Origin of the sequence: Sphingopyxis sp. C-1 (genome assembly GCF_001047015.1) — a bacterium.
In the GTDB taxonomy this organism is placed as follows: Bacteria; Pseudomonadota; Alphaproteobacteria; order Sphingomonadales; family Sphingomonadaceae; genus Sphingopyxis.
This window is the reverse complement of sequence record NZ_BBRO01000001.1, coordinates 1,841,595-2,064,147: the sequence shown is the minus strand read 5'-3', so window position 1 is coordinate 2,064,147 and position 222,553 is coordinate 1,841,595. Positions and strand designations below refer to the sequence as shown.

Sequence of the window (222,553 nt, the reverse complement as noted above, 5' to 3'; positions counted from 1 at the left end):
ATGCATGTTCGACCTCCAGCTTATGGCGGTGCGGGCTGGCCTTGAAAAATGCCGCGGCGAGCGTCTTGAGGCTGATTCCGTGCTTGCGCTCGAAAGGGCCTTCGCCGATCCGGTGCTGCTCGGAATGACAATCCCGACACAAACTCACGCACCAGCGATCTGACGGCTTCATGCCCATGCCGCCGTCCGTTCCTTCGCGGACGTGGGCGCATTCAATCCCCGCCGTTTCGCCACAAGCCGAACAGGCGTGTCCTCTTACCCAAGCCCGATGGCCGGGAGAGCGCTTACCTTTGTCGGCCTTGCCCGACTTGCGGGAGAGGCGGGGCGGCAGCGACATCAGAACGGAATTTCGTCTGACAGGTCATGGTCTGTGCCCATGCCGTTTTGGTTGCGGTGTCTGTTGTCAGATTCACCGGCGCCCTTGCTGTCGAGCAAGACCAGTTCGTTGACGTAGATCTCGGTCGTATATTTGTCGTTGCCGTCGCGGTCCTGCCATTTGCGGGTCGCCATCTTTCCGGCGATGAAGAGCTTGCTGCCCTTGCGGGTGTATTGCTCGACAACGCCGACGAGGCCGCCGCGGAGAACCGCGCTCACCCATTCGGTGCGTTCCTTTTTTTCGCCGGTCTGTTTGTCCTTCCATCGCTCGGAGACGCCGAGGCGGATATTCGCAACCTTGTCGCCGTTCTGGAACGATTTGACCTCAGGGTCGGCGGCGAGATTGCCGATAAATTCACAGCGGTTCAGCATTATACGGGCTCCAGTTGAGTTTCGAGAAGTTCGATGCGCCGGCTAAGCGGCGTGAAGCCGTCGGGCTGACCGGCCCAACCGTTCCACCAATCGGGATGGTCGCGCTCAGCTTGCGCTAGGAGGTCGGCGTGCGCGTTTTTCAGCACATACCATTCGTTCATGTCGGCCACCTTGCCCATCTCGGTTGCGAAGGCGCGGATTGCGGCCTCCAAGCCGGTGATGCTGGTGTATTTGCCGTCGAGCTTGCGGCCCGTTTGTCGCTGGGGCTCTTGGTTCGCATGCGGCTCCGCGCGGCCGTAGCTGGCAGCCGCTGCATTGCCGTCGTCATCTTCGGTCGGGACACCGAACGCCGACACCAGAGCATAGCGGCGGGCATAGGTCAGCGCCGAGCCGAACCCTTGGGCGTCGCGCTTGTTGGCCGGGACGAACAGGCTACCAAGGTCGAGCGCCTCGCCCGACGAGTGATGCAACGTCGTGCGGACGGTGACGCCATCGGCTGACGGCTCGCACGGCTGCATAAAGAACAGGTCGTGCTTGATCAGTGCGGGCTTGATCGCGGCAATGACAGACGAAATGTCGGCATATTTGCTCGCCCGCCCGCCCTGCTTGAACGCGGCATTTTCATTGGTCTTCGTGGCAGCTTCGATTTCACCGAATGCGGCTGCCATCGCGCTCGCGAGTGTCGTCGCCGCCTTTGCGGGTGCGTTCATGGGTTAATCTCCTTGGGTTGGGCGGCGGCCACGATGCGCTCAATCTGTCGATGAGCTTTCTCAAGAGCCTTTGTGATTTTCTCGGACCGTTCGTCCTCGATCACCCGGCGCAGTCGGCGGAACTCGCCTGCAACGCCGTTGATGCTGTCGCGGAGGCGCTCAGCAGCAGCCTTGTCGGTGAAGGCTGCGACAACAGACAGAATATGGCACTGGCGCGGGTAGCCGCCTTCGAATTTGATAATCGAAGGGCTGACCTTGATTGCCTGTTTCATCTCGACCGAGACGGCGTCGGACCGGTCGCCCTTGAAGATGATCCAGTCGCCCGCGTTAGCGATGCCACTCTGCGAAGACCCGGAGGGGCTGAGGTCCGAAGGACTGGCAGCGATGGTGCTCAATTTATCCATTCCAGCGCGCTCCTGATTTGATGCGCGAAACATGAGATTTGTTGATGCCGAAGCGTTTCCCGATTTCAGCGCAGCTTCCAGGCGCCTCGCGAATGGCTGCGACGTCCTGATCGGACAGCTTCGCCCTCGGGTGCCTAGAGCCAGCCTGATGGGTACCGTGAAGGCGCTTGTGTTCATTGTTCTCGCGATGCGTGGCCCATGCTAGGTTCGCGGCGGCGTTGTTGCCCTTGTCGCCATCTAGATGAGCGGCCTCATGGCTACCCGTGGATGGGCCGTGGAAAGTCAGGCAGACGAGGCGGCTAACCGAGTAGCGCTTCGACAAACCCGCATAGGACAGAAGCACGGTGCGGTAGCCATACCGGTCAACGTAACCTTTAAGCTCGCGGCCATCGCGGCGAATGCGACCGTCATCCGATACCTCGTAAGAGCGATAAGGGGAAAGCGGCAGACGCTTCCATGCCGTAGGCATCGCCATCATGAGCCAGCCCAGACAACAACAGCCAAGAAAGCAAAGGCCACAGTCGCCGGGTAGATCCACGACGGTATTGTAGCCCCGTGAAGAGGTAGCTCCCTCTGGATATGCTCAGCAGGAGGGAGTAAGCGGAGGTGGTGGGAGTATGCTTTACGCATTGGACGGCTCCTTTGCGGGAGCGCGGTTCATCAGCGCGATGGTTTCGCGGTCGAACTCGTCAGCAGGCGGAGGGGTGACTTTGCGGAAGCGGGCAGCAAGTGATTTCCGAAGGCGATGTCGCTCAAGGTGCTCAAATTCCGCTAGTTGAAGAACCAATCCGTTTTTCCCTACAGCTAGCTTGCTGACCGTGTAGACCCGACCAGGAACGGTGACGAAGCCGCCAACGACACACAGCGCCAGATCACCGACTTGCCAATCAGCCATCGTAATTCTCCAAAGTGCAGGTGCATTTGATTTCGTGGTCGCCACACGTCTGGCACGGCCAAGACAGGACAGTCGGCTCCGGCTCGTTAAGTCCGCAGAGGACGTCAGCGAAGATTGCCCATCCAAGGCTCTGGCGATCTGCAAGAGGCATGTCGGCGGCTGGCAGTGGGTGCGAGCGGATCATTTGAACGCTCCTCCGAAGTAGCAGGTGAAGAAAAATGCCAGCGCCGACAGAGAGGTGTGCAGCATGACAGTGCCGCTGCGACCGTCTTCAACTGCGTCCAGCGCAAGCCAGAGATGCACGACGAAAAACGGCATGAACGCAGCGCCGTTCACTTCCCCGCCCCCCGTCGAGCGATCATGGCATCCGCATAATCGTACGCGCAGACCGCCGCATCGTCGGGCGTGAGTTCCCCGTTGTGAGGCCACGCCAGAACCTGACCAGCGAACCAGTCGCGAAGGGTCATGCCCTCTGCGGGCTTGAGGTTCCAATTCGTGTTTCCGGTGTTCGGAAATGCGGGCGGGTTTGCGGCCTCAGTCATGACGCACTCCCGACAGAATATCAGCCAACACACTCTCTGCTTCGACACGAAGGTCGTCAGAGATGCGGTCGACACGATCCAGAACGAAGATAGCAAGGCGGACGCGCTGCTCGTCGTTGAGGCCAGCGGTCTTTGCCTTCGCTTCGTTGAGGCGGGTTTCAGCACGCTTAGCCTTGGCAGCGTAGAACGGGGCAAGGGCTGCCGCGCGGTCCTGCTCGATCTGGCGAGCGGTCGCTGCGAAGTCTGCTTGGGTGGGTACGGCGGTCATGTCAGTAGGCCTCCGCTTCGGCGCGGGTGATGAAGAAGTGGACGCCGCCAGAGCATTCCTCTTCCCAATCGGCCGACCAGTTAGGCGCCTCGACGCGCTCACCTGTGCGATAGACAAAATCACGGTCATGCTGCGAGCGGGCCTCATCGGCGCCGAATATTTCCAGAACCTCAGCGAACTGGGCGCGGCATTTGCGGCCATAGGCGTGCGAGCGCGGGGCGTCCTCGGGAATGCGCAGCTTCACGATTACGCTGTCGCGGCACTTCTTCCAGCCGATCAGCGCACCTTCGGGCAAGATGCGGGTCCGAGCGATAGCGAGGTCCGCATCTTTGGCACGCGACAGGTAGGCACCCGACAGGTAGGCACCCGACAGGTCGGCACCCGACAGGTAGGCACCCGACAGGTCGGCACCCGACAGGTCGGCACCCGACAGGTTGGCACCCGACAGGTTGGCACCCGACAGGTCGGCACCCGACAGGTTGGCACCCGACAGGTAGGCACCCGACAGGTCGGCACCCGACAGGTAGGCACGCGACAGGTTGGCACCCGACAGGTAGGCACCCGACAGGTTGGCACGCGATTTGATCGCCCACTTGATCGCCATGCCCAGCTTGACGCTCCAGCTCATGTCGGGGGTGACGGAGATTTCCGCCGTGACCTGCACCGCATTCGAGAAGCGGTTTCGGATTTCAAACTTCTCTAGGGTGCTTGTCTCTGCGGTCATCTTCGGCTCCAGCGTTTGTTTGCTGGAACCGGTATACCGATACGGTATTATGCTGTCAAACGGAAAATACCGTTATGGTATTTATTGCGGTCGCGGCCCCGGCTTTACCTGATACCCGTTGTCGCGGAAGGTAGCGTAAGTGCCATCTTTACAGGGGAAGGCCTCGCTCATGGCTACCACGAATATTGAAGGCATATATTGGTGGCGGTGCTTCGGATTTCGGCGCAAAAAATCTAACACGACGTCTAAGTATTGGCCATTTGTGACACCGTCTGGGGTGCAATAGGCGAGCTTACGCTGGGCCATAAAATCGGCCGCGGTTGCGTTGAGGTTCGGCGTTATCATGGTCGACAGGCCCATGACGTAGCCCACACAAACTCCGCCAAAAAAGTCGCCGCTCTTCTTTTCGCAGGTCACGAAAAAAGCGTTGCCGGTGCTGATCAGGTCAGCGCTCGCGCTCGTGGGCATCAGAGCAAGAAGTAGCGTTGCTACTCCGGTCGCACCGATGAGACGACGACGGCGGCGATGCGCGTTTCCACGATGTCGCCATCCTGACCCTTTAGCCGGAACGGCGCGTGGGCTGGATTGTTCGACCTCGGAACCAGCCATAATTCCCCCTCTCGCTCAACCAGCTCTTTTACCGTTGCTTCGCTCATCCCCATGTCATTCGTGCGTATCACAACAACGCGCTTTCCGGGAGCCGCTTCCGCTCTTCCGAAAAGGGAAACGCATTCGACGATGGTGCCAGGCGGGTATATTTCGTCCATGCTGTCACCGACGACACGCAAGCCGAAGCGATGTTCAATGTTGGCGGTGACGTCGGCGCGCCCATAGAACGTTTCCCATTCGTCGGCTGGGTTCTCTACTGCCGCGCGCCACACGCCCGCTGCGACTTCTCCCTTGACGAACAGGCGGGGGCCGACTGGTGAAGCTATATCGCCTTCAAGCAGTTCGGCAGCAGTTACACCAAGGACGCCGGCCAAGGCTTGGAGTTGGCCAAGGTCAGGCTCGCGCTTGCCCTTTTCCCACCGCTGAACGGTCGGCTGCTCAACGCCCATGCGCTCGGCGAGCTGCGATTGCGTCAAGCCGCGACGCTTCCGAATCTCGGAGAGTTTGTCCAAATACCCCATCGGCATAATATCGCCGCTGGCGAAAAATAGCGGAATATCCAGATTGGTATTGCGTTGACATACCGTTTCGGTATATTGCTCGTTCATGAGCACCTATTCAGACACCTTGAGAGCATTTCTGGCGGAGGGTGTTACCCACGCTGATTTGGCGGACAGTATCGGCAAGACGCAAGTAGCGGTCACCCGATATGCCGGTGGCGGGCGCTTCCCCGATGCTGACACGGCGCGAGCGATCGAAGCCGCAACCAACGGCAAGGTGCCGTTCGCCCTCTGGCGCAGCGAGTTCGAACAACGCTCTGGGCTGGCTGCCTAGCCCATGCCTCGGGGGGATCAAACACACCACACCAACGCCACTTCCCTCGGCGTTGACCGGGCTGGCTCCCCTCTGGTCGGGGGATGCCAGCCCACCAATTTCCCGCGTGTTTCTTCCTCTCGCGCGCTGGAGCCCCGAGAGCTTACTCCGTCCACTGGAGGCTCTCGGGGCGAACTTCACGACGCGTTCGGCAGTCATCGCCTGATTGCGCCCGAGGCCCAACACGATGTCGCGCACGATCTCGCCAATAAGCCGAGCGCGCGCATCCTCATCGGCCGAGCAATCCTCATCATTGACATTGGTGACTGGGAGAGGTTGAGCCACCTGCCGTGGCGAGCAGGGTTCCAATCCCGCAGAACGGTGATCACACGACAGGTTGGCTCTTCTGGCGGCCAGCGCCGAAACATTTACATCTATCAAGACATTCTGGGGGTCACTCCCGCTGACGGATGGGTTGACCACATTAATGGCGACCCCCTCGACAATCGACGCTGCAACCTTCGCGTCTGCACGCCCGCACAAAACTGCATGAACCGCAGCCCCGTTGCGGGGAAGGCTGTGCCCTACAAAGGAGTGACGCGCAAAAGGCGTCGTTTTGCCGCCAAGGTCGGCGGCAAACTGGTTGGCGTCTACGGCACGGCTGAAGACGCAGCCCTCGCCTACGACGCAGCTGCGCTCGACGCCTACGGGCAATTCGCGTGGCTGAACACTGATCATTTCCCTGAAATAGCTCAGACCAAGGAGGAAAATCTTGCCGCGCGATATTGATATTTCCGCTCGCCAGAAACGGGCGCAGCAAGACATGTTCCGTGAGGCCGAGCGCCGGGGCATCACCGTCAAGGCAATCCACTACGATACCGGCATCAGCCAAGACACGATCCGTTCGTGGGTGCGCGGCGAGGCGGTCATGTCGATCGCTGGCCTATTCTCGCTGGTCGGCGTCATCCCTGACGATCTGCTCTCGATGCTGCTCCCTGAGCGCCGTGCAATCGTCCGGCTTCCCGATGGCATTGACCACGACGATTTCGAGGATCGTTGCCGCGACTTCTTGGGCACCAAGGGTCAGGCGCACCATCCTGACAGCCCCGCTGGTCGCGAACTTTCCGACTGCGAAAAGGACGTGCTCGACCGCAAGGTCGTTGCGCTGCGTGCAGCATGATGGGCCTCACCCCCAAGCAGCGCGAGTGCCTCGATCTCATTGGGGAGCGCATGGCAGCCGATGGCGTCTGCCCATCCTATCAGGAGATGGCCGATGCGCTCGGGCTAAAGGCTAAGTCCGGCGTTCACCGCCTCATCGATGCTCTGGAATATCGCGGGTACGTTCGCCGGGTTCCCAACTTCGCGCGCGCAATCGAAATCCTTGAGACGCCCCGCCCCATTCTCGCGCCGGTGAAGGCACGCCCTCTGCTGCGTGAGGATACTGACGTCTTGATTGCCGAAATCGAGGCTCGCGGCTTCCATGTCGAAAGGGCCGCGGCATGACCGTCACGATTCCTATCTGGCTCGCCCTGATCGCCCCTCCTGTGTTCGGGATCATCGGATTCCTCGCCTGTGCCTGTCTCACGGCGGGCAAGGTGTCTGACGATCAAGGGGATTACGAAAGCGCCGCGCACTGGCAGGCCCTGTGGAGGCACGCGCTCGATACGTCGATTGACAATGCCGCTGCCCACAGCCGAGCAGCCAGCCTCGCTTCCGCCAAGGAAGCCCGTATTGACCGCGCACTGGAGCAAGTGACCCCCGGCGCTAACGCCACGGTCCAGCGGATCGCGCGCATCCTCAAAGGTGAAGCATGATCGCCCGCCTCATCTTCCGCCTCCGGATGCTCCGCTTCCCCAAGGCCCCTACCCACCCCCGCAACCCAGACGGAACATACCAATCCCGTCGAGACTGGCGCCTCCAGCGTATGCGGGAGGGAATGCGGTGACGATCGAGATGCCTTTCCCGCCGGCCACTCTGTCAGGCCATGCCAATGGCCACTGGCGCACCAAGGCGAACGAGACAAAGAAGTTTCGTCAGCTCGCGCGGGTCTTGACCAAGGCGGCGGGGGTCAAGACCCCTGTTGCAGGGGATATCCCTATCGCCGTCCATTTTTACCCGCCCAATCGCCTTAGCGACCGGGTGAACTTCCCTGTTCGCATGAAGCCGATATTCGACGGCATCGCCGACGCGATGGCGGTAAACGATCGCCGGTTCCTCCCGTCGTTCCATTTCCACGACCCCGAGATCCCGCCGCGGATCGTGGTGGAGGTTGGATGATGAAGACAGCAACGCCACCGCGCGGCCTTACGGCAGATGAATGGAAGGCGGAGATGGCTTTCCAAGTGTTCTGCGCGCTTCGCAGAGCAGCCGACGCCGAACCGCTGCTTCTCGAAAACACCTATTATGATGCGCTTCTGAGGGAGGTGCACAGCGACTTCCAGGCCGCGTTCGCGAGGTCTGTATGAGCGCCCGCTGGTTCCGCTTCTACGCCGACGCCATGCGTCATCCCAAGGTGGCTAAACTGCCCGACCAAACCTTTCGCCTGTGGGTGGAATTGCTCTGTGTCGCAGCTGAAAACGACGGGCATATCCCGCCCGCCGATGACCTGAAACACATGCTTAAGAGACGCTTAGACCACCTCTTAAGGGGCCTTCAAGACCTCTTAAAGGCCTCGTTAATAGACCCATTAGAGGTTGGTTATCGGCCTCACGGGTGGGACAAAAGGCAATATAAATCAGACGTTTCCACAGATCGCGTTCGCAAACATCGCACAAAAGGAAACGTTTCAGAAACGGCCCCAGATACAGAAGCAGAGACAGAGTTACCTATTCCTAACGGAATAGGGGCTGCGCCCGATGCGGATAAGCTCTTTTGGGAGAACGCCAAGGCTTACCTCGCTCCGCACTCGAAAGACCCCGGCAAGCAGATCGGCAAGTGGATCAAGGATTGCGGCGGCGACAAGGCCGCTGTGGCTCGGGCGATCGGTGAAGCACAGGTCAACCGGGTGGTGGATCCAGTCTCATACATTTCTCGGCTCATCCACCGGCAGAAGGAGGGCAACGACGGCAAGGTCGATGCCTTCTGGGGGTGAGCGATTTCAATCCGACGCGTGCCGGGAAATTCACCTGCCCGGAATGTTCGCACGGTCGGAAGAACAAACGGGACCGGTGCCTTTCGGTCTTTCAGGTGGACGGTGGATTGGCGTTTCGGTGCCACAATTGCGGAATGACGGGGCTCAACGATGATGCAAGACGAACACAAGCAGTGGCTGGACAAGCGGCGGATCGACCCGGTGCTGGCCGAGAAGTTCGGGCTCACCACGAAGCGCGGCGCCTCCGGTCCGTGGCTGGCGGTCCCGTATCGCCGCGACGGGCAGGTCATAAACCACAAGTACCGTCGCACCGAAGCGAAAGACCATCGCATGGATCAGGGGGCGGCCCTCGTCCTGTGCAACCGGGATTGCATGACCGACCCGGAAGTTCTGGCGGGGGCGCCGGTCATCATCACGGAGGGCGAGTGGGACATGCTGGTGGCGATGACGGCGGGCTGCCGGTTCGTCACGTCGGTGCCCAATGGTGCGCCGGCCACCTCCGCCGACAACCCGTTTGATGAGCGCCGGTATGAATATATCCACTCCGACCGGTCGGCGATCGATCAGGTAAAGACCTTCATCATCGCCACCGACAATGACGAGCCGGGGCGCGTTCTCGCTGAGGACTTGGTTCGGCTGCTCGGTCCTGAACGGTGCAAGTTCGTCACCTACCCCGACGACTGCAAGGACCTGAACGATGTGGCCATGATGCACGGCCATGCTGCGGTATCGGATCTCATCATCCATGCGAAGCCCTATCCGGTGAAGGGGCTCTACCGGCTCGACGACTTCCCCGAACCGCCGCCGATCCAGTCGCTGCCAATCGGGATCGAGGGGCTGGACGATCTATTCCCCCTCACCCCGGGCACCTTCACGATCATAACCGGCTACGCTGGTCAGGGCAAAACCTCGCTCCTGATGGTGATGCTGGGGCTCCTGCTCCGTAAGGGCGTCCCGATGGCGCTCGCGTCGTTCGAGACGATGGTAAAGCCCATCCTTCAGCGCCGGATGCGTGCCGCGATCTACGGCTGCGGCGAGTTTGACCAGGTTGCGCGCTCACCGGGCCGCGCCGACGAAATCCTGCGCGAAAAGTTCGGCGTCATCGCACAGACCAGCGACGACGAAGACACCGACATGACGCTCGAATATCTGATCGAGCTGGCGAAGGTGGCCGTGCTCCGCGATGGAATCCGGCTCCTGGTCATCGACCCTTGGAACGAAATCGAGCACAAGCGCGGTAGCGACGAAAGCGAGACGGATTACACGGGGCGCGCTATCCGCGAATTGAAGCGCTTCGCCCGCCTCTACAATTGCGCTGTCTGGCTGGTCGCTCACCCTCGTAAGCCGCATGGCGACGGCACGCCTAAGGCTCCGAACCTCTATGACCTCGCAGGCTCCGCCAACTTCGCGAACAAGGCTGATTACGGGCTCGTCGTCCACCGCCCCGATACGAGCAGCAACCTTGTCGATGTCCGCGTGCCCAAGGTCCGCATGGGCCTTCCGGGCAAGATGGGCAAGGTCACGCTCGAATGGCACGCCGATGCGTCCACCTACAGCTGGGTCCCGTGACATGGCACCCCACCAACTGGAAGCCACCCCGCACCGGGGACGCATTGCTCAAGGTCAAGTTCCGCGACGGCACGACGAGCAAGACGGCCCACCCGGCAGCAAAGTGGACTTGGGCAAATCGGAAATACGCTTTCGATATCATCGCTTGGAGCATCGAACCATGACCACCCCCAACCTAACCCTCCCCCCTCCTCTACAAGATACAGGACCGCTAGAGACGATGGCGAGAGAACTTGCGCCGTGTCCATTCTGTGGCACGGATGAATTTCTGATGCTCTCGAATAGCCTGCTCGGCGTTCATTCGTTCTGGCAGGTCGAGTGCGGCTGCCACGCATCCGGCGCTCCAGAGATGTTGCGCGAAAACGCGATCAAGGTCTGGAACACGCGCCCGCCGACCGTACCACGGAAGCTATATGACGCCATCGGTGGCTTGGTCAGCGAGTGCGCCGATCAGCGGGACATCTATCCCGATGCCGCCACCGCTGTCGAAGCGATCACCAGCACCGTGAATGAAATCTATGCGTGCATTGAGGGCGGCGTTTTCGGTCCTCTCAATACCAAGGAGGGGGAATGAAGGCCCTGATCTTTCGTTTCGTGCTCGTCCCGCTGATCAGCCGAGACCAGCGATTGCGTGTCGCCGGTCTTCGTCCTGACCGCTGGTACTGGGCCGACCTTCTCGCGGCTCGCTGGGGCATGTGGGCACACGACGATTATCCAATGAATTTCGGGGGATCAAGCAATGGCTAAGGGGGGCACTAAGCGCAAACAGCGCAAGGTTCGAATGCCGGAGGATCGGCGCGACGCCGGCACGGACGCAGCCCAGGCAAAGCGGGCTCAGTTCGGGACCGATGGCTGCGACGCGATCGGCCGAGCCTACAGGGCTGGCCTGCTGGGCGAGGATGGCCAGCGGCTCCTACAGACGGGCCGCAGCATCAACCGCGCCTATTGGGCAGCATATGGTCAGTATGGCTTGTCCTGTACGCTGGGGGTGCGCACGGGCCCAGCCAACGACGATGATAACGGCCTGGCCCGCGAGAAATGGTTGAACGCCACGATCCGCGAAATCGACGGCATGGGCCGAGGGCATCGCAAGGCGTTCGACAGCTTGTGCATCGACTTTCACCCCGACTACGGCCCCGACTGGCTGGACAGGCTCATCGCCAAGGAGCCGCGGCAACCGGACTGGTCGCAGCTTGTGAAGGCGCTTGAGGTGCTCGATGAATTATCCGATTGATTTTTGCGAACCAATCTGTTAGCGGCACTCTCGTATCAACGTGGCGAAGTGCGCCACAAGCAGGGGCTGGCTTCGCGCTGGCCCTTTTCGTTTCCGGCGTGTTGATCCCTTGCACGCCCTCCCGCCGCCTTCATCCGACGCATCGTAATAGCTCAGACTGGTAAAGCGGTCGGCATCTGTTGCGCGGCGGGAAAAATTCACGATCCGAAACCGCCCACCCTTTGGGAGCGGAAAGAGAGGATTGGCCCCATGACCGCCATTACAAAAGTAGTAAAGTCCAGCAACCGCGGCGCGAAGCCTGGGGAGCGCAGGGGTGGCCGCACTAAGGGCACGCCTAATCACGTCACCGTGACGCTCAAGGAACTGGCGCGACAGCACACAGACGGCGCACTGAAAGCGCTGGTGAGCATTCTCGCAGGGGGCGAGGGCATCCCGGCAGCGGCACAGGTCGCAGCGGCGAAAGAGATTTTAGACCGGGGGTACGGCAAGGCCAGCATGGTTCTCTCTGGTGATGAGGACGGCGGCCCGATCAAGGCGATTACCGAAATCCGCCTTGTGAGCGGATGAGGGTAGACGTCCAGCTTCCTCCGAAGCTGATACCGGTATTCACTGGCCCTGCACGATACCGCGGAGCTTACGGCGGGCGTGGGTCAGCAAAGACGCGCAGCTTCGCCAAGATGGCGGCGATACATGCGCACCGCTGCGCACAGGCTGGCAAGGAAGGAATCATCCTCTGCGTCCGTGAGTTTATGAACTCACTCGACGACAGTTCGATGGCAGAGATCAAGGCGGCGATACGGTCAGAGGAATGGCTGCTCCCGCACTTCGATATTGGCGACACATATATTCGCACCGCCTGCAAGCGGGTCGAGTTCGTGTTTGTGGGGTTGTCCCGGCATCTGGACAGCATCAAATCTAAAGCTCGCATTCTCTTGTGCTGGGCTGATGAGGCGGATCCGATCACGGAAACGGCTTGGGAAAAGCTGATACCGACCGTCCGCGAGGATGACTCGGAGATTTGGGTAACGTGGAACCCCGAGGTGGAGGACAGCGCGACCGACCAGCGGTTTCGCAAAGACCCACCCGATGGCGCCAAGATTGTCGAACTGAACTTCACCGACAATCCATGGTTTCCCTCCGTGCTTGAGGCGGAGCGCAAGAGCGACAAGGAAAAGCGGCCGCACAGTTACGAGCACATCTGGGGCGGCGCTTACAAGACTCATTTCGAGGGAGCGTACTTCACCTCGCACCTGACCGCCGCGAGGGAGGCTGGCAGGATCACGACTGTTCCCGAAGATCCGCACATGGTGATCCATCTGTTTGCGGATATCGGTGGCACAGGGGCCAAGGCTGATAATTTTGTGTTCTGGGCCGCCCAGTTCATCGGCCTGACGATCAAGTGCGTGAACCATTACGAGCAACAGGGGCAAACGATCGGCGCCCATCTGCTCTGGCTGCGCAAGCAGGGATACGAGCCGGGGCGCGTAAAGATTTGGCTGCCCCATGATGGCGAGCAGCAGGAAAAGACGATTGATACGTCATACCGCAAGTCTTTCGAGGATGCGGGTTACGACGTCGAGGTGGTCCCGAACCAAGGCCGTGGCGCTGCGATGCAGCGGGTTGAGAAGGTCCGAGAGCATTTCTCCCGCATCTGGATTGACGAGACGAAATGCGACGGCGGGCTCAAGGCCATCGCCGCCTACCACGAAAAACGCGACGAGAAGCGCAAGGTAGGGCTCGGCCCTAACCATGACGGAAACAGCCACAGCGCCGACGCCTTCGGCCTCATGTGCAGCGTGTACGAAGAACCAAAACAGCAAGCACCGCTTGACCTGTCTAGATTGATGAAAGGGGTAGCATGACGCCAGAGCCCCTGACCGAAGACGAACTGGTCAACGCCCTCAAAAACGAAGCGGACAGCGCTTGTACGTTTCACGATACTACACTGGCAGAGCGCCAGGAGCAGTGTTTGAAATATTACGACGGCGATCCATTCGGCGACGAGGTGGAAGGGCTGTCTCAAATCGTCCTGCCCGACGTCGCCGAGACGTGCGACTACATGACGATCAGCGTCCTCCGCACGTTCGTTTCCGGTGATCGCGTCGTCGAGTTTCAAGCGAAGCGTCCCGAGGAAGAGGAGGCTGTCGATCAGGCGACCGAATCGATCCACCAGATATTCATGCAGCACCAAGACGGCTATCGAGTGCTGCACGACTGGCTTAAGGCCGGTTTGATCGAGATCATCGGCGTCGTGAAATCCTGCGTGGTCGAAGAGGACGCTGTTGAGGAACAGGTGTTCAACGCGACCGAAGAGGAGCTTGTCGCGGCGATGGAGCGCGGCGAGGTCCCGGAGGATGCGGACATCGCGCCCAGCGAAGACGGCATGCTCCGCATCGTCGTCAAGCAGACCATAAAGCGGCGATATTTCTACGACTACACGGTCCCCAGCGAGGAGTATCGGTTCTCTGCTCGGGCTCGCCATGAGGACAAGGCGGATTATCAAGCCCATGTTTGCCGTAAGACCCGCTCCGATCTCGTTGAGATGGGCTTCGACGTCGACACAGTTTATGAGCTTTCGACCGGCGATGACACGATCTGGAGCGATGGGCGCGCGCAGGAGCGCGACGAGGATTACGACCGGGGCTGGTCGGACACCCGACAGGCTTCGATGCAAGAGCTGGAGCTTTGGGAGGAGTATATCCGCATCGATGCGGATGGTGATGGCGTTGCGGAGCTTCTGAAATGCTTCCGTGTCGGCGATCAGTTGCTTTCTAGTGAGATCGTCTCCGATCATCCGTTCACGGTGTTTTGCCCATTCCCCCGGCCTCATCGCATGGTGGGTGACAGCCTCGCTGAAAAGGCGATGGACATTCAGCGCATCCGTTCGGTCGTTGCTCGCCAGTTGATGAACGGCATGTATCTGACCAATATGCCGCGATATTGGCTGCCACAGGAGAGCACGACCGAAAACACGATCGCTGACCTGCTCACGATCATTCCCGGCGCCCCTGTCCGCGGTAAGGGCACCGCGCCGCAGCCTCTCAATGACGGCTTCGATATTGGTCAGTCGCTTGGTGTGCTGGAGTTCTGGAGCGGAGAGAAAGAAAGTCGCACCGGGATTACCCGGATGAACCAGGGTCTTGATGCCGACACGCTGAACAAGACGGCGACCGGCACGGCGCTGATGCAGGCCCAGGGCCAGCAGTACGAAGAGTTCATTGCTCGCAACTTCGCTGAGTGCGTCGGCCGTATGTTCTGGCGTAAGTATCGGCTGGTCAAGGATGCTGGGGAGCCGTTCACCGTGAAGGTTGGCGGGGCCTATGCCACCGTGGACCCAACGCAATGGCCAGACGAGCCCGACATGGTGATCCGCACCGGCCTTGGCACGAACCGCAAGGAATACCGCATCGCTCAGCGCATGCAGCTTCTGGAGGTCCAGAAAGAGGCGTCGATGATCGGCCTCGCTAGCAAGAAAAAGCTGTTCAACGGCGCCGCCGGCATCGTTCGTGATATGGGCATTGGTCAGCCTGATGACTTCTTCGACGACCCGGACACGAACCCGCAAGCAGAACAAGAGCAGCCCGATCCTGAGGTGATGAAGGCCCAGATGCAGGCCGACGCGCAGAAGGCGAAAATCGAGGGCGAGCAGCAATTGTCCGCGGTCAAGTTGGAAATCCAACGCGAGGAAGCGGCGCAAAAACAACAGTTAGCCCGTGAAGAGGCGGAGTTTGAAGCGCAGTTGGCAACAGAGAAGTTCCAGTTTGAGCAGGATCAAGCCCGGGCCCGCATGATGTTTGAGGCCCAAATGGCCCGCGAGAAGGCCGAGACTGACGCCGCAGCGCGCGTCGAGATCAGCCAGAACCGGCCCGGTGGGGATCTGGATAAATGAGCCGGTATTTCAGCAAGCGACCGAGGGCGGAGGGATGGTGCGGTGATGATCTGTTCGAAGATGAGTGCGGCGGGTTTGCGCCTGCGATCACCGTTGATGAGCATATCTCCACCGACACTGGCCTATTGGACGCCGATGGCAATGCTATTTGGCGCGCGCCTAACCCCGTTGGCTTTGGCCGGGATGAAGAGTGGTGATCGACCCCAAGGCCCGCTCTGACCGTTGGCGCTCGTTCTACGAGGAGGACGGCGGGCTTCGCGACATGCTGCTTGATCTGCGACGTGCGTATTTCGAACGCGCAGCGGCATTGGGCGCGCGGGACACTGACGGGCTCTGGAAGCTTTCGATTGCATCCAAGCTCGTAGACGAACTGGATCGCCATGTCGGCGCGGTCATCGGTGCCGGAGACATAGCCGCCCAGCAGGACGAGCATCTCGCTCGCATCCGCAAGGTCGGGAAATATTTTTAAGCCGCGCTTCGGCGCATAATCATGGAGTGATGTCATGGCCCATCCGAACGAAGGTTCGGAAGCTGTTGACGTGCCCGAATCCCAAGGGGATGACGGCGCTGTCGCGGCTTTTGCGGATTACCTCGAAAACGAGGACGAAGAATTGCCTGAGGATGGCGATGCTGACGAGGATGACTCAGAGGCCGAGCTAGACGAAGGCGAGGAAGCAGACGGAGACGAACAGGAAGGCGACGAACCGGGAACGGCCATCGAAGCCCCTGTCAGCCTGAATGCGGACGAGAAAGCGGTATTCGCGCAGCTTCCCCCGGAAGCCCAGCGCGCATGGGCCGCCAGCGAAACTCGCCGCAATGGGCAAGTCCAGGATGCGACCACAAAAGCCGCCAATGCCCAGCGTGCAGCGGAAGCTCACGCAGCGGAGGCGCACAGTAAGGCGAAGGCGGTATTCGCCGAACAGCTCGCGCAGTTCGCGGGCCACTTTTCCCCGCAGACACCCGATCCTGAACTGGCTCGGGTGAACCCGGGGGAATATATCGCGCAGAAAGCCCAGTACGACGCCATGAAAGCTCAGCACGATCAAATCGTGCAGCAAGTATCGGCGCTCGGTGAGGAGGCTGCGCAGGAAATAGACCAGGCATTCATCCAACAGCGTGACCGGGAACTTCTAGCCATCCCAGAGGTCGCGAACGAGGAGACGCGTGACGGCTATTTCGGGCGAGCATTCGAAGCGGCGCAGGCGCTTGGTTACGATCGCGAAATCCTCCTTCGGGATGGCAACGCGACCGACTTCAAGGCGCTGGTGTCCGCTCAGGGCTGGAAAGAGAAAGCCGACAAATACGACGCCATCATGGCGAAGCAGATGCGGCGCGTGCGCGATGCAAAGACCGCCAAGCCGGGTGCAGCCCAGCCGAAAGGCAGCCGCACTACCCGTGCCCTCACAGACGCAACCACAAGGCTCCGCAAAACCGGCAGTGACGCCGATGCAATTGCGGCCTTCGAAGCATTGGGAATTTAAGAAATGTCTGTACCTAGTAATACCTTCCAGCGCGCCGGTAAGGTCGCTGTTCGCGAAAGCCTGCACGACACGATCAGCAACATCGCGCCGACGCAGACCCCTTTCATCTCCAACATTGGCAGCGACAACGCCAACCAGACCTATGAGGAATGGCTGACGGACACGCTCGCCGCAGCCGATGCCGACAACAAGGTCATCGACGGCGACGACGCTGGTAACGATGCGCTCGGCGATGCCGTGCGTCTCGGCAACTATACCCAGCTCATGGACAAGGTCGTCGGCATCTCGACCACCACGCAGGCTGTGAAGTCGGCGGGCGGTCAGACCAAGATGGCCTACCAGATGCTGAAGAAGTCGAAGGAATTGAAGCGCGACATGGAAAAGCGCGCCTGCGGCAACTATGCCGCAGTTCCTCTGGCCAACGGCACCGCGGGCGAAACCGCCGGCATGGTCGCGTTTATCCGCACCAACGGATCGCGTGGCGCTGGTGGTGCGGCCGCGACCCTCTCGGGTTCGACCGCTGGCTATATCAACGCCGCTGCCACCAACGGCACCCTCCGCAACTTCACCGAAGCGCTTCTTAAGGATGGTATCCAGGACGCGTGGAACGAAGGCGGCGAGCCGACGATGGCGCTGATGTCCGGCACGCTCAAGCAGACGGCCTCGTCGTTTGCCGGTATCGCTGATATCCGCAAGGATGCCCCCGGAAGCAAGGCTGCGACGATCATCGGCGCCGCCGACGTTTATGTCTCCGACTTCGGAAACATCTCGTTCACGCCGTCACGCTTCACCACGGGCCGCGACGTTTCGATCATCGATACGTCGCTTTGGGACGTTCTGTACTTGCAGCGCTTCAACACCGACGCGCTTGCGAAAACGGGTCATGCCGATCGCAAGATGCTCGCGGTGCAGTGGACGCTCAAGTGCGCCAACGAACTGGGCAACGCCAACGTCGCGGACGTTCAGGCGGCTTAACTGATTGGGGAGGGCTTCGGCTCTCCCCTTTTCTTTGAGGAGAAACGAGATGGCTGCTGGTTCCCCAGTATCCCAGCGTAACGGTCGTGCCACGACCGCACGACCCGGCACCGTGTTGCAGGCCGCAACACAGGCTGATTCCGTTGCTGCGACGGTCGGCGCCGTGGTGACCGACTTCAACGCATTGCTGGCGAAGCTCCGCACCGCCGGCATCATCGCATAAGGAGCGAAGACAATGACCAACGCAAAAAGCTACGTCGTCACCGAGGGCAATATCGCCTTCGATAAGGACGGCAAGAAATGCCTTGAAGGCGATGAGATCGAACTGACCGCCGAACAGGCAAAAGCGCTCAAGGACGCGGGCGTCGTCGAATGAAGAAGTTCCTGCTCGACTTTGATCCTCTCCACGGCGTTCGCCAATATTACGGGGTGGACACGGACGGGCAGGAATATCTCATCGACGAGATCGATGCGCCGACGACCAAGGCCGTCATCGACCATAACAAGCGCATCGAGGGAACAGGGATGGGGCACGAAATGCGCCTTGCTGCCTCTGTGCCGGTTCAGGTGCAATATGAGTGGCTCGATAAATACGGGATCAACATGTGGGACCCGAACCACAAGCAGGGCGTCGTTCGTCTGCTGAACAGCAACGAGTACCGATACCTTCGCGTCAATCACTTCATGATGTGAGGTCGCTATGACAATCGTTATTTCGACCGAAGACAGTGTTCGGTTTCAGACATTGGCAGGGCTCAAGGACTCGATCTCTGCGCGTCTTGATCGCTCGTTCGATGACGGCGATCTCACCGATTTTATCTACCTTGCTGAGCGCGAAATGGAGCGAGTTCTGCCCGTCGCTGCACGCGAGACCACAACGGCGTTTTCTGTCAACGGGCAGACGGCTGCCCTCCCTACCGACTTCAAGGCGGTAAGGCACATTACTGTCGGTGGCGGTGAACCGCTGAGCCTCGCAGCCCCTTCCGTGGTGGCGAGCAATAAATGCTCGGGCTACCCGAATGCCTACGCCGTCATCGCCCAACAGCTTTGGTTCTCCCCTATCCCGAATGGGGCGCAGAACGGCACGCTGGTTTATGAGAGAAAAATCCCTGCGCTGACGGAATCGTCTCCGAGCAACTGGGTTCTGCAATCTCACCCGGACGCCTATTTCTATGGCGCACTCGTGCAGGCTTCCGACTTCATCGAGGATCCAACCAAGATCGGACGCTACCGGACCATGTTCGAAACCGTTCTGGGCCAGATCGTCGAGGAAAGTGAGCGCTACCGCAATAATGGCGCTCCGATGAAGCCGACGATGATTGGCGTGGTGTGAGGATCGACCTCCCGGCGTATCTGCCGGATCAATCCATCAACAGCGGCGTCATCACCATAGCGGAAAACGTCTATCGAGCCGCAGACGGCTATCGGCCAGTCGGTTCGTTCCTGAGCAACTCCACCGCCCTGCCCGCGCCCTTCAATGGCGGCGGGGCGTTCATTTCGACAACCGGGACTAGCTATCTTCTCGCGGGCACGACCGAGACGCTTTCGCGCTACTCTGCGGGCGGATGGGTTGACCTGCTTACCGGTCTGACGGTCGCCAACCGCTGGTCGTTTGTCCAGTTCGGTGACTTTGTAATTGCCGCCAATGGGGGTGACACGCAAGCGGTTGACCTGAACGCCGGCACCGCCGCCGATCTTACTGGAGCGCCATCGTTTGCCGCGGTGAATGTCGTTGGCGATTATGTCGTGGGCACGCAGGCGAACGGGGATATCCTGCTCGTTCAGTGGTCCGCCTACAATGATCATACCGAGTGGACGCCGGGCGAGAATCAGAGCGGATTCCAGCCCATGCTCACGGGCGGCGAGATCATGGGGCTCGCGGGGGGCGAGTTCGGCGTTATTCTCCAGCGTGGCAGGCTTGTTCGCATGTCGCGCACAGGAAGTGCGGACGCACCGTTCCAGTTCGACGAGATCACCCCGAATGTCGGCTGTGCCTCCAAGGGGTCGGTTTGCCAGCATGGGCGCTCGGTGTTCTTCCTGTCGGATCGCGGCTTCATGGCATGCGAGGACGGACAACTACCGGTCCCGATCGGCAACGAGAAGGTTGACCGGGATTTTCAGTCGCAAGTGCCGCGAGATGAATGGCATCGCATTCATTCGGCGGTTGATCCTCGCCGCACGCTGGTAAGCTGGGCCCTCCCCGGCAACCCCGGCAAGGAGTGGATCTATAATTGGACGCTCCAGGAGTGGTCTACGGCCGCTTATCGGGTCGATGGCATCTTCTCGGGCTTCACCTCGTCGACGGATACCGACAATACGGGAATCACGAACACTGACGCCGATCCGGAACTGACGGTCGATGACCCTCGGTTCTCTGGCGGAGCGCCGCGCTTGTTCGCGGTTCAGGACGGGCAAATCGGTACGCTGGAGGGCCCGCCCCTTGCCGCACGCATCAACCTTGGCTTCGTCGAGTTCTCCAAGGATCGCGTTTCGCGGCTTCGTTCATTCCGTCCTGTGGGCGATTTGACGGCAGCATCATGCATTCTCGACTGCCGCCAAAGGCTTGGCGATGCGGAGAATTTGAGGACGACAGGCTCGCTAAGGGATAGCGGGATAATGCCAGTGAGGGCGAGCGGGAAATATGTCGCCACGCGGCTGTCGATCCCTGCCGCGCACCAGTGGAGCTATATCCGAGCCTTCGAATATGAACTGGAAAGCGGAGGTACACGATGAGCCTCCCGACCATCCCAGAGACGTACACGAACAAGGATTGGCCCCGCAAGGTCAAGCAGGCAGTGGACGCGCAAAACAAGGCACTGGCAGCCGTTCCTAGCCGCGCGAAGTTGAGGTTCGTCGCGTGAGCGAGACATGGGGGGCGCTGGCGCAGTCACTACCCGCCGCAACGACACTGACGGACATCTACACGGCAGCGAAGAGGGGCACCGTCGAGGTAATCGCCTGCAACCGCAGCTCGTCGACAACAATCCGGATTTCGCACGCAATCAACGGAGCTGCCGACACTGGCGCTCAATACCTGATCTACGATGCAGCTCTCGCGTCAGGGGAAACGAAAGTGACAGCGCGCTTCACGGTGCGGGCTGGAGATATCTTGCGCGGCTACTCGGCATCGGGGGCCGTCGCGTTCAACGTCAACGGAATTGAGGAAGACGCATAATGGCAAACGCGCTGTACCCGAAATGGAAAGAGGCCATTGTCCAGGCTTCGTCCAACTCCTCGCTTGGCGGCACGGTCAAGGTCGCGCTCGTCGATACGGGCACCTACACCTATTCGTCGGCACATGAGTTCCAGAGCAGCCTTTCGGGCGTTGTGGGCACGGCTCAGACGCTCGGCACCAAGACCTACACTAACGGCGTGTTCGATGCGGCTGATGTGACCTTTACCGCTGTCTCGGGATCGTCCGTTGAGGCGCTGGTGATTTACATCGATACTGGCTCGTCGGCTACGTCGCGGCTGGTCGCCTATATCGACACGGGCGTCACAGGGCTTCCGGTCACGCCGAACGGCGGGGATATCGGCATTACTTGGTCGGGATCAGGTATATTTCAACTTTGAGAGTGTAATCTTCCATGTTATGGCTGAAGGATGAAAAACCTTCTCCCAAGAAGCCATGTTTCCGACGATGGAACGATTTGGTACATTAAACCCTCAGGCATTCGTCAACGCGCTAAAATACAACGTTGCTTAACTTGCCTTGAGGAGTTTGCCACTTTCCCGCGAGGAGGCTTGAGCTACTGCGGGAAAGTTTGCTACCGGAAACGATGCAAACGCTGCGGCAAGGATTTCAATCCGTCTACTCCTCGCGCGGTTTACTGCTCCAAAGGCTGCAAGCAAAAATCAGCCTCCTGCGAGAAGTGCGGGGTAATATACGTCGTAGGCAAGGGGTCGCAGGGTCGCTTCTGTTCGCTGACCTGTTTCTATGAGAATGAGTGCCCAACAGGCTCAGTGCGCGATGCTGGAGACGGCTACAAAATCATCAAGGTTGCTCCAGGGACCCCAAACGCCAAAAAGTTTGGGACGGGCGCGAATTGGATGCTTGAGCACCGCTTTGTGATGCAGGAAAAGCTCGGCAGGCCGTTGGAGAAGAATGAGAATGTCCATCACATCAACGGGCGCAGAGACGACAACCGGCCAGAAAATCTAGAGCTTTGGAAAAGGTCACAGCCAGCCGGGGTGAGGTCTTCAGACTATCACTGCCCGGGTTGCCGCTGCCACGAACACGATCCGTAAATCCAAGGCCGCAGCCTTTCGGATACGATCAAGCACATTCGGAAGGTAATACATGGCAATCAGCAGCCTTGACGGTGTAATTGCGGGTGCTCAGGCGCCGCAGCCGTTTATCAAGACCGGCATTGCCACAGCGGCAGTCGGCGCGATGCGTGGATATAGCCTGTGGTACGCTGTCGGCAACCCGGGCGCAGCATCAGCAAACGCAGCAGGCACAGGCGGTGCGGCGGTCAGCGGGGCAACGGCGGGCGCCATCACGCGCACCAACCCCGGATCGGGCAACAGCTATCTCTCCCGCTTGGCCATCAACGCCTCAACCGCTGGCACATTGTGGCTGATTGATCGCCTTTGGCATAACAGCGGGCTTTCGGTAACGTCAACGTCCGCACAGGGCATCACGCCTGCCACGCTCCCGGCTCGGGACGGCAACGGCGCAACGAACGGCGCCAACGTCATGGCGGCGGTGGAATGGTCGGGAACTGGTGGATCCGGAACGCCGACTGTCACGCTCACCTATACCGATCAGGACGGCAATACGGGGGCAACGGGGACGCTCACGGGTGTGACGACGCCACCGGTTGGGACGTTCGAGATTTTCACGTTGGCGGCTGGCGATACGGGGGTACGTGCACCGACAAGCTTTATCCAGACGGCCACCCGAACCAGCGGAACCATGCATCTCGTTCTGTTTCGCGTGCTGGCGCAGATCGAGGTAACTTCTGCGAATATCGGCAATGCGATCGATGCCCTGACCTCGGGTATGCCGCGGATATACGATGACAGCGTGCTGCAGCTTGTGTGGTTTCCGAGCGCGACAACCGCGACCAACTTCGTAGGGCAGTATATCGAGGCGCAGGGGTAACCCGTGGCGACCTTAAATGCGCAAACCGCATTCGGTCTTTTCGGTTATGCTCGGGTAGGATCGACACTCGGCACCTCGTTTGGTTCATGGACTGGCGGCACGGAGCCTTGGGTAGGCTTTACCCTGGACTATCTAATCACCGGCTCCACCGATGCCATGGCGATGGTCGGAAACACTGTTGCGACGTTCACGGCCACCAGCTTCACGGTTGACGGCGTTTCATGGGCTATCAGCCAGCCTGGCTCCTTCAACGGAACGTCAACCGATTACAACATCACGACCAGCGGGCCTGAATTCGCAAACGGGGTCAGCTATGCCGTCGTGGCAGCCGGTGCGGGATCGCAGAACCTAACTCCGTCGCTATTCACGAATACGCAGACCTTTTATGCTCCGACCGTTCTTGGGCCGGTCACCCTTCTGCCATCGCTTTTCAGCAACGCGCCCACCTTTTACCGCTCGATCGTCTATGCAGGCCATACCGCCGATGGGGACTTCCCTCTCCGTTCTACGTGGCTTCTTACGGGCCGTCGCCGCTTTAATCCGCAACCCCGCAAGATCACGGGTCTGGCAGCAAAGAATTCCGCGCATCCGGCAGCCTGGACGGACTGGCTTTTCTTTCCGTCTTCTGGTGGCCAGACGCTCTCGCCGGCGCTGCTCACCAACACGCAGACCTTCTACGCTCCGACAGTTGCACAGGTTCAGGTGCTTTCTCCGTCCCTGTTCAGTAATGCCCAAAGCTTCTTCGCCCCCACTGTCACGCGTGGGGCGGTATCTCTAACCGCGTCGCTGTTCGCTAATAGCCAATCTTTCTACGCTGCGACCGTCACGCGCGGCGCTGTTTCGCTCACTCCATCCCTGTTCACGAATAGCCAGAGCTTCCCGGCAGCCACCGTAACGGCGACCTATTCTCTTGCGCCGGCCCTCCTGACGAACGCGCAAGCCTTCTACGGACCGACTGTATCGCCGGGAGCGGTCACACTTTCGCCGACGCTGCTGAGCAACACACAGAGCTTTTACGGGCCGACCGTTACACAAAGCGCGATCGTCCTGTCTCCATCGCTTGTCGTCAACGCTCAGAGCTTCTTCTCGCCAAGCATTTCCGCCAGCAATTCGATGGCTCCGCCGCTCGTATCGAATGCGCAGACATTCTATGCGCCCACAGTCAGCAGCCGGAAGAACCTATCGCCTCCGTTCTACGCCAATGACAACAGTTTCTTCCCCGCCACGGTATCGCTCGCCAATCAAGTTCTTCGGCCCGACCTGTTCGTCAATGGCGGCGCTCAGGTGGCTCAGTCCCGCATGTGGCAGCCATTTATGCAGAGTTTCGCGGCGTGACGCCTTGGGATTCCCCGTGGTGGGGTGAAGTAGTGAAATGCGCGGAACGGGGCGGCCACACGGCAGCGGAGATAATCGAGAAGGTATCTCTCGGGCACGCAATGGGATGGCCTGTCGAAAACGGCTTTCTGGTGATCGAGCGCACGACCGACGAGGCAATCCGCATCTGGATTGGCGTTGGCGAGGGGGTTCGGGGCTGGTGCGGTGACGCGGAGGCCGAGATTTCAGCTTTCGCCCGCGAAATCGGGTGCAATCGCTTGCTGATCGAGGGGCGCCGCGGTTGGCGCCGCATTCTACCCCACTGGACGCAAATAGGTGATGATCTGGAGCTTGCATTGACATGAAATCGAAATCGAAGACCCAGCCAATCTATTCCAAGCAGATTGAGGGCGCCGCAAACAACATCACGAACGCCTATAATCAGGCCGCCCCAGGCCTACAGGCGGGCGCGACGAAGTTTGGCGGCATCCTCGATAGCGTAGTCAACCGCTACAATGCTGGCGACCCCAATATCGAGGCGGCCCGCGGATACAATGCGGACGTGCTGGGCGGGAAATACCTCAACGGCAACCCGTATCTTGACGGCATTATCGGACAGCAGGGCAACGACATCGCCAACAACATCTCTGCCGGGATGGGTACACGCGGCCAGACGGGCGGCAGCGCTCAGGCTGGTATCTTGTCGCGAGAGCTGGGCAAGAACGCTCTTGGGCTGCGTTATCAGGACTACGGCGCCGAGCGGGATCGTATGGGGCAGGCTGTCTCTCAGGTTCCGGGGCTCATCGCGGCAGAAAACGGCATTCTTGACCCCGCCTTCGCCGCATACGAAGCCATGCAGGCACCCGTCCGCGCGGCGGTCGGCGCGGGACAGGGGGTTGGCGGGCTCCTTGGCCAGTACACGAAAACCACCCAAAAGGGCTCACTCGCTGGCCTCCTCGCCCAGATGGCCGGTAACGCGGCGCAAGCTTATGCAGGAGGCGGCTAGATGGCTCTCGCACCCGGATTGATGCAGCAGCGCCCGCGCGGGCTTTTCGGAGCGCCCGCCCGCATTCCGCAGCAACAGCCTGCCATGACGGCCACAGAGCAGCCCATGAAAAAGGGCTTCGACTGGGGCAAGCTCATTGGTGTTCTAGGAGACAGCTTGTCGATCGCAGGTGGCGGGCAGGCTCAATATGTTCCGAACCTCATCGACCAGCGTAATCGCCAGCAGGCGCAGGCTTACGCGGAGCAGGCGTATCAACGCCGCCGCGGTGATACCTTGGCAGATCAGCGCGCGCTTCTGGAGTATAAGCGCGCAAATCCTGATCCCGACTATTTCGACGACAACGCAGGAAACCGCTGGTCGATCAACCCGTCGACGGGCGAGAAGAAACTGATTTTCCGAGACCCGAACGCCAAGCGTATCCCCCAAAAGACATATGGTCCGAACGGCGAGGAATATATCGAATACGTCGAGATTCCGAACATGGTCAACGAGGATGGCACAGTTCGTCCCGCAATGGCGCCTCAGGCGATGCCCCAGCGCCCCAAGGGAAAGCTCACCCCATACAATGGAGGTCAGACGGCAATCCCGTCTGGCAACTTTTAACGGTCGCGATCTGAACGCACTCACCGCTGGTGCGGAAAGCGGCAATCGAGACTATTACAGCGACGGTCGGGCGGTCGTCTCGCCGAAGGGCGCGCGGTTCGCAATGCAGGTCATGCCAGCAACGGCCCGCGATCCGGGTTTCGGCCTACGCGCTGCCAATCCGAATGACCCCGGCGACATGAACCGACTTGGCCAGCAATATCGTGCCGTGATGCAGAGCCGTTACGGTGGCGATCTGGCAAAGATGTGGGCCGCGTACAACGCAGGTCCTGGGGCGGTCGACAAGGCAATCGCGCGGTATGGCCCGCGTTGGCTCGACGCGATGCCTGCCGAAACGAAGAAATATGTAAGCGGCCTTATGGCGAGGGTTAAATAATGCAGCAGGCAGTAGACGAAGACGGCTTCATCTGGAACGTTGACGCGCAAGGCAACCCCGTGGGGGACCGCCCTGTCGGCAATGTGAACCAGCAGCAGCCGTCGCGCACGCAGGTGCGTCCCGGTGACCCAGCTAAAAGGTACGAAGAACCGAAGGCTGCCGCCAGTTTGGTCGGCACTCAGCTCGACAACGAGGCCAAGCGCGCCGCGTTGATGGAAGCCAAATACGGCAAGCTGCCTGCGGGCATGCGCTGGAAAACCGATATGTCGGGCGCTGAATGGATTCCCGGCGTGACGCCTCCGAAGGGAACTGATGGCGGCAAGGCGGACGCGGCTAAGGTCGGAACGTTGAAGACCGTGATTGACCAGATCAACCACATCGAGAACCTTTTTAACGAACACCAAAAAGGGGTGGGGCTCGGCTCGGTCCTAGATTATCTGCCGACGCAAGGTAACACGGCCTTCGATACGGCAGGCGCGGGCTTGGCTGATCTCGGGACAGCTGCGTTCAAGGTTCCCGGCATGGGGCCTCAATCGGATGCGGACGCCGCTCGCTTTGTCGCGGCGAACCAGCCGAGCCGCTGGGACACAGACAGCCAGGTTCAGGAAAAGCTTGGCGTTCTTCGCCGCCGTGTCGAAAACAACATGAAAGCAATGGGTCTTGATGCGCCGAAATGGGGCGCGCAGTACGATCCCGAGCGCGCAACCACGCAGAAGGCCGAGAAAGAACAACCAGACCCGTTGACGGGCTATGTCGGCAGCGATGGCGACTATTACGGCCCAGACGGGCCCGTTTCTGGCGGCCTTCCTCCTCCAAGGGGCGGTGGAGCACCCGGCGCCGCCAGTCGCGATACCGCGATGGGCGGCATTGATGCTTTCGGCCGCAATTTTGCGAATGCTGGAACGTTGGGACTCGCTGACAGGCTAGCCGCCGGCGCCAACGCGCTACTCCCCATCGACAACCTGTTTGGTGCGAATAATCGTTCCGTGTGGGACGGTAGCAGTTTCGGGCAGGCGTATGACGCCAACATGGGCCTTCAACAGCAGACCAACGCAGCCGATGACCAAGTGAACCCCGTTGCATCGTTCACGGGCGACGTTGGCGGGTCCATTACTGGGATGCTGGGCGCCAACGCGCTTTTGAAAGGCCTTGGCGCAGGCGGCCTCGTCGCCAGAACGGGCGGTGCCGCTGGTGATGTCGCCTATGGCACGGCTCGCGGTGGCGTCGAAGGAGGTGCGCAAGGCGCATTGCTCGGTGGGGGCGCCGCCCTGACTGGCAATGTGGCTGGACGCTATCTTCTTGCCCCTCTGGCGACCAAGGCGGCAGGGACGCGGGTTGGGCAGGCGGCGACGCAGGCAACGGGCCGCACAGCCAACGCCATCGGCAACGCGGGGCGTGGCCTATTCGGTCGCGCGCCGGTGCCTTACCGGGCTGGCGTCGTTCCGGCAGCCGTGACCGGCGGGGAGCGTGCCGCAATGGCCCGTATTCCTGATGATGTCAGCCAGCAGTTGACCAGCGCGCAGGAAATGGGCCTTCCTATGGCCCTCGCAGACACGTCGCCCCAGTTGCAGACGTTGGCGGGCTCAGTCGTGCGCAAGTCGCCCGATGCCTACGCTATGGCACGCGACACGCTGGGCGCCCGCGCTTTGGGACAAGCGGACCGAGCGCAGGGGCAGATCGCCCGCAACTTCGGACCGATCGATAACCCGAATGAGATCAGCGCAGCTCTTTTGCAGAAGGCTCGCACGGATAGCGCGCCTATGTATGAGGCGTTTCGCGCCCTGCCCGCTCGGACGTCGCCGGAGCTGGAATCCATGCTTGCCACCCCGGCTGGGCGTGAAGCACTCGCGAACGCTCGGACTATAGCAGCCAATGAGGGTCGCGACCCGAACGCTATGGGCTTTGACCTCGACCAGCAGGGGCAGGTAATCCTTCGTCAAGACCCGTCCCCGGAAACGCTCGACTTCGTGAAGCGCGGCCTTGACGATGTAGTTGGCGGCTACAAAAACCCCATGACGGGCCGCTTGGACCTGAACGGTCAAGGCGCGTCAGTGGAAGGTCTCCGCAAGAACTTCGTCAAGGAGGTCGATACCCTCTATCCCGGAACTTACGCACAGGCGCGGGCGGCATATGCTGGCCCAGCATCGGAACGCGAAGCCTTGCAGGTCGGACGCGACATGGCGAACGCCAATCCTCGCGACATTGCCCCCCGCATGGAGGGAATGACGCCAGGGCAGCGCGAGCAGTTCAAGCTAGGCCAGCGTGTCGCGATGTCCGACAACGTGGACAAGGTTCGCTATTCGACGAACCCGTATCAGAACATCTATGGTTCGCCCGTCGCCCAACAGCGCGCAGCGACAGTCTTCGGGGACGCCTCCGCCGCTGGAATGAAGGCGGCCTATGATGCCGAGCAGCGCATGGCCCAAACCGCCTATGACACGCTTGGCGGCTCGCCAACGGCCATGCGCGCCGCGGCTGACGAGGCATTCGACACTGGACTGCCGGGGTTGGTAACTGACGCTGTTGCGTCTTATGCGACCGGCTCAGGCGGGCAGGGGATTACGCAAAAGGCGCTGACCAAGATTGTCGACAATGCTAGACTTCGAGGAAGCAAGAAGCGCGCAGACCAACTCGCCCCTCTCCTGTTCAACACCGATCCTGCGGCTGTTCTTGCCGCAGTTCAGGCGCTGGGCAAGAAGTCAGCGGCGCGGGATGTCTACGTCAAGCGGGCCCGGAAAACTGGCGGTCTCTTCGGCGCCAGCCTCGGGAGTGCGGGCGCTCTCCCGTTTGTCCAATAGGTTCTGGATAAGAACCCTCCCGATACCGGCGCAGACCAAGACCAGCGCCATATAAGCCATATCACTCATCCCACATCGCTAACACGAAAAGGAACGGGAAACCATGAGTTTTTCCGCCTACTCCCTCACGCCCAGCGCGAACCTCACGCTGGCGGGGCTTTCGCTTGCCGAGAACAGCACCGCACTGGCGAGCTACAACAACCAGATGCGCCAGATCATGGCGGATGGGCGCGAGCTGTACAACACGGTTGCCGCGCTTGGTAACCCCCTGCTGCTGACCGGCGGCACGGTGACGGGGAACATCATCCGGTCAGGATTCGGCGGGCACTACTACGCCAACGACAGCGGCCACACGGGGCCGCGCATCTATTCGCTGGTTGACGGCTCCCCTGCCCCTTCATCGCCTCCTGCGGGCTCGTTGGTCGTCTATTATGCCGCTTAAGGTGATTGTCGGTTCGGCGACCAAAGATGCCGCCAGAGCGCAATTCTACCCGTCGACTTCGCCAAAGCGCGTCACGCGTATCGAGGCATGGAACGGCAGCGCCTGGAAACTGGTGCAGTCGTTCGCCCCTCCCATGTCGCTGTCGATCGCCCCGGCATCGGCAGAGGGTGAGGTTAGTTCGCCCTTCCCTGCAACTGTCGATTCCAACGTCATCATCGCAACCCCTGCGGGCGGGATAGGGCCGTTCTCCTATTCATGGTCGGTGACGGGTCCAATCGCCGTCAACAACCCGACGAATGCCGGCTGCTCATTCTCGGCGACCTGCAACCCCGGACAGACGCGCAGCGGCACAGCCACATGCACCGCCACCGATAGCCTCGGGACCGTCGCCGTAGCCACCGCCCCTGTCATCTTGCGCAATAATAGCGAGGCATAGAATGTTCAAATACACCGACGCCTTCACAAATCGCAGCGGCGACGCGCTTCCCGGCTACTACGCGCGGCTGTTCGATGCTGATGGCAATCAGGTCGATATTTTCGCGGATGCGAACGAGACGCCTATTTCTACCGTGTCGGGCGTGGCCAATGCCGCCCTGAGCGATGAAAACGGCATGTTCCGTTGGTATGTCGTCAACGGCGCCTATGACATCGTGTTTTCCGATGCCAACGATGTGTTCGTTTCCCGTGAGGCCGGCGTTCCCATGTTTGAGGCGAGCGGGGTCTATACGGACCTGTCCGGGGCGACGGGCGCCACACTAGTGGGCACGCCAACGGGCACAGTTCAGGACGACATTGATGCCCGCCCGACAGCAACTGCACTCGCCGCATCTGGTGGCGCTGCGCTGGTGGGGTATGGTGCGGTGACGGTTAAAGCGACGCTAGATGAAATCACCTCTCCATCGGTGAAGGTCCAGCGCGGTGTGGCTACGGGCGACACTAACAACGAGCGCAGCAACCAAGCTGTCGGCATCAACACGCTTGCGAATAACACGTTCGTCAAGAACGGCTACAGCGCGGGCGGCGGGTTCTTCTACGATCAAGGTTCGTGGAACACTGCCATCGGTGACTATGCGCTTGAGGATAACACGACCGGGCATCGTAATATCGCGATCGGGCGAGAAGCACTACGCGATGTCACCACCGGCTATTACAACATGGGCATCGGCGTGTGGGCTGGGTGGAAACTCACGACCGGCATCCGCAACGTATTCATTGGCACGCAGGTCGGGCAAAACGCGACGACGGCGACAGACAACACCGGCATCGGTGTGTCCGCGCTGAACAATCTGACGACCGGTGCCCAAAACACCGCCTTTGGCCATGCCTCCCTGCAAGCGGTCACGACAGCGAACAACAACACGGCGATCGGTCGGCAGGCTGGCCTCAACGTCACCACGGGCGCCGATAACACGATTGTCGGCTTTCAGGCGGGCTCGGCGCTTACGACCAGCCCCTACAACACGGTCATGGGTGCGGCAGCCTTGGGCGCGTGCGTGACAGGGCAGGAGAACTCGGCCTTCGGTCGCCGTGCCCTGCTTTCGGCAACGGGGAACTATAACAGTGCATTCGGTTGTGATGCCGGTGTGTCGGTCACGACCGGCACGCAAAATACCTTCATTGGGTATAGCGCCTCGTCGTCCACGACGACCGGAACGAACAACATCGTTATCGGGTATAATGCACAGCCGTCGAGCGCTTCTGTCAACGACGAGGTGACGTTCGGCAACGCCAATGTCGGACGCCTGCGCCTTGGCGCTGGAACCTTCGATGTCTCCGCAACCAACCTGATACTGTCGAACACGGCAACCGCTGGCGGCACGACCGGGGCGCGCACGATCAACAAGCCTGCGGGCTCGGTCAACTTCGCTGCTGCCGCAACGTCCCTGGTGGTCACCAATTCGCTCGTTACGGCTGCGAGTATAATCATCGCCACTGTCGCAACAGCGGATAGCACGATGAAGTCGGTTGTCGCTGTTGCGGGCTCAGGCTCGTTCACGCTGACGGCCAATGCTGCTGCGACTGCTGAGACGCGCGTGAGCTTCTTGGTGATCAACTGATGACCAACCTCTACGCACTCATTGCGCTCGCGGCGATCATCGTAGCTCCGTTCGCGGTTATCCTTTGGCGGTATAGCAGGGGAGTGGCCGGGGATGACTAGCATCGGAGACACGGCGCAAACACGCGCGATCGCCGAGCAGGTAGGCCAAGCCGCTGCGGAAATCGCAATCCGCGACTTTGTGAACCAGCATCCGCACTTTGCTCCGACACCTGCCGAAAAGGCCGAAATGCCCACTTTGATGAAATGGGGCGGCGGTATCGCCGCGACGATCATAGCTGCCGCTATCATTTGGATGGCGGCGACATTGAACAGCCTGCAAATCACCGTCGCCCGCATGGACGAGCGCCAACAGCAGGACATGACAGGCAAGCGCCTCGATGCCGTGGAAACACGCGTGACGACCCTCGAAGCCTATCACCGCGCGATGCCGAAAGGATAAGACATGAAGCTGATCCCACATTGGCGCGTCCTCTGGCGAGCATGGTCCGTGCGCCTGAACACATTCGGCCTCGCCATCCTCGCATGGTTCGCCGTCGATCCGGTGAGCTTGCTCTACGTCTGGAACCTCATGCCAGCGAGCGTTCACGCGCTGCTGCCGTCGCAGGTCATTTCGGTGCTCGGCGCGCTTCTGTTCGCACTGTCGTTGATCGCGAAGTTCGTCCGTCAGCCCAAGATGGAAAGGAAAATCGATGCCAAAACAGAATAACACGATCCAGCCCATGGACCGCGCGGAATCGTCGGCCAAGACGAAGGTCATCGGCGGCGGCTTGGCTGCGGCGCTTTTGCTCGCCACGCCCTTCATCGCCAAGTGGGAAGGCAAGTCGAACAGCCCCTATGTCGATATGGTGGGCGTGAAAACCGTGTGTTACGGCGAGACGCGCGTTGTCATGCGGACCTATACCGACGCCGAGTGCGAGGCGATGCTTCGCAAGGCTGTTGAAGCTTTCGCAAAGCCGGTGGCCGATATGACGCCGACCATCGCTGATCGTCCGAACCAGTTGGCGGGGGCATCGTCCTTCGCCTATAACGTCGGCCTCGGCGGATATAGCACAAGCAGCGCGCGCCGTCTGTTTCTCGCTGGCGATTTCAAAGCGGGCTGCCGTGCGTTCGGAGCATGGAACAAAGGCACGTTCTCCCAGTCTCAGGCACAGCGCCAGATCGCCAAAGGCGAGGCCTGCACCCGCAAGAAGAATGGGCAATACCTCTGCACCATCAAGGGGCTGACGAACCGCCGTGCCGATGAAACTGCAATGTGCATGAAAGGCCTCTGATGTTCGGCGTCAGCAAATACGTCGCTATCGGCGCTGCAATCACCGTCACGATCCTGCTCGCATGGTCGCTTCGTCTCGACGCGCTACGGGCAGACTGGCGCGAGAAGTTCATGGGCCTCACCGCAGAGGCTGGCGAAGTTCTCGCCGCCGTCCGCCTCGCCTCGGACAATCCCAAGCTGCAATGGAAGGACACCAGCCGCCAAGTCGAGGAAATCAACGCCTCGCGCGCAAGCTGGAAGAACGCTGCCGAGCTGCAATCGGGAACGATCGACGCCATGGGGCGGGACACCGAACGGCTGCGCGCTGAAAACGCTGCCCTGTCCAAGAAGGTCGCCGCGCTGAACGCCAAGCGAGAGGCGCTGGTCCGCAAGCTGAACACCGACGCCCTTGACCCCGGAGACGTGGCCGATTGCTGGGCGCAGATCCAAAAGACCGAGGACGCCTTGAACCTGCTTTATCGTGAAAGCTTCTGACATGCGCGCACTGATCCTGATCCCCGCCCTGATCCTCGCCGCCTGCGGGCCGCGTGTGGTGACGAAAGAGACGGTAAAGACCATATCCGTGCCGGTGGTCCAGAAATGCGCCAGCGCGAAGCCTGAGCCGGTCCCTGCGCTCAATGAGCAGATGACCGAGGCGCAATGGCTGGCGCTCTCGCCCAAGCAGAAGGCCGAGACGGTGGCGGCACAGGCGTTGCGGCGTCTTGGCTACTCGGACGCGCTGGGGGCTGCTACTTCGGCTTGTTGATTGCCACCCCGCCTCATTTGTGGCAGAAGGAAGTGCGCGGCGGACAGTTGAGTCCGTCAACGAGAACCAGCGGCAACCTCAACATTGCAAGCTGGCTAGTCCATGAAAGAGCGGTGAAAAGGGTCATCGCCTACGCTTGCGTTTGGATTGCCGAAATTCGCGCACGGCGGCGAGTTTGGACTGGGGGTTCCCGGTTGGCTCGCCGCCTTCGCTCTCACCCACGCCCACCTCTTCACCAATAGCGGCAGACAGGGCAGCGCGAGCAACTTCTCGCTCACAATCCCTGGCGCGCTCTGTCATATTCGCCCAATCGCATCCGTCTGCCTTCATGACGATGGCAGTGGCAACCCGATCAACAGCTTCTTCCGACGCCATAAAGGAGCGGACGGCTGCGGCGGCAGCCCTCAACTGGCTCGGCGTCGGGATCGAACCGCTTTCGAGCGCCAGCGGTTCACGAAGGCCCGCTAAGATCGCCGCCGCCAATTCATCCTGCTTATTCATTATGGCTCTCCGGGGTGAGAAGGTGGGCGTTCAGAAGGTTCAGCCGCTTCATCAGGGTGAATTGGGACGAGCCTTCTCCACGCGGGATTCCGGCAGCGTCGCAAACTTCATTGGCCTTGCGGATGATAGCGAGCATAAAGCTTCGATCCCCCCGCCGCCGCCGTTCGACGATCTCCCAATTCTCGCGCAATGCCTTTCGCTGGCAGTGGATCCGGCGGTCGAGCTTCTGGCGGATCGGATCAGACACCCTCCCCTCCTTGTTTGGCGAGGATGGCATCATATGCAGCGCGAGCCTTCTCTCGCATCGCCCCCGCTGTTTCGTGAACATAGGCAATGTCGCCGAGCGCCTCCCTTGCCGTCGTCAAGGCCTCCCTGAGGGCGGTGAGGTCATTCCGCATCACGCGCGCCCCAAAACAGCTTTTGGCGGTCGAACTCGTATTCCATCTCGTTGAACGCCTCGAATGTCGCGAGTAGAAACGCCGGATCGGCAGCGCCTTCCATGGCAGCCTTGAATCGACGATCACGCGTGCAGAAACGGCATGCGCATCCGTTCCCCTCGACTTTCCCAGTCACCCCACCCGACCGTACAGAGCTATCCTTGGTCATGAGGGGGTGTCCGACTGGGGTTCGGGCGCATCGGCTGCGCCGACCGAGCCACCATCCTTCGGACCAAGCCCGTTCCGGTCTTGGCGCTGTCGCGTAGGTGTCTCTTGCGCAAGAAGGGTGCGGGCTAACCTGACAGCGACCATTATGTCGTGACACTCTTCTAGCGTGGTGTTCAAGCCCTTGGCGAACCGTTCAGCCCTATCGATGGCTTCGGATGCTCGATTGCGGAGGCGTTGAGCGTTGGCCTGCACGTGGATGCCAAGGCAGTCATCAAACGGATCGTCTTCGATCATTCCGCAGCACCCCTCTCCCGGAGAGCCGCGACGCATATCGACATCGCGGCGGAGTTGCCCTCGCCTTCAAATTCGAGGCAGTCCGGTCCTTGCCCGTCGACAAAGACGTAGCGAAAGACCTTCGCGACCTTGTAATGGCTGTCGTATGACCATTCGCACCCCGTCGAGATTAGCATCACGGCATCGTCAATCGACTTGGTGTAAAATGGGGCTCCTTCGCTGCCGGTCGTGATTTCGCCGCGCCGCCACCTGCCCCCAAGCCCAGCGGACCACGTCGGATTGGGGATCGGCTCCCATCCAAGGTAGCGGAATATCTCTTCGTCCAACTCCCGCCAGCCGAGAAGGCTCTCTTCGATCCGCAAGGCTAGTGCGTTAGCGATGCCAGCTTGGCCCAAGACCGCAGGGCTTGGCGGCGTAGCCGTGGCAGCGCGGGGCTCGTCAGAGCCAACGCCCTGAAAAGGTTGGGGTAATGAGGTCATACGGTCAGGCACGGGAGGGGGCCTTGTTGGCGAGTTCGAGCAGCACGTCGGCGTGGCAGGGTTCGTCGAGCGAGCAGAAACAAGCGAGGTTCTTGCCGCGCAGCCCCGGCAAGCCTTCGACAACCAGCCGCCGCAGATAATCGCTGTCTTTCAACATGTGCGTCAGGCCAACGCTCGTCGTCAGCCATTCGCGGTAGAGTTCGACGCAATAGGCTTGCGCACGCTCGGGGCCATAGCCAACCTCGATAGCACCAGCCACGGTCCACGGGTTGCCGAAGATCGTCGGGCGCGCAACCTTCACCGTGTTCGGGGGCATCTTCCAGCCCTTGGTGCGTCGGAGCTGGACGCGAACAGGTTGCCCATCCAACCCCATATCTAAATCCTTACCCATGATGATCGCTTTCTGGATTGGTGGGGGCCGCGAGGCGCTGAATCAGCCGATGCATTTCGACAATCGCATCTTCTAGCGCGGGGACGTCTGACGAAGGGATCAAGATCGCCCGGTCCGCTTTCTCAAGCAGTTCGATAAGCGCGGGTTTGTTACGGTCAGTCATCGCGGACATCCTCTTTCAGCGCGCGTATGGCTTTCACGATCTCACCCCACTGGGTGCTTGGCCGCTTGGAAAGCTCCTCGATCAAAGCTGCCGCCTGTTCGATCCCGGCATTCTTGAAAGCCTGTGCGCGAAGAGCGAGGTTCAATTGAGCAGCTTCGACGGCCCTGATGTGTGCCGCCGCCTCGCGAAGCAGCCCGCACTTGACCTCGGTCAGCGCTTCCGCTTCGTCGGCCATCTCCGAGCCGTCCCAGTCGTAGGTGTAGCCGAGAAGGCGAGTGACGAGCGTGTCAGGGTCAGTACCCATGAGAGGAGTCCTTGGTGGGGGTGATGCTGATGACATTCGCGTTGAACTCGATGCTGGTGCCGTCATCGCCACCGTAGGGTTCGGTAAGCTCGGCAACGATGGTGACGCGGAGGGCGCCGTGGGCCTCAAGGTGACGCTTCAAAGCGCGGCGACCTTTCATCACGTCGACGATGGCGTAGGTGCTTTTGATCTTGGGCGGCTTGGTCATGGCGCGGTCCACTCATGCTCAGTTGCGACGGGATCGATCAAAAACCGCTGGAACATCGCCATGACGGCCTCTGCGTCCTCTTTGCGGGCGAATCTGAGGGCCTCCGACGCATCCTTGGTGAAGTTGAACGGGATGGCGTATTTGCGAAGCTCGTCGCCGTCATACGCGCTCACGTCATACCTCGGCCAAGGCTTGCCATCGAGCTTGAGCCAGTGAGTGTGCGGTCCGAACTTGGTTTCGATCAGCCAGCCCTGCGTAGTGTCAGCCATCTCATTGCCCTCCATTTCGCGCGCGGTAACGGGGTGGGGTGATCGTCATGGGTTGGGCGGGGGTGGGCGCGTGGAACTCAGCAACACGGGCGAGAAAGCGGTCCACCAGCTCAGAGTAACCCAAGCTGCAAAGGACCTCGTTCGACAGCAAGTCGAACTGGCGATGTATCTCGTCCTCGTCTTGCAGTCGCTCGATTTGCGCGCATCTTTCCAATGATGCCGGAAGTGAAATGACCTTGCTCCAATCGATCGGCGTAAGCGTTTCGCCCACGCCATCTCCAGATGCCGTCAGACCCTTGCTCGTAATCCAGGATGTCGACTTGCTGGTCGCGCTGGTCATAGCGATGCCCGTTCTGCGCGAGGGACGTGCTGTCCACGCTGACGAAGGGATATTGGCGGGCAACAAGAATCCCACGAAGCATGTGCAGAGGATGCCATGTGTTGCCCATCAGGGCCGCCACCTCGTCCATTTTCCGAAAATAGGCCTCGCAGCCCACCGGCTCTTTCTTCGGATCGCCGATCCAACCGACGCATACGCGCGGATGCCGCTCGCAGAGTCTCGCCAGTCGTTCTATCGACCCGTCCATGTGCCAGACCGGCGCGCCTCGATCCCCAAACGGCCAATCGTTCAGAAGCCCGTCGTTGAGCTGGGACGGCGCTGCCGGACTGTCCGGCATGATCGCCCACCGGCCCGGAGCGAATAGCATCCGTTCCAGCCAATCGTAATAGGCGTTCCACCAAAGGTGACGGTCGGCTTCGTCCCATTCGCGCCCCGCCCGCATGGCCCGCATCCAGAAGGAAAAGGCTCCGTGGTCGAAACATCACCTGCGGACAAACAGCCAGCACCGCCTCCAAATCTTCGGGGCGGAAGAAGGATACGCAAGCAGCGCGACCCGGCATGACGGCGTTGAGGGCCGCGCGCGGGGTCATTGGCGTGCCGTGGTAAATTACTGGCCTTTCCGGTTCGCCAACCGGCACGGGACTCGGCAGGCCGCCGTTGTCAAGCTTCGGGGGTTCGCCAGCGTTATGTGGTTGGTTCGACATAACAGGGTGATGCCCACCCTGTCCGCCATCAGCCGAAATGCAGGCGACGGTATTTTCCGCGAAAATAGAGCAAGGGGTCGCGATGCGGCTCGAACTGCGCGCGCACTACCCGACCGACGAGGATGAAATGGTCGCCCGCTTCGTGCAGCGATTCGTGCTGGCACTCGAACGAGACGAGCGAGCTGCCTAGCAGCGGCACGCCCGTCTGACCCGGGGCCCACGGCTGGCCTGCGAACCGGTCTTCGCCCTTTGCCGCAAAACGGTTCGATGTCGGCTGTTGGCCGATCTGCAGCACATTCACCCCAAAATGCGCGGCTTGGCGTAGCGCGGGCGCGGTTCCGGCGGTGTTGGCGATGCACACGAGCAGCAGCGGAGGATCGAGCGAGACCGACGTGAAACTGTTCGCGGTGAGTCCGACGGGGGCTCCTTCGGCATCGAGGGCGGTCACGATCGTGATGCCCGTGGCAAAGCAGCCCATTGCATCGCGCAGCGTGCGCGGATCGGATCCCGCCTTGAATTCCATCGCCTCGCGCGGCTGCCGACGTTCGAGGAACTCGAGAAGCTGTCCAAGCAGCGCTTCCCGGCGATCTGACGCCAGTTCAAGGTCGCAATCATTGATGTCGGCGCTCTGTCCGAGCGGCAACGCCGCGATGAAGGCATCGCTGTGAGCGCTGGCCTGCGCGGGAGAAAAGCCGCCGCGAACGACGAGGGTCGGCAGCGCGAGGCGCGCTGCGACGCCGCTTGCTCCGTCGCCGTCATCAGGGGGCATGTCGACGAGCACAAGGCCGGCGGCGAGATGCGCCCCATCATCAAGGCCGAGCGCGCGCGTTGCGATCCAACTGCCGCGTCCCGCCGCGACCACGACCGGCCGCGATCCCATCTGCGCAAGAACAGCGCGCAAATCCTCAATATGCGGCGCGAGATCGGCGCCATCCCGAAGGTCGAGATTGACGACGCGGCGCCCGGAAAGCACAAGAGCCTCGGCGACATCCCGCCAGCTTGCGCGGTCCTGCCCGATTTCGGGGACGAGGAGCACCGCTGGGTCATTTTCGTCGCCCAGCATGTCGGCCGCCAGAACAACGCCGCCGAAACCCTTGTATTCGATAAGGCTCAAAAATCCCCCTTGCCGCGCCGGCGGGCGGTTGCGCCGGCGGCATTCGATATGATCAGATCGTGATGAATCGGACCATATCGAAAGCGCGTGCGCTGCGCCAGCACGGCGGACGTGTCAGGCGCGCATCGACGCGAGCCGCCCGTCGACGATCGCGTCGGCATCGGCGATGATCCGGTCGATCAGTTCCTTACAGGTGGGGATGTCGTGGATAAGCCCCTGCACCATTCCGGCCCAGAAAACGCCTTTCGAAAGGTCGCCGGTCTCCAGCAACTCGCGGCCCGCCTTGCCGTTCACCAGTTCGGCGACGTCGGCAAAGGTCGCATCGGGGACAGCAAGGCGGCGCACAACCTCCTCGCTCACTTCGCTCTTTCCGACGCGCGCAGTGTTCTTAAGGCTGCGGAAGATCAGGAAGCTGCCGCGCTCGTCGTTGTCGATATAGGCCTGTTTCACATTCGCGTGGATCGGCGCCTCGACCGTCGCGCAGAAGCGCGTGCCCATGTTGATCCCTTCCGCACCCAAGGTAAGCGCAGCAACGAGACCACGCCCGTCGCCGAAGCCGCCCGAGGCAAGCATAGGAATCTTCACCTTGTCGGCAGCGGCGGGGATCAGGATCAGGCCGGGGATATCATCCTCGCCCGGGTGGCCCGCGCATTCGAAACCATCGATCGAAATGATGTCGCAGCCCGCGCGTTCGGCCGACAGCGCATGGCGGACCGCCGTGCATTTGTGGAGGATCGTGACGCCATGGGGCTTCAGCATTTCCCAAATCTCGCGCACGGCCTGTGTACCCGCGGTCTCGACAATCTTGACTCCGCCGTCAATGATAGCCTGAGCATAGGCCTTGTAATCGGGGGCATTGATCGTCGGAAAAACGGTCATATTCACGCCGAAAGGCTTGTCAGTCATCGCGCGGCAGCGCTCGATTTCGGCGCTGAGTGCGGCGGGGGTCGGCTGGGTCAGCGCGGTGATAATGCCCAGTCCGCCAGCATTCGACACGGCGCTGGCAAGTTCGGCATAGCCGACGCTCTGCATGCCGCCCTGGACGATCGGATGCTCGATACCCAGCATTTCGGTGATGCGTGTCTTGAAAGCCATCCTCTGTCCCTTCTCGGTTGTCCTGCCCCTACGGCATCTTCGCTTCGACCCATGAAATAACTTGACGCTTACGTCAACGTCGGGTTGAGCGATTATATAGATAGCGAAGGGAATCGGGATTATGACAAGCGAAGGTATATCGGATCGGGCACTGGCCATTGCCGCCAAGGTCGAAACCTTCGTTCGCGAAATTGTCGTTCCTTATGAAAAAGACCCGCGCCGCGACCACCACGGCGCGCCGACTGACGAACTTGTGATGGAAATGCGTGAGCATGCGCGTGCAGCAGGGGTGCTAACCCCGCACATCCTGGGCAACGGCGATCATCTGAACCAGCGCGAGACGGCGGTCGTTCTCATCAAGAGTGGCCTCTCCCCGCTCGGCCCGCTCGCTTGCAACACCATGGCACCCGATGAGGGCAATATGTACCTCCTTGGCAAGGAAGGCAGCCCCGAGCTCAAGGAACGGTTCCTGAAGCCGATGGTGGCCGGTGAAGTGCGCTCGGCCTTCTTCATGACCGAGCCTGCTGACGAAGGTGGCGCGGGGTCCGACCCGTCGATGATGAAGACGACCTGTCATCTTGATGGCAATCATTGGGTGGTGAACGGTCGAAAGACCTTCATCACCGGTGCAATGGGTGCGCGCGTCGGTATCGTGATGGCAAAGTCCGAGCAGGGCGCATGCATGTTCCTCGTCGACCTGCCCGATCCCGCAATTCGCATAGACGACGTGCCGAATACGATCGACAGTTCGATGCCCGGCGGCCATGCGACGCTGACCATCGACAATCTCCGCATCCCCGCCGACCAGATGCTTGGCGAGGCAGGCGAAGGCTTTCGTTATGCGCAGGTGCGCCTGTCCCCTGCCCGCCTGTCGCACTGCATGCGCTGGCTGGGCGCTTGCATCCGTGCGCACGAGATCGCGACCGACTACGCCAACCGCCGCGAGGCGTTCGGCAAGCCGTTGATCGACCATGAGGGCGTCGGCTTCATGCTCGCCGAAAATATGATCGACCTTAAACAGGCCGAGTTGATGATCGACTGGTGCGCGGGGGTGCTCGACACCGGATCGCTTGGCACGGTTGAAAGCTCGATGGCGAAGGTCGCGGTGTCGGAAGCTTTGATGCGCATCGCCGACCGCTGCGTCCAGGTAATGGGCGGGACCGGCGTGACCGACAAGACGATCGTCGAGCAAGTGTTTCGCGAGGTCCGCGCCTTTCGCATCTACGACGGCCCCACCGAAGTCCACAAATGGAGCCTCGCGAAGAAGATCCGCCGCGACTGGAAGTCTGGGCTCGCCTGACACGCTCGTCAGTTGCGGCGTGAAAAGCGTAGCGTCAAAGTGCTTGACGTTTACGTCAACGTCCGGTTCATTGGCCGCAACGAGATAATGGGAAGGACGGGTGCAGGCATGACCATCCTCTACGACGAAGGCCAGCAGGCGATCGCGACCGAGTCGCGGCGCGTATTGGAGGCGCGGATCAACAAAGACGCACTGTTGCCACTCCTCGAAACCGTCGGCGAATATCATCGCCCCTTCTGGGACACTGCAAAGGAACAGGGCTGGACCGCGCTTGCACTTCCTGAAGCCGAGGGCGGCCTGGGCCTCGGGCTGATCGAATTGGGCCTGATCGCGCACCAGGCCGGGCGCAGCATCAGCGGCGCGCCGTTTCTGACTGCAGGTTTCGGCGTAGCCAAGGCGATCGAGCTTTTCGGGTCCGATGCGCAAAAGGCGCGCTGGCTACCCGGATTGGCGAGCGGCGAAACCATCGGCGCTATCGCCTTTGCGGCGGGTCCCGACGCCCTTCCCGCCCGTCCCGATGTGACCTTTACCGGCGACCGGCTCGACGGCACCGTACGCAGTGTTTCTGCGGGACTCGTCGCGGATATCGCCATCGTTTTTGCGAACGGGCCGGGTATGCCGGTGCTCGCGCTGGTCGAACTCGCCGGAGCAAAGCGCTCCGCCGTCCCCAGCTTCGACAATAGCCGCCTGATTGCCGATATCGGCTTTTCGGGCGTGCCAGCAGAAACGCTCGCCGTCGGCAGCGCCGCGCGCGACGCAGCGCTTCATATCCTGGCTTTACAAGCCGTCGTCACCGCGCACGAGCAGACCGGCGGCGCCGAGGCGCTCATGGAGATTGCACGCGATTATGCGCTGACACGCAAGGCATTCGGCCAGCCGATCGGCGCTTTCCAGTCGGTGAAGCATCGCATCGCCGAACTCTACGGCCTTGTCGAACTGGCCCGCGCGAACTGCATTCATGCCGCAGCCCGCGAAGGAGCCGCCGATTTCATCACCGCTGCCGCGGCCGTGCGCCTGTCGGCGACCGAGGCCTATGACACCGCAGCGCGCGATTGCATCCAGATCCATGGCGGCATCGGCGTTACGTGGGAAATCGGGCTGCATCTCCATATGCGCCGGGCGCGCAGCCTCGCCATCGAACAGGGTAGCAGCCTGTTCTGGGAGGACGTCCTCGTCGACCAGCTAGCGGGAGAAGGTGCATGAGCGATCTTGAAGCCTATCGCGCCAAGGCCGCGGCCTGGCTCCAGTCGATGGCGCCGACATTTGGCCGCGAGGCGCGCAAGGGCCTGTCCGAGGCCGACGATCTGGCCCTCGGCCGCCAGTATCAGAAAGCGAAGTTCGACGCGGGTTATGCCGGGATCAACTGGCCAACCGAATATGGCGGCCAAGGGCTCAGCCATCTTGAAAAGGTGACTTTCGACGCCGAGGAAATGAAGCACGGCTTCCCGAGTTTCTATTTCGGCATCTCGCTCGGCATGCCCGTACCCGTGCTGATGCAGTTCGGCAGCGACAAGGAGTTCGTGAAGGAGCGCGTCCTCAAGGCGTTGCAGGGCGAAGAAATCTGGTGCCAGCTTTTTTCCGAGCCGTCCGGCGGATCGGACCTCGCGGGCCTGCGCACCAAAGCCGAGCCTGACGGCAACGGGTGGAAGATTAACGGCCAGAAGGTGTGGACGAGCTGGGCGCATTATAGCGACTACGGCGTCATTGTTGTGCGTACCGACCCGACCGTCGCGAAGCACAAGGGCCTCACCTATTTCTGGGTCGACATGAAGGCGCCGGGCGTGACGGTTCGCCCGATCAAGCTTGCGGGCGGCGATAGCCATGTCAACGAAGTCTTCTTCGACGATGTGAAGATCACCGACGACCATCGTATGTCGCCGGTCGGTGGCGGCTTCGCGGTCGCCATCGCGACGCTGATGATCGAACGCTATGTCGCGACCGACAGCGCGGGATTCGGTCCGCATCTCGACCTGTTCGTCGAACTGGCTAAGGATGTTCAGTTCAATGGCCGCCCGGCGATCGAGGATGGCCGGATCCGGCAACAGATCGCGCGCAACTATGCGATGCGCTCGGGGCTCGATTCGATCAATGTGCGCGCGCGGCTGATGATGCAGGCGGGGATGATGCCGGGTCCCGAGGGCTCGCTCAACAAGCTGGTCGCGGTCCGCTCGCGCCAGAAACTGTCCGAACTCGCGCTCGATCTGCAAGGCAGCAACGCCTTCTTTTTCGACGAACATGCCTCGCAAAAGGAAGATTGGGCGGCGAGCTGGATCAACGCCCCGACGGGCCGCATCGCGGGTGGGTCGGACGAAACATTGCTCAATACGATCGCCGAGAAGGTGCTCGGCCTGCCGCAGGATCATCGCCCGGACAAGGGCATCCCCTTCAACCAGATTCCCGCCTGAGGAGCCTCGCCATGAAGATTGATTCCACCATCGCAGCGGTTGTCACCGGCGGCGCCTCGGGACTTGGCCGGGCCACCGCCGAAGCGCTGGCCGCGTCGGGCGTGAAGGTCGCGATCTTTGACATCAACGATGCGCTTGGCGAAGAGGTCGCGGCATCGATCGGCGGACTGTTCGTCCATGTCGATATCACCGACGAGCAATCGGTGCTCGATGGTTATGCCAAGGCACGCGCGGCGCATGGACAGGAGCGCGTCTGTGTCCATTGCGCGATGACCTCGCGCCGCGGCAAGACGCTTGCCTATGACAAGGAAACGGGCGGCTATCGCCGTACACCGACCGCCGACTACGCCTTTGGCGTCGAAGGCATATTGACCGCGAGTTATCGTGTCGCGTCGATCGCAGCTGAGGGCATGGCGGCGCTTCCCGAAATGGAAGATGGCGAACGCGGCGCAATTGTACTGACCGCCTCGGTCGCGGCGCAGGATGGCCAGATCGGTCAGGTCATCTATGGCTCGGCGAAAGCCGGCGTGAACGGCCTTGTCCTGCCGATGGCGCGCGACCTGATGGACCTTGGCATCCGCGTCAATTCGATCATGCCGGGCGTGTTCGGTACGCCGCTTCTCAATAATATGAACCCGAAGGTGAAGGAGAGCCTTGAGACCTCGGTCCCCTTCCCCAAGCGTCTCGGCAAGGCCGAGGAATATGCGAGCCTGGCGATGGAGATGGTTCGCAACACCTATTTCAACGGGCAGGCAGTGCGCCTCGATGGCGCGATAAGGATGGCCCCCCGCTAACCCCCCGCCAAATCTCTTTTCAATCGACCGACGACCCTCAAAGCTCTCCACGAAAGGATATCCACCATGGCCGAGGCCTATATCATCGACGCCGTTCGCACCCCTCGTGGGGTGGGCAAGCCCGGCAAGGGTGCGTTGTCGCACCTTCACCCGCAGCATCTCGCCGCAACGGTTCTCGCCGCGATCCGCGACCGGAACAATCTCGACACCGCTACCGTCGACGACATCGTCTGGTCGACGTCGAGCCAGAACGGCAAGCAGGGCGGCGACCTTGGCCGCATGGCAGCGCTGTCGGCAGGCTATGACACCAAGGCCAGCGGCACGACGCTCGACCGTTTCTGTGGTGGCGGGATCAGTTCGGTGAACTTTGCCGCCGCAAGCGTGATGAGCGGCATGGAAGATTGCGTGATCGCCGGTGGAACCGAGATGATGAGTTATACGACTGCCCACGCGGCCGAACAGGCGAACGCGGGCCTGCCGCCGCGCCTGATGGGATCGGGCCACGAGGCGCTCGACGAACTTCACCCGCAGTCGCATCAGGGCGTATGCGGCGATGCGATCGCGACGATCGAAGGCATCAGCCGGGAAGACCTCGATGCGCTCGCCCTCGTCAGCCAGCAGCGCGCCGACCGCGCAATCAAGGAAGGCCGCTTTGCTAAGTCGGTTGTGCCGGTACTCAATCCGGACGGCAGCGTGGCACTCGACCATGAAGAATTCCCGCGGCCCGAAACGACGGCGGAGGGGCTTGCCTCGCTGAAGCCCGCGTTCACCGGCCTTGCCGATTTCGACCTTGGCGGCGGCTTTACTTTCCGCAAGCAGATCAATCGCCGTTATCCCGATGTCGAAATCCAGCATTTCCATCACGCCGGCAATTCGTCGGGCGTTGTCGACGGCGCCGCAGCGCTGCTGCTGACGTCGAAGGATTATGCCGACAAGCATGGCCTGAAACCGCGCGCCCGCGTCGTCGCCTATGCCAATATCGGCGACGACCCGACGCTGATGCTCAACGCACCGGTTCCGGCGGCGAAGAAGGTGCTCGAAAAAGCCGGGCTGAAGAAGGAAGACATCGACGTCTGGGAGATCAACGAAGCGTTTTCGGTTGTCGCCGAGAAGTTCATCCGCGACCTCGACCTTGACCGCGAAAAGGTGAATATCAACGGCGGCGCGATGGCGCTGGGGCATCCGATCGGTGCGACCGGCTCGATCCTGATCGGCACCGCACTCGACGAACTCGAAAGGTCGGGCGGCCGCTATGGCCTCGTCACCATGTGCGCCGCCGGCGGCATGGCGCCCGCGATCATCATCGAACGTATCTGAGGAACAGGAGAGCATCATGACCGGTCCGCTGAAGGGCATCAGGATTATCGAATTTGCCGGCATCGGTCCCGGCCCCTTCTGCGGCATGATGCTCGCCGACCATGGCGCCGAGGTGATCCGTATCGATCGCCCCGGCGGCTTCATGGACCCGCGCGATCCGCTGAGCCGCAACCGCACCTCGATCGTGCTCGACATGAAGAACCCAGAAGCGGTTGAGGTTGCGCGCGATCTTTGCAAAAGCGCCGACGGGATCATCGAAGGCTATCGGCCGGGCGTGATGGAGCGGCTGGGCCTTGGCCCCGAGGTATTGCTCGCGGACAATCCGAAGCTCGTTTACGGCCGCATGACCGGTTGGGGGCAGTTCGGTCCCTATGCGCAGGCGGCGGGCCACGACATCAATTATATCTCTCTGTCGGGCGTGCTCCACGGCATCGGGCGTGCGGGTGAAAAGCCCGTTCCGCCCGCCAATTATGTCGGTGATTTCGGCGGCGGGGGGATGATGTTGGCGTTCGGCATGTCGAGCGCGCTCGTCCACGCAGCGCGCACCGGCGAAGGACAGGTAATCGATTGCGCGATGACCGATGGCTCGGCGCTGCTCGCTGGCATGAGCTGGTGGTTCCATGCCGCCGGGCGGCTGCAAGACCAGGCGGGCGTCAACATGCTCGACGGCGGCGCGCATTTCTATGACAGCTATGCCTGCGCCGACGGCAAGTTCATCTCGATCGGATCGATCGAACCGCAATTTTATGCGCTTCTGCGTGAGAAGACCGGCCTCACCGATGACCCCGATTTCGATGCACAGATGGATCCCGCGCAATGGGGTCCGCTGAAGCACAAGTTGACCGCGCTGTTCGCCACGAAGACGCGCGATGAATGGTGTGCGATCATGGAAATGACCGACGTCTGCTTTGCCCCGATCCTGTCGCTTGGCGAAGCACCTCAGCATCCGCACAATGTCGAGCGCGAGACGTTCCTAACGGTCGGGGGTGCAGTCCAGCCTGCGCCCGCGCCGCGCTATTCGGCCACGGTCAACGATACCCCGCGTCCTGCACCGACGGTAGGTGCCGATGGCGAAGCGGTGTTGGCAGGTCTTGGCTATGAAGCCGCAACGATAGCGGCGCTGCGCGAGGGCGGCGCGGTTCGCTGACGCTCAGGCGCCGCGCGCAGTCATCGCTTCCCAGAGGCCGCGCCCGCCGAGGCCGCTAACCTGGCGGCCGAGGCGCTGCGCCCAATAGGCGTCGTTGCCGTGGGCGCTACGCCAGCGCATGAGCGGGATCGTCACGCGGTGGAGGTCATATTCCTCTGTAAAGCCGATCGCGCCATGAACTTGATGTGCGACGGCCGTGACGACGCCGACTGCGCGATTGGCGCGTAGTTTGGCTGCCGCAATCTCAAGGTCGGCGGCGGCGACGTCGAGTTGTACCGCGTCCAGCCGCGCAGCGAGCGCCGCCACCGCGGCCTCGACCGCGCGCACCTCGCACGCCATCACGGCGAGCGACTGTTGCACCGCCTGGAATTTGCCGAGCGCGCGGCCGAATTGCTGACGGGTGTTCACATGCTCGATCGAGAGCGCGAGAGCCTGCCCCATCGCGCCGGCCATCAAGCTAACCGTCGCCGCGGGTTGGAGCGCTTCACCCGCAACCAGCTCGGCGACCGGAAGATCGGGCGCCAGCACGCCGGCGATCTGCAGCACTGCATTTGCATCGCCCCAATCGCCGCCAAAACCGCCCTGCTCTTCCGGTATCAGCAACAGCCCGAAACCCGCTTCCTCGATCGGCGCGATGCCTGCGGTCACCGCTTCGCCAAATACCGCACGCGCGGTATCGCAGAGCATGTCGCGCCCTGCGCTCATCTGAGGCCCAATCCGCGTGCGATGATTCCGCGGATCACCTCACGCGTTCCGCCGCGCAGCGAGAAGCTGGGCGAGGCAATGAGCAACGCACGAAGCAGTTTGGCGAGATCATCTTCATCATCCCATCCGCAGTCGACGATCGCCTGGACACGGCGCGGCATATCCTGTTCGAAGGCATTGCCCAGTTCCTTGACCACCGACGCCTCGACCATCGGATCCTCGCCCGCCGCAAGCTTGGCCGCGGTCGACATGGAGAGTTGACGCAGCGTCCACATCTCGGCGGTCAATTCGCCGATCAACCCGGCAATCGCTGGCGCTGGGGCGGGGCCAGCTGAATCGATCAATGCAACAAACAGCGCGTGGCTCGACAGATAGCGTTCGGGGCCCGAACGTTCGAGCCCGAGTTCGGCGGTGACTTGTTTCCATCCCTGTCCGGGCTCACCGACAAGGGCGCCGTGCGGGACGAGCACATCGTCGAAGAAGACTTCATTGAAGTCGTGATGGCCGGCCATGTCGATGATCGGGCGGATCGTGATTCCCGGCGTGTCGAGGTCGATCAGCAGTTGGCTCAACCCCGCGTTACGCTCGCTGCCTTCTTCTGTGCGAACGAGCGCAAGCATGATGTGCGAGAAATGCGCGCCGGTGGTCCATATCTTCTGACCGTTGATGCGCCAGCCTTCCGCCGTTTCGCGTGCCGATGTGCGCACGGCCGCAAGGTCGGACCCGGCCCCCGGCTCGGACAGTCCGATACAGGCGTAAAGCTCACCCTTGGCGATGCCTGGCAGGTGACGCTGGCGCTGCTCCTCGCTGCCGTAACGCAGGATAAGCGGTCCGGTCTGCCGGTCCGCGATCCAGTGCGCGCCGACGGGCGCCCCCGCCGCGAGCAATTCCTCGATCACCACATAGCGTTCGAGCGGATGACGGTCGCCGCCGCCATAGCGCCCCGGCAATGTCATCCCGATATAGCCAGCGGCGCCGAGCAGGCGGCTGAAGTCAGGGTCGAAACTCGCCCAGCAATTCGCCCGCGCGACCACGTCGTCCTGCGGCTGATTTGCCGCAAGCCATCTCCGTAAATCGGCGCGCAGTGCGACAATGTCGCCGGGCGGATCAAAAGGATAGAGCGCAAAGCCTTGCATGTCGCACCAGCCATGCAATAGCTTTGGTTAGGCAGCAAAGGATAATTGAAGATGGGCGAATTTTTGAGTGTCGAGCGGCGGGGCAAGATCGCGATCCTGACGATGATCAAACCCGAAAGCATGAACGCGATCGGCACGCATGAGGATTGCCAGGACATCATCGACACGCTCCGCACCCTTGGCGATGACCGGGGCGTCAGTGCGATCATCCTGACCGGCAGCGGTAAGGCATTCAGCGCCGGCGGGAACCTGAAAGGCATGCAGGACCGGACCGGCATCGGCGTACTGGACCAGCCCGATTCCACCCGCGCCAATTACCGCAAGGGTGTGCAGGCGGTTATCCGCGCGCTGATGGATTGCGAGGTGCCGATGATCGCCGCGGTCAACGGCCATGCGATCGGGCTCGGCGCCGATCTCGCCTGCACCTGCGACATTCGCATCGCCGCCGAAAGCGCGAAATTCGCGTGCAGTTTTATCAAGGTCGGGATCGTCCCCGGCGACGGCGGGGCATGGCTCCTGCAAAAGATACTCGGATATCCGCGTGCCGCCGAACTGTTCCTGACCGGCGACCGCTTTGACGCGCAGCAGGCAAAGGAATATGGTCTGGTCACGGACGTCGTGCCCGATGCGGAACTGCTCGACCGTGCAATCGCCATTGCCGAGCGGATCGTCTGCAACCCGCCCCGCGCGCTGCGCCTGACGAAACGTCTGCTCCGCGAGGCGCAGCACAGCCGGATGAGCGATATTTTGGAACTGAGCGCAGCCTATCAGGCGATCGTCCACGAAACCGCGGATAACCGCGAGGCGATCAATGCCTTCGTCGAAAAGCGTCCCCCGGTGTTTACAGGAGAATGATGATGATTGCCGAACGCGTCCTGCCGCTGTCCGGCGTCCATAATTTCCGCGACTATGGCGGCTATTCCGTCGAAGGTGGCGGACGGCTGCGCGACGGGACGCTGTGGCGTTCGGCGCACCATGAGGCGGCGACCGACGACGATCTTGATGCGCTCGACGCGTTGGGGCTGGAGACGGTGATCGACCTGCGCGGCGACGATGAGCGCGAATTGCATCCGTGCCGGCGGTCGGAGACTTTTTCGGCGCGTGTGCTATTCGCGGGCGGGATCACGGCGGGCCTCGCGCCGCATCTGCAGGCGGCGGGCGGGACGATCGATGTCGAGACGGCGCGCGAACGTATGATCGATACATATGCCGGCATGCCCTATCGTCCCGCGCTTGTCGCGACGCTGCGGCTCTATCTGTCCGCACTCGCCGAATATGATGCGCCCAGCCTTGTTCACTGCGTCGCGGGCAAGGACCGCACCGGATTTGCCGTCGCGATCGTTCACCGACTGCTCGGGGTCCATGACGACGATCTGATGCAGGATTATCTTCTCACCAACACGGCAGGCAAGATCGAGGAACGCATTGCACAGGGCGCGGCGCATATCCGTTCGCGCTACGGCGCCGAAATCCATGACGACGCGATCCGCGCGTTGATGTCGGTCAACCCCGCCTATCTTGAAGCCGCACTCGCGACAGTCCGGCGCGATCATGGCGATATCCCGACCTATGCCGAGGCCGTTCTGAATTTCACCCCTAACATGCGCGACGCATTGGTCGACCGGTTGGTGGTCTGAACAATCCGTCGTCCCTGCGAAGGCGGGGTCCGTTGTCGGCATCGCGCTAGGTTGCCAGCGGTTCCCGCCTTCGCGGGGGGCGGGGCCGATACTTATTCCCCCCTGACGAGTACCCCGCCTTTCACTACCGCGTCGACGCTTTCGAGCTGACGCACATCGGTGAGCGGATCGCCGTCGACCGCGACGATATCGGCATAACGACCGACTGCGATTGCGCCGACATCCTTTTCGCGGCCGAGTGCCTCGGCGGCATTCTTGGTCGCGGCCTGGATCGCCTGCAGCGGAGTCATTCCATATTCCACCATGACGCGGAACTGTTTGCCGACGTCGCCGTGCGGCATCACGCCCGCGTCCGAACCGAAGACCATGCGCACGCCAGCCTTTACGGCCTTGCGGAAATTGTCGCGCTGGATCTGGGCAACTTCGCGGTCCTTGCGAAGATTATCCTCCAGCACGCCGTTCTTTGCGCCTTCGGCCTGCGTATATTCGGTGTTGTAGATGTCCATCGAGAACCACACCGGCTGCTTGCGTGCAACAGCCATGCGAATGCCCTCGTCATCGACGAGGCTGACATGCTCGATCGTATCGATCCCGGCAGCAATAGCAGCCCGGATGCCCGATGCGCCGTGCGCATGCGCGGCAACGCGGAGACCCCATTGATGCGCTTCGTCGGCGATCGCGGCGAGTTCCCTTTCGGATACCTGGAGCTGCCCCGGTTCGGTGTTCCGCGAAAAGACGCCGCCGGTCGCGCAGACCTTGATCACTTCCGCACCATATTTGCGCTGGCGGCGCACCTGATAGCGCAGTTCCTCGGGCGTATCGCCGATCCCCTCTTCCTTGCCGTCCTTCTTTTCGAGGCTGGGCGGAAGGAAAGTGCTGTCGCAATGGCCTCCGGTGGCGCCGAGCGCATAGCCCGCAGGCACGATACGCGGACCCGTCGCATAGCCGGCATCGATCGCCTGCTTTAGGCCGATGTCGTTGCGGTCGCTCGAACCGACGTTACGCACCGTTGTGAACCCTGCGCCGAGCATGTCATTGGCGTTCTTGACCGCGGTCATGCCCCAGAAGCTGTCGGTAAATTCGAGCCCGCGATAACCGCCGATGTCGGCGGGACCGTCGAGGTGAACGTGCATGTCGATCAGGCCAGGCAGCAATGTCTTGTCGCCTAGGTCGACATGTTTGACATTCGCACCCCAACGAACCGTGCGCGCATCGGCGATGTTCGTGATGCGGCCATCGGCGCCGACGAAGATCGCGGGATATTCAACCGTCTTGCCGCTCAGCACATCGATGTAGCGAGCGGCGGTGATGACGGTTTGTCCGGCGCCGTCCTGTGCCTTTGCGGGGGTGATCGAGGCGATGAAAAGCGCCGTCGACCCCAAAGCGATTCCCCGCAGAAAACTGCCGAACTTCATTCGCGATTGCATGTTGTACCTGCCTGTTGTTGGTGCCCACGAACTGGATGGCAAAACAGGACTTAATAGGACAGCAGAAAATGCGTCAGGCTGAATTCTGCTGCCTTGCCACCCACCACGCACCGAGCAGCGCGAAGGCGGTGCCGAGCATCGTGCCGCCAACGATGTCGCTCGCCCAATGGACGCCGAGCATGATCCGCGAGAAGCCGTTGAGGATGATCATCGCCGCGGCGAGCGTCCACGCATAGGGGCGCCAGCGCGGCGGTGCGAGCCAGGCGAGGAGGAGGTAGACGACAGCGGCGCTTGTCGCATGGCCGCTGGGGTAGGAGTAGCTCGTCTGATGGTCGAGGTGATCGATCAGATCCGGGCGAGCGCGGCCGAAGCCGAGTTTGAGCAGGCTCGACGCAAGGTTCGACAGCAGCGAGGCTCCACCGAGTGCGACAGCGCAGCGTGGGCCGCACCAGTGCCAGACAAGCCCGCAGAGCAGGATCACGATGACCCAGCGCGGTGTGCCGCCGCCGATCCAACTCGCGCCTTGCATGAAGGCGATGAAGGCAGGGCTGCTTTCGTCAACGCGGATCGCGAGGCTATGCGAGATTTGCCAATCGGCGGCCTCGGTCCAGCCCGCTCCGACCGCGAAGCCGAGAAGGACGAGGGCGAGGAGGAGCGCCGCCGCTATGGCTGGAAAGCTTGAACGTCGAAGCAAGAAAATCCTCCCTGTGGCACAATCATGGGGAGGTGGCGGTCCCGCAGGGGCCGACGGAGGGGCCCCTCCACCACTCGCCAGCGGCGAGCGGTCCCCCTCCCCATCGCTTCGCGACGGGGAGGATCAGATCGTCAAATATGCAGCGGCCGTCCGAACGCCGCCAGCACGCCCTCATGCATGGTTTCGCTGAGCGTCGGATGGGGGAAAACGGTGCCGATGAAATCATCCTCGACCAGTTCGGCGGTCTTGCCGATCGTATAGCCCTGAATGAGTTCGGTGACTTCGGCGCCGATCATGTGCGCTCCCAGCAGTTCACCGGTCTTCGCATCGAACACGGTCTTGGTGAAACCTTCGGCCTCGCCCAGAGCAATTGCCTTGCCGTTGCCGATGAAGGGGAAGGTGCCGGACTTGACCTCGTAACCGAGTTCCTTGGCCTTTGCTTCGGTCAGTCCGACGCTGGCGATCTGCGGGCGGCAATAGGTGCAGCCGGGGATGTTGCGCGGGTCCATCGCGTGCGGGTGGTTGCCCGCGATCGCTTCGACCGAAATCACCGATTCATGCATCGCCTTATGCGCGAGCCATGGCGGCGCGGTGACGTCGCCGATCGCCCAGATGCCGGGGATGTTGGTGCGGCACATCGCGTCGGTGTCGATATGGCCCTTGGTCGTCTTCACGCCGAGCGTTTCAAGGCCGATATTCTCGGTGTTCGGGACGATGCCGATCGCGACGATTGCGTGGCTGAATTCGGCGCTTTCGGTCTTGCCGTCCTTCGTCTTGATCTTCGCGGTGACGCCGGTTGCGGTGGCCTTCAGTTCCTCGACGCCCGCGCCGGTGAAGATCGTCATGCCCTGTTTCTTGAGCGCCTTTTCGAGGAAGGCCGACACATCGGCATCCTCGACGGGGACGAGGCGGTCGAGCATTTCGACGACGGTCACATCGACGCCCATGTCGCTGTAGAAGCTCGCAAATTCGATGCCGATCGCACCCGATCCGATGACGAGCAGTTTCTTCGGCATTTCGGGCGGGACGAGCGCGTGACGGTAGGTCCAGATGCGCTTGCCGTCTGCGGGAGCGAACGGCAGGTCGCGCGCGCGGGCGCCCGTCGCGACGATGATATTCTTGGCGGAGAGGGTCTCTGTCCCCTTCTCGCCCTTCACCTCCAGCTTGCCCGGCGCGGTCAACTTGCCTTCGCCCATATGGACGGTGATCTTGTGCTTCTTCATCAGGAAGGCGACGCCTTGGCTGAGCTGCTTCGCAACGCCGCGGCTGCGCTTCACGACGGCATCGATATCGGCGCTGATCTGCGCCGCGACGAGGCCATAGTCGCCCGCATGCTGCATATAATGATAGATTTCGGCCGAGCGGAGCAAAGCCTTGGTCGGGATGCAGCCCCAGTTGAGGCAAATGCCGCCAAGATTTTCGCGCTCTACGATTGCGGTTTTCAGCCCAAGCTGCGCCGCGCGGATCGCCGCGACATAGCCGCCGGGGCCTGAGCCGAGGACGATGAGGTCGTAGTTGGTATCGGCCACAATATTCTCCTTATCCGCCGGGCTTTGTACGTTGCCTCATGATCAGCTCGCGTAACGCGAGAACGACCATGACCACATAGGCGGCGATCCAAATCCAATGCGAAGCGGTGGGCCAGACTAAGCTGGCCGCAGCCGCGACGAACGCCGTGGCGAGCAGCCCGATCAACAAATGAACAATTTGCCGAACGAAGCGCATCACCCTGGTCCGATCAGGCGACCAGCCCCAGCGGGTTCTCCACCAGTTCCTTGAAGGTCTTCATCAGCAGCGCGCCGTCGGCGCCGTCGATCGCGCGGTGGTCGAAGCTGCCGGTGGCCGACATGACGGTGGCCATCGCAAGCGCGTCATCGACGATGTAGGGGCGTTTCTCGCCCGCGCCGATCGCCATGATCATCGCTTGCGGCGGGTTGATCACTGCGGTGAACTGCTTGATCCCCATCATGCCCATGTTCGAAATCGAGGCAGTTCCGCCCTGATATTCATTGGGCTGAAGCTTGCCTTCCTTCGCCTTTGCCGCGAGCTCGGACATTTCGGTCGAGATTTTCGACATCGACTTGCCACCCGCGTCGACGATGATCGGGGTGATCAGGCCGCCCGGGATGCTCACCGCGACCGAGATGTCGGCACGGCTGTACTTGCGCATCACGTCGCCGCCGAACGAGACATTGCACGCCGGCACGCGTTCGAGCGCGACCGCGAGCGCCTTGATCAGCATGTCGTTGACGCTGAGCTTGACGCCGCGGCTTTCGAGGCTGGCGTTGAGTTCGCCGCGCAGCTTGAGCAGCGCGTCGAGGCGGATGTCGACGGTCAGGTAGATGTGCGGCGATTGCTGCATCGATTCCGTCAGGCGACGCGCGATCGTCTTGCGCATGCCCGACAGCTTTTCGTCCTCGTGCGGGATGCCGAAATCAGGGATCGTGCCGGCGGTAGCCGGTGCCGGGGCTGCTGCAGGAGCGGCGGCGGCCGGAGTAGCCGCACTCGGCGCCGCTGCGGGCGCCGCGGGCGCGCCGGTTGATGCGCCGTCAAGGTCATCCTTGACGATGCGGCCACCGGGGCCCGTGCCCGTGACGGTCGAAAGGTCGATTCCGCGCTCGGCGGCCAGACGCTTGGCTAGCGGGCTGGCCTTGATGCGATCACCCGATGCGGCGGGAGCGGCGGCGGCCACTGCGGGCGCCGGGGTGGGTGCAGGTGCAGGTGCAGGAGCGGCGGGTGCTGCGGCGGGCGCTTCAGCTTTGGATTCTGCGGCAGGGGCCGGAGCCGCCGCCGGAGCAGCCTTGACGCTGCCCGCATCTTCGTCTTCGCCCGCGATCACGGCGATGACGGTGCCGACCTTCACATTGTCGGTGCCTTCGGCGACCAGGATTTGCGCAATCGTGCCTTCGTCGACCGCCTCGAACTCCATTGTTGCCTTGTCGGTCTCGATCTCGGCGAGCAGGTCGCCCGATTTGACCGTGTCGCCTTCCTTGACCAGCCATTTGGCAAGGGTGCCCTCCTCCATCGTCGGCGAGAGAGCGGGCATTTTGAGTTCGATTGGCATATTCAGGCTTGTCCCTGTCAGTCTTGCAGGCACAGGCCTGCCGCTACGGATTCTTCTTCGCCATAAGCCTTGCTTCGATCAAGGTCCAGCGGGCCAGCTTGCGTTTCATACGAATGTGACGCACTCTTTACCCCAAGCAAAAACACGAGGGGTCGGGGTGATGCGGACTTATTTGGTGGTGATCGACGACAGTCCGGAAGCGTCGCTGGCGCTGCGCTTTGCTGCGCGGCGCGCGGCGCGGACGGGCGGCGGCGTCATCGTGCTGGCGATCATTCCGCCGCAGGATTTCGTCGCATTCGGCGGGGTCCAGGCGACGATCGAGGCCGAGGCGCGGGAGCATGCCGAGGAGCTTGTCGCGGCGGCTTCCGACGCGGTGGTTCAGGAAGGCGTGACGCCGCAGGCCATGGTCAAATTGGGCAAACCCGCCGAGGTCGTGTGCGAGGTGATCCGTGCCAATGACGAGATTGCCGCGCTGGTGCTCGCAACCGCGGCGAGCGGAGCACCGGGGCCGCTCGTGACCTTCTTCACCGGACAGGATGCAGGATCGCTGCCCTGTCCGGTGATGCTGGTGCCGGGCGGGATCGATATCGCCCGGCTCGATGCGCTGAGTTAGACGACGAGCGAACGCGGCACGCCCGCGTCTTTCCATTCGAGGATCGCAAAGCCGAGCACGCCCAGGGCCTGCGCGGCGACAACAGCAATGCCGAGGCCGGACATCTGCGCCGCGAAGGTCGCGAGAACTGCGAAGCTTGCCGCTACCCAGCCAAGATTGCCGAGCGCGATGAGCTTGACCAGCGCCGCGTTCGGCACCGACTGCCGCGCCGCGACGATCATCAGCAGCGCTGCGGCAAGGCAGATCCAGCCGCCGATCGCGACGACATTCGAGGGCAAGCCGAGCAGCGCGCCCACCGGCCCAGCGGCGAAGAGGCCAATGGCAAAAACGCCTCCGCAGGTGATGGCGTCGGCGATGAGGATATTCTTGAGGTTGAGGATCGACATTCGGGTTCTCCTTTCGACCCCGTCCAATTGGACGCCTGATTGAATGACGTCGATTACTCCGGAGGTAATGGAAAAGAGGAAGGCGAAGGTATAGCTCTCTGGACGAAGGAGACGAGCATGCAAGTCGCAACGCTCGGCGAACAATTGCGCGAATGGCGCACGCGCCGCCGGATGAGCCAGATGGACCTCGCGCTCGATACCGAGATTTCGACGAGGCACCTGAGCTTCATCGAGACAGGTCGGTCGAAACCGAGCGCGCAAATGTTGCAACGGATCGCCGACTGTCTCGAAGTGCCGCATCGGGCGCGCAATGCGCTGCTGCTTGCGGCGGGCTATGCGCCGGATTACCAGGAACGCGCGCTCGACAGCGACGAAATGGCGGGGATGCGCGCGATCGTCGAGCATGTACTGAAAGGGCACGAACCCTATCCCGCGCTCGCGGTCGACCGGCACTGGAATATGATCGCGGCGAACAGCGCCGTCGAGATCCTCGCTGGCCTAGCGGCGCCGCATCTGTTCGAACCGCCCGTCAACGTGCTCCGCATCGCGCTGCATCCCGAGGGGCTGGCGCCGCATATCGTCAATCGCGGCGAGTGGCGCGCGCATCTGCTCGAACGGCTCGATCATCAGGTCGATGCGAGCGGCGATGCCGGGCTGATCGCGCTGCGTATGGAACTGGCGGCCTACCCCATCGCGGAAGACTCGCACCATCGCAGCGCAGCGAACGGCATTGCGGTACCGCTAATCCTGAACACGCCAATGGGGCAGATCCGCTTCGTCTCGACGATGACGATTTTCGGTACGCCGGTCGATATCACGCTATCGGAGCTCGCGATCGAGGCGTTTTTCCCGGCGGATGCGGAGAGTGCGGCGCTGTTGCAGACGCTGTCCGAGCGATAACGCCAAATGGGTTAGCGCCGCTTGCCCTTATGCTTGATGTTCGCGGGGCGGCCGCGCTTGCCGACCATATGCTTGCCCGCCTTGTCTTTCCCAGGCCCCTTCCCTGGGCCCTTCGCCTTTATCCCGTCGCGCCGTGGCGGACGGTTCCGGAAACCGCCTTCGGGCGCATCGGGCAGTTCGAAGCGCAGTGCGCCGCTGACCGGATTGGCGTCCATCAGGCGCAGTTCGATACGCTGCCCCGTCGTGTAACTGACGCGGCCATGTTCGCTGTCGAGGCTCCGCGCCGCTTCGTCATAGAAAAAACGTTCGCTGCCGAGCGTGGAAACCGGAACCAGACCGTCACCACCGAGCCCGTCGACGGTCGCGAAGAAGCCGAAGGGTTGTACGCCGGTGATCCGCGCGACGACGATCTCGCCCGTCTTGGTCGCAAGATAGGCGGCGACATAGCGGTCAACAGTCTCGCGCTCGGCCTCCATCGCACGGCGCTCGAGCGCGCTGATCGCTTCGCCGATACGTGACAGCCCCTTGGCGTCGGCTTCGCCAAGCCCGGTGCGTGCGGGCAGGTCCTTGGGCTTGCCCGGCACTTCGAGTTTATAGCTGTCGACCAGCGCGCGGTGGACGATGAGGTCGGCGTAGCGGCGGATCGGCGAGGTGAAATGCGCGTATGAGCCAAGCGCGAGACCGAAATGGCCCGCGTTGGCGGGGCCGTAATAGGCCTGCGTCTGGCTGCGCAGTATCGCCTGCATGATCTCTGGCAACCGGTCGTCTTCGGAAAAGCCGTCGATGAGGCGGTTGAACACTGCCGGGGTGATCACCTGCCCAAGCGAGAAGCTTCGCTCAAAGGTTTCGAGATAGTCCTTGAGCCCAACAAGCTTCTCGCGGCTTGGTGGTTCGTGAATGCGATACATCACGGGCGATTTCTTGGCCTCGAGCGCCTTTGCGGCGGCGACGTTCGCCGCGATCATATAATCCTCGATCAGCCGCATCGAATCGAGCCGGTCGCGGACGCGGATTTCGGCAATGCTTCCCTGTTCGTCGAGGATCACCTGACGTTCGGGCAGGTCGAGATCGAGTGGATCGCGCGCGGCGCGCGCCTTGGCGAGGAGCGCCCAGCAGGCCCACAGATTCTTTAGCGTCGGGAGCACGTCCGCATCCCAGTCTTCGCGCGGCGTATCGGCGTCATAAGCCGCCTGCGCATGTTCATAGGCGATGTTCCCGCGCAACCGCACCAGAGCGCGGGCGAAGCGCCATGACGTCACTTTCCCATGCTTGTCGATGATGAGATGGCACGCCATCGCCGCACGATCCTCGCCGGCCTTGAGCGAGCATACGCCCGCCGACAAAGTCTCCGGAAGCATCGGGACGACCCTGTCGGGGAAATAGACGCTGTTGCCGCGGCGCCGCGCCTCGCGGTCGAGATCGCCGTCGGGGCGAACATAATAGCTGACGTCGGCGATCGCGACGATCGCGCGGAAACCGTCCTTGTTGCCCGGTTGGTCGTCGGGGATCGCCCAGACCGCATCGTCATGATCGCGCGCGTCGATCGGGTCGATCGCGACGATCGGCAAGTCGCGCAAATCCTCGCGTCCGTCGGGCGTGAGCGGCAGCTTTGCCGCCTTTTCAGCCTCCGCGATGGTTTCGGATCCGAAAACATGCGGAATTTCATGCCGCGCGATTGCGATCATGCTCAAAGATCTGGGCGCAAAGGGATCGCCGATGCGGTCGATGACCTTCGCCTTGATCGCGGCGCCGCGCCCAGTGAGTTCGGCTCGGACAAGGTCGCCTATATCGGCATCGCCCTTGTCGGCGACCGCAAAGTCATAGCGCGCGCGCTTGTCGGCGGGTCGCAGCCAGACCATCGGCTTACCGCCGGGGCCGACGTCCTCGACGAGCACGCCGATCACCATTTCGGCGCTGGCCTGAAGACGCTTCATCGGGTGCGCGACATGCCCGCTGCCGCGTTCCTCGGTGCGCGCGAGGATACGGTCGCCGACGCCAAGCGCGCCCTTGCGGCCTTGCTCCATTACGCGCAGGCGCGGCGCGGGGCCGGTGCCTTCCCAGCGATCGGGCACCGCCCATAGATTGCTGCCCTCAATCGCAACGATACGAAGGACGGTCACGCGCGGCAGGCCGCCATGCTTGTGAAAGGCGCGTCCGGGAGCCAGGTCGACCAGCCCCTCATCGGTCATGTCCTTGAGCAGCGCCTTCAGCGCGATCTTGTCATTGCCCTGGAGCGCGAAATGTTTCGCGATCTCGCGCTTCCCCACCGCGTCCTTGCTCTCTTCGATAAAGCGGAGGATTTGCTCGGGCGTCGGCAGACCATGTTGTTTTTTTCGGACCATCGCCCGCTGATAGGGGGTGGCGAGCGACCCGTCACCCCCTCACGATACGTCGATCAATAGGGCGAAATGTTGATCACCTGCCCAGATGCCGTCGCGGTGCAGGTCGACCGATAATGTCCTGTCGCGATGGTGAAGACATAATTGCCCGATCCATCGCCACGCTGGCTGACCGCGACGCTGCTGCCTCCGGGGGCATTTTGATACTGGTCGCCGCGTGCCTCGCACGCCGCCTTTGCCGCATCGGGCCCGCCGCGCGCATAGGGGCGATTGGCCGCGCGACGGTTCGATGCCTCGGTCTCGCCCGCCATGAATCCGTCGTGATAGGCCTCGCTGTCGTTGCGGTCATATTGACCGCCATAGAGGCCGTCGTTGTATCCGCGGCCATATTCGCTGTCGTGATCGCCGCCGGGGTCGTTGCCGTGCTTCTTCTTGTGGCTGGCGAGCGCGGCGATCAGACCGATGGCTGCGACGCCCGCGATCGCGGCGCCGGCACCCGAACCGCCGCCATCGCTATGTCCGCAATCGCTCGCGTCGGTCTTGTCGACGCTGGCATAGCGGCCATTTGAAACGACGATGCGCGCGCAGGTCCTTGTTCCGCTGTTCCACCAATATTGCCCGCCGCCCTTGGTGCTTTGCATCGAATAGCCGCGGCTCTGCATCTGTGTTTCTGCGCCGGCTGCGCGGGCGCCGACGAGGTCGGAGACGTCCGAGGGCGGCTTGGCAAATGCGGGCGCGGCGGGGCCGAGCAGCAACGCACAAATTGCGGCCGAGCCAATAATTTTCCGTTTCATCACGATCACTCCCCTGCTGAATCGAAGGCGATATGCGACCTGCCGCGGCGAGACAGCCGGCGAGCGAGCCCGATGAACGAGCTTCTGCGCCGCCAGCGTATCAGAAATACGACTGGCGGCGAATGACTTTCAGGGTTGATGCAGCGCTAACCGGACCGGAAGCGTTGTCTCAATAGGTCCGCCCGATGAGCACGCGTTCGACCGCGGGCTCGCCGGTGAAGAAACAGGCGCCATCGGCGGGGGCGGCATCGAGCGGCGTGTTGCGCATAGTGAGCTTGAGCGATTTCAGCTTCTCGACAATCCCATCGAGGACGGCGCCGGTCGGGCGCGACCATTGCACCTCGACCCAACCGGTGAACTTGTCCTCACCTGCATAATGCGCAGCAAGGTCGGTGACGTCGCGGCGGATATTAGCGTGAAGACGCTCCCTCGCCTCGGCATAGAGATTGTCCTGAATCTCGCCGAGCGTCGCGACGGCGGCAGCGACGAAATCGCCGCGCGGCACGAAGGCGCTGTTGAGCTTGCCGTCGTCCTTGTACAGCCGATCCCGGCGGATCACCGCGACATTGCCGCCGGCAACGTCGCGCGGACCGATTTCGAGGATGATCGGCGCGCCCTTCTTGACCCAGCCCCAGCGCTTGGTCTGCGCCTTGTTGGCATTGGTGTCGAGCAGCACGCGCACGGGTTCGCGGAAGGCGTCGAGCGCCTTCAATTCCTTTTCGAGCGACGCGCAATAGTCCAGGATCGCCTGATCCTCGTCATTGTCGCGCAGCATCGGGACGATGACGATCTGGTGCGGCGCGATGCGCGGCGGGCAGCGGAGACCATCGTCGTCACCATGCGTCATAATGACGGCGCCGATCGTGCGGGTCGAGAACCCCCAACTGACCGTATGACAGAGGCTGTGGCCGCCTTCCTTGTCCTGAAAGCGGATATTCGCAGCCTCGGCGAAACCGGTGCCGAGATAGTGCGACGTGCCGGCCTGCAGCGCCTTGCCATCCTGCATCATCGCCTCGATCGAATAGGTCGCGGCGGCGCCCGGGAAACGCTCATTCTCGGGCTTCTCACCCGCGATCACGGGCAGCGCGAGCGCCTCTTCGGCGACGCGGCGATAGAGTTCGAGGGCGCGCATCGTTTCGGCGACCGCGTCTTCCTTGCTGTCGTGTGCGCTATGGCCTTCCTGCCACAGGAATTCGGCGGTGCGCAGGAACATGCGCGTACGCATTTCCCAGCGCACGACATTGGCCCACTGGTTGACGCGCAGCGGCAGGTCACGCCACGACTGGACCCAGCGGCTCATCGCGGCGCCGATCACGGTTTCCGACGTGGGACGGACGATCAACGGCTCTTCCAGCTTCGCCTCGGGATCGGGGATCAGCTTGCCCTTGCCGTCCTGGATCAGCCGGTGGTGCGTTACGACCGCCATTTCCTTTGCGAAACCATCGACATGGTCGGCTTCCTTCTCAAAGAAGCTCAAGGGAATGAAGAGCGGGAAATAGCAGTTCTGGACGCCCATGTCCTTGATGCCAGCGTCCATGATGGTCTGGATGCGTTCCCAGATGCCATAACCCCACGGCTTGATCACCATGCAACCGCGAACGCCCGATTCCTCGGCGAGGTCGGCTTCGGCAATGACATCCTGATACCAGGCCGCGAAGTCGGCCTGCCGGGTTACGCTGAGCGCATGCTTGATCATGATAATCCGATTTCTGTCGTTGAGGCTGGGCGAGCGCCCGGCCTAGTTCTTCTTTGCGAGCTCGGCCTTGAGTTCGGCCACTTCGGCCCGGAGGGCGGCGATCTCCGCATCCTTGGCCTTTCCACCGCTTGCGCCTGGGATGAAGGCCCCCGCCGCCTGCTGGAACATTTCCATATTGCGACGCGTGAGTTCGGCAAGCGGGTTCGACCCCAGCGCCCCTTCGAATGCGGAGCGGACATCTTGCTGGTTCTTGCGGAATGCGGTCATCGAAGCTTCGAGATATTGCGGCACCATCGACTGCATCTTGTCGCCGTACATGCCGATCAGATGGCGGAGGAAATTGACCGGCAACAGGGTTTCGCCGCGCGTTTCCTCGTCCATGATGATCTGCGTCAGGACATTATGGGTAATGTCGTCGCCGCTCTTGGCATCGACGACGCGGAATTCGCGACCATCCCGAACCATGGTCCCAAGATCCTCGAGCGTGATGTAGCAGCTACGCTCGGTATCGTAGAGGCGCCGGTTGGCGTATTTCTTGATCGTGACGACGCCATCTTCCGTCGCCCCCGCCTTGGACTTCGCCATCTTGACCTGCGCTCCTTGTGTTCCCAGGCGGTGCGATCGCGCCGCCGGGTATCAAACCCTGCATTAGCATCAAATAATGATGCGTCGCAACATGCGCGGATTCGCGGCTCCACAGGGCGGGACCGACGCGATTCGCAAGCCCTGCGCGGCAGGCAGGGCAAGGAAGAACGTTCACATAAGCTGGTTCGACAGGCCACGGGCTTTGCGACCTCCCAAGAGGCGTGAACGCAATATAGTTGCAGAGGAAATCAAAACTATAGCATATTTTACGGCTTAGAGGGCCGCCTAAGGTCGTTCGTTTCACGGGTCAGCACTTTGATTTCAAGTCGACATCGCCTCTTCGGGGCCAATCTGTTGCGAAAAAGCCACAGCGACACATCTGAGTCTGCCGAGTGTCAGAAAAACTTCATCAAAAGCTTGTGCCCCCGAAAATTTCGGTCTTGATTGGTGTCAATCCGTTCAAGTCTCATTTTTTGAACGGACAACCGGGGAATTAAATCATGAAGAAGACTAGCCTGCTAGTGCGGGGCTCTGCCCTGACTCTTGCCTTGTTTATTGCCGCGCCTGCCATGGCGCAAAGCGAAACGGCCCAAACCGAAAAGACTGCCGAAAATGCCAATGACGGCGCGATCGTTGTCACCGGCTCGCGCATCCGTCGTGACGAATTCTCGGTCGCTGAGCCGATCACGGTCGTCACTGCCGAGGAAATCACGCAGGCGGGTTTCAACAGTGCGGCCGATGCGCTGCAGAGCAATGCGGTCACGCAGGGTTCGGGCCAGATCAACAACTTCTACGGCGGTTTCGTGACCGACGGTGGTACCGGCGCCAACACGCTGGGCCTGCGCAACCTCGGCCCGAGCCGTACGCTGGTCCTGCTTAACGGCCGCCGCCTGGCACCGGGCGGCACGCGCGGTTCGGTTCTCGCAGCCGACCTTAACGTCCTTCCGACCGCAATCGTCAGCAGCATCGAAGTGCTGAAGGCGGGTGCTTCGTCGATTTACGGTTCGGACGCCGTCGCCGGCGTTGTGAACATCATTACCGACAACAAGCTGCGCGGCCTGGTCCTCGACGCGCAGGTGAACGTGCCCGAAGTCGGCGCGGGCGTTGACAAGCGCGTCGCCGCCTCGTTCGGTTTCGAAACCGACCGCCTCAACATCATCGGCTCGGTCGAATATCGCAAGCGCGACCAGCTCTCGCTGAATGACGTGCCGTGGCTCAAGTGCCCGATCGGCGGCTTCCTGGACGGCGAAGGGTCGGAGTTCGGATCGGGCGACGCTTTCCCGGTCGGCGATCCGCGGAACTGCTTCACGCTCGACAATGGCGGCGTGACGATCAACACGCTCGGCGTTTCCGCACGCCAGGCAATTGGCCGTACGAGCGGTACCGTCGGCACCTTCAACCGCTTCGTCCCCTCGCCGGGCACGGGCGGCCCGCTCCCGGGCTATCTCGGTGTCGGCACCTATGATCGCGACACGTTCGACCCTGCATCGCAGGAAGAGCCGCTGATCACGAGCGCCGAAATCTACACCGGCTATCTTTCGGGTACCTATAACACCGACATCCTTGGCAATGCCGAAGTCTATGGCGAAGTGCTCGTTACCCGCCGCAAGTCGTCGTCGCCGCTGTATCGCCAGTTGTCGCTGGACTATGTCCGCGGAAGCGAACTGCTGCCCGTCGAGTTCCGTCAGGGAACGCGTCTCCTGGCACCGAACGAAACCTCGGGCGGCCGCGACGTCATGGCCCGTGCCTTCATCGGCTTTGGCCTGACCGACTCGCGTCAGCAAGTCGACTATGCTCGCGTGTCGGGCGGCATTCGCGGCGACTTCTTCCTGCCCAGTTGGCGCTATGACGCCTATGTCGGCAAGTCGTGGAACGATGGCCGTTACGAAATCGAATCCTTCCTGATCGATCGTCTGGCCCAGTCGCTCGACGCCGTCAGCAACGGCAACGGCACCTTCCGCTGCGCCAGCTCGGCAACGAACCCGAACTGTATCGCTGCTCCGGCTCTCTCGGCGGATGTCATCGGCGGCCGCCTGCCGCAGAACTTCAAGGACTGGATCCTTGTCAACACGATCGGCAACACCAAGTTCCGCGAAACGACCTTCGCGTTCAACGTCGACGGTCCGCTGTTCGCGATGCCCGGCGGCGATGTCCAGCTCGCGCTGGGCGCCGAATATCGCAAGCAGAGCATCAACGACCAGCCCGATCCGAACTCGATCAACGGCAACCTGCTTGGCCTGACCGCCGGCACGCCGACGGTCGGCAAGGACAGCGTCAAGGAAATCTACGGCGAAGTCTTCGTGCCGATCCTTGCCGACACGCCCGGTTTCTATCGCCTCAACCTGACCGCTTCGGGGCGGTATACCGACTATAAGTCCTATGGTTCGGACACGACCTTCAAGGTCGCGGCCGAGTGGGAACCGATCCGCGGGTTCGGTCTCCGCGCCAGCTATGGCACGTCGTATCGCGCCCCGGCTCTCGCCGAACAGTTCCTCGGCGCGACGAGCGGCTTCCTTGGCAGCACGCTCGATCCCTGCGATGATCTGCCGCCCCCGGCCAGCCAGTCGCCGAACGAGCAGATCATCTCGGCGAACTGCCTTGCCATCGGCCTGCCCGCCGGGTTCCAGCAGACCAGCGGTATCACCACCTTCCGTGTCGGCGGTGCCGATGCCGGTCTCGAGGCAGAAACCTCGAAGAACTGGTCGGTCGGCGTTGTTATCCGTCCGGTCCTGCCTGAATCGGTTGGTCAGCTTTCCTTGTCGCTGGATTATTTCAACATCAAGGTCAGCAACGGCGTCGCGGACCTCGATGCCACGACGATCCTGAATCGCTGCTATGGCGACCCCAACTTCAATGCGAGCGAGGGTTTCTGCCGCTTTGTCGAACGCGATGCGAACAACGCGCTGACCGTTACGAGCAGCTTCGTCAACCTTTCGGAAGACATCCGCAAGGGCTTCGAGTTCAACGGTCGTTACTCGCGTGACCTGTTCGGCGGCCGCTTCACGCTGAATGCCAACATCACGAAATATACCGAACAGTCGAGCCGCCTCTTCCCCGAAGAGTTCCTGACCGACATGAATGGTACGGTCGTGAACCCCGACTGGGTTGGCACCTTTGACGCAACGTACCGTTTCAACAACGTGACGCTGCGCTACGGTCTCGACTGGATCGATGGCGATCGTGATCGGACGTACAAGTTCTTCGCTTATGACGAACTGACGGGCGTTTCGGATCCTGACCTGGTTCAGGCCTATCGCGATAGCTACTATCTCGAAGCCCCGAACTACTTCCTGCACTCGGCTTCGGTCCAGTTCAACATTGCCGAGAAGTATGAAATCACGGCTGGTGTTCAGAACCTGTTCGACAAGAAGCCGCCGCGTATTTCGGCGATCGGTTACACGACCATCGGTAACGCGCCGCTCTATTCGGGCTACGACTATCGTGGCCGTACGTTCTTCGTGAACGCCTCGGCCAAGTTCTAATCCTTCGGATTGGACAAGAATTTGGGCCCCGAACGCAAGTTCGGGGCCCTTTCTTTTGCTATTCGGAGAGATATGCCGGGCGGAGCGGGGCGCCTTTTCCCGAGCGCCTCCTAAGCCCAGCGGCGCTCAAAGCGCGCGCCGAGGCCCGTCAGCAATTCATATTGCGACAGACCGCTAGCCACCGACACTTCGGGAAGATCATATTCGAGCGCAAGCCAGTCGCCTTCAGCCACCGGTTCCGCGTCGCTGGCGTCGAAGGCGATGAGGTCCATCGACACCCGGCCGATCAACGGTAGGTCGTGCGCTTGCCACATCGCGTGCCCCGCTCCGGCGTGGCAGCGCAGATAACCGTCGGCATAGCCCATATTGGCCACCGCGATCCGGCTTTCTCGCTTCGCAGTCCAGGTCGCATTGTATCCGACCGTTTCACCCTGGTGCAGGTTGCGGACCTGCAGCACGCGCGTTTCGGGATAGACGACTTGCCGGATATATCCCCGCGCCTCCCCACGCGGCGTACCGCCGTAAAGTGCGATGCCCGGGCGCGTCAGGTCGAACGCATAGTTGGTGCCGAGGCAGATGCCGGCGCTGTTTGCAAGGCTGTATCGCCGCGCCGGAATCGACTGGCGAATGGTCCGGAAGGCCGTCAGTTGGTTCGCATTCTGCTCGCTGTCCTCGTCGGCCGAAGCAAGATGGCTGAGCAGGGTTTCGATCGAAAGCCCATCGAGCGCGCCGCCCATGGCTTCATCGACACGCAGACCGAGGCGGTTCATCCCGGTATCGACCATCACGTCGCATGGCCGCCCTTCGCCGGCCGCACGCCAGCGCTGAACCTGCTCGACGCTGTTGAGCACCGGGCGGGCCGGCAGCGTTCGCGCGGCGATCATGTCGCTCACGCCGACGCCGTGCAGGACCGATAACGACACGCCCTCGGGCAAAGGCATCAGTGCCGCCGCCTCGCGCCATGTCGCGACAAAGAAATCGCGGCAACCGGCAGCGACAAGATGCCGCATCACCTCACGCGCGCCGAGGCTGTAACCGTCGGCCTTGATCGCGGCGCCGCACGCCGCCGAGCCACTTTGCGCGGCCAGCCAGCGCCAATTGGCGACAAGCGCATCGCTGTCGAGACGAAGACGGAGCGGCGACGGGACTTCTATCATCCCGCTGCCCCTATACCGGTTCAATCGCCGCGCCAATGGGGGTTCAGGCCGTCGGCGCAGTGCCCCGGGCCGGCTTGTCCCACTGCCCCTCGACCGGATCCTTGAGCATGAAGGCCGTCACGAGGAAGGCGACGAGCACCACGCCCCACGTATACCACAGCCCGGCATAGGCATTCCCCGTCTTTGCGATGATGAAACTCGCGATCAGGGGCAGGAAGCCACCGAAATATCCGGTTCCAAGATGATAGGGAATCGACAGCGACGAGTAGCGCACGTGCGGCGGGAACATCTCAGACAACAGCGCCGCGACCGGGCCATAGGTGAAGCCCGAGAGCGCGCTGAGGCCGAGCAGTGCGATGATGATTACCGCGATGCCGAGTATGTCCGGAATCTGCTTTTCGAAATTATAGCCCATCGCCTCGAGCGCAGGTTTCAGGACCGCGGGATCTTCGCCGGCGACTTCGCGGCCACCTATCGTCACGCGCACGCTGTCGAAACGGCTGCCGCGATCGACGACCTTGTACGGCACGCCCAGCTTGGTAAGTTCGCCGAGCGTCTTTCCGCAGGCGGTTTCCTGTTTCTGCGCAAAGGGATCGAAGCTGCACTGCGACCCGGTGACAACCACCGGCGCCTTTTCGGCTGCCCCCGTCAGCGCGGGATTGCCGACGCTACCCATCAGCCAGAAGAGCGGGAAGAGAAGCACGAGCGTTGCGGCATATCCCCAAACGATCGGCTTTTTCCGCCCGACCCGATCGGAGATGCGGCCCGCCCAGATGAAGAAGCCCATGCCAAGCGCGGCTGCCACGCCGACGATGATTTCGGCCGCCGTATCCTCAACCTTCATCGGCCCTTTGAGGAAGGCGAGGCCTGAAAACATCGCAGTATACCAGATCACGGTCAGACCCGCGGCGATGCCGAACAGCGCGATGAAGATGCGCCTCAGATTGCCTGGGTAGGTGAAGCTCTCCTTCACCGGGTTCTTCGCAATCTCGCCCTCGGCCTTCATCGCCTGAAATACCGGACTTTCCGACAGTTTGAGGCGCATCCACAAAGAGATGGCGAGCAGGATCAGCGACAGCAGGAACGGCACGCGCCACCCCCAGCTTTCCCAGACCGCATCGGGCATCAACGCCTTGCAGCCGAGTACGACGATCAGGCTCAGCACAAAGCCGCCAACCACGCTTGCCTGGATGAAGCTGGTATAGAAACCACGTTTACCCGGCGGCGAATGTTCGGCGACATAGACGGCGGCGCCGCCATACTCGCCGCCGAGCGCGAGCCCCTGCAGCACACGGAGCAGGATGATGATGATCGGCGCCGCGATGCCGATGGTTGCAGCCGAGGGGATCATGCCGACCCCCGCGGTCGCAATGCCCATCAGGGTGACGGTAACGAGAAAGGTATATTTGCGGCCGAGCCGGTCGCCGAGAAAGCCAAAGAGAACGGCGCCGAGCGGGCGGAAGCCGAAACCGACCGCAAAGCCCGCCCAGACGAGCAGGATTTCGAGCGTCGCATTGTCGCTGGGGAAAAAGGCCTTGCCAATGATCGCCGCGAGCGTGCCGTAGATGAAGAAATCATACCATTCGAACACGGTACCCGCCGACGACGCGGCGATGACCATTCGAATATCTTTCGCGGTCGGTTCATAAACGGCGCCGGGTCCGGCGACGGCACTTTCTGTCATACACTCTCCCTTGCCCCTTTTGCTTGGGGCTTATTCAATCCCGGTCGGGCATGAAAGATCGCCCAAGGTCGCGGGCGTCAGTAAAGAAGACGCACGCAATCCGACTTCATTCAAGGCGCCCCAATATTTCTTTCGTATCGGCGTGTCGTTGAAAATCGCAAAGCTTTGCTGCATCTCTACCGGGCAAGCGCCGCCGCGCAAGCCTTCTTGGCGTAGCGTCAATCCGGTGGCAGGATGCCTGAATGCAGTTCATCGACCTTTCGATCCCGATCACCAACGACGTCGTATCCGACCCGCCGGTGATGCGTCCGAACATCACCTATATGACCCACGAGAATACGTGGGAGCAGATCGCGATGTTCTTCCCCGGCCTGACGCGGGAGGATCTGCCCGACGGCGAAGGCTGGGCGGTCGAGATGCTGTCGCTCAGCACGCACAATGGTACGCATATGGATGCGCCCTGGCATTATCACTCGACGACCGACAGCGGCGTTTCCCCTGCCCCATCGATCGACGAGGCACCGCTGGACCTGTTCTTCCGTCCGGGGGTGAAGCTCGACTTTTCGGACCGCCCGCACGGCCATGTCGTGAGCGGCGCCGAGGTCGAGGCCGAACTCGCACGCATTGGGCACGATCTCCAGCCGCTCGACATCGTGCTCGTCCAGTCGGGTGCGATCTACGGCACTGACAATTTCACCGATCAGGGTTGCGGCATGGGCGCAGAGGCGACGCTTTATCTGACGGCGCGCGGCGTGCAGGTCGTCGGGACCGACGCGTGGAGCTGGGACGCGCCGTTCAGCCACACCGCGAAGCGCTGGGCCGAAACACGCGATCCGTCGATTATCTGGGAAGGTCATAAGGCGGGGCGCATCCGGCCCTATTATCAGATCGAGAAGCTGACCAATCTGACAGCCATTCCGGCGACCGGGTTTACCTTTAGTTGCTTCCCGGTGAAGATCGAGCGGGCGAGCGCGGGTTGGATCCGCGCGGTGGCACTCGTCGACTAACCTTCTTCGTCACCCCGGACTTGATCCGTGGTCCATAGCCCCGCGGCAGAAATGGATGCCGGATCAAGTCCGGCGTAACGAAGGTTCAAAGATTTCTGGTGAGTAGGATCCACAGCGTCCAACCGGCGAGCACCAGCAACGCCCCGAAGGTCGCGAGCACACCGACCTGGCGCCCCAGCGGCGCTTTCCCCGGTTCCGACGGCGTGTAGAGCCCGATGACGTGCGCGACGCGGCCGATGAGGAAGATCGCACCGACGATCATCAGCCCCATATGATTGGCGCGCGCGGTTTCGAGCAGCCCGAGCAGGATGATCGTGATCGGCGCATATTCGGCGAGATTGCCGTGTGCGCGGCTGGCGCTGATCAGCTTGGCATCGCCATGGTCGCCGAACGCGGCCTTTACGCGCAACCGCTGGCGTACGGTGTCAATCGCTGTGATGAGCAGCAGCAAGGCGCAAATGGCTGCAACGAACGCGGTTACGGGTAATGTCATGCCCTCTCTCCCCCAGCTTCCCCGTCCGCCGTCATTGCGAGCGTAGCGAAGCAATCCAGAGCGGTTTACGCTACTCTGGATTGCTTCGCTACGCTCGCAATGATGTGGGGCTCAGAAGAGGCGCGAGCCGTTGGGAACCTTGCGATCGGGTGCAAATAGGATGACCGCGCCTTCTTCGTCGGCGAAACCAAGCGTCAATACTTCGGACATGAACTTGCCGATCTGACGCGGCGGGAAGTTGACGACGGCAGCCACCTGCCGCCCAGGCAGTTCTTCCAGCGCATAGCGGTCGACGATCTGCGCGCTACTTTTCTTCTCCCCGATCGCGGGACCGAAGTCGATCTTCAGCTTGAATGCGGGTTTGCGCGCCTCGGGAAAGGGTTCGGCCTCAACGATCGTGCCGATGCGAATGTCTACGCGGAGAAAATCGTCGAAGCTGATCGTCTCTGCCGCTGCTGCATCTTGATCGTGGTTGACGTGCATATTCCAAACTCCGTTCGCCTTGGGCTTGTCGAAGGGCTGCCCTTCTCGCCAACGCCGTAAAAGGAAGGCGGGTGCTTCGACAAGCTCAGCACGAACGGATTTCGAATATCACTCCATTTCGAGGATAACCGCATCGACCGCCAAGCTGTCGCCTTGCGCGGCGTTCACGGTTTTCACGACACCCGATTTTTCGGCGCGGAGGATATTCTCCATCTTCATCGCCTCGACAGTCGCGAGCGGCTGGCCGGCTTCCACCTTGTCGCCTTCGCCCACGTGCAGCGTGACGAGCAGTCCCGGCATCGGGCAGATGAGGAATTTCGAAAGATCGGGCGGAATCTTCTCGATCATATGCGTCGCCAGCGGTGCGACGTGCCAGGGCAGCACGCGGACATCGTGGATGTGTCCGCGCGTTGTCATCTTCCAGCCGGTACGCGTCTTCGCGACCTTTACCGCCAGTTCGCTATCGTCGATATCGGCAACGACGAGCCGGTCGCCCGGCGTATACTCCAGCGCGATGTCGATCCGGTCGCCTTCGACCTTGATATGCTTGTCGCCGATCTTGACCTTGTGCGGCGCGCCGTCGATCGACACTTGCCATTTTGAAGGCGGTTCGAGCCGGTCGCCGAGCTGGCCGTCGGTTCGGCGCGCGCGGTCGGCCTCGGCGCTAGCCATAAAGCCCGCGATAGCCGCGAGCGCACGTGTCACATCGCCATTCGTCGGTGCGCCGTGGAATCCCTCGGGATATTCCTCGGCGATGAAACCCGTCGTCAGTTCGCCCGAGCGGAAACGCGGGTGCTGCATGATGGCGGAGACGAAATCGATATTGTGCCCGAGCCCTTCGAGCTCGAAGCGGTCGAGCGCCGCGATCTGCAGGTCGGCGGCTTCGTCCCGCGTCTTGCCCCAGGTCACCAGCTTGGCGATCATCGGATCGTAAAAGATCGACACTTCGCCGCCTTCCTCTACCCCCGCATCGACGCGCACGCCATCGACGCCGCGCTCTTCGCCTTCCCAGGCGGGAACGGGCGTTCGGTAACGGACAAGCCGCCCGGTCGAGGGCAGGAAGCCGCGATAAGGATCCTCTGCATAGACCCGGTTCTCGATCGCCCAGCCGTCGATCTTCACATCGTCCTGCGTGATCTCGAGCTTCTCGCCCGCCGCGACGCGGATCATCTGCTCGACCAGATCGATGCCGGTGATCGCCTCGGTCACCGGATGTTCGACCTGAAGCCGCGTGTTCATTTCAAGGAAGTAGAAACTCTCGCCCGTCGGATCGGCGCCCGAGACGATCAGTTCGACGGTGCCCGCGCTGTAATAGCCGACGGCTTTCGACAGCGCGACGCACTGCTCGCCCATCGCCTTGCGCATCTTTTCGGTGACGAACGGTGACGGCGCTTCCTCGACCACCTTCTGGTGGCGGCGCTGGATGCTGCACTCGCGCTCGTTGAGGTAGAGCACATTGCCGTGCTGGTCGCCCAGGATCTGGATTTCGATGTGGCGCGGGTTCAGGATGAACTTCTCGATGAAGACGCGGTCGTCGCCGAAGCTGTTGAGCCCCTCGCGCTTCGTCGCTTCAAATCCCTCGCGAACATCCTTTTCGTCATAGGCGAGGCGCATGCCCTTGCCGCCGCCGCCCGCCGATGCCTTCATCATCACCGGATAGCCGATCTCGTTCGAGATGCGCACGGCATGTTCGGTATCGTCGATCTCACCGACGAAGCCCGGGACGACGTTGACGCCCGCTTCCTTCGCGAGCTTCTTCGACTCGATCTTGTCGCCCATCGCCGCGATCGCGTTTACCGGCGGGCCGATGAAGGCGATATTTTCTTTGGCCAGTGCCTCCGCAAAGCTGGTGCGTTCGGACAGGAAGCCATAGCCCGGATGCACCGCCTCGGCGCCCGTCGCCTTGCACGCCGCGATGATCTTGTCGGCGATCAGATAGGATTCGGATGCGGGCGACGGCCCGATATGCACCGCCTCGTCGGCCATCTGCACAAAGGGCGCGCGCGCGTCGGCGTCCGAATAGACGGCGACGGTCGCGACGCCCATGCGGCGCGCGGTCTTGATGACGCGGCAGGCGATTTCGCCGCGATTGGCGATCAGGATTTTCTTGAACATGGCCCTCAATATTCCTCAATCAGATCTTTGAGTTGTTTGGTACGCGCATCGGTGAGTTGCGTCTGGCAACCGCTGATCACCATCGGTTCGGCCGAGCCGCCACGCATCGTGTAGCCTTCGCTCGCGCATTGCTTGTCGCGGTAGGTCAGCCAGGCGCGCTGCGCCGCGAGCAATGTGTCGAAATAACCGGGGCGATTGTCCTGCGTGCGGTCGAACTCGGCGTCGATCGCTTTCATGCGCGCCGCCGTCACCTTCCACTGCGCGTTCATCGCAGCATCCGCGCGCTCGAATTCCTTGTACGCGCATGCGTTGAGTTCGAACTGCGCCATCGCATTGTCGCAATCGATCTCGGGATCCTGGGCGGCCGCCGCCAATGCCAAGAGGGCCGAAAGGATCATTCCGCCGCTTCCATTTGCGCGCGCATCGGCTCTTCGCTCACCATCGGCACGATCCCCAGCTTCGCGAACAGCGCCGCGTCGGCATTGTCGCCGCGGTTGCCGGTGGTGAGCAGCTTGTCGCCGGTGAAGATGCTGTTCGCGCCCGCCATGAAGCACAGCGCCTGCGTCGCCTCCGACATGCTCTCGCGCCCCGCTGACAGGCGGACCATCGATTTCGGCATGGTGATGCGCGCGACGGCGATCGTGCGGACGAACTCGATGTCGTCGATCTTCGCGAGCGGGGTGTCGGCGAGCATGTCGCCGAGCACGGTGCCCTTTACGGGCACCAGCGCGTTCACTGGCACGCTTTCGGGATGGCGTTCGAGCGTCGCCAGCGCGTGGATGAAGCCGACACGATCCTGCCGGTTCTCGCCCAGCCCGACAATCCCGCCCGAGCAGACGTTGATCCCGGCGTTGCGGACTTCCTCGAGCGTATCGAGGCGGTCCTGAAACGTCCGTGTCGAAATGATATTCCCGTAATTCTCGGGAGAAGTGTCGATATTGTGGTTATAATAATCGAGCCCCGCGACCGCGAGCGTCTGCGCCTGTTCCTTGGTCAGCATCCCCAGAGTCATGCAGGTTTCCATGCCCATCTGGCGCACGCCCTCTATCATCTCGACGATCGCAGGCATGTCGCGGTCCTTTGGGTTGCGCCAGGCGGCACCCATGCAGAATCGCTTCGATCCCGAATCCTTCGCCTGCGCTGCCGATTGCAGGACCGCGCGCACATCCATCAGCTTCGTCGCCTTCAATCCGCTTTCGGCGCTTTTCGACTGCGAGCAATAACCGCAATCCTCGACGCAGCCGCCGGTCTTGATCGACAGCAAGGTGCAAAGCTGGACTTCGCCGCGCGCGTGATGGCGGCGGTGGACGCCCTGCGCCTCCCACATCAGTTCGTCGAACGGCAGGTCGAACAGCTCGGCGATTTCCTCGCGCGTCCAGTCGGTACGCACCTGATCGTCTTGCGGGGCAGTTTGGGAGAGGTTCATGGATTTCGGCCCTTTGATGTTATTTGCAGAAGCGCTCTAGAGCGGCGCCGTAAAATTCGATCGTCGGCGTTTCGCCGAACATGTCCTGATAATTGCCTTCCGCCCACGGCCGACGGTCGCCATAGCTGATCGTCACCTGCCGTCCGGTTTCGGCGTTGCCATATTCGCCGACGCCGTAAAGCGTGAAGTCGATATCGGCTTCGGGATCGTCGCAATTCAGACGGATCAGCCCCTTGTTCACATATTTGTCGCTCGTCTCGAAATAGATGTCGCGCCAGGGGCCGTCGCTCTTTTCGACGCGGCCATACCAGTCGGTGAAATAGACGTCGTCGATCTGCTGCCGATAGATCAACTCGACAGGGACATTCTTGCGATATTCGCTCGGACGGCTGGCGGGTTCGGCGTGCGCCGCCGTTCCGCTCATGGCGGCCACCCCTGCAAGCATCAGGCGAAGCAGATGGTTCAAGCAGCATCCTCCAGCGGTGGCATATTGTGGCCGAGCAGGCGCAGCACGTCGGCGGCACATTCGACCACATTGCTGCCGGGGCCGTAGATGCCCTGGACGCCCGCGTCGCGGAGATAGTCGTAATCCTGCGGCGGGATGACGCCGCCTGCAATGACCTTGATGTCGTTACGGCCGGCTTCGCGAAGCTTGTTGATGAGTTCGGGGATCAGCGTTTTGTGCCCCGCGGCAAGGCTCGATGCGCCGACGACATCGACGCCGCTGTCGAGCGCCAGCACCACCGTTTCCTCAGGCGTCTGGAACAAGGGGCCGGACACGACATCAAAGCCCATGTCGCCAAAGGCCGAGGCGATGACGTTCGCGCCGCGATCATGCCCATCCTGACCCATCTTGGCCACGAGCAGCTTGGGTTTTCGGCCCATACGGCGTTCGACCGCCGCGACACCGTCAAGCACCTGCTGCCAGCGCGCATCGCCTTCATAGGGCGCGGCATAGACGCCCTTCACCGGGGTCGGCTGGGTGCCGTAACGGTCAAAGCTTTCTTCCATCGCCGAAGAAATTTCGCCGAGCGTCGCGCGCGCGCGCGCAGCATCGACGGCGTGGGCAAGCAGGTTATTCTCGATCGACTGCTCGCCCGCGGCAGCATCGCGCAGCGCCTTCAGCGCCGCCTGACAGGCCGCTTCGTCACGAGCCGCCTTGGTCTTGTTGATCCGCGCGATCTGCGCCTCGCGCACCTTCGTGTTGTCGACCTCCAGCGTTTCGAGCAAATCCTCGTTCGCCAGGCGATATTTGTTCACCCCGACAATCACGTCGTCGCCGCGGTCGACACGCGCCTGACGCGCTGCTGCTGCGGTCTCGATCATCGCCTTGGGCCAGCCCGCCGCGACGGCCTTGGCCATGCCGCCTTCCTTCTCGACGCGTTCGATAATCTCCCACGCCTTGTCGACCAGTTCCTGCGTCAAAGCCTCGACATAATAGGAGCCGCCGAGCGGATCGACGACCTTGGTCATCCCGGTCTCTTCCTGGATGACGATCTGGGTGTTGCGCGCGATGCGGGCCGAAAAGTCGGTCGGCAGCGCGATGGCCTCGTCGAGCGCGTTGGTGTGGAGGCTCTGCGTGCCGCCGAGCATCGCCGCCATCGCCTCGATCGTCGTGCGCATGACGTTGTTGTATGGGTCCTGCTCGGTGAGCGAGACGCCCGACGTCTGGCAGTGGGTGCGCAGCATCTTCGACCGCTCGTCCTTGGCACCAAGATTGGTCATCACGCGGTGCCACAACACCCGCGCGGCGCGAAGTTTAGCGATCTCCATGAAGAAATTCATGCCGATCGCGAAGAAGAAGGACAGGCGCCCGGCGAACTTGTCGATGTCGAGCCCCGATGCGACGCCATAGCGCACATATTCGGCGCCGTCGGCGATGGTGAACGCCAGTTCCTGCACCTGCGTCGCCCCGGCTTCCTGCATATGATAGCCGGAGATGGAGATGCTGTTGAACTTGGGCATCTCGCGCGACGTATAGCCGAAGATGTCCGAGATGATCCGCATGCTCGGTTCGGGCGGGTAGATATAGGTGTTGCGGACCATGAACTCCTTGAGGATGTCGTTCTGGATCGTCCCGTCGAGCAGCTTGCGCTCGACCCCCTGCTCCTCGCCCGCGACGATGAAGAAGGCGAGGATGGGGATCACCGCGCCATTCATCGTCATCGACACCGACATCTGATCGAGCGGGATGCCGTCGAACAGGATCTTCATATCCTCGACGCTGTCGATCGCGACCCCCGCTTTACCGACGTCGCCGACGACGCGCGGATGGTCGCTGTCATAACCGCGGTGCGTCGCGAGGTCGAAGGCGACCGACAGGCCCTTTTGGCCCGCCGCCAGGTTGCGGCGATAAAAGGCGTTCGATTCCTCGGCGGTCGAAAAGCCTGCATATTGACGGATCGTCCAAGGGCGTCCGGCATACATCGACGCGCGAACGCCGCGTGTGAACGGCGCGAAGCCAGGCAGGCCGGGATCGGTCTGCACGTCTTCGGCCGTGTAGAGCGGCTTGACGTCGATACCCTCGGGCGTCGCCCAAGTGAGGTCCTTGCCCTTCACTTCCTTTTCCGCGGCGGCGGCCCATTGGTCGAGCGTTGGCTTGTCGGTCATATGCAGTCTCTACTCTCTTTTCGTCATGCCGGACTTGATCCGGCACCCCGCTTTGCGACGCCCGCCAGCGGGACCCCGGATCAAGTCCGGGGTGACGATGAAATGAACGTCAGTGGTCGCCCTTCGGCGTCTCCATAATCTCGGTCAGCACCCCGCCCATATCCTTGGGGTGCAGGAAGAAGATCAGCGTCCCATGCGCCCCGATCCGCGGCTCGCCGAGCACGCGCTTGCCCATCGCCTCGAACTCGGCCTTGGCGGCATGGATATCGGGAACCTCGTAGCACAGATGATGCTGCCCTCCTGCCGGGTTCTTTTGCAGGAAGGCCGCGATCGACGCATTACCCGGCAATGGCTCGATCAGCTCGATTTGTGTGCCGTTCAGCCCCCCAAGCCCTGAAGAGTCGGTCGGCGTATCGACGAAGCACACTTTCACGCCCTGTTCGGGCAGATCGAAAGGTTCATGAATCTGCGTCGCCCCCATCACATCGCGGTAAAAGACGATGCTGTCGGCGATCGACGGCGTGGCGACGCCGATATGGTTGAGGCGACCCAGTTTCATCTCATTCTCCTCAGCAGCCCGGAATCTGGTCCTTGCCGACCAGTTCATATTTGCCATTTTTGAACAGATATTGCTGCTTGATCGTGCGTGTCCCGGAATAGGTGACGGTAAAGCTCTTGTCGGGAACGGCCGCGGTGATCTGCCCGTCGAAGCCCTGTTCCTTCTGGTTCAGGCCGCCACCCGAGCTCATGCTGTCGGTGAAGCTCGCGCGATCCGCCGGCGCGTCGGGCGCCAGTTCGGTCAGCGTCGCGCTGCTGATCGCGCAGCCCTGCCAAACGCCGCCGCCCGAGGTAATGAGATAGGGATTTTTGCCGATTGCATCGCTGAAGGCCCAGGCGGTCGCGGCGTTGCCGACGCTGCCGACCGAACCGAGGTCGAGCCACTCGCCCTTGCGCTGCCAGCCAGACGGGCCGCCCTGCAGATAATGGATCGCGTTGACCCCGCCCTCGCTGTGCCCCGCTTCGTCGAGGCTGCCGAGGCTCAGCAGCACGCCGACATTGTTCGGGAGCAGATGGATCGCGGCGGGACGGAATGTGTAAGTGCGACCGTCGATCTCACGCGTTGCGGTCGGCTCGGCGCCCTTGGCAAGGCCGAACGCGGTCCGGAACGCAAGGCCGATCGTCGTGTCTTCCTCGCTGCCGAGCGTCACTGGAAAGGCGGGCTTCGGCTTACCCACCGGCGTATCGGGATCGAACGCCGACGCTGCCGGCGCGGCGAGAAGAACGGGAGCAATCAGGGTAGCAAGAAGGAGTTTACGCATCTTCAAACCTCATTTGGAATCAAGGACATCGCGGTTTTAGCCGCTCGCTGTCCATGGCTCCAGTCCGGTGCTTCATATGTGCCGGACATCACATATGACGACAAAAATGCTCGCGATCAGAGCGGAATATTGTCGTGCTTCTTCCACGGGTTTTCGAGTTGCTTGTTCCGAAGCTTACGCAACCCCAGCGCGATCCGCTTGCGGGTATTATGCGGGTGGATCACCTCGTCGATATAGCCGCGCGACGCCGCAACGAAGGGGTTGGCGAAGCGGGCTTCATATTCCTTCGTACGCTGCGCGATCTTTTCGGGGTCGCCGATGTCGCTGCGAAAGATGATCTCGACCGCGCCCTTTGCACCCATCACCGCAATCTCTGCGGTCGGCCAGGCATAGTTGAGGTCGCCGCGCAGATGCTTGGACGCCATCACGTCATAGGCGCCGCCATAGGCCTTGCGCGTGATCACCGTGATCTTGGGAACCGTCGCCTCGGCATAGGCGAAGAGCAGCTTGGCGCCATGTTTGATGATGCCGTTATATTCCTGTGCGGTGCCGGGCAGGAAGCCGGGGACATCGACAAAGGTTATGATCGGAATCTCGAACGCATCGCAGAAACGGACGAAGCGCGCCGCCTTCTTCGACGAATTAATGTCGAGCACGCCCGCAAGCACCAGCGGCTGGTTCGCGACGATGCCGATCGTGCGGCCCTCGATACGGCCGAAGCCGCAGATGATGTTCGCGGCGTGCGCCGGCTGCACTTCGAAGAAATCGCCTTCGTCGACGGTTTTGCGGATCAGCTCGTGCATGTCGTACGGCTGGTTCGCATTCGGCGGGACCAGCGTGTCGAGGCTGGCCTCGGCGCGGTCGTAGGGGTCGCTCGTCGGGCGGACGGGAACGCCGCTGCGGTTGTTTTCGGGCAGGTAATCGAAGAAATCGCGCGCAGCGAGCAGCGCCTCGATGTCGTTCTCGAACGCCAGATCGGCGACCGAGCTTTTGGTCGTATGCGTGATCGCGCCGCCGAGTTCCTCCTGCGTCACAACCTCATTAGTCACCGTTTTGACAACATCCGGACCAGTGACGAACATATAGCTGCTGTCCTTCACCATGAAGATGAAGTCGGTCATCGCGGGGCTGTAAACTGCCCCGCCCGCGCACGGGCCCATGATCAGCGAAATCTGCGGCACGACGCCTGAGGCAAGCACGTTGCGCTGGAACACCTCAGCATAGCCGCCGAGCGAAGCGACGCCCTCCTGAATGCGTGCGCCGCCACTGTCGTTGAGGCCGATGACGGGCGCGCCGACCTTCATCGCATTATCCATCACCTTCATGATCTTCTCGGCATGCCGTTCCGACAGCGAGCCGCCGAAGACCGTGAAATCCTGGCTGAAGACATAGACGAGGCGGCCGTTGATCGTGCCCGATCCGGTAACGACACCATCGCCGGGGACGATCTGGTCCTGCATCCCGAAATCGGTGCAATTATGTTCGACATAGGTGTCGAGCTCTTCGAACGACCCTTCGTCGAGAAGTACGTCGAGCCGCTCTCTCGCGGTCAGCTTGCCCTTGGCATGCTGGGCATCGATGCGTTTTTGTCCGCCGCCCAAGGCGGCAGCGGCCCGGCGGCGTTCCATTTCGGCGATATTGGCGGACATGCGGCTCTCCGATAGTGTCGAACGCGCCGTCTGCCCCCGCTGGCGTCCCGATGCAAATGCGAATTTGCAAAGTTGCAAAGTGCATATTTGCAAAGTAGCATGAGCGCCATGCAGCCAACCCGTCTCTACGCTGGGCGACAACTTCGTCAACTTCGGGAAACCCGCGCCATCCGTCAGGCCGATTTCGCGACGCGGCTCGGCATCTCGGCCTCTTATCTCAGCCAGATCGAGCATGACGATCGCCCGCTGACGCCCGCTTTGCTCGATCGGTTGCAAAAACTGTTTCCGCTCGAATGGGAAGAAGTCGCAGCGGACGCGGGCGACCGCCGTGCAGGCGCCCTTCGCGAAGCTGCGGCTGACCCGCTTTTCGCGGCGTCACCCCTTGCGCCCGAACAGCTCGAACGTGCCGCGCTCCAGCAACCGCAACTCGCCGACCAGTTCGTCGCGCTTCATGCGGCTTACCGCCGCGCGGGGCAGCGGCTCCAGATCATCGACGAGGCACTGACTGGCGGCACCGCCGAGGGCAGCCGCCTACCGTGGGAAGAGGTGCGCGACTGGTTTCACGACGCGGGGAACTACGTCGACAGTATCGACCGCGCGGCTGAGACATTGGCCGGGCAGCTGAGGGGTAAGGAGCCCTCGCCTGCAATCGAAACAATCGAACGGAGGCTACGCGACGCGCTCGGCATCTCGATCGTCTATAACCAGACGCAGGCGCTGCGCGATTTCGATGCGACGATGCGGCATCTGGTGATCGATCCATCGCAGCCCGCCGAAAGCCGGCGCTTCCAACTCGCGCACCAACTTGCCGCGCTCGCGCTTGCGAGAGAAATTGCGGCGGTGGTCGAAGCATCGCCCCTGCGCACTGCGGCGGCGCGCCAATTGCTCCACGTCGGGCTTGCCAACTATGCCGCCGGCGCAGTGCTGATGCCCTATGCGCCGTTCCGCGCCAGCGCGCGCGCCGTACGGCACGACATCGACAGGCTACGGATGCAATATGGGGTCAGCTTCGAGCAGGCCTGCCATCGTCTTTCGACGCTTCAGCGCCCCGGCGCGCGGGGTATCCCGATGTTCTTCTGCCGCGTCGATATGGCAGGCAACATTACCAAGCGGCACTCGGCGACGCGGCTCCAATTCGCGCGTTTCGGCGGTGCATGTCCGCTGTGGATCGTACATGAAGCGGCTGCGATCCCGGACCGCATCCTGTTCCAGCTAGCCGAGACGCCCGATGGCCTGCGCTATGTGTCGATGGCGAAGGGGCTCGTAAAACCGTCGGGCAGCTATGCGCGCAGCCCGCGTCGATACGCCGTCGCGCTGGGCTGCGAGGCGCAATATGCAGGCGATTTCGTCTATGCCGACGGGGTCGATGTCGCGGCGCCGCAGGCGGCGACACGGATTGGCCTCTCCTGCCGCATCTGCCCGCGCGACGATTGCGACCAGCGCGCCTTCCCACCAAGCGACCGCCCGATCCTGGTCGATCCCGACCGGCGCGACGTCGTGCCGTACCGGATCGGCTAGCGTTCGATCACCAGTTCCTCGTCGAGAAAGTCGAGAAAGGCGCGGATACGCGCTGCCGCCCGATCCTCGGCGGCGTAAAGCGCATGAATATCCTCGCCGTCCTTGGGATTGAAATCGGGCAGCACTTCGACGAGGCGGCCCGCCGCAAGATCCTGTGCCACGTGAAAGCGCCCATGCCGGGCGATGCCGCCGCCCGCGACTGCCATCTGGCGCACGACCTCGCCCGAATTGCCAAAGAAGCTGCCATGGACGGGGCGTTGGACGATTTTGCCGCCAATGAGAAAGGGCCAACTGTCAACCGAGCGGCGGAAACTGAAGCGCAGGCAGTCATGCGCTTCGAGATCGTCAGGTGCTTGCGGCGTTCCGCGCCGCGCGAGATAATCGGGGCTCGCGACCAGGACCATACGGCTATGACCGAGCTTCTTCGCGTGCAACCGGGTGTCACGCAGCGGGCCGATACGGATCGCGATGTCGGCGCGATCCTCGACAAGATCTACGATCGCATCGGATAGTGTGAGATCGACGGTGACTTCCGGATACCGCGCTGTGAAGCGAGGCAGGATCGGCAACAAGCCCATGGTGCCGATCGACGGTGAAGCGTTGATGCGGAGCAGCCCGCGCGGACCCTGCCCTTCTTGCCCCAGCCCCGCCTCAACCGTCGCGATATCAGCCAGCAGCACGCTCATCCGGTCGCGATAGGCGGAGCCTTCCGACGTCAGCGCGAGCGAGCGGGTCGTCCGGCGCATCAATGTGACACCGAGGCGTTGCTCAAGTCGTGCTATGCTGCGACTGACGGCGGAGGGCGTAAGACGCAGCACCTTTGCCGCGGACGCGAGGCTGCCGCCATTCGCCACCGCCAGAAAGGTTTCGATATCGCCAAACCGGTTATCCATTGTCATTCCTGATTTTATATCATCACTAAAGTGACGAAGCGCATTCTAATCAACAATCGGTCGGCGCGCTATCTTCGGCTCATCTACTAGAACCAAGGAAGGAGACCGTTCATGGACCTTAAACTCAAAGGCAAGACTGCCCTCGTCACCGGATCGACCGCTGGCATCGGTTTTGCGATCGCCAAGCGCCTCGCCGAAGAAGGCGTCGATGTCGTTATCACCGGCCGCAACCAGCAAAAGCTGGACGAGGCAGCCGCCGAACTGGCCCAGTCGGGCACCATCCGCGCCGTCCTTGCCGATCCCGCTACCGCTGAAGGTGCCGAGGCACTGATCGCTGCTGTTCCCGCGGTCGATATCCTCGTCAACAATCTGGGCATTTATGAAGCCAAGCCTTTTGCGGAGATCAGCGATGCGGACTGGCACAATATCTTCGAGGTCAATGTCGTAAGCGGCGCACGCCTGTCGCGGCATTACTTCCCCAAGATGCTCGATAAAAACTGGGGCCGGGTGATCTTCATCGCGAGCGAAAGCGGCCTGCTGCCGCCCGCCGAGATGATCCATTACGGCATGACCAAGACGGCACAGCTCACCATCGCACGCGGGCTTGCCGAGCAGACCAAGGGAACGGGAGTTACCGTCAACAGCGTGCTGCCGGGACCGACGCGCTCGGAAGGCATCACCGATTTCATCCGCTCGGTCGTGTCGAACCCCGACGCGCCCGAAGCCGAGCGCGAAAAGGCGTTCTTCGAGGAACTGCGCCCGCTGTCGCTGATCCGCCGCCTGATCGAGGCCGACGAGATCGGCGCAATGGTCACCTACCTGGCAAGCCCGCTCGCGGCGGTCACCAACGGCGCGGCCATCCGCGCCGAGGGTGGGATCGTCCCGACGATTGCATAAAGCTTCGCCTCCCCTCCCGCTTGCGGGAGGGGAATCAGGCTATACCTTCACGATCCCGCGCTCGATCAGGCTATGCGCCGTCGCGAGGATCGCCTCTTCGGGTGGGCGCATCGTCCAGCCGAGCGTCTGCATTGCATGGCTGCTGTCGCCGCCGCGGACGTTACCGAGTTCGGCGACGAGCTGTTTAAGTTCGGGCCGCACCAGCGCGAACAGCTTGAGCAGCCAGTCGGGCATCTTGCGTGTTGGCACCTTCCTCGCCTTGTCGCCAAGTTTTGCGGTCAGGATATTGGCGACATCGATCATCTTCAGGAACGGCCCCGAGCAGACATAACGTTCATCGCTTATGCTCGGCGCGGTCAGTGCGCGATAATGGAGATCCGCGACATCGCGGACGTCGATGATCCCGAAACCGATGTCGGGGCACATTGGTACCTTGCCCTCGAGCAATTGCTTCACCAGCTCGATCGAGGTCGAGAGGTCGTCGGACAGCAACGGTCCAAACACCGCGGCGGGGTTGACCGAAGCGAACTCCATATCGCCGCCCTCGGCCGCAACCCAGTCGCGCGCCGCTCGCTCAGCTATGGTTTTCGAGCGCGGATAGGGCATGACCTCCGGATTATCGAGGTTCGTCCAGTCGGCTTCGTTGTAAATGTCGCGCGACTTGCCATGGCCGTAGGCTATCGCCGCCATCGACGAGGTGAGGACGAAGCGCCTGACTCCCGCCGCACGCGCGAACCGCAGCGCGCGAAGCGCGCCTTCGCGCGCGGGGACCACCAACTCGTCTGCGTGTTTGGGAACGCCGAGCGGAAAGGGTGACGCAACATGCGCGACGTGGCTGCAGCCGACGATCGCTTCGGCCCAACCCGCGTCGTGTTCCAGGTCGGCGGCGAAGAAAGCGAGCCGGTCGTTATCGACGCCCAGCCAGGCGCGGACTTCAGGTTCGCGTTTCAGGTTGCGGACGGTGGTATGCACCATCCAGCCATTGTCGATCAGCTGCCGGATCAGGAAGCCCGCGATATAGCCGCTGCCCCCGGTGACCAATGCCGTTCCCGCCATGCACCCCTCCTCTCACGCCTAATGCAAGGAAGATAGCGCATGCGGGTTGCAGGCCGAAACCTTATTTGAGGAGTACCAGTTCCTCGGCCATGCTCGGGTGCAACGCGACCGTCGCGTCGAAATCGGCCTTCGTCAGCCCCGCCTTCACCGCGATGGCGGCCGCCTGCAGGATTTCTGGCGCGTCGGGGCCAATCATGTGCAGCCCGACGACCTGATCCGTCGCGGCATTCACGATCATTTTATACAGCGCGCGCTCGTTGCGGCCCGCGAGGACATTCTTCATCGCCCGGAAATCGCTAGTGTAAACGCGGATCGAACCAAGCTTGTTGCGCGCCTCAGCCTCAGTCATCCCGACCGCGCCGATCGGCGGATGGCTGAACACGGCACTTGGGACATTGGCGTAGTCGACGACGGTCGGCTTGCCCCCGAACACCGAGTCCGCAAACGCCTGCCCCTCACGGATCGCGACGGGAGTCAATTGTATGCGGTTGGTGACGTCGCCAACCGCATAGATGCTCGGCACTGACGACTGGCTTGTTTCGTCAACCTTGATCGCGCCGTCCTTGTCGAGTTCGACCCCGACCTCTTCAAGCCCGATGCCCTTGCTGTTCGGCACGCGGCCCGCGGCAACGAGCACCGCATCGGCATGGATCGGATCACAACCTTCGAGATGGACAGTCAACGAACCGTCTTCATTCTTTTCGATCGACTGGAACGGCGCATTAAACTTGAAATCGATGCCCTTGGTCATCGAAATCTGGAGCAGCCGGTCGCGGATCTGCTCGTCGTAACCGCGCAGGATCGTGTCGCCGCGATTGACGATCGTCACCTTGCTGCCGAATTCGTTGAAGATGCCAGCGAATTCGTTGGCGATATAGCCGCCACCCGCGATCACGACGCGCTTTGGCAGCGTTTCGAGATGGAAGACTTCGTTCGAGGTGATCGCATGTTCACTGCCCGGGAATTCAGGGACGTGCGGCCAGCCGCCGGTCGCGATCAGGATGCGTTCGGCGGTAAGCTCGGTCCCGTCGGCGAGGCGTATCTTCTGGGGGCCGATGACGGTCGCACGCGTCTTGAGGACGGTGACTTTATGGTTGTCGAGCGTCTGGCCGTATAGCCCCTCGAGCCGGTCGACCTCCGCGAGCACATTGTCGCGCAGCACGGGCCAGTTGAACTTGCACTCAGGCACGTCCCAACCGAACTTGCGCGCGTCGTGGATGTCCTCGGCAAAATGGGCGCCGTAAACGAGCAGTTTCTTAGGCACACAGCCCCGGATCACGCAGGTGCCGCCGACCCGATATTCCTCCGCCACCGCAACGCGAGCGCCGTGCGAGGCCGCGATGCGTGAAGCCCGCACACCGCCCGAACCGGCGCCGATGACAAACAGGTCATAGTCGAAATCGCTCATGGATTACCCCTGAATTGGACAGGCAGGCATTCGTGCCGGGCGCCTATGTGGTTACACGGGCGCAGCTTGCCAATCGAAATTTACGGTCAGTGACAGCGACGCGCACTCAGTCGCCGAGCGCCGCCTGCATCAGCGCACGCGTCGCCGCGTCGAATTCGACGGTCCCTTCGGCGAGGCCCTTCGCCATTTCCTTGCCCAGCTCGACCCCGAACTGGTCGAACGGGTTGATCCCGAGCAGCACGGCGTTGGCGAAGACACGATGCTCGTAAAAGGCGATCAGCGCGCCGAGGCTGCGCGGCGTCACCTGGTCGAGCAGGATTGTCGTCGACGGGCGGTTCCCGGGATAATTGCGCGCGCCATCCTCGCTCGCGCGGCCCGTCATCAGCGCGGCGCCCTGTGCGATGCAATTGGCGACGAGCGTTTCATGATGCGCATCATCGAGCAGATGGTCGGGCTCGCGTGCGACGACGAACTCGACCGGGGTCAGGTGCGTCCCCTGATGGAGCAACTGGAACACTGCATGCTGTGCGTCGGTGCCGACGCCGCCCCAGGTGATCGGCGCGGTCTGCTGCGCCAGCGGCTGGCCGTCAAACGTCACCGATTTGCCGTTCGATTCCATTTCGAGCTGCTGCAGATAGGACGGCAGCAGACGAAGCCGCTCGTCATAAGCAAAGACTGCGCGCGTCTGGCACGCGAGGCGGTTGGCGTAAATCTGGTCGGCGAAGGCGGCGAGCAGGCAGATATTGTCCGCGCCGTCGGCGAGGCGGAAATGGCGGTCCATCTCGGCCGCGCCTTCCAACAGATCGGCAAAGGCGTCCCAGCCGAGCGCGAGCGCGGCGGGAAAACCGATCGACGACCATAGCGAATAGCGGCCGCCAACACTTTCGTTGAACGGCAGTATGCGCGTTTCATCGATGCCCCATTCCATCGCGCGCTCGGGCTTCGCGGTCAGCGCGATAAATCGCCCGACCGGATCGACAACGCCCGCTTCGTCGAGCCACTGCAGCGCCGAATTGGCGTTGAGCAGGGTTTCGGTCGTGGTGAAAGTCTTCGAAGCCACGGCAACGAGCGTATGCTCGGGACTGAACTTGGCGAAGGCTTCGTCGAGCGCAGCGCCATCGACGTTCGACACCACCGCGACATCATAACGATCGCTGTGACGGCCGAGCGCGTCGATAAGCAGATCCGGGCCGAGCGCCGACCCGCCGATGCCGATGTGGAGCAGGTGGCGGATCTCGCCGAACGCGCCGGCCTCGATCGCGTCGATCATCATCCGCATCCGCTGATGGAGCGCCTGGGCGGCATGAACCGACTCGGGAGCCCCATCCCCGCGCTCGGCGCTATGTTCGGCAGCACGATCCTCCGTCGGGTTCGCGATCCCGCCCGAGAAGAGCGTTTTGCGACGACCGGCGAAATCCTGCGCTTCCGCAAGGCCGGACAGGATCGCGATCGCCGAGGTGTCGAGATGGGTCTTGGCGAAGTCGAAACGAATGTCGGCGACGCTGCGCACCAGCGCCTGCAGCCGCGCTTCAGGGTCGGCGGCGACCAGATCGATCAGCTTCTGCGGCTGCCAGTCGGAGAGGGCCTGCCAGGCATCGGGGGCGGTTGTCATCGTCATTGTCCTCAACGGGGGAGTGAATCGCCGACTTTCTCTAAGCCTGCCGCCAGCCGCGCGCCAGTGTCGTCCGCCGATATTTGCTTGACGTGGCAACCTATTCATCGCCAATGCCGCGAGATGACCAATGCCAGCTTTACCGCCGATGTGACGCCCCCAACCGGGCCCGTGCCGCCCACGCCGACCCCGGCACCGGTGTCGGCCAAGGAAGAGGCGGTCGACACTGTCCGCTTCCTCGCGCTGCTCGCGATCGCAGTGCTGATTTTCCGCAGCTTTTTCCTGTCGCCCTTCAATATTCCTTCGGAATCGATGCAGCCACGACTGCTCATCGGCGACTATCTGCTCGTCAACAAGATGGCCTATGGTTATTCGAAATATAGCCTGCCGTTCAGTGTCCCGCTGATCCCGGGCCGCATTTTCGCGCGCACCCCCGAACGAGGCGACGTGGTCGTTTTCAAGGCGCCGCCGGTCGCCGACAATGATTATATCAAGCGCGTCATCGGCCTGCCCGGCGACAGCGTGCAGGTGAAGGACGGCATCGTCTGGCTGAACGGTAAGCCCGTCCAGCGCGAAGCAATGCCCGATTTCGTGATCCCCGTGACCCCGAACATGATCGAGGCATCGCGCGCGACGGGCACCCTGCCCTGCTATTCGCCCGAGTTTGAGGAAATCGCCGCCGACGGCCAACGCCAGTGCCGCTACAAGCAGTTCAGAGAAACGCTGCCCGGCGGAAAAAGCTATAACATCCTCGACATCACGACGATCCCGGAAGACAATACTCCGCTCGTCGTCGTTCCCGAGGGCCATTTGTTCCTGATGGGCGACAACCGCGACCGCAGCGCCGACAGTCGGTTCCCCGCGATGGAGAATCAGGGCATCGGCCTCGTGCCCGAGGAAAATCTCGTCGGCCACGCCCTCGTCGGCATGTTCTCGACCGATGGATCGGCGAGTTGGCTAAACCCGATCAGTTGGTTCACCGCCGCGCGCTGGGAACGGATCGGGGACGGTTTTTGAACGATCCCCTCGACACCGGGGCGCTCGCCAGCATCATCGGCGACGCTCCGGGCGATCCGGCGCTCTATGATCTGGCGCTGACGCACGGCAGCACCGGGCGCGCCGACTATCAACGGCTCGAGTTTCTGGGCGACCGTGTCCTGGGGCTCGTGATTGCGTCTGAACTCTACACGCGCTTCCCCACCGCAAGCGAAGGCGAGATGTCGTCGCGGCTGCACGTGCTCGCGGCGGGCGCGACGTGCGCTGCGGTGGCGCGCAAGCTCGATCTGACCGCACTGATCCGCTTCGGCGCGCAGGCACGTAACGACGGCGGGCGATACAGCGACAATATTGCTGCCGACGCGATGGAAGCCCTGATCGGCGCACTCTATCTCGACAAAGGTGCTGATGCGGCGCGGCAGTTCATCCTGACCCATTGGAACGAAATGATCGACGGGCAGCAGGCGGCGCCGAAACATCCGAAGGCGGCGCTTCAGGAATGGGCGCTCGCACGCAAACGCCGCCCGCCCGAGTATGAAATCGTCTCACGCGAAGGCCCCGACCACGCGCCGCGCTTTCGTATCGCGGTGAGCATCGGCAAGCTCGCCCGTGCTGAAGCCGAAGGTGCATCGAAACAAGCTGCCGAAAAGGCGGCGGCGGCGGCGTTGCTCGCCGAACTCGAAGGAATGAAATTATGACCCAGCATTGCGGTTTTGTCGCCGTCGTCGGCGCGCCCAACGCGGGAAAATCGACCATCGTCAACGCACTCGTCGGCCAGAAGGTCGCGATCGTCAGCCCAAAGGCGCAAACGACGCGCACACGGTTGATGGGCGTCGCTATGGACGGCGAGACACAGATCGTTCTGATCGATACGCCGGGCATCTTTGCCCCCACCCGCCGGCTCGACCGCGCGATGGTCGCGGCGGCGTGGAACAGCCTCGATCAGGCCGAGGCGATCCTGGTCATGATCGACGCCGCCGCCAAGCTCGGCGAACGTGCGGAGCGCGTGCTGCAGGGAATCGAGGGGCGGCCCGAGAAGAAGTTTCTTGTGCTCAACAAGGTTGACCTGACCAAGAAGGACAAGCTGCTAACGATCGCGACCCAGCTCAATGAGCGCGTCAAATTCGACGAAACCTTCTTCATCTCAGCCAGCACCGGCGACGGGGTTCCCGAACTCAAGACGACACTGTCGAAGCTGATGCCCGAAGGGCCTTGGCACTTTCCCGAAGATGAGGTCAGCGACGCGCCCGAACGCATGCTAGCCGCCGAGATCACGCGCGAACAGCTTTACCGCCAGCTCCACGAGGAACTGCCTTATCAGTCGACGGTCGAGACCGAGAAGTTCACGACGCGCCCCGACGGAAGTGCCGAAATCCACCAGCAGATCCTTGTCGCACGCGACAACCAGCGCGCAATCATCCTGGGCCACAAGGGCGAGCGCATCAAGGAAATCGGCAGCAAGTCGCGCGCCGAACTGACCGAACTGCTGGGACGCAAGGTTCACCTGTTCCTGCATGTGAAGGTCAAGGCGAATTGGGACGAGGACCGCGGCGTCTATCGCGACATGGGGCTCGACTGGGTCGATTGAGCCTGCGGGTACTTGCGGGAGAATATATGGAACGTCCGAAATCGATCATCGCCTTCGAAAGGGCTTTCTGGGCTTCTTTCGCGGTTGGCCTGCTAGGTGGGATTTTGAGCTGGAATCAGGTGCTTGCGGCCTATGAGCGCGAGCCGTCGATTGCTGCGATGGGCTTTGGCAGCGGGTTTCTGATCTCAATCTGGTGCATCAGCTTGGCGTGCCAGTTCCTCTTCTGGTATCTTATTGCGCGCAAGGCTAGCAATGTAACGCGATGGGTCTACGTCGTGCTAATGGGCCTTGGCATTATTTCGGCACTCGCGACGATTAATGATCCCGCCATGCCCGGCGGCGTCTCATGGATTTTCAGCCTCGCGTCGAGCGCGCTGACCGCGCTTGCTATCTTTTTCCTATTTCGGCCCGATGCGTCGGATTGGCTGACCAAAAAGCGGTATGTCGATCCAGATACCTTCCGCTAGTCGCTAAATCCTCCGACAGTCATTCGGCGGCGCGTTCCCGTCGAAGCGCGCCGTGATCCAGCCGATCGTTTCCTGCGCGCTGTCGCGCGCGGCATCGACATGACCGCCCGTCATCTCGATCCAGCGCAGCGCCGTACCGCGGCGGCAGACGGATTTCGCAAATTTGCGGGTGACGGCGGGGGCGATGATCGTGTCCTTGCTGCTTTGCGCGATCAGCAGAGGTCCCGGCACGCGTGCCGGATCGACGCTGTTGGCGCGGGCGAAGCTTCCCCATGGTTCGATTTTGGCGATGTCCTTGTTCTTCGTGGCGCGAACAATGGTCAGGACGCCGAGGATCATGCCGAACTTCGGCTTCTTTTCCAGGCTGATGCAGTTATTCTCCGCCAGTCGGTGGATGATGCCCTGGTTCGTGCGGTTGGCTATGCCGTCCATCGAGAAGCCATAGAGCGTCGACCAGCTATGCAGCGTAAAGGATAGGAGAAGTGCGCGCGCATTCTTGTCGCTGCCCTCGCGCAGATTGGCCGCCAGATCGGTCGGGGGCGCCGCTGCAGCAGTGGCCACGAGCCGCAAGTCGGGCGCATGTGAGCGCGCGGCTATCGCGGTCCAAAGCGCCGCATGGGCGCCTTGCGATTCACCCCATACCGCGAAGTCGGCGCCCGCAGCGGCGCCCGGGATTTCGCGCGCCGCGCGCACCGCGTCGAGAACCGCATTGGCAGTATCCTGACCAACGAGAAAAGGGTGCATCGTAGAGCTTGCGAGGCCGATATAGTCGGGCGCGACCACAACATAACCGCTGCGGACGGCATCCATTCCGGCGGTCGCCGCGAAGAAGTTCGGACTGAGCGAGGGCGCGCATTTTTCGGCGACGCCCCATGCGCCGTGGGTCCAGGCGATAACGCGGCGCGGACGCGACGGCATCGCTTCCATCGGGGCCGCAACGATGCCCGTTACCGCGAGGCGCTGACCATTGCCGTTCGTCGTCCAATATTGCACGCGCCAGGCCTGCACGCCCGCTGGCGTATCCTGCATCGGGTCGGCCGATATCAGGCGCCCCGCCTGTTGAGCGGCGGCGGGTAAGGAAAATATGGACAGAATGGAAAGCAGGAAGGCGGCGAGCAGGTGGCGCATGGACAGTCTCCCGGATGCGCCACCCTATCATGCCTTGGCAGCGGCGCAAACGCCGCCGGTCGAGACAGTTATTCCGCCGCCGCCTTTTTGGCCGGAGCTTTCTTTGCAGCCGTTTTCTTGGCCGCGGGCTTCTTAGCCGCAGCTTTCTTCGGTGCCGCCTTTTTCTTGCCCTTCGCCGGCCCCTTCGCCGCGCGCGCGTCGATCAACGCGATCGCTTCTTCCAGCGTCAGCGTCGCCGGATCTGCTGTCTTGGGCAGGGTTGCATTGGTCGTGCCATCGGTGACGTAAGGACCGAATCGCCCTTCCATCAGCTTCATCTCGCCGCCGCTTGTCGGATGTGGGCCGAAGGTATTGAGCGGCTCGGCCTTGGTCCGTCCGCGCCCGCCGCCCGCAGCAGCTTCGGCGATGCGCACGACCGCGGCGTTCATGCCGATATCGAAGATTTCGGCGGTGCCCGTCAGTTTCGCATATTTGCCGTCGTGGAGCAGATAGGGGCCATAACGCCCCAGCCCTGCCATGATCGTCTTGCCGCTTTCGGGATGCACCCCGACCTCGCGCGGCAGGCTCAGCAGTCGCAGTGCATAATCAAGGTCGAAATCCTCGCCCGGAATATCCTTCGGGATCGACGACCGCTTCGCCTCCTTGCCGTCACCGAGCTGGATATACGGGCCAAAGCGCCCGCTGCGCTTCGTCACCTCCAGCCCGCTGTCGGGATCATTTCCCATCGTCTCGGGACCGGTATCCGCACCGTCGCTACCGCCTGGCTGCGCAAACTTCCGGGTGAATTTGCAGTCGGGATAGTTGCTGCACGCGATAAACGGCCCGAACTTGCCGCCGCGCAGCGCGAGGCGCCCGGTGCCGCAATTGGGGCAGAGGCGCGGGTCGCTGCCGTCGCCCTTGTCCGGGAAGAGATAGGGGCCGAGGAATTCGTCGAGCGCCGCGGTGATCTCCGACGGCTTCTGCTCCATCACTTCGCCGGTGCGCGGTTTGAAATCGCGCCAGAAGCGCTCAAGCACCGCCTGCCATTGTGCACGACCGCCCGACACGTCGTCGAGTTCTTCCTCGAGCCCGGCGGTGAAATCATAGCCGACATAACGTTCGAAGAAGCGTTCGAGGAACGCCGTCAGCAGCCGCCCGCTCTCCTCTGGGATGAAGCGGTTCTTCTCGACCGTCACATAAGCGCGGTCCTTGAGCACCTGCAGGATCGAGGCATAGGTCGACGGACGCCCAATGCCGAGTTCCTCCATCTTCTTGACGAGGCTCGCTTCGGAATAGCGCGGCGGCGGCTGTGTCTCGTGGCTTTCGACCTCGACGCCGGTTTTCGCCGGCGCATCGCCCTTTGCCATCGCCGGCAACAGGCGCGCATCCTCGTCGTCGCCAGCATCGTCGCGGCTTTCGTCGTAGAGTGCAAGGAATCCAGGGAATTTCACCACCTGTCCCGTCGCGCGCATCACCGTCTTGCCGGTGCCGTCGGACAGATCGACGCTGGTGCGTTCGAGCCGCGCCGACGCCATCTGGCTCGCGAGCGCACGCTTCCAGATCAGCTCGTAGAGGCGGCCATGATCGCCGCTGCCTGCCTTGTCCTTCGAAAAGTCGGTCGGGCGGATCGCCTCATGCGCTTCCTGCGCATTCTTTGCCTTGGTCTGATACTGGCGCGGCTGGTCGGGGACATAGCCACCGTCGTAGCGCGTCGCGATGGCTTTGCGGGCCGCGCTGATCGCGCTTCCATCCATCTGAACGCCGTCGGTACGCATATAGGTGATCGCGCCATCCTCGTAGAGCGCCTGCGCCACGCGCATCGTGTGGCTTGCGGAGAAGCCGAGCTTGCGCGCGGCTTCCTGTTGCAGCGTCGAGGTCGTGAACGGCGGCGGCGGATTGCGCGTCAGCGGCTTGGTCTCGACCGCATCGACAGTGAAATGGCCCGCCTTCACATCAGCTTCGGCGGCGCGCGCGTCGGCCTCGTTCGTGATCGAGAGGCGCTCGATCTTGTCGCCGCGCCAGCGCGAAAGCCGCGCCTTGAACGGCGTACCGCCCATCTCGAACAGGCCGGTCACCGACCAATATTGCTGCGCAACAAAAGCCTCGATCTCGCGCTCGCGCTCGACCACCAGCCGCAGCGCGACCGACTGGACGCGGCCGGCCGATTTTGCTCCGGGCAGTTTGCGCCACAGCACCGGCGACAGGGTGAAGCCGACGAGATAGTCGAGCGCGCGGCGCGCCCGGTAGGCGTCGATCAAATCGGTGTCGAGCTCGCGCGGATGCGCCATCGCATCGGTCACGGCCTGCTTGGTGATTGCGTTGAAGGTGACGCGATCGACCAACGCCGGCAGCGCCTTCTTGCTGCGCAACAACTCCTGCACATGCCAGCTAATCGCCTCGCCCTCGCGATCAGGGTCAGTCGCGAGAATCAGTCGATCGGCGCCCTTCGCGGCGTCCTGAATTTCCTTCATCCGCTTCGTTTTGTCGGGATACAACTGCCACTGCATCGCAAAGCCGTCGTCAGGATCGACCGAGCCGTCCTTGGGCGGCAAGTCGCGAACATGGCCATAGCTGGCCAGAACCTTGAAATCGCGACCGAGATATTTCTCGATCGTTTTCGCCTTTGCGGGCGATTCCACAATTACCAATTGCATTAAAAAACTATCCCCGTCACCGGCTCTCACATGTACGCGCGAGGGTGGCGGGGATAGCTTGATTCCGTCAAGCTGGATTTTTTCTTATCCATCCTGCCATTTGAAATCGGCGGGCAGGATGCATTTGCCGGCGTCATATTTGCCGACACTGCGGATGATTTCCTGGTCGTCAGGCTCGACGCGGCGGCCGCTGATCTGGCTGTCGATCACACGGCGGACGAGCGCATCGAGCTTGGTCACAAGATAGCAGTCGATCGCCGGCGGCGCGTGCGGATCGCCGACGCCGCTGTCGTCGGTCAGGAACAGATAGCGCGACTGCGTCGCTGCCGCCATCGCGCGCATCGCATATTCGGCCTTGTCAGCGACGCCCGAGGCGGCGACCGGCGTGATATGAATGCGCTTGGCGCGCGCAGCCTCCGCAGCAGCCCAAGTCCTGCCGAACTTGTCGTCGTGCGGCGGCGCGTCGGCGACGAGCAGCAAGGACTTCACCGCGTCGGGACGCCAGTCCTGCCCGACCGCGCGGATCATCGCCTGATCCATCGCCTCGGGATAGTCGCCACCACCGTTCGCATCCTGCCGCGCCAGCGCGCCCTGCACGCGCCCAATGTCGCGATCGAAGGCAACCGTGCGCGTGACATAATCATCGCCAAGGTCGCGGTAGAAGACAAAGCCGATCCGGATATCGAGATCGCGGTGCTTCGCCGTAATCGCGCCGATGATAGAGCGGAGTTCGGCCTGTAAATAGTTGATCTCGTCGCCCATGCTGCCCGTCGTGTCGACGACCAGCATCAGGTCGAGCTTGGTCGCTTTCGTCGCCGCCTGGTTCGCGGTCAGGCCGACGACCTGCCCGCCTGCGGCATTGGCGACCAGAACCGGTCGTGCGTCGGCGATGTTGCGCCCGGCCTTTCGCGCCGAAACGGTGATTCGTTCGCTCAGCCGGTCGAGCCCGGGGAAAAAGACCGCGCTGCCGTCGGCCTGCGTCGCCATGGTGATGCTGTTGCCGTCGCTGCACGTCACCACGACGTCGGCGAAGGGGATCGGCTGGCCGCTGCGGTCATTGACCTTCACCGTCACGACGCGCGTGGTATCGACCCGCGGCAGGTTGCGGACTTCCTGCCCCAGATCGCCGCTGCGATTGACGTAGGCGACGTAGAGCTCGGGGTTGAGCAGGTCGTCATGCTCGCCCGCGGTCAATATGCCCGATTGGGGTTGCGGCTGCGGCCGTGGATAGGAACGCGGAGGGACGATGCCAGGGCTGACGCGTGCGAAATCCGAAGACGAGCCCGGGGTCGGCGCGGCCGAAGCGGGCGGCGGCGGGAGCGCCTCAGCGGCGGAATAGCTGGAACCAGCGCCCGCTCGCGATCGAGATACCACCACCTCGGCAGCATCGTCGGAATAGGATGGGGGCGGCGGAGCCATTGGCGGAGGGGGCGGCGGCGGCGGAGGTGGTGGTGGCGGCGGAGGGGCGGGCTCGACGGCCATTGCCTCTTCGCGATCACGTTTCTCGCTCCCCCGCGTCTTGATGCTGCCATTCAACGGCTGCGGCTGGGGCTGCATCTCTGGATCGAGCTGGGGCAAGGGCGCGGCGTTGCGGCAGAAGCCCTGGTCAGGAGAAGGCCGCGAATGCGCCATCGCGAGCGGTATTGGTGCGGGCGCTGCGGCCAGTACGGCAACCATAGTCACGCTTGTCAGAAACCGGCTTCGCATCAACAAACTCCCCACCATGTGATACAATATCATTAGCCTGTGGCTCGGCCGCTGAACTGTGGCTGAACCGCGATGAGGCGTTAGATTGTCAAGGGTTAGCCAGCAGTGCAGCCAATCACATCAGCGAAATCTTCCCGCCGGCATGGCGCTCGACACGGCCTGCCAACTCGAGTTCGAGCAAAATCAGTTGCACCGTAGACGCGTCCTGTCCCGATTGACGCACCAGTTCATCGACCGCGACCGGCGTCGGCCCCAGCAAGTCAATCAGCGACCGGCGCCCGCCTTCGCACGCCTCCGCTGGCGCAGGAGCGGCGGCGTAGCGTTGCACGGGCTCGCGCACCATCCGCACGTCGATCGGCCCGACCGCTTCGAGGACATCGTCGACTGTCTGAATGAGCGTCGCGCCCTCGCGGATCAGCAGATTGCAGCCCTGCGCGCGCGGGTCCAGCGGCGAGCCTGGAACCGCCATCACCTCGCGCCCATAGTCGCCGGCACGCCGTGCGGTGATCAGCGATCCTGACCGCGGCGCCGCCTCGATCACGACCGTGCCGTGCGCGATCCCGGCGATGATGCGATTGCGCGTCGGGAAGTGGCGCGCGAGTGGTTCGGTCCCCGGCGGCTGTTCGGCGATCAACAACTGGTCGCTCGCGATCTTTTCCTGCAGCGCGGCGTTTTCGGGCGGAAAGGCGATGTCGATTCCGCTCGCGATCACGCCCGCCGTCGAGCCCCCGAGCGCGCCGATATGCGCGGCGGTGTCGACACCACGCGCAAGGCCGCTGACAACCGTGACATCGCGGGCGGCGAGGTCCGCCGCGAGTTGGCGCGCGTAGCGGCAGGCGACCGCCGACGCGTTGCGCGCGCCGACGATCGCGACGCATGGACGCCGCAGCATGGACGCATCGCCGCGCACGACAACAACCGGCGGCGCCCCCTCTACCTCACGCAGCATCGGCGAATAATCATCCTCGTCGCTGAAAATATGCCGCGCGCCAAGCGCCGCCACACGCTCGACCTCGCGCTCGGCAACATCAAGGGAGGCGATGCGCGCCTTCCCTGCCCCACCGCGCAGTACGAGATTGGGAAGTGCGTCGAGCGCCGCCTCGCCCGAACCAAAGCGCAACATCAACTGGTGCCAGCTGACCGGCCCGACGTGCGGCGTGCGAATCAGCCGGAGCCGCGCCAGCCGCTCGGAGTGGGTCACGCGCGCCCGGCTCCTTTGTCGGCGTCCTTGCTTCTGCCGATACGCGGCTCGGTCCCGGCGCGCAGCCGCGCGATATTCTCTCGGTGCCGCCACAGCACGATGACCGCGAGACCCGCGAGCCCGATGGCGTAGATGGGATAACCTAAGGCGAGCGCGGCGATCGGTGCCGACACCGCGCCGAGCATCCCGCCGAGCGAGGATATGCGGAGCAACAAGACTGCCGCGAGCCACACGATGGCGAAAATAAGTCCGATCGGCCAGGCGAGCGCAAGTGCAAGGCCCAGCAGCGTCGCGACCCCTTTCCCGCCCCGGAACTTCAGCCACACGGGATAGCAATGACCGATCATCGCGGCAGCACCCGCTATCATCGCGGCATGTTCGCCGAGTTCGGGAACGAAATGGCGCGCGAGCAACACCGCCACCGCGCCCTTTGCACCGTCGAGGATCAGCGTCGCCGCCGCGAGCCCTTTGCGCCCCGTGCGTAGCACATTGGTCGCGCCGATATTGCCTGATCCGATCTGGCGCAGGTCGCCCGCACCGAACAGTCGCGTGAGGATCACGCCGAACGGGATCGACCCCAAAAGGTAACCCGCAGCAATCAGCAAATATAAACTCATGACGTTCCCCGCTCGCTTTGAAGCAATGTGGCGCCGTTACCCGAATCAATCAATGGATTCGGCAAGATTGGCAACCAAAGCGGACGAACTCGCCGCCCCATTGAGTGCCCCCCGGGTCGCTGCTAGGCGGGGCGCATGACCATGCCTGCTCCCGATGCGCCGATCCTCTTCTTCGACAGCGGCCTTGGCGGGCTGACGGTTCTCGGGCCGACGCGCGCATTGCTGCCGACGGCACGGATCGTCTACGCTGCCGATTATGCCGGCCTGCCCTATGGCAAGAAGAGCGACGAAGAACTCGCGGCGCGCGTCCCCGCGCTGCTCGGCCGGCTCGTCGAGCGCTATCAGCCGCGCCTTGCGGTCATCGCATGCAACACAGCCTCGACGATCGCCTTGGGACATGTTCGGGCCGCGCTCGACCTGCCGATCGTCGGCACGGTTCCGGCGATCAAGCCCGCAGCGGAAATGACCAATAGCGGTGTGATCGGCGTTCTGGGCACCGAGGCGACGGTGCGCCAGCCCTATGTCGATGATTTGAGCGCCAGGTTTGCGGGCGGCAAGACCGTCCTTCGGCACGGGAGCCCGGGTCTTGTCACCGGCGCGGAAGCGAAGTTGCGCGGCGATGCAGTCGATCCCGCAGTCATCGCGCGCGCGATTGCGGGCCTGCGCGAGCAACCGGGGGGCGACGCGATGGACGTCATCGTGCTTGCCTGCACCCATTTTCCATTGCTCAAGACGGAATTGCAGGCGATCGCGGGCCCAGACGTCGCGCTGATCGACGGCGCCGAAGGCATCGCGCGTCGCATCGCCCATCTGACCGAAGGGCAGGATTGGCCCGACGCGGCAACGCCCGGCATCGCAGTCTTCACGCGCAGCAACGACCGCCCGCCGCCGCCGCTCGCCGCGCTCTCGCCCTATGGCATCGGGTCGCTCGAGACGATCTGATAGGACAATTTGTCCCATAAGTTGCGAATCGTTCGCACTGGATTTCAGCCAGATTCGGCGTTATTGGCCCGCGTGTTAATAGCCGCCGGAGGGAGCGGCTCAAGAGCTGCACTAGCACCTGACTGCGGGGCTGAGACGTGAACTACAACGATATTTTCGCACGCGCGATCGACCGGCTGCACGAAGAAGGACGCTATCGCGTCTTCATCGATATCCTGCGCAATCGCGGTGCTTTTCCGAACGCACGATGCTTCGCGGGCCACAACGGGCCGAAGCCGATCACGGTGTGGTGCTCGAACGACTATCTCGCGATGGGCCAGCATCCGAAAGTCATCGAAGCGATGGAAGGCGCGCTGCACGACGTGGGTGCCGGTTCGGGCGGGACGCGCAATATTGGCGGCAACACCCATTATCATATCGATCTCGAACATGAACTCGCCGACCTCCACGGCAAGGATGGAGCACTGCTCTTCACCTCGGGGTATATCTCGAACGAAGCGACGCTCGGCACGCTCGGCAAACTGCTGCCGAACTGCATCATCTATTCGGACGAACTCAACCACGCGTCGATGATCGCGGGCATCCGCAACTCGGGCTGCGAAAAGCGCGTGTGGCGGCATAACGACCTCGCGCATCTCGAGGAACTGCTCGCCGCCGACGATCCCGACGCGGCGAAGCTGATCGCGTTCGAAAGCGTCTATTCCATGGATGGCGACGTTGCCCCGATCCATGCGATCTGCGACCTTGCCGACAAATATAACGCGCTCACCTATTGCGACGAAGTCCATGCCGTCGGCATGTACGGCCCGCGCGGCGGCGGCATTACCGACCGCGACGAAGCGGCCGACCGGGTCACGATCATCGAAGGTACGCTGGGCAAGGCGTTCGGCGTGATGGGTGGCTATATCGCCGCCGACAAGAATATTATCGACGTGATCCGCAGCTATGCGCCGGGCTTTATCTTCACGACCAGCCTGTCGCCGGTGCTCGTCGCGGGCGTGCTCGCAAGCGTGCGCCACCTTAAGGCGTCGAGCGTCGAACGCGACGCGCAACAGGAAGCCGCGGCTTACCTCAAGCAGAGCTTCCGCGACGCGGGCCTCCCGGTCATGGATTCGACGACGCATATCGTCCCGCTGATGGTCGGCGATCCGGTGCGAGCGAAGAAGATCAGCGATATCCTGCTCGCCGAATATGGCGTCTATGTGCAGCCGATCAATTTCCCGACCGTGCCGCGCGGCACCGAACGCTTGCGCTTCACGCCCGGCCCGGCGCATGACGAGGCGATGATGCGCGAACTCACCGAAGCGCTGGTCGAAATCTGGGACCGGCTCGAACTGCAACTCCAGAAGGCCGCGTGACGACTGCACCCCGTTACGACGACGTCGTGGTCGGGCGCCGCTCGATCCGCGGCTTTCTCGACAAGCCTGTACCGAAGGCGCTGATCGCCGAGATCCTCGAAGTCGCAATGCGCGCGCCCTCGTCGTTCAACAACCAGTGCTGGAATTTCTCGGTCGTTACCGGGGAACCGCTCGCGGCGATCCGGCAGGGCAACACTGACGGCATCCTTGCGGGCAAGCCCGACAGCCGCGAATTTCGCCGCTTCGACGGCATCGCCGACGACCATCGCGCGCGTCAGATCGAGATCGCGAAACAGCTATTCGGCGCGATGGGCATCGCGCGTGACGACAGGGATGCGCGGCAGGACTGGGTGCTGCGCGGCTTTCGCCAGTTCGATGCGCCGGTCAGCATCGTCGTCACCTATGATCGCGTGCTGCTCGGCAGCGACATTGCGCCCTTCGACTGCGGCGCCGTTACCAATGCGCTGGTTAACGCCGCCTGGTCGCGCGGGCTCGGCTGTGTGATCAACAGTCAGGGGATCATGCAAAGCCCCGTCGTGCGCGAACATGCGCGCATCCCCGACGACCAGGTCATCATGATCTGCGTCGCGATGGGCTGGCCCGATGCCGATTTCCCGGCCAATGCGGTGGTATCGAACCGTAAGAGCGTCGACGAGGCGGTAAGGTTCGTGGGTTTCGAGGATTGATTGGTGAGGTCATTTTCCACGCGATCGGTGCGGTGGTAGATTTCTTCGCCGCAGGAAAACTCGATTACGGACTGCGCAAGCATTTCTGGCTCCGCGCGATCTTTCTTGCAGTCCTCGCAATCGCGATTGGTCTCGCTGCGGGCTCGTTGCTACGTATCGTTGCATAGCTTTTCGCAGAAGGTGCATTTCAACCGCCTTCGACAAGCTCGATGTGCATCGATAAGGTGAACGACGAATCCCCTCCCCGGTCTCGAAAGATTGTCATGCCAACACAGCGTTATAGCTATACCGCCATCACGCTCCACTGGCTCATCGCTCTGTTGCTGGCATTCCAGATCGCGCTCGGCTGGGCGCTTGAGGGGAACAACAGCCCCGAATTGTTCGCACGGTACCAACTCCACAAATCGGTCGGCATCACGATCCTGTTGCTCAGCCTTGCACGTCTCGCGGCTCGCCTGTTCACACCGCGCCCGCCCGCGTCCGACGGCCCGGCATGGACGCGCGCGCTCGCCAGTACGGTGCACTGGCTTTTTTATCTCGCGATGATCCTCGGGCCGCTCACGGGCTGGCTTCTCGTTTCGACCGCGCGGGTTCAGGTCCCCACGCTGCTATACGGCCTCATTCCATGGCCGCACTTGCCTGTTGGCCGAAGCTGGCATGAGCCGGCGGAGTCGATCCACGGCGCGATGGCGTGGCTCGCGATCGGCCTGTTCGCACTGCATATTACCGGCGCGCTTCGCCACCAATGGCTGCTCGGCAAACCCGAACTACAGCGGATGATCCCCTTCGCGCGCGGCAAGGCCGTCGGTGCGGCGATCGGTGCGATCGCGCTGGTTGCCGGTGCTTTCACTGCAGGCAATTCAATCTATCCGGACAAGAAGCAGGCAACCACGAAACAGCGGCCGGCGGCACCGGTCACGCCGATCTCGGCAGCGACTACCACGCCCGCCCTTTCGGCCGAAGCACCCGAAGCTCAGGCGGCCGAAGAAGCGGTGGCTGAAGATACGAAGCAGCCGCTCGCCGACTGGACGGTCGCATCGGGCGGACGGCTGGGCTTCACGGCACGCTGGAATGGCGAAGCGATCGACGGCCGCTTCGGTCGCTGGCGCGCCGCGATCCGTTTCAGCCCTGACGAGCTGGCGAATTCGACAATTCGCGTGACGGTCGATCTCGGGTCGGCCGACACGGGCGACGGACAGCGCGACGATTCGCTGAAGAGCAGCGATTTCTTCGACGTCGGCGCGCATCCGAGCGCAGTCTTCGCCGCGCGCGATATCCGCCATCTTGGCGGCGACAAATATGAGGCACGCGGCACGCTCGACCTACGCGGCACCAGCAAGCCCGCAACGCTGCGCTTTACCTTGCGCATCGAGGGCGACCGTGCGCACGTTGCCGGAACCGCGCGCATCGACCGTACAGCCTTCGGCGTCGGTCAGGGCGAATGGGCGGCGACCGACGCGATCGCCGCTGCCGTGGATATCATCTTTTCCTTCAACGCCACACGTCCGGCGTCCTGATCGATCAGGACGAAGGGCGCATCATGCCCCAGAAATGCGGGCCGCCGGGTACGTCCCATTGGACTTGGGTAACGAACCCGAGCCGCTCGTAAAGCGGGACGACGGTTCGCAGGAACTCGAGCGTGCCGCTGTGCGCCTGCCCCGGCGCGCGCCAGAGAGCCGCAGCCTCGTCGTCCGGCGAGCGCAGCGCGACGCCGACGCGGACATCAGCGGGGACGAGGACCCGAAACAGGCTGCGGAGCGCGCGGGCGCGGTGATCGGGGTCGGGCAATATCCACGACAGCGCGGGGTCTGTCTGAAACGCCTGTGCCAGTGTTTCGGCGACGGAAGCCAATTCGGCGGTCCCCGCCGGCGAGATCATATCGGTCATTGCGCCTCCCCCCACCAAAGGAGCAGGTGTCGCGCGGCTTGGCAAGACTAGCGCGGGCGTTTGTCGAGCCGCAACGCCCAGGCATAACCCCGATAGAGCCGAGTCACCGCGAGCCGCGCACCGGCATCGTTCGCGGCTTCGCGCGCGGCTTCGATCAGCAGTGCGCGTGGTTCGACATGAAAGCGCGCGAGCCACGCGAACAGCGTGCTGCGGAACCAGTCAGGCATATCCTCCTGCTGTCCGAAATCGACGATATGCAGCGAACCATAAGTCGACAGATGGCGCATCGCTTCACCGATCGCGCCCTGCCAGTCGGGGATCATCGACAATGTATAGCTTTGAAAAATACGGTCGAAACTGGCGGTACGGAACAACGCGTTCGGATCGAAACCTGTTGCGTCAGCCTGTGCAACGCTCACGCGTCGCGCCAGCCCCGCGTGGGCGATCGCGGCGCGAGCCGTTTTCAGCATCTCTTCGGAAATATCTATCCCGTGAAATTTGGCGCTCGGCCAGCAGCGCGCCGCTGCGATAAGATTACGCCCCGTGCCGCAACCGATTTCGAGTACATGTCCGCCGGCCGGAGGCGACAGTTCATCGATCAAGCGGTCGCGCCCAAGCAGGTAATATTTGCGCGTCAGGTCATAGATGTGACGCTGTCCGCGATAGACGCCGTCCATGCGTGCGGCATGCCCATCCCCCCGGATCATCGTCAGCCTTTCAGGATATAGAGGTGGACCCCGCCGTAGATCGCCGAGCGATCGCGCCGTGTGTAATCGAGCGATTCGGCGGCGCGATAATCCCATCGCCGCAGCAGGTCGTCGGGAAGCCGACCCGGCAGCAAGCTTGGTTCGGCGGCGGTGCGAAAAAGGACGCGGGCACCGGGGCGGGCGGTCCGCGTGACTTCGCTCCACAGGGCGGTCAATTGCGCGTCGCTCATCCAGTCCTGCGCATCGAGGAATATGTAACGGTCAAAGCTGTTCGCATCGGCCGCCGCGAGCATGTCGGTCATGTTCGCGTGAAGCACCGTAACCCGCCCCGCGCGGGCGCGGACGGCGGCATAATGATCCGCGTGCAGATAGGGCGGCAACGACGCAGCGGCGTGCTTTCCATAGCCGCGACCAAAGGCTTGCCAGGCGAAATAATTATCCTCGAGCGCAAAATCGCAGGTCAATTTTTCAAGGCGCGCGCGCAACACATCGGCCATCGGCCTTCCGTCCGCGAGCGCGTCATATTGCGCCGGCGGAATGCCCAAACCGAACAGCGACGATCGCTGGTCCGTGACCCAACGGATGAACTTGCGATCGAAGAAGGGCGCGAACTTCGTCTCGAAAATCGTGCGCTGTTCTTCGATCGTCTTCGCTTCGAGGAACTGGCGCGGATCGACGCGGTGCATGCGAGCGACGAGGTGCGCGACCCCGATAAAATTACCGAGCAGTCCGCGCTTGTAGAGCCCGTGCGCGAAGCCGTTGATCCGGCGGCGCCCGACCAGGTCGCGGCCTTCCCAATAGCGGCGGGTTACCTCGTCCAGGTGGGGTCGGACGAAGGCACGATAGTCTGCGATGTTGCTGCTGTTGTCGGCGTCGGCGAAAAAGCGGCGAAGGCTCGCATGATCGGACAACCGCTGGATCGCCACGCGTTTAAGATTGTTAAGTGCGACATGCGCGGTGTTGAGGTCGACCGCGACAATCTCCGCCGGGTCGGCGGTCAGATAGGAAAAGACATTGCAGCCGCCGCTGGCGATCGTGGCGATCCGGTTGCCCGGTTCGATCGCCAGCGCCTCCATATCGACGACCGGGTCTTCCCATATCTGGGCATAGACGAGGCCTTTGAACGCTAGCGCGAAAGCGCGGTCGAGCAGGCGTTGTTTCTGCTCGCCATCCTCGCGAACGACGGCGGCGGCGATCTTGCGATTGGGTCGGCTGGCCATGCGAATGGGTATCCCGGACAAGGTTGATCCGGGGCTGCCCATTGCATGCTTTCATGCGATTTCCGTGCCGGTTCGATGACAATCCGGCGACATACGAGAAAATATGCGTACCTCGACAATCGTCATTCCCGCGTAGTCAGCGACTCTGCGGGAATGACGAAGATATTTGTCAGTCGCGGCAGTAGCCCTCACCTTCCTTCACGATCAGGCATTCCTTCTTGCCGGCCAGATATTTGAGACCGGTTTCGTCGCCGTTGCCGCGACGCAGGCTGAGTTCCTCGGTCCCGCGCTTGAACTTGATGCCATGCTCGCTGTCTTCGCCATCATAGGTCCCCTTGGTGTCGAGGTCCGACTGCATTTCGAGCTTGTATTTCCCTGGCGCGGCGGTCGTGATCGTGGCGTACATGCCCTCGACCCCGGTCCACTTACCTGCCCAGCTCGCGAAGCGATGCGGCGCGGTCGCGGGATCGGTTGCCTCTGCGCCCTCGGCCGGAACGGTCTCGACCGGAACCTCGGTGGTCGTGGCATCGGTCGGCGCAGGCGCGGGCGCCTCTGCCTTTTCGCAGCCGGCCAATAGAACCAGCGCCGCAGCGCCCGCCAAAATTGCACTCTTCTGCATCATGCTTCTCCTTCCCCGTCCAAACGCATGTCGGCGGATAAGTTTCCGCCAGCCTATTCGGTGATGATCTCCGCGAATTTCAGCGGATCGACATTGCCGCCCGACAGCGTGACGAGAGTCGCGTCCGTTACCGACACTTTGCCCGCGAGCACCGCCGCCAACGCGGCCGCTCCGCCGGGCTCGACGACAAGGTGCAGCTTCTCGAACGCCAGCCGCATTGCATCGCGCACTTCGCTGCGCGTCACGGCAACGCCCTTTACGCCGCGCGCCTGCAGCACCGCGAAGTTGATCGGCCAGGTTTGTGGCGTCTGCAAGGCGTCGCATTCGGTCGGATAGGTCATATCCTCGACCGAAAGGATTTCGCCGGCAGCAAGGCTGCGCGTTACATCGTCCCAGCCTTCGGGCTCCACGGCAACAATTTCGGCCTCGGCCAGCGCAAGAGCGAGTCCTGCCGACAGACCGCCCCCGCCACAGCAGGCGACAACCTTGTCGGGGCTGCCGATCCCGCGCGTAACCATCTGCGCTTTCGCTTCGGTTCCGGCGCTGCCCTGTCCCTCTATGACCCACGGATCACCATAGGCATGGACGAGCGTCCCGCCGCGTTCGGCGAGCAGCTTTGCCGCGACCGCGTCGCGCGATTCGGTCACGCGATCATAGAGCACGACCTCGGCGCCCAGTTGGCGCGTTGCGGCAAGCTTCATCGCCGGCGCATTGCTCGGCATCACGATCGTCGCTTTGATCCCCAGCTGCTTTGCCGCCCATGCGACGCCTTGCGCATGATTGCCGCTCGATACACCGACGACGCCCGCCGCCGCCTGTTCGGGCGTCAGATCGGTCAACCGGTGCCAGGCGCCGCGGATCTTGAACGCTCCGACGGGTTGCAGGCATTCCGCCTTGCACCAGATCGTCTTGCCATCGACTTCGAGCGGCAACAGCGGGGTTTGCGGGAGCAATGCAGCGACTTTCGCCGCGGCGCGTTCGACACCCGCAAGCGTGGGTGCGCGGTTCGGATCGAGCAAGGGATCGGGGCTTTGCTGTGTCATGGCTTCGTCCTATAGGGCCGGCCATACAAGACAAGCCACATAGGTAGGCGCAGGAGATTTTTCGATGAGCAAGGTTCTGGTGATCGGCGCAGGCGGCGTCGGTTCGGTCGCGGTGCACAAGATGGCGATGAACCCCGACATTTTTCCCGACATCACGCTGGCGAGCCGCCGCAAGTTCAAATGCGACGCGATTGCCGAATCGGTGAAGGAACGCACCGGCGTCACGATCAAGACCGCCGAAGTTGACGCCGACCATATCGACGCGACCGCAGCGCTGATCCGCTCGATCGGCGCGACACATGTCGTCAATCTCGCACTTCCCTATCAGGACCTCACGATTATGGAGGCCTGTCTGTCGACCGGCGCGCATTATCTTGATACCGCCAACTACGAACCCCGCGACGAGGCGAAGTTCGAATATCATTGGCAGTGGGCCTATCAGGACCGCTTCAAGGAGGCTGGTCTGATGGCGCTGCTCGGTTCGGGTTTCGATCCGGGCGTGACGAGCGTGTTCACGACCTGGCTCAAGAAGCATCATTTCGACCGCATCGACACGCTCGATATTCTCGATTGCAACGGCGGCGATCATGGCCAGCATTTCGCGACCAACTTCAACCCTGAGATCAACATTCGCGAAGTGACCGCTGTCGCTCGTCACTGGGAAAATGGCGACTGGGTCGAAACCCCGCCGATGTCGGTGAAGCAGCAGTTCGATTTCGAGGCTGTCGGCCCGAAGACGATGTACCTCATGTATCATGAGGAGATCGAAAGCCTCAAAACCCACTTGCCCGAAATCAAACGCATCCGTTTCTGGATGACATTCGGCGAGGCCTATATCACGCACCTTACCGTCCTCCAGAATGTCGGCATGACGCGCATCGATCCGGTGATCTACGAAGGCCGCGAGATCGTACCGCTGCAGTTCCTGAAGGCCGTCCTTCCCGAACCGTCGAGCCTCGGCGAGACCACCAAGGGCAAGACGAACATCGGCGTCATTGCGACCGGTCTGGGCAAGGATGGCAAGGAAAAGACGCTCTATCTCTATAATATCTGCGACCATGAGGATGCCTATGCCGAAACGGGCAATCAGGCGGTGAGCTACACCACCGGCGTGCCGGCGATGATCGGCGCCGCCATGATGGTCACCGGCACGTGGAACGGCGACGGCGTGTTCAACATGGAACAGATGGATCCCGATCCCTTCATGGACATGCTCAACAAGCATGGCCTGCCCTGGCAGGTGAAGGAATTGGACGGTCCGCTCGATTTCTGAGCGATTTTACGTTTTTCGTCATTTCCGCGAAAGCGGGAACCCGTTAGCCACGGCGAAACTGGGTCCCGCTTTCGCGGGAATGACGAAAGGTAGCCCGAATGAAATTGCAATTGGCAGCGATCGCCTTGTTTGCTGCTTTCGCCACGCCCGCCGCGGCTCAAACCGACGACACCTATGCCCCGGCACGCGCAATCGTCGCCGACATCGGTAAAATTGTTACGCCAAACGGTGTGCAGGAGACCTTCGAGGCCACCCTCGGCGGGGCGCGGCAGGTCGTGAACGTGCGCGGTTCGGACCGCGACAATCCCATCCTGGTTTTCGTGCATGGCGGACCCGGCGCGGTCGAAATGCCCTTTGCCTGGGCTTTTCAGCGGCCGTGGGAGGATGTCTTTACCGTCGTCCAATATGATCAGCGCGGGGCCGGCCGTAGCTATCCGCTCAACGATCCCGCGACCCTTGCGCCGACGATGACACCCGAACGCTACCGCGACGACGCCATCGAACTGATCGAGTTGCTCAAAAAGCGCTATGCCAAACGCAAGGTCGTGCTGATGGGCCATAGCTGGGGCTCGATCGTCGGCCTGTCGGTCGCGGTAAAGCGGCCCGACCTGCTCTACGCCTATGTCGGTGTCGGCCAGGGCATCGATTTTCGCGAAGGCGAAAAGGCCGGTATGGCGTGGACGCGGGCCAAAGCGCTCGCGGCAGGGAATATGGAGGCCGTCCGTGCGGTCGATGCTCTCGCACCCTATCCGAGCGGCGAGTTCACGATTGCGAAAGCCGACGGCTGGCGCAAATATGCGATCCCCTACGGCTCGCTCATCTATAACAAGCCCGACCTCAAATATTATTTCCAGACGCCGCGCCTTTCGCCTGAATATAGCGAGGCCGACCGACAGGCGTGGGGCAAGGGCAGCGAGTTTTCTGTGACGACGCTCTGGCCGCGTTTGGCCGATGTCAGCTTCACGAAGGTCAAGAAGATGGATGTACCGCTGGTCTTCCTGCTCGGACGGCATGATTATACTGTCCCTTCGCCGGTGGCGGCCCAGTGGTTCGGACAGGTTGAAGCACCCTCAAAGAGGCTCGTCTGGCTCGAACATTCGGCGCATATGCCGATGGTCGAGGAGCCGGGTCATTTCTTCGCCGCGCTGCTCCGCGACGTGCTGCCGCTGACGAAGGACCGGAAATGACTGCCTATCTCGCGCCGATCGGCCTGCTGTTCGTATCGAACATCTTCATGACATTTGCTTGGTACGGCCAGCTTGGCGCCGTGTCGCGGCCCGTCTGGCTGGCGGTGCTGATCGCATGGGGAATCGCCTTTTTCGAATATTGTCTTGTCATCCCCGCGAACCGCATAGGCTATGGCGTTTACAGCGCCGCCGAACTCAAGACCTTGCAGGAAGTGATTACACTGGTCATATTCGCTGGGTTCGCGGTCTTCTGGCTCGGTGAGAAGCTGACCCTGAACCATCTCGTCGGCTTCGGTCTGATCGCGGCGGGTGCGTTCTTCATCTTCAAGGGACCGATTGCGGTCTGACAGGAAACACAAGCGACATGGAAACCCGTGCCGGCGATCCCGGAGCCTTTGCCCGCTTCGACCTGACCCGAGTCCCCTCTCCCGCATTCATCGTCGATGCCGCAAAGGTGCGCGCCAACCTCGCGTTGCTGCGCCATATCGGCGACGCGTCGGGTGCGCGCGTACTGGCGGCGCTCAAGGCGTTCTCGATGTGGTCCCTGGGGCCGACCGTCATCGAATATCTCGACGGCGTATGTGCTTCCGGCATCTATGAAGCGAAGCTCGGGCGCGGCGAATATGGCGGCGAAGTCGCAACCTATTGCGCGGGCTACAAGGAAGCTGACCTGCCCGAGATCGCGGCGCTGTCCGACCATCTGATCTTCAACTCGCCGGGGCAGATCTCACGCTTCCGCCCATTGCTCGATGAATTGCGGGCGAACGGCGAAACATTCGACATCGGCCTACGCATCAATCCGATGCACAGCGAAGGCGAGGTCGCGAAATATGATCCTGCGGCGCCGTGCAGCCGCCTCGGCTTCCCGATCAGCCAGCTTCTTCCCGAACATATGGAGGGCGTCGACGGCATCCATATGCACAGTCTGTGCGAACAGGATTTCCCGCCGCTGCAGCGCACGTGGAACGCGGTGCAACCGATGCTGCGCCCCTTCTTCAGCCAGCTCAAATGGATCAATTTCGGCGGCGGCCACCATGTCACGCGGGCCGATTATCAGGTCGATGATCTGATCGCCTTCCTGAAGCAGGTGCGTGCATCGACCAACTGCGATGTGATGATCGAGCCCGGCGAGGCCATCGCGCTGGACGCCGGCATCCTCGTCGGCGAGATACTCGACCTGTTCGACAATGGTATGCAGATCGGTATCACCGACATTTCGGCAACCTGCCACATGCCCGACGTCATCGAGGCGCCCTACCGCCCCGCGATGCTCGATGAGGGCGACGAGGGCATGCCGGTCCGGCTCGGGGGCCCATCATGCCTGGCGGGCGACGTCATTGGCGATTACCGCCTTCCCGGCGGCGCGCGCATCGGGCAACGTTTCGCATTCCTCGACCAGGCGCATTATTCGATGGTCAAAACCAACACCTTCAACGGCGTGCCGCTACCGTCGATCTGGCTGTGGGACAGCGAGAGTGACGCACTCAAGCTGATCCGCGAGTTCGGTTATGAGGACTTCAAGACGCGGCTCGGATAAGGTCGCGTCAGAAGTGCGAAGCGTTGAAAATCAACGCGACCGCCCGGCCCCGCGCATCGGTGGCGGCGAGCGAATTCCAGATGTCTTCGCATTCGAACCCGCATTGGATGTCGCGATTTTCGTGGCGTGCGGTAATCTTGTAGCGCCCTGCCGGCGCCTGTCGGCACGCATTCGCGGCCCGCGCCTTGCCGAACGCCTGATTCTGGACCGCCTTATTCCCCTTCGTGGGGATCGCCCGAACGGCGGCACGCGCACCATCGACAGTCGCGCATAGATAGAGCGTGCTCATCGTTGCCGGATCGTAGTTGATCAGACCATTGGGCGCGAATTCGGACAACCAGCGCTCGAAATCGGTGCGGGGATGCTTGTTGTTTCCCATTTCATCGACGATCCCGACGACCCGAACGCCCTTGGCGTTCGCGCCGCGATAGATAAGATAGGTTTCGCTAGCTGAGGCGAGCTTCAGCGTCCGCCGCGCCACCGCCTGCTGGATCGTGATCACCGACGTCGCATCGGAGCTGTCCTGCGAGCAGCCGGTCGCCGCCAGGCCCTGAAAGAACAGGCTGGTGTCGATCGTATGATTCCGCGGCGCGGGCTGCACGCCATAATAAGTACCCAACATCTGACGCGCTGCCGACTCAGTTGGGCAAATGACCGTCGAAAAATCGTTCGGGATATCGATTTTAGCGGGTAGCGGCTCTCCGCCCCCCTGCACTGCAATCATCATCACCCACGCGGACAAGCTCATCGGCGGTTCCTTTTTTTGTTCGAAGGCAGGAGCTTAACGTGCGAGCGGAGGCGGGGTCAATCGATGGTCGTGCCTGTTTCCGCCAGAGCTTGGTGAATATGGCTGACCACCACCGATCCCTCTCCGACCGAAGATGCGACGCGCTTTACCGATCCCTTCCGCACGTCGCCGACGGCATAGATGCGCGGCCAGCTCGTTTCGAGGCGGCTTGGCATGCGGTCGAGCGACCAGCCCGCCTTGACCAGTTCGAGCGGCGCGATATCGGCGCCGGTCTTCACGAATCCGCGATCGTCGCACACCATCTCTTTGGGCAGCCACCGGGTGTTCGGAGTGGCACCAAGGAACAGGAACAGGAAGCGGCAATCGCAATGATCCTCGGCTCCCGTCTCGCGGCAGCGATAGGTCAGGCCGGCCAGATGCTCCTCGCCGTGCAGACCGACGACGTCGGTCGCGGGAATGATCTCGATGTTCGGATGCTCTTCGAGCCGCTTGACCAAATATTCGGACATCGTCTCGCGCAGGCTCGCACGGCGGAAGATAACATAGACCTTCTTTGCCACGCTCGCGAGATAGATGGCGCCCTGCCCCGCCGAGTTGCCCGATCCGACGACGGTCACCTCTGCATTGCCGCAGAGCTGCGCCTCCATCGGCGTCGCGCCATAATAAATGCCGCGGCCCTCATAGGATTCGATGCCCTCGATCGGCAGGCGCTGATATTCCGCGCCGCTCGCCACGACCACGGCACGGCTGCGCAGCTTGCGCCCGTCGGCAAGATGCAAGCAATAGGCATCGCCGTCGCGGTTGATCGACGTCGCGCGGACGGGCGCGACCAGTCGCGCGCCGAACTTCTGCGCCTGCACCGTCGCCCGGCGCGCCAGCTCATTCCCCGAAATGCCGGTTGGAAAACCCAGATAATTCTCGATCTTCGACGACGTGCCCGCCTGCCCGCCGGGCGCGAGCGAGTCGAGCGCGATCACCGTCAGCCCTTCGGACGCGGCATAGACCGCTGCCGCTAGCCCGCCGGGGCCGCTGCCGACGACGATGACATCAGCGGTCGCACCATCGGGTAACAGATCGAGCCCGAGCCCCGCCGCGAGCTGTTCGGGGGTCGGCTGAACGAGCACGTCGGCTGCGCCCAGGATGACCGCCGGCAACTGGCCGCCGGTCAGCCCCCGTTCGGCCATCAGATGCCCCGCGACCGGTCCGTCGGCGGGATCAAACCAGCGATGTGCGACACCATGCTTCATCAGCAGGTCGCGCAAGGCATAGACGCTGCGATCCATCGCCGCGCCGATGACGATCGTCACCGCGAAACCGCGATTATTGCTGAATTCGCGGCGGGCGGAAAGAACGCGGACGAAAATGTCCGAATAATAGGAGTTGCCGGCAATAAGACGCTGGAAATCGGCGTGGGCGATACGGATGACCTCGCCGTCGGCGCCCATCTCGACGCGCGACAGGTGGCGCTGTCCGGTCAGTACCGACAGGTCGCCCGCGAACTGGCCGTGCTCCATCCAGCCGACGCGCCTTCTCCCTTCATCGGTGGAGGCGAAAATATCGGTATGTCCCGAAAGGGTGATGATGCAATCGGGCGCCATCATGCCCTCCTCGACGATCAGATCACCGGCGCGATGCGACTCGATTGTGCCGAACGCCGCCAGTTCTTGGAGTTCCGCGTCGGAAAAGCTGTGATTAACGTCGGCGCGAGACACCATGGCGGGGAGGTCCTTTTCGGGTTTGGCGATGCGCCATCCCTAGCGCGGCGGTATGGCTTTGTCTCGCGTTTGCGCGGTTTGGCGCAGATCGGCCCCGGTTCGGCCCCGGTGTTACCGGACTATTACAAAATTGCGCGATAGGGTCTTTACAGGGGGGACCCCCCTGCATATATCGCCCTCCGCTGCCCCAGGGGGACTTCCAATAACCGCAAGGCAGCCTTGTCGTTTACCGTTTAATTTTGGGGGTCCCTTGAGTTGCACCAGCATCATAGCGCCCACGGGCTGATTCAGGCACTTTCGCCGATCGAACCTGTTACGCTTGTCCGCCCGCACGCCGCGCGGCGCGCAGCGCGTTTCTTCATCGAGCGTTTTCCCGGCACGACCATGTATGCGGTCAAGGCGAATCCGTCGCCTGACCTCTTGCGCGTGCTGTGGGATTCGGGTGTCACCCATTATGACGTCGCCTCGATTGCCGAAGTGCGTCTGGTTGCCCGCACGCTTCCCGAAGCAACGCTCTGCTTCATGCATCCGGTGAAGGCTGAGGAAGCGATTTCCGAAGCCTATTGGAAGCATGGCGTCCGCACCTTCTCGCTCGACACGCTCGACGAACTCGAAAAGATCGTCCGTGCGACCGAAGGCGCGCAGGATCTGAACCTGCTCGTGCGCCTGCGCGTCTCGTCCGATCATTCGAAGCTCAGCCTCGCCGCCAAGTTCGGCGCCGAAGCCGACGAGGTCGTCGAACTGCTTATGGCGACACGCCAGGCGGCCGATGCGCTCGGCATCTGCTTCCATGTCGGCAGCCAGGCGATGACGCCGCATGCCTATGCGCAGGCGATGGAGCGGGTTCGCGCCGCGATCGTCGCAGCATCGGTTACCGTCGACATCATCGATGTCGGTGGCGGCTTCCCTTCGTCCTATCCGGGCATGGAGCCTCCGCCGCTCGACGCTTATTTCGAGACGATCCACCGCAGCTTCGAAAGCCTGCCGATCAGCTATTCCGCTGAACTGTGGTGCGAGCCGGGCCGCGCCCTGTCGGCCGAGTATAGCTCGCTGATCGTACGCGTCGAAAAGCGCCGCGGCGAAGAGCTGTACATCAACGACGGCGCCTATGGCGCGCTGTTCGATGCCGCGCATGTCGGATGGCGCTTTCCTGTCACGCTGCAGCGCGACGTGGCGAGCGACGCCGAGATGATGCCGTTCAGCTTCTATGGTCCGACCTGCGACGATCTCGACCATATGGCAGGCCCCTTCTTCCTGCCCGCCGACATCAAGGCTGGCGATTTCATCGAGATTGGTATGCTCGGCGCCTATGGCTGCGCGATGCGAACCAAGTTCAACGGCTTCGGCGCAGACGAGACGCATGTCGTCAGCGACGAGCCGATGGTCAGCCTCTACACCGGCGAAATCGAACAGGAGCGCCGCAGCGCGACGGTGACCAAGCTGTTCTGACGAACCGCAATATGGAAAATGAAAGGGCCGGCGCAGCGATGCGACCGGCCCTTTCTCTTTTGGGCAGGGCCGCTAGATTGCGCGGCCCATGCAGCCCTTTCATCACCTTCTCGCCAACAATCTGATCGCGAACATCACCAATTTTACGGTGTGGTTCGCGCTAACCTTCTGGACCTTCCTCGAAACGCAGTCGGTATTCGCTACCGGCGTGATCGCGGGCATCTATCTCGTCCTGACCGCGATGCTCGGCATCTGGTTCGGCAGCCTTGTCGACCATCATGGCAAGCGGCACATGATGCTGGTGTCGAGCATCGCATCGCTTCTCCTCTACACCGCGGCGCTTGCCGGCCATGCGCTTGACCCCGCTATTCGCGGCGCCGACACCCACGGCATCACTCTCTGGCTCTTCATCCTCATCACGATGCTCGCCGTGATCGCCGGCAATATCCGCATGATCGCGCTGCCTACGCTCGTAACCCTGCTCGTGCCCGAGGATCGCCGCGACAAGGCGAACGGGCTGGTCGGAATGGTAAGTGGCATCGGATTCCTGATGACGTCGGCGATCAGCGGCTTCCTTGTCGCGTGGGGCGGGATGGCCGGGGCGCTTTACTTCGCCATCAGCTTCACCTCGATCGCGATCCTTCACCTGCTGTTCGTCCGCATCGACGAGCCGCGCGATCCTGAAACGCATGACGCCCCCCGCAGCATCGATCTCGCGGGGACGCTGCGCGTCGTGCTCGGCATTCCCGGGCTGATCGCACTCATCCTCTTCACGACGTTCAACAATCTTCTGGGCGGCGTTTTTATGGCGCTGATGGACGCCTATGGCCTGTCGCTGATGAAGGTCGAGGAATGGGGCCTGCTATGGGCTGTCATTTCCTGCGCCTTCATTGTCAGCGGGATGGTGATTGCACGGACGGGCCTCGGTGCGAATCCGGTCCGCACGCTTCTCCTCGTCAATCTCGCGGCGTGGATCGTCGCGGTCTTCTTTACGATCCAGTCGTCGGTCATATTGCTCGCCGCCGGCTGCTTCATCTGGATGTTCCTCGGCCCCTATGCAGAGGCGGCAGAACAGACCACGCTGCAAAAGGTCGTCCCCTACGAACGTCAGGGCCGCGTCTTTGGTTTCGCACAGTCGGTCGAGCAATCGGCCTCGCCGCTCACCGCCTTTCTGATCGCCCCGCTCACGCAGTTCGTCTTTGTGCCCTTGATGACTGACGGCGCGGGAGCCGACGCGATCGGTGACTGGTACGGTCGAGGGCCCGAACGCGGCATCGCGATCGTCTTTTCGATCGCCGGGCTGTTTGGCGTGCTCGCGACGATTGCCGCGTTCCGGTCGAAATCCTATCGGCGGATATCGGCCGCCTATAACAGCGAAACCGACGACAACACCGGCGCCCTGACAGAACAGCCAGTCTGACGACGAAGCCCCTTCCGTTTTACTTTGCAATCATTCTATCGTGTCCGCGAAGCAGAGAGAGGATGCGTGCTTATGTTGTCAGGGATCCGGATCGTCGATCTCACCACCGTCATTTTCGGACCCTATGCGACGCAGATGCTCGCCGACCTCGGCGCCGAGGTGATCAAGGTCGAAACACCGGGGCTCGGCGACATATCGCGTTATCTAGGCAGCGGTATACCCGATCCGACGATGGGGTCGATCCATCTGACGGTAAACCGCGGCAAGCGATCGATTGCGCTCGACCTCAAAAATCCTGAGGATGCCGCCGTGCTGCGCGAGCTGATCGTGACCGCCGACGTGTTTTTCCACAATGTCCGGGGCAAGGCGATAGAGCGGCTCGGTTTCGACTATAACGGTTGCAAGGCGCTGAAGCCCGATATCATTTATGTTCATGGCACGGGCTTCGGGCAGGATGGCCCCTATGCTGACCTTCAGGCCTATGACGACGTCATCCAGGCCGCGACTGGCACGACCAGCCTTCTCCCGCGCGTCGACGGGAACCCAAGCCCGCGATATTTCCCGTCGCTGATCGCCGACAAGATCGCCGGCCAATTCGGCGCGCAGGCGATCCTCGCCGCGCTGGTCCACAAGCTGCGAACCGGCGAGGGGCAAGAAGTCGAAGTGCCGATGTTCGAATGCTTCGCCGCCTTCATGCTCACCGAACATCTGCGCGACGCGGCGCTCGATCCGCCGATCGGTCCGGCGGGTTACCCGCGCCAACTCGACCCAACCCGCCAGCCGTTTCCGACGAGCGACGGTTACCTTGCGATCGTACCCTATACACCCGAATCGACCGCGCGGCTGATGGACCTGCTCGGGAGCGCCGGCTTGCTGGAAACCCCGGAATATGAGGCCGCCAAAGCCAAGGGGCGACATATGCCGATTATCTACAGCGAGATCGCGCGCAAAACCCCCGCGAAGTCGAACGCCGAATGGCTCGAACTCTTCGCCGCCAATGACATCCCTGCGATGGCGGCGCGCGACCTCCAGGACATTAAGGAGGACCCGCATTTTGTCGCGACCGAATTCTTCCGTCACCGCACACACCCCGATGTCGGCGCCTTTCATGAGATGCAGCCGCCGGTGAAATATGACGCGATGCCACGCCGCGATCTGGGCTTCGCGCCGCGCGTCGATGGCGACGGCGCGGCGATCCGGGACGAACTGGCGCGCTGAACTTCGCCGGTTGCATTGTCGGCGCCGTGCCTTAGCATCGCCGCAAAACAGACAGGGGGAGCCAAATGTCCGAAAGCCTTCTCGCACCCGGCGCGGTGCTCGTTCTCTGGACTCTCGTCGTGCTGGTCTGGGCGGGCGTAACGCGTTTCCGGGCCTTTTCAAAGGTCGGTATCGACCTGAAGGCCGCGCCGCCGGGCGGGCGCGGTGTTGATCTGGAGGGCGTCCTTCCGCCGCTCACCAACTGGAAATCGCACAACTACACGCATCTGTGCGAACAGCCGACGATCTTCTACGCAGTGATCATCTTCCTGCACCTGTCGGGCGGCAGCACCGACCTGACGCGCGGGTTGGCGTGGGCCTATGTCGTGCTGCGTATCGTTCACAGCTTCTGGCAGTCGACGGTGAACCGCGTGCCTGTCCGTTTCGTGATTTTCTCGGTCGCAACGCTGTGCCTGTTCGCGCTGTCGCTGCTGGCCGTGATCGCTACTTTGGGTTGAGGGGGAAAGAATATGGATACGAACGCAATATTAGGACCGGTCGCGACACTCGCGCTCTGGTCGATGATTATGTGGGTGTGGATGTACGCGACGCGCATCCCCGCGATGCAGCGCGCCAAGATCGACGCGGCGAAGATGGTCGGCGGGACGGGCAAGAGCCTTGATGAGGTGCTACCCCCCGACGTGCAGTGGAAGGCGCATAACTATAACCATCTGATGGAACAGCCGACGGTGTTTTACGCCGTCGCGCTGGCGCTGGCGATCGGCGGCATGGGCGGCGGGCTCAATGCGCAGCTTGCCTGGGCCTATGTCGCCCTTCGCATCCTGCACAGCCTGATCCAGGCGACGGTGAACCGCGTGATGTGGCGCTTCGGCATTTTCGCGCTGGCCAGCCTCGCGCTGATCGCATTGTGCATCCACGCCTTCATGGGCTTCGTGCTACACTAAGCCTTTAGCGTGAAAAGCGCGCGGCCAGTTCCACATGGGTCGACCAGCGGAACTGGCCCACGGGCTGCACCCAGTCAAGCGTGTAGCCGCCTTCGATCAGCGTCTTGGCATCACGCGCGAAACTCGCGGGATTGCAGCTAACATAGGCGATGACTGGCGCGGTCGACATCGCCAGTTGCTTCACCTGCTCCTCGGCACCAGCGCGCGGTGGGTCGAGGATGACCGCGCCGAAGCGGTTCAACTCGGCGGGCACGAGGGGCCGACGGAACAGATCACGATGTTCAGTTGCGACGAGCGCCCGCGCGCGGTTCGCCGCGCCCGTCAGCGCCGCGATCGCATCGCGCGCGCCCTCGGCCGCATAGATTTTGCGTCCCGCCTGCACCGACAAGGCGAAAGTACCGACGCCAGCGAACAAGTCGGCGACCGCGCCTGCATCACCAATCGCCTTGGTCACCGCCCCGATCAGCGCCGCTTGCCCGGCACTCGTGGGCTGGAGGAAGGCAAAGGGCGGAACTTCGACAACGATATCGCCAAAGCGCATCGTCGGCGGCTCGGGCTGCCAGAGGATTTCTAGCCCGTCGCCCTGATCGATCGCGAACCGCGCCAGATTGTGCGCACCAGCAAAGTCTTGCAGCGCCATCGCAGCGTCGAGCCCTTCGGCCTTGACGCCTTCCAATATCAGTTCGACGCCCTGATCGAGCATCTGCAGCTTGACCTTCACCGGACGGCGCGGCTGAGCGATCATTACCAGCAGTTCGCGCACGGGGGCAATCAGTGCAAATAGCTCGGGAAGCAACAGCGGACACATCCGCATATCGACGATCTGGTTGCTCTGCGCGGCGTTGAAACCGATTGACACCTGCTTGCCGGTGCGAAGCGCGGTCAGGACGGCGCGACGGCGGCTTTGCGGAGGCGACAACACTGCGGGCAGGACCTGGACGCCCGTAACCTCTTGCCCCTCGAGCCCACCCACGACACGGTCGCGCACGAAGTCGGCGAGCGCAGGTTCGGCGACATGCTGCAACTGGCAGCCGCCGCACTTGCCGAAATGGCGGCAAGGCGGGTCGGTGCGGTTCGGGCCCGGAATAATAATCCCGTCGTCGCGGACGCGGTCGCCCGGCACGCCGCCCGCCACATGACGGCCGTCGCCCGTCACGCCATCGCCGCGCGCGGCAATGCGCTCGATCAGCGCAGCTTCACTCATTTCAGTCCCTAACCAGATCGTCGGCTACAAGGCCGGGGCCTATACGCGCCGCTTGCGCGATATGCCACCCCACCGCCGCGACGGCGGCATCGAAGGCATCACCACCGCGCGCCAGCATTGCGCCGCACGCGCCGGCGAGCACATCGCCCGTTCCCGCCGTCGCAAGCCAGGGGCTGCCCGGCCATGCCGCGGCAACGCGCCCATCGGGTGCGGCGATGATCGTGTCGGCGCCCTTGTAGACGATGACGGCCTGCGTCCGCACCGCCGCGGCTTTTGCGCGGTCGATCTTGCTGCCGTAAAGCTGCGGAAAGGCGCGCGCGAACTCACCTTCGTGCGGGGTCAGGATCGCTTTGCGCGGCGTTTCGGACAGGCGCGGTAATGCCGCGTCAATCGCGGCAGCGTCCAGAACGAGCGGCTTGCCGGAATCGAGCGCGGCCTCGACGTCGAACAGCAGTTCGTCGCCTGCGGGAAACCCCGGACCGATCACCACCGCGCCGACGCGAGGATCGTTCAACCGTTCGCCGAACCGGGCGTCGCTCTCGGCTATGATCGCGGCGAAAGGCGGAGGCGCACCTCCTTCCAGCACGACATAGCCGGCGCCCGCGCGAAGCGCCGCCGCGGCGCTGAGCCCCGCAGCACCGCGCATCGGCCCCGCAAACACAAGCACCGTGCCACGGGTGAATTTGTGCGAAGCTGCATCGGGCTCAGGCGTTTGTAGCTTGGGCAAGCTACTCATCATCTTGTTTGCCGATATCCCGATCGACGCGAGAAGCACGCGCCCGCACGCTGGCGCTGTCGGCAACAGCACATGAGCGGGTTTGAGAGCGCCGAGCGCCAGCGTCACATCGGCACGAAGCGGCGGCATCCAGGCGGCCGCACCGTCGCCGTCCACCCCGCTCGGGATGTCGACCGCCAATATGCGGCTATCGGCAAAATGCCCAATGATTGTCGCCAGTTCGTTAGCAATCGGGCGCGTCAGCCCAACGCCGAACAGCGCATCGACAATCAAGGGCGCCGGGGCAAGGCGGCCATTCAGCACTTCAACAGGCCCAGTCCAGCCGGCGCGCGCAGCTTTTGCCAGATCGGTCGCAGGTTCCGCCAGAGCGGCGACCCGTACCGTGGCTCCACGCTCCGCGAGCAAGCGCGCGGCGACATAACCGTCGCCGCCATTGTTGCCGGGACCGCAGAGTATCAGGATCGGCGCACCTGCGGCCATGCGCCAAGCGGTATCGGCAACCGCTGCGCCCGCAAGATCCATCAATTCGGAGAGCGAGGTGCCCTGTATCGCGCACGCCGCCTCGGCTTCGCGCATCGCCTTGGCTGTCAGGATCGGGGCGCCGGCGGGAACAGACATGACCCCTGCCCTATCACGATCGCGCGAAAGCGCCTACTTCGCGCCGCCCGTATTGGCGGGCAGGCGATAGCGGTCATTGGCGATCGCGACTTCGATCATATTGTTGCCGACGATGCTCACCTTGGCGGGTTCGGCGCCGTCGGCCGAGACGACACCGCGCCCGTCGGTCGTGATCTGCAGGCGGCGATAACCGACATTGCCGCGCCCGACGACGAGGATCGTTCCGCCCTCGCCGCTCATTTCCTCGACGGTGCAGGTCCGGTCGAACAGCTTCGAGCCTTCGAGCGCGCATTCGATACGTCCGTCCTCGGCCGCCTCGCGCGATCCGCGCGCTTCGGCGTCGGCAAGCTCGCTATTGTCGGGTGCGCGGTTGCAGGCCGCGAGCGCGACCATCATCAGCAATGCCCCCCCAAGTTTTTTCATCCCTTGCCCTTCAACTGCGACAGGTCGCGCACTGCGCCGCGTGCGGCGCTGGTCGTCATCGCGGCATAAGCCTGAAGTGCTACCGAAACCTTGCGCGGGCGCGGCTTGACGGGCTGCCATGCAGCATCGCCCTTCGCCTCCATCGCGGCCCGGCGCTCGGCCAGCACGCTATCCGCCACGGCCAACACGATCGTTCGCGACGGGATGTCGATATTGATCAGGTCGCCATTCTCGACCAGCCCGATCGCGCCGCCCTCGGCCGCCTCGGGCGAGACGTGGCCGATCGAAAGGCCCGAGGTGCCGCCGGAGAAACGCCCGTCGGTGATCAGCGCGCAGGCGGCGCCGAGGCCCTTCGATTTGAGATAGCTCGTCGGATAAAGCATTTCCTGCATTCCCGGGCCGCCTTTCGGCCCCTCGTAGCGGATGACGACGACGTCGCCCGCCTCGACTTGCCCCGTAAGGATACCCGCGACCGCGGCGTCCTGGCTCTCATATACTTTGGCGGGGCCGGAGAATTTGAGGATGCTCTCGTCGACCCCTGCGGTCTTCACGATACAGCCGTCGAGCGCGATATTGCCCGATAGCACGGCCAGCCCGCCGTCCTTGCTGAACGCATGATCGGCCGAACGGATTACGCCTGCCTCGCGGTCGAGGTCGAGGCTGTCCCAGCGCCGGTCCTGACTGAACGCGGTCTGGGTGGGCACCCCGCCGGGCGCGGCCATGAAGAATTTCTGCACATCGGGATCGTTGGTGCGCGAAATATCCCATTTGTTGAGCGCATCGCCGAGCGTCGCGCTGTGCACCGTCGGCAGGTGCGCGTGAAGCAGGCCCGCGCGTTCGAGCTGGCCGAGGATCGCCATGATCCCGCCAGCGCGATGCACGTCTTCCATATGGACATCGCTCTTGGCGGGCGCGACCTTCGAAAGGCAGGGCACGCGGCGCGAAAGACGGTCAATGTCGTCCATCGTGAAATCGACGCCGGCCTCGAACGCCGCGGCAAGCAGATGAAGCACCGTGTTGGTCGACCCGCCCATCGCAATATCAAGGCTCATCGCATTTTCGAACGCCTCGAAGGTCGCGATGTTGCGCGGCAGCACGCTGTCGTCGCCCTCCTCATAATGGCGGCGGCACATTTCGACGACGATCCGTCCGGCGCGCAGGAACAACTCCTTGCGGTCGGCATGCGTCGCGAGGGTCGAGCCATTGCCGGGCAGCGACAGGCCCAGCGCCTCGGTCAGGCAGTTCATCGAGTTGGCGGTGAACATGCCCGAGCAGCTGCCGCATGTCGGACACGCCGCGCGTTCGATCTCGCTGACTTCCTCGTCCGTATATTTCTCATCCGCGGCGGCGACCATCGCATCGACCAGATCGAGCGCGACCTCCTTGCCCTTCAGCACGACCTTGCCGGCCTCCATCGGCCCGCCCGAGACGAACACGACGGGGATGTTGATGCGCAGCGCGGCCATCAGCATGCCCGGCGTGATCTTGTCGCAATTCGAAATGCACACCATCGCATCGGCGCAATGCGCGTTGACCATATATTCGACGCTGTCGGCGATCAGGTCGCGGCTCGGCAGCGAATAGAGCATGCCGTCATGCCCCATCGCGATGCCGTCATCGACCGCGATCGTGTTGAATTCCTTGGCAACCCCGCCCGACGCCTCGATCTCGCGCGCGACCATCTGGCCGAGGTCTTTCAGGTGGACGTGTCCCGGCACGAACTGCGTGAAGCTGTTAACCACGGCAATGATCGGTTTGCCGAAGTCGCTGTCCTTCATCCCCGTCGCGCGCCAGAGGCCGCGTGCACCGGCCATATTGCGGCCGTGGGTGGTGGTGCGCGAACGATATGAAGGCATTTTCAACAGTCCTGATAATTTTATTTCAAAAATGTGCGAAGAGACGCGCCTCTACACGCCTATCCGGGCAGATTCAATGCAACTTTGCTGCACATGCGAGAAAGGCGTCCGGCGAACAGCGCCTGCCCCGCCGCATCGCCGACCAGATCCTGCCGCATCTCGATCCCGACATAGGGAATGCCGTTCGCTTCGGCGTGGCGGTTCATCGTCGCGTTGAGCAACTTACCCGAATAGGGCTGCTGGTCGCCAACGATCATTTCTTCGGCTTCCAGGGCCGCGATTGCCGCCGCTGCGAGCCGATCGTCCTCATTGTACAGAACGCCGACATGCCAGGGCCGCGCTTGATCGGGATGTGCGGCGAGCGACGGCGTAAAGCTGTGCAGCGACAGGACCATCGCCGGGCGATGCGCCGCGATCGTCGCAGCGATATGGTCGTGATAGGGCCGGAAAAAACGCGCCAGCCGTGCCTCGCGCCCATCGTCGCCCAGCGCATTGCCGGGAACGGCATGCCCATCGCTGGCGATCGGCAATACGCCCGGCGCATCCTCATCGCGATTGCAATCGACGACGAGGCGCGACACGCCGCCGAGGATTGCCGCGTCGACCGCGCCGCCTTCAACGAGTAGCGCGGCCACCTCGGCCACGCCGATATCGATCGCGATGTGATTGGTCAGCAGCATGGGATCGATACCCAGATCGATATCGGCGGGCACGAAAGCCGACGCATGGTCGGCGATCAGCAGGATACCCCCGGTCCGCGCCGTTCCGATCTGCCGCCAAGCCTCGCTCACCGTAATACTCCTGCCATGGTCCACCAGTCCGGATGCCGTTCCGCCAGCGTTGCAGCGGCCGCGTCGCGCTCGGCGGCGGAATCGAACAGCGCGAAACAGGTTGCTCCCGATCCCGACATGCGCGCCAGCCAGGGCCGCAATGCCCCCAGTTCGAGCAGGATATCGGTAATCGCCGGACATTGCGCGATTGCCGCGCGCTGCAGATCGTTACGCGCGCCGAGCAGCCCGGCGCGCATGTCGGCGCCGGTGAAGAGTGCGCCCCGATCGACCCCATCCCACGCGGCAAACACCGGACCCGTCGCAACCGGCAGACGCGGATTGACGAGCAGGACCGGCGTCCCGCCGAGGCTTAGCCCTGGCACCGGGCTCAGTTCTTCGCCCACGCCGACGCCAAGGCACGTCATGCTCGCCACGCACGCGGCGATATCGGCACCCAGCGGGCTCACCAGCCGTGCCAAGGTCGCATCGCCCAGCTCGGGCAAAAAATGCTTCCGTATGAGCCGCGCCATCGCCGCGGCATCCGCCGAACCGCCGCCGATCCCTGCCGCGACCGGCAGCCGCTTCGTTAACGTCACGGCAAGCGGCGGCACCCGGTCGGCGCCATAGCGCCCGCGCAGCAGCGCCAGCACCTTCATCACCAGATTGTCGCCGCCCGCGCTCAGCCCTTCACCGAATTCACCGTCAATCGCCAGCGCATCCTCGTCCGCGAATTCGGCCGTAATCGCGTCGCCGCCGTCGACGAAGGCGAACAGCGTCTCGATCTCATGATAGCCGTCGGCCCGCCGCCCGCGCACATGCAGCGCAAGGTTGATCTTGGCCCAACCCGTCTCGTGGAACGCCGTCACGGTGCAGTGGTCGCGTGGGTCAGCCCGTCGCGCAGTTTCGCCTCCAGCCGGGTCGCCATTTCGGCGTCGGCGATCAGCGCCGCTGCACGCCAGTTATAGCGTGCGCGAAACTTCTGCCCCGCCTGCCAATAGGCATCGCCCAGATGTTCGACGATCACCGCATTTTCGGGCTCGCCGAGCTGAGCCTTTTCGAGCAGCTTGATCGCGTCGTCGGTGCGACCGGTGAGGAAATAGGCCCAGCCAAGCGAATCGGCGATGCTCGCATTCTGCGGCGCCTGCGCCCATGCCGCCTCGATCCGAGCGATTGATTGTTTTACGTCCTTACGCCGTTCGAGCGCCGAATAGCCGGCGAAGTTCAGGATCGACGCGTCTTCAGGGCGCAGCGCGACCGCCTTTTCCATCAATGGCGCGGCCGCATCCCACTGTCCCGCCTGCAGCAGCAACTCGGCGCGGGCGATCAGCAAAGTACCGCGCAGCGACTGGTCGCCTTCATCGTCGCCCAGCGCGGCTTCGAGCCGTTCATAGGCCCGCGACGCCGTCGCCGGATCGTTCGAGCGCCGCGCAATGTCGGCAAGGCGGACCAGCATGCTGCGCGCGGGATTTTCGTTCGCCGCGACCTCGGCAAGCTTGGCTGCGCCGGGAAGGTCGCCGGCATCGGCGATCAATTCGGCGCGGCGCATCATGAGCACCGGCGGCAGCGGCGTCCGCCCGGTATCGAGCAGCGCGATCGCATCCCCCTGTTGCCCATTGCGATCGAGCGCCTCCACAAGCGTCGTCCGCACCGCCATATCCTGATCGTTCAGCCAATAAGCCGCGCGTGCGAACAGCAGCGGCAGTTTCGCGCTGCCATTGGGGGTCCGCGCCAGTCCGTCGGCGAGCAAACCGAGCCATTGCGCCGTGCCGGCGCGCGGGGTCGACACCGGCTGATCGGGCAAAAGCAGCATCGGATCCTCGCGCTGGCCCGACGCAAGCGCAATCCGTCCGCGAAGTCGCTGCGCCGCATCGCGCTCGCCCGCTTTGTCGAGCGTCGCCGCGAGGCGCAGACCCACCAGTTGGCTCGTCCGGTCGGTCAATGTCACGCCATCGCTCAGCATCACCGCCGCGGCGGTGCGTTTCGTCGCGATCTGGACGAGTGCGACCTGAAGCGTCAGCGCAGGTTCGGGCCGTATCCGGCTGTTCGCGCTAAGCAAATGGCGCTCGGGGAAATTCTCGCGCGCGCCGACGTCGATCCATGCATTCACCGTCGGGACGATCAGCCGCGCGATCGTATCGGCGCCCGCCTTGTCGGCGCGCCCCGCCATATAGTCGCGCGCCGCTTTCCAGTCCGACCGGCGCATCGCGTCGACCATCAGCACCAACTGCGCATCGAAACGCCGATCACCGGCGGTCCACAGCCGAAGCGCCGCCGAGCGCGAGGCCTCAAGATCGCCTGCCTCGATCGCTTGCTCCAGCATCCGTCCGCTGAGGCCCGGCAAATCGGGCGCGACGCTGGAGACCGCGGTCAAGGCCGACAGCGCCGCTGCGGGCTCGCCGCCCTCTTCCGCCAGCCGCGCCCGCACCAGCGCGTTGAGCGCGGCGCCATTATCGTCGATTGCCCACGCCGGCACCGCCGCCGCGAACAGGCCGGCGATCAGGAACAGGCGAACGGGCTTACATATTGGGGTAATTGGGGCCTCCGCCGCCTTCAGGGGTGACCCAGTTGATATTCTGGGTCGGGTCCTTGATGTCGCACGTCTTGCAATGGACGCAATTCTGCGCGTTGATCACGAATTTCGGGTCGCCTTCTGCCTCGCCGACGATTTCGTAGACGCCCGCCGGGCAATAACGCTGCGCGGGCTCGTCATAGAGCGGCAAATTATACGCCACCGGGATCGACGGGTCCTTGAGTTGCAGGTGGACCGGCTGATCTTCCTCATGATTGGTGTTCGAAATGAACACCGAGGACAGGCGATCAAAGGTCAGCACGCCGTCGGGCTTGGGATAATCGGGTTTCGGCATGATGTCGGCCCGGTACAGGCTCTCATTGTCCGGATGATGCTTCATCGTGAAGGGAACTTTGATCTTCAGCGTTTCGAGCCACATCGTCATGCCCGACAGGATCGTCCCGGCCAGATCGCCATATTTCTCGACGAGCGGCAACACGTTGCGGACGACGCTGAGTTCCTTCTTGACCCAGCTCTCGTCAAAGGCCGCCTGATAGGCGTCGAGCGTGTCGCTGCCACGACCTGCGGTCACCGCGGCGAACGCCGCTTCGGCCGCCATCATCCCCGACTTCATCGCGGTATGCGTGCCCTTGATGCGCGGGACGTTGAGGAAGCCGGCGGTGTCGCCGATCAGCGCGCCGCCCGGGAAAGCGAGTTTGGGTACCGATTGCAGCCCGCCGTCGCTGATCGCGCGCGCGCCATAGGAAACGCGCTTACCACCCTTCAGTATCTTGGCGATCTCCGGGTGGGTCTTCCACTTCTGCATCTCCTGGAACGGGGAGATGTGCGGGTTGCGATAGTTGAGCCAAGTCACAAAGCCCAGGGCGACCTGCCCGTTCGCCTGATGATACAGGAAACCGCCGCCATTGGCATTCTGGTCGAGCGGCCAGCCCTGCGTGTGGATCACGCGGCCGGCGGCATGATTCTCCGGCTTGATGTCCCAGAGCTCCTTGACGCCAAGGCCATAGACCTGCGGCTCGCAATCGCTGTCGAGCGCGAACTGCGGCTTCAGCATCTTGGTCAGATGGCCGCGCACCCCCTCGGCGAAAAAAGTGTATTTTGCATGGAGTTCGAGGCCGGGGGCGTAATCGCCCTTGTGGCTGCCGTCGCGCGCAATGCCCATATCGCCGGTTGCGACGCCTTTGACCGAGCCATCTTCATTGTAGAGGATTTCCGCCGCGGGAAAGCCCGGGAAGATTTCGACGCCCAGCCCTTCGGCCTGTTCGGCCAGCCAGCGGCAGAGGTTGCCAAGGCTGCCGGTGTAGGTCCCGACATTGTGCATGAAGGGCGGCGTGATGATGTGCGGCAGGCTGAACTTCTTGCCCTTGGTCAGCACCCAATGCTGGTTGTCGTTGACCGGCACGTCGGCGAGCGGGCAACCCATCTCGCGCCACTCGGGAAGCAGTTCGTCGAGCCCCTTGGGGTCGATCACCGCGCCCGACAGGATATGCGCGCCGACTTCCGATCCCTTTTCGAGGATACAGACCGACAATTCGCTGCCCGCGTCATTCGCCAATTGTTTGAGGCGGATCGCCGCCGAAAGCCCCGCCGGCCCTGCGCCGACGATGACCACGTCATAGGGCATCGATTCCCGTTCGCTCACCGCAAATACCTTTCTGCCGTCCCTGCGCGGACATTCATCGTGTCCTGCGCTCATTCTGTCACGATTTGCGATGCCCGCCAATTGACGCGTCCGTCAACTGCCTGTTTGAAACAAAATCATGGGTGGGCAAAATTCAGCCTTGCTGGCGGAAAGCATTTGCGACTGGTGGTCGCTGGCGGGTGTCGACGCGCTTGTCGGCGAGCAGCCGGCGGGCTGGCTCGTCACGCCGCCTGCAAATGACGCTGCGGCAGCCAAGCCGAAACGCGTTGTTCAGGCCGAGCCCGAACTGCCCCCGCTCCCCCCAGCACTCCAGCGCCAGGACGCGGCCGAAGACGCCGAACCCAAGGGTCCGGTCGTGTTTCCGGACGATTGGACCGAATTTCGAAACTGGCTTGCCGAGAGCGACGACGTGCCCGGCAGCCAATGGGACGCGCATCGCGTCCTTCCCGTCGGCGACGCCGGGGCGCCGCTGATGCTGCTTACAGCATGGCCCGAAATCGACGATCAACAGGGCGGAACGCTGTTTTCCGGCGCGGCGGGCAAGCTGCTCGACGCGATGTTGCAGGCGATCGGCATGGCACGCAGCGACTGCTATGTCGCTAGCCTCGCGGTGACGCGGCCCGCCGGCGGCCGCTGCGACGGCGAAGAGGCGGCCGAACTCGACCGCCTGCTCTGGCATCATCTGCGACTGGCGAAACCGGGCCGCCTGCTGTTGATCGGAAGCGATATCGTGCGCATGGCGGCCGCGACCGCGCTGCCCGATGCGCGCGGACGGTTACTGAATATTAACCAAGATGGCGGCAATCTGGAGGCTGTGGCTGTGGCGCATCCGACGATGCTGCTGGCCCGACCCGCCCAGAAAGCGGCGGCATGGGATAGCCTGAAACTGTTCAACCGGGGACGTTGACGGATGCAGAATATGACCAGAACCCTGATTTCATGCGCCGCTCTGGCGATTTCTATCAGCGCGGCACCGGCGTTCGCCGCCGATGCCAGCAACCGCGACCTGATGTCCGCGCCGCAGACGGTGCCCGATATCCTGTCGTCGAAGCAGAAACAGCTTTATACGCAGGTGCTGACGGCGATCCGCGGCCAGCGTTGGGCCGACGCCAAATCGCTGCTCGACGGGGCGGACAATGGCCCGCTCAACGATTTTCTGCGCGCCGAACTGCTGACCGCCGCGAACAGCCCGCGCGCCGAAGTTTCGGATATCATGCCGATCCTGTCGCGCTCCCCCTTTCTGCCGCAGGCGGAGCAGCTCGGCCGCCTCGCCGCAAAGCGCGGCGCGACCGACATGCCGACGTTGCCGCTGCAGTCGCGGCTCGCCTGGTCGGGCAGCGCGCCGCGCCGTCTCGGTGCCGACGCGATCAGCAGCGACCCCGTCGCCGCGAGCCTTGCGCGAACGATCCCCGAGCGGATCAAGAATGACGATCCCGCAGGCGCCGAAGCCCTGCTCAACGCGGTCGCGGACCGGCTGACGCCCGAAGCGCGTAACGAATGGCGGCAGAAGGTCGCCTGGTCCTATTATATCGAGAATGACGACGCGAACGCGTTGCGCCTCGCGAACGATTGCAGCGATGGCCAGGGCGCCTGGTCGACGCAGGGCGCTTGGGTCAAGGGCCTCGCCGCCTGGCGCACCCGCGACTATCGCACCGCCCTCACCGCCTTCGACCGCGTTTCGAAGGAAGCGCCCGATAGCGAGCTGCGCGCAGCCGCTTATTATTGGGCTGCCCGCGCCGCCGTCGCGGCGGGCGAACCTTCGTCGGTCCAGTCGCGCCTGCGGGCCGCAGCCGCCAACGAAGAAACACTTTACGGCCTGCTTGCCGCCGAAATACTCGGCGTCGAAACGACCGCCCAACGCGAGAATGTCCGCGCCGACCGCAGCGCCTGGCGCGCGCTCGAAGATATGCCGAACGTTCGTATCGCGATGGCCTTCGCGGAAATCGGCGAGGATAATTATGCCGGCGCCGCGCTGCGCCATCAGGCGCTGATCGGCGATCCGCGCCAGCATGAGCAATTGCTTGCCATGGCGGGCGCGCTCAGCCTGCCCGAAACGCAGCTCTATCTTGCGCACAACACGCCGCAGGGGCGCAAGCTCGCGGCGCAGACACGCTATCCGCAGCCGAAATGGGAGCCGAACGGCGGCTGGAAAGTCGACCCTGCGCTAGTCTTTGCCCATACGTTGCAGGAATCGCGGTTCCAGCGCACCGTCGTCAGCCCCGCCGGCGCTTTTGGTCTGATGCAAGTCCGCCCGGGCACCGCGCGCGATATTGCGCGCTGGCGCGGCGACGCCGGCACCGGCGACCTGCGCATTCCCGCGGTGAACATGGATATGGGGCAGAGCTATCTGCAATATCTCAGCCGCGACCCGTCGACTGGTGGCCAGCTGCCGAAGGTCATCGCCGCCTATAACGCCGGCCCCGCGCCGATCGCGCGCTGGCAGACCGAGATCCGCGACAATGGCGATCCGCTGCTCTACATCGAATCGATCCCTTATTGGGAAACGCGCGGTTATGTCGGCATCGTGCTGCGCAATTACTGGATGTACGAAGCGCAGCAGGGCAAACCGTCGGTCAGCCGCGCGGCGCTCGCGCAGGGCAAATGGCCGCGCTTTCCCGACGGCAAGGATCGCACGCGCCTGACCTATGCGGGCGGCATCGCGAATGCCGATTGATCGGAGCGCGAATGCCGATTGACGAGAGCCTCGTCTTCAAACCCGTCCGCATTGCGCTGCTGACCATATCGGACAGCCGCAGCGCCGCCGACGACCGGTCGGGCGACAAGCTGGAACAACTGCTGACCACTGCGGGCCATATCTTGGCGGCGCGTGCGATCATCAGGGATGAAACCGACCTGATCGTCTCGCGCCTGCATAACTGGATCGACGATCCGGAGGTCGATGTCGTCATCACCACCGGCGGCACGGGACTGACGGGCCGCGACGTGACCCCCGAGGCGCTGCACCGGCTCGACGGCAAGGACATCCCGGGCTTCGGCGAGCTGTTTCGCTGGCTCAGCTATCAGACGATCGGAACCTCGACGATCCAGTCGCGCGCCTGCGCCGTCGTCGCACGCGGCACGTATATCTTCGCGCTTCCCGGCTCGACCGGGGCTGTGACCGATGCGTGGGAAGGCATTCTTTCGACACAGCTCGACAGTCGCCACAAGCCCTGCAACTTCGTCGAACTGATGCCGCGCCTCACCGAATAGCGCATTTGTTCTTTATTTGTTCTCACTGGCGCGATATTCTGCGTGGGTGGAATCAACAAAGCCTCTTCCCCCGATCGCGGGCCGTGGCGCCCCGACGAACCTGCGCCCGACCCGCACCGGTTCGGCCGAGCGCGTCGCCGATGGCGACTGGCTTGATGCGGCGGAAGACATCGACGGCGACATTCCACGGCTTCGCACCACGGTAACCGTCGAGCATCCCAAAACGATCATTTCGCGCAACAAGTCCCCCGACATCGGCTTCGATCGCTCAATCAATCCCTATCGCGGCTGCGAGCATGGTTGCATTTATTGTTTCGCGCGTCCGACGCATGCGTTTCACGACCTGTCACCGGGGCTCGACTTTGAAAGCAGGCTGGTCGCCAAACCCGATGCGGCGAAGCTGCTTCGCGCCGAACTGGCGAAACGCGGCTATGTCGCGGCGCCGATTGCGATCGGGACCAACACCGACGGCTATCAGCCGATCGAGCGCGAATGGGGCATCACCCGATCGGTGGTCGAGATACTCGCCGAAACGCGCCACCCCCTCATCATCACGACCAAGTCCGACCGCGTGCTGCGCGATATCGACCTGCTCGCCGATATGGCGCGCGACAATCTGGTCGGCGTCGCCGTTTCGGTAACGTCTCTGGACCCGCAGATCGCCCGCACGCTCGAACCACGCGCGCCGCACCCGCGCCGCCGCCTGGCCGCGATCCGCAGGCTGATAGACGCGGGCGTGCCGACGCAGGTCAATATCTCGCCGATCATCCCCGCGATCACCGATCACGAGATCGAGGCGATCATGGCCGCCGCCGCAGAGGCCGGCGCGATCCGTGCGTCCTATATATTGATGCGCCTTCCCCATGAGGTAGCGCCGCTCTTTCGCGCCTGGCTCGCCGCCCACTATCCCGACCGCGCCGACAAGGTCATGCATATGGTGCAGGACATTCGCGGCGGCCGCGACAACGACCCGAATTTCTTCACGCGAATGAAGGGCCAAGGCGTCTGGGCGCAGCTCATCCGCACGCGCGTCAAGCGCGCGGCACGCGAGCATGGCATGGACAGGAGCTTCCCGCCGATCCGTAGCGACCTGTTCCGTCCACCCGAGCGCGATGGGCAGATGGAGCTGTTCTAGCGACAGGTACAGACAAACCGTCGCGCCCGCGAAGGCGGGGGCCGCTAGCGTCATGGAGCCGAACGCGATGAGGCAAGCCTACGTCTACATCATGACCAACAAGCCGATGGGCATCCTCTACATAGGAGTCACAAACGACCTTCCATCTCGAATCCACGCGCACAGGTCAGGGACGGGCTAGGAATTTTGCCGAAAATGGAATCTCAAACGACTGGTCCCTGCCGAACCATTCGACCGGATCGATGAAGCGATTGGTCGGGAGAAAGCTTTGAAGAGATGAAACCGGGTATGGAAACTGCGTCTGATTTCAGAAGCCAACCCCGAGTGGATCGATCTGTTCGAACCCCTCAACAACTGAAAGGTGCCGCCAGCGGCCCCCGCCTTCGCGGGGGCGGCGGTTATTCCATCAGGCCGCGTCCAGCGACCGTAGTTTGTAATCCTTATAGTCGTCGCGGATCTGGCGCTTCAGAATCTTGCCCGTCGCGGTGTGCGGCAGCTCGTCGACGAAGACGATCTCGTCAGGCAGCCACCATTTGGCGACCTTGTCCTTCAGATAATCGACAATCACCGCCTCGTTCGTTTCTGCACCGGGCTTCCTGACGATCAGCAGGATCGGCCGCTCGTCCCATTTGGGATGATAGACGCCGACTGCCGCCGCTTCCTGCACTCCGGGCGCGCCGACCGCCGCATTTTCAAGCTCGATCGAGCTGATCCACTCGCCACCCGATTTGATGACGTCCTTGGCGCGATCGGTAATCTGCATCACGCCATCGGGGTGAATGACCGATACGTCGCCGGTATCGAACCAGTCCTCGGCATCGGCGGCGTCGGCATCGGCCTTGAAATAACGCCGGATGATCCACGGCCCGCGTATCTGGAGCCGTCCGCTGCTCTGTCCGTCACGCGGCAGTTCCCTGTCCTCGTCATCGACGATACGCAGTTCGACGCCGAACGGCGGGCAGCCCTGGCGACAGACGACGTCGACGCGCTCGTCAAAGCTCATCTCGCCCCAGTTCCACGGCCGCTTGCCCATGGTGCCGATCGGCGATGTTTCGGTCATCCCCCAAGCGTGCGCCACTTCGACGCCGGCCCTCATGAAACGTTCGATCATCGCGCGCGGCGCGGCGGACCCACCGATGATGACGCGCGTCAGCTTGCCATAATCGATGCCCGTTGCATCCATATGGCCGAACATCGCCAGCCAGACCGTCGGAACGCCCGCGCTGTGCGTCACACCCTCGTCATGCATCAGGTCGCACAATATTTGCGCGTCATTGGTCGCCGAAAAAACCAGCTTTGCCCCCACCGTTGCCGCCGCGAAAGGAATGCCCCAGCTATTCGCATGGAACATCGGCACGATCGGCAGGACGACGCTGCGGTTCGACATGTCGAACACGTCGGGCTGGATCTCGGTGATCGCGTGGATGACGTTCGAGCGATGTTCGTAAATCACGCCCTTCGGGTTGCCCGTCGTCCCGCTTGTGTAGCAAAGCCCCACCGGATCGCGCTCGTCGAGCTCGACCCATTCGAAACTGCCGTCTTCGGCATCGATCAGGTCACGATAGGAAGAATATCCCTCGCGCGCCGGCGCGTCGAACAGGATGAAGTGTTCGACCGTCGGCAATTGCGGACGCAACCGCTCGACGATGGGCAGGAACATCGCGTCAAAGAACAGGACGCGGTCCTCGGCGTGATTGATGATATAGACGAGCTGCTCGTCGAACAGCCGCGGATTGACGGTGTGCAGCACTCCGCCAAGCCCAGCGCTGCCGTACCAACTGACCAGATGATAGCCATGGTTCATCGCCAGCGTTGCGATCCGATCGCCCTTTTTCATCCCGAGCTTGGTCATCGCCGCGGCAAAGCGACGTGCATCCTTGCCGACATCGCCCCACGTCGTTCGCGTCATGCTGCCGTCGGCCCAGCGCGAAACGATTTCGCGTCCCGCATGTTCGCGCGCGGCATGATCGATCAGGCTTGTGACGAGCAGCGGCTGGCCCTGCATTCCCATATTCAGGCATCCTCAAATTATCGTTGCCGGTCAGGAATAGGGCCGGAAATGCTCCACGCGCAAGGGCCAAGCCAGAAACAACCGCTCCTCCAATCGCGAGGGGGCGCCATCCGTCGGTTTCCCGAACGACGGCAGGCATCTGCAATCAGCCGGGCAAGCCATCCATATGGGGCACATCGATCAGGTCGGCGTCCCATTCGGCACGGCTGGCGCAGCATATATGCGCGGTCGGGCGGATATCGACGGGTCCATCGAGGCTGCCGGCAGGAACGACGAGCAACGCGCCATTGTTCTGCACAATGGGTAGCGCCGACCCGCATATGCGACAGAAACTGCGTTCGTGACGCGTATCGGGCAGCCGGAAAGAAGTCACCGCTTCGTCACCCGACAACCACTCGATCGTCGCACTGGTCGCGAACAGGTTCGCGCCGTGCGCCGACCCGCTGTTCTTTCGGCACCGCGAACAATGGCACAGGAAAAAGGCGTCGAACCCGCCCGATATTTCGAATTTCGCGGTGCCGCAAAGGCAGCGCCCCGACGTTTTCTTCTCCGTCATGTCTTGCCCCGCCTAACGAACGCGGAAATCGCGCTGCGCGACCAGCGACAACGCCGCCTCGCTCACTCCGGCGATCATCTCAAGACGCGAGACGGTGTCCGGCCCCAAAGCGAAACCGCGCCCCAGCTCGACGCGGATATCCTGGTCGGTCAACGGATCGCGCGTCGCGATGACGACCTTGCCGCGCGCATCCTCACGCGTTTCGAGCCAGCGCGCGATCTCTGCTATCGCGTCGGGCAGCTCAACCCGGCATGTGAGTTGCAGGGCCGCCGTCGCGGCGATATCCACGAGCGACTGGGCTCCGCGTACCGTCACCCGCGGCGTTTCTTCGCCTTCGAGCAGGTCGAGTTCGACCGACAAAATCGCGCAGCCGCCGTCGGCGGCGAGCGCTTCGAGCGTCTTGCCAGCCATCTCGTCGAAGCAGCTCGACTGAAACTGTCCGCTGCGGTCGGACAAGGTCAGATTGAGGAAGCGGTTGCCGCGCTGCGACACGCGCGGCCGCGCGCTTTCGACCATCGCCGCCATCACCATCGGGATGCGCGTGCCCGGCGTCATTTCGACATTGTCGCAGATATCGCCATAAGAGCGCGCTCCGCGCGCCGAAATGATCGCTTCATATTGCTCGACGGGATGCGACGAAAAATAGAAACCGAACGCGTCCTTTTCGCGCGTCATCCGCTCGGCAAGGGTCCATGGTTCGGCGGCGGGCAGTTGCAAAGCCGGCGCGATCGCGATGTCGCCGCCGAACAGGCCGCCCTGCCCCGTCGAACGTTCGTGCGCCGAACTGTTCGCGCAGGCGAGGAGGCTCTCTGCCCCGGCAAAGGCGCGCGGACGGTCGGGTTCGATACAATCGAACGCCCCTCCCCCCGCCAGCGCCTCGATCTGGCGCCGGTTGAGCAATTTTGGATCGATGCGGCTCGCGAAATCGTCGAGCGAGGCGAAGTCGCCCTTGGCGCGCTCGGCGACCAGCGCCTCCATCGCCTTTTCGCCGACGCCCTTCAGCGCGCCGAGCGCGTAGCGCACCGTCAGCCCGTCATCGCTGCGCCCGACCGAGAAATCGGCCTCGCTGTCATTGACCGACGGCGGCGAAATTCCGACGTCCAACCGCCGCATATCGTCGATGAAGATCGACAATTTATCGGTCTGGTGGCTGTCGAAGGACATCGACGCCGCGAAAAATTCGTGCGGATAATGCGCCTTGAGCCACGCGGTCTGGTACGACAGCAGCGCATAAGCGGCGGCATGGCTCTTGTTGAAGCCATAGCCCGCGAATTTGTCGATCAAGTCGAACAGCTCGTTCGCGGCCTTGGGCGCGATCTGGTTATGCTCGCCGCAGCCCTTGACGAACGTCTCGCGCTGCGCGTCCATTTCAGCCTGGACCTTCTTGCCCATCGCACGGCGCAAAAGGTCGGCGCCGCCAAGGCTGTACCCAGCCAGGATCTGCGCCGCCTGCATCACCTGTTCCTGATAGACGAAGATGCCGTAGGTTTCGGCGAGGATGCCTTCGAGCAGCGGATGCGGATAGGCGATCGGCTCGCGCCCGTTCTTGCGCGCGCCGAACAGCGGAATATTGTCCATCGGCCCGGGGCGATAGAGCGCGACGAGTGCGATGATGTCGCCGAAATTGGTCGGCTTCACCGCCGACAGCGTGCGCCGCATCCCTTCGGATTCCAACTGGAACACCCCGACGGTCTCGCCGCGCTGAAGCAGCGCATAGACTTCCTCGTCATCCCACGCGAGCCCGTCGAGATCGACGTCGACACCGCGAAGGGCAAGCAGGCGCTTCGCTTCCTTCAGCACCGACAATGTCTTGAGGCCAAGGAAGTCGAATTTCACCAGCCCCGCGGTCTCGACATATTTCATGTCGAACTGCGTCACCGGCATATCCGAACGCGGGTCGCGATAGAGCGGGACCAGCTGGTCGAGCGGACGATCGCCGATCACCACGCCCGCGGCATGGGTCGAGCTGTGCCGCGGCAGCCCCTCAAGCTGGCGCGCCATGTCAAAGAGACGGCGTACGCCATCGTCCTGCTTATATTCGGTCATCAGCTCAGCAACGCCGTTGAGCGCGCGCTCGAGTGTCCAGGGGTCGGTCGGATGGTTCGGCACCAGCTTCGCGAGCCGGTCGACCTGACCATAGCTCATCTGGAGCACACGGCCGGTGTCCTTGAGCACGGCGCGCGCCTTCAGCTTTCCGAAGGTGATGATCTGCGCGACGGTGTCGCGGCCGTATTTCTCCTGCACATAGCGGATCACCTCACCGCGCCGCGTTTCGCAGAAGTCGATGTCGAAGTCGGGCATCGACACGCGTTCGGGGTTGAGGAAGCGTTCGAACAGCAACCCCAGTTTAAGCGGGTCGAGATCGGTGATCGTCAGCGCCCAGGCAACAACGCTGCCCGCACCCGAACCGCGCCCCGGCCCCACCGGGATATCGTGCGCCTTCGCCCATTTGATGAAGTCGGCAACGATAAGGAAATAGCCGGGGAAGCCCATCTGGGTGATGACGTCGACCTCGAAATCGAGGCGCTTCACATAGGCTTCACGATCTTCGTCGGTCAGTTCGGGATAATGCGCGAGCCGCGCCACGAGCCCCGCATGCGCGTCGGCCTTCAGCTGCGCCGCCTCACCCTCGCGGTCGCCGGCAAGGCTCGGCAGGATCGGCGCGCGCTTCGGCGCCATGAACGCGCAGCGCTGTGCGATGACGAGCGTATTGCGGATCGCCTCCGGCAGGTCCGAGAAAGCGTCTTCCATCGCCTCGGCAGGTTTCAGCCAGGCTTCGGGGCTTGAAACGCGCCGGTCCTCGCTCTCGACATAGGCCGATTGGGCGATACACAGCATCGCGTCGTGCGCGGGATGGAAATTCGGCTCGACAAAATTCGCCGGGTTGGTTGCGACGATCGGGAGCGCGCGGGCATAGGCCAGATCTATCAGCGCGGCTTCGGCCGCGATCTCGGCCGCGTCGCCGCGCCGCGAGAGTTCGATATAGAGGCGCCCGCCGAACAGCGCTTCCAACTGCTCGACATAATCCTCGGCCGCGCTCTTCTGCTCCCCCGCGAGCAACCGCGTCAGCGCTCCCTCGCCGCCGCCGGTCAGGCAGATCAGCCCATCGGTCCGCCCCGCGATATCGGACAGCAGGACGTGCGGATCCTGCTCGACCGGCCGGGCGAGATGCGCCGCCGATACGAGCGCGCAGAGATTGTCATAGCCGGCATTGTCCTGCGCATAGAGCGCGAGCCAGTCGATTTGCGGTGCGCCGTTGGCAAGGCGCGGCCCCGGACGGGCGACGCTCAGCAGCGTGCCGACAATCGGCTGCACCCCCGCCGCCTTGCACGCTTCGCCAAAAGCCATGACCCCATAGAGCCCGTTGCGATCGGCGACCGCAATCGCCGGAAACCCGCGCTCGCGCGCTGCTTTCGCGATCAACTTGGGCTCGATCGCCCCCTCCAGCATGGTGAAACTGGAAAAGACGCGCAGGGGGACAAAGGGGCTGTAGGCCATCGGATGACGCTACAGTGACAGCGGTGATTCTGCCAAGGCTTAACCCAGCAGTTCTTCAATCTCTTTGCGCAACTGCTCGGGCTTCGTCGTCGGCGCGTGGCGCGACACCGTCTTTCCGTTCCGGTCGACCAGGAATTTGGTGAAATTCCACTTGATCCCGCTGCCGAGCAACCCGGTCTTTTCCTTCTTCAAATGTTTGAAGATGGGGTCGGCATCGTCGCCGTTGACGTCGATCTTGGCCATCAGGGGGAAGCTGACGTCATAGGTCAGCGAGCAGAAATTCGCGATTTCCGCCGCGTCCCCCGGTTCTTGCGCGCCGAACTGGTTGCACGGGAAAGCCAATATCTCGAATCCGCGATCCTTATAATCGCGGTACAGCTCCTCCAGCCCTTCATATTGGGGCGTGAAGCCGCATTTCGACGCCGTGTTGACGATCAGCAGCACCTTGCCCCGATAGTCGGCAAGCGATTGCGACCCGCCCCCGGGCAGCTTCGCCGAAAGATCATAAAGCGCCATCGTTCATCCCCTCCAATTTTCCCGAGCCTACGCCTCGATATGCCCCTCGTGCAAGCGCAGTACCCGGTCCATCTTTGCCGCCAGCCGCTCGTTGTGCGTCGCCACCAGCGCCGCCGAGCCATGATCGCGCACGAGCTTGACGAACTGATCGAACACCCGATCGGCGGTCGCCTCGTCGAGGTTGCCCGTCGGCTCGTCGGCCAGAACCAGAAGCGGCCGGTTCGCCAGCGCGCGCGCAACGGCGACGCGCTGTTGCTCGCCGCCCGACAGCTTGCTCGGCTTGTGATGCAGCCGCTCGCCCAGCCCGAGGCGCCCGAGCAGGTCCGCTGCGCGCTCCTCGGCCTCGGCTTGCTTTGCGCCGCGGATCAACTGCGGCAGCACGACATTCTCGATCGCATTGAAATCGGGCAGCAGATGGTGGAACTGATAGACGAACCCGATTTTCTCGCGCCGCGTCTTCGTCCGCTCACCTTGTTCAAAGCGCGTGACGTCCTCGCCGTCGATGCGGATCGTTCCGCCGAAGCCGCCTTCGAGGAGCCCAACGGCTTGCAGCATGGTCGATTTGCCCGACCCCGACGGACCGAGCAGCGCGACAATCTCGCCGCGTTTCAACGACGCATTGACGCCGCGCAGCACCTCGATCGTTACCTCGCCCTGCGTAAAGCTGCGCTTCAGCTCGACCAGTTCCAGCGCGACATCATTCATAACGCAGCACCTGCACGGGATCGGTATTGGCGGCTTTATACGCCGGATAGAGCGTAGCGAGGAAGCTGAAGACGATCACCATGATGACGATCGCCGTAATCTCGACCGGATCGGGCTTCGACGGCAATTCGGTGAGGAAGCGGATCGACGGATCCCACAAGGGTTGGCCGGTCAGGAATTCGACGCTGCGCAGCACGCCCTGACGGAAATAGAGCAGCGAGAAACCGACGATCATCCCGGCGATCGTCCCCGCAATGCCGATCGAAAGGCCGATCGCCATGAAGATGCGCATCACGGAATCGCGGGGCGCGCCCATCGTGCGCAAGATTGCCATGTCGCGCGTCTTGGCGCGTACCAGCATGATCAGCGACGAGATGATGTTGAACGAGGCGACGAGGATGATCAGCGACAGGATGACGAACATCGCGACACGCTCGATCGACAAGGCCTCGAACAGGCTGGCGTTCATCGATCGCCAGTCGGACACGACCGCCTTGGCGGCCACCTTTTCGGCTAGCGGTCGCAATATCTCGCCGACCTTGTCGGGATCGCTGGTCTTGACCTCGATCATCTGGACCTGATCGCCGGTGAGCAGCAGCAACTGCGCATCCTCCATCGGCATCACGACATAGGCCTTGTCGAAATCATAGACGCCGATCTCGAAGATCGCCGAGATGCGATAGCTGATTTCGCGCGGCACGGTACCGAAGGGCGTCGAACGCCCCGCCGGGTTGATGATCGTCAGGTTCGACCCCACCGTGGCGCCCAGGTTACGTGCCAACTCGCTGCCGATCGCGACATTGCCCGATCCCGGGGTCAGTGTATTGAGGCTGCCTTGCAGCACCTTGCCGTTCAGCGTCTCGTTCTTGCGGATGTCGGGCACGGTCATCCCGCGCACCAAAATGCCCTCGACGCGGCCGCTGAAGGTACCGAGCAGCGGCTGTTCGATCAGCGGCGTTGCCGAAACGACGCCGGGCGTGGCCTTTGCCTGCTTCAGCACGTCCTGCCAGTCGTCGATCCGGCCGCCGAAGCCCTGTACTACCGCATGGCCGTTCAAACCGACGATCTTGTCGAACAGGTCGCTGCGCACCCCGTTCATCACGCTCATCACGATCACCAGCGCCGCAACGCCGAGCATGACCGCGGTGAAGCTGAACGCCGCGGCGACGAAGATGAACCCTTCGCCGCGCTGCGGAAGCAAATAGCGTTTGAAGATGGTGCGTTCGTAAGGACGCAGGATCATGGAGCGATGGGCCTTTGCGGCGCATGGGAAATGACACGCATATGGGCCGCTTTAAGCGTCGCCAACCCCGCTGGCAATGGCCGCTGGAATGGCCGGAAACTGCAAATGATTTGCGAAATTGTGTTGCCGATAGGTCACAGCGCCAGGCAAAAGCAGGGCCGACCACCCGTCAGATGGTGACAAAGCCCCCCTGCGGACCTACCCACATGGCTTCTGGTTCAACGCGGCCCAAAGGCCCGGCTCCAGGGAGTGCAGGCCTTTCGCCAGGCCTGCAACAAAGGGGGATGGCGAGTGTTCGTCACAGGCGCCCGGGTCTTGGGAACGAGGCCCGGGCGTTGTGATTCCAGCGCAGCTCCGCCAGCGACCAGCGTTCCCGACAATTTCCTTCAGGGGATTGCGTAAGTCACATTGGCCTGCCCGACCGGCTTGTCCGCATCGTCGGTCCAGACACGGATATCCATCACCGCGAGCCTTTTTCCGAGGCGAAGCATTTGCGCATCGGCAAAGAGCGGGCCCGGACGGCATGGCCGCAAGAACTGGTAGTTAAGCGCGCTCGTCACCGCCATCGCGACCGGCCCGATATGCGCCAGAACCAGCGCATAGGCGGCCATATCGGCAAACCCCATCTGCGTCGGTCCCGAAATCAGTCCGCCCGGGCGAAGCGCCTTGTCGGTCGGATCCATCCTGGCCTGGATGAAACCCGGCACGGCGGACACGACATGACCGCGTGAGCCGGGTTCGGAATGCGGGAAGGCGCGTTCCAGAAATTCGTTGAGCGCGTCCGCGTCCATGCGGATCGCGCCCGACGATATCGGCGCCGCCTCCCCCACCATCAGATCAGCGCGTCAGCTTTTTATACGACGTGGCGTGCGGGCGCGTCGCATCGTCGCCAAGGCGGCGGATCTTATCCTCTTCATAGGATTCGAAATTGCCTTCGAACCACTCGACATGGCTGTCGCCCTCGAAAGCGAGGATGTGCGTCGCGAGGCGATCGAGGAAGAAGCGGTCGTGGCTGATGACCACGGCGCAGCCCGCGAAATTTTCGAGCGCTTCTTCGAGCGCCGCGAGCGTTTCGGTGTCGAGATCGTTGGTCGGTTCGTCGAGCAGCAGCACGTTACCGCCCTGCTTCAGCATCTTCGCCATATGGACGCGGTTGCGTTCACCACCCGAGAGCTGACCGACCTTTTTCTGTTGGTCGACGCCCTTGAAGTTGAAGGCACCGACATAGGCGCGCGTCTGCATCTCGTGCTTGCCGATGGTCATCATTTCGGAGCCGCCCGAGATTTCTTCCCAAACATTCTTGTTCGGGTCGAGCGCGTCGCGGCTCTGGTCGACATAGCCGAGGCGCACGGTATCGCCGATGGCAACGCTGCCGCTGTCGGCCGTTTCCTGTCCCGTGATCAGTTTGAACAGCGTCGATTTACCCGCGCCGTTCGGACCGATGACGCCGACGATGCCGCCAGGCGGAAGCGTGAACGACAGATTTTCAAAGAGCAGCTTGTCGCCATAGGCCTTCGAGATACCATCGACCTCGATAACCTTGCCACCGAGGCGTTCGGGGACCTGAATGACGATTTGCGCCTTGCCCGGGATGCGCTTTTCCTGCGCCTCGACGAGCTGGTCGAAGCTTTTGATACGCGCCTTCGACTTGGCCTGGCGGGCCTTCGGCGACTGCCGAATCCACTCGAGCTCGTCCTTGATCGCCTTCTGGCGACCCGCGTCCTCGCGCGATTCCTGCTCGAGGCGCTTGCCCTTCTTTTCGAGATAGGTCGAATAATTGCCTTCGTAGACGAAATAGCGGCCGCGATCGAGTTCGAGGATCCAGTTCACGACATTGTCGAGGAAGTAGCGATCGTGGGTGACGAGGATGACGTTGCCCGGATAGTCGACGAGATGCTTTTCGAGCCAGGCTACGCTTTCGGCGTCCAAATGGTTGGTCGGCTCGTCGAGCAACAAGATCGAGGGCTTTTCCAGCAGCAGGCGGGTCAGCGCGATACGGCGACGTTCGCCGCCCGACAGATTCTCGACGCTCCAGTCGCCGGGAGGGCAGCGCAGCGCTTCCATCGCGATTTCGAGCTGGTTGTCGAGCGTCCAGCCGTCGACCGCGTCGATCTTTTCCTGCAGCGTGCCCATTTCTTCCATGAGCGCGTCAAAGTCAGCGTCTTCCGGCGGGTCGGCCATCAGCGTGCTGATCTCGTTGAAGCGGTCCATCATGTCCGCGACGCCGCGGACGCCGTCCATGACGTTTTCCTTCACCGTCTTGGTCGGATCGAGCTCGGGCTCCTGCGCCAGATAGCCGACGGTGATCCCCTCGCCCGGCCAGGCTTCGCCGGTGAATTCGGTGTCCATGCCCGCCATGATCTTCATCAGCGTCGATTTACCCGTGCCGTTCGGGCCGACGATGCCGATCTTGGCATCGGGGTAGAATTGCAGGCTGAGGTTGTTCAGTGTCGGCTTTTGCGCGCCGGGATAGGTCTTGGTCAGACCCTTCATCACGAAACTATATTGGGCGGCCATGGATATGCTCCGGTATGGGCTGGGCCGCGGGCGCGGCCGGGAGAGTTTTCAGTTGCGCGCCGGTTAGCGAATGGGCGCGCGATTGGCAATCGGCGCTTGCGCGCGCGGGGCGCGCCGTTACGAAAGCGGCATGAAAATCCCTCGCACTTCCACCGGCCTTGCTGGAATCGCCGCCCTTCTCTTCTCCACCGCCGTATCGGCCCAAACGGCGCCGAGCGCAGCCGAACTGGCGCAGCAAGGCGACGATCCGGCGTGGGCGATCACCGAAGGACTAACGACCGAAATCGGCCCGCGACAGGCGGCGACCGAGGCGGAGGCGGCAGCGCGGCGATGGGGCGTCAAGCGGCTCACCGAAATGGGGTTCCAGAATGTGCGCGAAGAACCCTTCATGATGCAGACCTGGGTGCGCGGCACCGAGGAAGCATCACTGATCAGTCCCTATCAGCCGCAGAAGCTCCACATCACCGCACTCGGCACCAGCGCCTCGACGGGGCCCAAGGGGCTGGAGGGCGATGTCGTCTATTTCGCGAGCTATGACGCGCTAGTCGCGGCGCCCGACAATCTGGTGAAAGGCAAGATCGTCTTTATCGATCATCAGATGAAAGCCGCGCAGGACGGCAGCGGCTATGGCCAATATGGCCGCGCGCGCTTCACCGGTGCGAATGTCGCGGCCAAGAAGGGTGCGGTCGCAGTCGTGATCCGCTCGATCGGGACCGACAGCCACCGCAACCCTCACACCGGCGGCACAAATTTCGAAGCCGGCGTCAAGCCGATCCCCGCCGGCGCGCTCTCCAATCCCGACGCAGACCAGTTGGTGCGGCAATGGAAGCGCGTCAATGCGGGCCAGGCGGCCGCGCCGCTGCGGATGAAATTGCTCCTGACGCCGCGGAACCTCGGTCAGCAGCGTTCGGGCAACGTCATCGCCGAAGTGCCCGGCAGCAATCCCGATGCAAGCCCCGTCATCATCGCCTGCCATCTCGATAGTTGGGATTTGGGCACGGGCGCGATCGACGATGCGGCAGGATGCGGCATCATTACTGCCGCCGCGAAGCATGTCATGTCGGCCGGCCAACCGCGCCGCACGATCCGCATCCTGTGGGCGGGCGCCGAGGAAGTCGGCGTATTTGGCGGCAAGGCCTATTTCGATGCGCATGGCAAAGAAAAGCATGCCGTCGCCCTGGAGTCCGATTTCGGCGCCGACCGCGTGTGGCGCGTCGACTTCAAACTACCCGACAGCGCCAAGGCGCTTTCCGACCGGATTGCCGCCGCGGTGATGCCGTTCGGCGTCGTGCGCGGGAAGCAGGCGGCCAATGGCGGCGCCGATATCGGCGCGCTTGTGCAAGCGGGGGTTCCGGCGGTCGATCTGGCGCAGGATGGGACACGCTATTTCGATATCCACCACACGCCCGACGACACGCTCGACAAGATAGACCCTGCGCAATTGCGGCAAAATGTGACAGTTTGGGCCGCGACTCTGGCGATTCTGGCGAACAGCACGGACGACGAGCTTCCCTAGTATGACGGAGAAATGACAGAATCCCGCGCGCCCCGGCCATCTCAATTATTTTTGTTGACGATTCATGCGGAACGGCTAAATCCCGCGGCTCGCGGTACGGGAAGTTTGCCCGGACGCGTTAAGGCATTTTAGGGAGCCCACACATCATGAAGAAGTTTGCTGCTATCGCCGTTGCTGCCAGCATGTTCGCCCTCGCCGCTTGCGGTGAAAAGGCTGCTGAAGAAGCCACCACCGAAGCTCCGGCCGCTGAAGCGGTTGCTGAAGAAGGCGCCGACGCCGCTGCTGCTGGCGCTGAAGCCGCTGCTGCTGGTGCCGACGCTGCCGCTGCCGGCGCTGAAGCTGCTGCTCCGGCCGACGCCGCTGCTGCTGCTCCGGCTGCTGACGCTGCTGCCGCTCCGGCCGCTGACGCCAAGGCTGCTGCTCCGGCTGAAGAAAAGAAGTAAGTCGCAGCCCTTCGGGGCGTTGACTGAAACGAGAAACGGGCGGTCTTCCTTCGGGAAGGCCGCCTTTTTCTTTGCCTGCCTTTTGCTTTGCCCGCCTTTTTCGTCGAAGACGCATCGGTGGGATAGACTTGTGCCCATGCCCTGTCTAAGGCGCGGGCAGTAGTCGGGGAGTAGCGCAGCCCGGTAGCGCGCCTGCTTTGGGAGCAGGATGTCGCAGGTTCGAATCCTGTCTCCCCGACCACTATCTTCCCAAAGCGATCATCCGGCAGAGGTCGCGATCAGCCGCGCATAGAAGTCGATCATGCGCTTGAAGCTGTCGATCGTCATATGTTCGTTGGTGCCGTGGATCATCGCGGTTTCCTTGAGCGTGAAATGCATCGGCATGAAGCGATACACATCCTCGGAAATCGGCTCCATGCTGCGGCTGTCGGTCGCCGCGACGACCAGATAGGGCGCAACGACCGCATCGGGTGCGTCGGCCCGCGCTGCGGCAACGACATATTTCCAACCCTGCGAGCTGGTTGACGAGACGCGCGACGGTTCGTTCGGGGGCTTGACCCAGCTAAGTTCGACCGGCGCATCGCCGACCGCCGCCTTGGCGCGCGCCATCACGTCGGCCGAACTGTTCCACGGCGCAATGCGATAGTTGATGAGCGCGCTTGCCGATTGCGGCAGCACATTCTCCTTCGGGCTCCCCTCGAGCATCGTCGGCGCGATCGTCGTATGGAATGCCGCGGCCGATGAGGGCGACGCCGAGAGCTGTTTTCTGACCTGCGACCCGAGCAGCCACTGGTTGGCAACCGCCAGCTTCGTCGCACCGCCCTTGTGCGCGGCGAGCGCCTCGACCATCGCCGCGCCCGGACCGCGCATCTCGATCGGGAACGGGCTTTCGGCAATCGCCAGCACCGCACGCGCCAGCGTCGTCACGCCAGTTTCGGCGGGCGGCATCGAACTGTGCCCGCCGGGCGCGTTCGCGGTGACCTTCAGCGTCGCATAGCCCTTTTCGGCTACGCCGATCAGGATCGCAGGCCCGTCGATCACCGGTGTGTCGCGCAGAACGACGCTACCCTCATCCAGGGTGTAAAGCGCGCGCACGCCCTCTGCCTTCAGCTTGGCGGCGGCCGCGACGGCGCCCGATCCACCCGCCTCTTCGTCATGCCCCGATACGAGGTAGATACCGCGCTTGGGCTGGAACCCGTTTGCGGCCAGCGCCTCGATCGCCTCGAACAGGCCGATGAGCGAGCCTTTGTCGTCGACGGTGCCGCGACCCCAGACCGCCTTTTCCGCAACCGTTCCAGCGAAAGGTGGGTATTTCCAGTCCTTTTCGGTGCCTTCCGTGACGGGCACGACATCCTGATGCGCCATGACGATGATAGGAGCGAGCGACGCGTCGCTACCCGGCCAATGATAGACGAGCGTCCGGTTCGGCAGGATGGTACGCGTCATGACGCGGTGGGTCGCCGGATAGGTCGTCGCGAGCCAGCTATGCAGCCGGTCCCATTCGGCAATGTCATTCTCGGCCGGGTCCTGGTGCGAAATCGTCTTGATCTGCGCCGCGGCGCTAAGGTGCCCGACGGCAGCATCGAGATCATAGGTCGGCGCGGCAGCCAGCCTTATGTCGGAGCCATCGGCGATGTCCTTTGGCGCGAAGGTCGCGGTCCGTACCGCCACCGTTCCCGCGATCACCGCCACGATTGCCAGACCGCCAAGCAAAACCGTCCGCCGCTTCCCCATGTCCCTCTCCTTCTGCCAGCGCAATGAAGAGGCATCGGTTTCGATTTGCAAGGGAAATACATGGGGAAATGGTGGGCCCGGCAGGACTCGAACCCGCAACCTAGCCGTTATGAGCGGCCAGCTCTAACCATTGAGCTACAGGCCCCCTTTGCAACCCAGTGGGGGTGTGCGGGCGATAGCGGACGCGGTTGCGCGTTGGCAAGCGCCAACGATCAGGCGCCTTGCGACGGGCGTGCTTTTCGTTCGGCCATCGTCAATATTTCGGCGGCCGTGGTCGGCTCCACGCCGCGCCGCGCAAGGTGATCCAGAACGACATCCCACCAGCGATAGAATAGCGCAAGGTCTGCATCGTCGCGGACATAGGGCGTGTTTCCCGGCTGCAACGACGGCGAGTGAAACGAGAAGTTGAGCACCGGAAGGCGCGCCTCGATGGCGATATCAATGGCCCTGCAGGCGCGTTCGGCCGGAATGCCCTCGGGCGTCAGCGCGATCCGTTCGACCAGCCCCAGACGGGCGAGTGCCGCGCCGGCATGCGTGCCGTTACGCGCGACCCGGTGATAAATGCTACGCCCCGCGCCGCCGAGCAACCCGTCGAAGACCGTCGTGACCGGCATTTCGAGTATCGCGCCCTGCCCCGTTCGAACCCACCATGGATATAATGGCGCGTTGCGATAATCGGGCCCGTACCCGGCGCGATAATCGAACCCGCTACGCACCGATGTGTCACAGCGGAACCCCAGTTCGGCCAGCATCGTCGCGCTATCCGGCCCCAGCCCGTACCGCCCCGCCCGATAAACCGTCGGCGCAATCCCGAAGCGGCCGCGGATCGCATCGCGCAGCGCCGTCATTTTTTCGCGTTGCAGCGCGGCGGGCAGGTTTCCGGTATAGCTGTTGCGCGCGTTTACATCCTCGTCGTGCGGCGGGGTCACCCAAGGATGAAGCTGCGCCCCGATTTCGCAGCGGCCGCCCGCCTGCGCCGCGCCGAGGATGTCGACCGCTCGGTCGTCGGCTACAATCGGCCAGTCGACAAGATAGATGGGCTGGACGGCGGCGCGCTCGAAATAGTTCTGACATTCGGCGAGCGCGGGAACGGATCCGAGACGATAACCGGTGCGCGCGAAGGGCGCCGCCCAATCGAAATCCTCTTCGGTGTCGATCGTGACCCAGAAGCGCGGCCGTTCGCCCGCTTCCAGCCCGATCAGATCCGATGCGGCCGGATACGCAAAGAAATTGCCCGCAGGCTGCACCATGCTCCCCTTTGCCGCCACAGCGAGGCCGCCCGGCCTCGGCTTACTCGCCTTGCTGGGCTTCCAGCTCGACTTCGGCCTTCGAGTTGGCGGAGGGCAGGTGCAAGGTCAAGGCGTTATGCCCGATATCGAGGCGTCCGCCGCTTCCGCGCGCGAGGCTGTCGACAAGACGGAGCGAGAAACCGAGGCTGAGCACTGCCGCGCCGGGCGCCTCGCCTTCGGGGCTGAAACCGGGATCGAGCAATTCCGCCGCAGTCGCAAAGCGTATCGTCGCCGGACGTACGATGCGGAGTTGGAGCATGTCATCGTGCCGTGATTCGGTGACCAGTTGCCCAACCACGATCGCGCCAGGTTCGGATACATCGACGAGCGCCGTCAGCAGGCGGCCGACCATTCGTCGCACATTGGCGTCGCTGGCGAACCCGAGGAAGGGCCCTCCGACCCGCGAGATGCTGAGGTCGACGCGCTGGTCAGCAAGAAGGCCTGCGAGTTCGCTTTCGACCTGGGTCACGATCGCGCCGATATCGACGACGTCTTCGGGTATCCCTTCGACGCTGACGGTATCGCTTCGCGCCGCGGTTTCCAGATCGTCGATGATCGCCTGTACCGACGCGGCATCGGCCACGATCTTTTCCGCCATCGCGCGATAATTATGACTTACCGGGCCGAACATCTGCCCCGAAATAATCTGCCCGAAGCCGGAAATGGCATTCAGCGGGCTGCGAAGCTCATGGATCAACTGCCGGATCGAATCACCAGAATCCTCTGGTGCCGGTCGGCCGTACGGCATCTCATTGCGGTGCGGACGGCGCGCGCTCGCCCGGTAGCCACGGAACTGCCCTGTCGCGGGATCGAACCAGGGCAGCGCCGAAAAGCGCCATTCGCCGGCATCGGCCGGCGTCCCTTCCAACATCATGCGTGCGTTGATGATTTCGGCCCGCTGGCGAAAGGCACCTGCCGCAACGCCGTCGGTCCCGGGTTCGCCGCCGAAAGCCGCTTCGGCGATCGACAGGCCGACGACCGCGCCGCGGGTGACGCCCTCGACCCAATGGATCACGCCATCGGGGCCGGTTTCGAACAGGAAAGCGGCACGCGGCGCCTGCGACTGGGTGGGGCGTGCGCGCGTCGACTGATATTTGTCGATCCGGCGGACGAGTTCGCTGATCTGGCTCGGATGACTTTCCAGCGCGGGCTCCGGCACCACTTCCACAGCAATGACGGACTCTTCGGCGGCTGCGATTTCGGGCTGCGGCAAAGCAACCGACGCACTGCCAAGGCTGGCAAGGGCGCGACACACGCCATCCGGAAGGTCGGAGCGGCTCGCCAGTACCGATCGCGCCATCGCGCTTGTGGCTGGCAGGACCGCCAGCCAATCGGCCTCGGCAAGACGCGCGTCGCGCAGCATGATTGCCGACACCGCCGGCACATCATTCGCATAAAGCGCGACGAGCGGCGCAAAGCGCCCATGACGCGCAATAGCGCGTGCGCAGTCACGCCGTACGGATTCGGGGACGCGCGGCCGAAGCACGGCGAGCGCATGCAGGCTGCGACGAATATCTTCATCGCCCAGTTGATTGCCGCGCTGCGCCAGAATATCGGAGAGTTGTCGCCACGCCGTGATGCTCGCACGGCGATCCGCAGGCGCTTGGCGCAAGATGGTCGCAATCATCGAGTCAGCAGTCACGCGAATTGAGCCCCACACCCTCGGTTGTTGGTTAGCATATGCTTACCGGCTAGCGTGAATCATCCGGTCATGAAAGTGCCTTAACCTTCCGCGTCGCATTGTGGGACAATTGCATTCGCCTGAAATAATATTATGGTCGCCGCAGTTTTGGAAAACGGATGTTTCAACGATGGCTAGTCAGAAATTCGATCAGATTGATTTGCAGATATTGGGCGAGCTGCAAAAGAACGGGCGGATGACGAATGTCGAACTGGCACAGATGGTGGGATTGACCGCTCCCCCCTGCCTTCGCCGAGTCCGGGCGCTTGAGGAATCCGGGGTTATCCGGTCCTATCACGCCGACCTCGACGCATCGAAGCTCGGTTACGGGATTACTGTCTTTGCGATGGTCAGCTTGCGCAGCCAAGCCGAATCCGACCTCAAGGCGTTCGAAGATTATGTCGGCGGCCTGCCCGAGGTGCGCGAATGCTATATGCTGAACGGCGAAATCGACTTCCTGCTCAAAGTCGTCGCGCGCGACCTGCAGAGTTTCCAGTCTTTCCTGACCGCCCATCTGACCTCGGCGCCCAACGTCACGAGCGTGAAAACCTCGCTCACGATTCGCACTGCGAAGCAGCTCGCGGGCATTCCCGTCGAACTCTGAACGTTAACGGGCCGGATACAGAAAAGGGGCGCCATCCCGAACAGGATGGCGCCCCTTTCTTTTTTCTGGAAACCGATCAGTTGGTCGCAGGCGCGGCCGGAGCGGCAGCCGGAGCCGCAGCCGAGGCATCAAGCTTGACCAACCAAAGGTCGGCCAACCGCTTGCGAGTACCGGCCACCTGGCCGAAAGTGGCCTTCGCGGCCGCCTTGTCGCCCGACAGGGCCTGAGCAACGCCGAGCCGGTACGTCCACATATCCTTGTCGGCAGCGCCCTTGGCCGCAGCCTGATAGAGCGGGATCGCATCGGCATAATGACCATAGCCGACGAGCGCGTCCGCGGTCGCGCCTGCCGTCTTGGGATTGCTCAGCGTCGAAGGCTGCTTCGAATAGGCAACGATGGTCGATCCCTCGTTGCCGGCACGCGCCCTCTGGTCGTCGCGGCGTGCTGCCAGCTTCGAGTCGGTGCTGGGAAAGACCTTCTTCTGCTCGCCTTCCTGGATCACGGCCACAGCTTCGCCCGGCAGGCCGTCGCTGGCTGCAAGCGCGCTATACTCGTCATATTCGAGGCGTTCCGACATGGCACCCGCGGCGCGCATCAGACGCATGATATCGAGCGTGAGCGATTCCTGTTCCTTGGGCGTCCCTGCCGCCGGCGAGGCCTGCAGGACCGAGAACAGCGTCTGGCGCCAAACTTGCGGCTGGCCATAGTCGCGCAGGCGCGCGGTCATCAGCGTCAGCATCTCGTCGTTCCGCTTGGCGGCCTGCAGCGCCCTGATCGGCCGAACATAGAGTTCGTCCGACGGACGTTGCCCCGCAGCGCGGCTGGCGTCGATCGCGGTCTTTGCCGTAGCAATACCCTGATCAACCTGTCCCGAGCTCAAATAGCTGTCCATCAGCAGGACGGGGATGTTCGCTTCGGTCGATCCGGCTGCACGCGCGGCCTCGAGCCGCTTGATCGCTTTGGGATAATCCTTCGCCGAATAGGCAAAATTGCCCGAGAAGAAGCTGTAGACCGCGAGATTTTCGGGCGGGGTCAGGCCGGAATCGAGCATCGCATCGAGCGCCTGTCCCTGAAGCGCCTGATCCTTGTTCAAAATGCCAAGCTGAAGCTGGTAGAATCCGACGAGATATTTGTCGTCGGGGGTCGTGGCGCTCGCCTGACCTTCGCCCAGCGCCGCCTGCAGCGTCGCCGCGTCCTTTGCGGTGCTCGCGTCGGTCATTTTCTTAAGCGCGGGTGCGAAACCCTTGCTGGCAGTCAGCCCCTTGCCCTTCGCCTCTTCTTCCTTCTTGGGCTTTTCCTTCTTCTGGGCGGCAGCCGGTGCCGCGGTCGCCATCAGCGCGCAACCCAGCACGGCCGCCATCGCGGTTGCGGGCATCGAGCGGAAACGGTTGAACATCGAAATCTCTCCTTTGAACTCGGCCGCCTTCCCCAACGCATGCAGGTTCGGCCGCGCGTCGTAAACGCGGCTAAACCCGTCGCGTTGCCAAGGCAAGACAGCCGGCATCGATATTTCAATGGACGAAGACGGCTGAACCGGAATTGAACCCGTTCTGCCGGTCGGGCCGTGCCGCCCGGGTGCGGTCAGGCGATCGCGTCGATGGCCTGATTAATCTGTCGCAGCACCGCCGGATCGCCCGGAGCGCCCTCGATCGCCGCGTCGGCGAGCTGGATCAGAGGAATGATGCCGAAAGTCGCGGCGAGCCCTTTCAGTCGGACCGCCGCCATTTCCCAGTTCGCGTCACAGCGGGACCTGCGCATCAGGTCCGAAAGGTCGCGCGCGCTGCCCGTAAAGGCGCTGCGCAGGTCCATCGCCATCGCCGGATCATCGCCGAACGCCGCGCTGAGATATCGGTCGAGGGGGCCACTGTCGAAGGACATTCCACAGGATTGGCAGCCCCGTAGTTAAGTTTCCGTTTCATGGCGGCCATTTGATGCTAAGATGTCCGGATGACGGGGGATAAGAAAATCGTCGGATTGTGGCGGAATTCCGCGGCAAACCAGGAAGCAGACGGCGCCGAGCCGGCCGAAGTGGCCGGCCCTGAAGCCGCGCCCGCGCCCGAAGCCGAGGCGCCCACCGAACGAGATTGGCTCGAAATGTCCCCCCTCCCCGATGCCGGGTTCGCCGACGCCGGTGATTCTGACGATGCGTCGACATGGCGCGATCGTGCCGCCCCTGCGCTGCTTATCCTGCTTGCGGTCGGCTGGGCCGGATTCGCGCTTTTCGTTGCAACGGACGGTTTTTCGCGCGGCCCGGCCCTCTCCGCTTGGCCACCTCTTGTCGCGACGATCGCGATGCCGTTGACGTTGCTTGCGGTGCTATGGATGACCATGCTCAGGTCGGGCCGGTCCGAACAGGCGCGTTTCGCGCGCATCGCGACCGCACTTCGCGAAGAGAATATGGCGCTCAACCAGTCGATGCATTCGCTCGGCCTGCACCTCGCCGATGCGCAGAAGCAGCTCGGCGACCAGGCGAAGATCGTCCAGCAGCTTGGCCTGGACACCGTGATGCGTCTCAACGAAAGCAGCGACAAGCTTGCCAGCAACGCCTCGGTCATCGCCAATGCGCACGACCAGCTCGCGCGTTCGGGCGATGTCGCGCTGCAGCGGATGGACGGGCTTCTCGCTGGCTTGCCGCGGATCGACGATGTCGCGCAGCGGCTCGCGGTCAATTTTCGCGAGGCCGGGTTCGTCGCGCATCAGCAGGGCGCAAATCTCGAAGCAAAGCTTGCGGCGCTGGGCGAAGAGGCGGCCAAGGCGGCGCAGTCCGGCACCGAATCGACCGCCGCTGTCCTTGAGGCGATCGTCGCGTTGCAGGAACAGACGAAGGAAACCGAGACGAACCTGCTCGCCGCGTCGACGCAGGTTAGCGACGTGCAGGACTTGGCCCTCGCGCGAATGACGCAGACCGCGGCCTCGGCACGCGACGATATGGCAACGACCGTCGCCACAATAACCGAGCGGATGGATCAAAGCTGGCGGCAGTTCCGCGAAGGTGTCGACGATGCCGGTGCGCTGATGGACGCCAAGCTTGCCGTCGCACGCGATGCCGGCGATGCGATGGTTGCGCAGCTCTCCGCCCATGCCGACGCCAGCGACGCGCTCGCAGCGCGCCTTACCGCCCATGTCACGGAAGTCGGCCAGCAGCTCGAAATTCTCGATGTCAGCGTCAGTGCCAGCACAGGCGTGATCGGCCGCTCTATCGACGATACCAAGTCGCAACTGGGCGCCTTCATGCAGGAAGTGCAAAGCGGCAATGCGTCGGCGCACCAACTGATCACCCATGCGGAATCGCTGCTTCTCGCGCTCGATGCCGTCACCCGCGAACTCGACGAAACCCTGCCGCACGCGCTCGACCGGATCACCTTGCACGGCAAGACCACGCAAACCGCCTTGTCGCAGTTGCGCCCCCTGCTCGACGCATCGGAACTTGTTGCCCAATCGACGATGTCGCACGTCAATGCCGTGCAATCGACGCTCAAGGCCAATGAAGAACAGATGGCGGGCCATGCGGTCAGTCAGCAGGAACTTGTCGACCGCATCAACGGCTCGCTCGCAGAGGCGGAGGCGGCGCTGGCCAAGCTGCGCGATGGCGCCGATGAATTCGCCGAACGTGGCGGCGCGCGCATGATCGCGACGCTCGGCGAGGTTCGCGCAACCGCTGATTCGGCCGCTGACGAGGCACGGCTGACGCTCGAAAAGCTGGTTACGAGCGCGCGCGAGACGATGCAGGCGACCGCGACCGATGCGATCGATGCCGCCTTCAAGAATGAAATCATGGCGCAATTGAGCGCGATCGAGGACGCTTCAGCGCGCGCCGTCGCGGCGGCCGATGGCGCCGCCGACCGGCTGGTGCGCCAGTTGAACACGATCATGGATACCAGCGCCAGCGTCGAGCAACGCGTGAGCGAAGCCGAACAGGCGATCGCCGCGTCGGACCGCGATTCGCTTGCGAAACAGGTCGGGCTGCTGACCGAGTCGCTGAAATCGACCGCAATCGACGTGACCAAGATCCTGTCGAGCGAAGTCAGCGATACCGCATGGGACGCGTATCTGAAGGGCGACCGCGGCGTTTTCGCGCGGCGCGCGGTCAAGCTGATCGACAACAGCGAGGCCAAGGAAGTCCTGCGCCTCTATCAGTCCGACGATGCTTTCCACGCGTCGGTGAACCAGTTCATCCACGATTTCGAAGCGATGCTCCGCGTCCTCATCGGCGCGCGCGACGGATCGGCCATCAGCGTCACCTTGCTCTCATCCGATATCGGCAAGCTGTATGTTGCGTTGGCGCAGGCGATCGATCGCCTGCGGAACTAGCGGCATTGGGATCATGCTCCGGCGTGGTGGGCTTCGACCGGAAGCCGGCCTCTCCATATCGTCACCCCGGACTTGATCGGGGGGCCCGCTTGATGCCGAAGTCAGGAGTGCGTCAAAAAAGCGGGATCCCGGGTCAAGCCCGGGATGACGAGAGCGAAGAAACGACCGTAAACCACCGATAGAGATATGCTCCCCGGCGAAGGCCGGGGTCCAGAGCGCAACCTGGCAAAGGTCGGCTCTCTAAAGCTCTGGGCCCCGGCTTTCGCCGGGGTTCACGTAGGAACCACCAACGCCCGCTCACCACCCCAAAACCGACGATGCCAGGATGGCCAATCGGCCCTTTGCTCAGGCCCGCCCGGTCAAGACGTCGGGATCAGCCCAGCCGTTCACATAGGCCATATAATAAAGGCCGAACGCGATCGTCGCGGCGATCGTCATCTGCAGCAGGATACGACCGGGGCGGAAGGTCGCTGGCGCGCCGGGTTCCTGTCCCTTGACCAGCGGCGTAGCATCATCGCTTGCGCGCCGTCCGTGGAAGGGCAGCACGAAAAACGCGCTGAACGCCCAGAACAGCAAATAGATGGCGAGCGCGGAAGTCCATTTCATCGTTGCAGGTCCGTTCAAATGTCGACGAGCATGACATCGACGACGGGCTTCTTGCCTGTCCAGTCGGTCGCGACACGCCGCACGCCGAGCCGGATCGCCTCACGCAGCTTGTCTTCGTCGCGCGCTGGGCCGGTCGCGGCCTGTTCGGCAGCTTCGCGCATTTCGTCGATAAAGGCTTCGCGCTCGTCCTCCACGGGCACGCCGCGATAGCTGATCGCGCTTTCGACAAAGCGCTTGTCCGAGAAGATCGCGGCGACGGTGATATGGCCGTTGAGCGAAAGCTTGCGCCGCTCGTTGATCGTCTCGCCATCGGCTGGCAGGATGACGTCGCCGTCGAGGATCAACCGTCCCGCGCGCACGCGCTCTACGATCTTTGCCGGCCCAGGTGCCAAATGCACCAGATCGCCATTTTCCTGTATCAAGGCTCCGGGAACCCCAGTTTCGAGCGCGAAACGCGCCTGTTCGTGCATATGCCGGATCTCGCCATGCACCGGCACGACCAGCTTCGGGCGCAGCCAGCCGTACAGCGCGGCAAGCTCGGGCTGACCCGGATGGCCGCTGACGTGGATATGTGCCTGCTTCTCGGTGACCGTCAGCACATCCTTGGCGGCGAGCTGGTTCATGATCCGCCCGATCGCGACCTCGTTGCCGGGAATCTGCTTCGACGAGAAGACGACGGTGTCGCCCGCCTCGAGCTTGATCTGATGAATGTCGGCGGCCATACGCGCCAGCGCGGCCCGCGGTTCGCCCTGCCCGCCCGTCGCGATCACCATCACCTTGTCGCGCGGCAGCCGCATCGCCTCGTCGAAATCGACGGTGGGCGGGAAATCCTTGAGGTAACCGACCGAGCGGGCGACGCCCAGAATGCGGTCGAGCGAACGACCCGCAACGCAAAGCGTGCGCCCCGTCGCCTTCGCAACCGCGCCCAACGTCGCGAGCCGCGCCGCGTTGGAAGCGAAAGTGGTAACGACCACCCGGCCTTTGGCCGCGCCGACCGCCTGTTCCAGACCCTTGCGAAGCCCCCCTTCGCTCCCCGAAGCGTCGGCGTTGAAGGCATTGGTCGAATCGCAGACGAGGACGTCGACGCCTTCGTCGCCGACCTTGGTCAGCGCCGCGGCGGTGGCGGGAACGCCAAGGACCGGCTCCTCGTCGAGTTTCCAGTCACCGGTGTGGAACACGCGGCCATAGGGCGTGTCGATCACCACCGCGCTCATTTCGAGGATCGAGTGCGCAAGCGGGATCAGGCGGATACCGAACGGCCCGAGCTGAAAACTGTCGTCAATGTCGACGGTCCGAAGATCGACCTCTTTTTCAAGACCTTCTTCGGCGAGCTTGTGCGCGATCAGACCCGCGGTGAAACGATTGGCGTAGAGCGGTACGCCAAGGTCGGCGGCGAGATAGGGAATCGCGCCGATATGATCCTCGTGACCATGCGTCAGTACGATGCCGAGCAGGTCCTTCTTGCGATCCTCGATGAATTCAAGGTCGGGCATGACGATGTCGATGCCCGGATAATCGTGGCTGCCAAAGGTCACGCCAAGGTCGGCCATGATCCATTTGCCGTCGCAGCCATAAAGATTGGCGTTCATGCCGATCTCGCCCGACCCTCCCAATGCGAGAAAAAGCAGCTCCTTGCCCGGAGTCGTCATATTATTGGCTTCCATTGATGATAGAGGTGCATCAGCCCGTTAAGCGTCAGGTCGGGTTCGATACGATCGAACAGGTGCCCCTGTTCCTGAAATAATGTCGCGAGACCACCCGTCGCGATCACGGTAAGCGGCTTGCCGATTTCGGCCTTCATGCGTGCGATCAGCCCTTCCATCATCGAGACATAGCCCCAATAGACGCCGATCAGCATCTGGCTTTCGGTAGTGCGCCCGATAACACTGGTCGTTGCCGGGGCTTCGATCGCGATGCGCGGCAGTTTCGCCGCGGCGGCGACCAGCGCCTCCAGCGACAGATTGACGCCGGGCGCGATGATGCCGCCCAGATAGGCGCCGTCGGGGCCGATATGATCGAGCGTCGTTGCGGTACCAAAGCTGATGACCAGCTTGTCCTTGTTCGGCTCTACCGCCTGCGCCGAGATCGCGTTGACCGCACGATCGGCGCCGACCGACTGGGGTTCGTCGACTTTCAGCGCGATGCCCCAGGTCACGGGTTCGCGGCCCGCGACGAGCGCATCGACGCCGAAATATTTGACCGCGAGCAACTGCAGATTGTGGAGCGCACGCGGCACGACGGTCGAGATGATCACCGCCTCGACATCGGCGCGGTCATGCCCCTCGATCCGCATAAGCTGGTCGAGCCAGACCATATATTCATCGGCAGTCCGGCGATCATCGGTTGCGATACGCCAGCGCGCCAGCAGTTCGGTGCCGCGGAACAGCGCGAATTTTGCGTTGGTGTTGCCGACATCGATCGCGAGCAGCATCTATTTCCTCTCCTCGACCGGGCGGCGCAGTTCGACGTCGCCCGCATGGACCAGCATGGTCTCGCCGCCGCCCAGGCGCAAGCGCAGCGCGCCATCCTCGGCAAGTCCGTCGAAGAAGCCGTCGATGCCCTGTTCGGACACGCGAAGCGGCGTACCGATCGGATGCGCCTGCGGGATCCATGCGCGAACGATGCTCGCGACGCCTTCCTGGCGCCAGGTCCACAGCGCGTCGATCATCGCGATACCAAGCGCCCCGGCGAAATGGTCGCGGTCGAGCGAGACGCCCTTGCCCGCGAGCGTCGCCGTCGGGCGATCGGGCAGTTCGGGCGCGGCAGTCAGATTGACGCCAATGCCGATGACCACCGAATTGCCGGTGCGTTCCATCAATATGCCGGCGCATTTCGCGCCATCGATCAACAGGTCGTTGGGCCATTTGAGCTGCGCGCCGACATGCGGGGCGAGCGCGGCGACGGTCTTCGCAAGCGCAACCCCGGCAACGAGGGCGAGCGTCGCCGCCGACGGATCGCCGATCGTCAGATGAACGACGGTCGAGCCCATGAAATTGCCCTGCCCGTCGTTCCAGCCGCGCCCGAGGCGGCCACGCCCAGCGGTCTGGCGGTCGGCGACAAGCCAATGGCCTTCCCCGACATGCTCACCGCCTGCCAGCCGCGCCAGCAGGTCGGCGTTGGTCGAACCTGTCTGCGCGATCCGCTCGATAGGCGGTATCAGAACAGCACCGCAGCGGCGCTGGCCGAAAGGACCGCCAGCACGGGAATGAAGAGATAGCCGATGACCGACAGCCACAGCGCGCTCGCGGTGATCACCGCGTCCTCGACGATCGCACCGCCGCCCTTGGGGAATTCGGTGTCCGACTTGTCATCGAAGTACATCGTCTTGATGATCGCGATATAATAGAATGCGCCGATCACCGAAGCGACGATACCCGCCACCGCCAGCGGTACGAGGTTCGCGTTCACCGCGGCCTCGAACACCAGATATTTCGGCCAAAAGCCAAAGAGCGGCGGAATGCCGGCAAGGCTGAACAGGAACACCGCCATCGCCGCGGCCAGACCCGGACGACGCTGCGACAGACCGGCGAGCGCGGGAATGCTCTCGACCTGATTGCCATCGGCGTCGCGAAGCTGGATCACGACCAGGAACGCACCAAGCGTGGTCAGCATATATACGAGCAGATAGGTCAGCACGCCCTCGACCCCCTGCTGCGTTCCGGCGGCGAGTCCGACGAGCATGAAGCCGACATTGTTGATCGACGAATAGGCCAGCAGGCGCTTGATATTCTTCTGCCCGATCGCACCGACCGCGCCAAGGATGATCGAGGCGAGCGACAGGAAGATGATGATCTGTTGCCACGCACCGACCGCGGGGCCCATCGCGTCGATCACGACGCGCGTCATCAACGCCATCGCCGCGACCTTGGGCGCGGTGGCGAAGAAGGTCGTCACCGGGGTCGGCGCGCCTTCATAGACGTCGGGGGTCCACATATGGAACGGCACGGCGCTGATCTTGAAGCCGAGGCCCGCAAGAACGAAGACGATGCCGAAGATCAGGCCGATGTTGAGCTCACCGCCGAGCACCTTCGCGATGCCCGCGAAATCGGTGGTGCCGGTGAAGCCGTACAGCAGCGAGATGCCATAGAGCAGCATGCCCGACGCAAGCGCGCCGAGGACGAAATATTTGAGGCCGGCTTCGCTCGACCGTTCATCGGTGCGCATGAAGCTAGCGAGCACATAGGCCGCAAGGCTGTTGAGCTCGAGCCCGACATAGAGCGTCATCAGGTCGCGCGACGAGGCCATGATGCCCATGCCGAGCGCCGCGAACAGGATAAGCGTCGGATATTCGGCGCGCATCCCGCCGTTGAAAAAGCGCGGCGCGATGACGATACAGACGAAGCTCGCGGAATAGATCAAAAGCTTGGCAAAACCGCCGAAGCTGTCGACCGACAGCGTACCCGAGAAGACCGTCGCATCGACACCGAACAACGCGACGACCGCTGCCGCGGCGGCGGCGAGCGTCAGCAGCGAGCTGAGTTGATAGAGGCCGACATTGCGGTCACCGAAGAAGGTGCCGAGCATCAGGGTGATGAGCCCGCCGATCGTCAGGATCAGTTCGGGCCAGATGAGCATCAGGTCGGCGGTCATTTGACGCCTCCTGCATGGCTCGATCCGTGGGCCGGTTCACCGTGCGGTTTGGCAGCTTTCGGCTTGCCGGCGGCAAGGTGCGCATCGCCCGCGGGCTTGGCAGGAGCCAAGCGCGCAACGACGGTGGTCACATCGCCGCGCATCGGCGCGAGGAAGCTTTCGGGATAGACGCCCATCCACAGCGCCACGGCGGCCAGCGGCACCATGATCGTCCATTCGCGTGCGTTGAGGTCAGGCATTGCCTTCACATCGTCCTTGGTCAGTTCGCCGAACACGACGCGGCGGTAGAGATAAAGCATGTACGCGGCACCGAGGATGATGCCGGTGGTGCACACGAAGGCGACCCAGCTCGAGGCTTCATAGATGCCCGCAAGGCTCAGGAATTCGCCGACGAAGCCGCTGGTCCCCGGAAGCCCGATCGACGCCATGGTGAACAGCATGAAGAACAGCGCATAAGCCGGCATGTTCACGGCAAGGCCGCCGTAACGGTCGATTTCGCGCGTGTGGAGTCGGTCATAGATCACGCCGACGCAGAAGAAGAGCGCGGCCGAGACGACACCATGGCTGAGCATGATGATCAGCGCGCCTTCGATCCCCTGCTGGTTGAAGGCAAAGAGACCCGCGGTGACGATCGCCATATGCGCGACCGACGAATAAGCGATCAGCTTCTTCATGTCGCTCTGCACCAGCGCGACGAGGCTGGTGTACACCACCGCGATCATCGACAGGCCAAACACGATCCACATCAGCTGCGCCGACGCGTCGGGGAACATCGGCATCATGAAGCGAAGGAAGCCGTAGGAACCGAGCTTCAGCAGCACGCCCGCCAGGATCATCGAACCCGCGGTCGGCGCCTGCACGTGCGCGTCGGGAAGCCAGGTGTGGACGGGCCACATCGGCATCTTGACCGCAAGGCTGGCGAAGAAGGCGAGCCACAGCCACGTCTGCATCTGAACCGGGAAGTCATAGTTCAGCAGCGTCGGAATGTCGGTCGTGCCCGCTTCGTGGATCATCGCAATGATCGCGATCAGCATCAGCACCGATCCGAGCAGCGTGTAGAGGAAGAATTTGAACGCCGCATAGATGCGGTTCGCGCCGCCCCAGATGCCGATGATGAAATACATCGGGATCAGGCCGGCTTCGAAGAAGATGTAGAACAGCAGCAGATCTTGCGCGCAGAACACGCCGATCATGATTGTTTCCATGACGAGGAACATCGCCATGTAGAGGCCGACGCGCTGTTTGATCGCGTCCCAGCTCGCCAGAATGCAAAGCGGCATCAGGAAAACGCTGAGCATGATCAGCATCAGCGCCATACCGTCGATACCGAGGGCATATTGGAAACGCCCGAACAGGTCGGCGCGCTCGGTGAACTGCCACTGCGCACCGCCAATGTCGAACTGTGCCCACATGATGCAGCCGAGGACGAAAGTCGCAAGCGTCGCGCCCAGCGCGACAAAGCGCGACATCTTGTCGCCGACGAACAGGCAAGCGATGGCGGCGATCGCGGGGACCGCCAGCATCAGCGAAAGGATCGGAAAGCCGCTCACAGGAAATTCACCATGGCCCAGCTAGCGAGGCCGACAAGACCGAGCAGCATCACAAACGCATATCCATAAACATAACCCGATTGCAGTCGGACCGCGAGACGGGTCCCCCCAGCGACGAGCGCCGCGGCGCCATCGGGACCAAAGCGGTCGATGGTGCCTTCATCCCCGCGCTTCCAGAAGAAGCGGCCGATCGCGAAGGCGGGCTTCACGAAGAGGAAGTTGTAGAGCTCGTCGAAATACCATTTGTTGTACAGGAACTGGTGGAGCAGCTTGAACTGCGCCACGAAGCGCGCCGGCAGCGTGGTGTTGCGGATATAGCTGTTCCACGCAAGGAACAGGCCGATCGCCATCACCGTGAACGGCGTCCATTTCACCCACAAAGGCACTTCGTGCGCGGCGTGCATGAGATGTTCGTCGAACGCGAGGCTGCCCTTCCAGAACGCCATGCCCTCTTCGGGATAGATGAACTGGTGGTGGAACGCGATGCCCGCGAACACCGCACCGATCGACAGCACGACCAGCGGGATCAGCATCGTGATCGGGCTTTCATGCGGGTGATAGCCCGCGGTGCCGTCGCTGTGCGCGCCGTGATGGTGGTGATCGTCGTGCGCCGCATGCGCATGATCGTCGTGGCCGTGGCCGTGATCGTCATGAACCGCGTGCTGGATATGCTCGCTCTGTTCCCAGCGCGCCTTGCCATAGAAGGTCAGGAAGACGAGGCGCCACGAATAGAAGCTGGTGAGGAAGGCCACGAAAATGCCGACCCAGAAAGCGATGACCCCGCCGCCGCCACTCGCATAAGCGGCCTCGAGAATGCCGTCCTTCGAATAGAAGCCGGCAAAGCCCGCGACGCCCGCGATGCCGACGCCGGTGATCGCCAGCGTACCGAGCATCATCGCCCAATAGGTAAGCGGGATCTGTTTCCGCAGCGCGCCATAATAACGCATGTCCTGTTCATGATGCATCGCATGGATGACCGAACCGGCACCAAGGAACAGCAAAGCCTTGAAGAAAGCGTGCGTGAACAGGTGGAACATCGCCGCGCCATAGGCGCCCGCGCCCGCTGCGAAGAACATGTAGCCAAGCTGCGAACAGGTCGAATAGGCAATGACGCGCTTGATGTCCCACTGCGTCGTCGCGACGGTCGCGGCGAAGAAGCAGGTTGCGGCGCCGACGAACATCACGACGCCCTGCGCGACGTCCGACGTTTCGAACATCGGCGACAGGCGGCAGACCATGAAGACGCCCGCTGTGACCATCGTCGCCGCGTGGATCAGCGCCGACACCGGGGTCGGGCCTTCCATCGCATCGGGAAGCCAGGTGTGCAGGCCAAGCTGCGCCGACTTGCCCATCGCGCCGATGAACAGCAGCAGGCAGAGGATCGTCATCGTGTCGAGACGCATTCCCATGAAGCTGATCGTCGAACCCGCCATGCCCGGCGCAGCGGCAAGAATCTCGGGGATCGAGACGGTGCCGAACACGAGGAAGGTGCCGAAGATGCCGAGCATGAAGCCCAGATCGCCGACGCGGTTGACGACGAACGCCTTGATCGCCGCGGCATTGGCGCTCGGCTTTTTATACCAGAAACCGATGAGCAGATAGGACGCGAGGCCGACGCCTTCCCAGCCGAAGAACATCTGGACAAGATTGTTCGCGGTCACGAGCATCAGCATCGCGAAGGTGAAAAGCGACAGATAGGCGAAGAAGCGCGGCTGGTCCGGGTCTTCCTCCATATAGCCCCAGCTATAGAGGTGGACGAGCGCAGAAACCGTCGTGATCACGACCAGCATCACTGCGGTCAGCGTGTCGACGCGCAGCTCCCAGTTGAACTGAAGCGCGCCCGACGAAACCCAGTGCAGCACCGGCGTTACCGTCGCTTCGCCGCTGCCCGTCACGAACGACAGGAAGATCGGCCAGCTCAGCGCGCAGCTAGTGAACAGCGCGCCCGTGGTCAGGATTTTGGACGGCACATTGCCGATCACGCGCTGGCCGAGGCCTGCGATGATTGCCGCCAGCAGCGGCAGGAAAACGATCGCCTGAATCACCGGTTTACCCCTTCATCCGGTTGGCATCGTCGACGGCAATGGTGCCGCGGCCGCGGAAGTAAATAACGAGAATGGCAAGACCGATGGCGGCTTCACCCGCAGCGACGGTCAGCACGAACATCGAGAAGACCTGCCCGACAAGATCGCCCAGCGCCGCGCTGAACGCGACGAGGTTGATGTTCACTGCCAGCAGGATGAGCTCGATCGCCATCAGGATGACGATGATATTCTTGCGGTTGATGAAGATGCCGAGCACGCCGAGCGTGAAAAGCACCGCCGAAACGGCGAGATAGTGGCCGACCGAAATCACAGTTCCATCCCCTGCCCGACGCCCGGATCGACCAGCCGCGTCGCATCCTGCGGACGGCGCTGGTTCTGCTTCGAGATATTCTGCGTACGCACCCCGCCACGCTGGCGATGCGTCAGCACGATCGCGCCGATCATCGCGACGAGGAGGACGATACCCGCCGCCTCGAACAGGAAGATGTAGCGCGTGTAGAGAAGCTCACCGATCTGTTGGATATTGCTCTTGTCGCTGACGACCGGCGCGGCGCGCGCCGCAAGATCGACACCGCCGGCGCTCCAGGCGCCGACCGCGAACACCAGTTCAGCGGCCAGGATGATCGCGACGAGCGCGCCCAGCGGCAGATAACGAACGAAACCCGCGCGCAACTCGGCGAAATCGATGTCGAGCATCATCACGACGAACAGGAACAGCACCGCGACCGCGCCGACATAGACGATGACAAGCAGCATCGCGATGAATTCGGCGCCCGCGAGCAGCATCAGCCCCGCCGCGTTGAAGAAAGCGAGGATCAGCCACATGACGCTGTGGACCGGGTTACGCGCGAAGATCACCATGGCCGCAGAGGCGATGACGATGGTCGCGAACAGATAGAAGGCGAAGAGTTGGATCATGTGCGCGCGCCCTTACCGATAGGGCGCGTCGGCGGCAAGATTCGCCGCGATCGCGCGTTCCCATTTGTCGCCATTGGCGAGCAGTTTGGCCTTGTCATAGAGCAGTTCTTCGCGCGTTTCGGTCGCGAATTCGAAGTTCGGCCCTTCGACCACCGCATCGACAGGGCATGCTTCCTGACAGAAGCCGCAATAGATGCATTTGGTCATATCGATGTCGTAGCGCGTCGTGCGGCGCGAACCGTCGTCGCGGGGCTCGGCCTCGATCGTGATCGCCTGCGCCGGACACACCGCTTCGCACAGCTTGCACGCGATGCAGCGTTCCTCACCGTTCGGATAGCGGCGCAGCGCATGCTCGCCGCGGAAACGCGGGCTCAGCGGGTTCTTTTCGAACGGATAGTTGATCGTCGCCTTCGGCTTGAAGAAATATTTCAGCGTGAGGGCGTGCGCCTTCACGAACTCCCACAAAGTGAAGCTTTTGACGAGATGGGCAACGTAACTCATGAGTACCTCGTCAGCATCAGATAGCCGGAGATCAGGAAGATCCAGAGAAGCGAGATCGGCAGGAACACTTTCCAACCCAGCCGCATCAGCTGGTCATAGCGATAACGCGGGACGGTCGCCTTGACCCAGCTGAAGACGAAGAAGAAGAACAGGATCTTCGCGAACAGCCAGATGATGCCGGGAACGGCATAGAGCGGTGCCCAGTCGATCGGGGGCAGCCAGCCGCCCCAGAACAGCACCGCGTTGAGCGTGCACATCAACAGGACGTTGGCATATTCGCCGAGCCAGAAGAGCGCGAAGCTCATCGACGAATATTCGGTCTGGTAACCCGCGACGAGCTCGCTTTCGGCTTCGGTCAGATCGAACGGCGCGCGCGCGGTTTCGGCGAGCGACGAAATCAGGAACATGACCGCAAGCGGGAAGAGCAGCAGGTTGAAACCGAAGGCGTTGACGATGCCCAGGCCGTGGCCCTGCTGCGCCTTGACGATCTCGTTCATGTTGAAGCTGTCGGCGAAAAGCACGACGCCGATCAGGATGAACCCGATCGAGACTTCATAGCTGATCATCTGCGCCGAGGCGCGCATCGCCGAGAAGAAGGGATATTTCGAGTTCGACGCCCAACCCGACAGGATCACGCCATAGACGCCCAGCGACGAGATCGCGAGGATGTAGAGCAATCCGACGTTGATGTCGGCGAGCACCGCGCCCGAATTGAACGGGATCACCGCCCACGCCATCAAGGCGACGGTGAAGGTGATGATCGGCGCGATCAGGAACAGACCGCGGTTCGCCGAGGTCGGAATGATCGTTTCCTGCAGGAACACTTTCAGACCGTCGGCGAAGCTTTGCAGCAGGCCGAAGGGGCCAACGACGTTCGGACCACGGCGCAGCGCAATCGCCGCCCAGATCTTGCGGTCGGCATAAATGATCATCGCGACGCTGAGCATCAGCGGCAGCGCGATGAGCAGGATGCCGCAAATCGTCGCGACGCCCCATGCCCAATCGGCGTCCATGCCCCAGGAGATGAAGGTCTCGGTCATTTCTTGGCCCCGTCCTGGTTTTTCCAACCATTATGCGGCCCGGGCTTCTCCGACTTGCGCGGATTGAACCCGCGCCAGACCGAATAGCCCATCCCGACCAGCAACACGCTGGCTATCGCATGTACCGGGGTCATTCCGCGGCCTCCGCAAAATCGACGCCATGAACCAGCTCTTCCGAACAGCGCTGCATCGTCGGTGACGCGCGGCAGATGGCGTTGGTGAGGTAGAAATCCTTGATCGGCGACGGGATCGCGCGCGCCTCGGGCTTTGCAGCCAGCTTCGGCACCGACCAGCCATAATCGGCAAGACCCTCGACGCCGAGCGCGGGCACCGCCGCGATCATCGCCGCGCGGCACTGCGCAAAGCTGTCGAAACCGACCGACACGCCAAGCGCGTCGGCGAGCGCCCGGAAGATGCTCCAGTCTTCGCGCGCGTCGCCTGGTGCGAACACCGCCTTTTCGCTGCGCTGAACCCGGCCCTCGGTGTTGACCGTGGTGAAGTCCTTTTCGGTCCAAGCCGCGGCGGGCAGGATGACATCGGCGGCATGTGCGCCCTTGTCGCCATGGTGGCCGACATAGACTTTGAACGTGTCCGGCAGCGCCGCAAAATCGACTTCGTCGGCGCCAAGGAAGAAAGCGAGCTTCGGCTTGGCCGCGATGACATCCTTGATGCCGCCCGGCAAACCATAGCCCAGCATCAGCGAGCCCATGCGCGCGGCCGAGAAATGGACGACATTATAGCCGTTCCAGCCGTCCTTGACCGCATTCACCGACTTGGCGAGCGCGAGGCCCGCGCCATGAACGCCGGGCACCGACAGCGCGCCGCCGCCAAAGATCAGCATCGGCCGCTCGGCGCCCTTGAGCGCATCGAGCACCGCGGCGGGCAGCTTTGCCACGATCGAAGCGTCGTCGCCGAGCCACTGCGTCTTGTAGGTCAGGTCGGTTTCGGGGCCGATGGCGAAAACCTTCGCGCCCTTCTTCCACACCGCCTTGCGGATGCGCGTGTTGATCAGCGGCGCTTCCCAGCGCAGGTTCGTGCCGACGAGCAGAATGACGTCGGCGTTTTCGGCCTCGGCAATGCCGGTGTTGAAATTGACCGCCGACAGGCTGGTGACGTCATAGTCGAGCCCGGTCTGACGCCCTTCGAGCAGCGTGCCGCCCAGCGCATTCACCAGCGACTTGGCCGCGAACATCGTTTCGCAATCGGCGAGATCGCCCGCCACAGCCGCGACCGAAGACCCTGCATTCACCGCCTTGATCGCTTCGAAAGCCTCGGCCCAGCTCGCCTCGACAAGCTGGCCGTCCTTGCGAACATAAGGCCGGTCGAGACGGCGACGCGTCAAGCCATCGACATGGTGCCGCGTCTTGTCGTTCGCCCATTCCTCGTTCACGTCATCGTTGACGCGCGGCAGCACGCGCAGGACCTGACGGCCACGCGCATCGATGCGAACATTGGTGCCGACGGCGTCCATCATGTCGATGCCGAGCGTCTTGGTCAGTTCCCACGGACGCGCTTCGAACGCATAGGGCTTGCTGGTCAGCGCACCGACCGGGCAGAGATCGACGATATTGCCCGACAATTCGCTGCCGACGGCGCGCTCAAGGTAAGACGTGATCTGCATATTCTCGCCGCGATAGATCGCGCCGACATCTTCCACGCCCGCGACTTCCTCCGCAAAGCGGACGCAGCGCGTGCACTGGATGCAGCGGGTCATCACCGTCTTGACGATCGGACCCATATATTTCTCGGTCACCGCGCGCTTATTCTCGTCATAGCGCGTCGCGCCGCGACCATAAGCGACCGACTGGTCCTGCAAATCGCATTCGCCGCCCTGATCGCAGATCGGGCAATCGAGCGGATGGTTGATGAGGAGGAATTCCATCACCCCCTCGCGCGCCTTCTTCACCATCGGGCTGTCGGTCTTGATCACCTGCCCCTCGGCAGTGGGCAGCGCGCACGACGCCTGCGGCTTCGGCGGGCCGGGCGCGACTTCGACCAGGCACATGCGGCAATTACCAGCGATCGACAGGCGTTCATGGTAGCAAAAGCGCGGAATTTCCTTCCCCGCCATCTCACACGCCTGCAGAACGGTTGCGCCCTGCGGGACGTCGAGTTCTACGCCATCTACAGTTACTTTAGGCATCTTCAGTCCTTAGCTGCCACCGTCGGCTGGCTCTCGCCGACCGATAGCCGATAAAGCGCTTCTCCGATCACGCCGCGAAGGACGGATTTGGAAAAGGTCAATTTGAATCCTTCCAATACGCAGCCACCGACCGTCGGAACGATCTGGGCAAAGGCCGCGCCTTCAGCATTGCTCGCCACCATGCTCAGAATGAGCTTCCGCGACTCCTGCGGCGCCTTGCGAACCGTGCAATCGGCTATCTGCCGAAGCGCGACGCGCGGCTGCGGATCGCCATAGGCTTCGGCATCGCTGCCCGCTGCATAATCGATGGCAGGAACCGCTGCGAAATCGACAGGACCATCCTTCCGGAATTTCTTCAGGTACAAAACGTCATAGACGCCGCTACGGAACAGTGATTCATTGAAGGTCATTTGTCCGGACGAAAGACACTCGTCGGTTGAGAGGCTGCTTGCCGCCTTGTGGGCAGCCTTCGATCCCGGAAAGGTGTCGAGATAGAGTTCGACGCGCGTCCGCGAATTGTCCACGGCGCACTCAGCATAGCGGTACATCGCGACGCGCGCGCGATCTTCCTTGCTGGCGCCCGGCCCTTCCGGAATCTGCGCAGGCGCAGGCCCGAGACGGCTGCCGACCCGTTGCGCATGCGTCGCCGGGGCAAGCAGGAGCGCGCCCGACAGAACAGCAAACAGAATGGCCGATCGGCGCATTATTCGGCTGCCTCCAGCGCGCCGCCATTCTCGCGGATGCGGCGTTCGATTTCGGGGCGGAAGTGCTTGATCAGGCCCTGGATCGGCCACGCCGCGGCATCGCCGAGCGCGCAGATGGTGTGGCCTTCGACCTGCTTGGTGACGTCGTACAGCGTATCGATCTCGCTGATGTCGGCGTCGCCGGTGCGCAGCCGCTCCATCACGCGCCACATCCAGCCGGTGCCTTCGCGGCAGGGCGTGCACTGGCCGCAGCTTTCATGCTTGTAGAAATAGCTGATGCGGCTGATCGCCTGAACGACGTCAGTCGACTTGTCCATCACGATCGCGGCGGCGGTGCCGAGGCCCGATCCGACGGCTTTCAGCCCGTCGAAGTCCATCGGCGCGTCCATGATCTCGGCCGCGGGGACGAGCGGAACCGACGAACCGCCGGGGATCACCGCAAGCAGATTATCCCAGCCACCACGGATGCCGCCGCAATGCTTGTCGATCAGTTCGCGGAAGGTGATGCCCATCTCTTCCTCGACGACGCACGGGCGCTCGACATGGCCCGAGATCTGGAAGAGCTTGGTGCCCTTGTTATTCTCGCGCCCGAAGCTCGCGAACCACGGCGCGCCGCGGCGGAGGATCGTCGGGACGACCGCGATGCTCTCGACATTGTTCACCGTCGTCGGGCAGCCATAGAGGCCCGCACCCGCCGGGAACGGCGGTTTCAGGCGGGGCTGGCCCTTTTTGCCTTCGAGGCTTTCGATCATCGCGGTTTCTTCGCCGCAGATATACGCGCCGGCGCCGCGGTGGACGAAGACGTCGAAGTCATAGCCCGATTTCGCGGCGTTCTTGCCGAGCAGGCCGGCGTCATACGCCTCCTGCACCGCCGCGAACAACGTCTCGGCCTCGCGGATGAATTCGCCGCGAATATAGATATACGCAGCGCGCGCGCGCATCGCGAAGCCCGCGATCAGCGCGCCTTCGATCAGCTTGTGCGGATCGTGGCGGATGATTTCGCGGTCCTTGCACGAACCCGGTTCGGATTCGTCGGCGTTGATGACGAGGAAGCTCGGGCGGTCGGCGCGCGGTTCCTTCGGCATGAAGGACCATTTGAGCCCCGTTGGGAAGCCCGCGCCGCCGCGGCCGCGCAGGCCCGACGCCTTGATCTCTTCGATGATCGCGTCCTGGCCGCGCTTCATCAGATCCTTGGTATTATCCCAATCGCCACGCGCTTGCGCGGATTTGAGGTTCCACGGCTGGAAGCCGTAGAGATTGGTGAAGATGCGATCCTTGTCGGCAAGCATGGCGTCTACTCACCCTTCCCTTTGCCGGCCTTACGCGCGGCATAAATGGAGATAAACATGGTGGCGATCCCCATGAAGACGGCGCCCAGTGCGATCCAGACCGCCATTACCAGTCCTTCCGATAGTCATGGTTGGCCTTGACCATTTCCTTCAGCGTCGTCGGGCCGCCTTCGGGCTCGCTCGTGTGACGCTTCGGATTCTGCGTTCCCGCCTTGGGCGACTTGCCCGCGGCCAGATCGTCGAGCAGGCGGACCGTGCTGTCGTAATCGAGATCTTCGTAATTATCGTCGTTGATCTGGACCATCGGCGCGTTGGTGCAGGTGCCCATGCACTCGACCTCGGTCAGCGTGAACAGGCCGTCGGGCGTCGTCTTGCCCTTCACCATGCCGCGATTCTTGCACGCGGCCATCACATCGTCCGACCCGCGCAGCAGGCACGGCGTCGTGCCGCAAACCTGCACATGATAGCGGCCGACGGGGACGAGATTATACATGGTGTAGAAGGTCGCGACCTCATAGGCGCGGATGAAGGGCATATCGAGCGCGGCGGCGACATATTCGATCACCGGCACGGGCAGCCAGCCCTGCGTCTGCGTCTCTGCACCGACCTGTCGCTGCGCGAGGTCGAGCAGCGGCATCACCGCCGAGCGCTGACGCCCCGCGGGATAGCGCGCGATGACCTGCTTCGCCTTCTCGGCATTTTCCTTCGTCCACGCAAAAGCGCCCCAGCGCGCGCGGGTTTCAGCTTCATCTGGAATTTGCGGTGCGTCGGCCATTAGCGGTCACACTCTCCGAAAACGACGTCAATGGCGCCGATAATTGCGGTGGTATCGGCGAGCATGTGGCCTTTCGACATCATGTCCATCGCCTGCAGGTGGCTGAACGCCGTCGGACGAATCTTGCAGCGATACGGCTTGTTGGTGCCGTCGCTGACCAGATAGACGCCGAATTCGCCCTTGGGGCTTTCGGTCGCCACATAGACTTCGCCCGCCGGGACGTGGAAGCCCTCGGTGTAGAGCTTGAAGTGATGGATCAGCGATTCCATCGACTGCTTCATCTCGCCGCGCTTCGGCGGCACGACCTTGCGGTCCAGGCTGGCGATCGGCCCCGTGGGCATGTCGCGCAGGCACTGCTTGATGATCTTTGCCGACTGATAGACTTCCTCGACGCGCACCATGAAGCGATCGTAGCAATCGCCGCGCGTGCCGACGGGAATGTCGAATTCCATCGCCGCATAGGCGTCATAAGGCTGCGACTTGCGCAAATCCCACGCGATGCCGCTGCCGCGGATCATCGGGCCGGAGAAGCCCCACGCCAGCGCATCTTCCTTGCTCACCGTCGCAATGTCGACGTTGCGCTGTTTGAAGATGCGGTTGTCGATGACTAGGCTCATCGCGTCGCCAAACAGCTTCGGCAGACGCTTTTCGACCCATTCGCCGATGTCGTAGAGCAGGCGTTCGGGCACGTCCTGATGGACGCCGCCCGGACGGAAATAAGCCGAGTGCATGCGCGCGCCCGAGGCACGTTCAAAGAAGTTCAGGCAATCCTCGCGCAGCTCGAACACCCACAGGTTCGGGGTCATCGCGCCGACGTCCATGACGTGCGACCCGATGTTGAGCATATGATTGCAGATGCGCGTCAGCTCGGCGAACAGCGTGCGCAGATATTGCGCGCGCGCCGGAACTTCGAGGTCGAGCAGCTTTTCGATCGCGAGCACATATGAGTGCTCCATGCCGAGCGGCGAGCAATAGTCGAGCCGGTCGAAATAGGGCAGCGCCTGCAAATAGGTCTTATATTCGATCAGCTTTTCGGTGCCGCGATGAAGCAAACCGACATGCGGGTCGACGCGCTCGATGATTTCGCCGTCGAGTTCCATCACCATGCGCAAAACGCCGTGCGCCGCGGGATGCTGCGGGCCGAAGTTGATCGTGTAATTGGTAACGGCCTGATCGCCTGCGGTATCGGCGGTGTCGACCGGATAGCCTTCGAACATGTCGCTGCCGTGGTGCTTGACCTGAGGAGAGTCGGTCATGCGTCACCTCCTGTTTTGGGCTTGCGCGGCGCGCGCGGCTTGGCCGGAGCCTTTTCCGCCTTCGCGGTCGCCGGCGTTTTGGCGGCCTTGGTCGCCGGCTTCGCGCTGGCGCCGTCGCGGCTCGTCTTCGCGGCCTTGATGTTGGTCTTCGCCCCTGCCCCGGTCTGCTCGGGCTTTTCAGTGGTCTTCGGGGTCGGCGGCGGCGGCGCCTTTGCCGCGTCGTCGGCCTTTTTGACTTCAGCCGCGGTCAGCGGAGTCGGCGCGCCCTTGCCCGGCGCTTCGCCCGTGCCGCCGGCCTTTTCATCGCCGGGCAGCACATAGTCGGCGCCTTCCCATGGGGACAGGAAGTCGAAATTGCGGAAATCCTGCGCCAGCTTCACCGGCTCGTACACGACGCGCTTGTCTTCTTCGCTGTACCGCAGCTCGATATAGCCGGTCAGCGGAAAATCCTTGCGCTGCGGATGCCCCTGGAAACCATAGTCGGTCAGGATACGGCGCAGGTCGGGATTGCCCGCGAACAGCACGCCGTACATGTCGAACACTTCGCGCTCGAGCCAGCCTGCATTCGGCCACACGGGCACGATCGTCGGCACCGGAGTAGCCTCGTCGGTCGACACGCGGACGCGCAAACGGTGGTTCTTCGTGACGCTGAGCAGGTGATAGACGACCTCGAACCGCTCGGCGCGGTCGGGATAATCGACCCCGGCGATTTCCATCAGCTGCTGATATTCAAGCTTGTCGCGCAGTTCGACCATCACCCCGGCGACGGCTTCGCGCGTCACAGTGATGCTGTCCTCGTCAACGGTGAAGACATGCGCGAGCAAATCGGCACCGAGCAGTTTTTTCAGCGCGTCGGCCAGCGCCGGCTGCGGCGCCACGAGGGGAGCAGGATGGGCCATCAGCGTTCGATCGTCCCGGTGCGGCGGATCTTCCGCTGCAACTGCATCACGCCGTAAAGCAGGGCTTCGGCGGTCGGCGGGCAGCCGGGGACATAGATGTCCACGGGCACGATGCGGTCGCAACCGCGCACCACCGAATAGCTGTAGTGATAATAGCCGCCGCCATTGGCGCAGCTGCCCATCGAGATGACATATTTCGGGTTCGACATCTGGTCGTAAACCCGGCGCAGCGCAGGCGCCATCTTGTTGCAGAGCGTGCCCGCCACGATCATCACGTCGGACTGACGCGGCGATGCGCGCGGCGCGGCGCCGAAACGCTCCATGTCATATCGCGGCATGTTGACATGAATCATCTCGACCGCGCAGCAAGCGAGGCCAAAGGTCATCCACCATAGCGAGCCGGTGCGCGCCCAGTTGAACAGATCCTCGGTCGAGGTGACGAGAAAGCCCTTGTCGCCGACTTCGCTGTTGAGGTCGTCGAAAAAGCCCGCGTCGGGGCTGGTCCCCGGCGCCACCGGGAACATTTCCGGGTTCGCACCCGGGGCGACCGGCATCTGGCCGGGCATGATGATACTGGAAGTGCTCATTCCCAATCCAACGCGCCTTTTTTCCACGCGTACACAAGGCCGAGCGTGAGTTCGGCGAGGAAAATCATCATCGTGGCCCAACCCGCCCAGCCGATTTCCTTCAGGCTGACCGCCCAGGGAAAGAGGAAGGCCGCTTCGAGGTCAAAGATGATGAAGAGAATAGCGACGAGGTAAAAGCGCACGTCGAACTGGCTGCGCGCGTCCTCGAACGCCGGGAAGCCGCATTCATATTCGGTCAGTTTCGCCGGGTCCGGCTTGTGCGCCCCGGTCAGCCGCGCGACGCCCATCGGTAAGAACACGAAGGCGGAGGACAGGCCAACGGCGACGACCAGAAAGATCAGAATCGGCAAATATTGCGTCAGATCGACCATGGGAGCTCGCAGTTCAGTTGTTTTGGGGTGTCTTTGCACCCGTTTATCGGGGGCGCTTTAGGCCACGATGCCGCGTGTCGCAAGCGCTGCGGGCAGGATTTTCGTATCCTGTGTGACCAAAAGCATATTGTGCGCTGGCGAGCGGACCTATCGCTGTGATACGCAACCGGAAAAGGGTCGCACTGCCGCGCTTTTCAGGCGCAACTTGGACAAAGGGAGCATCCATGGGACCAATCACCGTTCGCGCCATCACGGCTTTGGGCGCCGCCGCGCTTTTTTCGGCGACTCCGGCGCACGCCGAACTGATCAACGCAACGAATCCCGCGACGATCAAGGCAATTCTCGAGTCGCAAGGCTGGCCCGCGACGCTGGTCAGCAAGGCCGGCGACGATCCCTATCTCGAGAGCAATCGCAACGGCCTCAAATTCCTCGTCCTGTTCATGAACTGCGACGAAGGCAAAAAGTGCAAGACGCTGCAATATTATATGGGGTTCAGCGACGCGAAGGGCGTCTCGCTCGACCGGCTCAACCAGTGGAACAAGGACAAGCGTTTCGCCCGCGCGTACAAGGACGATGAGGGCGATCCGGTGCTAGAAATGGACGTCGACCTCGATTTCGCGGGCATACCGCGCGAGAATGTAGGTGAGACGTTCAACACGTGGGCGTCGCTGATGGACAGCTTCCGCGAGTATGTTTTCGAGAAGTGATCTGAACAATCACTCGTCACCCCGGACTTGATCCGGGGTCCCGCTTCTTAACGTCACAAAGCGGGATGCCGGATCAAGTCCGGCATGACGAAGGAGAGGACGAGAAAACGCCGATCAGGCGTTGCGAAGCGCGCCCGCGACAAGCTTCTGCAGCTTCGAATGCACTGCGGCGCTGCCGGCAATGAATTCGCTGCGCTCGATCGCGCGGTCGCCGCCGCGGAAATCGCTGACGAAGCCGCCGGCTTCGCGCACGAGCAACATGCCCGCGGCGACGTCCCAGACTTCCAGGTCGCTTTCCCAGAAGCCGTCGTAACGGCCCGCCGCGACCCATGCGAGGTCGAGGCTGGCCGCGCCGAAGCGGCGGATGCCGGCAACTTCAGGGGCGACTGCACCGAAAATGCGGCTCCACTGCGCCATATTGCCGTGGCCCATATAAGGGATGCCGGTCGAAATCAGGCATTCGTTCAGGTGGCGGCGCGATGCGACGCGGAGGCGGCGGTCGTGCAGCCAGGCGCCGCGGCCGCGTTCGGCCCAATAGCTTTCGTCGGTGACGGGCTGATAGACGAGCGCCGCCGTGACGTCGCCCCAGCCGCCGCCGGGCTTCGGTTCCTGTACCGCGATCGAAATCGCGAAATGCGGAATCGCGTGGAGGAAGTTCGACGTGCCGTCGAGCGGATCGATGATGAAGCGCGGCTTGCCATATTCGCCCTCGATCTCGCCGGCCTCTTCCATCTTGAAGCCCCAGCCCGGACGCGCGTGGGTCAGCTCGTCATAAAGCGTGCGCTCGGCTGCCTGATCGGCCTTCGACACGAAGTCGGCGGGCCCCTTCTGCGAGACCTGCAGATGCTCGATCTCGCCAAAGTCGCGGCGCAGTTTCGTGCCGGCCTTGCGCGCGGCGCGTTCCATGACGGTGATGATGCCGGATACGGCCATATTTATTTCCTTCAACGCGTCGCCCCCGCGAAGGCGGAGGCCGCTGGCTGCGTTGCGCCAAGCTGATAGCGGCCCCCGCCTTCGCGGGGGCGACTTCACTTAGTCCGCGCGGCGGACATATTCGCGGTCGTACACATGCACGACGATCTTCGTTCCGCTCGTGATATGCGGCGGCACCATCACGCGCACGCCATTGTCGAGGATCGCGGGCTTGTACGACGACGAAGCCGTCTGGCCCTTCACGACCGCATCGGCCTCGACGATCGTCGCTTCGATCGTTTCGGGCAGCTCGACAGAGATCGGGCGCTCTTCCCAAAGTTCGAGCACGACGTCCATGCCGTCCTGCAGGAATTCATGCGCTTCGCCGACGACATCCTTCGAGATGTTGATCTGTTCGAACGTATCCTTGTCCATGAACACCAGATCGTCGCCCTCGGCATAGAGGAACTGGAAATCCTTGGTGTCGAGGCGGATCTTTTCCACCGTATCCGCGCTGCGGAACCGGTTGTTGAGCTTGCGCCCGTCGATCAGATTCTTGGCCTCGACCTGCATATAGGCGCCGCCCTTGCCCGGCTGGGTGTGCTGGATCTTGGTGACCTTCCAGATCCCCTTTTCATATTCGATAATATTGCCGGGACGGATTTCAACGCCGGTGATTTTCATCGCGCACACTCACTAGACAAGGATGGAAAGAGCAAAGCCGCGCCCCACCGGGCACAGCTATCAGGTGCGCGCCTTTAGCCGCGACAGCGCCGAAGGGCAAGCCGTGTGTCAGGGCGTCGCGACGACCATCGCGCGCGTCCGCCGATAGCTGAGCCACACCAGGCCGACGAAGAGGATCAGGCCGACCCACGGCGCGTAAGGCGCATAACCGTCACCGACGACTGCGAGAGGCGAATCGCTGCCGCTGCCCGCGACGATGCCCGCATAGAGCACGCCGAACAGGCTTTCGCCGACGATCATGCCCGTCGCGGTGAGCACGCCCATGCGGTGCGCGAAGCCGGCATTCGGGCGCTTCGCCGCCCAGCGGTCATAGAACCAGCCGCCCACCGCACCGATCACCACCGGCAGGATCACCGCCATCGGCAGGTAGATGCCGATGCCGATCGCCAACGGAGGAAGCCGCAGCTTGCCCGCGCGGCCGAGCAGCGCGTCCACGATGATGAAACCGACGCCCGCGAGCACGCCATAACCCAGCATCGTCCAGTTGAGGTCGCCGCCGAGCACACCCTGCGCCAGCGACGAGATCAGCCCCGCCTGCGGTGCCGCAAGCGCGTTCGGCCCGGCGCCCGGCGCCCCGACAAAGCCGAGCGTTTCGTTGAGCACATTGAGCACCGGCGGCACGACGAGCGAACCGAAGATCACACCGATGATCAGCGCGACCTGCTGTTTCCACGGCGTCGCGCCGACAAGCTGGCCGGTCTTGAGGTCCTGAAGATTGTCGTTCGAAATCGTCGCGATGCCAAAGACCAGGCCGGTGACGATCAGCGCATAGGCGACCATCGCGTCGATCTCCGCCTCGCCCCCGCCGCGGCCGGGCAGGCCGAGGAGCAGAAGCGACGAGGCGATGATCGCGAGGATGCCGATCCCCGATACCGGCGAGTTCGACGCGCCGATCAGGCCCGCCATATAACCGGTGACCGACGCGATCATCAGTCCCACGATGATGATGAACAGGATCGCCCCGGCGATCAGCGCGAACGACGCCCCGGCGAGCGGCCCCCCGGCAAGCACCGTCCACAACAGCCAGCCGATCGGCAGCATCAGCGCCAGCGAGCCGCCGAACACCCAGTTGATCGACATATCCTGTTCTTCGATCGCAAGCGCCTGGCCGCCCTGACGTGCGCGGCTTGCGGCCATTGCCGAGCGAATACCGCCGATGACCGGACCCGCGATCTTGATCAGCGTCCAGATCGCGGCGACCGCGATCACGCCGGCGCCAAAGAAACGCACATCGGCGCGAAACACCGTATTCGCCAGCGTCTCGGCATCGCCCGTCCCGCCTTGCGTGAGCGCCGGCAGCAGCACCCACCAGCCGGTGACCATGCCGACAAGCTGCGCCATGCCGACCGACAGGCCGACGAGGTGACCGACGCCGAACAACGCAAAGGCAAGTCCGCCCGCGATCCCCGTCGCGCCGCTGCCGACGGCGAACCAGCGCGCGACTTCGGCGCCGGCGAGCTTCATCTGGGTGAGCAGCGTAAAGCCCGCAGCGACGAGGCTGTTCCACATCAATGCCGAAAGGCCGGCGCGATTTTCCTCGGCACCCTCGGCGCTCGCGGCCCCGACCTGCAGCACCTCTGCGGCGGCGCGGCCCTCGGGATAGGGAAGATCCGAATCGACAACGAGAGCGCGACGCAGCGGGACGGAGAAAAGCACGCCCAATATGCCGCCAAGCATCGTGATTGCGGTCGTTTCGAGCAGCGGGAAACCCTGCCAGTAACCGACCATCACCAGCCCCGGCAGCACGAAGATGATCGCCGCCAGCGTCCCTGCGGCGCTCGCGATCGTCTGGACGATATTATTCTCGAGGATCGTCGACCCGGCCATATAGCGCAGCAGCGCCATCGAAATCACCGCTGCCGGGATCGAGGTCGCAAAGGTCAGCCCGACCTTCAAGCCCAGATAGACGTTCGCCGCCGTGAAAGCCAACGTCAGCAGACCGCCGAGCAGAATCGCACGGATCGTCAGTTCGCGCCCGCGTGAGGTCGGCGTGGTGGTGTCTGTCATCAAAATTCTCCCCGTGCGCTGTCTTGCGGGGCACCGCCCGCAGCGCAAGCAAAAAGCCACGAACCGAGGTCCGTTGGACCGAAACGCCAAAAGCGACGAACCGACATCCTTTTGACGTATCGGTCCAATATGCGGCGCGGCATCAATGCGAAATCGGTGTCCATGATGAGTATCGACCTTTCCGATCTTACTCCGCCGCCCCCGCGCGGCAACGCAGCAACCTCATCGCGCGGGGCGCCTTGCGCCGGCCTTTTCGGCTGGCGCAAGGATGCGGCGGCGCCGCCTGCACCCAGGGATGATCCTAAAACGCCGGGGCGCAATTACCCGGCGGGCTGATCCTGAAGAAGCGCCGCGAAAGCGCGCACGGCCGCACCCGGCCCTTCGGGATGGGCCCATATGCCGCCGGAAACGGCAAGAAAGTCAGCCCCGGCCTCGATCAGCGTCGGCGCATTTTCTATCGTAATCCCGCCGATCGCAACGCAGGGCAATTCGAACATTCCCTGCCACCATTCGAGAATTTCGGGGTCCGCGTGATGCTCGACCGTCTTGGTCGTCGTCGGAAAAAATGCACCGAAGGCAACATAATCGGCGCCCGCCTCGCCCGCTTCCATCGCCAGATGACGGCTCGCATGACAGGTAACGCCGATCTGCGCCTGCGGTCCCAGTAACCGCCGCGCTTCCTTCGGATCGCCGTCGCCCTGCCCCAGGTGCACCCCGTCAGCGCCAAGCCGCTTCGCGAGCGCGACATCGTCATTCACGATGAACGCGACGTCATGGGCGGCGCAGATTTCCTGCAACGGTTCGGCAAGCCGCGCCGCGTCATGCTGGTCGAGATTCTTCACGCGAAACTGAAAGGCGGCAACGGGTCCGGCGCCCAGCGCTTCGGTGAGTTGGCCCGGAAAATCGCCACCGACGTCGAGCGGCGAAATGAGGTATAATTGGCAGGTCGGTGCTTTCATGGCGCGTTCATAGCGGCGCCGTCACAGACGGGCAAATGCAGAACATATACCGCATGGCGATCGTCGCCCTCCCCGCCGCTCTCGCTCTCTCTGCCTGCGCCACGACGCGCGCCGCGCCGCTGCCCGACGGCAGCGACGTCGCGCTTGGCCAAAAGGCCTATGTCGACGGGCCGCTTGTCCAGCCGGTCGAGGTGGTTGAGGACAGCCGTTGCCCGATGAACGCGCGCTGCGTCTGGGCAGGCCGCGTGCGCGTGAAGATGGTCTGGATTCGCGGCAATGGTGAAAAGCAGCCGTTCGAAGCGACGCTGGGCGAGCCGGTGCAGCTTGCCGACGGCCAATTCACGCTCGAATCGGTGCGGCCGGAAAAGATGACCAATGTGACGATCAAACCGTCGGACTATCGCTTCTCGTTCCGCTTCGCGGGCGGGCTCTAAAGCACCCGCGCCAGCACGAACCCGTCCCAGCCCTTGGCGCCGACCGTCTGGATAGCGGTCGCGTCGAGGCGGGGATTGCCGCTCAGCATATCGAACAGCGCGCGCGTGCCGACGATGCGCTCGTCGTCGCTGTCCGCGTCCAACACCCCGCCCTCGCGCACGACATTGTCGACAATGATCATCGTGCCGGGGCGGCCCAGGCGGATCGCTTCGTCGACGTAGCGGACGTTGCTCTGCTTGTCGGCGTCGATGAAAACAAAGTCGAACGGCGCTTCACCGGTCATCGCCGCCAGGCTCTGCACCGCCGGGCCGACGCGGATGTCCACCCGGCCCGCCAATCCGGCGCTTTCAAGATTTTCCTGCGCTACGCGTGCGTGATGTGCCTCAAGTTCCAGCGTCACCAGCGTTCCGCCCTCGGGCAGCGCCCGCGCCAGCCAGATCGTCGAATAGCCGCCAAGCGTCCCGACTTCGAGGATGCGTTTTGCGCCGGCCATCTGCGCGAGCAGGAACAGCATCTTGCCCTGCGCCGCCGACACGTCGATCGGCGGCAGCCCTTGTCTTTCATTGTTCGCGAGGGTGGTGGCAAGCGCATCGTCCGCGCCCAGCAACTTGTCGGCGATATAATCGTCGACGGCTTGCCACCTCTCTCCCATCACTTCAGGCCACGGAGGCCGCGTGAATTTCCTTGATCGCGCCGCCGAGCGATGCGTTGAATTCCTCATCGCTCATCTGATGGCGCAGGTCTTCGAGCAAGGCGCGGCTGAAGCTCGCGATGATGCCCGGGTTCTTGGCCAGTTCGACGCAGGCTTCGGGGCGGGCAAAGCCACCCGACAACGCGACGACGCGCAGCACCTTGGGGTGATCGACCAGCGGCTGGAACAGCCCGGCTTCGGTCGGCAGCGACAGTTTCAGCATTACCGGCGCGCCGGTCCAGGCGTCGAGCGCCGCGATCAGTTCGTTCAACAGCAGGCGGTCGGCGGCATCGCGCTCGGCGCTCTTGATGTTCACCTCGGGTTCGATGATCGGAACCAGCCCATGCGATGCGATGCGCGCCGCTTCGGCGAACTGTTGTTCGACGATCGCCTTGATACCCGCGGGATTGGCAAGATTGACGACGCTGCGCATCTTGGTGCCGAACACGCCCTTGGCAACCGCACGCTCGCACAGATCGTCGAGACCGGGGTTCGCCTTCATCAACTGGACGCCATCGGCCTCGTCTTCCAGACCCTTGTCGACCTTCAGGAACGGAACGACGCCGCGCTCCCACAATAGCGCGGGCACTGGCTTGCCGCCCGCTTCGCCGTCCATCGTGCGTTCGAACAGGATCGCGCCGATCACCTTCTCGCCATTGAAGCAGGGTGCGGTGACGATGCGGCTGCGCATGTCGTGAATCAGGCCGAACATTTCCTCATCGTTCGAGAAAGCGTCCGCTTCGATCCCATAGCCCTTCAATGCCTTGGGCGTCGAACCGCCGCTCTGGTCGAGCGCGGCGATAAAGCCCTGCCCCGATTTGATCTGGTCGAGCATGGCGGCATTGGCGGTGGTCATAAGATCTCCGGTTGTTTGCATACGTATGTGGCGGTGCGCATAGCGAGCCCTTGGGCGCGATGCAATGCGGTGGGAAAGTCTAGGCCTTCAGCGCGTCGACGCCCGGCAACGCTTTGCCTTCCATCCATTCCAGGAAAGCGCCGCCAGCGGTCGAAACAAAGGTGAAATCGCCGGCCACGCCGGCATGGTTGAGCGCCGCGACGGTATCGCCGCCGCCCGCGACCGAGGTCAGCGAACCTTCGCGCGTCAACGCTGCTGCGGTTTTGGCGAGCGCGACGGTCGCGGTGTCGAACGGCGGCGTCTCGAACGCGCCGAGCGGACCGTTCCAGACGAGCGTGCGGCAGTTCTTGAGCACATCGGCCAGCGCCTCGACCGCGGCGGGGCCGACGTCGAGGATCATTTCATCGGCCGCGACTTCATGCACATTGACCGTGCGCGTCGGCGGGTTCGGGGCGAATTCCTTCGACACCACGACGTCATAGGGAAGATGGATCGTGCAGCCCGCGGCATCGGCCGCGTCGAAGATCGCATTGGCGGTGTCGACCAGGTCATGCTCGCACAGCGACTTGCCGACATCGACCCCGCGTGCGGCGAGGAAGGTGTTCGCCATGCCGCCGCCGATGATCAGATGGTCGACCTTGCCGACGAGGTTGCGCAGCACGTCGATCTTGCTCGACACCTTCGCACCGCCGACGACTGCGGCGACCGGATGCGCCGGATTGCCGAGCGCGGCGTCGAGTGCCTTCAGCTCGGCCTCCATCGCGCGCCCCGCATAGGCGGGCAGACGGCGCGCGACGCCCTCGGTCGAACCATGCGCGCGGTGGGCGGCCGAAAAAGCGTCGTTTACGTACAGGTCGCCAATCTCGGCCAAGGCGTCGGCGAAGGCCGGATCATTCTTTTCTTCGCCGGGATAGAAGCGCGTGTTTTCGAGTACCGCGACATCGCCCGCCGCGAGCACCGCGATGCCGGCCTTGGCGCCTTCGCCGACCGCTTCGGGGATGAACATGACCGAATGGCCAAGCACATCCTCGACGCCGCCCATGACGAGGCTCAACGATTGGGTCGGGTTCTTCGCGCCCTTGGGTCGCCCGAAATGGGCGAGGAGCAGCACGATCGCGCCCTTGTCCGACAGTTCCCGGATCGTCGGCATCGCGGCCTGGATCCGGGTCGCATCGCTGACCGCGCCATCGATCATCGGGACGTTGAGGTCGACGCGTACGAGCACGCGCTTGCCGGTGACGTCACCGATATCGTCGAGGGTTTTGAACGCGGTCATTCTTTTCACTCCGTACCCGGAGCGTGCCCCCGCAAAGGCAGGGGCCCATCTCCTATGCCATCCTTCCCCATCCCCTTCCGTCCGATACCATATCGGCGGGAGATGGGCCCCTGCGTTCGCAGGGGCTCAGGCAAATTACAGGAACTTGGCGATCACGCCCGCGGTGTCGATCATGCGGTTCGAGAAGCCCCATTCATTGTCGTACCAGCTAAGCACGCGCACCAGCTTGCCGTCGATCACCGAGGTTTCGAGGCTGTCGATCGTCGAGCTTGCCGCATTATGGTTGAAGTCGATCGAAACCAGCGGCTCTTCGGTATAGCCGAGCACGCCCTTCAGCGCGCCTTCGGCCGCGGCCTTGAGCACTGCGTTGACTTCTTCCTTGGTGGTTTCGCGCAGCGGCGTGAAGGTCAGGTCGACGACCGACACATTCGGGGTCGGAACGCGGATCGACGAACCGTCGAGCTTGCCCTTCAGTTCGGGCAGAACCAGACCGACGGCGACCGCGGCACCGGTCGAGGTCGGGATCATCGACATCGCGGCGGCGCGGGCGCGGCGCGGATCGTCGTGGATCTGGTCGAGGATCTTCTGGTCGTTGGTATAGGCGTGGATCGTCGTCATCAGACCGCGCTCGATCCCGATCGCCTCGTGCAGCACCTTGGCAAAGGGCGCGAGGCAGTTGGTGGTGCACGACGCGTTCGAGATGATCAGATGGTCGGCGGTGATCTTGTCGTCATTGACGCCGAACACGACGGTCAGGTCGACTTCCTTAGCGGGGGCAGAGATCAGCACGCGCTTGGCACCGGCGTCGAGATGCTTCTGGCCGCCGGCCTTGTTGGTGAAGAAGCCGGTGCATTCCATCACGATGTCGATGCCGTTTGCGGCATGCGGGAGCGCGGCGGGGTCGCGCTCGGCGGTCACCTGGATGCGCTTGCCGTTGATGATCAGGTCGTTGCCATCGACTTCGACGGTGCCGTTGAAGGCGCCGTGGACCGAATCATGGCGGAGCAGCCGGGCATTCGCCTTGGCATCGCCCAGGTCGTTGATCGACACCAGCTCCAGATCGTGGTCGGTGCGCTCCAGAATGGCGCGCGCCACATTGCGGCCGATGCGTCCGAAACCGTTGATTGCAACCTTCACTGCCATGTCGAAACGTCCTTTCTGCGTGGAATAAGCCGGTCCTTAGTTGCCGAGCTTTGCCAGTATCTGGGGGGTGATAGCGTCGGCGGTAAGGCCGAAATGCTTGAATAGGTCTTCAATCGGAGCCGAAGCGCCAAAGCTGTCGATGCCGAAACGCAGGCCGCGGCGGCCGGTGTAGCGTTCCCACCCAAAGGTCGTGCCCGCCTCGATCGACACGAGCAGCGCATCGTCGGGCAGGATATCGGCCTGATAGGCGGCGCTCTGTTCGTCGAACAATTCGGTCGAGACCATCGAGACGACGTCGGCGCCATGACCGGCAGCTTCGAGCTTGTCGGCGACTTCGATCGCGAGCGACACTTCGGAGCCCGTCGCGACGAGTACAACCTTGCGCGCGGCCGAGGCGGCGCGAAGGCGGTAACCGCCTTTTGCACAAAGATTTTCGGTGACGTCATGACGGAGCGGCGGGAGGTTCTGACGCGTCAGCGCGAGCAGCGACGGGCGGCTTTCCTGCGCAAGCGCGAGCGCCCAGCATTCGGCGGTCTCGACCGCGTCGGCGGGACGCATGACGAGCAGGTTCGGCATCGCGCGCAGCGACTGAAGATGCTCGATCGGCTGGTGCGTCGGGCCGTCTTCGCCGAGTCCGATGCTGTCGTGCGTCATCACATAGACGACGCGCTGCTGCTGGAGCGCCGACAGGCGGATCGCGGCGCGGCAATAGTCGGCAAACACCAGGAACGTGCCGCCATAGGGAATGATGCCGCCATGGAGCGCCATCCCGTTCATCGCGGCCGCCATGCCGAACTCGCGAATGCCGTAATAGATATAGCGGCCCGAATAATCATTCTTCGTCAGTGGCTTGGTCGACGAAGTTTTTGTATTGTTCGAACCGGTCAGATCGGCGCTGCCGCCCACAAGCGCCGCGATATCGGCGGTCAGCGCGCCGAGCGTATTTTCAGACGCCTTGCGCGTCGCAACCTTCGGCGGTTCGGCGACCAGGCCATCGAGATAGGCCTTGAAGGCGTCGCCCGGAACGATCTTGCCAGCTAGACGATCTACAAATTCGCTTTTCTTTTCGTTATTTGCGAGGCGATCGCTCCATTCGTTATGAAGCCCCTTGCCCTTCTCGCCAAAAGCCGCCCAGGCCGATGCGATATCGGCGGGAATGACGAACGGCTCGGCGGTCCAGCCGAGTTCCTTGCGCGCTGCGGCAATCTCTTCGGCGCCCAGCGGCGCGCCATGCGTCGCCGACGTGCCCTGCTTGGTCGGCGCGCCGAAACCGATGATCGTGCGGCACGCGATCAGCGACGGACGCGGATCGGCAAGCGCGGCGTCGATCGCACGGCGGATATCGGCGGGGTCGTGCCCGTCGCAGCTTTCGACATGCCAGCCGGTCGCCGCATAGCGCGCCGCGATATCCTCGCTCGTCGACAGGTCGGTCGATCCGTCGATGGTGATCTTGTTATCGTCCCAAAGCACCGTCAGGCGGCCAAGACCAAGATGTCCGGCCAGACCGATTGCTTCGTGATTAATGCCTTCCATCAGGCAGCCGTCACCAGCGATCACCCAGGTGCGATGATCGACGAGGTCGTCGCCATAGAGGGCGTTGAGATGCCGTTCGGCGATTGCCATGCCGACCGAGGTCGCGAGCCCCTGGCCCAGCGGCCCGGTCGTCGTCTCGACGCCTTCAAGCTCGAAATTCTCGGGGTGGCCCGCGCACGGGCTGTGCAGCTGGCGGAAATTGCGAATGTCGTCGAGGGTCGGCCGCGCGTAGCCCGCAAGATTGAGCGTCGCATAGGCGAGCATCGAGCCATGACCCGCCGAAAGGACGAATCGGTCGCGATCGGCCCATTTCGGATCGGTGGGGTCGAACTTCAGATAATCCGAATAAAGGACGGTGGCGACGTCGGCCATGCCCATAGGCATCCCGGGATGGCCGCTGTTTGCGGCCTGTACGGCGTCCATCGCAAGCGCACGGATCGCGTTGGCGAGCTGACGTTCGGGCAGTGTCATGAGTCCCCCGGGAAAGGATGTGAAGGTGACCGGATTCGGTGCGACAGCCCTTTGCGGTCGCACGGTCAGGAGTCAACCGCCCGCGGCACGAATGCGGCACAAATTCCGGCGCATTTCGGTGTGGAGAGGCGATTGCACCCCTTCCCCGGCGCTGCTAACCCTTAAGCATGGAACTCGATCTCGACGAATCCAGCCTGGCCATCGGCCGTATCGAGCGCGCATTGAGCCGTATCGAAAAAGCCCTGACCGACCGGGCAAACCGCCCCGCACCCGCCGTGGCAGCGCCCGCCGCCGACCAATCGGCACTAAAGGCCGAGGTTGCCGCCGTTATCGGCGAACTCGACCGACTGATCGCGGAGGCCGACCGTGGCTGACGTCAAGCTCACCATCGCCGGACGCCCCTATGACGTGCATTGCGCCGACGGTGAGGAGGGGCAACTGATCCAACTCGCGTCGGTAGTCGACGAAAAGGTGCGCACGATGCCCGGCGGTACCGAGGTCCGGCAATTGTTGTTCGCGGCATTGATGCTTGCCGACGACGCGCAGGAAGCGCGAGGCAAGATCGAAAAGGCCGAACCGCAATCGGATTCGCTCCGCGCGGCGGTGGCGCTTGCTGAAAGCCGCGAAGCGACGGCGCGCGACGAGCTGCAGGCTGTAGTCGCGCGCGAAAAGGCAGCGCTCAAGGAACTGGAAACGGCACGGCAGGCGCCCCAACACTCTTCGCCTGCGGTCAACCCATCGAACAATCGCGCCTTGTTGCAAATTGCCGACCGAATCGAAGCGCTCGCAACGAAAGTCGAGCAGCTCCCTTGAGGAAAACGGCCCGCGCGCCTACATAGGGGACGGCGGGCACTGCCCGGCACGAGCTTTTGCGAAAATCCCTGAGGCGATACATCATCCTAGGGGGCTGTCCCTGCCCGGACCCTGGTCCGACGTATATGGTCCCCACCTGACGTTACTGGCGTCAGAGGACTTTCCAGCAAACGACCTCGGCGGTCCCGCCAACCGATTCACTTATGTCCCAGAGGAGGCGATGACCGACTTGTCCGCCGATCTGGTCCAGCAAAAACAGAAATTGCGCGACCGGCTGCGCTTTCGGCGTCGGCATTTTGCCGCAAATCTCGACGGCATGGCGCAACTGGCGGCTTTTCGCGCGCTACCTGCGCCGCTTTCCGATCTTCTTGCCGATCACGCCATCGTTGGCGCCTATATCGCGTGGGGCGACGAACCCGATATCATCCCGATGCTCTCCGGCGTTGCGGAAGGAGGGGCTCTTGCCCTGCCCCACCACAGCGGTCGGGTCGACACGATGGATTTTCGTCGCTGGCGACCCGGCGAATCGCTCGCCAAGGGGCCGTGGAGCACGCAGCAGCCCGCCGACGACGCCCTCTTGGCGATTCCGGACATCTTATTCTGCCCGCTCGTCGGGTTCGATCGCCAGGGCGGCCGCATCGGCCAGGGCGGCGGCCATTATGACCGTTATTTCGCCGCGCATCCCGATGCACTGCGGATCGGTATCGGCTGGTCGGTGCAGGAAATCGACGCTACGCCGCGCGAATCGACCGACATCGCGCTCGACGCGATATTGACCGAGCAGGAATTCATCCTTTGCGGAGACCGTTTGTGAGCCAGGATCCAGCCAATCCCCAGCCGAGTTGGCGCAAACCAGCAGGCATGTTCCTGATCCTCGCCCTTATCGCGGGATGGACCGCGATCGTCGTCAGCCTCTCGCCCTGGGTCGGCAACTGGCCGGTGCTGGTGCAGGCTGTGTTCTACCTGATTGCAGGCATCGTCTGGATCGCGCCGCTGAAACCGCTGCTGCGCTGGATGGAATTGGGGAAATGGCGCGGCTGAAGCGCCGCGCCATTTTTCCCGATTTCCAGTGATGGAAGGTCCCAAGCTGCGGTGGCCATCCCATCCGAAAAAGGAAGGAATGGCGCGAGTGACGGGGCTCGAACCCGCGACCTCCGGCGTGACAGGCCGGCACTCTAACCAACTGAGCTACACCCGCGTGTGCTTGGGAGCCGCGCCAATATGGCCCTCGCCCCGACCTGTCAACCGTCGCTTTCATCCTGTGTGCGATTTAATCGATCGCGCACCTCGTCGGTGGTCGTCAGCGTGCCATGTTCGAAAAGGAAACCCGCCAGATCGGGCGTTCCCGTCGACGCGAGCACGGTCTGCAAAATCAGCAGCAGTGGCACAGCGAGCAGAGCGCCCGGCGTCCCCCATACCCATCCCCAGAAACTCAACGATACGAGAATCAGCAGCGGATTGATCGTCAGTCGCTTGCCGAGCACGAGCGGCGTGATCAGATTCGCCTCAACCAAATGGACGCCGATAAAGATCAGCGCCGGCAATAGGGCGAGCCCGACGGCATCGAAGGTCATGAGTCCGCCAAGCCCGAGCAGCACTGCCGCGACGATCGGCCCCAGATAGGGCACGAAATTGCAGATACTGACGATCCCGCCCCACATGAAAGGCGATGGCATCCCGAGCGCCCAGAGCAGGAGCGAGACGGTCAGGCCGAGAATCGCGTTGATCATCGTGATCGTCGCCAGATAGTCGGCGGTCGCATCGACGACATTCTGGATCACGCGCGCGGTCTGCATCGCGCCGTCGAAGCTGCCGCGCCGCCGGATCGTTCCTTTGCGCAGCCGCGTCCAGCCCGCGAGAAAGAAGAAGATCACGAGCACGGCGAAGAAGAGCTGAATTGCCGCCGCGGGCGCCGACGAGATGAAATAGTCGACCACCGAAGTCGGTGCCGTCGCCGCCACCGCCTGCGCGGTCGCTTCGGTTCCGCTCGCCACCGACAGCAATGTGCGATCGACGAAACGCTGCAACGTCGAATAAAAATCGATCAGCGGCGCCAGATTGCTCTGGATACGCGGAATCGATTCGGGGATTCGCGCGAACCAGCCGGTCGCGGGCACGACGATGATCGCCAGCGCAGCGTTGATGATAGCCAGAAAAGTCGCGAGCGCGAGGAACGATGCGAGCGCCGACGGCACGCCGCGCCGCTCGAGCCATTCGAGCAGCGGAACAAGCGCGATCGCGATGACGATCGCCGCAGTCAGCGGCAGGAAGAATTCGGCGCCCGCCTGCAGGGCAAAGGGGAGCCCCAGGCAAAAGCTTGCGCCGAGGATCAGCGCAAGCGCGGCAAGCAACCGGTCGCGACGGAAATCGTCGATCTCGATCTGGTGCAGCGGATTGACGCGCGACGAACGCACATCCTTGCTGCCCCGGTCGTCCGCCACCCCTGCTCTCCTCGTTAACCGCCTCGTCTTACGCGAGCTTTACTTTCCGCGCCAGTCGCCCCGTTTTGCGACGAAACGCGTGCCCCGCTGTCCCCATCTGGGTCAAAACGCGTCTTTCTTCCTGCTTTTTAACCAGAAATTACCCTTTATCGGCGACTGAAGGCTCCAAGGACCAACCTTTCCGGAGTCAAAGTGATGATGAAAGCGCCTGTGGGGGGCGCGAAGCATCAGCTTCTACCCTCGTGTTCAATTTTCGCGCTGCTGGCCGCATTTGCGTTGCCGATGCAGGCCGAGGCGGCCGGCACTCGCGCCGGCTCCACCATCAGCAACACGGCAAGCGCGAGCTTCGATACGGGTGGCGGCACGACCACTGTCGATTCGAACCGCGTCGACCTGCTTGTCGACGAACTTCTCGACGTTACGGTCGATTCGAGCAATCCCGCCGATGTTCCGACAACGCCCGGTGCGACGGGTCAGCTTCTGACTTTCTCGGTCACGAACAACGGCAACGGCGTCGAAGCTTTCGGCCTAACGACGATCGCCAATGCGGGGGGTGACAATTACGACCCCGTCGTCACGCAAATCTATCTGGACAATGGCGACGGCATTTTCGACGCCAGCACCGATACGCTCTATACTGCAGGCGCCAACGACCCGTCGCTCAACCCTGACCAGAGCATCACGGTCTTCGTCCTTGCGACGACACCCGGCACGGTGGTGGACGGCAATCGCGGCATCGTAAGTCTCGTCGCCGCTGCCAAAACGGGTACCGGCGCGCCCGGGTACAGTTTTGCCGGCCAAGGCGAAGGCGGCGGCGATGCCGTCGTCGGTTCGACCGGTGCCGACGGACAGGACGCCGGCGCTTTTGTTGTCGCGGCTGCGACGGTAACACTCGTCAAATCGGCGGTCGTGAGCAATTCGCTCGGCACCACCGACCCGATTCCGGGTGCCGTTATCACCTATACCATCGTCGCCACCGTCGCCGGCAGCGGCTCGGTCAGCGGCCTGGCCGTGACCGACAATATTCCCGTGGACACCAGCTACGTCCCCGGCTCGATCACGCTCGGCGGTATTGGTCTGTCCGACGCGGCCGATGCCGACGCGGGCGATTATAACGGCACGCGGATCAACGTCGGGCTCGGCACTGTTGCCGGCGGCCAGACCCGCACCGTCACCTTCCGTACCCGAATCAACTGATGGAGATGCGCATGCGCACCGCTCTTTTTCTTTTGCTCGCCGCGCTGATGCCCGGTCAGGCGCTCGCCGCGAACCAGGTCGCGCTCGACAACAATGTATTCGTCGAACGCGTGACGACCGACGCTCAGGGAAAGCAGAAGATCCTGCTCGAAGAACCAAAGGTTGTCGTTCCCGGCGACCGGCTTGTCTTCGTGCTCAGCTATCGCAACGCGGGGGCACAGCCCGCCGACAAGTTCGTGATCACGAATCCGATGCCCTCGGCGGTTCAATTTGCCGATGCGGGCGATACGCGGCCACTCGTTTCGGTCGACGGCGGCAAGCAGTGGGGACTGCTTTCCGACCTCAGCATTCCGATGAACGATGGCGCGCGCCGCGCGGCACAGCCCGCCGATGTCACGCACGTCCGCTGGGCTTTTGCCAAACCGATTCCGGTCGGCGGGGCGGGCAAACTCATGTTTCGGGGAGTTGTAAAATAGCCAATTAATAAAGCCGCTTAATGGTTGCCAGCGGTGGGGAAACGGCAGCCGACATAAAACCCAGGAGCTCAGCTATGACCAGCAAGCTGACGTATATGGGTGTCATCGGTCTGGCGGCGCTTTCGAGCGTCGCCGCCACGCCGGCTTTTGCAGCCGGCACGACCGCGGGCACCACGATCACCAATACCGCCACCGTCGACTATCAGGTCGGTGGCGTCGCACAGGCCCAGCAGCAAGCGGCGAACAACTTCGTTGTCGACCGCAAGATCAATCTGCTGGTCGAAGAGGTCGGTACGGTCACGACGAACGTCGTCCCGGGCCAGACCAACGCCGTCACGACGTTTCAGCTGACCAATACGTCAAACGAAACGCTCGATTTCGCGCTCGTGGCTTCGCAGATCACGGGCGGTACCGCCGCGCACGGCGGCACCGACGCGTTCAATGTGAACAACATTCGCATCTATCGCGATAATACGGTCACCGGCACGGTCGGCAGTTGGGACGCCGGCGACACGCTGATCACGGCCTATGTCGACGAGCTTGTCGTCGATACGGCGATCCGCCTGTTCGTTGTCGCCGATATCCCGACGACGCTTGCGGTTCCTGCCGTCGTCAACGGCGCCGTCGCCGGCGTGACTTTGCGGGCCACTGCGCGCGAAGGCGGGCTTGCCGGCACACAGGGCGCGGCGATCACCGAGACGACCGGCGCCAACACCGCTGGCAAGGATACGGTTTTTGCCGACATCGCCGGAGTGGCAGGCGATGTTGCGCGCGACGGCTCGCATAGCGACAACGACGATTATACGGTGCAGACGGCGACGCTTGCCGTGACCAAAAGCAGCCGTGTCATCTCGGACCCGTTCAACAATACGACGAATCCGAAGCTGATCCCGGGTGCGGTGGTCGAATATTGCATCGCGGTCGCCAACACTGGTGGTGCCGCCGCAACCTCGGTCCTGATCACTGACCCGGTTCCGGGGCAGTTGACGTTCAGTGCGGGCACTATCCTGCTGGGCGGCACGGTCACCGGCGGCGTTTGCGACTTCAACGGCACCGCAGGCGGCAGTTACGCCGCACCGAATGTGTCGGGCACGATCGCATCCATCGCAGCGGGCGCCGCAAGCACGCTCGTCTTCCGCGCGACCGTAAACTGATCGGATAACCGATGGAGCAGCGGGTGCGGCCCAAAAGCCGCCTCCCGCTGCTCCCCTCGGGGCTGTTATGGCATTCCGCAGCAAATTTTCCGGCCTTGTGACCGCCCTGGTCGCGGCAGCAATGCTGCCTGCGGCAACCCCGGCGCGCGCGCAGGTGATCATGAACACGGCTTCGGCGCAGTGGACGCATGACGGGCAACCCGGTCAGGCGCTGTCGAACCGCGTCGATGTGACGGTGACCGCGCGCCCGCCCGAACGGCCGACGATTACCACCTATCGGCTTACGGCCGGCGGCGGCGACCGGTCCGTGCCGTTGGCGCCCACCCAATGCAGCCGACCGGGAGCCCGCGCAGCCGCGGTCGGTACCAGCGCGGGCGACGCAATCCCGCTGAGCGGCGTCTATGAGGGCATTTCGACCGCCCCCGCATCGCTGCAAAGCACGAACAATTTCCGCGCCGGCGAAGTGCTAGTCGTCGGGGTCACGCTCGCATCGGCGAATGCCGATCCGCAGCTGCGTGACACCCTGTCGGTCATCCTCGAACTCGAGAATGGCGACAGCGAGCAGATCGTGCTGACCGAGACCGCGAACAACAGCGGCGAATTCGTCGGCATCATCAACACGGTCGGCGTCCCGCCTGCCGTCGTCGCGGGCGATTGCCGACTGTCGGTCAGCCCGGGAGCGCCTCTGACGCTGCGCGTGACCGACCAGGCAAGCGCCAGCCTCGTCGCGCTGGCAACGATCAACTTCCTCGTCGATCCGTTCGGCATCGTGTTCGACAGCGGCGATGGCGCGCCCGTCGCGGGAAGCCGCGTGACGATCATCGACACAGCGACCGGCCAGCCTGCGCAGGTGTTCGGCGACGATGGCGTTTCGGCCTATCCCTCCAGCGTCGTCACGGGTCAGAGCGTCACCGACGCAGGCGGCACGACCTACAATTTCCCGCCCGGAGACTATCGCTTCCCCTTCGTCGCGCCCGGCACCTACCGTCTCGTCGTGTCGCCGCCCGCACCATATACCGCGCCGTCGACGTCGAGCGCTGCGGCTCTGGCAGGCCTTCGCCGCCCCGACGACGGTCAGCCCTTCACGATTACCGACGCGAGCTATGGCAACAGCTTCACGCTGAGCAGCCCCGCGCCCGTGCGCGTCGACATTCCGGTTGACCAGCCCGGCCTGCCGCTAATCCTGCGCAAGACCACCTCGACGCAGGTCGCCGTTCCAGGCGATGTCATCCAGTATCGCATCGAAGTCGCCAATCGCGATACACGCCGCAACACCGGCGCGGTCACCGTTCGCGACGTTCTGCCCGCAGGAATGCGCCTTCGCGCCGACACCGTGCGTGTCGATGGTGTTCGCGTCGATGCAGTGGTTCAGTCCAATGGCCGCGAGTTCGCGGTCACCTTGCCCGGCATCGCAGCCTCGCGGTCGTCGCTGCTTACCTATCTGGCCGAAGTCATCGTGTCGGCGCAGCCGGGCAATGCGCTCAACAGCGCGACCGCCACCGACAACCGCGGCTCGACGAGCAATGTCGCCGAGGCGGCGATCTCGATCAAACGCGATCAGCTTGGCGACCGCATGACGATCATCGGCCGCATCACCGACGGCGGCTGCACGGTCGATCCGGGCAAGGCAGACGGCATCGCCGGTGTGCGCGTGATGCTTCAGGACGGCAGCTATACCGTCACCGACGAGGATGGCCGTTATCATTTCGAAGGCGTCCGTCCCGGTTTGCATGTCGTTCAGATCGACCCATCGACGCTGCCGCTCGACCGCGAGCCGATCGATTGCGCCCGCTCGACGCAGAGCGCTGGCAGCCAGATCTCGCGCTTTATCGAGGGCCGTGGCGGCGCGTTGAAGCGCGCCGATTTCCGCGCCGTCGCCAGCACGCCGCGCGCCGCGCCGAACGTCACCGCCATCGAAGCGCCGAAGCTATTAAGCGACCCCGATGCCGCCGGGTCGGGCCGCGACTGGCTCGCTGGGCAAACGCCGGGCATTGGCTGGCTCTTCCCTGAAAGCGACCACAACCCCCGCTCGAAGGCGATCCGCGCTGCAATCAAGCACGCGCCCGGACAGACGGTTTCATTGCGCGTGAACGGGAAACCCGCCGACGCACTGGCATTCGAAGGGACCAGCAAGTCGGCCGACGGCAGCGTCGCGGTCAGCCTGTGGCGCGGGCTCGAAATTCGAGAAGGCGAAAACAGCCTTGTCGCCGACGTGAAGGACGCCAATGGCGTCACGATCGAGACGCTGGAGCGCAACGTCCATTATTCAATCACGCCGATGCGCGCGGCGCTGATCCGCGAAAAGTCGGTTCTGATTGCCGACGGCGTGACGCGCCCCGTCATCGCGGTGCGCCTGACCGACCGCGACGGCAAGCCGATCCGCGCCGGCCTCACGGGCGACTTCAGCGTCCCCGCCCCTTACTACCCCGCCGTCGAAGCCGACGCCCAGCAGGCACGGCAGTTGTCAGGCCTCGAACGCGCGCAGCCGTTGTGGAAGATCGATGGCGACGACGGCATCGCCTATATCGAGCTCGAACCCACTACCGCGTCAGGAACGCTCGCGATGGATTTCACGTTCCGCGACGACAAGGTGACGCGCAAGCAGACGATCGAAACCTGGCTCGATCCGGGCAACCGTCCGTGGACTGTCGTCGGCTTTGCTGCGGGCACCGTTGGGTACAACACGCTCGACGACCGGATGGAGCCGTCGGCAGAAACGCTCGACGACCTCAACGCCGACGCGCGCCTCACGCTTTACGCAAAAGGCCGCGTGCTGGGCAAATGGCTGATGACGCTGGCCTATGACACCGACAAGGACAAGGATGACACGCGTTTCGGCGGCGTGATCGATCCGCGCGCCTATTACACCATCTATGCCGATCGCAACGAAACTCGTTACGACGCCGCCTCGGTGCGCAAACTCTATCTGCGCCTCGAACACCCGCAATTTTATGCGATGTTCGGCGATATCGAGACGGGCATTTCGGAACCCGAACTCGCCCGCTACCAGCGCGCGCTCAACGGCGGCAAAGCGGAATATCGCGGCCGCAACGTCGCCGCGACCGCGTTCGTCGCCGACACGCCATACCGCTTCCGCCGCGACGAGATCCAGGGCAATGGCCTGACCGGTCCGTATCAGCTCAGCGCGCGGGACATCCTGCCGAACAGCGAACGCATCGTCATCGAAACGCGCGACCGCCTGCACAGCGAGCGCATCGTCGATAGCGTCAGCCTGTCGCGCCATGTCGACTATGACATCGACTATCTGTCGGGCACGATCCGCTTCCGCGAACCGGTGCTCAGCCGCTCGTCGAACCTCGACCCGCAGTTCGTCGTCGCCGAATATGAAGTCGATGGCGTCGGTCAACGTGTCCTCAACGCGGGTGGCCGCGTCAGCTATCAGTCGACCGACGAGAAACTGCGCGTCGGCGCGACCTTCATCCATGACGAGGACGGCAACGCCAAGACCAACCTTGGCGGCGTCGATGCGCGCTATCGCCCGACGATCGAAACCGAAGTCCGCGCCGAACTCGCGCTGAGCGACGCCAAGGCGGCCAATGGCAGCACGGCCGCCAACGGCACGGCAAAGGCGTGGCTGATCGAGGCCGAGCATCACAGCAGCAACGCCGACTTCCTCGCCTATGTGCGCGAGCGTGAGGCCGGCTTTGGTACCGGGCAACTCAACAGCAGCGAGAATGGCACGCGCAAATTCGGTTTCGATGCGCGGATGAAGGCCAGCCGCAATCTGTCGGTCACCGGCAGCGCATGGCAGGAAGATTATCTCGACACCAATGCGCGCCGCCGCGCTGCCCGGGCATTGGTCGAATATGATAATGGCACCAGCGTGATGCGCGCCGGGCTGACCCACGCCGATGATCGCCTGACCGACGGCACGAACAACCGTTCGAATATCGTCCAGCTCGGCGCAACGCAGCGGTTGATGAACAAGCGCCTCGAGCTCGATGCGCAGACCGAATTCGCGCTCGGCGGCAAGGATGCGAGCATCGATTTCCCGACCCGCCATCGCCTCGGCGCCCGCTTCGCCATCAATCGCGACGTCAATCTGGTCGGCAGCTATGAAATCGCCGACGGTGACACGATCAAGGCGCGCACCGCGCGGCTCGGCTTCGACCTGACGCCCTGGTCCGGCGCGCGCCTGCTCGCCACCGCCAATCAACAGGAAATCGGCGAATATGGTCCGCGAAGCTTCGCTGCCTATGGCCTGTCGCAATCAATCAAGCTCGGCGAGCGCTGGTCGGTCGATTTCTCGGTCGACGGCAACCGCACGATTGGCGGCATCAGTGCCGGTGATGTGCTCAACGTCGAGCAGCCCGTCGCCTCGGGCGGTTTCCTCGGCGACAATGGCACGTTGACCGAGGATTTCCTCGCGATCAGCACCGGCGCCACCTATCGCGCCGACCGCTGGACGCTGACGGGCCGCGCCGAATATCGCGATGGCGAAATCGCCAATCGTTACAGCCTGACGCTGGGCGGGCTCCGCCAACTCGGCGAGGGTCGCGCGCTCGGTGCGCTCTTCACTTACGCCAAGGCAAGCGGAACGGGCACCGCGCCGATGACCGAAGTCATCCAGTTCGAAATGAGCTGGGCGCACCGCCCCGCGGCGTCGCGCGTGTCATGGCTCAACAAGAGCGAGTTCCGTTCGGACAAGGTGCGCGACGCTGTCGCTGGCGAAGCTGGCCCGATCGGCGGCCCTGAGCTGACGATCGATGGCGACGCGACGAGCCGCCGCCTGCTCAACAGCCTGTCGGTGAACTGGACCCCGCTTGGCGATCGCGGAATCGGCCCCGGCGACGGCTGGTACGAACGCGCCGAAATCGGATTCTTCTGGGGAACGCGTTATAATTTCGACCGCTTCGGCGCGGATGACGTCAAGGGCTGGTCGAACCTGATCGGCGCGGACATCCGCTTCAACCTGAGCGAGCATGTCGATGTCGGCGCTTCGGGTACTGTTCGCGTCGGCACCGATGCCGATACGGTCAGCTGGGCGGGCGGTCCAACGATCACGCTGGCGCCGATGACGAATGCCAACATCACCTTCGGCTATAATTTCGCGGGCTTCCATGACCGCGATTTCGAAGACGCACGATTCTCGCGCTCGGGCGCCTATGTGACCTTCAAGCTGAAGTTCGACCAGACGAGCTTTGCGGGGCTGGGGCTGTAGAGCCGAAGCTGGAATTCCGTTCGTGTCGAGCGAAGTCGAGACACCCGGCGTGCGTGCACGGCCGATGGGCATCTCGACTTCGCTCGATGCGAACGGATTGTTGTTGGGCTTAGTCCGCGAACAACAGAACCGGCGTTTCGACCAGCTTCTTGAGCGCCTGAACATAGCTTGCCGCGTCCCAGCCATCGACGACGCGATGGTCGCAACTGATCGACAGGTTCATCAGCTTCGCACGGCGAATTTCATCGCCGTCAAAAACCGGGCGCTCGACGATCTTGTTCGGGCCAATGATTGCGACTTCAGGCCGGTTGATGACCGGGGTCGTTGCGATGCCGCCGAGCGGGCCAAGCGAGGTGACAGTCAGCGTGCCGCCGGTCAGTTCCTCGACCTTGGCCTTGCCGGTGCGCGCCGCTTCGGCGAGGCGCGTGATTTCGCTCGCGAGTTGCCACACATTCTTGTCCTGCGCATCGCGGATCACCGGAACCATCAGTCCAGCATCGGTCTGCGTCGCCATGCCGAGATGCACCGCGCCATAACGCGTCACGACGCCGCCTTCGTCATCATAACGCGCGTTGATCATCGGGAATTGCGGAATCGTGCGGCAGATTGCGACGATCAGGAAGGGCAGCATCGTCAGCTTGGGACGGCCGCCGCGATTGGCGTTCAAATCGGCGCGCATCTCTTCGAGCGCGGTGACGTCCATTTCCTCGACATAGGTGAAGTGCGGGATCGCGCGCTTCGACGCCGCCATATTCTCGGCGATCTTGCGGCGCATCCCGATGACCTTGATCGGCTCGTCGGCGCGGGCACGCGAGGCGCCAGGCGCGCTATAGCCCTGCCCGCCGCTGTAGCGGAGGAAGGCGTCGAGGTCGGCGTGACGGATGCGGTCGCCTTCGGCGTGGACCTGTCCCAGATCGACGCCCAGATCCTTGGCGCGCGCGCGGACCGCGGGCGATGCGAGAACGGCGCGGCTGTGTGCCGCAGCTACCACTGGCGCCGGCGCAGGCGTTGGAGCCGGCACGGGCGCGGGCGCCGCGACCGGCGCGGGAGCAGCAACCTCAGCCACCGAAATCTCTTCGGCGCCCGGCGTCTCGGCCGCAATTTCCTGTTCGACTGGCGTATCGGCGGGCGGCGCGTCGACCGCGCCATCCTCGTCGGTCTCGATCACGGCCAGCGTCGACCCGATCGGGATGAGGTCGCCGACCTCGCCCGCCAGTTCGACGACGACCCCCGAAACGGGCGATTCCATTTCTACGGTCGCCTTGTCGGTCATCATGTCGGCTAGCTGCGCGTCTTCCTCAACGCGCTCGCCGATTTTGACGTGCCAAGCGACGATTTCGGCCTCGGCAATGCCTTCGCCGATGTCGGGCAGACGGAATGAATAACGGGCCATGGCGTCAGTCCTTCAAAATCTTGGTCAGCGCGGTCGCGATGCGCACCGGGCCGGGGAAATAGGCCCATTCGAGGCTATGCGGATAAGGCGTGTCGAAGCCGGTGACGCGTTCGACCGGGGCTTCGAGATGATAGAAGCAGCGCTCCTGAACCAGCGCGGCCAGTTCGGCGCCGAAGCCCGAAGTCCGCGTCGCTTCATGGATGATCAGGCAGCGGCCGGTCTTTTTCACCGAGGTTTCGATCGCCTCGATATCGAGCGGCAGCAGCGTGCGCAGGTCGATGATCTCGGCATCGATGCCCATTTCCTCGACGATCGTCTTGGTCACATGCACCATCGTGCCATAAGCAAGGATCGTCAGCGCTTCGCCCGAACGTACCGTCGCGGCCTTGCCGAGTTCGATGCGGTAATGACCTTCGGGCACCGTGCTCGCGTCATGCTTTGACCACGGCTCGACCGGACGATCATAATAGCCGCTGAACGGACCGTTATAGATGCGCTTGGGTTCGAGGAATACGACGGGGTCATTATCCTCGATCGCTGCGATCAGCAGGCCCTTGGCATCATAGGGGTTCGAAGGGATCACCGTTTTCACTCCGCAGATATGCGTCATGATGCTTTCGGGCGACTGGCTGTGCGTCTGACCGCCGAAGATGCCGCCGCCGAACGGGGTGCGCACCGTCATCGGGCAGATAAAATCCCCCGCCGAGCGATAGCGCAGACGCGCCGCTTCGCTGACGAGCTGATCAAGCCCCGGATAGATATAGTCGGCGAACTGGATTTCGGGGACCGGGCGCAGGCCATAGGCCCCCATGCCGACCGCAACGCCGATAATACCGCATTCGTTGATCGGCGTGTCGAACACGCGCGTTTTGCCATGCTTTTTCTGAAGCCCCGCGGTTGCGCGGAACACGCCGCCGAAAAAGCCGACGTCTTCGCCCATCACGACCATATTCGGATCGCGTTCGAGCATGACGTCCATGGCGCTGTTGATCGCCTCGATCATGTTCATGGTCTTGGTGGCGGTTTGGGTTTCAGCGCTCATCATTCGGGCTTCCAATTGGGGCCGAACTTGGCCTCTTGCTCGGCGAGCATCTGCGCGCATTGTTCCTTGAGGTGCCAGGGCAGTTCTTCGAACACATCGTCGAACATCGTCTCGAACGGCTGGTGCATGCCGTGGCCCAATATCCCGAGCTTCTCCGACTGTTTCTGCGTCGTCTTGACCAGATCGTCGAGTTCTTTGGCCTGCGCTTCGTCACGCTCGCCGTCCCATTCGCCCAGCGTTTCGAGATGCTGGCGCAGTCGCGCGATCGGATCGCCTAGCGGCCACGCGGTTGCCTCGTCGGCGGCGCGGTAGGCGCTTGGGTCGTCCGACGTGCTGTGGCCTTCGCTGCGGTAGGTGAAATGCTCGATCAGCGTCGGGCCGTTGTTCGTGCGTGCGCGATCCGCCGCCCATTGGGTCGCAGCATAGACCGCGAGCGGATCGTTGCCATCGATACGCAGCCCGGCAATGCCGTAACCGACGGCGCGCGCGGCAAAGGTCGTGCGCTCGCCGCCGGCAAAGCCCGAGAAGCTCGAAATCGCCCACTGATTGTTGACGACGTTGAAAATCACCGGCGCATTGTAAACGGTCGCAAAGGTGAGCGCCGAATGGAAGTCACCTTCGGCCGACGAACCCTCGCCGCACCATACGGTCGCGATCCGGCTGTCGCCCTTCGACGCTGACGCCATCGCCCAGCCCACCGCCTGCGGATATTGCGTCGCGAGATTGCCCGAAACGCTGAAGAAACCATGCTCGGGCGCCGAATACATGATCGGCAACTGACGGCCGAGCAGATGGTCGCCGCGGTTCGAATAGATTTGGTTCATCATCTGGATCAGCGGATAATCGCGCGTGATCAAAATGCCCTGCTGCCGATAACTCGGAAACACCATGTCGGTCCGGTCGATCGCCATCGTCGACGCGACCGAGGTCGCTTCTTCACCGGTACACTTCATATAGAAGCTGGTCTTACCTTGCCGCTGGGCACGGAACATGCGGTCGTCGAACGCCCGGGTTAGCATCATATTCCGGAGCATCGTGCGCAGCCGTTCAGGCGACAGCTTCGGATCCCACTGCCCCTTTGCCTTTCCGTCGAAATCGAGCACGCGGACAAGACCGTAGCTCAGTTCGCGCATCGCGTCGGGTTTCGTCGCTTCACTCGGGCGTGGGGCCGCTTCGACCGCAGGAACTTCGATATCGCCAAAGTCCGGAGTATCACCGGGGCGATAGCGCGGTTCGGGGATATGAAGCGACAGCGGCGGCAAATTGCTCGCCGGGCGCTGAGGCGTCTCAGGCATATCTTCTTCCCTTTAAAGCGCGAATCAGCGCCTAGTTATATTTCAACGTGGCGACATATTATTACAGACGCCATACGAATGCAACGGCAGCAATCAGACCGCGACAGGCGCGGAAATATGCGCTTGCGGCGCATAGTCCTCGACCGCGAAATCCTCGAATCGATAGTCAAAAATGCTCGAAGGCCGGCGAAGGATGCGCAGCTTTGGCGCGCCGCCCGGAACGCGTGATAATTGTTGTTCAACCAGTTCCGCGTGGTTCAGATAGAGATGTACATCGCCGCCGGTCCAGACGAGCTGATGCGCATGGAGCCCCGCTTGCTCGGCGACCATCCGCGTCAGGAGCGCCGCCTCAAAGACGTTGAAGGCAAAGCCCAGGCCAAGATCGCACGAGCGCTGGAACAGCAGGCACGACAGTCCGCCATCGCTGCGGACATGAAATTGATAAGTCATGTGACACGGTGGCAGCGCCATGCGGTCAAGGTCCGCGACGTTCCAACCGGTAAAGATATGCCGGCGAGACCCCGGATTGTTACGGAGCGAATCGATCAGCGCCGAAATCTGATTGTGCCCCTGCTCCGCGCGGCGGAACAGCCCGTCGCCTGCCGCTTCGTAACGTGGCCAGTTGACCCACTGGTGACCATAGACCGGGCCGAGATCGCCCCATCGAGCAGCAAAATCATCGTCCGCGACGATCCGCGCCTCGAAGTCCTCGATGCCGATCGTCTCGCCGGTCTCGCGGCGATATTTGTCGAGCGGCCAATCGGTCCAGATCTTCACACCCTGTGAAACGAGCGAACGGATATTGGTGTCGCCCGTCAGGAACCACAACAGTTCGCGCAGCGCGGTCTTCCAATAAACCCGCTTAGTGGTGAGCAACGGGATTGCGTCGTCTTTCAGAGAGAATCGCATCGTCTCTCCAAACAGCGAGCGCGTCCCTACCCCGGTGCGGTCGACGCGCTCGTCGCCCTCGACCCAAATACGCTGCATCAGGTCGAGATATTGAAGTTCATAATGGATGGAATCAGGCAAGAGTCGGCTCCCGGCTTTGTCTTTCGGTGCTAGGCCTAGCGTCGCGACGGGACAAGGGAACAACATGCACGACGCCGCAAAGCGTCCGATCCGGGGCAGTTACGTGTTGGGGATCGCGTAAGCCGGGCGCATGTCTACGGTGATGACCCTGTTCGAACCTCTCGGCAAAGCGCCGGACCCATCGGCGATGGCAGGCTTCGTGCCGTCTCAGCTTGAAGGCGATGTAGCGCGCCTGTTGCTGCGCCCACTGTTCGATAACGATCGGGAAAGCCTGCTGCTCGCAGCTTTCGACGCCTTCGAGCGCCTTGTGCAGCTCGAACGCGTCGACGGGAGCAGCTCGACACGCTGCGTCGTTCCGCCGCGCGCTTGGCGCGCACTGTTGGACAGCAGTATTGCGACGGTCGTCATGGCGCACAACCATCCCTCCGACACGCCATGGCCAAGCGATGCCGACATCAGTGCAACGCACGATGCCGCACTTTTCCTGCGGGCCATGGGCATCGATCTGGTCGATCATCTGATTTTCGTCGCGGGCGGTCATTTCAGTTTTCGAACTGCCGAAATGCTCTAGTTACGGCAATCATCTTCAATGTGCCGATTGGCGCTTGAAGTTCACAGATTGCGCGTCTAGAGGACCGCCCTGCCTTCGCGGCGACCCCGGTCGGCGCGCAGATCGGTCGGGGAGTAGCTCAGCCTGGTAGAGCACTGTCTTCGGGAGGCAGGGGCCGGAGGTTCGAATCCTCTCTCCCCGACCAATTTCCTGCATATTGCAGATTCTGCACCGTCTCTTCTTGTAAGTCGGCGAACAACCCCCTAAATTCAAACTACGCTGCTGTGGTTTTCCCCCTTTCCATCGTGGCGAGTGTCCCGCCAGCTTTGGCGCGGACGCGTCCTCCCTGGACCCTGGCCACCTCGTACTTCGGTACGAGGTGGTTTTTTATTCAGCGGCTTGCGGGAATAGTTCGGCTTCGGGGCGCATCTCCCCCAAATCGCTTACAAGTTCGGCAAACCACCGCGCCAACCGCGCAACACGCGCCGAATCCGGCGACCGTTCCGGCGTCAGATAGAGGCTACGGTCGATTTCGACCTGCACCGCGTGAATCCCGTCGCCGGGCCGACCATGTGTGCGAATGATATGCCCACCAGCATAAGGCTGGTTGCGCGTCACGACTTCGCCCAGCCGTCCGGCTGACGTCATCACGCGCCGGACCAGCCACTCGCCCGCGGTTTCGCCGAAGCGATCGCCGATCACGATTCGCGCGCCATGACCCACCTGCCCGACGGGAATCGAAGGCATGGAATGCAGGTCGATCAGAATCGCATGACCGAAACGATCTCGCGCGCTCCGCAAAGCCTCGCCCAGTGCAGTGTGATACGGCCGATGGAACGATTCGAGCCGCCAATGAAGGCCCGCGCCGTCAATCGGTCGCTTCCAGAGGGGGCCGCAATCGGCGAGCCTTGTCGGCACTACGCCGAGTCCCGCCCGTTCCTTGCGCCCTGGTGCCGAAAACTGCGCACGCAAAGGAATTGCCACCTCACCGGGCGCCATCTGTCCTTCGCCGCGATTCAAGTCGGCTACGGCGCGCGCCCACAACGCCGCCACGACCGTGGCCCCCGCATCCGTCGCCTCTGCCGCGATCAGATCGCTCCACGCGTCTTCGAGGCGTTCGAGTTGTGACCGTTCGACTCGCGCCGCCTCGATGATGTCAGGCGGATAGACGCGGCCGGCATGCGGCACCGACACGATCACCGGCCCGTTTGCCGCGGGCCGGTTGACAGCGATGGCGGCAGGCGGGATGCTGCGGAACGACATAGAGCATGGGTGGCAAAAAAAGCAGGACGAATCCAGCGCCGCGCGTCAATTTGTTAAATCTCTGACGCTATGCATTGCATAATAGAGGGGGCAGACGACCGGAACCGGCTGCGCCGAAGGACCAGGGAACAGATTTCAACATGATTCGCATTTTGCTGGCCGAAGATGACGATGTGATGCGCGAATATCTTGCACGCGCGCTCACGAGCGCCGGCTATCACGTTACAGCGGTCGATCGCGGCACCGCTGCCGTTCCCTATATCGATTCGGGGACCTTCGACCTTTTGCTGTCCGATATCGTGATGCCCGAGATGGACGGGATCGAACTCGCCCAGCACACCGCAAAGGCGGCGCCGCAGACGCAGGTGATGTTCATCACCGGCTTTGCCGCGGTTTCGCTGCGTGCCGAAGAAAATGTTCCGCAGGCAAAGCTGCTCTCGAAGCCCTTTCACCTCAAGGATCTGGTGCGCGAAGTCGATAATATGTTCGGCCGCGCCGACCGGTCGAGCCAACAATAACGACGCCGCCTTGCGCGAAGGGCTTGCCAAGCCGCGCAGAGGCCTTTAGGGGGCGCGTCACCCCAAGGGATGGGCGTGTAGCTCAGTGGTAGAGCACTGTGTTGACATCGCAGGGGTCGCAAGTTCAATCCTTGCCACGCCCACCATTAAAAACGCCGCCACCCCAATGGGTTGGCGGCGTTTTTGCGTTCAGGCCATTCCGCGCGCAAGATCGCCGCGCGACGCGTCGCCGATCTGGCTGCCACCGTCGCAATCGAGGATCGTGCCGGTGATGTAGCCGGCCGCCGGGCTGCACAGGAACACGGCCGATTCGGCGACCTCCTCAATCTCGCCCCAGCGCTTCATCGCGATGCGGTCGAAATGCGACTGACGCGTCGCGGCGTCGGGCGCGAGGCGCGCCATGCCCTCGGTTCCTGCGATCGGCCCTGGCGAGATGCCGTTGACGCGCACCTCCGGACCCCATTCGAGCGCGAGTACGCGAATAAGCTGGTTGATCCCTGCCTTCGCCGCGCAGGCATGCGCCTGCAACGCGGAGGCATTGATCGCCTGCCCCGCCGTGATTGCGATCAGCGACGCGCCCGGACGGTTGAGCAGGTCATGGCAGCCGCGGAACACGTTGAAGGTGCCGTTGAGGTCGATGTCGACCACGGTGCGAAACGCGTTCGCCGACATGCCGAGCACCGGAGCGAGGAAATTGCCCGCGGCGCCCGAGATCACGATGTCCATCGGCCCAAGTTTTTCAACGACCGTCTCCATCACCCCGCGAATCGCGGCATAGTCGCGCACGTCACCCGACAGACCAATCGCGTCATGCCCGATTTCGGTGGCCGCGCGCTGCGCCTTGTCCGGATCTCGCCCCGCGACCGCAACCTTCGCGCCCAGTTCGGCAAAGCGCTTCGCGATACCGAGGTTGATACCGCTTGTGCCACCGGCAACGAAGGCCGTCTTGCCGGCAAGCAAATTATCGCGGAATGTCGTCATGCTTCTCTCCCTTGTCCTGTCTCTAAAGGCCGATGCTGCCGATGCGGGGTTGACGGATCGAAACCAGTCGCCTTTTGAAACTGGAACAGACAGCAAGGATGATCCCATGGCAAGTGCCGGCCCCACCTCGAACAGCTTCATCTCGCAGCGACTGAAGCTTCACTACGTCGACTGGGGCAATCGCGGCGCCGCGCCGCTGCTGCTTGTGCATGGCGGCCGCGACCATTGCCGTAACTGGGACTGGGTCGCCGAAAAGTTGCGTGATCGCTATCATATCATCGCCCCCGACCTGCGCGGTCATGGTGACAGCGCATGGTCGCCCGACGGCAATTACGCCATGGACACTTTTGTCTATGACCTGGCGCAGTTGATCCATCAGCTCGACCTTGGGCCGCTGTCGATCGTTGCCCATTCGATGGGAGGCAATATCGCGCTGCGCTATACCGGCCTCTACCCCGACAATGTCCGCAAGCTTGTCGCGATTGAGGGACTCGGCCCCTCGCCCAAGGTTATCGCCGAGCGCGCAAAGACGGGCTATGCCGAACGCTTCCGCAAATGGATCGATGACAAGCGCCAGGCCGCAGGGCGCACGCCGCGCCGCTATGCGACGCTCGAGGACGCCCTCGCCCGCATGATGGGGGAGAATGGTTACCTGACCGAAACGCAGGCGCGCCACCTGACCATCCACGGCATCAGCCGCAACGAAGACGGCACCTGGAGCTGGAAGTTCGACAATTATCTGAACGTGTGGCCGGCGTTCGACATGCCGCAGGACGATATCGCCTCATTGTGGGGAGCAATCAGCTGCCCCACGCTCCTGCTCTATGGCGCGAACAGCTGGGCCTCGAACCCCGAGAAGGACGGTCGCCTTCAGCATTTCAACACCGCGAAGGTCATTGAATTCGAAAATGCGGGCCACTGGCTCCATCACGATCAGTTCGACCGGTTCATGTCCACGCTAGACGAATTCCTCTAAAAGCGTCGCCGGTTGCGCGCCGCGGCGCGCGATGGAAGGCGGCGCGATGGCCTATACGGGGCAGATTACGGGACGACAGAAGATGCTGTCGGGAGGCGGTGCTCTGCTCGCTGTGGTCGCGGTCGGTCTTGGCCTTGCCAGCGGTCTCGATCTCGACGTCGTTCGCAAGGCAGGTGAGGCGATCACCGCTATCGCCATCCCTGCCCCGTCGCCACCCCGCGAAGAAGCCAAGCCCGCGAGGGCGCCAAGCGAAAAGACTAGCGGCAAAGCTTCGGCCCCGAACAAGACCGCCAAGGCGGCGGCCGTTACCGCCCCACCGCCGAAGCTGCCTCCGATCGCGCCACCTGTCGCAACCGCGGCCAAAACCGGGACTGGAAGCGACGTAACAGCCGGCGCCGCGCCGACCGCTGGCCCGGGATCGGGCGCCGGTGGTCGGGGCGACGGCACGGGCGCAGGCGGAACGGGCAGCGGCGGCGGAAGCGGCAGCAAGGCCGTCTGGCGGAGTGGCACGATCCGCGATCGCGACTACCCCCACGAAGCAAGCCGGGCGAGAACCGGCGGCGAGGTCGAGGTGCGTTTCACGATCGAAGCCAGCGGCCGCGTCAGTGGGTGCCGCGTGACACGGTCGAGCGGCGACGCCTCACTCGACCGGACGACGTGCGCACTGATCGAAGAGCGCTTCCGCTTCAAGCCTGCAACCGACGCCGCCGGCGCGCCCGTTGCGAGCCAATATGGCTGGCGGCAGAGTTGGTGGCTTGAGCGGCGGCGCTAAGATCGTTCCGCCCCCCATATCAATTGCGACAATATCGCGAATGATTCGCATTAGAGTTGACATTGCGATCGACTCTCAATAGCGGCGCCCTCAACCAAACACAAAATAGGGGGTTTATCGTGAAGCCATCGTCATCCGCTTCGTTCCTCGCGCTCTCCTGCGTGGGCAGCCTGATCAGCGCTCCTGCGCTCGCCGCAAACGCCGACGCGGCGCAGGATGCGCCGGGCAGCCGCAGCGACATCATTGTAAGCGGCACGCTGGCAACCGAAGTGGAATCGCCCAAATCGACCGCGCCGATCGTCGACACGCCCCAGACGATCACGGTCGTATCGCAGGAGCAGATCCGCCAGCAGAATTTGCTGACGCTTCGCGACGCTTTGTCCACAATCCCCGGCATTACCTTTGGCGCAGGCGAAGGCGGCGGCGGCTACGGCGACTCGATCAATCTGCGCGGCTATTCGGCGAACAACGACCTGACCGTCGACGGCGTGCGCGACAGCGCGCAGTACAGCCGTACCGACCCCTTCAACCTGCAACAGATCGAAGTCTATAATGGCGCAAACTCCGTCTTCAACGGATCGGGCAGCGTCGGCGGAACGATCAACCTCGTCAGCAAGATCCCCTTTGCGCGCAACGCGACCACGGTCCAGGCGGCCGTCGGAACCGACAATTATTATCGCGCCGCGGTGGACAGCAACTGGCGCCTCAGCGACCTGATCGCAGTGCGCATCAACGCGATGTATCATGAGAATGACGTGCCCGGCCGCGACGTCGAATCCTACCAGCGCTGGGGCGTTGCACCCTCGATCACGATCGGCGTCGACAGTGACACGAGCCTGACGCTCGCATATATTCACCAGGACGACGACAACACGCCGATCTATGGCGTCCCCTACATTCTCGGCGCCGTCAACAACGGGCCGTTGCCAGGTGTCGACGACAGCGATTATTTCGGGATCGTCAACCTCGACGAACAAAAGACAAAGGTCGATCGCCTGACCGCGACCTTCCGTCACGCGTTCAGCGACAATGTCTCGATCCGCAATCTGACGCGCTGGCAGCGCGTCCATCAGTACAGCCAGACGAGCGCGCCGCAGGGTGTATTCTGTCTCGCCAACGGACTTCAGCCGATCGGCGCGAACGCGGCCGCCACTGTCGGCATCGCCTGTCCCGCGGGCCAGAATACCCCGGGCACCTATTATCCTTCAGGACCACGCGGCCTAGTCCGCGATCAAGTCAATGACCTGCTGCACAACCAGACCGACCTGACGATCCTGAGCGGCACCAAGGGCGGCCTGTTCAACACGCTCGTCATCGGCGCGTCCTACAGCCAGGAAGATTATTCGATCGAGAATGCGCAGTTGCTGCGCAATCCGGGCGGCGCAACGCCCAACCCTGTGCTGCCGCCGATCAGCCTGTCGAACCCGAACACGGTCTGGACCGGCCCGGTCAACTATATCCGCACCGGCAACAGCTATGGCGACACGCGCAACTGGGCGATCTATGCCTTCGACACGCTCGAAATCTCGCCGATGTTCGAAATTAACGGCGGCGTCCGTTATGAAAATGCGCGCAATATCTTCCGCGCCGACACCGTGACGACCCCGGCGACCGGCGCGGTCTACACCCGCGGTGCGGATCAGGTCAGTGACGAAAATCTCTTCTCGTATCGCGTTGGCGCTGTCTTCCATCCGATCGAGAATGTCAGCCTCTACGCCGCTTATGGCAACGCCAAGACGCCGACTTCAGCCAGCGTCCGCGCGGGCTGCGGCCTGCCGGCGAGCCCGACGGCCGCCGATCCCTGCGCGACGGCGCCCGAAAAGGCACGCAACATCGAATTCGGCGCCAAGGCCGAGTTGATGGACAAGAGACTGCTGCTGACTGCCGCCGTGTTCCGCAACGAGCGCACCAATTATCGCGTGCCTTCGAATGACCCGGCGGAGCCCGCCTCGCTGCAAATCCTCGACGGTCGCTCGCGCGTCGACGGCATTGCTCTCGGCGTAAGCGGCAACGTCACGCCTGAATGGGCGATCTTCGCGAACTATACCTACCTCGACGGCAAGGTGAAGCAGAGCGTTTCGGACTTCTGCCTTGCGAATCCCGGTAGCACCGGCTGCGGCAATAGCGCCGCCATTCCCGATCCGCAGCGCGGCGACCGGTTGTTCCAGACGCCCAAGCATTCGGGTAGCCTGTTCACCACCTATGCGTTCCCGTTCGGGCTGCAGATCGGATACGGGCTGTCGTATCAGGGTAAGTTCTCGACGCACCAGCGCAACCTGGCGCAGCGTACACCGCTGTCGGTCGACGACTATTTGATCCATCGCGCGTTCGCGTCGTACGACTTCAAGAACGGGCTTGTTGCGCAACTCAACGTCTCCAACTTCACCGACGAGGAATATTACACGGGCGTCCGCAACAATGTGAACGCGACGACCGGGGCGGTGACCGGCGGCTGGGCGACCCCCGGCGACTCGCGCTCGGCGGTGTTCAGCCTCTTTTACAACTTCTGATCCTGGTGGGCGGGCGCGGCGATTGCCGTTCCCGCCCCTTTCAGCCTAGAAGCGGCACATGATCCGCATCATTCCCGACGTGCTCGACGCCGACGGTGTCGCCAAGCTCCGCTCTATTCTCGACGCCGCCGACTGGATCGACGGCAACGAGACTTCGGGTCCGCAGGCTGCGCTAGCGAAGCGCAACCAACAGCTCCCGGAATTTGGCGAAGCCGCAGCCGAGGCGGGCCGGATCGTACTCGACGCACTGGGCCGCGCACCGCTGTTCATAGCGGCGGCGCTGCCACTCAAAATCTATCCGCCCTATTTCAATCGCTACGCCGGCGGCGAGAATTTCGGCGATCACATCGACAATGCAATCCGCATGCGCCGCGGCAGCGATTTCCGGATGCGCAGCGACCTGTCGGCGACGCTCTTCCTTGCCGATCCCGACACCTATGACGGCGGCGGCCTCGTTATCGAGGGCTTTACGCAAGAGCCGGGTATAAAGTTGCCGGCCGGGCATATGATCCTCTACCCGTCGACGACCGTTCATCGTGTCGAACCCGTCACATCGGGTACGCGGGTCGCCAGCTTCATGTGGATCCAGTCGATGGTGCGCGACCAGGGTCAGCGCAATCTTCTCTTCGATCTCGACATGGGCGTTCAGGGGGCCGCAGCCACGATGGGACAAGGGGACGCGACTGTGGTTCGCCTGACCGGCGTATATCACAATCTTCTGCGGCGCTGGGCCGACAGCTAGTCGAGCATCGCGCGCCAACCGCGCGACAGATATTCGCGGTCCCCGGCAACGATGCACGCCGCCAGTTCCAAATCGTCGGCCAGCCCAATCCCCGCCTCCGCTCCCAAAACGGTCAGCGCCGTCGCCCATCCGTCGGCCATCATGCATCGGCGGTGCAGCACGGTGACGGACAAAACGCCGTTGACGATCGGGCGTCCCGTGACGGGATCAAAGCTGTGCGAATAATGCCGGCTATCGGCCATGAAACCGCGGCGATAATTGCCCGATGTCGCGACCGAAAGGTCGTGTAATGCCATACGCCATGGCGGAATGGACGAGGTGGGCGGCATCTCGACATCGACCCACCAGGGTTGGCCGTCGGGGCGCATTCCCTCACCGCGCAGTTCGCCGCCGACTTCGAGCAGGAAATGCCGTACACCGGCGCCGAGCAACCATTCGGCGGCGAGATCGACACCATAGCCCTTGGCGATCCCCGACAGGTCGAGTGCTGCCCCTTCGCCGCGCCGGATGCAACGCGTCGCCGGGTCGAAGTCTATCGTGCGGTCGCTCGCGCCAAGCTGTTCAGGCACGGCCTCAATGGGGCCGACGCTACCAAAGCCCCAGGCCTCGGTCAGCCGCCCAAGCCCCGCATCGAATGCGCCGCCACTCGCCCGCGCGATTCCCAGCGCGCTCTCAACCACATAAGCGAACTCGTCGGGGATATGACACCACAGGCCGGGCGCGGCGCGGTTGAAGCGAGACAGGTCTGATTGCGTGTCCCACTGGCTCATCTGCGCGACGACCCGGTCGAACGCTGCCCGCACGCCGTTCGTCGTCCCCGCAGGCGGAGATACCGCCAGCAGCGACCAGCTTGTTCCCATCGTCTCGCCGGAGAAGCTTTCGATAATCGCCCCGGCGTTGCGCCCGGCAAAGGCCGCGGGCGTAAGCGCGCGGGGGATCAGAATGCGGTCGGTCAGGGCGCGAGCACTTCCAGCGTCGTGACATAGCTTGCGCGGCGCTGCGGCGCGGGGGGCGTCGCGGGCTCGGGCGCGCCCTCTTCACGTTCTGCCTGCGGCGTAGTGACGTTCAGCCAATAGAGGCCAGGTTCGGTCCAGTTGATCGCGACCTTGCCGTCGGCGCCGGTTTTGAGGTCCATCTGGCCAAGCTGGTCGCGATAACGGATGCCGCCCGGGATCACCGTGACCGGCAGGCCTGCGGCAGGTTTGCCGTCGAGCAGGAACTGGAAGGTCGCCGCCTCGCCCGCGATCAGATCGTTCGGATGCGTCACGGGGACGAGTTCGATGCCCTTCCCCGTCGGCTTGAACAGGGTCGTCGTCGGCTCACCCACCGTCACGAAAATCTCGTTGCGGTTGTTCGATTCGGCAGTCTTCACATTTGTCGCACCGGCGGGGATGCGCTCGGCGAGGTTCGTTGTGGTCGTACCGCGCGGCAGCCGCTCGGTTTTGCCGTTCAGATCATAGCTGCCCATCACGCCGTCGGAAACCGAGGCGATGCGCCAAGTGCCCTTTTGCGTCAGATGGACGTCGAAGGTGCTGCGATAGCGGCCCGTTGACTTATTCTCGATCGTCGCCTCGCTGCCGTCGGGCGCCCAGGCCTTCAATGCGTCGAGACGCAGCGGCTGATGCTCGAAATAGAAGAGGTCGTTCGATACTGCAGCGTCGACGGTGACCCATACGTCATCGCCCGACAGAACGGTCGACGACGGCAGCATCCACTGACGGTGTGCGGAAGCCGGAACGGCGACCAGCGCAGCCAGCGCGGCGGTCGCGGCGAAACCCCAAATTCGCTTCTTCATATCCCTGTCCTTTCAGTCTTTAGCGGAAGGCGACCGAAACGGCCCCCAGTTCAGTCGTCCCTGCGGCGCGCCCGCCTGCCCCGGCCTTGGCGGGCCAGATGAAGGGAATGCGCAGCAGTTCGCGGCCGCCAACCTCACGCGCGGCTTCGATCACCAACGTGTATTGGCCGGGTGCCGCTGCGCCGAGTTGCGCGCGTGTGAAGGAGACCTTGTGCGCGCCGGGCGCACGCGTCGCGCCCGTGATGCCGTTTGCGGGGAAGGTCATCGAGCGGCCGGCGGCGCGCCACCACTGGCGCACGTCGCGAAGCCACTTCGTCCCCTCGTTCGCCTTCATGTCATAATCATACCAGACTGCGACGGTCTTCGCGGGTCCGCCGGCCTTTTCGACCCAGATCGCGACATAGGGCTTGTGATATTCGGCGACCTTCAGCCGCGGAATATTGATCGTGACATCCATCGTCGCCGGATTGGCAAGCGCGACCGTCGGCACACCGAGCACGGCGCCGAGGCCGATCGTGCCGCCGAGGATGCGCACCGGGGTGGAAAGCTGCATGATGGGTCTCCCTAGTGAATGAAGATGATGGCGATAGCGGCAGGGATCGCGAGGCCCAGTCCGACGAGCGGCCAGGTGCTCTTGCGCTTCGCCGAATGTAGCTGAAGCAGGAACAGGCCGGTGATCGCGAATACCAGGCAAGCGAAGGAGAAGATGTCGATGAACAGGCTCCATTCGCCGCCCGAATTGCGCCCCTTGTGAAGATCGTTGAGGTAGGAAATCCATCCGCGGCTGGTGACCTCTCCCGACGCGGCGCCGGTCTCTAGGTCGATCGCGACCCAGGCATCGCCACCCGGGCGGGGCGCGGGCAGATAGACTTCGCCTTCGGACCATTCCGCTTCCGCCGACGCCTTTACCGGGAAGCTTTCTTCGACCCATTCGGCGACGGCGGGCGGAAGGGGTGCCTTCTCCGCATCGGGCGCCGCAGCATTGAGGCGCGCCAGCAGTGCTTGCGGCAGCTGCGCCGATTGCTGCGTTACGACAGGCGAGCCCTCGATATCGGCGGCATGGTTGAGCGTGAAGCCCGTAATCGCGAATAGCAGCAGGCCGATCAGGCTGACGGCCGAGCTCATCCAGTGCCACATATGCAGCTGCTTCAGCCAGAAGGCCTTCCGGCTCTTTTTAGTCGCCGGTCGCGAAGATGTGGGTGCGTGCATCTGGAAGTTCTGCCAAAAAGATGCACGGCCAGTATCGCGAACGATTCGCAATTACAATAATTATTCCAGCCTTACGCTGATGCAATACGCCATCGTTCTTACGCAATCAGGCCGGCGCGGCAATCCAGCGATCGACTTGCGCTTCTAGCACTGGCAACGGTACCGATCCGCGTCCGAGGATGATCTCGTGAAACACGCGCTGGTCGTATCGCGGGCCAAGTGCCGTCCGCGCCTTGTCGCGCAGCGCGAGGATGCGCTGCATGCCGACCTTATATGATGTCGCCTGTCCGGGCGTGACGAAATAACGGCGAATTTCAGAGCGGATTTTTCCGATCGGCTGCGGCGAATTGGCGGTGTAATAGGCCAGCGCCTCGGCCTCGCTCCATCCCTTTGCATGAATTCCGGTGTCAACCACCAGGCGGATCGCGCGCCAAATCTCGCGTCCCAGCCGACCGAAATCGCTGTAGGGATCGGTGTAGAAGCCCATCTCCTTCGCAAGCCGCTCGACATAGAGCGCCCATCCTTCGCCATAGGCACCATAGAAATAATTCTTCCGGAACTCGGGCGTGCCGGTCATTTCCTGCGCGAGCGCGATCTGCATATGATGACCGGGGTGGCCTTCGTGATAGACGGTGCCCTCGATCTCGTAGATCGGGGTCGCGCGCGTATCGGCGAGATGGACATAGAAAATGCCCGGTCGCGACCCATCGAGCGCCGCCGGCGAATAATGCGCGGCGCCGCCCGGCTCTTCGCGAAACGCCTCAACGCGCTTGACGATCAGATCGGCCTTGGGCAGTCGCCCGAATTGCTCGGGCAGCCGCGCACGCATGCCGGCAAGATAATCCTCCGCCTTTTTGAGATAGATCGCGCGGCCTGCGTCGTCGTTCGCGACATAGAAACGATCGTCGCTGCGCAGGAAGACGAAAAAGTCCTCGAGCTTGCCGTCGAAGCCGATTTTCGCCTTGAGCGCTTCCATCTCCGCGCGGATACGCGCGACTTCCGACAGGCCGAGCGCGTGAATTTCCTCGGCGGTCATGTCGGTCGTCGTCTGCAGCCGCAGCATCGCGTTATAATAAGCGGCGCCATCGGGCAACGCTCCCGCGCCGCGCGGGTCGGCAGAGGCCTTGGCGCGGTCGGCGATGAGCCAGGCGCGCAGCCGGCCGTAAGCGGGCTTCATCGACCCCGTCATTGCTGCGGCGACCTGTGCGACGTAGCGATCGGACGCCGCAGCGTCGGCCTTCCCTTCGGTCACGAGACCCGACGCCTTTGCCTTCGCATCGGCGAACAACGCATTGTCGGCACCGTCGTCGAATGGCGCGCCGGTGGTCAGCCGCCCGACGAGCTCGATTGACTGGTCGTAGGCGAAGCCGGGCATTCTCACCCCACTTGCCGCCGAAGCCTTGGCGCGGTCGAGATAGACATCGAGCGTCGGGCCAAGCGCGGTGACTCGGGCGATATAGGCATCCATATCCGCGGTCGTGTCGACACGATGCTGGTTGATCATGAAATTCGGCAAGCCGGTGTGTGGGCCATTGCGGTCGAAGACATAATTATGCCCGCGCCACTTCGTCGACGCCTCGGCCCGCTCAAGCTCCAGCAGCCACATGTCATATGACACCCGCGCGTCGTCACCGAGCGTCGCCGGGTCGAACTTCTTCTTCATTTCCGTGACATTGGCCCGGCGCCAGGCAAGCCGGGCAGCCGCAGCCGCGTCGCTCGGGTCGGTAAAACGGTCCTGCTGTTCCTTGCGGCCAAGCTGGGTGAGCTGTTCGGGGTCGAGCGCGATCTCGGCCTCGAAAGCCGCGTCGAGAAAGGCGGTAAACGCCGCGTCGCTTGTGCCGCCCTTCGCCGCCGCCCGCGCTGCCGGCGCAGCGATCAGGCTGGTCGCCAATGCCAATGAGAATTCCCGTCGTGATAGCCGCACTGGACACCCTTCCCTGCTTCGAAGCCGTCGGCGGTACCGCGATTGACGCCCGCGAGCCAAGGCAAAATTTCGGGGAGTCAGCCTAGCCCCCATCAGGGCGGGCTCGACGAAGGAAGGTGGTGGCGGAGACGGAGGGATTCGAACCCTCGGTACCGGATTTACCAGTACGACGGTTTAGCAAACCGTTGGTTTCAGCCACTCACCCACGTCTCCGCATGGTCTACCGTGCTAACGGCAGGTTTGGCCTAGGCGGGTCGCTATAGCCATGCACCTCGCGCCCCGCAACGGCAAAGATTGCGCATTTTTAGGTGCCTTATCGACATTTCGTCGTCCGAATGATTCGGTCTGGCGTAAAATCGACTCAGGTCATCGCCGGTTCATTTGCCCGGGCGTCAAAGCGAGTCATGATTAACGCAGATTTCGGCGCCTGGGTGCCGTTCGATTTTTGGGGGTCCAATATGCGGAAGACGTTCACCAGCCTTGCCCTGGCAGCAATGGCATCGTTCGGCCTCGCGCTGTCGCCGCTTACAGCGTCGGCGCAGATGCGCGAAGTCGACCCCAACAGCACCGTGATCGATTCCGATCTCAACAACCCGTCGCCGCCGCCGGTATCTAGTGATTCGACTGTCGGCACCTCGTACGACAGCGACCTCGCGACGGGCGACCAGCAGACGAGCGAAACCCCGCCCGTCGACGGCACCGAGGCCGACGTCTCGGCGACGACGGTCGCAGCGACACCGGGCTCGACCTACAAGAAGGACGACCTGATCGGTGCAGCCGAAGGCGTGTTCGGCAAGGGCGCGCAAGGCCTTGCGGGCATGATCGAGGACATCCTGAAGAAACAGGGCGAACCCAATGCCTATATCGTCGGACGCGAAGCCGGCGGCGCGCTCGTGCTTGGCGTGCGCTATGGCTCGGGGACGCTGCATCACAAGATCGAGGGCGAACTGCCCGCATATTGGACGGGACCGTCGATCGGCTTCGACGCTGGCGCGAACGCCGGCAACACCTTTGTCCTCGTCTATAATCTGTTCGACAGCGAGGATCTCTACAAGCGTTACCCCGCAGGCGAAGGCGCCGCCTATCTGGTCGGCGGTTTCAACGCGAGCTATCTGCGCCGCGGCGACGTGGTGCTGATCCCGATCCGTGTCGGCGTCGGCGCGCGGTTGGGCGTCAACGCCGGCTATATGAAGTTCCGCAAAAAGCAGAACTGGGTTCCCTTCTGAAAACTGACCCGTTTGCCACGGGGGCGATAGCCCGCGCTTCGGCGCGGGCTTTTTCTTTGCGCGGATGATAATATGCCGCGGTAGCTGACCGGGAGATCGACGACATGACTTCGCAGCCTGCGGGCGGCCCGCATTATTCGCCGTTCACGATCGGCGGCGGCCTCATCTTCGTGTCGGGCCAATTGCCGCTGCTGCCCGGCCGCGATACCTCATTGGCGAGCGCGCCTTTCAGGGAACAGGTCGAGCAGACGCTCCGGAACCTTGAAGCTGTCCTGCAGAGCGCGGGCGCCGACCTTTCGCGGGTGATCAAGACGACCGTCTATCTCAGCGACATATCCGACTGGGACGACCTGGACATCATCTATGGTGCGTTCTTCGGGACGACGCGCCCGTCGAGGAGCGTCGTGCCCACCGGGCCGCTGCACTTCGGATTTCGGATCGAGATCGAGGCGGTCGCGCTGGCCGGAGAGGCCGCCTAGTCGCCGTCGAAGGCAATCAGGGTTTCGCAGGTAAGGCCCGCAGCCTCCAGCCGTTTCGATCCGCCCAGATCCGGCAGATCGATCACGAACAGCGCCGCCGCGACCTCCGCCCCAACGCTCTGCATCAATGCCGCGGTTGCGAGAATCGTGCCGCCCGTTGCGAGCAAATCGTCGACGAGAACGACGCGGTGGCCTGGCAGGACCGCACCTTCGTGCAGTTCCAGCCGGTCGACGCCATATTCGAGTTCATAATCGACGCCGATGGTGACGCCGGGCAGCTTGCCCGCCTTGCGCACCGGGACGACGCCCAGCCCCATCGCGGTCGCCATTGCGGCGCCGAACAGGAAGCCGCGCGCCTCGACCGCGACGATGAAGTCGGGCCGATGCGCGGCGGCGAGCGCGCTCAAGCGGCGCACACTTTCGGCAAAACCGGCGGCGTCGCCGATTAGCGTCGTGATATCGCGGAACTGGATGCCCGGCTTTGGAAAGTCCGGGATGGTCCGGACGAGCGACGCGAGGTCGAGGTCCGGCTGAGGCGGGAGGGCGATCATGCAGGCCGCCCTCCCCGGCTCATCAATGCTTCTTGTCGGCCCAGATGTTCCGGTACGACAGGTAAGTCAGCACGGTGAAGATCAGCAGGAAGAAGAAGACTGCATAACCCACCTGGATGCGCTTGATCAGCTTCGGCTCGGCTGTCCAGACGAGGAACGCGGTCACGTCCTTCGACATCTGGTCGACGGTCGCCTTCGTGCCGTCCGCATAGGTCACCTGATTGGGTGCAAGCGGCGGTGCCATCGCGAGGTTGAGGTTCGCGAAATAGGGGTTGTAGTGCAGCCCCGTGCCCGGCTTCAGTTCGGCCGGCAGGTTCTTCGGCGGATTCTGGAAGCCCGTCAGCAGCGAATAGACATAGTCCTTGCCGCCTTCGCGCGCCTTGGTGATCAGCGAAAGGTCAGGCGGCAGCGCGTTGTTGTTCGCGGCGCGGGCAGCCGTTTCGTTCGCATAGGGCGACGGGAAATAATCCGACGGCAGGCCGTCGCGCGTTGCCGGTTCACCCGTATCGGGGTTGATCGACGGCACCTGGAAGCCCTTGGCAAAGGTCTTGATCTGGCCTTCGGTGTAGCCGAGGTCCGCAATGTCGCGGAAGGCGACGAGGTGCAGGCTGTGGCAGGCCGAGCAGACTTCCTTATACACCTGCATCCCGCGCTGGAGCTGGGCCTTGTCCCAATGCGGCAGGACAATGCCATCGCTGGCCAGCTTCAGATGCCGGGGGTGTTTGTGAAACTCATGCGCGACATTGGCTTCATTGCTGAGCGGCGTCGTGAAGATCGCGAGCACCAGCGCGGTAATGAAACCGAGACCGACGAGAAAACCGAGCGGACGAACCATGGCTGTATCAGCTCCTATTAAAGTCCGGCGCTCAGGCCGTTGCCGATGCCGACGCGGTGTCGGTGGCGTGTTTGGCGAGGACCGCTTCGGTGATCGAATTCGGCATCGGAAGCGGGCGTTCGATCCGCGACACGATCGGCAGGATCACCAGGAAGTGAGCGAAATAATAGATCGCACCCAGCTGGCTGAGAATCACCCACGGCTGCTCCGCCGGCTGCATGCCGCACCAGCCAAGCAGAAGCACGTCGGCGACGAGGATCCAGAAGAAGATGCGGTACAGCGGACGATAGTTTGACGACTTGATCGGCGAGCTGTCGAGCCAAGGCAGGAAGAACAGCAGCGCGATCGAGGCAAACATCGCGATGACGCCCCACAGCTTCGCATCGATCCACAGGAAGTTGAAGGTGAAGGCCTTCAGGATCGCGTAGAAGGGCAGGAAGTACCATTCGGGGACGATATGCGCCGGGGTCGAAAGCGAGTTCGCCGGGATATAGTTATCGGCGTGGCCGAGCGTGTTCGGGCTGAAGAAGGTCAGCGCGACGAAGATCAGCAGGAAGACGCCGACCCCGAAACCGTCCTTCGCGGTGTAATAGGGGTGGAACGGCACGGTGTCCTGTTCGTCCTTCACCTCGATGCCCGTCGGGTTCGACGAACCCGGGATGTGCAACGCCCAGATATGCAGGATGATGACACCCAGGATCACGAACGGCAGCAGATAGTGCAGCGAGAAGAAGCGGTTGAGCGTGGCGTTATCGGGGACGAAGCCGCCGAGCAGCCATTCGCGCACCGGTTCGCCGACGATCGGTATCGCCGAGAAGAAGCCGGTGATCACCTGCGCGCCCCAGAAGCTCATCTGGCCCCACGGAAGCACATAGCCCATGAAGGCGGTCGCCATCATCAGGAGGAAGATCACGACGCCGAGCAGCCACACCATTTCGCGCGGCGCCTTGTACGAACCGTAATAAAGGCCGCGGAAGATGTGCAGATAAACGACGATGAAGAACATGCTCGCGCCGTTCATATGCGCATAGCGGATGAACCAGCCGGCATTCACGTCGCGCATGATATGCTCGACCGAATTGAATGCGACGCTCGCGTTCGCGGCATAATGCATCGCCAGAACGATACCGGTGATGATCTGGATCATCAGCGCGGCGCCGGCGAGGACGCCGAAGTTCCAGAAATAGTTAAGGTTGCGCGGGACCGGATAGCCGGGGCCCGTGGCATTATAGACGAGGCGCGGAATCGGCAGCTTCTCGTCCATCCACTTCATCAGCGGATGCGTCGGCTCATAGGGTTTGGCCCAGGGAAAGCTCATCTTATCTCGCTCCTCAGCCGATCGTCACGACGGTGTCGCTGTTGAATTCATAGGGCGGCACAACCAGATTCTTGGGCGCCGGCCCCTTACGGATACGCGCCGCGGTGTCGTAGTGCGAACCATGGCACGGGCAGAAATAACCGCCGAAATCGCCTTTGTTCTCACCTTCCGCGGCACCGAGCGGCACACAGCCAAGGTGCGTGCAGACGCCCAGCGTGATCAGCCAGTTTTCCTTGCCGGGCTTGGTGCGCTGGTCGATCGTTTCGGGATCGCGGAGATCGCCGAGAGGCACAGCCTTGGCTTCAGCGATTTCCTTGGCAACGAGGTTGCGCACGAACACGGGCTGCTTGCGCCAGCTCGTCTTGATAGCCTGGCCGGGCTGAATCGCCGAAATGTCGATTTCGGTGGTCGACAGCGCGAGCACGTCGGCCGACGGGTTCATCTGGTTGAGCAGCGGCAGCACCACGGCAACCGCACCGACACCAGCGAAACTCACCGCCGCAATATTGATGAAATCCCGGCGGCGTACGCCATCTTCGATACCGGCGTTGAGTTCAGATTCACTGGCCATTCGACTGCCCTTGCATGGGTGAACTAACAAAAGTTCTCGAAGTTATGGCCGCCCCTGTTGCACGCGCACAAAAGCGCACAACCCGGCGGCCCCTCCGGGAATTGCGGGCCTGATAGCCGCACTGTCCGGGCTTGCCAACAGGCAATTTCTGCTTCTTTCACTGTACTAAGGCGCCGCACCGAGCCCTCTCGATTCCTCGCGGCGTCGCGGCTATGGGCCATGCATGGAAATCGCCCTGTTTCAGCCGGATATCGCGGGCAATGTCGGTACGACATTGCGCACCGCAGCCTGTTTCGGCGTACCCGCGCATATCATCGAACCTTGCGGCTTTCCCTTCTCCGACGGCGCGTTGAAGCGCGCCGGGATGGACTATGCCGTAAGGGCGAATGTACGCCGCCATGCGGACTGGGATGCCTTTCGGCAATGGAGCGCGAACGCGGGCCGTCGGATCGTGTTGCTGACCACCGCGGGCGCGACGCCCCTGCCCGCCTTCGCATTCGAGCCCGACGACGTCCTGCTACTTGGCGCCGAATCCTCGGGCGTGCCGCCCCATGTCCATGACGCGGCCGCAGCACGGGTGGCGATTCCGATGCAGGCCGGCTTTCGATCCTTGAATGTCGCGGTCGCGGCTGGCATCGCGCTCGCCGAAGCGCTCAGGCAAACGAAAGGCTTTCCCGCATGATCTCGCTCGATCCGCAGCAACAGACGGCACGAACCTGGTTCGAATCACTCCGCGACCGGATCTGCGCCGAGTTCGAGAAGATCGAATCCGAAGCCGGCAGCGATGCGCGCTTTGAATATACGCCGTGGGATCGCGAAGCCGACGGACTGGCCCCCGGCGAGGGCGGCGGCGGTGTGCGCGGCGTGATGACGGGGCGGGTTTTCGAGAAAGTCGGCGTCAATGTCTCGACCGTCGGCGGGCAGTTCGCACCCGATTTCGCCGCGTCGATCCATGGCGCGGGCGAGGATCCGAGCTTCTTCGCCACGGGAATCAGCCTGGTCGCGCATATGGCGAATCCGCATGTCCCCGCGGTGCATATGAACACGCGCTTCCTCGCGACGACAAAGCGCTGGTTCGGGGGCGGCGCGGATCTCAACCCGCCGATACCGTACCAGGAAGACACCGACGCCTTCCATGCGCGCCTGCGCGCGGCCTGCGCTCCCTTCGGCCCCGACGTTTATGAACGCTATGCCAAATGGGCCGAGGATTATTTCTTTATCCCGCATCGCGGCGTCCATCGCGGCGTCGGCGGCATCTTCTACGACCATCTCGAATGCGGCGACGACGCCGAGTTTGATCGGAATTTCCAACTGACGCAGGCAGTCGGCGACGCCTTTCTCGACATCTTCCCGCAGATCGTGCGCCGCCGGATGGGCCTGCCCTTCACCGACGCCGAGCGTGAGGCGCAGTTGATCTGGCGCGGCCGCTATGCCGAATTCAATCTCGTCTATGATCGCGGCACGCTGTTCGGGCTCAAGACCGGCGGCAATATCGATGCGATCCTGATGAGCCTTCCGCCGCTCGCCAAGTGGAACTGACGTAAAAAGGGCGCCTTCGAATTCGAAGGCGCCCCCAGAAGACCGCCGAGGCGATCAGGCAAAAACGTCAGACTGACCGTGCTCGCCAAGGGCGCGATAGACGCCTGCCGGCACGCCGACCTGCAAATAGGCGATCGGGATACTCAGCAAAAGCGCTCCAACAATGATGGCGAGGATCGAACCGCCGCTGGGCACGCCCCCTCCGGCAAACATCGACACCCCAACAACCATTCCCAAGATCAGGAAGACGACGAAGAAGGCAATGCCGAGCAGGATGAAATAACCGAAAATCTTCCACTGCGCGGCCGCGGTCATCCGCCACGATTCGCCAAGTCCGGTCAGGACGTTGAAGGTCCGCCGGTCCGCCATCACCGGCCCGGTGCAGCAAAAACGTGCCGCGAGCCAGATCAGGAACAGGAAGAACAGCAGCATGAGCAGGAGCATGATGGCGCTGCTCCCTGCACTGGGCGCGCCGCCCATAGCCAAAGGCGCGAGCGCGCTCCCAAAGACGACGAAGCCGATCAGCACCAGCACGAGCACGACAGCAATCAGGAGCAGGAACGTCGGCAGCGCCGCGACCAGCCCAAAAGCAAGCGCCGATCCCAGCGGCTCGGCGCCGTTCGAGAAACCGATACGCCAAGACGTAAAATAGCTGCCCATCTGCAGGATATAATTGACCAGGCTGATGAGCATCATCAGGCCGCCCATCGCCGCCAGTCCGCCGCCCGCGGCAAGGCTCATCGGGTCGGCCATCATTGCGCCGCCGCCAAGCGCGAATTGCAGTACCAGCGGGGCAGCGATGCCGACCCCTATAAGGGCAATCGCATGATTGGCGCCCTG

Annotated in this window: 236 protein-coding genes, 6 tRNA genes and 2 pseudogenes (3 of these 244 cut by a window edge); 107 read left to right on the top strand and 137 right to left on the bottom strand. The window is 62.8% G+C overall.

The window, feature by feature from the left end:
• Positions 1 to 6: the 5' portion of a recombination protein NinB gene (locus SC1_RS09685; protein ID WP_062180680.1), read on the bottom strand. 381 nt of this gene lie to the left of the window's left edge; only the first 6 of its 387 coding nucleotides appear in the window; its start codon is at positions 4 to 6; its stop codon lies off the left edge, out of view.
• Positions 1 to 337, bottom strand: the 5' portion of a protein-coding gene (locus SC1_RS21575) for a DUF968 domain-containing protein (RefSeq protein ID WP_083435777.1). Its footprint begins 2 nt before the window's first position; 337 of the gene's 339 nt are visible here — the first part of the coding sequence; its start codon is at positions 335 to 337; the stop codon is cut by the window's left edge — 1 of its three bases falls inside, at position 1. The genes SC1_RS09685 and SC1_RS21575 overlap by 8 nt, the downstream gene beginning before the upstream one ends.
• Entirely contained in the window at positions 337 to 747 is a 411-nt protein-coding gene (locus SC1_RS09675; RefSeq protein ID WP_062180675.1) for a single-stranded DNA-binding protein, read from the bottom strand. Before SC1_RS09675 ends, SC1_RS21575 begins: the two co-directional genes overlap by 1 nt.
• On the bottom strand, positions 747 to 1,457 hold the full coding sequence (locus SC1_RS09670; protein ID WP_062180672.1) for an ERF family protein: 711 nt from the start codon (positions 1,455 to 1,457) through the stop codon (positions 747 to 749). Before SC1_RS09670 ends, SC1_RS09675 begins: the two co-directional genes overlap by 1 nt.
• Complete coding sequence (locus SC1_RS09665) at positions 1,454 to 1,861, bottom strand: hypothetical protein (RefSeq protein WP_152682355.1); 408 nt, start codon at positions 1,859 to 1,861, stop codon at positions 1,454 to 1,456. Before SC1_RS09665 ends, SC1_RS09670 begins: the two co-directional genes overlap by 4 nt.
• Positions 1,854 to 2,336 carry an HNH endonuclease gene (locus SC1_RS21570; RefSeq protein ID WP_238586644.1) on the bottom strand — a complete coding sequence of 161 codons (483 nt, stop codon included), beginning with the start codon at positions 2,334 to 2,336 and terminating at the stop codon, positions 1,854 to 1,856. The genes SC1_RS09665 and SC1_RS21570 overlap by 8 nt, the downstream gene beginning before the upstream one ends.
• 147 nt (positions 2,337 to 2,483) lie before the next feature.
• A complete protein-coding gene (locus SC1_RS09660; protein WP_062180667.1) occupies positions 2,484 to 2,756 on the bottom strand; it encodes a hypothetical protein in 273 nt (90 codons plus the stop codon).
• Positions 2,757 to 2,936: 180 nt separating this feature from the next.
• Complete coding sequence (locus tag SC1_RS22205; RefSeq protein WP_193749146.1) at positions 2,937 to 3,074, bottom strand: hypothetical protein; 138 nt, start codon at positions 3,072 to 3,074, stop codon at positions 2,937 to 2,939.
• Between the two features lie 14 nt (positions 3,075 to 3,088).
• A complete protein-coding gene (locus tag SC1_RS09655) occupies positions 3,089 to 3,298 on the bottom strand; it encodes a hypothetical protein (RefSeq protein WP_062180664.1) in 210 nt (69 codons plus the stop codon).
• Positions 3,291 to 3,566, bottom strand: coding sequence for a hypothetical protein (locus SC1_RS09650; RefSeq protein WP_062180661.1), 276 nt, complete (start codon positions 3,564 to 3,566; stop codon positions 3,291 to 3,293). The genes SC1_RS09655 and SC1_RS09650 overlap by 8 nt, the downstream gene beginning before the upstream one ends.
• Position 3,567: 1 nt before the next feature.
• Positions 3,568 to 4,290, bottom strand: coding sequence for a pentapeptide repeat-containing protein (locus tag SC1_RS22550; protein WP_062180659.1), 723 nt, complete (start codon positions 4,288 to 4,290; stop codon positions 3,568 to 3,570).
• A gap of 81 nt (positions 4,291 to 4,371) precedes the next feature.
• The gene (locus tag SC1_RS09640) at positions 4,372 to 4,758 is read right to left on the bottom strand and encodes a Rap1a/Tai family immunity protein (protein ID WP_062180656.1); all 387 of its coding nucleotides are present in this window, start codon (positions 4,756 to 4,758) and stop codon (positions 4,372 to 4,374) included.
• Positions 4,759 to 4,778: 20 nt separating this feature from the next.
• The gene (locus tag SC1_RS09635) at positions 4,779 to 5,507 is read right to left on the bottom strand and encodes an XRE family transcriptional regulator (RefSeq protein ID WP_238586643.1); all 729 of its coding nucleotides are present in this window, start codon (positions 5,505 to 5,507) and stop codon (positions 4,779 to 4,781) included.
• Between SC1_RS09635 and SC1_RS09630 the strand changes: the two genes are divergently transcribed.
• The 36 genes and pseudogenes from SC1_RS09630 (at position 5,506) to SC1_RS09480 (ending at position 29,597) form a co-directional block, all read left to right on the top strand.
• Complete coding sequence (locus SC1_RS09630; RefSeq protein WP_238586642.1) at positions 5,506 to 5,733, top strand: helix-turn-helix domain-containing protein; 228 nt, start codon at positions 5,506 to 5,508, stop codon at positions 5,731 to 5,733. The genes SC1_RS09635 and SC1_RS09630 overlap by 2 nt on opposite strands.
• Before the next feature lie 3 nt (positions 5,734 to 5,736).
• A pseudogene (locus SC1_RS22645) lies at positions 5,737 to 6,246 on the top strand (HNH endonuclease); the annotation flags it as partial.
• 15 nt (positions 6,247 to 6,261) lie between these two features.
• On the top strand, positions 6,262 to 6,501 hold the full coding sequence (locus SC1_RS22420; protein ID WP_062180650.1) for a hypothetical protein: 240 nt from the start codon (positions 6,262 to 6,264) through the stop codon (positions 6,499 to 6,501).
• Positions 6,485 to 6,892, top strand: coding sequence for a hypothetical protein (locus SC1_RS09620; protein ID WP_152682354.1), 408 nt, complete (start codon positions 6,485 to 6,487; stop codon positions 6,890 to 6,892). The genes SC1_RS22420 and SC1_RS09620 overlap by 17 nt, the downstream gene beginning before the upstream one ends.
• Positions 6,889 to 7,215, top strand: a complete 327-nt coding sequence (locus SC1_RS09615) for a LexA family transcriptional regulator (protein WP_062180644.1) — start codon at positions 6,889 to 6,891, stop codon at positions 7,213 to 7,215. The genes SC1_RS09620 and SC1_RS09615 overlap by 4 nt, the downstream gene beginning before the upstream one ends.
• A complete protein-coding gene (locus SC1_RS09610) occupies positions 7,212 to 7,526 on the top strand; it encodes a hypothetical protein (protein WP_062180641.1) in 315 nt (104 codons plus the stop codon). The genes SC1_RS09615 and SC1_RS09610 overlap by 4 nt, the downstream gene beginning before the upstream one ends.
• A gap of 127 nt (positions 7,527 to 7,653) precedes the next feature.
• The gene (locus SC1_RS09605) at positions 7,654 to 7,989 is read left to right on the top strand and encodes a hypothetical protein (RefSeq protein WP_238586641.1); all 336 of its coding nucleotides are present in this window, start codon (positions 7,654 to 7,656) and stop codon (positions 7,987 to 7,989) included.
• A complete protein-coding gene (locus tag SC1_RS09600; protein WP_062180638.1) occupies positions 7,986 to 8,177 on the top strand; it encodes a hypothetical protein in 192 nt (63 codons plus the stop codon). The genes SC1_RS09605 and SC1_RS09600 overlap by 4 nt, the downstream gene beginning before the upstream one ends.
• Entirely contained in the window at positions 8,174 to 8,803 is a 630-nt protein-coding gene (locus SC1_RS09595) for a hypothetical protein (protein ID WP_062180635.1), read from the top strand. The genes SC1_RS09600 and SC1_RS09595 overlap by 4 nt, the downstream gene beginning before the upstream one ends.
• A 153-nt stretch (positions 8,804 to 8,956) precedes the next feature.
• Positions 8,957 to 10,372, top strand: a complete 1,416-nt coding sequence (locus SC1_RS09590) for an AAA family ATPase (protein WP_238586640.1) — start codon at positions 8,957 to 8,959, stop codon at positions 10,370 to 10,372.
• On the top strand, positions 10,272 to 10,946 hold the full coding sequence (locus SC1_RS22640) for a Lar family restriction alleviation protein (RefSeq protein ID WP_083435773.1): 675 nt from the start codon (positions 10,272 to 10,274) through the stop codon (positions 10,944 to 10,946). Before SC1_RS09590 ends, SC1_RS22640 begins: the two co-directional genes overlap by 101 nt.
• Complete coding sequence (locus SC1_RS22195; RefSeq protein WP_193749144.1) at positions 10,943 to 11,119, top strand: hypothetical protein; 177 nt, start codon at positions 10,943 to 10,945, stop codon at positions 11,117 to 11,119. The genes SC1_RS22640 and SC1_RS22195 overlap by 4 nt, the downstream gene beginning before the upstream one ends.
• The gene (locus tag SC1_RS09580) at positions 11,112 to 11,606 is read left to right on the top strand and encodes a hypothetical protein (protein ID WP_062180627.1); all 495 of its coding nucleotides are present in this window, start codon (positions 11,112 to 11,114) and stop codon (positions 11,604 to 11,606) included. Before SC1_RS22195 ends, SC1_RS09580 begins: the two co-directional genes overlap by 8 nt.
• A gap of 249 nt (positions 11,607 to 11,855) precedes the next feature.
• Complete coding sequence (locus SC1_RS09575) at positions 11,856 to 12,173, top strand: hypothetical protein (protein ID WP_062180624.1); 318 nt, start codon at positions 11,856 to 11,858, stop codon at positions 12,171 to 12,173.
• Positions 12,170 to 13,468: a PBSX family phage terminase large subunit gene (locus SC1_RS09570; RefSeq protein ID WP_062180621.1), complete on the top strand. Its 1,299-nt coding sequence runs from the start codon at positions 12,170 to 12,172 to the stop codon at positions 13,466 to 13,468. Before SC1_RS09575 ends, SC1_RS09570 begins: the two co-directional genes overlap by 4 nt.
• Positions 13,465 to 15,495: a hypothetical protein gene (locus SC1_RS09565; RefSeq protein ID WP_062180619.1), complete on the top strand. Its 2,031-nt coding sequence runs from the start codon at positions 13,465 to 13,467 to the stop codon at positions 15,493 to 15,495. Before SC1_RS09570 ends, SC1_RS09565 begins: the two co-directional genes overlap by 4 nt.
• Positions 15,492 to 15,692: a hypothetical protein gene (locus SC1_RS22190; protein WP_062180616.1), complete on the top strand. Its 201-nt coding sequence runs from the start codon at positions 15,492 to 15,494 to the stop codon at positions 15,690 to 15,692. The genes SC1_RS09565 and SC1_RS22190 overlap by 4 nt, the downstream gene beginning before the upstream one ends.
• Positions 15,689 to 15,964 carry a hypothetical protein gene (locus SC1_RS09555; RefSeq protein ID WP_152682352.1) on the top strand — a complete coding sequence of 92 codons (276 nt, stop codon included), beginning with the start codon at positions 15,689 to 15,691 and terminating at the stop codon, positions 15,962 to 15,964. The genes SC1_RS22190 and SC1_RS09555 overlap by 4 nt, the downstream gene beginning before the upstream one ends.
• 34 nt (positions 15,965 to 15,998) lie before the next feature.
• On the top strand, positions 15,999 to 16,976 hold the full coding sequence (locus SC1_RS22185) for a hypothetical protein (RefSeq protein WP_062180610.1): 978 nt from the start codon (positions 15,999 to 16,001) through the stop codon (positions 16,974 to 16,976).
• 3 nt (positions 16,977 to 16,979) lie between these two features.
• Positions 16,980 to 17,951 carry a DUF5309 family protein gene (locus tag SC1_RS09545; RefSeq protein ID WP_062180607.1) on the top strand — a complete coding sequence of 324 codons (972 nt, stop codon included), beginning with the start codon at positions 16,980 to 16,982 and terminating at the stop codon, positions 17,949 to 17,951.
• Positions 17,952 to 18,000: 49 nt separating this feature from the next.
• Positions 18,001 to 18,174 carry a head fiber protein gene (locus SC1_RS21835; protein WP_152682350.1) on the top strand — a complete coding sequence of 58 codons (174 nt, stop codon included), beginning with the start codon at positions 18,001 to 18,003 and terminating at the stop codon, positions 18,172 to 18,174.
• A gap of 12 nt (positions 18,175 to 18,186) precedes the next feature.
• A complete protein-coding gene (locus tag SC1_RS22180) occupies positions 18,187 to 18,327 on the top strand; it encodes a hypothetical protein (protein WP_193749143.1) in 141 nt (46 codons plus the stop codon).
• Positions 18,324 to 18,644, top strand: a complete 321-nt coding sequence (locus SC1_RS09540; RefSeq protein ID WP_062180604.1) for a hypothetical protein — start codon at positions 18,324 to 18,326, stop codon at positions 18,642 to 18,644. The genes SC1_RS22180 and SC1_RS09540 overlap by 4 nt, the downstream gene beginning before the upstream one ends.
• A 7-nt stretch (positions 18,645 to 18,651) precedes the next feature.
• On the top strand, positions 18,652 to 19,284 hold the full coding sequence (locus tag SC1_RS09535; RefSeq protein WP_062180602.1) for a hypothetical protein: 633 nt from the start codon (positions 18,652 to 18,654) through the stop codon (positions 19,282 to 19,284).
• Positions 19,281 to 20,684 carry a hypothetical protein gene (locus tag SC1_RS09530; protein WP_062180599.1) on the top strand — a complete coding sequence of 468 codons (1,404 nt, stop codon included), beginning with the start codon at positions 19,281 to 19,283 and terminating at the stop codon, positions 20,682 to 20,684. The genes SC1_RS09535 and SC1_RS09530 overlap by 4 nt, the downstream gene beginning before the upstream one ends.
• A 124-nt stretch (positions 20,685 to 20,808) precedes the next feature.
• Positions 20,809 to 21,126, top strand: coding sequence for a hypothetical protein (locus tag SC1_RS09525; protein WP_062180596.1), 318 nt, complete (start codon positions 20,809 to 20,811; stop codon positions 21,124 to 21,126).
• The gene (locus SC1_RS09520; RefSeq protein WP_062180593.1) at positions 21,126 to 21,524 is read left to right on the top strand and encodes a hypothetical protein; all 399 of its coding nucleotides are present in this window, start codon (positions 21,126 to 21,128) and stop codon (positions 21,522 to 21,524) included. Before SC1_RS09525 ends, SC1_RS09520 begins: the two co-directional genes overlap by 1 nt.
• A 30-nt stretch (positions 21,525 to 21,554) precedes the next feature.
• Positions 21,555 to 22,199 carry an HNH endonuclease signature motif containing protein gene (locus SC1_RS22635; protein ID WP_202966793.1) on the top strand — a complete coding sequence of 215 codons (645 nt, stop codon included), beginning with the start codon at positions 21,555 to 21,557 and terminating at the stop codon, positions 22,197 to 22,199.
• 52 nt (positions 22,200 to 22,251) lie between these two features.
• On the top strand, positions 22,252 to 23,058 hold the full coding sequence (locus tag SC1_RS09515) for a hypothetical protein (RefSeq protein ID WP_062180590.1): 807 nt from the start codon (positions 22,252 to 22,254) through the stop codon (positions 23,056 to 23,058).
• Positions 23,059 to 23,061: 3 nt separating this feature from the next.
• Positions 23,062 to 24,393, top strand: a complete 1,332-nt coding sequence (locus SC1_RS09510) for a hypothetical protein (protein WP_152682349.1) — start codon at positions 23,062 to 23,064, stop codon at positions 24,391 to 24,393.
• 101 nt (positions 24,394 to 24,494) lie between these two features.
• The gene (locus SC1_RS22415; protein ID WP_062180584.1) at positions 24,495 to 24,737 is read left to right on the top strand and encodes a hypothetical protein; all 243 of its coding nucleotides are present in this window, start codon (positions 24,495 to 24,497) and stop codon (positions 24,735 to 24,737) included.
• Positions 24,734 to 25,378 carry a hypothetical protein gene (locus tag SC1_RS09500; RefSeq protein WP_062180581.1) on the top strand — a complete coding sequence of 215 codons (645 nt, stop codon included), beginning with the start codon at positions 24,734 to 24,736 and terminating at the stop codon, positions 25,376 to 25,378. The genes SC1_RS22415 and SC1_RS09500 overlap by 4 nt, the downstream gene beginning before the upstream one ends.
• Entirely contained in the window at positions 25,379 to 25,981 is a 603-nt protein-coding gene (locus SC1_RS22410) for a hypothetical protein (RefSeq protein WP_062180576.1), read from the top strand.
• On the top strand, positions 25,872 to 26,357 hold the full coding sequence (locus SC1_RS22545; protein ID WP_370568734.1) for a lytic transglycosylase domain-containing protein: 486 nt from the start codon (positions 25,872 to 25,874) through the stop codon (positions 26,355 to 26,357). The genes SC1_RS22410 and SC1_RS22545 overlap by 110 nt, the downstream gene beginning before the upstream one ends.
• Entirely contained in the window at positions 26,357 to 29,155 is a 2,799-nt protein-coding gene (locus SC1_RS09485) for a hypothetical protein (protein ID WP_062180571.1), read from the top strand. Before SC1_RS22545 ends, SC1_RS09485 begins: the two co-directional genes overlap by 1 nt.
• A 103-nt stretch (positions 29,156 to 29,258) precedes the next feature.
• Positions 29,259 to 29,597 (top strand): hypothetical protein, encoded by a 339-nt coding sequence (locus SC1_RS09480; RefSeq protein ID WP_062180568.1) that lies wholly within the window; start codon positions 29,259 to 29,261, stop codon positions 29,595 to 29,597.
• A gap of 45 nt (positions 29,598 to 29,642) precedes the next feature.
• Here SC1_RS09480 and SC1_RS22175 read toward each other — a convergent pair whose 3' ends face one another.
• A complete protein-coding gene (locus SC1_RS22175) occupies positions 29,643 to 29,810 on the bottom strand; it encodes a hypothetical protein (RefSeq protein ID WP_193749142.1) in 168 nt (55 codons plus the stop codon).
• Positions 29,811 to 29,846: 36 nt separating this feature from the next.
• Positions 29,847 to 29,996 (bottom strand): hypothetical protein, encoded by a 150-nt coding sequence (locus SC1_RS22170; RefSeq protein ID WP_193749141.1) that lies wholly within the window; start codon positions 29,994 to 29,996, stop codon positions 29,847 to 29,849.
• A 38-nt stretch (positions 29,997 to 30,034) separates the two neighbouring features.
• Between SC1_RS22170 and SC1_RS09475 the strand changes: the two genes are divergently transcribed.
• The 6 genes from SC1_RS09475 (at position 30,035) to SC1_RS09450 (ending at position 33,671) form a co-directional block, all read left to right on the top strand.
• Positions 30,035 to 31,654 (top strand): hypothetical protein, encoded by a 1,620-nt coding sequence (locus SC1_RS09475; protein WP_062180566.1) that lies wholly within the window; start codon positions 30,035 to 30,037, stop codon positions 31,652 to 31,654.
• A 93-nt stretch (positions 31,655 to 31,747) separates the two neighbouring features.
• On the top strand, positions 31,748 to 32,095 hold the full coding sequence (locus SC1_RS09470) for a hypothetical protein (protein WP_062180563.1): 348 nt from the start codon (positions 31,748 to 31,750) through the stop codon (positions 32,093 to 32,095).
• Positions 32,096 to 32,098: 3 nt separating this feature from the next.
• Entirely contained in the window at positions 32,099 to 32,362 is a 264-nt protein-coding gene (locus SC1_RS09465) for a hypothetical protein (RefSeq protein ID WP_062180560.1), read from the top strand.
• Between the two features lie 13 nt (positions 32,363 to 32,375).
• Positions 32,376 to 32,927, top strand: a complete 552-nt coding sequence (locus SC1_RS09460) for a lysozyme (protein WP_062180557.1) — start codon at positions 32,376 to 32,378, stop codon at positions 32,925 to 32,927.
• On the top strand, positions 32,927 to 33,400 hold the full coding sequence (locus tag SC1_RS09455) for a hypothetical protein (RefSeq protein ID WP_062180554.1): 474 nt from the start codon (positions 32,927 to 32,929) through the stop codon (positions 33,398 to 33,400). Before SC1_RS09460 ends, SC1_RS09455 begins: the two co-directional genes overlap by 1 nt.
• A gap of 1 nt (position 33,401) precedes the next feature.
• Complete coding sequence (locus SC1_RS09450; RefSeq protein WP_062180551.1) at positions 33,402 to 33,671, top strand: hypothetical protein; 270 nt, start codon at positions 33,402 to 33,404, stop codon at positions 33,669 to 33,671.
• A 123-nt stretch (positions 33,672 to 33,794) separates the two neighbouring features.
• Here the strand turns inward: SC1_RS09450 and SC1_RS09445 are convergent, their stop codons facing one another.
• The 11 genes from SC1_RS09445 to SC1_RS09390 all read right to left on the bottom strand — a co-directional run bounded on the left by SC1_RS09445 (position 33,795) and on the right by SC1_RS09390 (position 40,138).
• Positions 33,795 to 34,172 (bottom strand): hypothetical protein, encoded by a 378-nt coding sequence (locus tag SC1_RS09445; protein ID WP_062180548.1) that lies wholly within the window; start codon positions 34,170 to 34,172, stop codon positions 33,795 to 33,797.
• Positions 34,165 to 34,419 carry a hypothetical protein gene (locus SC1_RS09440; protein WP_152682347.1) on the bottom strand — a complete coding sequence of 85 codons (255 nt, stop codon included), beginning with the start codon at positions 34,417 to 34,419 and terminating at the stop codon, positions 34,165 to 34,167. Before SC1_RS09440 ends, SC1_RS09445 begins: the two co-directional genes overlap by 8 nt.
• 140 nt (positions 34,420 to 34,559) lie before the next feature.
• Positions 34,560 to 34,778 (bottom strand): hypothetical protein, encoded by a 219-nt coding sequence (locus tag SC1_RS21825; protein WP_152682346.1) that lies wholly within the window; start codon positions 34,776 to 34,778, stop codon positions 34,560 to 34,562.
• Positions 34,779 to 35,067: 289 nt separating this feature from the next.
• Positions 35,068 to 35,433, bottom strand: coding sequence for a hypothetical protein (locus tag SC1_RS09430; RefSeq protein ID WP_152682345.1), 366 nt, complete (start codon positions 35,431 to 35,433; stop codon positions 35,068 to 35,070).
• A 121-nt stretch (positions 35,434 to 35,554) separates the two neighbouring features.
• Positions 35,555 to 35,941 carry a DUF4326 domain-containing protein gene (locus tag SC1_RS09425; RefSeq protein ID WP_202966792.1) on the bottom strand — a complete coding sequence of 129 codons (387 nt, stop codon included), beginning with the start codon at positions 35,939 to 35,941 and terminating at the stop codon, positions 35,555 to 35,557.
• Positions 35,942 to 36,096: 155 nt separating this feature from the next.
• Complete coding sequence (locus tag SC1_RS09415; protein WP_062180530.1) at positions 36,097 to 36,408, bottom strand: hypothetical protein; 312 nt, start codon at positions 36,406 to 36,408, stop codon at positions 36,097 to 36,099.
• The gene (locus SC1_RS09410; protein ID WP_062180527.1) at positions 36,398 to 36,616 is read right to left on the bottom strand and encodes a hypothetical protein; all 219 of its coding nucleotides are present in this window, start codon (positions 36,614 to 36,616) and stop codon (positions 36,398 to 36,400) included. Before SC1_RS09410 ends, SC1_RS09415 begins: the two co-directional genes overlap by 11 nt.
• On the bottom strand, positions 36,613 to 36,885 hold the full coding sequence (locus SC1_RS09405; RefSeq protein ID WP_062180525.1) for a hypothetical protein: 273 nt from the start codon (positions 36,883 to 36,885) through the stop codon (positions 36,613 to 36,615). The genes SC1_RS09410 and SC1_RS09405 overlap by 4 nt, the downstream gene beginning before the upstream one ends.
• 110 nt (positions 36,886 to 36,995) lie before the next feature.
• Entirely contained in the window at positions 36,996 to 37,667 is a 672-nt protein-coding gene (locus SC1_RS09400; RefSeq protein WP_152682344.1) for a hypothetical protein, read from the bottom strand.
• 290 nt (positions 37,668 to 37,957) lie between these two features.
• Positions 37,958 to 39,043, bottom strand: a complete 1,086-nt coding sequence (locus SC1_RS09395) for a flavin reductase (RefSeq protein ID WP_062180520.1) — start codon at positions 39,041 to 39,043, stop codon at positions 37,958 to 37,960.
• Positions 39,044 to 39,157: 114 nt separating this feature from the next.
• On the bottom strand, positions 39,158 to 40,138 hold the full coding sequence (locus tag SC1_RS09390) for a nitronate monooxygenase family protein (protein ID WP_062180517.1): 981 nt from the start codon (positions 40,136 to 40,138) through the stop codon (positions 39,158 to 39,160).
• A 121-nt stretch (positions 40,139 to 40,259) separates the two neighbouring features.
• On the opposite strand from SC1_RS09390, the gene SC1_RS09385 reads away from it, so the two are divergent.
• From SC1_RS09385 to SC1_RS09360, 6 genes are all read left to right on the top strand, one after another.
• Positions 40,260 to 41,438, top strand: coding sequence for an acyl-CoA dehydrogenase family protein (locus SC1_RS09385; RefSeq protein WP_062180514.1), 1,179 nt, complete (start codon positions 40,260 to 40,262; stop codon positions 41,436 to 41,438).
• 108 nt (positions 41,439 to 41,546) lie between these two features.
• Positions 41,547 to 42,641 (top strand): acyl-CoA dehydrogenase family protein, encoded by a 1,095-nt coding sequence (locus SC1_RS09380; protein ID WP_062180512.1) that lies wholly within the window; start codon positions 41,547 to 41,549, stop codon positions 42,639 to 42,641.
• A complete protein-coding gene (locus SC1_RS09375; protein ID WP_062180500.1) occupies positions 42,638 to 43,843 on the top strand; it encodes an acyl-CoA dehydrogenase family protein in 1,206 nt (401 codons plus the stop codon). The genes SC1_RS09380 and SC1_RS09375 overlap by 4 nt, the downstream gene beginning before the upstream one ends.
• A gap of 11 nt (positions 43,844 to 43,854) precedes the next feature.
• Positions 43,855 to 44,637: an SDR family NAD(P)-dependent oxidoreductase gene (locus tag SC1_RS09370; RefSeq protein WP_062180497.1), complete on the top strand. Its 783-nt coding sequence runs from the start codon at positions 43,855 to 43,857 to the stop codon at positions 44,635 to 44,637.
• 66 nt (positions 44,638 to 44,703) lie between these two features.
• Positions 44,704 to 45,954, top strand: a complete 1,251-nt coding sequence (locus tag SC1_RS09365; protein ID WP_062180494.1) for an acetyl-CoA C-acetyltransferase — start codon at positions 44,704 to 44,706, stop codon at positions 45,952 to 45,954.
• Between the two features lie 16 nt (positions 45,955 to 45,970).
• On the top strand, positions 45,971 to 47,101 hold the full coding sequence (locus SC1_RS09360) for a CaiB/BaiF CoA-transferase family protein (protein WP_062180492.1): 1,131 nt from the start codon (positions 45,971 to 45,973) through the stop codon (positions 47,099 to 47,101).
• A 3-nt stretch (positions 47,102 to 47,104) separates the two neighbouring features.
• Here SC1_RS09360 and SC1_RS09355 read toward each other — a convergent pair whose 3' ends face one another.
• Together SC1_RS09355 and SC1_RS09350 are read right to left on the bottom strand one after the other, a co-directional pair.
• Entirely contained in the window at positions 47,105 to 47,806 is a 702-nt protein-coding gene (locus SC1_RS09355) for an acyl-CoA dehydrogenase family protein (RefSeq protein ID WP_062180488.1), read from the bottom strand.
• On the bottom strand, positions 47,803 to 48,942 hold the full coding sequence (locus SC1_RS09350; protein WP_062180485.1) for an acyl-CoA dehydrogenase family protein: 1,140 nt from the start codon (positions 48,940 to 48,942) through the stop codon (positions 47,803 to 47,805). The genes SC1_RS09355 and SC1_RS09350 overlap by 4 nt, the downstream gene beginning before the upstream one ends.
• 51 nt (positions 48,943 to 48,993) lie before the next feature.
• Between SC1_RS09350 and SC1_RS09345 the strand changes: the two genes are divergently transcribed.
• Positions 48,994 to 49,797 (top strand): crotonase/enoyl-CoA hydratase family protein, encoded by an 804-nt coding sequence (locus tag SC1_RS09345; protein WP_062180482.1) that lies wholly within the window; start codon positions 48,994 to 48,996, stop codon positions 49,795 to 49,797.
• A gap of 2 nt (positions 49,798 to 49,799) precedes the next feature.
• Positions 49,800 to 50,579 (top strand): tyrosine-protein phosphatase, encoded by a 780-nt coding sequence (locus tag SC1_RS09340; protein WP_062183888.1) that lies wholly within the window; start codon positions 49,800 to 49,802, stop codon positions 50,577 to 50,579.
• A gap of 92 nt (positions 50,580 to 50,671) precedes the next feature.
• On the opposite strand, the gene SC1_RS09335 is transcribed toward SC1_RS09340, so the two are convergent.
• The 5 genes from SC1_RS09335 to SC1_RS09315 all read right to left on the bottom strand — a co-directional run bounded on the left by SC1_RS09335 (position 50,672) and on the right by SC1_RS09315 (position 55,764).
• Positions 50,672 to 51,994, bottom strand: coding sequence for an amidohydrolase family protein (locus SC1_RS09335; RefSeq protein WP_274520237.1), 1,323 nt, complete (start codon positions 51,992 to 51,994; stop codon positions 50,672 to 50,674).
• A gap of 85 nt (positions 51,995 to 52,079) precedes the next feature.
• Positions 52,080 to 52,700, bottom strand: a complete 621-nt coding sequence (locus SC1_RS09330; RefSeq protein WP_062180475.1) for a phosphatase PAP2 family protein — start codon at positions 52,698 to 52,700, stop codon at positions 52,080 to 52,082.
• A 131-nt stretch (positions 52,701 to 52,831) separates the two neighbouring features.
• Positions 52,832 to 54,229 (bottom strand): dihydrolipoyl dehydrogenase, encoded by a 1,398-nt coding sequence (lpdA, locus tag SC1_RS09325; protein ID WP_062180472.1) that lies wholly within the window; start codon positions 54,227 to 54,229, stop codon positions 52,832 to 52,834.
• Positions 54,230 to 54,239: 10 nt separating this feature from the next.
• Positions 54,240 to 54,425 (bottom strand): hypothetical protein, encoded by a 186-nt coding sequence (locus tag SC1_RS22400; RefSeq protein ID WP_062180469.1) that lies wholly within the window; start codon positions 54,423 to 54,425, stop codon positions 54,240 to 54,242.
• A gap of 13 nt (positions 54,426 to 54,438) precedes the next feature.
• Entirely contained in the window at positions 54,439 to 55,764 is a 1,326-nt protein-coding gene (locus SC1_RS09315; RefSeq protein WP_062180466.1) for a pyruvate dehydrogenase complex dihydrolipoamide acetyltransferase, read from the bottom strand.
• Between the two features lie 160 nt (positions 55,765 to 55,924).
• Here SC1_RS09315 and SC1_RS09310 point away from each other — a divergent pair, with 160 nt between their 5' ends.
• On the top strand, positions 55,925 to 56,377 hold the full coding sequence (locus tag SC1_RS09310) for a universal stress protein (protein WP_062180463.1): 453 nt from the start codon (positions 55,925 to 55,927) through the stop codon (positions 56,375 to 56,377).
• Here SC1_RS09310 and SC1_RS09305 read toward each other — a convergent pair.
• A complete protein-coding gene (locus SC1_RS09305) occupies positions 56,374 to 56,763 on the bottom strand; it encodes a hypothetical protein (protein WP_062180460.1) in 390 nt (129 codons plus the stop codon). The two genes, SC1_RS09310 and SC1_RS09305, sit on opposite strands and share 4 nt — an antisense overlap.
• 117 nt (positions 56,764 to 56,880) lie before the next feature.
• Between SC1_RS09305 and SC1_RS09300 the strand changes: the two genes are divergently transcribed.
• Positions 56,881 to 57,663 (top strand): helix-turn-helix domain-containing protein, encoded by a 783-nt coding sequence (locus tag SC1_RS09300; RefSeq protein ID WP_062180457.1) that lies wholly within the window; start codon positions 56,881 to 56,883, stop codon positions 57,661 to 57,663.
• Positions 57,664 to 57,674: 11 nt separating this feature from the next.
• Here SC1_RS09300 and SC1_RS09295 read toward each other — a convergent pair whose 3' ends face one another.
• From SC1_RS09295 to phaR, 4 genes are all read right to left on the bottom strand, one after another.
• The gene (locus tag SC1_RS09295) at positions 57,675 to 60,005 is read right to left on the bottom strand and encodes a ribonuclease R family protein (RefSeq protein ID WP_062180455.1); all 2,331 of its coding nucleotides are present in this window, start codon (positions 60,003 to 60,005) and stop codon (positions 57,675 to 57,677) included.
• Positions 60,006 to 60,058: 53 nt separating this feature from the next.
• Positions 60,059 to 60,796 carry a hypothetical protein gene (locus SC1_RS09290; RefSeq protein ID WP_062183885.1) on the bottom strand — a complete coding sequence of 246 codons (738 nt, stop codon included), beginning with the start codon at positions 60,794 to 60,796 and terminating at the stop codon, positions 60,059 to 60,061.
• A 169-nt stretch (positions 60,797 to 60,965) separates the two neighbouring features.
• Positions 60,966 to 62,492: an aminoacyl--tRNA ligase-related protein gene (locus SC1_RS09285; protein ID WP_062180451.1), complete on the bottom strand. Its 1,527-nt coding sequence runs from the start codon at positions 62,490 to 62,492 to the stop codon at positions 60,966 to 60,968.
• Positions 62,493 to 62,534: 42 nt separating this feature from the next.
• A complete protein-coding gene (gene phaR, locus SC1_RS09280; protein ID WP_062180448.1) occupies positions 62,535 to 63,077 on the bottom strand; it encodes a polyhydroxyalkanoate synthesis repressor PhaR in 543 nt (180 codons plus the stop codon).
• A gap of 500 nt (positions 63,078 to 63,577) precedes the next feature.
• Here phaR and SC1_RS09275 point away from each other — a divergent pair, with 500 nt between their 5' ends.
• A complete protein-coding gene (locus SC1_RS09275; protein WP_062180445.1) occupies positions 63,578 to 66,559 on the top strand; it encodes a TonB-dependent receptor domain-containing protein in 2,982 nt (993 codons plus the stop codon).
• Positions 66,560 to 66,669: 110 nt separating this feature from the next.
• Here SC1_RS09275 and alr read toward each other — a convergent pair whose 3' ends face one another.
• The 3 genes from alr to SC1_RS22165 are packed head-to-tail and all read right to left on the bottom strand — an operon-like array spanning position 66,670 to position 69,622.
• Positions 66,670 to 67,716, bottom strand: coding sequence for an alanine racemase (alr, locus tag SC1_RS09270; RefSeq protein WP_062180442.1), 1,047 nt, complete (start codon positions 67,714 to 67,716; stop codon positions 66,670 to 66,672).
• Positions 67,717 to 67,759: 43 nt separating this feature from the next.
• The gene (locus tag SC1_RS09265; RefSeq protein ID WP_062180439.1) at positions 67,760 to 69,400 is read right to left on the bottom strand and encodes an MFS transporter; all 1,641 of its coding nucleotides are present in this window, start codon (positions 69,398 to 69,400) and stop codon (positions 67,760 to 67,762) included.
• Between the two features lie 30 nt (positions 69,401 to 69,430).
• Positions 69,431 to 69,622 (bottom strand): hypothetical protein, encoded by a 192-nt coding sequence (locus tag SC1_RS22165; protein ID WP_193749140.1) that lies wholly within the window; start codon positions 69,620 to 69,622, stop codon positions 69,431 to 69,433.
• 20 nt (positions 69,623 to 69,642) lie between these two features.
• Between SC1_RS22165 and SC1_RS09260 the strand changes: the two genes are divergently transcribed.
• Complete coding sequence (locus SC1_RS09260; protein ID WP_062180436.1) at positions 69,643 to 70,407, top strand: cyclase family protein; 765 nt, start codon at positions 69,643 to 69,645, stop codon at positions 70,405 to 70,407.
• Between the two features lie 85 nt (positions 70,408 to 70,492).
• Here the strand turns inward: SC1_RS09260 and SC1_RS09255 are convergent, their stop codons facing one another.
• From SC1_RS09255 to SC1_RS09210, 10 genes are all read right to left on the bottom strand, one after another.
• Entirely contained in the window at positions 70,493 to 70,900 is a 408-nt protein-coding gene (locus tag SC1_RS09255) for an MAPEG family protein (RefSeq protein WP_083435766.1), read from the bottom strand.
• A gap of 111 nt (positions 70,901 to 71,011) precedes the next feature.
• On the bottom strand, positions 71,012 to 71,383 hold the full coding sequence (locus SC1_RS09250) for a tRNA-binding protein (protein ID WP_062180430.1): 372 nt from the start codon (positions 71,381 to 71,383) through the stop codon (positions 71,012 to 71,014).
• A 108-nt stretch (positions 71,384 to 71,491) separates the two neighbouring features.
• Entirely contained in the window at positions 71,492 to 73,498 is a 2,007-nt protein-coding gene (locus tag SC1_RS09245; RefSeq protein WP_062180417.1) for an acetyl/propionyl/methylcrotonyl-CoA carboxylase subunit alpha, read from the bottom strand.
• A 5-nt stretch (positions 73,499 to 73,503) separates the two neighbouring features.
• Positions 73,504 to 73,896, bottom strand: a complete 393-nt coding sequence (locus SC1_RS09240; RefSeq protein WP_062180414.1) for a lysozyme inhibitor LprI family protein — start codon at positions 73,894 to 73,896, stop codon at positions 73,504 to 73,506.
• Entirely contained in the window at positions 73,893 to 74,924 is a 1,032-nt protein-coding gene (gene bioB, locus SC1_RS09235) for a biotin synthase BioB (protein WP_062180411.1), read from the bottom strand. Before bioB ends, SC1_RS09240 begins: the two co-directional genes overlap by 4 nt.
• A gap of 19 nt (positions 74,925 to 74,943) precedes the next feature.
• Positions 74,944 to 75,390 (bottom strand): hypothetical protein, encoded by a 447-nt coding sequence (locus SC1_RS09230; protein WP_062180408.1) that lies wholly within the window; start codon positions 75,388 to 75,390, stop codon positions 74,944 to 74,946.
• The gene (gene scpA, locus SC1_RS09225; protein WP_062180405.1) at positions 75,387 to 77,534 is read right to left on the bottom strand and encodes a methylmalonyl-CoA mutase; all 2,148 of its coding nucleotides are present in this window, start codon (positions 77,532 to 77,534) and stop codon (positions 75,387 to 75,389) included. Before scpA ends, SC1_RS09230 begins: the two co-directional genes overlap by 4 nt.
• Positions 77,535 to 77,643: 109 nt before the next feature.
• Complete coding sequence (mce, locus tag SC1_RS09220) at positions 77,644 to 78,093, bottom strand: methylmalonyl-CoA epimerase (protein WP_062180402.1); 450 nt, start codon at positions 78,091 to 78,093, stop codon at positions 77,644 to 77,646.
• A gap of 10 nt (positions 78,094 to 78,103) precedes the next feature.
• The gene (locus SC1_RS09215; protein WP_152682343.1) at positions 78,104 to 78,853 is read right to left on the bottom strand and encodes a hypothetical protein; all 750 of its coding nucleotides are present in this window, start codon (positions 78,851 to 78,853) and stop codon (positions 78,104 to 78,106) included.
• Between the two features lie 116 nt (positions 78,854 to 78,969).
• Positions 78,970 to 80,502, bottom strand: coding sequence for an acyl-CoA carboxylase subunit beta (locus SC1_RS09210; RefSeq protein WP_062183882.1), 1,533 nt, complete (start codon positions 80,500 to 80,502; stop codon positions 78,970 to 78,972).
• A gap of 99 nt (positions 80,503 to 80,601) precedes the next feature.
• Between SC1_RS09210 and SC1_RS09205 the strand changes: the two genes are divergently transcribed.
• Entirely contained in the window at positions 80,602 to 82,020 is a 1,419-nt protein-coding gene (locus SC1_RS09205) for a helix-turn-helix transcriptional regulator (RefSeq protein WP_062180397.1), read from the top strand.
• Here SC1_RS09205 and SC1_RS09200 read toward each other — a convergent pair.
• Positions 82,017 to 82,913, bottom strand: a complete 897-nt coding sequence (locus tag SC1_RS09200) for a LysR family transcriptional regulator (protein WP_062180394.1) — start codon at positions 82,911 to 82,913, stop codon at positions 82,017 to 82,019. The two genes, SC1_RS09205 and SC1_RS09200, sit on opposite strands and share 4 nt — an antisense overlap.
• A 111-nt stretch (positions 82,914 to 83,024) precedes the next feature.
• Here SC1_RS09200 and SC1_RS09195 point away from each other — a divergent pair, with 111 nt between their 5' ends.
• Positions 83,025 to 83,810, top strand: coding sequence for an SDR family NAD(P)-dependent oxidoreductase (locus tag SC1_RS09195; RefSeq protein WP_062180391.1), 786 nt, complete (start codon positions 83,025 to 83,027; stop codon positions 83,808 to 83,810).
• A 39-nt stretch (positions 83,811 to 83,849) separates the two neighbouring features.
• On the opposite strand, the gene SC1_RS09190 is transcribed toward SC1_RS09195, so the two are convergent.
• From SC1_RS09190 to pgi, 3 genes are all read right to left on the bottom strand, one after another.
• Positions 83,850 to 84,866 (bottom strand): NAD-dependent epimerase/dehydratase family protein, encoded by a 1,017-nt coding sequence (locus tag SC1_RS09190; protein ID WP_062180388.1) that lies wholly within the window; start codon positions 84,864 to 84,866, stop codon positions 83,850 to 83,852.
• A gap of 61 nt (positions 84,867 to 84,927) precedes the next feature.
• Complete coding sequence (gene gor, locus SC1_RS09185; RefSeq protein ID WP_062180385.1) at positions 84,928 to 86,274, bottom strand: glutathione-disulfide reductase; 1,347 nt, start codon at positions 86,272 to 86,274, stop codon at positions 84,928 to 84,930.
• A gap of 106 nt (positions 86,275 to 86,380) precedes the next feature.
• Complete coding sequence (gene pgi, locus SC1_RS09180; protein ID WP_062183879.1) at positions 86,381 to 87,886, bottom strand: glucose-6-phosphate isomerase; 1,506 nt, start codon at positions 87,884 to 87,886, stop codon at positions 86,381 to 86,383.
• A 198-nt stretch (positions 87,887 to 88,084) separates the two neighbouring features.
• On the opposite strand from pgi, the gene lepB reads away from it, so the two are divergent.
• The 4 genes from lepB to SC1_RS09160 are packed head-to-tail and all read left to right on the top strand — an operon-like array spanning position 88,085 to position 90,937.
• Complete coding sequence (gene lepB, locus SC1_RS09175; protein ID WP_062183876.1) at positions 88,085 to 88,903, top strand: signal peptidase I; 819 nt, start codon at positions 88,085 to 88,087, stop codon at positions 88,901 to 88,903.
• The gene (gene rnc, locus SC1_RS09170; RefSeq protein ID WP_083435911.1) at positions 88,900 to 89,580 is read left to right on the top strand and encodes a ribonuclease III; all 681 of its coding nucleotides are present in this window, start codon (positions 88,900 to 88,902) and stop codon (positions 89,578 to 89,580) included. Before lepB ends, rnc begins: the two co-directional genes overlap by 4 nt.
• A complete protein-coding gene (gene era, locus SC1_RS09165) occupies positions 89,577 to 90,470 on the top strand; it encodes a GTPase Era (RefSeq protein WP_062180375.1) in 894 nt (297 codons plus the stop codon). Before rnc ends, era begins: the two co-directional genes overlap by 4 nt.
• A 26-nt stretch (positions 90,471 to 90,496) precedes the next feature.
• The gene (locus SC1_RS09160; RefSeq protein ID WP_062180372.1) at positions 90,497 to 90,937 is read left to right on the top strand and encodes a hypothetical protein; all 441 of its coding nucleotides are present in this window, start codon (positions 90,497 to 90,499) and stop codon (positions 90,935 to 90,937) included.
• A gap of 3 nt (positions 90,938 to 90,940) precedes the next feature.
• On the opposite strand, the gene SC1_RS09155 is transcribed toward SC1_RS09160, so the two are convergent.
• The 3 genes from SC1_RS09155 to SC1_RS09145 all read right to left on the bottom strand — a co-directional run bounded on the left by SC1_RS09155 (position 90,941) and on the right by SC1_RS09145 (position 96,117).
• Positions 90,941 to 92,065, bottom strand: a complete 1,125-nt coding sequence (locus tag SC1_RS09155; protein ID WP_062180369.1) for a lipase family protein — start codon at positions 92,063 to 92,065, stop codon at positions 90,941 to 90,943.
• Positions 92,066 to 92,133: 68 nt separating this feature from the next.
• The gene (gene topA / locus SC1_RS09150) at positions 92,134 to 94,698 is read right to left on the bottom strand and encodes a type I DNA topoisomerase (RefSeq protein ID WP_062180366.1); all 2,565 of its coding nucleotides are present in this window, start codon (positions 94,696 to 94,698) and stop codon (positions 92,134 to 92,136) included.
• A gap of 84 nt (positions 94,699 to 94,782) precedes the next feature.
• Positions 94,783 to 96,117 (bottom strand): vWA domain-containing protein, encoded by a 1,335-nt coding sequence (locus tag SC1_RS09145; protein ID WP_238586638.1) that lies wholly within the window; start codon positions 96,115 to 96,117, stop codon positions 94,783 to 94,785.
• 103 nt (positions 96,118 to 96,220) lie between these two features.
• Here SC1_RS09145 and SC1_RS22395 point away from each other — a divergent pair, with 103 nt between their 5' ends.
• The gene (locus SC1_RS22395; protein WP_238586637.1) at positions 96,221 to 96,427 is read left to right on the top strand and encodes a hypothetical protein; all 207 of its coding nucleotides are present in this window, start codon (positions 96,221 to 96,223) and stop codon (positions 96,425 to 96,427) included.
• Between the two features lie 93 nt (positions 96,428 to 96,520).
• On the opposite strand, the gene dprA is transcribed toward SC1_RS22395, so the two are convergent.
• Both dprA and plsY read right to left on the bottom strand, forming a co-directional pair.
• Positions 96,521 to 97,606, bottom strand: a complete 1,086-nt coding sequence (gene dprA, locus SC1_RS09140) for a DNA-processing protein DprA (RefSeq protein ID WP_062180361.1) — start codon at positions 97,604 to 97,606, stop codon at positions 96,521 to 96,523.
• Entirely contained in the window at positions 97,603 to 98,223 is a 621-nt protein-coding gene (gene plsY / locus SC1_RS09135) for a glycerol-3-phosphate 1-O-acyltransferase PlsY (protein WP_062180358.1), read from the bottom strand. The genes dprA and plsY overlap by 4 nt, the downstream gene beginning before the upstream one ends.
• Before the next feature lie 135 nt (positions 98,224 to 98,358).
• Between plsY and murI the strand changes: the two genes are divergently transcribed.
• The 5 genes from murI to SC1_RS09115 all read left to right on the top strand — a co-directional run bounded on the left by murI (position 98,359) and on the right by SC1_RS09115 (position 102,726).
• Positions 98,359 to 99,165 (top strand): glutamate racemase, encoded by an 807-nt coding sequence (gene murI / locus SC1_RS09130; protein ID WP_062180354.1) that lies wholly within the window; start codon positions 98,359 to 98,361, stop codon positions 99,163 to 99,165.
• A gap of 137 nt (positions 99,166 to 99,302) precedes the next feature.
• Positions 99,303 to 100,523, top strand: a complete 1,221-nt coding sequence (gene hemA / locus SC1_RS09125) for a 5-aminolevulinate synthase (RefSeq protein ID WP_062180351.1) — start codon at positions 99,303 to 99,305, stop codon at positions 100,521 to 100,523.
• On the top strand, positions 100,520 to 101,209 hold the full coding sequence (locus SC1_RS09120; RefSeq protein ID WP_062180349.1) for a nitroreductase family protein: 690 nt from the start codon (positions 100,520 to 100,522) through the stop codon (positions 101,207 to 101,209). Before hemA ends, SC1_RS09120 begins: the two co-directional genes overlap by 4 nt.
• Positions 101,206 to 101,376, top strand: coding sequence for a hypothetical protein (locus SC1_RS22160; RefSeq protein ID WP_193749139.1), 171 nt, complete (start codon positions 101,206 to 101,208; stop codon positions 101,374 to 101,376). Before SC1_RS09120 ends, SC1_RS22160 begins: the two co-directional genes overlap by 4 nt.
• 96 nt (positions 101,377 to 101,472) lie before the next feature.
• On the top strand, positions 101,473 to 102,726 hold the full coding sequence (locus SC1_RS09115; RefSeq protein WP_062180347.1) for a YceI family protein: 1,254 nt from the start codon (positions 101,473 to 101,475) through the stop codon (positions 102,724 to 102,726).
• Positions 102,727 to 102,730: 4 nt separating this feature from the next.
• Here SC1_RS09115 and SC1_RS09110 read toward each other — a convergent pair whose 3' ends face one another.
• The 5 genes from SC1_RS09110 to SC1_RS09090 form a co-directional block, all read right to left on the bottom strand.
• Entirely contained in the window at positions 102,731 to 103,096 is a 366-nt protein-coding gene (locus tag SC1_RS09110) for a hypothetical protein (RefSeq protein ID WP_152682341.1), read from the bottom strand.
• A 47-nt stretch (positions 103,097 to 103,143) separates the two neighbouring features.
• Complete coding sequence (locus tag SC1_RS09105; RefSeq protein ID WP_062180343.1) at positions 103,144 to 103,803, bottom strand: class I SAM-dependent methyltransferase; 660 nt, start codon at positions 103,801 to 103,803, stop codon at positions 103,144 to 103,146.
• A 2-nt stretch (positions 103,804 to 103,805) separates the two neighbouring features.
• Positions 103,806 to 105,023 (bottom strand): DUF3419 family protein, encoded by a 1,218-nt coding sequence (locus SC1_RS09100; RefSeq protein ID WP_062180340.1) that lies wholly within the window; start codon positions 105,021 to 105,023, stop codon positions 103,806 to 103,808.
• Positions 105,024 to 105,192: 169 nt separating this feature from the next.
• The gene (locus SC1_RS09095) at positions 105,193 to 105,642 is read right to left on the bottom strand and encodes a hypothetical protein (protein WP_062183873.1); all 450 of its coding nucleotides are present in this window, start codon (positions 105,640 to 105,642) and stop codon (positions 105,193 to 105,195) included.
• A gap of 53 nt (positions 105,643 to 105,695) precedes the next feature.
• The gene (locus SC1_RS09090) at positions 105,696 to 106,685 is read right to left on the bottom strand and encodes a threonine/serine dehydratase (RefSeq protein ID WP_062180337.1); all 990 of its coding nucleotides are present in this window, start codon (positions 106,683 to 106,685) and stop codon (positions 105,696 to 105,698) included.
• Positions 106,686 to 106,749: 64 nt separating this feature from the next.
• On the opposite strand from SC1_RS09090, the gene SC1_RS09085 reads away from it, so the two are divergent.
• The 4 genes from SC1_RS09085 (at position 106,750) to SC1_RS09070 (ending at position 110,682) form a co-directional block, all read left to right on the top strand.
• Complete coding sequence (locus SC1_RS09085; RefSeq protein WP_062180333.1) at positions 106,750 to 107,958, top strand: saccharopine dehydrogenase family protein; 1,209 nt, start codon at positions 106,750 to 106,752, stop codon at positions 107,956 to 107,958.
• 98 nt (positions 107,959 to 108,056) lie between these two features.
• On the top strand, positions 108,057 to 109,145 hold the full coding sequence (locus SC1_RS09080) for an alpha/beta fold hydrolase (RefSeq protein ID WP_062180331.1): 1,089 nt from the start codon (positions 108,057 to 108,059) through the stop codon (positions 109,143 to 109,145).
• Complete coding sequence (locus SC1_RS09075) at positions 109,142 to 109,492, top strand: DMT family protein (protein ID WP_062180329.1); 351 nt, start codon at positions 109,142 to 109,144, stop codon at positions 109,490 to 109,492. Before SC1_RS09080 ends, SC1_RS09075 begins: the two co-directional genes overlap by 4 nt.
• Positions 109,493 to 109,509: 17 nt before the next feature.
• Entirely contained in the window at positions 109,510 to 110,682 is a 1,173-nt protein-coding gene (locus SC1_RS09070; RefSeq protein ID WP_062180327.1) for a carboxynorspermidine decarboxylase, read from the top strand.
• Between the two features lie 7 nt (positions 110,683 to 110,689).
• Here the strand turns inward: SC1_RS09070 and SC1_RS09065 are convergent, their stop codons facing one another.
• Together SC1_RS09065 and SC1_RS09060 are read right to left on the bottom strand one after the other, a co-directional pair.
• Positions 110,690 to 111,430, bottom strand: a complete 741-nt coding sequence (locus SC1_RS09065) for a hypothetical protein (RefSeq protein ID WP_062180324.1) — start codon at positions 111,428 to 111,430, stop codon at positions 110,690 to 110,692.
• 56 nt (positions 111,431 to 111,486) lie between these two features.
• On the bottom strand, positions 111,487 to 113,145 hold the full coding sequence (locus SC1_RS09060) for an FAD-dependent oxidoreductase (protein ID WP_062180322.1): 1,659 nt from the start codon (positions 113,143 to 113,145) through the stop codon (positions 111,487 to 111,489).
• 255 nt (positions 113,146 to 113,400) lie between these two features.
• Between SC1_RS09060 and SC1_RS09055 the strand changes: the two genes are divergently transcribed.
• The 5 genes from SC1_RS09055 (at position 113,401) to SC1_RS09035 (ending at position 118,176) form a co-directional block, all read left to right on the top strand.
• Complete coding sequence (locus SC1_RS09055) at positions 113,401 to 114,594, top strand: type III PLP-dependent enzyme (protein ID WP_062180320.1); 1,194 nt, start codon at positions 113,401 to 113,403, stop codon at positions 114,592 to 114,594.
• Between the two features lie 88 nt (positions 114,595 to 114,682).
• Positions 114,683 to 116,014 carry an MFS transporter gene (locus tag SC1_RS09050; protein WP_062180318.1) on the top strand — a complete coding sequence of 444 codons (1,332 nt, stop codon included), beginning with the start codon at positions 114,683 to 114,685 and terminating at the stop codon, positions 116,012 to 116,014.
• Between the two features lie 72 nt (positions 116,015 to 116,086).
• The gene (locus tag SC1_RS09045) at positions 116,087 to 117,232 is read left to right on the top strand and encodes a CaiB/BaiF CoA-transferase family protein (RefSeq protein ID WP_238586636.1); all 1,146 of its coding nucleotides are present in this window, start codon (positions 116,087 to 116,089) and stop codon (positions 117,230 to 117,232) included.
• A 65-nt stretch (positions 117,233 to 117,297) separates the two neighbouring features.
• On the top strand, positions 117,298 to 117,729 hold the full coding sequence (locus SC1_RS09040) for an MAPEG family protein (protein ID WP_062180308.1): 432 nt from the start codon (positions 117,298 to 117,300) through the stop codon (positions 117,727 to 117,729).
• A 12-nt stretch (positions 117,730 to 117,741) separates the two neighbouring features.
• A complete protein-coding gene (locus SC1_RS09035; protein WP_062180306.1) occupies positions 117,742 to 118,176 on the top strand; it encodes an MAPEG family protein in 435 nt (144 codons plus the stop codon).
• Between the two features lie 4 nt (positions 118,177 to 118,180).
• Here SC1_RS09035 and SC1_RS09030 read toward each other — a convergent pair whose 3' ends face one another.
• Genes SC1_RS09030 through SC1_RS08995 form a run of 8 tightly spaced genes read right to left on the bottom strand, consistent with a single transcriptional unit; the run spans position 118,181 to position 127,955 of the window.
• Positions 118,181 to 119,380, bottom strand: coding sequence for a class I SAM-dependent RNA methyltransferase (locus tag SC1_RS09030; protein WP_062180303.1), 1,200 nt, complete (start codon positions 119,378 to 119,380; stop codon positions 118,181 to 118,183).
• 1 nt (position 119,381) lies between these two features.
• A complete protein-coding gene (locus SC1_RS09025; protein ID WP_062180300.1) occupies positions 119,382 to 120,734 on the bottom strand; it encodes an NAD(P)H-hydrate epimerase in 1,353 nt (450 codons plus the stop codon).
• A gap of 33 nt (positions 120,735 to 120,767) precedes the next feature.
• Positions 120,768 to 121,157, bottom strand: coding sequence for a hypothetical protein (locus tag SC1_RS09020; protein ID WP_062180297.1), 390 nt, complete (start codon positions 121,155 to 121,157; stop codon positions 120,768 to 120,770).
• A complete protein-coding gene (ilvD, locus tag SC1_RS09015) occupies positions 121,154 to 123,013 on the bottom strand; it encodes a dihydroxy-acid dehydratase (RefSeq protein ID WP_062180294.1) in 1,860 nt (619 codons plus the stop codon). Before ilvD ends, SC1_RS09020 begins: the two co-directional genes overlap by 4 nt.
• 59 nt (positions 123,014 to 123,072) lie before the next feature.
• Complete coding sequence (locus tag SC1_RS09010) at positions 123,073 to 123,804, bottom strand: N-formylglutamate amidohydrolase (protein ID WP_062180292.1); 732 nt, start codon at positions 123,802 to 123,804, stop codon at positions 123,073 to 123,075.
• Positions 123,801 to 124,649: a 4-(cytidine 5'-diphospho)-2-C-methyl-D-erythritol kinase gene (locus SC1_RS09005; RefSeq protein WP_062180289.1), complete on the bottom strand. Its 849-nt coding sequence runs from the start codon at positions 124,647 to 124,649 to the stop codon at positions 123,801 to 123,803. Before SC1_RS09005 ends, SC1_RS09010 begins: the two co-directional genes overlap by 4 nt.
• Positions 124,646 to 126,256: a hypothetical protein gene (locus SC1_RS09000; protein ID WP_238586635.1), complete on the bottom strand. Its 1,611-nt coding sequence runs from the start codon at positions 126,254 to 126,256 to the stop codon at positions 124,646 to 124,648. Before SC1_RS09000 ends, SC1_RS09005 begins: the two co-directional genes overlap by 4 nt.
• Positions 126,257 to 126,299: 43 nt before the next feature.
• Positions 126,300 to 127,955 (bottom strand): electron transfer flavoprotein-ubiquinone oxidoreductase, encoded by a 1,656-nt coding sequence (locus tag SC1_RS08995; protein ID WP_062180286.1) that lies wholly within the window; start codon positions 127,953 to 127,955, stop codon positions 126,300 to 126,302.
• Between the two features lie 118 nt (positions 127,956 to 128,073).
• Between SC1_RS08995 and SC1_RS08990 the strand changes: the two genes are divergently transcribed.
• The 5 genes and pseudogenes from SC1_RS08990 to SC1_RS08970 all read left to right on the top strand — a co-directional run bounded on the left by SC1_RS08990 (position 128,074) and on the right by SC1_RS08970 (position 132,658).
• Positions 128,074 to 128,862 carry a uracil-DNA glycosylase family protein gene (locus SC1_RS08990; RefSeq protein WP_062180283.1) on the top strand — a complete coding sequence of 263 codons (789 nt, stop codon included), beginning with the start codon at positions 128,074 to 128,076 and terminating at the stop codon, positions 128,860 to 128,862.
• A 12-nt stretch (positions 128,863 to 128,874) separates the two neighbouring features.
• Complete coding sequence (locus tag SC1_RS08985; protein ID WP_062183867.1) at positions 128,875 to 130,629, top strand: lytic transglycosylase domain-containing protein; 1,755 nt, start codon at positions 128,875 to 128,877, stop codon at positions 130,627 to 130,629.
• An 11-nt stretch (positions 130,630 to 130,640) separates the two neighbouring features.
• Positions 130,641 to 131,165: a molybdenum cofactor biosynthesis protein B gene (moaB, locus tag SC1_RS08980; RefSeq protein ID WP_062180280.1), complete on the top strand. Its 525-nt coding sequence runs from the start codon at positions 130,641 to 130,643 to the stop codon at positions 131,163 to 131,165.
• A 46-nt stretch (positions 131,166 to 131,211) separates the two neighbouring features.
• The gene (locus tag SC1_RS08975; protein WP_193749138.1) at positions 131,212 to 132,300 is read left to right on the top strand and encodes a PA0069 family radical SAM protein; all 1,089 of its coding nucleotides are present in this window, start codon (positions 131,212 to 131,214) and stop codon (positions 132,298 to 132,300) included.
• A gap of 52 nt (positions 132,301 to 132,352) precedes the next feature.
• Positions 132,353 to 132,658: pseudogene (locus SC1_RS08970) on the top strand (GIY-YIG nuclease family protein).
• Positions 132,659 to 132,706: 48 nt separating this feature from the next.
• Here the strand turns inward: SC1_RS08970 and SC1_RS08965 are convergent.
• The 8 genes from SC1_RS08965 to ettA all read right to left on the bottom strand — a co-directional run bounded on the left by SC1_RS08965 (position 132,707) and on the right by ettA (position 143,346).
• Positions 132,707 to 134,311, bottom strand: coding sequence for a long-chain fatty acid--CoA ligase (locus SC1_RS08965; protein ID WP_062180277.1), 1,605 nt, complete (start codon positions 134,309 to 134,311; stop codon positions 132,707 to 132,709).
• Positions 134,312 to 134,456: 145 nt separating this feature from the next.
• Positions 134,457 to 134,867 carry a GFA family protein gene (locus SC1_RS08960; protein WP_062180275.1) on the bottom strand — a complete coding sequence of 137 codons (411 nt, stop codon included), beginning with the start codon at positions 134,865 to 134,867 and terminating at the stop codon, positions 134,457 to 134,459.
• 12 nt (positions 134,868 to 134,879) lie between these two features.
• Complete coding sequence (dnaE, locus tag SC1_RS08955; protein ID WP_062180272.1) at positions 134,880 to 138,365, bottom strand: DNA polymerase III subunit alpha; 3,486 nt, start codon at positions 138,363 to 138,365, stop codon at positions 134,880 to 134,882.
• Between the two features lie 39 nt (positions 138,366 to 138,404).
• Positions 138,405 to 138,881 carry a glutathione peroxidase gene (locus SC1_RS08950; RefSeq protein WP_062180269.1) on the bottom strand — a complete coding sequence of 159 codons (477 nt, stop codon included), beginning with the start codon at positions 138,879 to 138,881 and terminating at the stop codon, positions 138,405 to 138,407.
• A 27-nt stretch (positions 138,882 to 138,908) separates the two neighbouring features.
• Positions 138,909 to 139,586, bottom strand: coding sequence for an ABC transporter ATP-binding protein (locus tag SC1_RS08945; protein WP_062180266.1), 678 nt, complete (start codon positions 139,584 to 139,586; stop codon positions 138,909 to 138,911).
• The gene (locus tag SC1_RS08940; RefSeq protein WP_062180262.1) at positions 139,579 to 140,829 is read right to left on the bottom strand and encodes a lipoprotein-releasing ABC transporter permease subunit; all 1,251 of its coding nucleotides are present in this window, start codon (positions 140,827 to 140,829) and stop codon (positions 139,579 to 139,581) included. Before SC1_RS08940 ends, SC1_RS08945 begins: the two co-directional genes overlap by 8 nt.
• Before the next feature lie 386 nt (positions 140,830 to 141,215).
• Positions 141,216 to 141,662: a PaaI family thioesterase gene (locus SC1_RS08935; RefSeq protein WP_083435765.1), complete on the bottom strand. Its 447-nt coding sequence runs from the start codon at positions 141,660 to 141,662 to the stop codon at positions 141,216 to 141,218.
• A gap of 4 nt (positions 141,663 to 141,666) precedes the next feature.
• Positions 141,667 to 143,346 (bottom strand): energy-dependent translational throttle protein EttA, encoded by a 1,680-nt coding sequence (gene ettA / locus SC1_RS08930; protein WP_062180258.1) that lies wholly within the window; start codon positions 143,344 to 143,346, stop codon positions 141,667 to 141,669.
• Between the two features lie 130 nt (positions 143,347 to 143,476).
• On the opposite strand from ettA, the gene SC1_RS08925 reads away from it, so the two are divergent.
• The 3 genes from SC1_RS08925 to SC1_RS08915 all read left to right on the top strand — a co-directional run bounded on the left by SC1_RS08925 (position 143,477) and on the right by SC1_RS08915 (position 145,546).
• Positions 143,477 to 144,862 (top strand): M20/M25/M40 family metallo-hydrolase, encoded by a 1,386-nt coding sequence (locus SC1_RS08925; RefSeq protein WP_062183859.1) that lies wholly within the window; start codon positions 143,477 to 143,479, stop codon positions 144,860 to 144,862.
• Positions 144,863 to 145,066: 204 nt separating this feature from the next.
• Complete coding sequence (locus SC1_RS22155; RefSeq protein ID WP_193749137.1) at positions 145,067 to 145,468, top strand: hypothetical protein; 402 nt, start codon at positions 145,067 to 145,069, stop codon at positions 145,466 to 145,468.
• 1 nt (position 145,469) lies between these two features.
• Positions 145,470 to 145,546, top strand: a tRNA-Pro gene (locus tag SC1_RS08915).
• Between the two features lie 17 nt (positions 145,547 to 145,563).
• On the opposite strand, the gene SC1_RS08910 is transcribed toward SC1_RS08915, so the two are convergent.
• The 4 genes from SC1_RS08910 to SC1_RS08895 all read right to left on the bottom strand — a co-directional run bounded on the left by SC1_RS08910 (position 145,564) and on the right by SC1_RS08895 (position 149,940).
• Positions 145,564 to 147,039, bottom strand: coding sequence for a M20 family peptidase (locus tag SC1_RS08910; RefSeq protein WP_062180253.1), 1,476 nt, complete (start codon positions 147,037 to 147,039; stop codon positions 145,564 to 145,566).
• A gap of 69 nt (positions 147,040 to 147,108) precedes the next feature.
• Positions 147,109 to 147,184, bottom strand: a tRNA-Ile gene (locus SC1_RS08905).
• 67 nt (positions 147,185 to 147,251) lie between these two features.
• On the bottom strand, positions 147,252 to 148,289 hold the full coding sequence (locus SC1_RS08900) for a polysaccharide deacetylase family protein (RefSeq protein WP_062180251.1): 1,038 nt from the start codon (positions 148,287 to 148,289) through the stop codon (positions 147,252 to 147,254).
• A 40-nt stretch (positions 148,290 to 148,329) separates the two neighbouring features.
• Positions 148,330 to 149,940 (bottom strand): histidine kinase dimerization/phospho-acceptor domain-containing protein, encoded by a 1,611-nt coding sequence (locus tag SC1_RS08895; RefSeq protein ID WP_238586633.1) that lies wholly within the window; start codon positions 149,938 to 149,940, stop codon positions 148,330 to 148,332.
• 199 nt (positions 149,941 to 150,139) lie between these two features.
• On the opposite strand from SC1_RS08895, the gene SC1_RS08890 reads away from it, so the two are divergent.
• Complete coding sequence (locus SC1_RS08890; RefSeq protein ID WP_062180245.1) at positions 150,140 to 150,613, top strand: Lrp/AsnC family transcriptional regulator; 474 nt, start codon at positions 150,140 to 150,142, stop codon at positions 150,611 to 150,613.
• 76 nt (positions 150,614 to 150,689) lie between these two features.
• Here the strand turns inward: SC1_RS08890 and SC1_RS08885 are convergent, their stop codons facing one another.
• Positions 150,690 to 152,117 carry a tetratricopeptide repeat protein gene (locus tag SC1_RS08885; protein WP_238586632.1) on the bottom strand — a complete coding sequence of 476 codons (1,428 nt, stop codon included), beginning with the start codon at positions 152,115 to 152,117 and terminating at the stop codon, positions 150,690 to 150,692.
• Between the two features lie 77 nt (positions 152,118 to 152,194).
• Positions 152,195 to 152,491, bottom strand: coding sequence for a hypothetical protein (locus SC1_RS08880; protein WP_062180242.1), 297 nt, complete (start codon positions 152,489 to 152,491; stop codon positions 152,195 to 152,197).
• Between the two features lie 69 nt (positions 152,492 to 152,560).
• On the opposite strand from SC1_RS08880, the gene SC1_RS08875 reads away from it, so the two are divergent.
• Positions 152,561 to 154,924 (top strand): hypothetical protein, encoded by a 2,364-nt coding sequence (locus SC1_RS08875; protein ID WP_062180239.1) that lies wholly within the window; start codon positions 152,561 to 152,563, stop codon positions 154,922 to 154,924.
• 345 nt (positions 154,925 to 155,269) lie between these two features.
• Here the strand turns inward: SC1_RS08875 and SC1_RS08870 are convergent, their stop codons facing one another.
• The 20 genes from SC1_RS08870 to SC1_RS08780 all read right to left on the bottom strand — a co-directional run bounded on the left by SC1_RS08870 (position 155,270) and on the right by SC1_RS08780 (position 174,198).
• Positions 155,270 to 155,530: a DUF1467 family protein gene (locus tag SC1_RS08870; protein WP_062180236.1), complete on the bottom strand. Its 261-nt coding sequence runs from the start codon at positions 155,528 to 155,530 to the stop codon at positions 155,270 to 155,272.
• Positions 155,531 to 155,544: 14 nt separating this feature from the next.
• Complete coding sequence (locus SC1_RS08865) at positions 155,545 to 157,179, bottom strand: ribonuclease J (protein WP_062180233.1); 1,635 nt, start codon at positions 157,177 to 157,179, stop codon at positions 155,545 to 155,547.
• Positions 157,176 to 157,961, bottom strand: coding sequence for a type III pantothenate kinase (locus tag SC1_RS08860; protein WP_062180231.1), 786 nt, complete (start codon positions 157,959 to 157,961; stop codon positions 157,176 to 157,178). Before SC1_RS08860 ends, SC1_RS08865 begins: the two co-directional genes overlap by 4 nt.
• Complete coding sequence (locus tag SC1_RS08855) at positions 157,962 to 158,765, bottom strand: biotin--[acetyl-CoA-carboxylase] ligase (RefSeq protein ID WP_083435763.1); 804 nt, start codon at positions 158,763 to 158,765, stop codon at positions 157,962 to 157,964.
• Positions 158,687 to 160,120, bottom strand: a complete 1,434-nt coding sequence (gene nuoN, locus SC1_RS08850; protein WP_062180228.1) for an NADH-quinone oxidoreductase subunit NuoN — start codon at positions 160,118 to 160,120, stop codon at positions 158,687 to 158,689. Before nuoN ends, SC1_RS08855 begins: the two co-directional genes overlap by 79 nt.
• On the bottom strand, positions 160,117 to 161,670 hold the full coding sequence (locus tag SC1_RS08845) for an NADH-quinone oxidoreductase subunit M (RefSeq protein WP_062180225.1): 1,554 nt from the start codon (positions 161,668 to 161,670) through the stop codon (positions 160,117 to 160,119). The genes nuoN and SC1_RS08845 overlap by 4 nt, the downstream gene beginning before the upstream one ends.
• The gene (gene nuoL / locus SC1_RS08840; protein ID WP_062180221.1) at positions 161,667 to 163,715 is read right to left on the bottom strand and encodes an NADH-quinone oxidoreductase subunit L; all 2,049 of its coding nucleotides are present in this window, start codon (positions 163,713 to 163,715) and stop codon (positions 161,667 to 161,669) included. The genes SC1_RS08845 and nuoL overlap by 4 nt, the downstream gene beginning before the upstream one ends.
• 4 nt (positions 163,716 to 163,719) lie before the next feature.
• The gene (nuoK, locus tag SC1_RS08835) at positions 163,720 to 164,025 is read right to left on the bottom strand and encodes an NADH-quinone oxidoreductase subunit NuoK (protein ID WP_003051614.1); all 306 of its coding nucleotides are present in this window, start codon (positions 164,023 to 164,025) and stop codon (positions 163,720 to 163,722) included.
• Positions 164,022 to 164,633, bottom strand: coding sequence for an NADH-quinone oxidoreductase subunit J (locus SC1_RS08830; protein WP_039573819.1), 612 nt, complete (start codon positions 164,631 to 164,633; stop codon positions 164,022 to 164,024). Before SC1_RS08830 ends, nuoK begins: the two co-directional genes overlap by 4 nt.
• Positions 164,634 to 164,645: 12 nt before the next feature.
• Positions 164,646 to 165,134, bottom strand: a complete 489-nt coding sequence (gene nuoI, locus SC1_RS08825) for an NADH-quinone oxidoreductase subunit NuoI (protein ID WP_054587889.1) — start codon at positions 165,132 to 165,134, stop codon at positions 164,646 to 164,648.
• Positions 165,131 to 166,174 (bottom strand): NADH-quinone oxidoreductase subunit NuoH, encoded by a 1,044-nt coding sequence (gene nuoH / locus SC1_RS08820; protein WP_062180218.1) that lies wholly within the window; start codon positions 166,172 to 166,174, stop codon positions 165,131 to 165,133. Before nuoH ends, nuoI begins: the two co-directional genes overlap by 4 nt.
• Complete coding sequence (locus SC1_RS22150) at positions 166,171 to 166,308, bottom strand: hypothetical protein (protein ID WP_177175964.1); 138 nt, start codon at positions 166,306 to 166,308, stop codon at positions 166,171 to 166,173. Before SC1_RS22150 ends, nuoH begins: the two co-directional genes overlap by 4 nt.
• On the bottom strand, positions 166,305 to 168,317 hold the full coding sequence (gene nuoG, locus SC1_RS08815) for an NADH-quinone oxidoreductase subunit NuoG (protein ID WP_062180216.1): 2,013 nt from the start codon (positions 168,315 to 168,317) through the stop codon (positions 166,305 to 166,307). The genes SC1_RS22150 and nuoG overlap by 4 nt, the downstream gene beginning before the upstream one ends.
• A 2-nt stretch (positions 168,318 to 168,319) precedes the next feature.
• Positions 168,320 to 169,021 (bottom strand): hypothetical protein, encoded by a 702-nt coding sequence (locus SC1_RS08810; protein ID WP_062180211.1) that lies wholly within the window; start codon positions 169,019 to 169,021, stop codon positions 168,320 to 168,322.
• Positions 169,021 to 170,310, bottom strand: coding sequence for an NADH-quinone oxidoreductase subunit NuoF (gene nuoF, locus SC1_RS08805; RefSeq protein ID WP_062180207.1), 1,290 nt, complete (start codon positions 170,308 to 170,310; stop codon positions 169,021 to 169,023). The genes SC1_RS08810 and nuoF overlap by 1 nt, the downstream gene beginning before the upstream one ends.
• 106 nt (positions 170,311 to 170,416) lie before the next feature.
• Positions 170,417 to 171,085: an NAD(P)H-dependent oxidoreductase subunit E gene (locus SC1_RS08800; RefSeq protein WP_062180204.1), complete on the bottom strand. Its 669-nt coding sequence runs from the start codon at positions 171,083 to 171,085 to the stop codon at positions 170,417 to 170,419.
• Entirely contained in the window at positions 171,085 to 172,302 is a 1,218-nt protein-coding gene (locus SC1_RS08795) for an NADH-quinone oxidoreductase subunit D (protein WP_193749190.1), read from the bottom strand. The genes SC1_RS08800 and SC1_RS08795 overlap by 1 nt, the downstream gene beginning before the upstream one ends.
• 35 nt (positions 172,303 to 172,337) lie before the next feature.
• Positions 172,338 to 173,240, bottom strand: a complete 903-nt coding sequence (locus tag SC1_RS08790) for an NADH-quinone oxidoreductase subunit C (RefSeq protein WP_062180202.1) — start codon at positions 173,238 to 173,240, stop codon at positions 172,338 to 172,340.
• Entirely contained in the window at positions 173,240 to 173,794 is a 555-nt protein-coding gene (locus tag SC1_RS08785) for an NADH-quinone oxidoreductase subunit B family protein (protein WP_062183850.1), read from the bottom strand. Before SC1_RS08785 ends, SC1_RS08790 begins: the two co-directional genes overlap by 1 nt.
• Before the next feature lie 29 nt (positions 173,795 to 173,823).
• The gene (locus SC1_RS08780) at positions 173,824 to 174,198 is read right to left on the bottom strand and encodes an NADH-quinone oxidoreductase subunit A (RefSeq protein ID WP_062180201.1); all 375 of its coding nucleotides are present in this window, start codon (positions 174,196 to 174,198) and stop codon (positions 173,824 to 173,826) included.
• Positions 174,199 to 174,422: 224 nt separating this feature from the next.
• On the opposite strand from SC1_RS08780, the gene SC1_RS08775 reads away from it, so the two are divergent.
• On the top strand, positions 174,423 to 174,905 hold the full coding sequence (locus SC1_RS08775) for a YbjN domain-containing protein (RefSeq protein ID WP_062180200.1): 483 nt from the start codon (positions 174,423 to 174,425) through the stop codon (positions 174,903 to 174,905).
• A gap of 114 nt (positions 174,906 to 175,019) precedes the next feature.
• Here the strand turns inward: SC1_RS08775 and SC1_RS08770 are convergent, their stop codons facing one another.
• The 4 genes from SC1_RS08770 to thiE form a co-directional block, all read right to left on the bottom strand.
• Positions 175,020 to 175,838, bottom strand: a complete 819-nt coding sequence (locus SC1_RS08770; protein ID WP_062180199.1) for an inositol monophosphatase family protein — start codon at positions 175,836 to 175,838, stop codon at positions 175,020 to 175,022.
• Positions 175,839 to 175,937: 99 nt separating this feature from the next.
• Positions 175,938 to 176,501, bottom strand: coding sequence for an elongation factor P (efp, locus tag SC1_RS08765; protein WP_062180198.1), 564 nt, complete (start codon positions 176,499 to 176,501; stop codon positions 175,938 to 175,940).
• A 108-nt stretch (positions 176,502 to 176,609) separates the two neighbouring features.
• Positions 176,610 to 178,568, bottom strand: a complete 1,959-nt coding sequence (locus SC1_RS08760) for an OPT family oligopeptide transporter (RefSeq protein ID WP_062180197.1) — start codon at positions 178,566 to 178,568, stop codon at positions 176,610 to 176,612.
• 320 nt (positions 178,569 to 178,888) lie between these two features.
• Positions 178,889 to 179,527: a thiamine phosphate synthase gene (gene thiE, locus SC1_RS08755; protein WP_062180195.1), complete on the bottom strand. Its 639-nt coding sequence runs from the start codon at positions 179,525 to 179,527 to the stop codon at positions 178,889 to 178,891.
• Positions 179,528 to 179,580: 53 nt separating this feature from the next.
• On the opposite strand from thiE, the gene SC1_RS08750 reads away from it, so the two are divergent.
• Positions 179,581 to 179,961, top strand: coding sequence for a hypothetical protein (locus SC1_RS08750; RefSeq protein WP_238586631.1), 381 nt, complete (start codon positions 179,581 to 179,583; stop codon positions 179,959 to 179,961).
• Here the strand turns inward: SC1_RS08750 and SC1_RS08745 are convergent.
• The 5 genes from SC1_RS08745 to tkt form a co-directional block, all read right to left on the bottom strand.
• Entirely contained in the window at positions 179,958 to 180,614 is a 657-nt protein-coding gene (locus SC1_RS08745) for an O-methyltransferase (protein WP_062180192.1), read from the bottom strand. The two genes, SC1_RS08750 and SC1_RS08745, sit on opposite strands and share 4 nt — an antisense overlap.
• Before the next feature lie 4 nt (positions 180,615 to 180,618).
• Positions 180,619 to 181,488, bottom strand: coding sequence for a fructose bisphosphate aldolase (locus tag SC1_RS08740; RefSeq protein ID WP_193749189.1), 870 nt, complete (start codon positions 181,486 to 181,488; stop codon positions 180,619 to 180,621).
• A gap of 100 nt (positions 181,489 to 181,588) precedes the next feature.
• Entirely contained in the window at positions 181,589 to 182,785 is a 1,197-nt protein-coding gene (gene pgk / locus SC1_RS08735) for a phosphoglycerate kinase (protein ID WP_062180187.1), read from the bottom strand.
• Between the two features lie 135 nt (positions 182,786 to 182,920).
• Positions 182,921 to 183,928, bottom strand: coding sequence for a type I glyceraldehyde-3-phosphate dehydrogenase (gap, locus tag SC1_RS08730; RefSeq protein WP_062180183.1), 1,008 nt, complete (start codon positions 183,926 to 183,928; stop codon positions 182,921 to 182,923).
• Positions 183,929 to 183,964: 36 nt separating this feature from the next.
• Complete coding sequence (tkt, locus tag SC1_RS08725; RefSeq protein WP_062180180.1) at positions 183,965 to 185,932, bottom strand: transketolase; 1,968 nt, start codon at positions 185,930 to 185,932, stop codon at positions 183,965 to 183,967.
• Positions 185,933 to 186,099: 167 nt separating this feature from the next.
• Here tkt and SC1_RS08720 point away from each other — a divergent pair, with 167 nt between their 5' ends.
• From SC1_RS08720 to SC1_RS08705, 4 genes are all read left to right on the top strand, one after another.
• A complete protein-coding gene (locus SC1_RS08720) occupies positions 186,100 to 186,306 on the top strand; it encodes a hypothetical protein (protein WP_062180177.1) in 207 nt (68 codons plus the stop codon).
• Positions 186,299 to 186,745, top strand: coding sequence for a cell division protein ZapA (locus tag SC1_RS08715; protein WP_062180174.1), 447 nt, complete (start codon positions 186,299 to 186,301; stop codon positions 186,743 to 186,745). The genes SC1_RS08720 and SC1_RS08715 overlap by 8 nt, the downstream gene beginning before the upstream one ends.
• A 220-nt stretch (positions 186,746 to 186,965) precedes the next feature.
• Positions 186,966 to 187,559 (top strand): 5-formyltetrahydrofolate cyclo-ligase, encoded by a 594-nt coding sequence (locus SC1_RS08710; RefSeq protein WP_062180171.1) that lies wholly within the window; start codon positions 186,966 to 186,968, stop codon positions 187,557 to 187,559.
• Positions 187,556 to 187,786, top strand: a complete 231-nt coding sequence (locus SC1_RS08705) for a DUF2842 domain-containing protein (protein WP_083435762.1) — start codon at positions 187,556 to 187,558, stop codon at positions 187,784 to 187,786. Before SC1_RS08710 ends, SC1_RS08705 begins: the two co-directional genes overlap by 4 nt.
• 80 nt (positions 187,787 to 187,866) lie before the next feature.
• On the opposite strand, the gene SC1_RS08700 is transcribed toward SC1_RS08705, so the two are convergent.
• Together SC1_RS08700 and SC1_RS08695 are read right to left on the bottom strand one after the other, a co-directional pair.
• A tRNA-Asp gene (locus SC1_RS08700) sits at positions 187,867 to 187,943 on the bottom strand.
• A gap of 43 nt (positions 187,944 to 187,986) precedes the next feature.
• A complete protein-coding gene (locus tag SC1_RS08695) occupies positions 187,987 to 189,186 on the bottom strand; it encodes an AI-2E family transporter (protein ID WP_238586630.1) in 1,200 nt (399 codons plus the stop codon).
• A gap of 195 nt (positions 189,187 to 189,381) precedes the next feature.
• Between SC1_RS08695 and SC1_RS08690 the strand changes: the two genes are divergently transcribed.
• The 4 genes from SC1_RS08690 (at position 189,382) to SC1_RS08675 (ending at position 197,195) form a co-directional block, all read left to right on the top strand.
• The gene (locus tag SC1_RS08690; RefSeq protein ID WP_062180165.1) at positions 189,382 to 190,383 is read left to right on the top strand and encodes a DUF11 domain-containing protein; all 1,002 of its coding nucleotides are present in this window, start codon (positions 189,382 to 189,384) and stop codon (positions 190,381 to 190,383) included.
• 11 nt (positions 190,384 to 190,394) lie between these two features.
• The gene (locus SC1_RS08685; protein WP_238586629.1) at positions 190,395 to 190,859 is read left to right on the top strand and encodes a hypothetical protein; all 465 of its coding nucleotides are present in this window, start codon (positions 190,395 to 190,397) and stop codon (positions 190,857 to 190,859) included.
• A gap of 74 nt (positions 190,860 to 190,933) precedes the next feature.
• Complete coding sequence (locus SC1_RS08680; RefSeq protein ID WP_062180159.1) at positions 190,934 to 192,013, top strand: DUF11 domain-containing protein; 1,080 nt, start codon at positions 190,934 to 190,936, stop codon at positions 192,011 to 192,013.
• A gap of 97 nt (positions 192,014 to 192,110) precedes the next feature.
• Positions 192,111 to 197,195 (top strand): hypothetical protein, encoded by a 5,085-nt coding sequence (locus SC1_RS08675; protein ID WP_238586628.1) that lies wholly within the window; start codon positions 192,111 to 192,113, stop codon positions 197,193 to 197,195.
• Positions 197,196 to 197,304: 109 nt separating this feature from the next.
• Here SC1_RS08675 and SC1_RS08670 read toward each other — a convergent pair whose 3' ends face one another.
• From SC1_RS08670 to thyA, 4 genes are all read right to left on the bottom strand, one after another.
• The gene (locus tag SC1_RS08670) at positions 197,305 to 198,588 is read right to left on the bottom strand and encodes a dihydrolipoamide acetyltransferase family protein (RefSeq protein ID WP_062180153.1); all 1,284 of its coding nucleotides are present in this window, start codon (positions 198,586 to 198,588) and stop codon (positions 197,305 to 197,307) included.
• 4 nt (positions 198,589 to 198,592) lie between these two features.
• A complete protein-coding gene (locus SC1_RS08665; RefSeq protein WP_062180149.1) occupies positions 198,593 to 199,630 on the bottom strand; it encodes an alpha-ketoacid dehydrogenase subunit beta in 1,038 nt (345 codons plus the stop codon).
• On the bottom strand, positions 199,630 to 200,925 hold the full coding sequence (locus SC1_RS08660; RefSeq protein WP_062180146.1) for a 3-methyl-2-oxobutanoate dehydrogenase (2-methylpropanoyl-transferring) subunit alpha: 1,296 nt from the start codon (positions 200,923 to 200,925) through the stop codon (positions 199,630 to 199,632). The genes SC1_RS08665 and SC1_RS08660 overlap by 1 nt, the downstream gene beginning before the upstream one ends.
• A gap of 93 nt (positions 200,926 to 201,018) precedes the next feature.
• Positions 201,019 to 201,954, bottom strand: coding sequence for a thymidylate synthase (gene thyA, locus SC1_RS08655; protein ID WP_193749136.1), 936 nt, complete (start codon positions 201,952 to 201,954; stop codon positions 201,019 to 201,021).
• A gap of 130 nt (positions 201,955 to 202,084) precedes the next feature.
• On the opposite strand from thyA, the gene SC1_RS08650 reads away from it, so the two are divergent.
• On the top strand, positions 202,085 to 202,525 hold the full coding sequence (locus tag SC1_RS08650) for a JAB domain-containing protein (RefSeq protein ID WP_083435761.1): 441 nt from the start codon (positions 202,085 to 202,087) through the stop codon (positions 202,523 to 202,525).
• 107 nt (positions 202,526 to 202,632) lie between these two features.
• A tRNA-Pro gene (locus tag SC1_RS08645) sits at positions 202,633 to 202,709 on the top strand.
• 182 nt (positions 202,710 to 202,891) lie between these two features.
• Here the strand turns inward: SC1_RS08645 and SC1_RS08640 are convergent.
• Positions 202,892 to 203,767, bottom strand: coding sequence for an N-formylglutamate amidohydrolase (locus tag SC1_RS08640; RefSeq protein WP_083435760.1), 876 nt, complete (start codon positions 203,765 to 203,767; stop codon positions 202,892 to 202,894).
• Between the two features lie 140 nt (positions 203,768 to 203,907).
• On the opposite strand from SC1_RS08640, the gene cpdR reads away from it, so the two are divergent.
• Both cpdR and SC1_RS08630 read left to right on the top strand, forming a co-directional pair.
• Complete coding sequence (gene cpdR / locus SC1_RS08635) at positions 203,908 to 204,285, top strand: cell cycle two-component system response regulator CpdR (protein ID WP_062180140.1); 378 nt, start codon at positions 203,908 to 203,910, stop codon at positions 204,283 to 204,285.
• Between the two features lie 71 nt (positions 204,286 to 204,356).
• Positions 204,357 to 204,431, top strand: a tRNA-Val gene (locus SC1_RS08630).
• Between the two features lie 43 nt (positions 204,432 to 204,474).
• On the opposite strand, the gene SC1_RS08625 is transcribed toward SC1_RS08630, so the two are convergent.
• Positions 204,475 to 205,266 carry an SDR family oxidoreductase gene (locus SC1_RS08625; RefSeq protein WP_062180137.1) on the bottom strand — a complete coding sequence of 264 codons (792 nt, stop codon included), beginning with the start codon at positions 205,264 to 205,266 and terminating at the stop codon, positions 204,475 to 204,477.
• Positions 205,267 to 205,372: 106 nt separating this feature from the next.
• On the opposite strand from SC1_RS08625, the gene SC1_RS08620 reads away from it, so the two are divergent.
• The 4 genes from SC1_RS08620 to SC1_RS08605 all read left to right on the top strand — a co-directional run bounded on the left by SC1_RS08620 (position 205,373) and on the right by SC1_RS08605 (position 210,266).
• Positions 205,373 to 206,242 carry an alpha/beta fold hydrolase gene (locus SC1_RS08620; protein ID WP_062183835.1) on the top strand — a complete coding sequence of 290 codons (870 nt, stop codon included), beginning with the start codon at positions 205,373 to 205,375 and terminating at the stop codon, positions 206,240 to 206,242.
• A 46-nt stretch (positions 206,243 to 206,288) separates the two neighbouring features.
• Complete coding sequence (locus SC1_RS08615; RefSeq protein WP_062183832.1) at positions 206,289 to 207,014, top strand: energy transducer TonB; 726 nt, start codon at positions 206,289 to 206,291, stop codon at positions 207,012 to 207,014.
• 116 nt (positions 207,015 to 207,130) lie between these two features.
• The gene (locus SC1_RS08610; RefSeq protein WP_152682437.1) at positions 207,131 to 209,524 is read left to right on the top strand and encodes a TonB-dependent receptor domain-containing protein; all 2,394 of its coding nucleotides are present in this window, start codon (positions 207,131 to 207,133) and stop codon (positions 209,522 to 209,524) included.
• Between the two features lie 58 nt (positions 209,525 to 209,582).
• Positions 209,583 to 210,266: a Fe2+-dependent dioxygenase gene (locus SC1_RS08605; RefSeq protein WP_062180131.1), complete on the top strand. Its 684-nt coding sequence runs from the start codon at positions 209,583 to 209,585 to the stop codon at positions 210,264 to 210,266.
• Here the strand turns inward: SC1_RS08605 and SC1_RS08600 are convergent.
• The 6 genes from SC1_RS08600 to SC1_RS08575 all read right to left on the bottom strand — a co-directional run bounded on the left by SC1_RS08600 (position 210,263) and on the right by SC1_RS08575 (position 215,407).
• Positions 210,263 to 211,126 carry an FAD:protein FMN transferase gene (locus SC1_RS08600; protein ID WP_083435759.1) on the bottom strand — a complete coding sequence of 288 codons (864 nt, stop codon included), beginning with the start codon at positions 211,124 to 211,126 and terminating at the stop codon, positions 210,263 to 210,265. The genes SC1_RS08605 and SC1_RS08600 overlap by 4 nt on opposite strands.
• Positions 211,127 to 211,218: 92 nt before the next feature.
• Complete coding sequence (locus SC1_RS08595; protein ID WP_062180124.1) at positions 211,219 to 212,061, bottom strand: DUF4198 domain-containing protein; 843 nt, start codon at positions 212,059 to 212,061, stop codon at positions 211,219 to 211,221.
• A 19-nt stretch (positions 212,062 to 212,080) separates the two neighbouring features.
• A complete protein-coding gene (locus SC1_RS08590; protein ID WP_062180121.1) occupies positions 212,081 to 212,614 on the bottom strand; it encodes a DUF2271 domain-containing protein in 534 nt (177 codons plus the stop codon).
• A gap of 11 nt (positions 212,615 to 212,625) precedes the next feature.
• Positions 212,626 to 213,270: a PepSY-associated TM helix domain-containing protein gene (locus SC1_RS08585; RefSeq protein ID WP_062180118.1), complete on the bottom strand. Its 645-nt coding sequence runs from the start codon at positions 213,268 to 213,270 to the stop codon at positions 212,626 to 212,628.
• Positions 213,271 to 213,376: 106 nt separating this feature from the next.
• A complete protein-coding gene (locus SC1_RS08580; protein WP_202966791.1) occupies positions 213,377 to 215,167 on the bottom strand; it encodes a DUF885 family protein in 1,791 nt (596 codons plus the stop codon).
• A gap of 147 nt (positions 215,168 to 215,314) precedes the next feature.
• Positions 215,315 to 215,407 (bottom strand) — tRNA-Ser (locus tag SC1_RS08575).
• Between the two features lie 245 nt (positions 215,408 to 215,652).
• Here SC1_RS08575 and SC1_RS08570 point away from each other — a divergent pair.
• Together SC1_RS08570 and SC1_RS08565 are read left to right on the top strand one after the other, a co-directional pair.
• Positions 215,653 to 216,420 (top strand): DUF1134 domain-containing protein, encoded by a 768-nt coding sequence (locus SC1_RS08570; protein WP_062183829.1) that lies wholly within the window; start codon positions 215,653 to 215,655, stop codon positions 216,418 to 216,420.
• 104 nt (positions 216,421 to 216,524) lie between these two features.
• Positions 216,525 to 216,899, top strand: coding sequence for a RidA family protein (locus SC1_RS08565; protein WP_062180112.1), 375 nt, complete (start codon positions 216,525 to 216,527; stop codon positions 216,897 to 216,899).
• Here the strand turns inward: SC1_RS08565 and SC1_RS08560 are convergent.
• From SC1_RS08560 to petA, 4 genes are read right to left on the bottom strand one after another with little or no spacing between them, the layout of a single operon-like run.
• Positions 216,896 to 217,450: an adenine phosphoribosyltransferase gene (locus SC1_RS08560; protein ID WP_062180108.1), complete on the bottom strand. Its 555-nt coding sequence runs from the start codon at positions 217,448 to 217,450 to the stop codon at positions 216,896 to 216,898. The two genes, SC1_RS08565 and SC1_RS08560, sit on opposite strands and share 4 nt — an antisense overlap.
• 22 nt (positions 217,451 to 217,472) lie before the next feature.
• Entirely contained in the window at positions 217,473 to 218,285 is an 813-nt protein-coding gene (locus tag SC1_RS08555) for a cytochrome c1 (protein ID WP_062180105.1), read from the bottom strand.
• A gap of 31 nt (positions 218,286 to 218,316) precedes the next feature.
• Positions 218,317 to 219,603, bottom strand: coding sequence for a cytochrome b/b6 (locus SC1_RS08550; protein WP_062180102.1), 1,287 nt, complete (start codon positions 219,601 to 219,603; stop codon positions 218,317 to 218,319).
• A 13-nt stretch (positions 219,604 to 219,616) separates the two neighbouring features.
• Positions 219,617 to 220,174: a ubiquinol-cytochrome c reductase iron-sulfur subunit gene (petA, locus tag SC1_RS08545; protein ID WP_056374353.1), complete on the bottom strand. Its 558-nt coding sequence runs from the start codon at positions 220,172 to 220,174 to the stop codon at positions 219,617 to 219,619.
• 223 nt (positions 220,175 to 220,397) lie between these two features.
• Here petA and SC1_RS08540 point away from each other — a divergent pair, with 223 nt between their 5' ends.
• Both SC1_RS08540 and hemF read left to right on the top strand, forming a co-directional pair.
• Complete coding sequence (locus SC1_RS08540) at positions 220,398 to 220,856, top strand: tRNA (cytidine(34)-2'-O)-methyltransferase (protein WP_062180099.1); 459 nt, start codon at positions 220,398 to 220,400, stop codon at positions 220,854 to 220,856.
• On the top strand, positions 220,853 to 221,713 hold the full coding sequence (gene hemF, locus SC1_RS08535; RefSeq protein ID WP_062180096.1) for an oxygen-dependent coproporphyrinogen oxidase: 861 nt from the start codon (positions 220,853 to 220,855) through the stop codon (positions 221,711 to 221,713). Before SC1_RS08540 ends, hemF begins: the two co-directional genes overlap by 4 nt.
• Positions 221,714 to 221,767: 54 nt before the next feature.
• On the opposite strand, the gene SC1_RS08530 is transcribed toward hemF, so the two are convergent.
• A protein-coding gene (locus SC1_RS08530; RefSeq protein WP_062180095.1) for a glycerophosphoryl diester phosphodiesterase membrane domain-containing protein crosses the window boundary here: on the bottom strand, positions 221,768 to 222,553 show its 3' portion. 57 nt of this gene lie beyond the right edge of the window; only the last 786 of its 843 coding nucleotides appear in the window; its start codon lies off the right edge, out of view; it ends in the stop codon at positions 221,768 to 221,770.

What these genes read in the sequence shown, in the direction of transcription:
- SC1_RS22395 (WP_238586637.1), top strand. Translation starts at nt 96,221, where the DNA reads ATGCTGCCATTCAACGGCTGCGGCTGGGGCTGCATCTCTGGATCGAGC.
- SC1_RS08720 (WP_062180177.1), top strand. Translation starts at nt 186,100, where the DNA reads ATGGAACTCGATCTCGACGAATCCAGCCTGGCCATCGGCCGTATCGAG.
- SC1_RS08595 (WP_062180124.1), bottom strand. Translation starts at nt 212,061, where the DNA reads ATGAAGAAGCGAATTTGGGGTTTCGCCGCGACCGCCGCGCTGGCTGCG.
- bioB (WP_062180411.1), bottom strand. Translation starts at nt 74,924, where the DNA reads ATGAACCTCTCCCAAACTGCCCCGCAAGACGATCAGGTGCGTACCGAC.
- SC1_RS09315 (WP_062180466.1), bottom strand. Translation starts at nt 55,764, where the DNA reads ATGCCAATCGAACTCAAAATGCCCGCTCTCTCGCCGACGATGGAGGAG.
- SC1_RS09655 (WP_062180664.1), bottom strand. Translation starts at nt 3,298, where the DNA reads ATGACTGAGGCCGCAAACCCGCCCGCATTTCCGAACACCGGAAACACG.
- SC1_RS22635 (WP_202966793.1), top strand. Translation starts at nt 21,555, where the DNA reads ATGAAAAACCTTCTCCCAAGAAGCCATGTTTCCGACGATGGAACGATT.
- SC1_RS08990 (WP_062180283.1), top strand. Translation starts at nt 128,074, where the DNA reads ATGGGTGGGCAAAATTCAGCCTTGCTGGCGGAAAGCATTTGCGACTGG.
- SC1_RS08615 (WP_062183832.1), top strand. Translation starts at nt 206,289, where the DNA reads ATGGCCTATACGGGGCAGATTACGGGACGACAGAAGATGCTGTCGGGA.
- plsY (WP_062180358.1), bottom strand. Translation starts at nt 98,223, where the DNA reads ATGAGTTTATATTTGCTGATTGCTGCGGGTTACCTTTTGGGGTCGATC.
- SC1_RS09390 (WP_062180517.1), bottom strand. Translation starts at nt 40,138, where the DNA reads ATGGCTTTCAAGACACGCATCACCGAAATGCTGGGTATCGAGCATCCG.
- SC1_RS21835 (WP_152682350.1), top strand. Translation starts at nt 18,001, where the DNA reads ATGGCTGCTGGTTCCCCAGTATCCCAGCGTAACGGTCGTGCCACGACC.
- SC1_RS08880 (WP_062180242.1), bottom strand. Translation starts at nt 152,491, where the DNA reads ATGTCCTTCGACAGTGGCCCCCTCGACCGATATCTCAGCGCGGCGTTC.
- SC1_RS09475 (WP_062180566.1), top strand. Translation starts at nt 30,035, where the DNA reads ATGTTCAAATACACCGACGCCTTCACAAATCGCAGCGGCGACGCGCTT.
- SC1_RS08965 (WP_062180277.1), bottom strand. Translation starts at nt 134,311, where the DNA reads ATGGGAATGCAGGGCCAGCCGCTGCTCGTCACAAGCCTGATCGATCAT.
- SC1_RS09050 (WP_062180318.1), top strand. Translation starts at nt 114,683, where the DNA reads ATGCAGCCCTTTCATCACCTTCTCGCCAACAATCTGATCGCGAACATC.
- SC1_RS08790 (WP_062180202.1), bottom strand. Translation starts at nt 173,240, where the DNA reads ATGGCCCATCCTGCTCCCCTCGTGGCGCCGCAGCCGGCGCTGGCCGAC.
- SC1_RS09045 (WP_238586636.1), top strand. Translation starts at nt 116,087, where the DNA reads ATGTTGTCAGGGATCCGGATCGTCGATCTCACCACCGTCATTTTCGGA.
- SC1_RS09300 (WP_062180457.1), top strand. Translation starts at nt 56,881, where the DNA reads ATGCAAGTCGCAACGCTCGGCGAACAATTGCGCGAATGGCGCACGCGC.
- SC1_RS09205 (WP_062180397.1), top strand. Translation starts at nt 80,602, where the DNA reads ATGAGCGCCATGCAGCCAACCCGTCTCTACGCTGGGCGACAACTTCGT.
- SC1_RS08565 (WP_062180112.1), top strand. Translation starts at nt 216,525, where the DNA reads ATGACTTCGCAGCCTGCGGGCGGCCCGCATTATTCGCCGTTCACGATC.
- SC1_RS09115 (WP_062180347.1), top strand. Translation starts at nt 101,473, where the DNA reads ATGCCAACACAGCGTTATAGCTATACCGCCATCACGCTCCACTGGCTC.
- SC1_RS08660 (WP_062180146.1), bottom strand. Translation starts at nt 200,925, where the DNA reads ATGCCTGAGACGCCTCAGCGCCCGGCGAGCAATTTGCCGCCGCTGTCG.
- SC1_RS09335 (WP_274520237.1), bottom strand. Translation starts at nt 51,994, where the DNA reads ATGAAGTTCGGCAGTTTTCTGCGGGGAATCGCTTTGGGGTCGACGGCG.
- SC1_RS09465 (WP_062180560.1), top strand. Translation starts at nt 32,099, where the DNA reads ATGAAGCTGATCCCACATTGGCGCGTCCTCTGGCGAGCATGGTCCGTG.
- SC1_RS09640 (WP_062180656.1), bottom strand. Translation starts at nt 4,758, where the DNA reads ATGCCCACGAGCGCGAGCGCTGACCTGATCAGCACCGGCAACGCTTTT.
- SC1_RS08860 (WP_062180231.1), bottom strand. Translation starts at nt 157,961, where the DNA reads ATGCTGCTCGCGATCGATGTCGGCAACACCAACGCAAAATTCGCGCTG.
- SC1_RS08685 (WP_238586629.1), top strand. Translation starts at nt 190,395, where the DNA reads ATGCGCACCGCTCTTTTTCTTTTGCTCGCCGCGCTGATGCCCGGTCAG.
- SC1_RS08590 (WP_062180121.1), bottom strand. Translation starts at nt 212,614, where the DNA reads ATGCAGCTTTCCACCCCGGTGCGCATCCTCGGCGGCACGATCGGCCTC.
- thiE (WP_062180195.1), bottom strand. Translation starts at nt 179,527, where the DNA reads ATGAAAGCACCGACCTGCCAATTATACCTCATTTCGCCGCTCGACGTC.
- SC1_RS09540 (WP_062180604.1), top strand. Translation starts at nt 18,324, where the DNA reads ATGAAGAAGTTCCTGCTCGACTTTGATCCTCTCCACGGCGTTCGCCAA.
- SC1_RS08745 (WP_062180192.1), bottom strand. Translation starts at nt 180,614, where the DNA reads ATGGGAGAGAGGTGGCAAGCCGTCGACGATTATATCGCCGACAAGTTG.
- SC1_RS09610 (WP_062180641.1), top strand. Translation starts at nt 7,212, where the DNA reads ATGACCGTCACGATTCCTATCTGGCTCGCCCTGATCGCCCCTCCTGTG.
- SC1_RS09615 (WP_062180644.1), top strand. Translation starts at nt 6,889, where the DNA reads ATGATGGGCCTCACCCCCAAGCAGCGCGAGTGCCTCGATCTCATTGGG.
- SC1_RS09360 (WP_062180492.1), top strand. Translation starts at nt 45,971, where the DNA reads ATGACCGGTCCGCTGAAGGGCATCAGGATTATCGAATTTGCCGGCATC.
- SC1_RS09385 (WP_062180514.1), top strand. Translation starts at nt 40,260, where the DNA reads ATGACAAGCGAAGGTATATCGGATCGGGCACTGGCCATTGCCGCCAAG.
- SC1_RS08810 (WP_062180211.1), bottom strand. Translation starts at nt 169,021, where the DNA reads ATGCGCCGATCGGCCATTCTGTTTGCTGTTCTGTCGGGCGCGCTCCTG.
- SC1_RS09595 (WP_062180635.1), top strand. Translation starts at nt 8,174, where the DNA reads ATGAGCGCCCGCTGGTTCCGCTTCTACGCCGACGCCATGCGTCATCCC.
- SC1_RS09275 (WP_062180445.1), top strand. Translation starts at nt 63,578, where the DNA reads ATGAAGAAGACTAGCCTGCTAGTGCGGGGCTCTGCCCTGACTCTTGCC.
- SC1_RS09155 (WP_062180369.1), bottom strand. Translation starts at nt 92,065, where the DNA reads ATGCGCCACCTGCTCGCCGCCTTCCTGCTTTCCATTCTGTCCATATTT.
- SC1_RS08940 (WP_062180262.1), bottom strand. Translation starts at nt 140,829, where the DNA reads ATGATCCTGCGTCCTTACGAACGCACCATCTTCAAACGCTATTTGCTT.
- SC1_RS09575 (WP_062180624.1), top strand. Translation starts at nt 11,856, where the DNA reads ATGACCGCCATTACAAAAGTAGTAAAGTCCAGCAACCGCGGCGCGAAG.
- SC1_RS09190 (WP_062180388.1), bottom strand. Translation starts at nt 84,866, where the DNA reads ATGGCGGGAACGGCATTGGTCACCGGGGGCAGCGGCTATATCGCGGGC.
- SC1_RS22545 (WP_370568734.1), top strand. Translation starts at nt 25,872, where the DNA reads ATGGCACAGTTCGTCCCGCAATGGCGCCTCAGGCGATGCCCCAGCGCC.
- SC1_RS08795 (WP_193749190.1), bottom strand. Translation starts at nt 172,302, where the DNA reads ATGTTCGAAGGCTATCCGGTCGACACCGCCGATACCGCAGGCGATCAG.
- SC1_RS09445 (WP_062180548.1), bottom strand. Translation starts at nt 34,172, where the DNA reads ATGAATAAGCAGGATGAATTGGCGGCGGCGATCTTAGCGGGCCTTCGT.
- SC1_RS09260 (WP_062180436.1), top strand. Translation starts at nt 69,643, where the DNA reads ATGCAGTTCATCGACCTTTCGATCCCGATCACCAACGACGTCGTATCC.
- SC1_RS09350 (WP_062180485.1), bottom strand. Translation starts at nt 48,942, where the DNA reads ATGCAAGGCTTTGCGCTCTATCCTTTTGATCCGCCCGGCGACATTGTC.
- SC1_RS08625 (WP_062180137.1), bottom strand. Translation starts at nt 205,266, where the DNA reads ATGACGACATTCCGCGATAATTTGCTTGCCGGCAAGACGGCCTTCGTT.
- SC1_RS09145 (WP_238586638.1), bottom strand. Translation starts at nt 96,117, where the DNA reads ATGGCTCCGCCGCCCCCATCCTATTCCGACGATGCTGCCGAGGTGGTG.
- SC1_RS09665 (WP_152682355.1), bottom strand. Translation starts at nt 1,861, where the DNA reads ATGGATAAATTGAGCACCATCGCTGCCAGTCCTTCGGACCTCAGCCCC.
- SC1_RS09410 (WP_062180527.1), bottom strand. Translation starts at nt 36,616, where the DNA reads ATGACCAAGCCGCCCAAGATCAAAAGCACCTACGCCATCGTCGACGTG.
- SC1_RS09565 (WP_062180619.1), top strand. Translation starts at nt 13,465, where the DNA reads ATGACGCCAGAGCCCCTGACCGAAGACGAACTGGTCAACGCCCTCAAA.
- SC1_RS09485 (WP_062180571.1), top strand. Translation starts at nt 26,357, where the DNA reads ATGCAGCAGGCAGTAGACGAAGACGGCTTCATCTGGAACGTTGACGCG.
- SC1_RS22190 (WP_062180616.1), top strand. Translation starts at nt 15,492, where the DNA reads ATGAGCCGGTATTTCAGCAAGCGACCGAGGGCGGAGGGATGGTGCGGT.
- SC1_RS09370 (WP_062180497.1), top strand. Translation starts at nt 43,855, where the DNA reads ATGAAGATTGATTCCACCATCGCAGCGGTTGTCACCGGCGGCGCCTCG.
- SC1_RS22550 (WP_062180659.1), bottom strand. Translation starts at nt 4,290, where the DNA reads ATGACCGCAGAGACAAGCACCCTAGAGAAGTTTGAAATCCGAAACCGC.
- SC1_RS08935 (WP_083435765.1), bottom strand. Translation starts at nt 141,662, where the DNA reads ATGGTGGGGGAGGCGGCGCCGATATCGTCGGGCGCGATCCGCATGGAC.
- SC1_RS08960 (WP_062180275.1), bottom strand. Translation starts at nt 134,867, where the DNA reads ATGACGGAGAAGAAAACGTCGGGGCGCTGCCTTTGCGGCACCGCGAAA.
- SC1_RS09600 (WP_062180638.1), top strand. Translation starts at nt 7,986, where the DNA reads ATGATGAAGACAGCAACGCCACCGCGCGGCCTTACGGCAGATGAATGG.
- SC1_RS09240 (WP_062180414.1), bottom strand. Translation starts at nt 73,896, where the DNA reads ATGATCCTTTCGGCCCTCTTGGCATTGGCGGCGGCCGCCCAGGATCCC.
- SC1_RS08650 (WP_083435761.1), top strand. Translation starts at nt 202,085, where the DNA reads ATGTCTACGGTGATGACCCTGTTCGAACCTCTCGGCAAAGCGCCGGAC.
- SC1_RS08985 (WP_062183867.1), top strand. Translation starts at nt 128,875, where the DNA reads ATGACCAGAACCCTGATTTCATGCGCCGCTCTGGCGATTTCTATCAGC.
- petA (WP_056374353.1), bottom strand. Translation starts at nt 220,174, where the DNA reads ATGGCCAGTGAATCTGAACTCAACGCCGGTATCGAAGATGGCGTACGC.
- SC1_RS08890 (WP_062180245.1), top strand. Translation starts at nt 150,140, where the DNA reads ATGGCTAGTCAGAAATTCGATCAGATTGATTTGCAGATATTGGGCGAG.
- SC1_RS09515 (WP_062180590.1), top strand. Translation starts at nt 22,252, where the DNA reads ATGGCAATCAGCAGCCTTGACGGTGTAATTGCGGGTGCTCAGGCGCCG.
- SC1_RS09265 (WP_062180439.1), bottom strand. Translation starts at nt 69,400, where the DNA reads ATGACAGAAAGTGCCGTCGCCGGACCCGGCGCCGTTTATGAACCGACC.
- SC1_RS21825 (WP_152682346.1), bottom strand. Translation starts at nt 34,778, where the DNA reads ATGACCAAGGATAGCTCTGTACGGTCGGGTGGGGTGACTGGGAAAGTC.
- SC1_RS09295 (WP_062180455.1), bottom strand. Translation starts at nt 60,005, where the DNA reads ATGGTCCGAAAAAAACAACATGGTCTGCCGACGCCCGAGCAAATCCTC.
- SC1_RS08865 (WP_062180233.1), bottom strand. Translation starts at nt 157,179, where the DNA reads ATGACGACTCCGGGCAAGGAGCTGCTTTTTCTCGCATTGGGAGGGTCG.
- SC1_RS09460 (WP_062180557.1), top strand. Translation starts at nt 32,376, where the DNA reads ATGGACCGCGCGGAATCGTCGGCCAAGACGAAGGTCATCGGCGGCGGC.
- SC1_RS08670 (WP_062180153.1), bottom strand. Translation starts at nt 198,588, where the DNA reads ATGGCCCGTTATTCATTCCGTCTGCCCGACATCGGCGAAGGCATTGCC.
- ilvD (WP_062180294.1), bottom strand. Translation starts at nt 123,013, where the DNA reads ATGCCTTCATATCGTTCGCGCACCACCACCCACGGCCGCAATATGGCC.
- SC1_RS22205 (WP_193749146.1), bottom strand. Translation starts at nt 3,074, where the DNA reads ATGCCGTTTTTCGTCGTGCATCTCTGGCTTGCGCTGGACGCAGTTGAA.
- SC1_RS09660 (WP_062180667.1), bottom strand. Translation starts at nt 2,756, where the DNA reads ATGGCTGATTGGCAAGTCGGTGATCTGGCGCTGTGTGTCGTTGGCGGC.
- SC1_RS09590 (WP_238586640.1), top strand. Translation starts at nt 8,957, where the DNA reads ATGCAAGACGAACACAAGCAGTGGCTGGACAAGCGGCGGATCGACCCG.
- nuoH (WP_062180218.1), bottom strand. Translation starts at nt 166,174, where the DNA reads ATGACCGAGACCTTCATCTCCTGGGGCATGGACGCCGATTGGGCATGG.
- pgi (WP_062183879.1), bottom strand. Translation starts at nt 87,886, where the DNA reads ATGACAACCGCCCCCGATGCCTGGCAGGCCCTCTCCGACTGGCAGCCG.
- SC1_RS22400 (WP_062180469.1), bottom strand. Translation starts at nt 54,425, where the DNA reads ATGCGCTTCGTTCGGCAAATTGTTCATTTGTTGATCGGGCTGCTCGCC.
- SC1_RS09215 (WP_152682343.1), bottom strand. Translation starts at nt 78,853, where the DNA reads ATGCGTAAACTCCTTCTTGCTACCCTGATTGCTCCCGTTCTTCTCGCC.
- tkt (WP_062180180.1), bottom strand. Translation starts at nt 185,932, where the DNA reads ATGACACTGCCCGAACGTCAGCTCGCCAACGCGATCCGTGCGCTTGCG.
- SC1_RS09070 (WP_062180327.1), top strand. Translation starts at nt 109,510, where the DNA reads ATGGAAACCCGTGCCGGCGATCCCGGAGCCTTTGCCCGCTTCGACCTG.
- SC1_RS09080 (WP_062180331.1), top strand. Translation starts at nt 108,057, where the DNA reads ATGAAATTGCAATTGGCAGCGATCGCCTTGTTTGCTGCTTTCGCCACG.
- SC1_RS08780 (WP_062180201.1), bottom strand. Translation starts at nt 174,198, where the DNA reads ATGGTCGATCTGACGCAATATTTGCCGATTCTGATCTTTCTGGTCGTC.
- SC1_RS09340 (WP_062183888.1), top strand. Translation starts at nt 49,800, where the DNA reads ATGATTGCCGAACGCGTCCTGCCGCTGTCCGGCGTCCATAATTTCCGC.
- SC1_RS09405 (WP_062180525.1), bottom strand. Translation starts at nt 36,885, where the DNA reads ATGGCTGACACTACGCAGGGCTGGCTGATCGAAACCAAGTTCGGACCG.
- SC1_RS08620 (WP_062183835.1), top strand. Translation starts at nt 205,373, where the DNA reads ATGGCAAGTGCCGGCCCCACCTCGAACAGCTTCATCTCGCAGCGACTG.
- SC1_RS09650 (WP_062180661.1), bottom strand. Translation starts at nt 3,566, where the DNA reads ATGACCGCCGTACCCACCCAAGCAGACTTCGCAGCGACCGCTCGCCAG.
- SC1_RS09110 (WP_152682341.1), bottom strand. Translation starts at nt 103,096, where the DNA reads ATGACCGATATGATCTCGCCGGCGGGGACCGCCGAATTGGCTTCCGTC.
- SC1_RS09160 (WP_062180372.1), top strand. Translation starts at nt 90,497, where the DNA reads ATGGAACGTCCGAAATCGATCATCGCCTTCGAAAGGGCTTTCTGGGCT.
- nuoI (WP_054587889.1), bottom strand. Translation starts at nt 165,134, where the DNA reads ATGAGTTACGTTGCCCATCTCGTCAAAAGCTTCACTTTGTGGGAGTTC.
- SC1_RS08600 (WP_083435759.1), bottom strand. Translation starts at nt 211,126, where the DNA reads ATGGGAACAAGCTGGTCGCTGCTGGCGGTATCTCCGCCTGCGGGGACG.
- SC1_RS08640 (WP_083435760.1), bottom strand. Translation starts at nt 203,767, where the DNA reads ATGTCGTTCCGCAGCATCCCGCCTGCCGCCATCGCTGTCAACCGGCCC.
- SC1_RS08585 (WP_062180118.1), bottom strand. Translation starts at nt 213,270, where the DNA reads ATGCACGCACCCACATCTTCGCGACCGGCGACTAAAAAGAGCCGGAAG.
- SC1_RS08665 (WP_062180149.1), bottom strand. Translation starts at nt 199,630, where the DNA reads ATGAGCGCTGAAACCCAAACCGCCACCAAGACCATGAACATGATCGAG.
- SC1_RS08540 (WP_062180099.1), top strand. Translation starts at nt 220,398, where the DNA reads ATGGAAATCGCCCTGTTTCAGCCGGATATCGCGGGCAATGTCGGTACG.
- SC1_RS22185 (WP_062180610.1), top strand. Translation starts at nt 15,999, where the DNA reads ATGGCCCATCCGAACGAAGGTTCGGAAGCTGTTGACGTGCCCGAATCC.
- era (WP_062180375.1), top strand. Translation starts at nt 89,577, where the DNA reads ATGACCCAGCATTGCGGTTTTGTCGCCGTCGTCGGCGCGCCCAACGCG.
- SC1_RS08925 (WP_062183859.1), top strand. Translation starts at nt 143,477, where the DNA reads ATGAAAATCCCTCGCACTTCCACCGGCCTTGCTGGAATCGCCGCCCTT.
- cpdR (WP_062180140.1), top strand. Translation starts at nt 203,908, where the DNA reads ATGATTCGCATTTTGCTGGCCGAAGATGACGATGTGATGCGCGAATAT.
- SC1_RS09105 (WP_062180343.1), bottom strand. Translation starts at nt 103,803, where the DNA reads ATGATCCGGGGGGATGGGCATGCCGCACGCATGGACGGCGTCTATCGC.
- SC1_RS09375 (WP_062180500.1), top strand. Translation starts at nt 42,638, where the DNA reads ATGAGCGATCTTGAAGCCTATCGCGCCAAGGCCGCGGCCTGGCTCCAG.
- SC1_RS08570 (WP_062183829.1), top strand. Translation starts at nt 215,653, where the DNA reads ATGCGGAAGACGTTCACCAGCCTTGCCCTGGCAGCAATGGCATCGTTC.
- SC1_RS08555 (WP_062180105.1), bottom strand. Translation starts at nt 218,285, where the DNA reads ATGGTTCGTCCGCTCGGTTTTCTCGTCGGTCTCGGTTTCATTACCGCG.
- SC1_RS08605 (WP_062180131.1), top strand. Translation starts at nt 209,583, where the DNA reads ATGATCCGCATCATTCCCGACGTGCTCGACGCCGACGGTGTCGCCAAG.
- SC1_RS08710 (WP_062180171.1), top strand. Translation starts at nt 186,966, where the DNA reads ATGACCGACTTGTCCGCCGATCTGGTCCAGCAAAAACAGAAATTGCGC.
- SC1_RS22180 (WP_193749143.1), top strand. Translation starts at nt 18,187, where the DNA reads ATGACCAACGCAAAAAGCTACGTCGTCACCGAGGGCAATATCGCCTTC.
- SC1_RS09400 (WP_152682344.1), bottom strand. Translation starts at nt 37,667, where the DNA reads ATGCGGGCGGGGCGCGAATGGGACGAAGCCGACCGTCACCTTTGGTGG.
- SC1_RS08900 (WP_062180251.1), bottom strand. Translation starts at nt 148,289, where the DNA reads ATGGTGCAGCCTGCGGGCAATTTCTTTGCGTATCCGGCCGCATCGGAT.
- SC1_RS08560 (WP_062180108.1), bottom strand. Translation starts at nt 217,450, where the DNA reads ATGATCGCCCTCCCGCCTCAGCCGGACCTCGACCTCGCGTCGCTCGTC.
- SC1_RS08910 (WP_062180253.1), bottom strand. Translation starts at nt 147,039, where the DNA reads ATGGGGAAGCGGCGGACGGTTTTGCTTGGCGGTCTGGCAATCGTGGCG.
- SC1_RS09075 (WP_062180329.1), top strand. Translation starts at nt 109,142, where the DNA reads ATGACTGCCTATCTCGCGCCGATCGGCCTGCTGTTCGTATCGAACATC.
- SC1_RS08800 (WP_062180204.1), bottom strand. Translation starts at nt 171,085, where the DNA reads ATGGCCGACGCACCGCAAATTCCAGATGAAGCTGAAACCCGCGCGCGC.
- SC1_RS09580 (WP_062180627.1), top strand. Translation starts at nt 11,112, where the DNA reads ATGGCTAAGGGGGGCACTAAGCGCAAACAGCGCAAGGTTCGAATGCCG.
- SC1_RS08785 (WP_062183850.1), bottom strand. Translation starts at nt 173,794, where the DNA reads ATGCCGGTCGCCCCGGGTGCGAACCCGGAAATGTTCCCGGTGGCGCCG.
- SC1_RS09380 (WP_062180512.1), top strand. Translation starts at nt 41,547, where the DNA reads ATGACCATCCTCTACGACGAAGGCCAGCAGGCGATCGCGACCGAGTCG.
- SC1_RS09245 (WP_062180417.1), bottom strand. Translation starts at nt 73,498, where the DNA reads ATGTTCAAGAAAATCCTGATCGCCAATCGCGGCGAAATCGCCTGCCGC.
- scpA (WP_062180405.1), bottom strand. Translation starts at nt 77,534, where the DNA reads ATGACCGACAAGCCAACGCTCGACCAATGGGCCGCCGCCGCGGAAAAG.
- SC1_RS09090 (WP_062180337.1), bottom strand. Translation starts at nt 106,685, where the DNA reads ATGACACAGCAAAGCCCCGATCCCTTGCTCGATCCGAACCGCGCACCC.
- SC1_RS09305 (WP_062180460.1), bottom strand. Translation starts at nt 56,763, where the DNA reads ATGTCGATCCTCAACCTCAAGAATATCCTCATCGCCGACGCCATCACC.
- SC1_RS09100 (WP_062180340.1), bottom strand. Translation starts at nt 105,023, where the DNA reads ATGGCCAGCCGACCCAATCGCAAGATCGCCGCCGCCGTCGTTCGCGAG.
- SC1_RS09030 (WP_062180303.1), bottom strand. Translation starts at nt 119,380, where the DNA reads ATGAGTGAAGCTGCGCTGATCGAGCGCATTGCCGCGCGCGGCGATGGC.
- SC1_RS08875 (WP_062180239.1), top strand. Translation starts at nt 152,561, where the DNA reads ATGACGGGGGATAAGAAAATCGTCGGATTGTGGCGGAATTCCGCGGCA.
- SC1_RS09290 (WP_062183885.1), bottom strand. Translation starts at nt 60,796, where the DNA reads ATGAAACGGAAAATTATTGGCTCGGCCGCAATTTGTGCGTTGCTGCTC.
- SC1_RS09310 (WP_062180463.1), top strand. Translation starts at nt 55,925, where the DNA reads ATGCGGACTTATTTGGTGGTGATCGACGACAGTCCGGAAGCGTCGCTG.
- SC1_RS08690 (WP_062180165.1), top strand. Translation starts at nt 189,382, where the DNA reads ATGATGAAAGCGCCTGTGGGGGGCGCGAAGCATCAGCTTCTACCCTCG.
- SC1_RS09450 (WP_062180551.1), top strand. Translation starts at nt 33,402, where the DNA reads ATGCGCGCACTGATCCTGATCCCCGCCCTGATCCTCGCCGCCTGCGGG.
- alr (WP_062180442.1), bottom strand. Translation starts at nt 67,716, where the DNA reads ATGATAGAAGTCCCGTCGCCGCTCCGTCTTCGTCTCGACAGCGATGCG.
- SC1_RS09500 (WP_062180581.1), top strand. Translation starts at nt 24,734, where the DNA reads ATGAAATCGAAATCGAAGACCCAGCCAATCTATTCCAAGCAGATTGAG.
- SC1_RS22415 (WP_062180584.1), top strand. Translation starts at nt 24,495, where the DNA reads ATGGGATGGCCTGTCGAAAACGGCTTTCTGGTGATCGAGCGCACGACC.
- gap (WP_062180183.1), bottom strand. Translation starts at nt 183,928, where the DNA reads ATGGCAGTGAAGGTTGCAATCAACGGTTTCGGACGCATCGGCCGCAAT.
- SC1_RS09040 (WP_062180308.1), top strand. Translation starts at nt 117,298, where the DNA reads ATGTCCGAAAGCCTTCTCGCACCCGGCGCGGTGCTCGTTCTCTGGACT.
- SC1_RS09535 (WP_062180602.1), top strand. Translation starts at nt 18,652, where the DNA reads ATGACAATCGTTATTTCGACCGAAGACAGTGTTCGGTTTCAGACATTG.
- SC1_RS09250 (WP_062180430.1), bottom strand. Translation starts at nt 71,383, where the DNA reads ATGCACGTCAACCACGATCAAGATGCAGCAGCGGCAGAGACGATCAGC.
- moaB (WP_062180280.1), top strand. Translation starts at nt 130,641, where the DNA reads ATGCCGATTGACGAGAGCCTCGTCTTCAAACCCGTCCGCATTGCGCTG.
- SC1_RS09630 (WP_238586642.1), top strand. Translation starts at nt 5,506, where the DNA reads ATGAGCACCTATTCAGACACCTTGAGAGCATTTCTGGCGGAGGGTGTT.
- SC1_RS09635 (WP_238586643.1), bottom strand. Translation starts at nt 5,507, where the DNA reads ATGAACGAGCAATATACCGAAACGGTATGTCAACGCAATACCAATCTG.
- SC1_RS09210 (WP_062183882.1), bottom strand. Translation starts at nt 80,502, where the DNA reads ATGTCCGCCAATATCGCCGAAATGGAACGCCGCCGGGCCGCTGCCGCC.
- SC1_RS08830 (WP_039573819.1), bottom strand. Translation starts at nt 164,633, where the DNA reads ATGATCCAACTCTTCGCCTTCTATCTGTTCGCGACCATCGTCATCGCC.
- SC1_RS22195 (WP_193749144.1), top strand. Translation starts at nt 10,943, where the DNA reads ATGAAGGCCCTGATCTTTCGTTTCGTGCTCGTCCCGCTGATCAGCCGA.
- topA (WP_062180366.1), bottom strand. Translation starts at nt 94,698, where the DNA reads ATGCAATTGGTAATTGTGGAATCGCCCGCAAAGGCGAAAACGATCGAG.
- SC1_RS08680 (WP_062180159.1), top strand. Translation starts at nt 190,934, where the DNA reads ATGACCAGCAAGCTGACGTATATGGGTGTCATCGGTCTGGCGGCGCTT.
- SC1_RS09670 (WP_062180672.1), bottom strand. Translation starts at nt 1,457, where the DNA reads ATGAACGCACCCGCAAAGGCGGCGACGACACTCGCGAGCGCGATGGCA.
- SC1_RS08945 (WP_062180266.1), bottom strand. Translation starts at nt 139,586, where the DNA reads ATGAATGATGTCGCGCTGGAACTGGTCGAGCTGAAGCGCAGCTTTACG.
- SC1_RS22175 (WP_193749142.1), bottom strand. Translation starts at nt 29,810, where the DNA reads ATGACGTTGGAATCGACAGTTGCAGGGAAGGGCGAACTAACCTCACCC.
- SC1_RS22410 (WP_062180576.1), top strand. Translation starts at nt 25,379, where the DNA reads ATGGCTCTCGCACCCGGATTGATGCAGCAGCGCCCGCGCGGGCTTTTC.
- SC1_RS09035 (WP_062180306.1), top strand. Translation starts at nt 117,742, where the DNA reads ATGGATACGAACGCAATATTAGGACCGGTCGCGACACTCGCGCTCTGG.
- SC1_RS08740 (WP_193749189.1), bottom strand. Translation starts at nt 181,488, where the DNA reads ATGCTCGACCAGATCAAATCGGGGCAGGGCTTTATCGCCGCGCTCGAC.
- SC1_RS08770 (WP_062180199.1), bottom strand. Translation starts at nt 175,838, where the DNA reads ATGGCCGTATCCGGCATCATCACCGTCATGGAACGCGCCGCGCGCAAG.
- SC1_RS09065 (WP_062180324.1), bottom strand. Translation starts at nt 111,430, where the DNA reads ATGAGCTTGTCCGCGTGGGTGATGATGATTGCAGTGCAGGGGGGCGGA.
- SC1_RS21570 (WP_238586644.1), bottom strand. Translation starts at nt 2,336, where the DNA reads ATGGCGATGCCTACGGCATGGAAGCGTCTGCCGCTTTCCCCTTATCGC.
- dnaE (WP_062180272.1), bottom strand. Translation starts at nt 138,365, where the DNA reads ATGGCCTACAGCCCCTTTGTCCCCCTGCGCGTCTTTTCCAGTTTCACC.
- phaR (WP_062180448.1), bottom strand. Translation starts at nt 63,077, where the DNA reads ATGGCGAAGTCCAAGGCGGGGGCGACGGAAGATGGCGTCGTCACGATC.
- SC1_RS08870 (WP_062180236.1), bottom strand. Translation starts at nt 155,530, where the DNA reads ATGAAATGGACTTCCGCGCTCGCCATCTATTTGCTGTTCTGGGCGTTC.
- SC1_RS09425 (WP_202966792.1), bottom strand. Translation starts at nt 35,941, where the DNA reads ATGGGTAAGGATTTAGATATGGGGTTGGATGGGCAACCTGTTCGCGTC.
- nuoN (WP_062180228.1), bottom strand. Translation starts at nt 160,120, where the DNA reads ATGACCGCCGACCTGATGCTCATCTGGCCCGAACTGATCCTGACGATC.
- SC1_RS09060 (WP_062180322.1), bottom strand. Translation starts at nt 113,145, where the DNA reads ATGGTGTCTCGCGCCGACGTTAATCACAGCTTTTCCGACGCGGAACTC.
- SC1_RS22640 (WP_083435773.1), top strand. Translation starts at nt 10,272, where the DNA reads ATGTCCGCGTGCCCAAGGTCCGCATGGGCCTTCCGGGCAAGATGGGCA.
- SC1_RS09020 (WP_062180297.1), bottom strand. Translation starts at nt 121,157, where the DNA reads ATGAAAAAACTTGGGGGGGCATTGCTGATGATGGTCGCGCTCGCGGCC.
- SC1_RS08750 (WP_238586631.1), top strand. Translation starts at nt 179,581, where the DNA reads ATGGCGATCGTCGCCCTCCCCGCCGCTCTCGCTCTCTCTGCCTGCGCC.
- nuoG (WP_062180216.1), bottom strand. Translation starts at nt 168,317, where the DNA reads ATGCCTAAAGTAACTGTAGATGGCGTAGAACTCGACGTCCCGCAGGGC.
- gor (WP_062180385.1), bottom strand. Translation starts at nt 86,274, where the DNA reads ATGAGCGATTTCGACTATGACCTGTTTGTCATCGGCGCCGGTTCGGGC.
- nuoF (WP_062180207.1), bottom strand. Translation starts at nt 170,310, where the DNA reads ATGCTTGCCGACAAGGATCGCATCTTCACCAATCTCTACGGCTTCCAG.
- SC1_RS08760 (WP_062180197.1), bottom strand. Translation starts at nt 178,568, where the DNA reads ATGACAGACACCACCACGCCGACCTCACGCGGGCGCGAACTGACGATC.
- SC1_RS09675 (WP_062180675.1), bottom strand. Translation starts at nt 747, where the DNA reads ATGCTGAACCGCTGTGAATTTATCGGCAATCTCGCCGCCGACCCTGAG.
- SC1_RS22150 (WP_177175964.1), bottom strand. Translation starts at nt 166,308, where the DNA reads ATGACCCCGGTACATGCGATAGCCAGCGTGTTGCTGGTCGGGATGGGC.
- SC1_RS22420 (WP_062180650.1), top strand. Translation starts at nt 6,262, where the DNA reads ATGAACCGCAGCCCCGTTGCGGGGAAGGCTGTGCCCTACAAAGGAGTG.
- SC1_RS09285 (WP_062180451.1), bottom strand. Translation starts at nt 62,492, where the DNA reads ATGATCAAGCATGCGCTCAGCGTAACCCGGCAGGCCGACTTCGCGGCC.
- SC1_RS09025 (WP_062180300.1), bottom strand. Translation starts at nt 120,734, where the DNA reads ATGTCTGTTCCCGCCGGCGCCCCGATCCTGACAGCCAAGGCGATGCGC.
- SC1_RS09095 (WP_062183873.1), bottom strand. Translation starts at nt 105,642, where the DNA reads ATGCAGAAGAGTGCAATTTTGGCGGGCGCTGCGGCGCTGGTTCTATTG.
- SC1_RS09195 (WP_062180391.1), top strand. Translation starts at nt 83,025, where the DNA reads ATGGACCTTAAACTCAAAGGCAAGACTGCCCTCGTCACCGGATCGACC.
- SC1_RS09345 (WP_062180482.1), top strand. Translation starts at nt 48,994, where the DNA reads ATGGGCGAATTTTTGAGTGTCGAGCGGCGGGGCAAGATCGCGATCCTG.
- efp (WP_062180198.1), bottom strand. Translation starts at nt 176,501, where the DNA reads ATGAAAATCACCGGCGTTGAAATCCGTCCCGGCAATATTATCGAATAT.
- SC1_RS09255 (WP_083435766.1), bottom strand. Translation starts at nt 70,900, where the DNA reads ATGACATTACCCGTAACCGCGTTCGTTGCAGCCATTTGCGCCTTGCTG.
- ettA (WP_062180258.1), bottom strand. Translation starts at nt 143,346, where the DNA reads ATGGCCGCCCAATATAGTTTCGTGATGAAGGGTCTGACCAAGACCTAT.
- murI (WP_062180354.1), top strand. Translation starts at nt 98,359, where the DNA reads ATGACCATGCCTGCTCCCGATGCGCCGATCCTCTTCTTCGACAGCGGC.
- SC1_RS09200 (WP_062180394.1), bottom strand. Translation starts at nt 82,913, where the DNA reads ATGGATAACCGGTTTGGCGATATCGAAACCTTTCTGGCGGTGGCGAAT.
- SC1_RS09355 (WP_062180488.1), bottom strand. Translation starts at nt 47,806, where the DNA reads ATGAGCGCAGGGCGCGACATGCTCTGCGATACCGCGCGTGCGGTATTT.
- SC1_RS09085 (WP_062180333.1), top strand. Translation starts at nt 106,750, where the DNA reads ATGAGCAAGGTTCTGGTGATCGGCGCAGGCGGCGTCGGTTCGGTCGCG.
- SC1_RS08885 (WP_238586632.1), bottom strand. Translation starts at nt 152,117, where the DNA reads ATGCCGGCTGTCTTGCCTTGGCAACGCGACGGGTTTAGCCGCGTTTAC.
- SC1_RS09480 (WP_062180568.1), top strand. Translation starts at nt 29,259, where the DNA reads ATGAGTTTTTCCGCCTACTCCCTCACGCCCAGCGCGAACCTCACGCTG.
- SC1_RS09415 (WP_062180530.1), bottom strand. Translation starts at nt 36,408, where the DNA reads ATGGGTACTGACCCTGACACGCTCGTCACTCGCCTTCTCGGCTACACC.
- SC1_RS09520 (WP_062180593.1), top strand. Translation starts at nt 21,126, where the DNA reads ATGGCAAACGCGCTGTACCCGAAATGGAAAGAGGCCATTGTCCAGGCT.
- hemF (WP_062180096.1), top strand. Translation starts at nt 220,853, where the DNA reads ATGATCTCGCTCGATCCGCAGCAACAGACGGCACGAACCTGGTTCGAA.
- SC1_RS09455 (WP_062180554.1), top strand. Translation starts at nt 32,927, where the DNA reads ATGTTCGGCGTCAGCAAATACGTCGCTATCGGCGCTGCAATCACCGTC.
- SC1_RS09570 (WP_062180621.1), top strand. Translation starts at nt 12,170, where the DNA reads ATGAGGGTAGACGTCCAGCTTCCTCCGAAGCTGATACCGGTATTCACT.
- SC1_RS08550 (WP_062180102.1), bottom strand. Translation starts at nt 219,603, where the DNA reads ATGAGCTTTCCCTGGGCCAAACCCTATGAGCCGACGCATCCGCTGATG.
- SC1_RS09365 (WP_062180494.1), top strand. Translation starts at nt 44,704, where the DNA reads ATGGCCGAGGCCTATATCATCGACGCCGTTCGCACCCCTCGTGGGGTG.
- SC1_RS08775 (WP_062180200.1), top strand. Translation starts at nt 174,423, where the DNA reads ATGGGACCAATCACCGTTCGCGCCATCACGGCTTTGGGCGCCGCCGCG.
- SC1_RS08950 (WP_062180269.1), bottom strand. Translation starts at nt 138,881, where the DNA reads ATGGCGCTTTATGATCTTTCGGCGAAGCTGCCCGGGGGCGGGTCGCAA.
- SC1_RS09470 (WP_062180563.1), top strand. Translation starts at nt 31,748, where the DNA reads ATGACTAGCATCGGAGACACGGCGCAAACACGCGCGATCGCCGAGCAG.
- mce (WP_062180402.1), bottom strand. Translation starts at nt 78,093, where the DNA reads ATGAAACTGGGTCGCCTCAACCATATCGGCGTCGCCACGCCGTCGATC.
- SC1_RS09545 (WP_062180607.1), top strand. Translation starts at nt 16,980, where the DNA reads ATGTCTGTACCTAGTAATACCTTCCAGCGCGCCGGTAAGGTCGCTGTT.
- pgk (WP_062180187.1), bottom strand. Translation starts at nt 182,785, where the DNA reads ATGACCGCGTTCAAAACCCTCGACGATATCGGTGACGTCACCGGCAAG.